Source organism: Pusillimonas minor, from assembly GCF_014237865.1.
Classification (GTDB): Bacteria; Pseudomonadota; Gammaproteobacteria; order Burkholderiales; family Burkholderiaceae_B; genus Neopusillimonas; species Neopusillimonas minor.
Genome location: NZ_JACJUU010000001.1, coordinates 165,810 through 390,266, shown reverse-complemented (window position 1 = coordinate 390,266; position 224,457 = coordinate 165,810). Strand labels below are relative to the sequence as shown.

General features: G+C 57.4%; 231 protein-coding genes, 3 tRNA genes and 1 riboswitch (2 of these 235 running past the window's edge). Of the genes, 132 read left to right on the top strand and 102 right to left on the bottom strand.

The annotated features are described in order from the left end of the window. The 6 genes from pncB to accD form a co-directional block, all read left to right on the top strand. On the top strand, positions 1-500 hold the 3' end of the coding sequence (gene pncB / locus GTU67_RS02035) for a nicotinate phosphoribosyltransferase (RefSeq protein WP_185778514.1). 676 nt of this gene lie to the left of the window's left edge; only the last 500 of its 1,176 coding nucleotides appear in the window; its start codon lies off the left edge, out of view; it ends in the stop codon at positions 498-500. Between the two features lie 44 nt (positions 501-544). After that, entirely contained in the window at positions 545-901 is a 357-nt protein-coding gene (locus GTU67_RS02030; RefSeq protein WP_185778513.1) for a RidA family protein, read from the top strand. Between the two features lie 12 nt (positions 902-913). Continuing rightward, positions 914-3,139 (top strand): RelA/SpoT family protein, encoded by a 2,226-nt coding sequence (locus GTU67_RS02025; protein WP_185778512.1) that lies wholly within the window; start codon positions 914-916, stop codon positions 3,137-3,139. Between the two features lie 101 nt (positions 3,140-3,240). Beyond that, positions 3,241-4,440: a tryptophan synthase subunit beta gene (trpB, locus tag GTU67_RS02020; RefSeq protein WP_185778511.1), complete on the top strand. Its 1,200-nt coding sequence runs from the start codon at positions 3,241-3,243 to the stop codon at positions 4,438-4,440. A 12-nt stretch (positions 4,441-4,452) separates the two neighbouring features. Beyond that, the gene (gene trpA, locus GTU67_RS02015) at positions 4,453-5,280 is read left to right on the top strand and encodes a tryptophan synthase subunit alpha (protein WP_185778510.1); all 828 of its coding nucleotides are present in this window, start codon (positions 4,453-4,455) and stop codon (positions 5,278-5,280) included. Between the two features lie 27 nt (positions 5,281-5,307). After that, the gene (gene accD, locus GTU67_RS02010) at positions 5,308-6,189 is read left to right on the top strand and encodes an acetyl-CoA carboxylase, carboxyltransferase subunit beta (RefSeq protein ID WP_185778509.1); all 882 of its coding nucleotides are present in this window, start codon (positions 5,308-5,310) and stop codon (positions 6,187-6,189) included. 200 nt (positions 6,190-6,389) lie between these two features. On the opposite strand, the gene GTU67_RS02005 is transcribed toward accD, so the two are convergent. Further along, entirely contained in the window at positions 6,390-9,488 is a 3,099-nt protein-coding gene (locus GTU67_RS02005; RefSeq protein WP_185778508.1) for an Rne/Rng family ribonuclease, read from the bottom strand. 498 nt (positions 9,489-9,986) lie between these two features. On the opposite strand from GTU67_RS02005, the gene GTU67_RS02000 reads away from it, so the two are divergent. The 4 genes from GTU67_RS02000 to GTU67_RS01985 all read left to right on the top strand — a co-directional run bounded on the left by GTU67_RS02000 (position 9,987) and on the right by GTU67_RS01985 (position 13,294). Continuing rightward, positions 9,987-10,955, top strand: a complete 969-nt coding sequence (locus GTU67_RS02000) for an RluA family pseudouridine synthase (RefSeq protein ID WP_249417484.1) — start codon at positions 9,987-9,989, stop codon at positions 10,953-10,955. Beyond that, on the top strand, positions 10,952-11,626 hold the full coding sequence (locus tag GTU67_RS01995) for an HAD-IA family hydrolase (RefSeq protein ID WP_185778507.1): 675 nt from the start codon (positions 10,952-10,954) through the stop codon (positions 11,624-11,626). Before GTU67_RS02000 ends, GTU67_RS01995 begins: the two co-directional genes overlap by 4 nt. 36 nt (positions 11,627-11,662) lie before the next feature. Continuing rightward, entirely contained in the window at positions 11,663-12,613 is a 951-nt protein-coding gene (gene msrP, locus GTU67_RS01990; RefSeq protein WP_185778506.1) for a protein-methionine-sulfoxide reductase catalytic subunit MsrP, read from the top strand. Positions 12,614-12,697: 84 nt separating this feature from the next. After that, positions 12,698-13,294 carry a protein-methionine-sulfoxide reductase heme-binding subunit MsrQ gene (locus GTU67_RS01985; RefSeq protein WP_185778505.1) on the top strand — a complete coding sequence of 199 codons (597 nt, stop codon included), beginning with the start codon at positions 12,698-12,700 and terminating at the stop codon, positions 13,292-13,294. 50 nt (positions 13,295-13,344) lie between these two features. Here GTU67_RS01985 and GTU67_RS01980 read toward each other — a convergent pair whose 3' ends face one another. Both GTU67_RS01980 and GTU67_RS01975 read right to left on the bottom strand, forming a co-directional pair. After that, positions 13,345-14,058: an SAM-dependent methyltransferase gene (locus tag GTU67_RS01980; protein ID WP_185778504.1), complete on the bottom strand. Its 714-nt coding sequence runs from the start codon at positions 14,056-14,058 to the stop codon at positions 13,345-13,347. Continuing rightward, a complete protein-coding gene (locus GTU67_RS01975) occupies positions 14,055-14,639 on the bottom strand; it encodes a Maf family nucleotide pyrophosphatase (protein WP_185778503.1) in 585 nt (194 codons plus the stop codon). Before GTU67_RS01975 ends, GTU67_RS01980 begins: the two co-directional genes overlap by 4 nt. A 327-nt stretch (positions 14,640-14,966) precedes the next feature. On the opposite strand from GTU67_RS01975, the gene GTU67_RS01970 reads away from it, so the two are divergent. From GTU67_RS01970 to GTU67_RS01880, 19 genes are all read left to right on the top strand, one after another. Continuing rightward, complete coding sequence (locus GTU67_RS01970) at positions 14,967-15,503, top strand: YceD family protein (RefSeq protein ID WP_185778502.1); 537 nt, start codon at positions 14,967-14,969, stop codon at positions 15,501-15,503. Positions 15,504-15,560: 57 nt separating this feature from the next. Next, on the top strand, positions 15,561-15,743 hold the full coding sequence (rpmF, locus tag GTU67_RS01965; protein ID WP_093969072.1) for a 50S ribosomal protein L32: 183 nt from the start codon (positions 15,561-15,563) through the stop codon (positions 15,741-15,743). 41 nt (positions 15,744-15,784) lie between these two features. Beyond that, positions 15,785-16,867: a phosphate acyltransferase PlsX gene (gene plsX / locus GTU67_RS01960; protein ID WP_185778501.1), complete on the top strand. Its 1,083-nt coding sequence runs from the start codon at positions 15,785-15,787 to the stop codon at positions 16,865-16,867. 9 nt (positions 16,868-16,876) lie between these two features. After that, positions 16,877-17,863, top strand: a complete 987-nt coding sequence (locus GTU67_RS01955) for a beta-ketoacyl-ACP synthase III (protein ID WP_185778500.1) — start codon at positions 16,877-16,879, stop codon at positions 17,861-17,863. Positions 17,864-17,903: 40 nt separating this feature from the next. Next, positions 17,904-18,836 (top strand): ACP S-malonyltransferase, encoded by a 933-nt coding sequence (gene fabD / locus GTU67_RS01950; RefSeq protein ID WP_185778499.1) that lies wholly within the window; start codon positions 17,904-17,906, stop codon positions 18,834-18,836. Continuing rightward, complete coding sequence (gene fabG / locus GTU67_RS01945; RefSeq protein ID WP_430458990.1) at positions 18,836-19,579, top strand: 3-oxoacyl-ACP reductase FabG; 744 nt, start codon at positions 18,836-18,838, stop codon at positions 19,577-19,579. Before fabD ends, fabG begins: the two co-directional genes overlap by 1 nt. Before the next feature lie 179 nt (positions 19,580-19,758). After that, on the top strand, positions 19,759-19,998 hold the full coding sequence (gene acpP, locus GTU67_RS01940) for an acyl carrier protein (RefSeq protein WP_185778498.1): 240 nt from the start codon (positions 19,759-19,761) through the stop codon (positions 19,996-19,998). Positions 19,999-20,144: 146 nt separating this feature from the next. After that, positions 20,145-21,374, top strand: coding sequence for a beta-ketoacyl-ACP synthase II (gene fabF / locus GTU67_RS01935; protein ID WP_185778497.1), 1,230 nt, complete (start codon positions 20,145-20,147; stop codon positions 21,372-21,374). Beyond that, positions 21,358-21,819, top strand: coding sequence for a protein YgfX (locus GTU67_RS01930; protein ID WP_185778496.1), 462 nt, complete (start codon positions 21,358-21,360; stop codon positions 21,817-21,819). The genes fabF and GTU67_RS01930 overlap by 17 nt, the downstream gene beginning before the upstream one ends. Then, on the top strand, positions 21,816-22,418 hold the full coding sequence (gene rpoE, locus GTU67_RS01925; protein ID WP_185778495.1) for an RNA polymerase sigma factor RpoE: 603 nt from the start codon (positions 21,816-21,818) through the stop codon (positions 22,416-22,418). Before GTU67_RS01930 ends, rpoE begins: the two co-directional genes overlap by 4 nt. 10 nt (positions 22,419-22,428) lie before the next feature. Next, a complete protein-coding gene (locus GTU67_RS01920; protein ID WP_185778494.1) occupies positions 22,429-22,917 on the top strand; it encodes a sigma-E factor negative regulatory protein in 489 nt (162 codons plus the stop codon). 8 nt (positions 22,918-22,925) lie between these two features. After that, positions 22,926-23,936 (top strand): MucB/RseB C-terminal domain-containing protein, encoded by a 1,011-nt coding sequence (locus GTU67_RS01915; protein WP_185778493.1) that lies wholly within the window; start codon positions 22,926-22,928, stop codon positions 23,934-23,936. 26 nt (positions 23,937-23,962) lie between these two features. Beyond that, positions 23,963-25,447 carry a Do family serine endopeptidase gene (locus tag GTU67_RS01910; protein ID WP_430458989.1) on the top strand — a complete coding sequence of 495 codons (1,485 nt, stop codon included), beginning with the start codon at positions 23,963-23,965 and terminating at the stop codon, positions 25,445-25,447. A 118-nt stretch (positions 25,448-25,565) separates the two neighbouring features. Continuing rightward, a complete protein-coding gene (gene lepA / locus GTU67_RS01905; protein WP_185778643.1) occupies positions 25,566-27,359 on the top strand; it encodes a translation elongation factor 4 in 1,794 nt (597 codons plus the stop codon). A gap of 22 nt (positions 27,360-27,381) precedes the next feature. Then, the gene (lepB, locus tag GTU67_RS01900) at positions 27,382-28,269 is read left to right on the top strand and encodes a signal peptidase I (RefSeq protein ID WP_185778491.1); all 888 of its coding nucleotides are present in this window, start codon (positions 27,382-27,384) and stop codon (positions 28,267-28,269) included. After that, positions 28,269-29,024, top strand: coding sequence for a ribonuclease III (gene rnc, locus GTU67_RS01895; protein ID WP_185778490.1), 756 nt, complete (start codon positions 28,269-28,271; stop codon positions 29,022-29,024). Before lepB ends, rnc begins: the two co-directional genes overlap by 1 nt. Next, positions 29,021-29,908: a GTPase Era gene (gene era / locus GTU67_RS01890; protein WP_185778489.1), complete on the top strand. Its 888-nt coding sequence runs from the start codon at positions 29,021-29,023 to the stop codon at positions 29,906-29,908. Before rnc ends, era begins: the two co-directional genes overlap by 4 nt. After that, a complete protein-coding gene (recO, locus tag GTU67_RS01885; protein ID WP_185778488.1) occupies positions 29,901-30,488 on the top strand; it encodes a DNA repair protein RecO in 588 nt (195 codons plus the stop codon). The genes era and recO overlap by 8 nt, the downstream gene beginning before the upstream one ends. Next, positions 30,485-31,171, top strand: coding sequence for a PIN domain-containing protein (locus GTU67_RS01880; protein WP_346726955.1), 687 nt, complete (start codon positions 30,485-30,487; stop codon positions 31,169-31,171). The genes recO and GTU67_RS01880 overlap by 4 nt, the downstream gene beginning before the upstream one ends. On the opposite strand, the gene GTU67_RS01875 is transcribed toward GTU67_RS01880, so the two are convergent. From GTU67_RS01875 to GTU67_RS01865, 3 genes are all read right to left on the bottom strand, one after another. Then, complete coding sequence (locus GTU67_RS01875) at positions 31,082-31,786, bottom strand: Bax inhibitor-1/YccA family protein (protein ID WP_185778487.1); 705 nt, start codon at positions 31,784-31,786, stop codon at positions 31,082-31,084. The genes GTU67_RS01880 and GTU67_RS01875 overlap by 90 nt on opposite strands. Before the next feature lie 138 nt (positions 31,787-31,924). Continuing rightward, positions 31,925-32,380, bottom strand: a complete 456-nt coding sequence (locus GTU67_RS01870) for a DNA polymerase III subunit chi (protein ID WP_185778486.1) — start codon at positions 32,378-32,380, stop codon at positions 31,925-31,927. Positions 32,381-32,388: 8 nt separating this feature from the next. Continuing rightward, positions 32,389-33,894: a leucyl aminopeptidase gene (locus GTU67_RS01865; RefSeq protein WP_185778485.1), complete on the bottom strand. Its 1,506-nt coding sequence runs from the start codon at positions 33,892-33,894 to the stop codon at positions 32,389-32,391. Positions 33,895-33,948: 54 nt separating this feature from the next. On the opposite strand from GTU67_RS01865, the gene lptF reads away from it, so the two are divergent. The 3 genes from lptF (at position 33,949) to GTU67_RS01850 (ending at position 36,501) form a co-directional block, all read left to right on the top strand. Next, the gene (lptF, locus tag GTU67_RS01860; protein WP_185778484.1) at positions 33,949-35,049 is read left to right on the top strand and encodes an LPS export ABC transporter permease LptF; all 1,101 of its coding nucleotides are present in this window, start codon (positions 33,949-33,951) and stop codon (positions 35,047-35,049) included. A gap of 84 nt (positions 35,050-35,133) precedes the next feature. After that, entirely contained in the window at positions 35,134-36,087 is a 954-nt protein-coding gene (locus tag GTU67_RS01855) for a CysB family HTH-type transcriptional regulator (protein ID WP_185778483.1), read from the top strand. An 87-nt stretch (positions 36,088-36,174) separates the two neighbouring features. After that, positions 36,175-36,501: a DUF2325 domain-containing protein gene (locus GTU67_RS01850; RefSeq protein ID WP_185778482.1), complete on the top strand. Its 327-nt coding sequence runs from the start codon at positions 36,175-36,177 to the stop codon at positions 36,499-36,501. A 10-nt stretch (positions 36,502-36,511) separates the two neighbouring features. Here the strand turns inward: GTU67_RS01850 and GTU67_RS01845 are convergent, their stop codons facing one another. Next, complete coding sequence (locus tag GTU67_RS01845; RefSeq protein WP_346726954.1) at positions 36,512-37,189, bottom strand: C40 family peptidase; 678 nt, start codon at positions 37,187-37,189, stop codon at positions 36,512-36,514. A 115-nt stretch (positions 37,190-37,304) separates the two neighbouring features. On the opposite strand from GTU67_RS01845, the gene GTU67_RS01840 reads away from it, so the two are divergent. The 3 genes from GTU67_RS01840 to acs are packed head-to-tail and all read left to right on the top strand — an operon-like array spanning position 37,305 to position 41,078. Further along, positions 37,305-37,712 (top strand): heme-binding protein, encoded by a 408-nt coding sequence (locus GTU67_RS01840; RefSeq protein WP_185778481.1) that lies wholly within the window; start codon positions 37,305-37,307, stop codon positions 37,710-37,712. A 14-nt stretch (positions 37,713-37,726) separates the two neighbouring features. After that, positions 37,727-39,115, top strand: coding sequence for an MFS transporter (locus GTU67_RS01835; RefSeq protein ID WP_185778480.1), 1,389 nt, complete (start codon positions 37,727-37,729; stop codon positions 39,113-39,115). Beyond that, positions 39,099-41,078: an acetate--CoA ligase gene (acs, locus tag GTU67_RS01830; RefSeq protein ID WP_185778479.1), complete on the top strand. Its 1,980-nt coding sequence runs from the start codon at positions 39,099-39,101 to the stop codon at positions 41,076-41,078. The genes GTU67_RS01835 and acs overlap by 17 nt, the downstream gene beginning before the upstream one ends. 209 nt (positions 41,079-41,287) lie before the next feature. Here the strand turns inward: acs and GTU67_RS01825 are convergent, their stop codons facing one another. After that, positions 41,288-42,934, bottom strand: a complete 1,647-nt coding sequence (locus GTU67_RS01825) for an electron transfer flavoprotein-ubiquinone oxidoreductase (protein ID WP_185778478.1) — start codon at positions 42,932-42,934, stop codon at positions 41,288-41,290. 164 nt (positions 42,935-43,098) lie between these two features. Here GTU67_RS01825 and GTU67_RS01820 point away from each other — a divergent pair, with 164 nt between their 5' ends. The 9 genes from GTU67_RS01820 to ftsB all read left to right on the top strand — a co-directional run bounded on the left by GTU67_RS01820 (position 43,099) and on the right by ftsB (position 52,490). Next, positions 43,099-43,536, top strand: coding sequence for an acyl-CoA thioesterase (locus GTU67_RS01820; protein ID WP_185778477.1), 438 nt, complete (start codon positions 43,099-43,101; stop codon positions 43,534-43,536). A 91-nt stretch (positions 43,537-43,627) separates the two neighbouring features. After that, entirely contained in the window at positions 43,628-44,332 is a 705-nt protein-coding gene (locus tag GTU67_RS01815) for a CoA transferase subunit A (protein WP_185778476.1), read from the top strand. Positions 44,333-44,334: 2 nt separating this feature from the next. Then, positions 44,335-44,988 (top strand): 3-oxoacid CoA-transferase subunit B, encoded by a 654-nt coding sequence (locus tag GTU67_RS01810; protein WP_185778475.1) that lies wholly within the window; start codon positions 44,335-44,337, stop codon positions 44,986-44,988. 79 nt (positions 44,989-45,067) lie between these two features. Beyond that, a complete protein-coding gene (locus tag GTU67_RS01805; RefSeq protein WP_430458986.1) occupies positions 45,068-46,873 on the top strand; it encodes an aminopeptidase P family protein in 1,806 nt (601 codons plus the stop codon). 64 nt (positions 46,874-46,937) lie between these two features. After that, positions 46,938-48,596, top strand: coding sequence for a CTP synthase (pyrG, locus tag GTU67_RS01800; protein WP_185778474.1), 1,659 nt, complete (start codon positions 46,938-46,940; stop codon positions 48,594-48,596). Further along, entirely contained in the window at positions 48,593-49,441 is an 849-nt protein-coding gene (kdsA, locus tag GTU67_RS01795) for a 3-deoxy-8-phosphooctulonate synthase (RefSeq protein WP_185778473.1), read from the top strand. Before pyrG ends, kdsA begins: the two co-directional genes overlap by 4 nt. A 21-nt stretch (positions 49,442-49,462) precedes the next feature. Further along, positions 49,463-50,824, top strand: coding sequence for an MBL fold metallo-hydrolase RNA specificity domain-containing protein (locus tag GTU67_RS01790; RefSeq protein ID WP_185778472.1), 1,362 nt, complete (start codon positions 49,463-49,465; stop codon positions 50,822-50,824). A gap of 73 nt (positions 50,825-50,897) precedes the next feature. Then, complete coding sequence (gene eno / locus GTU67_RS01785; protein WP_185778471.1) at positions 50,898-52,184, top strand: phosphopyruvate hydratase; 1,287 nt, start codon at positions 50,898-50,900, stop codon at positions 52,182-52,184. Positions 52,185-52,202: 18 nt separating this feature from the next. Next, on the top strand, positions 52,203-52,490 hold the full coding sequence (ftsB, locus tag GTU67_RS01780) for a cell division protein FtsB (RefSeq protein WP_093969039.1): 288 nt from the start codon (positions 52,203-52,205) through the stop codon (positions 52,488-52,490). On the opposite strand, the gene GTU67_RS01775 is transcribed toward ftsB, so the two are convergent. From GTU67_RS01775 to GTU67_RS01705, 15 genes are all read right to left on the bottom strand, one after another. Further along, positions 52,373-53,557: a TadE/TadG family type IV pilus assembly protein gene (locus GTU67_RS01775; protein ID WP_185778470.1), complete on the bottom strand. Its 1,185-nt coding sequence runs from the start codon at positions 53,555-53,557 to the stop codon at positions 52,373-52,375. The genes ftsB and GTU67_RS01775 overlap by 118 nt on opposite strands. 85 nt (positions 53,558-53,642) lie before the next feature. Next, the gene (gene hslO, locus GTU67_RS01770) at positions 53,643-54,566 is read right to left on the bottom strand and encodes an Hsp33 family molecular chaperone HslO (protein WP_185778469.1); all 924 of its coding nucleotides are present in this window, start codon (positions 54,564-54,566) and stop codon (positions 53,643-53,645) included. 34 nt (positions 54,567-54,600) lie between these two features. Continuing rightward, positions 54,601-55,122 (bottom strand): gamma carbonic anhydrase family protein, encoded by a 522-nt coding sequence (locus tag GTU67_RS01765; RefSeq protein WP_185778468.1) that lies wholly within the window; start codon positions 55,120-55,122, stop codon positions 54,601-54,603. A 21-nt stretch (positions 55,123-55,143) separates the two neighbouring features. Next, positions 55,144-56,529, bottom strand: coding sequence for an AMP-binding protein (locus GTU67_RS01760; protein WP_185778467.1), 1,386 nt, complete (start codon positions 56,527-56,529; stop codon positions 55,144-55,146). Positions 56,530-56,649: 120 nt separating this feature from the next. Continuing rightward, positions 56,650-57,174, bottom strand: a complete 525-nt coding sequence (locus tag GTU67_RS01755; RefSeq protein ID WP_185778466.1) for an RDD family protein — start codon at positions 57,172-57,174, stop codon at positions 56,650-56,652. A 172-nt stretch (positions 57,175-57,346) separates the two neighbouring features. Then, a complete protein-coding gene (locus GTU67_RS01750) occupies positions 57,347-57,541 on the bottom strand; it encodes a hypothetical protein (RefSeq protein WP_093969036.1) in 195 nt (64 codons plus the stop codon). Positions 57,542-57,688: 147 nt separating this feature from the next. Beyond that, positions 57,689-59,221, bottom strand: a complete 1,533-nt coding sequence (locus tag GTU67_RS01745; RefSeq protein ID WP_185778465.1) for a THUMP domain-containing class I SAM-dependent RNA methyltransferase — start codon at positions 59,219-59,221, stop codon at positions 57,689-57,691. Positions 59,222-59,234: 13 nt separating this feature from the next. Beyond that, the gene (locus tag GTU67_RS01740; RefSeq protein ID WP_185778464.1) at positions 59,235-59,651 is read right to left on the bottom strand and encodes a CopD family protein; all 417 of its coding nucleotides are present in this window, start codon (positions 59,649-59,651) and stop codon (positions 59,235-59,237) included. 41 nt (positions 59,652-59,692) lie between these two features. Further along, positions 59,693-60,955: a glutamate-5-semialdehyde dehydrogenase gene (locus GTU67_RS01735; RefSeq protein ID WP_185778463.1), complete on the bottom strand. Its 1,263-nt coding sequence runs from the start codon at positions 60,953-60,955 to the stop codon at positions 59,693-59,695. Positions 60,956-60,969: 14 nt separating this feature from the next. Then, positions 60,970-62,022 carry a DNA polymerase III subunit delta gene (gene holA, locus GTU67_RS01730; RefSeq protein ID WP_185778462.1) on the bottom strand — a complete coding sequence of 351 codons (1,053 nt, stop codon included), beginning with the start codon at positions 62,020-62,022 and terminating at the stop codon, positions 60,970-60,972. 10 nt (positions 62,023-62,032) lie between these two features. Continuing rightward, positions 62,033-62,707, bottom strand: coding sequence for an LPS-assembly lipoprotein LptE (locus GTU67_RS01725; RefSeq protein ID WP_185778461.1), 675 nt, complete (start codon positions 62,705-62,707; stop codon positions 62,033-62,035). An 8-nt stretch (positions 62,708-62,715) separates the two neighbouring features. Then, complete coding sequence (leuS, locus tag GTU67_RS01720; protein ID WP_185778460.1) at positions 62,716-65,373, bottom strand: leucine--tRNA ligase; 2,658 nt, start codon at positions 65,371-65,373, stop codon at positions 62,716-62,718. Positions 65,374-65,513: 140 nt separating this feature from the next. After that, on the bottom strand, positions 65,514-65,681 hold the full coding sequence (rpmG, locus tag GTU67_RS01715; RefSeq protein WP_003810296.1) for a 50S ribosomal protein L33: 168 nt from the start codon (positions 65,679-65,681) through the stop codon (positions 65,514-65,516). Positions 65,682-65,712: 31 nt separating this feature from the next. Continuing rightward, positions 65,713-65,949: a 50S ribosomal protein L28 gene (gene rpmB / locus GTU67_RS01710; RefSeq protein WP_093969031.1), complete on the bottom strand. Its 237-nt coding sequence runs from the start codon at positions 65,947-65,949 to the stop codon at positions 65,713-65,715. Between the two features lie 102 nt (positions 65,950-66,051). Beyond that, entirely contained in the window at positions 66,052-67,242 is a 1,191-nt protein-coding gene (locus GTU67_RS01705; RefSeq protein ID WP_249417479.1) for a multidrug effflux MFS transporter, read from the bottom strand. A gap of 221 nt (positions 67,243-67,463) precedes the next feature. On the opposite strand from GTU67_RS01705, the gene GTU67_RS01700 reads away from it, so the two are divergent. Next, entirely contained in the window at positions 67,464-68,720 is a 1,257-nt protein-coding gene (locus GTU67_RS01700) for a class I SAM-dependent methyltransferase (protein WP_185778459.1), read from the top strand. Here GTU67_RS01700 and GTU67_RS01695 read toward each other — a convergent pair. The 4 genes from GTU67_RS01695 to radC all read right to left on the bottom strand — a co-directional run bounded on the left by GTU67_RS01695 (position 68,711) and on the right by radC (position 73,113). Further along, positions 68,711-70,129: an MATE family efflux transporter gene (locus GTU67_RS01695; RefSeq protein ID WP_185778458.1), complete on the bottom strand. Its 1,419-nt coding sequence runs from the start codon at positions 70,127-70,129 to the stop codon at positions 68,711-68,713. The two genes, GTU67_RS01700 and GTU67_RS01695, sit on opposite strands and share 10 nt — an antisense overlap. Further along, positions 70,126-71,883, bottom strand: coding sequence for a glycosyltransferase (locus tag GTU67_RS01690; protein WP_185778457.1), 1,758 nt, complete (start codon positions 71,881-71,883; stop codon positions 70,126-70,128). Before GTU67_RS01690 ends, GTU67_RS01695 begins: the two co-directional genes overlap by 4 nt. 111 nt (positions 71,884-71,994) lie before the next feature. Then, complete coding sequence (locus GTU67_RS01685) at positions 71,995-72,261, bottom strand: type B 50S ribosomal protein L31 (protein WP_185778456.1); 267 nt, start codon at positions 72,259-72,261, stop codon at positions 71,995-71,997. Positions 72,262-72,435: 174 nt separating this feature from the next. After that, positions 72,436-73,113, bottom strand: coding sequence for a RadC family protein (gene radC, locus GTU67_RS01680; RefSeq protein WP_185778455.1), 678 nt, complete (start codon positions 73,111-73,113; stop codon positions 72,436-72,438). A 48-nt stretch (positions 73,114-73,161) separates the two neighbouring features. Here radC and GTU67_RS01675 point away from each other — a divergent pair, with 48 nt between their 5' ends. The 9 genes from GTU67_RS01675 (at position 73,162) to GTU67_RS01635 (ending at position 87,553) form a co-directional block, all read left to right on the top strand. Beyond that, complete coding sequence (locus tag GTU67_RS01675) at positions 73,162-73,638, top strand: FKBP-type peptidyl-prolyl cis-trans isomerase (protein WP_185778454.1); 477 nt, start codon at positions 73,162-73,164, stop codon at positions 73,636-73,638. Further along, positions 73,639-74,607 (top strand): 4-hydroxy-3-methylbut-2-enyl diphosphate reductase, encoded by a 969-nt coding sequence (gene ispH / locus GTU67_RS01670; protein ID WP_185778453.1) that lies wholly within the window; start codon positions 73,639-73,641, stop codon positions 74,605-74,607. A gap of 2 nt (positions 74,608-74,609) precedes the next feature. Next, on the top strand, positions 74,610-76,061 hold the full coding sequence (locus GTU67_RS01665; protein ID WP_185778452.1) for a YdgA family protein: 1,452 nt from the start codon (positions 74,610-74,612) through the stop codon (positions 76,059-76,061). A 124-nt stretch (positions 76,062-76,185) separates the two neighbouring features. Further along, complete coding sequence (locus tag GTU67_RS01660; protein ID WP_093969021.1) at positions 76,186-76,356, top strand: hypothetical protein; 171 nt, start codon at positions 76,186-76,188, stop codon at positions 76,354-76,356. Positions 76,357-76,392: 36 nt separating this feature from the next. Next, the gene (locus tag GTU67_RS01655) at positions 76,393-79,104 is read left to right on the top strand and encodes a cation-transporting P-type ATPase (protein ID WP_185778451.1); all 2,712 of its coding nucleotides are present in this window, start codon (positions 76,393-76,395) and stop codon (positions 79,102-79,104) included. A gap of 78 nt (positions 79,105-79,182) precedes the next feature. Further along, complete coding sequence (locus tag GTU67_RS01650; protein ID WP_185778450.1) at positions 79,183-82,242, top strand: hybrid sensor histidine kinase/response regulator; 3,060 nt, start codon at positions 79,183-79,185, stop codon at positions 82,240-82,242. Further along, positions 82,239-83,450: an EAL domain-containing response regulator gene (locus tag GTU67_RS01645; protein ID WP_185778449.1), complete on the top strand. Its 1,212-nt coding sequence runs from the start codon at positions 82,239-82,241 to the stop codon at positions 83,448-83,450. Before GTU67_RS01650 ends, GTU67_RS01645 begins: the two co-directional genes overlap by 4 nt. Positions 83,451-83,537: 87 nt before the next feature. Beyond that, complete coding sequence (locus GTU67_RS01640; protein WP_185778448.1) at positions 83,538-85,568, top strand: BCCT family transporter; 2,031 nt, start codon at positions 83,538-83,540, stop codon at positions 85,566-85,568. A gap of 125 nt (positions 85,569-85,693) precedes the next feature. Continuing rightward, positions 85,694-87,553 (top strand): sensor domain-containing diguanylate cyclase, encoded by a 1,860-nt coding sequence (locus GTU67_RS01635; protein WP_185778447.1) that lies wholly within the window; start codon positions 85,694-85,696, stop codon positions 87,551-87,553. Positions 87,554-87,811: 258 nt separating this feature from the next. Here GTU67_RS01635 and GTU67_RS01630 read toward each other — a convergent pair whose 3' ends face one another. From GTU67_RS01630 to GTU67_RS01620, 3 genes are read right to left on the bottom strand one after another with little or no spacing between them, the layout of a single operon-like run. Continuing rightward, a complete protein-coding gene (locus tag GTU67_RS01630) occupies positions 87,812-90,091 on the bottom strand; it encodes a xanthine dehydrogenase family protein molybdopterin-binding subunit (RefSeq protein WP_185778446.1) in 2,280 nt (759 codons plus the stop codon). Then, complete coding sequence (locus tag GTU67_RS01625; protein WP_185778445.1) at positions 90,088-90,558, bottom strand: (2Fe-2S)-binding protein; 471 nt, start codon at positions 90,556-90,558, stop codon at positions 90,088-90,090. Before GTU67_RS01625 ends, GTU67_RS01630 begins: the two co-directional genes overlap by 4 nt. Before the next feature lie 42 nt (positions 90,559-90,600). Beyond that, the gene (locus GTU67_RS01620; protein WP_185778444.1) at positions 90,601-91,509 is read right to left on the bottom strand and encodes a LysR family transcriptional regulator; all 909 of its coding nucleotides are present in this window, start codon (positions 91,507-91,509) and stop codon (positions 90,601-90,603) included. A gap of 166 nt (positions 91,510-91,675) precedes the next feature. Here GTU67_RS01620 and GTU67_RS01615 point away from each other — a divergent pair, with 166 nt between their 5' ends. The 4 genes from GTU67_RS01615 (at position 91,676) to GTU67_RS01600 (ending at position 97,489) form a co-directional block, all read left to right on the top strand. Then, positions 91,676-93,040: an NADH-quinone oxidoreductase subunit L gene (locus tag GTU67_RS01615; protein WP_221893225.1), complete on the top strand. Its 1,365-nt coding sequence runs from the start codon at positions 91,676-91,678 to the stop codon at positions 93,038-93,040. After that, a complete protein-coding gene (locus tag GTU67_RS01610; protein ID WP_185778442.1) occupies positions 93,037-95,418 on the top strand; it encodes a YbcC family protein in 2,382 nt (793 codons plus the stop codon). The genes GTU67_RS01615 and GTU67_RS01610 overlap by 4 nt, the downstream gene beginning before the upstream one ends. 64 nt (positions 95,419-95,482) lie before the next feature. Continuing rightward, on the top strand, positions 95,483-95,809 hold the full coding sequence (locus GTU67_RS01605) for a hypothetical protein (RefSeq protein WP_185778441.1): 327 nt from the start codon (positions 95,483-95,485) through the stop codon (positions 95,807-95,809). Positions 95,810-95,911: 102 nt separating this feature from the next. Continuing rightward, entirely contained in the window at positions 95,912-97,489 is a 1,578-nt protein-coding gene (locus GTU67_RS01600; RefSeq protein ID WP_185778440.1) for a TerC family protein, read from the top strand. Positions 97,490-97,625: 136 nt separating this feature from the next. On the opposite strand, the gene GTU67_RS01595 is transcribed toward GTU67_RS01600, so the two are convergent. From GTU67_RS01595 to GTU67_RS01585, 3 genes are all read right to left on the bottom strand, one after another. After that, a tRNA-Thr gene (locus GTU67_RS01595) sits at positions 97,626-97,701 on the bottom strand. 74 nt (positions 97,702-97,775) lie between these two features. After that, positions 97,776-98,543, bottom strand: coding sequence for a flagellar brake protein (locus GTU67_RS01590; protein ID WP_185778439.1), 768 nt, complete (start codon positions 98,541-98,543; stop codon positions 97,776-97,778). Between the two features lie 174 nt (positions 98,544-98,717). Then, positions 98,718-99,776 (bottom strand): AI-2E family transporter, encoded by a 1,059-nt coding sequence (locus GTU67_RS01585; protein ID WP_185778438.1) that lies wholly within the window; start codon positions 99,774-99,776, stop codon positions 98,718-98,720. A 97-nt stretch (positions 99,777-99,873) separates the two neighbouring features. On the opposite strand from GTU67_RS01585, the gene GTU67_RS01580 reads away from it, so the two are divergent. After that, positions 99,874-101,439: a glycosyltransferase family 39 protein gene (locus GTU67_RS01580; RefSeq protein ID WP_185778437.1), complete on the top strand. Its 1,566-nt coding sequence runs from the start codon at positions 99,874-99,876 to the stop codon at positions 101,437-101,439. A 135-nt stretch (positions 101,440-101,574) separates the two neighbouring features. Beyond that, positions 101,575-101,650 (top strand) — tRNA-Asn (locus tag GTU67_RS01575). Between the two features lie 35 nt (positions 101,651-101,685). Here the strand turns inward: GTU67_RS01575 and GTU67_RS01570 are convergent. From GTU67_RS01570 to GTU67_RS01455, 24 genes are all read right to left on the bottom strand, one after another. Beyond that, positions 101,686-102,726, bottom strand: a complete 1,041-nt coding sequence (locus GTU67_RS01570; protein ID WP_185778436.1) for a tyrosine-type recombinase/integrase — start codon at positions 102,724-102,726, stop codon at positions 101,686-101,688. Positions 102,727-103,036: 310 nt separating this feature from the next. After that, positions 103,037-103,360 carry a hypothetical protein gene (locus GTU67_RS01565; RefSeq protein ID WP_185778435.1) on the bottom strand — a complete coding sequence of 108 codons (324 nt, stop codon included), beginning with the start codon at positions 103,358-103,360 and terminating at the stop codon, positions 103,037-103,039. Next, complete coding sequence (locus tag GTU67_RS01560) at positions 103,357-103,755, bottom strand: hypothetical protein (protein ID WP_185778434.1); 399 nt, start codon at positions 103,753-103,755, stop codon at positions 103,357-103,359. The genes GTU67_RS01565 and GTU67_RS01560 overlap by 4 nt, the downstream gene beginning before the upstream one ends. Further along, positions 103,752-103,952 carry a Lar family restriction alleviation protein gene (locus tag GTU67_RS15665; protein WP_185778433.1) on the bottom strand — a complete coding sequence of 67 codons (201 nt, stop codon included), beginning with the start codon at positions 103,950-103,952 and terminating at the stop codon, positions 103,752-103,754. Before GTU67_RS15665 ends, GTU67_RS01560 begins: the two co-directional genes overlap by 4 nt. Further along, a complete protein-coding gene (locus GTU67_RS15195; protein ID WP_221893224.1) occupies positions 103,949-105,067 on the bottom strand; it encodes a WDGH domain-containing protein in 1,119 nt (372 codons plus the stop codon). The genes GTU67_RS15665 and GTU67_RS15195 overlap by 4 nt, the downstream gene beginning before the upstream one ends. Positions 105,068-105,217: 150 nt before the next feature. Further along, positions 105,218-105,766 (bottom strand): hypothetical protein, encoded by a 549-nt coding sequence (locus GTU67_RS01545; protein WP_185778432.1) that lies wholly within the window; start codon positions 105,764-105,766, stop codon positions 105,218-105,220. Further along, positions 105,763-106,128, bottom strand: a complete 366-nt coding sequence (locus GTU67_RS01540; protein ID WP_185778431.1) for an Lcl C-terminal domain-containing protein — start codon at positions 106,126-106,128, stop codon at positions 105,763-105,765. The genes GTU67_RS01545 and GTU67_RS01540 overlap by 4 nt, the downstream gene beginning before the upstream one ends. Beyond that, positions 106,125-106,436 (bottom strand): hypothetical protein, encoded by a 312-nt coding sequence (locus GTU67_RS01535; protein ID WP_185778430.1) that lies wholly within the window; start codon positions 106,434-106,436, stop codon positions 106,125-106,127. Before GTU67_RS01535 ends, GTU67_RS01540 begins: the two co-directional genes overlap by 4 nt. 1 nt (position 106,437) lies before the next feature. Then, positions 106,438-106,743, bottom strand: coding sequence for a hypothetical protein (locus tag GTU67_RS01530; RefSeq protein WP_185778429.1), 306 nt, complete (start codon positions 106,741-106,743; stop codon positions 106,438-106,440). Beyond that, entirely contained in the window at positions 106,740-107,021 is a 282-nt protein-coding gene (locus GTU67_RS01525; RefSeq protein WP_185778428.1) for a hypothetical protein, read from the bottom strand. Before GTU67_RS01525 ends, GTU67_RS01530 begins: the two co-directional genes overlap by 4 nt. Beyond that, complete coding sequence (locus GTU67_RS01520; RefSeq protein ID WP_185778427.1) at positions 107,018-107,431, bottom strand: hypothetical protein; 414 nt, start codon at positions 107,429-107,431, stop codon at positions 107,018-107,020. Before GTU67_RS01520 ends, GTU67_RS01525 begins: the two co-directional genes overlap by 4 nt. Before the next feature lie 47 nt (positions 107,432-107,478). Then, a complete protein-coding gene (locus GTU67_RS01515) occupies positions 107,479-107,727 on the bottom strand; it encodes a hypothetical protein (RefSeq protein WP_185778426.1) in 249 nt (82 codons plus the stop codon). After that, positions 107,699-108,382: an HNH endonuclease family protein gene (locus tag GTU67_RS01510; RefSeq protein WP_185778425.1), complete on the bottom strand. Its 684-nt coding sequence runs from the start codon at positions 108,380-108,382 to the stop codon at positions 107,699-107,701. The genes GTU67_RS01515 and GTU67_RS01510 overlap by 29 nt, the downstream gene beginning before the upstream one ends. Next, complete coding sequence (locus GTU67_RS01505; RefSeq protein WP_185778424.1) at positions 108,379-108,597, bottom strand: hypothetical protein; 219 nt, start codon at positions 108,595-108,597, stop codon at positions 108,379-108,381. The genes GTU67_RS01510 and GTU67_RS01505 overlap by 4 nt, the downstream gene beginning before the upstream one ends. A 218-nt stretch (positions 108,598-108,815) precedes the next feature. Further along, on the bottom strand, positions 108,816-109,325 hold the full coding sequence (gene ssb / locus GTU67_RS01500; protein WP_185778423.1) for a single-stranded DNA-binding protein: 510 nt from the start codon (positions 109,323-109,325) through the stop codon (positions 108,816-108,818). A 12-nt stretch (positions 109,326-109,337) separates the two neighbouring features. After that, positions 109,338-109,655 carry a KTSC domain-containing protein gene (locus tag GTU67_RS01495; protein WP_185778422.1) on the bottom strand — a complete coding sequence of 106 codons (318 nt, stop codon included), beginning with the start codon at positions 109,653-109,655 and terminating at the stop codon, positions 109,338-109,340. A gap of 96 nt (positions 109,656-109,751) precedes the next feature. After that, positions 109,752-111,365: a YqaJ viral recombinase family protein gene (locus GTU67_RS01490; protein WP_185778421.1), complete on the bottom strand. Its 1,614-nt coding sequence runs from the start codon at positions 111,363-111,365 to the stop codon at positions 109,752-109,754. Position 111,366: 1 nt separating this feature from the next. After that, a complete protein-coding gene (locus GTU67_RS01485) occupies positions 111,367-112,425 on the bottom strand; it encodes a hypothetical protein (RefSeq protein ID WP_185778420.1) in 1,059 nt (352 codons plus the stop codon). Positions 112,426-112,429: 4 nt separating this feature from the next. Beyond that, entirely contained in the window at positions 112,430-112,660 is a 231-nt protein-coding gene (locus GTU67_RS01480; protein WP_185778419.1) for a hypothetical protein, read from the bottom strand. 1 nt (position 112,661) lies between these two features. Further along, entirely contained in the window at positions 112,662-112,994 is a 333-nt protein-coding gene (locus GTU67_RS01475) for a hypothetical protein (RefSeq protein ID WP_185778418.1), read from the bottom strand. Between the two features lie 233 nt (positions 112,995-113,227). Continuing rightward, positions 113,228-113,311 (bottom strand) — tRNA-Lys (locus GTU67_RS01470). Between the two features lie 867 nt (positions 113,312-114,178). Beyond that, positions 114,179-114,292 (bottom strand): YHYH domain-containing protein, encoded by a 114-nt coding sequence (locus GTU67_RS01465; protein WP_249417506.1) that lies wholly within the window; start codon positions 114,290-114,292, stop codon positions 114,179-114,181. A 64-nt stretch (positions 114,293-114,356) separates the two neighbouring features. Next, positions 114,357-114,644 carry a hypothetical protein gene (locus tag GTU67_RS01460; protein WP_185778416.1) on the bottom strand — a complete coding sequence of 96 codons (288 nt, stop codon included), beginning with the start codon at positions 114,642-114,644 and terminating at the stop codon, positions 114,357-114,359. Between the two features lie 123 nt (positions 114,645-114,767). Beyond that, on the bottom strand, positions 114,768-115,169 hold the full coding sequence (locus GTU67_RS01455) for a helix-turn-helix domain-containing protein (protein WP_185778415.1): 402 nt from the start codon (positions 115,167-115,169) through the stop codon (positions 114,768-114,770). Between the two features lie 79 nt (positions 115,170-115,248). Between GTU67_RS01455 and GTU67_RS01450 the strand changes: the two genes are divergently transcribed. From GTU67_RS01450 to GTU67_RS01330, 25 genes are all read left to right on the top strand, one after another. Further along, positions 115,249-115,503, top strand: coding sequence for a transcriptional regulator (locus GTU67_RS01450; RefSeq protein WP_185778414.1), 255 nt, complete (start codon positions 115,249-115,251; stop codon positions 115,501-115,503). Between the two features lie 107 nt (positions 115,504-115,610). After that, positions 115,611-116,042 (top strand): transcriptional regulator, encoded by a 432-nt coding sequence (locus tag GTU67_RS01445; protein WP_185778413.1) that lies wholly within the window; start codon positions 115,611-115,613, stop codon positions 116,040-116,042. Beyond that, positions 116,042-116,260 carry a hypothetical protein gene (locus GTU67_RS01440; RefSeq protein WP_221893223.1) on the top strand — a complete coding sequence of 73 codons (219 nt, stop codon included), beginning with the start codon at positions 116,042-116,044 and terminating at the stop codon, positions 116,258-116,260. The genes GTU67_RS01445 and GTU67_RS01440 overlap by 1 nt, the downstream gene beginning before the upstream one ends. Then, positions 116,241-116,513, top strand: a complete 273-nt coding sequence (locus tag GTU67_RS15660; RefSeq protein WP_430458985.1) for an HNH endonuclease — start codon at positions 116,241-116,243, stop codon at positions 116,511-116,513. Before GTU67_RS01440 ends, GTU67_RS15660 begins: the two co-directional genes overlap by 20 nt. Then, positions 116,506-117,525, top strand: a complete 1,020-nt coding sequence (locus GTU67_RS01430; RefSeq protein ID WP_185778410.1) for a hypothetical protein — start codon at positions 116,506-116,508, stop codon at positions 117,523-117,525. The genes GTU67_RS15660 and GTU67_RS01430 overlap by 8 nt, the downstream gene beginning before the upstream one ends. Continuing rightward, positions 117,522-118,031 (top strand): hypothetical protein, encoded by a 510-nt coding sequence (locus GTU67_RS01425; protein WP_185778409.1) that lies wholly within the window; start codon positions 117,522-117,524, stop codon positions 118,029-118,031. Before GTU67_RS01430 ends, GTU67_RS01425 begins: the two co-directional genes overlap by 4 nt. Beyond that, positions 118,028-118,573, top strand: coding sequence for a crossover junction endodeoxyribonuclease RuvC (locus tag GTU67_RS01420; RefSeq protein ID WP_249417478.1), 546 nt, complete (start codon positions 118,028-118,030; stop codon positions 118,571-118,573). The genes GTU67_RS01425 and GTU67_RS01420 overlap by 4 nt, the downstream gene beginning before the upstream one ends. A 150-nt stretch (positions 118,574-118,723) precedes the next feature. After that, complete coding sequence (locus tag GTU67_RS01415; RefSeq protein WP_185778408.1) at positions 118,724-118,981, top strand: hypothetical protein; 258 nt, start codon at positions 118,724-118,726, stop codon at positions 118,979-118,981. Continuing rightward, positions 118,978-119,688, top strand: a complete 711-nt coding sequence (locus GTU67_RS01410) for a terminase small subunit (RefSeq protein WP_185778407.1) — start codon at positions 118,978-118,980, stop codon at positions 119,686-119,688. The genes GTU67_RS01415 and GTU67_RS01410 overlap by 4 nt, the downstream gene beginning before the upstream one ends. Positions 119,689-119,731: 43 nt before the next feature. Further along, a complete protein-coding gene (locus GTU67_RS01405) occupies positions 119,732-121,135 on the top strand; it encodes a terminase family protein (RefSeq protein ID WP_185778406.1) in 1,404 nt (467 codons plus the stop codon). Continuing rightward, entirely contained in the window at positions 121,128-123,110 is a 1,983-nt protein-coding gene (locus GTU67_RS01400; protein WP_185778405.1) for a hypothetical protein, read from the top strand. Before GTU67_RS01405 ends, GTU67_RS01400 begins: the two co-directional genes overlap by 8 nt. Positions 123,111-123,113: 3 nt before the next feature. After that, positions 123,114-124,214 (top strand): hypothetical protein, encoded by a 1,101-nt coding sequence (locus GTU67_RS01395; RefSeq protein WP_185778404.1) that lies wholly within the window; start codon positions 123,114-123,116, stop codon positions 124,212-124,214. A gap of 236 nt (positions 124,215-124,450) precedes the next feature. Then, positions 124,451-125,497, top strand: coding sequence for a phage major capsid protein (locus GTU67_RS01390; RefSeq protein WP_185778403.1), 1,047 nt, complete (start codon positions 124,451-124,453; stop codon positions 125,495-125,497). A gap of 62 nt (positions 125,498-125,559) precedes the next feature. Beyond that, positions 125,560-125,931 carry a hypothetical protein gene (locus GTU67_RS01385; RefSeq protein WP_185778402.1) on the top strand — a complete coding sequence of 124 codons (372 nt, stop codon included), beginning with the start codon at positions 125,560-125,562 and terminating at the stop codon, positions 125,929-125,931. A gap of 3 nt (positions 125,932-125,934) precedes the next feature. After that, the gene (locus GTU67_RS01380; protein WP_185778401.1) at positions 125,935-127,719 is read left to right on the top strand and encodes a phage major tropism determinant; all 1,785 of its coding nucleotides are present in this window, start codon (positions 125,935-125,937) and stop codon (positions 127,717-127,719) included. A 265-nt stretch (positions 127,720-127,984) separates the two neighbouring features. Next, complete coding sequence (locus GTU67_RS01375; RefSeq protein ID WP_185778400.1) at positions 127,985-129,241, top strand: reverse transcriptase/maturase family protein; 1,257 nt, start codon at positions 127,985-127,987, stop codon at positions 129,239-129,241. Next, positions 129,238-129,663 (top strand): hypothetical protein, encoded by a 426-nt coding sequence (locus GTU67_RS01370; protein ID WP_185778399.1) that lies wholly within the window; start codon positions 129,238-129,240, stop codon positions 129,661-129,663. Before GTU67_RS01375 ends, GTU67_RS01370 begins: the two co-directional genes overlap by 4 nt. Before the next feature lie 15 nt (positions 129,664-129,678). Further along, positions 129,679-130,749: a collagen-like domain-containing protein gene (locus GTU67_RS01365; RefSeq protein WP_221893222.1), complete on the top strand. Its 1,071-nt coding sequence runs from the start codon at positions 129,679-129,681 to the stop codon at positions 130,747-130,749. Continuing rightward, positions 130,746-131,459: a phage adaptor protein gene (locus tag GTU67_RS01360; RefSeq protein WP_185778398.1), complete on the top strand. Its 714-nt coding sequence runs from the start codon at positions 130,746-130,748 to the stop codon at positions 131,457-131,459. The genes GTU67_RS01365 and GTU67_RS01360 overlap by 4 nt, the downstream gene beginning before the upstream one ends. Next, positions 131,459-132,850 carry a hypothetical protein gene (locus tag GTU67_RS01355; protein ID WP_221893221.1) on the top strand — a complete coding sequence of 464 codons (1,392 nt, stop codon included), beginning with the start codon at positions 131,459-131,461 and terminating at the stop codon, positions 132,848-132,850. Before GTU67_RS01360 ends, GTU67_RS01355 begins: the two co-directional genes overlap by 1 nt. Continuing rightward, complete coding sequence (locus GTU67_RS01350) at positions 132,847-133,254, top strand: hypothetical protein (protein WP_185778397.1); 408 nt, start codon at positions 132,847-132,849, stop codon at positions 133,252-133,254. The genes GTU67_RS01355 and GTU67_RS01350 overlap by 4 nt, the downstream gene beginning before the upstream one ends. Further along, positions 133,251-133,955, top strand: a complete 705-nt coding sequence (locus GTU67_RS01345) for a hypothetical protein (RefSeq protein ID WP_185778396.1) — start codon at positions 133,251-133,253, stop codon at positions 133,953-133,955. Before GTU67_RS01350 ends, GTU67_RS01345 begins: the two co-directional genes overlap by 4 nt. Before the next feature lie 14 nt (positions 133,956-133,969). After that, positions 133,970-134,710 (top strand): hypothetical protein, encoded by a 741-nt coding sequence (locus GTU67_RS01340; RefSeq protein WP_185778395.1) that lies wholly within the window; start codon positions 133,970-133,972, stop codon positions 134,708-134,710. 9 nt (positions 134,711-134,719) lie between these two features. After that, positions 134,720-136,015 carry a hypothetical protein gene (locus GTU67_RS01335; RefSeq protein ID WP_185778394.1) on the top strand — a complete coding sequence of 432 codons (1,296 nt, stop codon included), beginning with the start codon at positions 134,720-134,722 and terminating at the stop codon, positions 136,013-136,015. Position 136,016: 1 nt separating this feature from the next. Continuing rightward, positions 136,017-138,719: a glycoside hydrolase family 73 protein gene (locus GTU67_RS01330; protein WP_185778393.1), complete on the top strand. Its 2,703-nt coding sequence runs from the start codon at positions 136,017-136,019 to the stop codon at positions 138,717-138,719. Between the two features lie 61 nt (positions 138,720-138,780). Here the strand turns inward: GTU67_RS01330 and GTU67_RS01325 are convergent, their stop codons facing one another. Next, the gene (locus tag GTU67_RS01325) at positions 138,781-139,311 is read right to left on the bottom strand and encodes a hypothetical protein (RefSeq protein ID WP_185778392.1); all 531 of its coding nucleotides are present in this window, start codon (positions 139,309-139,311) and stop codon (positions 138,781-138,783) included. A gap of 237 nt (positions 139,312-139,548) precedes the next feature. Here GTU67_RS01325 and GTU67_RS15190 point away from each other — a divergent pair, with 237 nt between their 5' ends. From GTU67_RS15190 to GTU67_RS01305, 4 genes are read left to right on the top strand one after another with little or no spacing between them, the layout of a single operon-like run. Beyond that, positions 139,549-139,764 carry a hypothetical protein gene (locus tag GTU67_RS15190; protein WP_221893220.1) on the top strand — a complete coding sequence of 72 codons (216 nt, stop codon included), beginning with the start codon at positions 139,549-139,551 and terminating at the stop codon, positions 139,762-139,764. Beyond that, positions 139,761-139,985 (top strand): DUF7940 domain-containing protein, encoded by a 225-nt coding sequence (locus GTU67_RS01315; protein WP_185778390.1) that lies wholly within the window; start codon positions 139,761-139,763, stop codon positions 139,983-139,985. The genes GTU67_RS15190 and GTU67_RS01315 overlap by 4 nt, the downstream gene beginning before the upstream one ends. Continuing rightward, complete coding sequence (locus GTU67_RS01310; RefSeq protein WP_185778389.1) at positions 139,978-140,574, top strand: transglycosylase SLT domain-containing protein; 597 nt, start codon at positions 139,978-139,980, stop codon at positions 140,572-140,574. The genes GTU67_RS01315 and GTU67_RS01310 overlap by 8 nt, the downstream gene beginning before the upstream one ends. Further along, a complete protein-coding gene (locus GTU67_RS01305) occupies positions 140,571-140,816 on the top strand; it encodes a hypothetical protein (protein ID WP_185778388.1) in 246 nt (81 codons plus the stop codon). The genes GTU67_RS01310 and GTU67_RS01305 overlap by 4 nt, the downstream gene beginning before the upstream one ends. A gap of 824 nt (positions 140,817-141,640) precedes the next feature. Here the strand turns inward: GTU67_RS01305 and GTU67_RS01300 are convergent. Beyond that, positions 141,641-141,835 (bottom strand): hypothetical protein, encoded by a 195-nt coding sequence (locus GTU67_RS01300; protein ID WP_185778387.1) that lies wholly within the window; start codon positions 141,833-141,835, stop codon positions 141,641-141,643. 72 nt (positions 141,836-141,907) lie between these two features. On the opposite strand from GTU67_RS01300, the gene GTU67_RS01295 reads away from it, so the two are divergent. Further along, positions 141,908-142,528, top strand: a complete 621-nt coding sequence (locus tag GTU67_RS01295) for a class I SAM-dependent methyltransferase (protein WP_185778386.1) — start codon at positions 141,908-141,910, stop codon at positions 142,526-142,528. 316 nt (positions 142,529-142,844) lie between these two features. On the opposite strand, the gene GTU67_RS01290 is transcribed toward GTU67_RS01295, so the two are convergent. After that, on the bottom strand, positions 142,845-144,401 hold the full coding sequence (locus tag GTU67_RS01290; protein WP_185778385.1) for a diguanylate cyclase domain-containing protein: 1,557 nt from the start codon (positions 144,399-144,401) through the stop codon (positions 142,845-142,847). A gap of 176 nt (positions 144,402-144,577) precedes the next feature. Between GTU67_RS01290 and pap the strand changes: the two genes are divergently transcribed. The 3 genes from pap to GTU67_RS01275 are packed head-to-tail and all read left to right on the top strand — an operon-like array spanning position 144,578 to position 148,190. Further along, a complete protein-coding gene (gene pap, locus GTU67_RS01285) occupies positions 144,578-146,158 on the top strand; it encodes a polyphosphate:AMP phosphotransferase (protein WP_185778384.1) in 1,581 nt (526 codons plus the stop codon). After that, on the top strand, positions 146,148-147,224 hold the full coding sequence (locus GTU67_RS01280; RefSeq protein WP_185778383.1) for a ligand-gated ion channel: 1,077 nt from the start codon (positions 146,148-146,150) through the stop codon (positions 147,222-147,224). The genes pap and GTU67_RS01280 overlap by 11 nt, the downstream gene beginning before the upstream one ends. Positions 147,225-147,263: 39 nt before the next feature. Further along, positions 147,264-148,190, top strand: coding sequence for an EamA family transporter (locus GTU67_RS01275; protein WP_185778382.1), 927 nt, complete (start codon positions 147,264-147,266; stop codon positions 148,188-148,190). A 19-nt stretch (positions 148,191-148,209) separates the two neighbouring features. Here the strand turns inward: GTU67_RS01275 and GTU67_RS01270 are convergent, their stop codons facing one another. Together GTU67_RS01270 and GTU67_RS01265 are read right to left on the bottom strand one after the other, a co-directional pair. Further along, a complete protein-coding gene (locus GTU67_RS01270; protein ID WP_346726950.1) occupies positions 148,210-148,626 on the bottom strand; it encodes a SirB2 family protein in 417 nt (138 codons plus the stop codon). Continuing rightward, on the bottom strand, positions 148,605-150,575 hold the full coding sequence (locus GTU67_RS01265) for an ABC transporter ATP-binding protein/permease (RefSeq protein ID WP_185778381.1): 1,971 nt from the start codon (positions 150,573-150,575) through the stop codon (positions 148,605-148,607). The genes GTU67_RS01270 and GTU67_RS01265 overlap by 22 nt, the downstream gene beginning before the upstream one ends. 170 nt (positions 150,576-150,745) lie before the next feature. On the opposite strand from GTU67_RS01265, the gene GTU67_RS01260 reads away from it, so the two are divergent. After that, entirely contained in the window at positions 150,746-151,120 is a 375-nt protein-coding gene (locus GTU67_RS01260; protein WP_185778380.1) for a tautomerase family protein, read from the top strand. A 73-nt stretch (positions 151,121-151,193) separates the two neighbouring features. Here the strand turns inward: GTU67_RS01260 and GTU67_RS01255 are convergent, their stop codons facing one another. The 3 genes from GTU67_RS01255 to panD form a co-directional block, all read right to left on the bottom strand. Next, positions 151,194-151,877: a hypothetical protein gene (locus GTU67_RS01255; RefSeq protein ID WP_185778379.1), complete on the bottom strand. Its 684-nt coding sequence runs from the start codon at positions 151,875-151,877 to the stop codon at positions 151,194-151,196. Between the two features lie 111 nt (positions 151,878-151,988). Then, entirely contained in the window at positions 151,989-153,257 is a 1,269-nt protein-coding gene (locus GTU67_RS01250; protein WP_185778378.1) for a purine-cytosine permease family protein, read from the bottom strand. Between the two features lie 64 nt (positions 153,258-153,321). After that, a riboswitch (TPP riboswitch) is annotated at positions 153,322-153,414 on the bottom strand. Between the two features lie 33 nt (positions 153,415-153,447). Next, positions 153,448-153,861 (bottom strand): aspartate 1-decarboxylase, encoded by a 414-nt coding sequence (gene panD / locus GTU67_RS01245; RefSeq protein WP_185778377.1) that lies wholly within the window; start codon positions 153,859-153,861, stop codon positions 153,448-153,450. Between the two features lie 201 nt (positions 153,862-154,062). On the opposite strand from panD, the gene GTU67_RS01240 reads away from it, so the two are divergent. Then, the gene (locus GTU67_RS01240) at positions 154,063-155,694 is read left to right on the top strand and encodes a SulP family inorganic anion transporter (RefSeq protein ID WP_185778376.1); all 1,632 of its coding nucleotides are present in this window, start codon (positions 154,063-154,065) and stop codon (positions 155,692-155,694) included. On the opposite strand, the gene GTU67_RS15185 is transcribed toward GTU67_RS01240, so the two are convergent. The 6 genes from GTU67_RS15185 to glpK all read right to left on the bottom strand — a co-directional run bounded on the left by GTU67_RS15185 (position 155,648) and on the right by glpK (position 159,826). Next, positions 155,648-155,836, bottom strand: a complete 189-nt coding sequence (locus tag GTU67_RS15185) for a ribbon-helix-helix domain-containing protein (RefSeq protein WP_221893219.1) — start codon at positions 155,834-155,836, stop codon at positions 155,648-155,650. The genes GTU67_RS01240 and GTU67_RS15185 overlap by 47 nt on opposite strands. A 14-nt stretch (positions 155,837-155,850) precedes the next feature. Next, the gene (locus tag GTU67_RS01235; RefSeq protein WP_185778375.1) at positions 155,851-156,423 is read right to left on the bottom strand and encodes a disulfide bond formation protein B; all 573 of its coding nucleotides are present in this window, start codon (positions 156,421-156,423) and stop codon (positions 155,851-155,853) included. A 9-nt stretch (positions 156,424-156,432) separates the two neighbouring features. Continuing rightward, complete coding sequence (locus GTU67_RS01230) at positions 156,433-156,591, bottom strand: DUF5993 family protein (protein WP_185778374.1); 159 nt, start codon at positions 156,589-156,591, stop codon at positions 156,433-156,435. Positions 156,592-156,679: 88 nt separating this feature from the next. Beyond that, positions 156,680-157,147 carry a TM2 domain-containing protein gene (locus GTU67_RS01225; protein ID WP_185778373.1) on the bottom strand — a complete coding sequence of 156 codons (468 nt, stop codon included), beginning with the start codon at positions 157,145-157,147 and terminating at the stop codon, positions 156,680-156,682. A gap of 83 nt (positions 157,148-157,230) precedes the next feature. Then, the gene (locus GTU67_RS01220; protein WP_185778372.1) at positions 157,231-158,310 is read right to left on the bottom strand and encodes a methyltransferase; all 1,080 of its coding nucleotides are present in this window, start codon (positions 158,308-158,310) and stop codon (positions 157,231-157,233) included. A 19-nt stretch (positions 158,311-158,329) separates the two neighbouring features. Further along, positions 158,330-159,826 carry a glycerol kinase GlpK gene (gene glpK, locus GTU67_RS01215; RefSeq protein ID WP_185778371.1) on the bottom strand — a complete coding sequence of 499 codons (1,497 nt, stop codon included), beginning with the start codon at positions 159,824-159,826 and terminating at the stop codon, positions 158,330-158,332. Between the two features lie 682 nt (positions 159,827-160,508). Here glpK and flhD point away from each other — a divergent pair. From flhD to flhF, 13 genes are all read left to right on the top strand, one after another. Next, on the top strand, positions 160,509-160,832 hold the full coding sequence (gene flhD / locus GTU67_RS01210) for a flagellar transcriptional regulator FlhD (protein ID WP_185778370.1): 324 nt from the start codon (positions 160,509-160,511) through the stop codon (positions 160,830-160,832). A 20-nt stretch (positions 160,833-160,852) separates the two neighbouring features. Beyond that, complete coding sequence (flhC, locus tag GTU67_RS01205; RefSeq protein ID WP_185778369.1) at positions 160,853-161,425, top strand: flagellar transcriptional regulator FlhC; 573 nt, start codon at positions 160,853-160,855, stop codon at positions 161,423-161,425. A gap of 155 nt (positions 161,426-161,580) precedes the next feature. Next, entirely contained in the window at positions 161,581-162,450 is an 870-nt protein-coding gene (gene motA / locus GTU67_RS01200) for a flagellar motor stator protein MotA (protein ID WP_185778368.1), read from the top strand. 12 nt (positions 162,451-162,462) lie between these two features. Further along, positions 162,463-163,449: a flagellar motor protein MotB gene (motB, locus tag GTU67_RS01195; protein WP_185778367.1), complete on the top strand. Its 987-nt coding sequence runs from the start codon at positions 162,463-162,465 to the stop codon at positions 163,447-163,449. A 19-nt stretch (positions 163,450-163,468) separates the two neighbouring features. After that, positions 163,469-165,691, top strand: a complete 2,223-nt coding sequence (cheA, locus tag GTU67_RS01190; protein WP_185778366.1) for a chemotaxis protein CheA — start codon at positions 163,469-163,471, stop codon at positions 165,689-165,691. Beyond that, positions 165,684-166,184 (top strand): chemotaxis protein CheW, encoded by a 501-nt coding sequence (locus GTU67_RS01185; protein ID WP_185778365.1) that lies wholly within the window; start codon positions 165,684-165,686, stop codon positions 166,182-166,184. The genes cheA and GTU67_RS01185 overlap by 8 nt, the downstream gene beginning before the upstream one ends. Positions 166,185-166,196: 12 nt before the next feature. Further along, positions 166,197-167,036 (top strand): CheR family methyltransferase, encoded by an 840-nt coding sequence (locus GTU67_RS01180; protein WP_346726948.1) that lies wholly within the window; start codon positions 166,197-166,199, stop codon positions 167,034-167,036. Between the two features lie 71 nt (positions 167,037-167,107). After that, the gene (locus GTU67_RS01175; protein ID WP_185778364.1) at positions 167,108-168,163 is read left to right on the top strand and encodes a protein-glutamate methylesterase/protein-glutamine glutaminase; all 1,056 of its coding nucleotides are present in this window, start codon (positions 167,108-167,110) and stop codon (positions 168,161-168,163) included. A gap of 40 nt (positions 168,164-168,203) precedes the next feature. After that, positions 168,204-168,593, top strand: a complete 390-nt coding sequence (gene cheY / locus GTU67_RS01170) for a chemotaxis response regulator CheY (protein WP_185778363.1) — start codon at positions 168,204-168,206, stop codon at positions 168,591-168,593. Between the two features lie 10 nt (positions 168,594-168,603). Beyond that, the gene (gene cheZ / locus GTU67_RS01165; RefSeq protein ID WP_185778362.1) at positions 168,604-169,260 is read left to right on the top strand and encodes a protein phosphatase CheZ; all 657 of its coding nucleotides are present in this window, start codon (positions 168,604-168,606) and stop codon (positions 169,258-169,260) included. A 115-nt stretch (positions 169,261-169,375) separates the two neighbouring features. Next, entirely contained in the window at positions 169,376-170,515 is a 1,140-nt protein-coding gene (gene flhB / locus GTU67_RS01160) for a flagellar biosynthesis protein FlhB (RefSeq protein ID WP_185778361.1), read from the top strand. A gap of 17 nt (positions 170,516-170,532) precedes the next feature. Beyond that, positions 170,533-172,647 carry a flagellar biosynthesis protein FlhA gene (gene flhA, locus GTU67_RS01155; protein ID WP_185778360.1) on the top strand — a complete coding sequence of 705 codons (2,115 nt, stop codon included), beginning with the start codon at positions 170,533-170,535 and terminating at the stop codon, positions 172,645-172,647. Next, positions 172,644-175,241 (top strand): flagellar biosynthesis GTPase FlhF, encoded by a 2,598-nt coding sequence (gene flhF / locus GTU67_RS01150; RefSeq protein ID WP_185778359.1) that lies wholly within the window; start codon positions 172,644-172,646, stop codon positions 175,239-175,241. The genes flhA and flhF overlap by 4 nt, the downstream gene beginning before the upstream one ends. Positions 175,242-175,283: 42 nt before the next feature. Here flhF and GTU67_RS01145 read toward each other — a convergent pair whose 3' ends face one another. The 3 genes from GTU67_RS01145 to flgA form a co-directional block, all read right to left on the bottom strand. Continuing rightward, positions 175,284-175,796, bottom strand: a complete 513-nt coding sequence (locus GTU67_RS01145; protein ID WP_185778358.1) for a flagella synthesis protein FlgN — start codon at positions 175,794-175,796, stop codon at positions 175,284-175,286. A 9-nt stretch (positions 175,797-175,805) separates the two neighbouring features. Beyond that, on the bottom strand, positions 175,806-176,087 hold the full coding sequence (gene flgM, locus GTU67_RS01140; protein WP_185778357.1) for a flagellar biosynthesis anti-sigma factor FlgM: 282 nt from the start codon (positions 176,085-176,087) through the stop codon (positions 175,806-175,808). Between the two features lie 90 nt (positions 176,088-176,177). Then, the gene (gene flgA, locus GTU67_RS01135; protein WP_185778356.1) at positions 176,178-176,894 is read right to left on the bottom strand and encodes a flagellar basal body P-ring formation chaperone FlgA; all 717 of its coding nucleotides are present in this window, start codon (positions 176,892-176,894) and stop codon (positions 176,178-176,180) included. A 215-nt stretch (positions 176,895-177,109) separates the two neighbouring features. On the opposite strand from flgA, the gene flgB reads away from it, so the two are divergent. The 13 genes from flgB to GTU67_RS01070 all read left to right on the top strand — a co-directional run bounded on the left by flgB (position 177,110) and on the right by GTU67_RS01070 (position 190,198). Continuing rightward, on the top strand, positions 177,110-177,520 hold the full coding sequence (gene flgB / locus GTU67_RS01130) for a flagellar basal body rod protein FlgB (RefSeq protein ID WP_185778355.1): 411 nt from the start codon (positions 177,110-177,112) through the stop codon (positions 177,518-177,520). Positions 177,521-177,533: 13 nt separating this feature from the next. Continuing rightward, positions 177,534-177,956, top strand: a complete 423-nt coding sequence (gene flgC / locus GTU67_RS01125; RefSeq protein WP_185778354.1) for a flagellar basal body rod protein FlgC — start codon at positions 177,534-177,536, stop codon at positions 177,954-177,956. A 51-nt stretch (positions 177,957-178,007) separates the two neighbouring features. Next, positions 178,008-178,706: a flagellar hook capping FlgD N-terminal domain-containing protein gene (locus GTU67_RS01120; RefSeq protein WP_185778353.1), complete on the top strand. Its 699-nt coding sequence runs from the start codon at positions 178,008-178,010 to the stop codon at positions 178,704-178,706. A 38-nt stretch (positions 178,707-178,744) separates the two neighbouring features. Continuing rightward, complete coding sequence (locus GTU67_RS01115) at positions 178,745-180,217, top strand: flagellar hook protein FlgE (RefSeq protein ID WP_185778352.1); 1,473 nt, start codon at positions 178,745-178,747, stop codon at positions 180,215-180,217. A gap of 11 nt (positions 180,218-180,228) precedes the next feature. Further along, on the top strand, positions 180,229-180,987 hold the full coding sequence (locus GTU67_RS01110; protein ID WP_185778351.1) for a flagellar basal body rod protein FlgF: 759 nt from the start codon (positions 180,229-180,231) through the stop codon (positions 180,985-180,987). Between the two features lie 42 nt (positions 180,988-181,029). Next, entirely contained in the window at positions 181,030-181,815 is a 786-nt protein-coding gene (gene flgG / locus GTU67_RS01105; protein WP_185778350.1) for a flagellar basal-body rod protein FlgG, read from the top strand. Between the two features lie 22 nt (positions 181,816-181,837). Next, positions 181,838-182,527, top strand: a complete 690-nt coding sequence (locus tag GTU67_RS01100) for a flagellar basal body L-ring protein FlgH (RefSeq protein WP_185778349.1) — start codon at positions 181,838-181,840, stop codon at positions 182,525-182,527. 18 nt (positions 182,528-182,545) lie between these two features. After that, positions 182,546-183,649 carry a flagellar basal body P-ring protein FlgI gene (locus GTU67_RS01095; RefSeq protein WP_185778348.1) on the top strand — a complete coding sequence of 368 codons (1,104 nt, stop codon included), beginning with the start codon at positions 182,546-182,548 and terminating at the stop codon, positions 183,647-183,649. A 12-nt stretch (positions 183,650-183,661) separates the two neighbouring features. After that, positions 183,662-184,693 (top strand): flagellar assembly peptidoglycan hydrolase FlgJ, encoded by a 1,032-nt coding sequence (flgJ, locus tag GTU67_RS01090; protein ID WP_185778347.1) that lies wholly within the window; start codon positions 183,662-183,664, stop codon positions 184,691-184,693. 75 nt (positions 184,694-184,768) lie between these two features. Then, a complete protein-coding gene (gene flgK / locus GTU67_RS01085; RefSeq protein ID WP_185778346.1) occupies positions 184,769-186,427 on the top strand; it encodes a flagellar hook-associated protein FlgK in 1,659 nt (552 codons plus the stop codon). 53 nt (positions 186,428-186,480) lie between these two features. Then, the gene (gene flgL, locus GTU67_RS01080; protein ID WP_185778345.1) at positions 186,481-188,040 is read left to right on the top strand and encodes a flagellar hook-associated protein FlgL; all 1,560 of its coding nucleotides are present in this window, start codon (positions 186,481-186,483) and stop codon (positions 188,038-188,040) included. 103 nt (positions 188,041-188,143) lie between these two features. Then, a complete protein-coding gene (locus tag GTU67_RS01075; protein WP_346726947.1) occupies positions 188,144-189,667 on the top strand; it encodes a methyl-accepting chemotaxis protein in 1,524 nt (507 codons plus the stop codon). After that, complete coding sequence (locus tag GTU67_RS01070) at positions 189,668-190,198, top strand: hypothetical protein (protein WP_185778343.1); 531 nt, start codon at positions 189,668-189,670, stop codon at positions 190,196-190,198. 104 nt (positions 190,199-190,302) lie between these two features. On the opposite strand, the gene fliR is transcribed toward GTU67_RS01070, so the two are convergent. The 13 genes from fliR to fliF are packed head-to-tail and all read right to left on the bottom strand — an operon-like array spanning position 190,303 to position 201,466. After that, positions 190,303-191,082: a flagellar biosynthetic protein FliR gene (fliR, locus tag GTU67_RS01065; protein WP_185778342.1), complete on the bottom strand. Its 780-nt coding sequence runs from the start codon at positions 191,080-191,082 to the stop codon at positions 190,303-190,305. 14 nt (positions 191,083-191,096) lie between these two features. Next, positions 191,097-191,366 carry a flagellar biosynthesis protein FliQ gene (gene fliQ, locus GTU67_RS01060; RefSeq protein WP_185778341.1) on the bottom strand — a complete coding sequence of 90 codons (270 nt, stop codon included), beginning with the start codon at positions 191,364-191,366 and terminating at the stop codon, positions 191,097-191,099. Positions 191,367-191,386: 20 nt separating this feature from the next. Beyond that, positions 191,387-192,181 carry a flagellar type III secretion system pore protein FliP gene (gene fliP / locus GTU67_RS01055; protein ID WP_185778340.1) on the bottom strand — a complete coding sequence of 265 codons (795 nt, stop codon included), beginning with the start codon at positions 192,179-192,181 and terminating at the stop codon, positions 191,387-191,389. Then, positions 192,178-192,471, bottom strand: coding sequence for a flagellar biosynthetic protein FliO (gene fliO, locus GTU67_RS01050; protein WP_185778339.1), 294 nt, complete (start codon positions 192,469-192,471; stop codon positions 192,178-192,180). Before fliO ends, fliP begins: the two co-directional genes overlap by 4 nt. Positions 192,472-192,475: 4 nt before the next feature. Next, positions 192,476-193,111 carry a flagellar motor switch protein FliN gene (gene fliN / locus GTU67_RS01045; protein ID WP_185778338.1) on the bottom strand — a complete coding sequence of 212 codons (636 nt, stop codon included), beginning with the start codon at positions 193,109-193,111 and terminating at the stop codon, positions 192,476-192,478. Next, positions 193,104-194,117, bottom strand: a complete 1,014-nt coding sequence (gene fliM, locus GTU67_RS01040; RefSeq protein WP_185778337.1) for a flagellar motor switch protein FliM — start codon at positions 194,115-194,117, stop codon at positions 193,104-193,106. Before fliM ends, fliN begins: the two co-directional genes overlap by 8 nt. Continuing rightward, positions 194,118-194,573: a flagellar basal body-associated protein FliL gene (gene fliL, locus GTU67_RS01035; RefSeq protein ID WP_185778336.1), complete on the bottom strand. Its 456-nt coding sequence runs from the start codon at positions 194,571-194,573 to the stop codon at positions 194,118-194,120. Between the two features lie 31 nt (positions 194,574-194,604). Further along, positions 194,605-196,086 carry a flagellar hook-length control protein FliK gene (locus tag GTU67_RS01030; RefSeq protein ID WP_249417477.1) on the bottom strand — a complete coding sequence of 494 codons (1,482 nt, stop codon included), beginning with the start codon at positions 196,084-196,086 and terminating at the stop codon, positions 194,605-194,607. 12 nt (positions 196,087-196,098) lie between these two features. Beyond that, positions 196,099-196,548 (bottom strand): flagellar export protein FliJ, encoded by a 450-nt coding sequence (gene fliJ / locus GTU67_RS01025; RefSeq protein WP_185778335.1) that lies wholly within the window; start codon positions 196,546-196,548, stop codon positions 196,099-196,101. Continuing rightward, positions 196,535-198,004, bottom strand: a complete 1,470-nt coding sequence (gene fliI / locus GTU67_RS01020; protein ID WP_249417475.1) for a flagellar protein export ATPase FliI — start codon at positions 198,002-198,004, stop codon at positions 196,535-196,537. The genes fliJ and fliI overlap by 14 nt, the downstream gene beginning before the upstream one ends. Beyond that, positions 197,997-198,830: a flagellar assembly protein FliH gene (gene fliH / locus GTU67_RS01015; RefSeq protein ID WP_185778334.1), complete on the bottom strand. Its 834-nt coding sequence runs from the start codon at positions 198,828-198,830 to the stop codon at positions 197,997-197,999. The genes fliI and fliH overlap by 8 nt, the downstream gene beginning before the upstream one ends. Continuing rightward, complete coding sequence (fliG, locus tag GTU67_RS01010; protein ID WP_185778333.1) at positions 198,823-199,824, bottom strand: flagellar motor switch protein FliG; 1,002 nt, start codon at positions 199,822-199,824, stop codon at positions 198,823-198,825. The genes fliH and fliG overlap by 8 nt, the downstream gene beginning before the upstream one ends. Next, entirely contained in the window at positions 199,811-201,466 is a 1,656-nt protein-coding gene (gene fliF / locus GTU67_RS01005) for a flagellar basal-body MS-ring/collar protein FliF (RefSeq protein ID WP_185778332.1), read from the bottom strand. Before fliF ends, fliG begins: the two co-directional genes overlap by 14 nt. A gap of 369 nt (positions 201,467-201,835) precedes the next feature. Here fliF and fliE point away from each other — a divergent pair, with 369 nt between their 5' ends. After that, positions 201,836-202,168 (top strand): flagellar hook-basal body complex protein FliE, encoded by a 333-nt coding sequence (gene fliE / locus GTU67_RS01000; protein ID WP_185778331.1) that lies wholly within the window; start codon positions 201,836-201,838, stop codon positions 202,166-202,168. Between the two features lie 125 nt (positions 202,169-202,293). Here the strand turns inward: fliE and GTU67_RS00995 are convergent, their stop codons facing one another. From GTU67_RS00995 to GTU67_RS00970, 6 genes are all read right to left on the bottom strand, one after another. Next, positions 202,294-202,596 (bottom strand): EscU/YscU/HrcU family type III secretion system export apparatus switch protein, encoded by a 303-nt coding sequence (locus GTU67_RS00995; protein ID WP_185778330.1) that lies wholly within the window; start codon positions 202,594-202,596, stop codon positions 202,294-202,296. Next, positions 202,589-203,953, bottom strand: a complete 1,365-nt coding sequence (fliK, locus tag GTU67_RS00990; protein WP_185778329.1) for a flagellar hook-length control protein FliK — start codon at positions 203,951-203,953, stop codon at positions 202,589-202,591. The genes GTU67_RS00995 and fliK overlap by 8 nt, the downstream gene beginning before the upstream one ends. After that, positions 203,950-204,306: a flagellar protein FliT gene (locus GTU67_RS00985; protein WP_249417474.1), complete on the bottom strand. Its 357-nt coding sequence runs from the start codon at positions 204,304-204,306 to the stop codon at positions 203,950-203,952. The genes fliK and GTU67_RS00985 overlap by 4 nt, the downstream gene beginning before the upstream one ends. Before the next feature lie 51 nt (positions 204,307-204,357). Further along, entirely contained in the window at positions 204,358-204,798 is a 441-nt protein-coding gene (fliS, locus tag GTU67_RS00980) for a flagellar export chaperone FliS (RefSeq protein ID WP_185778328.1), read from the bottom strand. Further along, on the bottom strand, positions 204,795-206,198 hold the full coding sequence (gene fliD / locus GTU67_RS00975; protein WP_185778327.1) for a flagellar filament capping protein FliD: 1,404 nt from the start codon (positions 206,196-206,198) through the stop codon (positions 204,795-204,797). The genes fliS and fliD overlap by 4 nt, the downstream gene beginning before the upstream one ends. Positions 206,199-206,309: 111 nt before the next feature. Further along, positions 206,310-206,705, bottom strand: a complete 396-nt coding sequence (locus tag GTU67_RS00970; RefSeq protein WP_185778326.1) for a flagellar protein FlaG — start codon at positions 206,703-206,705, stop codon at positions 206,310-206,312. Positions 206,706-206,914: 209 nt separating this feature from the next. Here GTU67_RS00970 and GTU67_RS00965 point away from each other — a divergent pair, with 209 nt between their 5' ends. Both GTU67_RS00965 and ribA read left to right on the top strand, forming a co-directional pair. Then, positions 206,915-207,676, top strand: coding sequence for an RNA polymerase sigma factor FliA (locus GTU67_RS00965; protein WP_185778325.1), 762 nt, complete (start codon positions 206,915-206,917; stop codon positions 207,674-207,676). Positions 207,677-207,774: 98 nt separating this feature from the next. Continuing rightward, complete coding sequence (gene ribA / locus GTU67_RS00960; RefSeq protein WP_185778324.1) at positions 207,775-208,383, top strand: GTP cyclohydrolase II; 609 nt, start codon at positions 207,775-207,777, stop codon at positions 208,381-208,383. Positions 208,384-208,528: 145 nt separating this feature from the next. On the opposite strand, the gene dbpA is transcribed toward ribA, so the two are convergent. Together dbpA and GTU67_RS00950 are read right to left on the bottom strand one after the other, a co-directional pair. After that, complete coding sequence (gene dbpA, locus GTU67_RS00955; RefSeq protein WP_185778323.1) at positions 208,529-209,914, bottom strand: ATP-dependent RNA helicase DbpA; 1,386 nt, start codon at positions 209,912-209,914, stop codon at positions 208,529-208,531. Positions 209,915-209,918: 4 nt separating this feature from the next. Beyond that, positions 209,919-210,791 (bottom strand): pirin family protein, encoded by an 873-nt coding sequence (locus tag GTU67_RS00950; protein ID WP_249417473.1) that lies wholly within the window; start codon positions 210,789-210,791, stop codon positions 209,919-209,921. 173 nt (positions 210,792-210,964) lie between these two features. Here GTU67_RS00950 and GTU67_RS00945 point away from each other — a divergent pair, with 173 nt between their 5' ends. Continuing rightward, positions 210,965-211,552, top strand: coding sequence for a TMEM165/GDT1 family protein (locus GTU67_RS00945; RefSeq protein WP_185778322.1), 588 nt, complete (start codon positions 210,965-210,967; stop codon positions 211,550-211,552). Positions 211,553-211,767: 215 nt separating this feature from the next. On the opposite strand, the gene GTU67_RS00940 is transcribed toward GTU67_RS00945, so the two are convergent. Beyond that, complete coding sequence (locus GTU67_RS00940) at positions 211,768-212,334, bottom strand: NADPH-dependent FMN reductase (protein WP_185778321.1); 567 nt, start codon at positions 212,332-212,334, stop codon at positions 211,768-211,770. A 94-nt stretch (positions 212,335-212,428) separates the two neighbouring features. Here GTU67_RS00940 and nadE point away from each other — a divergent pair, with 94 nt between their 5' ends. Both nadE and GTU67_RS00930 read left to right on the top strand, forming a co-directional pair. Next, positions 212,429-213,271 carry an NAD(+) synthase gene (gene nadE, locus GTU67_RS00935; protein ID WP_346726946.1) on the top strand — a complete coding sequence of 281 codons (843 nt, stop codon included), beginning with the start codon at positions 212,429-212,431 and terminating at the stop codon, positions 213,269-213,271. A 179-nt stretch (positions 213,272-213,450) separates the two neighbouring features. Beyond that, positions 213,451-214,707 carry a DUF2254 domain-containing protein gene (locus GTU67_RS00930; protein WP_185778320.1) on the top strand — a complete coding sequence of 419 codons (1,257 nt, stop codon included), beginning with the start codon at positions 213,451-213,453 and terminating at the stop codon, positions 214,705-214,707. Positions 214,708-214,769: 62 nt separating this feature from the next. On the opposite strand, the gene GTU67_RS00925 is transcribed toward GTU67_RS00930, so the two are convergent. The 6 genes from GTU67_RS00925 to GTU67_RS00900 form a co-directional block, all read right to left on the bottom strand. After that, positions 214,770-215,552 carry an ABC transporter permease gene (locus GTU67_RS00925; protein ID WP_185778319.1) on the bottom strand — a complete coding sequence of 261 codons (783 nt, stop codon included), beginning with the start codon at positions 215,550-215,552 and terminating at the stop codon, positions 214,770-214,772. A 12-nt stretch (positions 215,553-215,564) separates the two neighbouring features. Next, positions 215,565-216,767 carry an ABC transporter substrate-binding protein gene (locus GTU67_RS00920; protein WP_185778318.1) on the bottom strand — a complete coding sequence of 401 codons (1,203 nt, stop codon included), beginning with the start codon at positions 216,765-216,767 and terminating at the stop codon, positions 215,565-215,567. Positions 216,768-216,779: 12 nt separating this feature from the next. Continuing rightward, a complete protein-coding gene (locus tag GTU67_RS00915; RefSeq protein WP_185778317.1) occupies positions 216,780-217,583 on the bottom strand; it encodes an ABC transporter ATP-binding protein in 804 nt (267 codons plus the stop codon). 2 nt (positions 217,584-217,585) lie between these two features. After that, positions 217,586-218,695 (bottom strand): acyl-CoA dehydrogenase family protein, encoded by a 1,110-nt coding sequence (locus tag GTU67_RS00910; protein ID WP_185778316.1) that lies wholly within the window; start codon positions 218,693-218,695, stop codon positions 217,586-217,588. A gap of 89 nt (positions 218,696-218,784) precedes the next feature. Beyond that, positions 218,785-219,327 carry a carboxymuconolactone decarboxylase family protein gene (locus tag GTU67_RS00905; protein ID WP_185778315.1) on the bottom strand — a complete coding sequence of 181 codons (543 nt, stop codon included), beginning with the start codon at positions 219,325-219,327 and terminating at the stop codon, positions 218,785-218,787. A gap of 201 nt (positions 219,328-219,528) precedes the next feature. Further along, the gene (locus GTU67_RS00900) at positions 219,529-220,659 is read right to left on the bottom strand and encodes an aminotransferase class V-fold PLP-dependent enzyme (protein ID WP_185778314.1); all 1,131 of its coding nucleotides are present in this window, start codon (positions 220,657-220,659) and stop codon (positions 219,529-219,531) included. Between the two features lie 66 nt (positions 220,660-220,725). Here GTU67_RS00900 and GTU67_RS00895 point away from each other — a divergent pair, with 66 nt between their 5' ends. From GTU67_RS00895 to GTU67_RS00875, 5 genes are all read left to right on the top strand, one after another. Then, positions 220,726-221,031 (top strand): YciI family protein, encoded by a 306-nt coding sequence (locus tag GTU67_RS00895; protein WP_185778313.1) that lies wholly within the window; start codon positions 220,726-220,728, stop codon positions 221,029-221,031. A 228-nt stretch (positions 221,032-221,259) separates the two neighbouring features. Next, positions 221,260-221,505 carry a Flp family type IVb pilin gene (locus tag GTU67_RS00890; RefSeq protein ID WP_221893216.1) on the top strand — a complete coding sequence of 82 codons (246 nt, stop codon included), beginning with the start codon at positions 221,260-221,262 and terminating at the stop codon, positions 221,503-221,505. Between the two features lie 106 nt (positions 221,506-221,611). Then, on the top strand, positions 221,612-222,112 hold the full coding sequence (locus GTU67_RS00885) for an A24 family peptidase (protein ID WP_185778312.1): 501 nt from the start codon (positions 221,612-221,614) through the stop codon (positions 222,110-222,112). Between the two features lie 59 nt (positions 222,113-222,171). Then, positions 222,172-223,149 (top strand): Flp pilus assembly protein CpaB, encoded by a 978-nt coding sequence (gene cpaB / locus GTU67_RS00880; RefSeq protein ID WP_185778311.1) that lies wholly within the window; start codon positions 222,172-222,174, stop codon positions 223,147-223,149. A gap of 26 nt (positions 223,150-223,175) precedes the next feature. After that, a protein-coding gene (locus tag GTU67_RS00875; RefSeq protein ID WP_185778310.1) for a type II and III secretion system protein family protein crosses the window boundary here: on the top strand, positions 223,176-224,457 show its 5' portion. 131 nt of this gene lie beyond the right edge of the window; only the first 1,282 of its 1,413 coding nucleotides appear in the window; its start codon is at positions 223,176-223,178; the stop codon falls past the right edge of the window.

Below are 224,457 nucleotides of genomic sequence, written 5' to 3'. Positions count from 1 at the left end.
GCCCCAGGTTGCGCGATTCGCAGGTTTTTGCGCTGGAAGTCTGGGCCAAAGAGTACCGGGGTGACCTTGGGATAGCGTTATCCGATGTATACGGCATGGAAGCTTTCCTGCGCGATTTCGACATGTACTTTTGCAAGTTGTTCGATGGCGCCCGCCACGACTCGGGCGACCCGTTCTCTTGGGGCGAGCGCATGCTTGAGCACTACAAGGCCAACCGGACGGACCCGCGAACAAAAACATTGGTGTTTTCCGATGCGCTCACCATACCGCGTGCCATCGAGCTGGCCCAGCGTTTTGCCGGCCGGTGCAAGGTGTCGTTTGGTATTGGCACCAACTTAACCAACGATCTGGGCCATGAGCCATTGCAGATCGTCATGAAGATGGTGCGTTGCAATGGTCAGCCCGTCGCCAAGGTGTCCGATTCGCCGCAAAAAACCATGTGCGACGACCCCGCCTATCTGGCCTATTTGCGGCAGGTATTTCAGTTGCCGCCGGCCTGATTTTTCTTTTTGTTTATTTCACTTACTTGTTTCAAGAGGAAACTATGAGCGCCATCAAGCGTTTTAAAGTCGGCCAGCGTCTTTCTGAAGTGGCTGTTCACAATGGTGTGGCCTATCTGGCGGGGCAAGTGCCCACCGACGCCGGCAAAGATATCGTCGGCCAAACCCAAGAAGTGCTTGCCGCCATCGACGATTTGCTGGCCAGCGTAGGCAGCGACAAGACCCAGATCTTGATGGCCCAGATTTTCATGGCCAACATGCAAGAGTTCGATGGCATGAATCAGGCCTGGGATGCCTGGGTTCCGGCTGGCAATGCGCCGCCCCGGGCCACTGTCGAGGCACGCTTGGCCAACCCCGATCTTAAAGTAGAAATCGTCGTCAAGGCGGCCGTTTCGCAGTAACGCTATACGGTTATGTCAGACACCGCGCCGTTCGCCGAATGGGCCCCGCCCTTTGATGCCGTCTGGTTCGAGGCCGCAAGCCGGGGCCTTGACGAGCCCGAACGCGCGCAGCTTGCCAAGGCGGTCGACCGGGTTCGGGCACCTTTGCAAGGCGAGTTTGCCCTTACCGGCGAACCGCTAGATGCACACGCAGCGGCCGTTACCCTGATTTTGGCCGGGTTGGGCGCCGATGCCGCCACCCGCATCAGCGCCGTGCTGGCGGTGGTGCGCGACGATTCCTTATTCGACCCGGCCCCCAAAAAAGACCCCATTACTAAAACGTTCGGCGCCGAAATCGCCACCATGGTGCAGGGCGTGCGTGCGTTGCTGCGACTGGGCTATGTGGCGGCTCAGGCTGCCGACCCAGGCAAGGCCGCCGTCGATCAAAAAGAAAAGCAACGAAAGATGTTGCTGGCCATGGCGGCCGACTTGCGCATCGTCATGTTGCGTCTGGCGTCGCGGTTGCAGTCTTTGCGATGGTACGCCGCCAGCAAAACCCCTTGCCCGCCCGAATTTGCCCGCGAAACCATGACGTTGTATACGCCGTTGGCCAATCGCCTGGGCATCTGGCAGGTCAAGTGGGAAATGGAAGATCTTGCGTTCCGCTTTATGGAGCCCGAGACCTACAAAGATATCGCGCGTCAGCTTGAAGACAAGCGCATTGAGCGCGAGGCGATGATAGTGCGCGTCGTTGCCGAGCTTCAGTCGGCGCTTGACCAGGCGGGTATCCCCGCCGAAGTCTCGGGGCGGCCCAAGCACATTTACAGCATCTGGAACAAGATGCGTAATAAAAATCTGGCGTTTTCACAGCTCTACGATTTGCGTGCCATGCGGGTCATTGTGCAAGACGAGCGCGCATGTTACGCCGTGCTGGCGCAAGTGCACGCCATGTGGACGCCCGTGTCCAACGAGTTCGATGACTACATTGCCCGACCCAAGCCCAATGGCTATCGGTCGTTGCACACGGTGGTGACCGATGCTGAGGGCAAAACATTTGAAGTGCAGATTCGCACCCGCGAAATGCACGAGTACGCCGAGTACGGTATGGCTGCGCATTGGCGGTACAAAGAGGCGGGGAGCAAGGGCGGTACGCAGGTTGCTGCGGGTGACTACGATCGCAAAGTGACCTGGATGCGTCAGTTGCTGGCGTGGGGTGACGTCGAGGCGACGCAGGCGGCAAAAAATCTTTTCGATGACCGCATTTATGTCATGACCCCGCAGGCGCGCGTTATCGAGTTGCCTGCCGGTGCGACGCCGGTTGATTTTGCCTACTATCTGCATACCGATCTTGGGCATCGTTGCCGGGGCGCACGGGTTGACGGCCAGATGGTGCCTTTGCTGACGCGCCTGAAAACCGGGCAAACGGTTGAAATCATTGCGGCAAAGTCGGGTGGGCCCTCGCGCGACTGGCTGAACCCGCAGTTGGGTTTTTTGGCCAGCAATCGCTCCCGGTCAAAGGTTCGGGCCTGGTTCAATGCCATCGAATTGCAAGAGCGCATTGCCCAGGGGCAGACCATGGTCGAGAAAGAGTTGCAGCGGCTGGGAAAAACTGCGGTCAATCTCGAGCAGTTGGCCAACCAGCTGGGGTTTGCCCGCGCCGACGATATGTACGTGTCTGTAGCCAAAGACGAGTTCAGCCTGCGCGCATTCGATCAACATTTTCGTGAGCCCGCGGCGGGTCCGGTATCGGCATCCGATGCCCTGTCGGAGCGAGGCGTGGTGTCGTATGCGGCGGGGCACGATAACGTTGTTCGTACGGGTAAATCGGGGGTGCTGGTGGTTGGCGTCGATGCGCTGCTCACCCAGCTGGCCCGTTGCTGCCGGCCGGCGCCGCCCGATGTCATCGCGGGTTTCATTACCCGAGGCCGGGGTGTTTCCATTCATCGTGCCGATTGCAAAGCGTATGCCGAGCTGGCCCTGAAGCATCCTGAGCGTCTGATTGACGTCGATTGGGGTGAGACCGGCGACGCGTTGTATCCGGTCTCGATCAGTATTCACGCACCCGACCGAATGGGTTTGCTGCGCGATCTTACCGATGTGTTTGGCAAGCTTCGACTGAATGTGGTCAGTGTCAATACGCAAAGCCGCCGCTCGCTGGCGCACATGGTCTTTACCATCGAGGTGCGCAATGGTGAACAGATAACCCGGGCGCTTGCTGCACTAAATGAATTGCCGGGCGTAACGGCGACCCGTTCGTAGGGTTGGCGTGTGCTGCGGGGCAGGGGCGGCACTGTTAAAATGACCTGATTCTTTAATGCTGGCGGCAAATCCGGTCGCCTGCGCAACCAGAGAGTATTTACTTGAAACCGTATAACTTGCCTGATGAACAGGGTCATTTTGGTCGTTTTGGCGGTTCTTTCGTCGCCGAAACCCTGGTGCATGCACTTGACGAGCTCAAGGCAGCCTACGACAAATACAAAAACGATCCCGAATTTCTTCAAGAGTTCGAGTACGAGCTTAAGCATTTTGTCGGGCGTCCCAGCCCCGTGTATCACGCACGTCGCTGGTCCGAAGAGTTGGGCGGGGCGCAAATCTGGTTCAAGCGCGAAGATCTCAACCACACCGGCGCGCATAAAATCAACAACTGTATCGGCCAGATCATGTTGGCGCGCCGTATGGGCAAGCCACGCATCATCGCCGAAACCGGTGCCGGCCAGCATGGCGTGGCCACGGCAACTGTTGCCGCGCGCTATGGGCTCGAGTGCGTCGTTTACATGGGCGCTGAAGATGTGCGTCGTCAGGCATCAAATGTATATCGCATGAAGCTGCTCGGGGCGACGGTCGTCCCGGTGGAATCTGGCTCGCGCACGCTCAAAGATGCCCTGAACGAGGCGATGCGCGACTGGGTCACCAACGTCGAGAACACGTTTTACTGCATCGGCACTGTGGCCGGCCCGCACCCGTATCCCGCCATGGTTCGCGATTTCCAGTCGGTTATCGGCACCGAGTGCATTGAACAAATGCCCATCAATACCGGGCGTCAACCCGATTACGTAGTTGCGTCGGTAGGGGGCGGTTCTAACGCCATGGGTATTTTTTACCCTTATATCGACTACCCAGAAGTAGCGCTGGTAGGTGTCGAAGCCGCTGGTGAAGGCCTCGATACCGATCGTCACTCGGCCTCATTGAATGCGGGGGTTGTTGGCGTTCTGCATGGCAATCGTACATATGTTTTGCAAGACCAGCACGGCCAAATTCAAGAAACCCACTCCATTTCGGCGGGTCTCGACTATCCGGGCGTAGGCCCCGAACATGCCTGGCTTAAAGATTCGGGCCGTGCGCAGTATGTGGGCGTTACCGACGCCGAGGCGCTGGCGGCGTTTCACAAGTGCTGCCGCACCGAAGGCATCATGCCCGCGCTAGAATCGTCGCACGCCATTGCGCATGCCGTGCGCCTGGCGCCTACGCTGCCTAAAGACAAAATCATTCTGGTCAATCTGTCGGGCCGGGGCGATAAAGACATGCATACCGTTGCCGAGTTCAGCGGTATTACCCTTTAATAGGTTACTAACATGAATCAACAAGATCGGCTTGCGACCGTGTTTGCCAATAAAGGCAAGCGTGCCGCACTGATTCCATACGTTACGGCTGGCGATCCTTCTCCCCAGGCAACCGTTCCGCTTATGCATGCGCTGGTCGAGGCCGGGGCCGACGTCATCGAGCTGGGCGTGCCGTTTTCCGACCCCATGGCCGACGGTCCGGTCGTGCAACGGGCGACCCAGCGCGCCATCGAAAAGGGCGTTGGGCTGGTGCATGTTTTGCATATGGTTCAAGAGTTCCGTCGCACCAATGCTGTTACGCCCGTGGTGCTTATGGGTTACGCCAACCCCATCGAGCGTTTTGGCCAGGAGGTGTTCGCCCAGAAGGCCGCCGAAGCAGGTGTTGACGGTGTTTTGGTGGTCGACTATCCCCCCGAAGAAATGATCGATTTTGCGCGCTACCTCGAATCCGCCGCTGTTGCCCCGATTTTTCTGCTGGCGCCTACGTCAACCGAAGATCGCGTCAAGAAGGTTGCCAAAATTGCACGGGGCTATGTGTACTATGTATCGCTAAAGGGCGTTACCGGTTCCGGCAACCTCGACATCACCGACGTCGAGCAACGTCTGGCGGCTATTCGACAGCATCTCGATATCCCGCTGGGTGTTGGGTTTGGCATTCGCGATGCCGAAAGTGCTCGTCGGCTCGGGCAGGTCAGCGATGCGGTCATCATTGGCAGCAAACTCATCGAAACCATGGAAGAGGCTGTTGCTGGCGCATCGGCCAGTGGTCAAGATGTCGACATGGCTGCGGTACAAGCTGCAAAAGCGTGGCTCGGCGGTATTCGCCAGGCGCTTAACTAAAAACAAATATCACCAGGAAATACAATCATGAGCTGGATTGAGAAAATTCTGCCGCCGCGTATCAACAAAAACTCCGACGCCAACTCGCGCCGGGTGCCCGAGGGGCTCTGGATCAAATGCCCGGGCTGCGAGTCAGTTTTGTATAAAGATGATCTGGCCGCCAGTCTTAACGTGTGTCCCAATTGTAGCCATCACATGCGCATCGGGGCTCGCGCTCGTATCAACGCATTGCTCGACCCTGAAGGCCGTGTCGAAATTGGTGAAAATACCCGTCCGGTTGACCCTCTAAAGTTCAAAGACTCCCGCAAATACCCCGAACGCGTCTCCGAGGCCACCAAATCAACGGGCGAATCAGAAGCCATGGTGGTCATGAGCGGTCGTATGCTGAACATGCCGGTGGTTTTGGCGTGCTTCGAGTTCGAGTTCATGGGCGGTTCGATGGGTTCGGTTGTGGGCGAGCGTTTTGTGCGCGGCGTTCAGGAAGCGATCAAAAATCGTTGCCCGTTTATTTGCGTTGCAGCATCGGGCGGCGCACGTATGCAAGAAAGTCTATTTTCGCTGATGCAAATGGCTAAAACCAACGCCATGCTCACGCGTCTTGCGGCCGAAGGCTTGCCGTTTATCAGCGTGCTTACTGACCCGACCATGGGTGGTGTATCGGCTAGTTTTGCCTTCATGGGTGACGTCGTCGTCGCCGAGCCTAAGGCGCTTATTGGCTTTGCCGGGCCCCGGGTTATCGAGCAGACCGTTCGCGAAAAATTGCCCGAAGGTTTTCAGCGTGCCGAGTTTTTACTTGAAAAAGGCGCCATCGATTGCGTTATTGACCGCCGTGAAATGCGTAGTGAACTGGCACACATGCTGGCTTTGCTTACGCGGCAGCCTATCGACGTGGTGGGCGCCGCAGCCTAGACATAAACGCCAAGGTGTCGTGGCCTTCTTTTAAGGCCCGGCACTTTGGCCTTGTCACGGCCGTTTGCGTTCTTCGCGATGCGGTCGGCAACAGGCAGCACAGGTTTATTGTCGGCGCTTTGTCATCAATGCAAAAAAATACCCCGAAACAACGTTTCGGGGTATTTTTTTATGGCTGTCGATCAGCGTTGGTGAGCAGATCAGCTGTTTTGGGTTTCCACCTGCTCGAGGGGCGCTTGCTCGACTTTAGGCGCGGGCTTGCGTGCACGACCTAGGCGTGGCGCGCTGGCGGGCACTTGAGTCGTTGGCACATCGGCGCGGGTTTCGACCAGCTGCAAGCCGGATGACGCAATGGCAGCTTGAACGCTGTCGCTGGACGAAGCTTGAGGGGCTTGCTGAGCTACTTGCGTTGCGGGTGCTGCCTGCTGGGTGGTAGCTACAGGCGCTGGTTCGACCGGGGTCGGATCAGTGGATGAAGCTGGCGCAGGTACTGCATCATCGGCCTGGGTCGCTGTGGACGCTGCCGAGGCCGTTTCTGCGGCTTCGGTAGCTGCCATCGGCGCTGTTTCAATAGCATCGGAGAGAGATGGCGCAGCAACGGCGACGGCCGCTTCTGTTGCAACCGCTTCTGTGGCGACAGGCGCTGTGGTTGCCGGCGCTTCGGCAACCTGTGTGGTTTGAGCCGGTGTTGCCGAAGAAACGGCCTGTGCTGTGACAGCTTCGGCCGCCGCTTTGGCAGCTTCGGCCGCCGCTTTGGCAGCTTCTGCCTGTTCGGCTTCGCGGGCGCTCAGGTCGACCAGTTCTTTGGCTTGGATAGTTTCAAGGTCAGCGCCGAATACGGGCTCGATGTAGGTTGCAGCGGCTACCGTTGCAGTTGCTCCGGCCTGGGGGCGTGAGGCGACCAGGGCGTTGGCTGCAATTTCGGCCGGTGCTTCGTCGTCGGCTGAATCGTCATCGGCGCCATTGTCGGCGTCTGTACCGGCTTCGTTGCGACCAGCTTCGTTGCCACGGCGACCACGGCGGCTGCGACGGCGACGGCGTTTGCGTTCGGTTTGCTCCCCTTCAGCCGCGTCAGCATCGGTATCCGATGAAATGGCTTGGTCTTCATCGGCATCGTGCATCTCGGGAGCTTCTGCGATTACCGTAGCAGCCGGAGCGGATGACGTGACAGGTGGCGTCGTCTCGGTCGTTTCGACATCGGTAGCCGTTTGGGCCGCGATATCGTCTGTTGCAACATTATCTTCGGTCGCACGATCGCGTCGGTTGCGCCCACGACCACGTCGGCCGCGACGTGTACCTGTACGCTCTTCTTGGCCTTCAACTGCAGTTGCGGGTGCCTCGGAGACGGCAACTACAGCAGCGGTTGTTTCTGCCACAGCCTTTTCACGAGGCTCTTGCGGTTGACGTGGCTTGCGCTGCTGGCCTTCGGCGACCACTTCGTCGGCGTCGCGGTTGCGTCCACCGCGTCGGCGATTGCGATTGCGATCTTGGTTGCCCCGATTGCCGCGTTGACCGCCATTACGATTTGCCGAAGGTTTTTCTTCGGTTGCGGCTGGGGCGGTTGAGGCCTCGGTGGTTGCGCTGGCGCCTGTCAGCCAGTTCATGAAGCGCTTGAACAAGCCAGTAGCTGATGCTGCACCTTGAGCTGCAGCCGGTGCTGCAACGGGTTCAGGGGCGGCAATAACCGGCGCAGGTTGTGCGTGCGTAATGCTTTTGACAATCGCTTCGGGGCGGGCCTTGGCTTCGGCGGCTTTGCTGGGCTGCCAGGTGACGTCGGTTTCGGGCGTCTGTACCAGGTCGAGGCTGCTGGCTGACGATTCGAGGCGTGGATCGTCGTGACGCAGGCGCTCGATGTGGTGGTGTGGCGTCTCGAGGTTTTTGTTGGGGATCAGGACCAGATTGACCTTGAGCCGGCTCTCGATCTTGGTGATGTCGTTGCGTTTTTCGTTCAGCAGGAAGGTAGCCACTTCGACCGGAACCTGGGCATGCAGGGCGGCCGTGTTTTCTTTCATGGCTTCTTCTTGCAGCAGTCGCAAAACGTGCAGTGCGCTGGATTCGGCGTCGCGGATGACCCCGGTGCCGTTACAGCGCGGGCAGGTGACGTGCGAGCCTTCGTTCAGGGCAGGGCGCAGACGCTGGCGAGACAGCTCCATTAAGCCAAAGCGCGAAATCTTGCCCATTTGAACGCGGGCCCGATCGAAATGGAGCGCATCACGCAGGCGCTGTTCGACGGCGCGCTGGTTCTTGTTGTCTTCCATGTCGATGAAGTCGATGACGATCAGGCCGCCCAGGTCGCGCAAGCGCAACTGTCGGGCTACTTCGTCGGCCGCTTCAAGGTTGGTGCGCAATGCGGTTTCTTCGATGTCGGCGCCGCGTGTTGAACGTGCGGAGTTGACGTCGACGGCGACCAGCGCTTCGGTGTGGTCAATGACGACGGAGCCGCCTGAGGGCAGCTGGACCGTGCGCGAATACGCGGTTTCGATTTGATGTTCGATCTGGAACCGCGAGAACAGGGGGATGTCGTCGCGATACATTTTGACGCAACCGACGTTGTCGGGCATGACCACGCTCATGAAGGCGGTGGCTTGCTCGGCGATTTCTTCGGTGTCGATGAGGATTTCACCGATGTCGGGCGAGAAGTAATCGCGAATGGCCCGGATGACCAGGCTGGATTCGAGGTAAATAAGAATAGGCGCCGCGTTTTCGCGCGCAGCGGTGTCGATGGCGCTCCAGAGCTGCAGTAAATAGGACAAGTCCCATTGCAGTTCTTCGACCGTGCGGCCAATGCCCGCGGTACGGGCGATGATGCTCATGCCCTGCGGGACATCGAGCTGGTCCATGGTGTCGCGCAGTTCTTGGCGGTCTTCGCCCTCGACACGGCGCGACACGCCACCACCACGGGGGTTGTTGGGCATGAGCACCAGGTAACGGCCGGCCAACGAAATAAACGTGGTCAGGGCAGCGCCCTTGTTGCCGCGCTCTTCTTTCTCGACCTGGACGATCAGCTCCTGTCCTTCGGTCAGGGCGTCTTGAATACGCGCAGTGCGTACATCGACCCCTTCTTTGAAGTAGCTGCGGGCGACCTCTTTGAATGGCAGGAAGCCGTGGCGGTCTTCGCCGTAGCTGACGAAGCAGGCTTCGAGGCCGGGCTCGATGCGGGTAATAACCCCTTTGTAGATATTGCCTTTGCGCTGTTCGCGCCCGGCGGTTTCGATGTCGAGGTCAATGAGTTTTTGACCATCAACAATCGCAACGCGCAACTCTTCTTGATGCGTTGCGTTAAATAACATGCGTTTCATGAGTGTGTTTCTCCGTAGTCATGACGCGTCGTGTCAGGACGCGCGACCTTGGACCACTCGGTGTGAGACGCTGGAATTTGCTTTAAGGGGGCCGGGCTGAACAAATGTCAGAGGGTACCCACCTTGGTCATCAGGCAGGCACAGCGTGCCATTGGGCACGAGGTTCAGTCAGCAGGGAGGTCAGGTTCACAATGGTGTGTGGTTGACGAATAAATTGCTGGGAACAGCAGGCGCAGATTTGTACTTGCGCCTGGTGCATTTAAACTTTATGACTAGACTTAGCAAAGACGACAGCGTCGCACGCGGTTGGCAAGCACCCCCGGGGTGGCAATGGGTTTTGTGCTGCACCATTGTTCCGGTGGGAGATTGCCCCGGCGACCAAATGGCCCAGAAGCTGAGTGTCAAGGCAGTACAATGTGTTCTTCAATACCCACGGAGACGCATCCATTGCATCTCTACGCAGGTAGATACCCAGCTTCTACAGGCTGGCATGATTATATGCTGCTTTTCCATATGCGCAAACCCTCAGACACAAACACGCCTGCCCCTGCTGTTCAAATGCTGCTTATCGATGCCGAACAGGTCGGGCAGCGTGTTGATAATTTTCTTTTGCGTATATGCAAAGGCGTGCCTAAAAGTCACATTTACAAAGCCATTCGCGATGGTCAGGTGCGGGTGAATAAAGGACGCATACAGTCCGATTACCGGCTTGTCGAGGGCGATACCGTCAGGGTTCCGCCTTTTCGCATGCCGGCGCCCAATGCGCCCAGGGCTGTGCCGCCGTGCAATTTTCCGGTGGTCTTCGAAGACGACGCCCTGTTGGTTATCGACAAACCTTCGGGTGTGGCTGTGCACGGGGGGAGCGGGGTGTCTTTCGGGGTCATCGAGCAACTGCGGGCAGCGCGGCCCGATGCCCGCCTGCTCGAGCTGGCGCACCGGCTCGATCGCGAAACCTCCGGGCTGCTCATGATTGCCAAGAAGCGTTCGGCACTGGTTGCCCTGCACGACATGATGCGTGAAGGTAAAGGCCGTAAACGCTACCTGGCCCTGGTGTCGGGCGACTGGGTGAATGACCGGCAGCATATGCGGCAGCCTTTGCTCAAGTGGCTGACGGCTTCGGGGGAGCGACGGGTACGGGTCGACCCGACCGGCAAAGCGGCGCACACCATTATTTCGTTGCAAAAGCGCTTTGGTCGTTATTCGCTGCTTGAAGCTGAACTTAGAACCGGTCGTACCCATCAAATTCGTGTGCACCTGGCATCGGCCGGGTTTCCTATTGTGGGCGACGACAAATACGGGCCCGACGAGGTGCGCGATAAGTTCACAAGGTTAGGGTTCGGGCGCATGTTCCTGCATGCCTACAGGCTCGATATCCCCCATCCGCTAACGGGCGAGTTACTGGCCTTGTCATCGCCGCTGCCGCCCGAGTGTCAACGAATTTTGTCATACCTGGAGAAACAGTCGTGAAGCAATATGATGCCGTGATCTTCGATTGGGACGGCACCCTGATGGATTCGACCCACGCCATTGTCAGTGCCATTCAGCTCGCATGTGCCGATATGCAGTTGCCGGTGCCCGACCGCCGTCAGGCCAGTTGGGTGATTGGGTTATCTATTGAAAGCGCGCTTTATCATGTGGCGCCCGACCTTTCCTCCGATGACCTGCCGCATTTTGTCGAGCGTTACAAACACCACTTTTTTCAGCACGATCGCGAAACGCCCCTTTTTGACGGGGTGCCCCAGCTGTTGAACGTTTTGCGTGAACAGCGGGTCAAACTGGCTGTGGCGACCGGAAAAGGTCGCATGGGGCTTGACCGGGTTCTTGCCGCTTCGCGTTTGGGCGAGTATTTTGACGTTACGCGTTGCGCCGACGAATCGCATGGCAAGCCCCACCCGGGTATGTTGCACGACATCATGGGGTTTTTGTCGCTCGACCCCGAGCGTGTGCTGATGGTTGGTGACACAACGCACGACGTTCAAATGGCGCACAACGCCGGGGTAGACAGTATTGCCGTCAGTTACGGGGCGCACGACTTGCCCACGTTGCAATCGGCAAACCCCACGGTGCTCGTCCATAGCGTGACCGAAATGCACGACTGGCTGTCCGGCCGGGTCGTTCCAGCGATGCGGTGTGACTAATTACGGTCACTGCCGCGTCATCACGAGGTAGTGATTATGTCCAAGTTCAAGATTCCTGTTGTTCCGCCTAGCGAAATTACGCCCGAATCCCTATGGCGTGCCAGGCGCGAATGGTTAAAGAAGGCTGGTGGGCTTGCCCTGCCTGCGTTGGCGGGTTCAGCCTTGCCGGGTCTGGTTACGGCTGCGCCCCAATGGGGGGAACGCAACCCCGAGTACGCCGTCGATGCCGAGCTGACCTCCGAGACCGCCGTAACGACCTACAACAACTTCTACGAGTTCGGGACGGGTAAGGGCGATCCTGATGCACGGGGCGGGGCCTTCAAGTCCACGCCCTGGACGCTGACTGTCGAGGGCGAAGTCTTGCGCCCCAAAACGTTCGATCTAGACGCCTTGCTGGCGCTGGCCCCCCTCGAAGAACGGGTTTACCGGCTGCGTTGTGTCGAGGGCTGGTCTATGGTGATCCCCTGGAATGGCTACTCGTTGTCAGCACTGCTGAAGCAGGTCGAGCCGACCGCCAACGCCAAATATGTCGAGTTCGTGACGGTGATGCAACCCGAAACCATGCCCGGCCTGGCCGACCGCATTATCGATTGGCCTTATGTCGAAGGCCTGCGCCTTGACGAGGCGATGAACCCGTTGTCTATGCTGGTGTTTGGGGTGTACGGCAAATCGTTGCCGACGTCGAATGGCGCGCCTGTCCGGTTGGCTGTCCCCTGGAAATACGGGTTTAAGTCCGGCAAATCCATTGTCAAAATTCGTCTGGTTGAAAAGCAGCCGGTTACCAGCTGGGTAAAAATTGCACCGCACGAGTACGGCTTTTATGCCAACGTAAACCCCGAAGTGGCGCATCCGCGCTGGAGCCAGGCGACCGAACGCCGCATTGGTGCGGGATTTTTTGCGCCGCGGGTCCCCACGCTGATGTTTAACGGCTATGCCGATCAGGTCGCGAGTTTGTACAGCGGGATGGACCTTGTACGTAACTACTAAGTGGCTCGGCCGCCCGCGCAGGGGTACGTTGTCGTATAGAAAGCGTCCTGCGCGGCCGGTAATCGAACGCCTGAAGGTCTGGATATGACGCGGTCTCGTGTTGTTGTGTTTCTGCTTTGCCTGTACCCCCTGGGGTTTTGGCTGGCCCAAGGGTTTATCGGTGGCCTGACCGCCAATCCCCCCGAGTATCTCACCCGGTCTTCCGGCGAATGGGCTTTGGTCGGGTTGTGTCTCGTGCTGGCTGCGCCGCCGGCGCAGCGGTGGTTCGGGGTGACGTGGCCCTTGCGCCATCGGCGCATGCTGGGGCTGTTTACGTATTTTTATACGGTGCTTCATGTACTGGCCTGGGCGCTCTGGGAGCAGGGGTGGTCATTGTCAGCCATGTGGGTCGATATCGTCACCCGACTGTTTATTACCGTTGGGGTAGTGGCGGTAGTGTTGTTAACGCCTTTGGCCATAACCTCAACCAATGCCTGGGTACGGCGCCTGGGGCGCAATTGGCGACGGCTGCACTGGCTGGTTTACCCGGCGGTGGCGTTGTCGATCTGGCACTTCTGGCTGGTGCGTGCCGGCAAAAATGATTTCGCCGACGTATGGGTTTATGTCGTCGTGTTTGCGGTGCTGCTGGTCACGCGTGTTTTGGCGATAAAAAACACGGGTGCAGGCCGTCGCCGGCTGTAGCGTGGGTGCCACTGTCGCCGGCTGTGGCGCGGGTGCAACCGTAGTTGGGTTTAAGCCAGATAAAGAAACAGGGTCGGCTGGCGGTTAAGGTCGGGCTTGGGCGACGACTTCCAGTGGGCAATGGTCTTGGTCTTGATCCACTCGTGTTCGGTGGTGACCGAACGCGCAACACATAACCGGGTTGACCCTTTCAGTGTCTGGACCAGCGTTTCGAACATGGCGTCGTTACGATACGGGGTTTCGATGAGTAGCTGGGTCTGGTGTTGTTTTTGTGATTCGGCTTCCCATTGTTTGAGCTGGCGGGCGCGTTGCCCCGCGTCGACCGGTGCGTAACCATGAAACGCAAAGCGTTGGCCGTCGAGCCCGCTGGCCATTAACGCCAGCAAAATAGACGATGGCCCCGTCCAGGGCGCGACGCGCATACCCAGTGCGTGAGCAACGGCGGCCACTTGCGCCCCGGGGTCGGCGACAGCCGGGCAGCCTGCTTCCGAGACCAGGCCGATTTCCCCGCCTTCGGGTACGGCCTTGAGCCATTGGCGGATTTGATCGGCGCTGGTGTTTTTGGCCAGCGTATGAATGGTGATGTCTTGCAGCGGGCGCTGTGTGCCCACCTGCTTCAGGAAGGCTCGCGCGGTTTTGGCGTTTTCTGCGATGTAGGTGTCGAGCCGCCCGGCGAGCGTTTGTACGTCGTTGGGCAGCCAGCGCGAGGCAGGGGCTTCGCCCAGGCTTACCGGGATAAGATGCAGGGTGCGAGTTGTAGTCACAGTGGGGCGCAGGTTAAAGGGTTGATGTCGAAAGAGCGTAACATGCGCGACAACGCAATCAGCGGCAACCCGATAATTGCAGTCGGGTCATCTGAGCGCATGTTGTCCATCAGGGCGATACCCAGGCCTTCGGCCTTGGCGCTGCCTGCCGTATCGTAGGGTTGTTCGTGGTGCAGGTAGGTGTCGATTTCGGTGTTGGTCAGGGCTCGAAACGTGCAGTACGTCACAATGTCGTCCAGCTCGACACGGTGGCCGTCAGTGACGCACAGGGCACTGTGAAATTCGACGGTTTTGCCGCTAAGCAAACGCAACTGTGCTTTGGCGTTGTCAAACGAACCGGGCTTGCCGATGGGGTTGCCATCGAAGGTGGCGACCTGGTCGGCGCCAATAACAACGGCTCCCGGGGCTTGGTGGGCAACGGTTTGCGCCTTGGTCTGGGCAAGCCGCAGGGCCAGCTCGGCGGGCGGCTCGCCGGGTCGTGGTGTTTCGTCCACGTCAGGAGAACGGGTTTCGAAGGGCAGGGCCAGTCGGCCCAGCATTTCTTTGCGGTAGGGCGAACTTGATGCCAGAATAAGACGCATAGTGAAGTCAGGCCTGCGAAGTGTTTGACGCTAATAGCGGTAAAGCGGTATTATCTAATGTTTTCTTGGCAGGCAAAAGTATTGGCAACAAAACTGCGGCAAAAATGGGTGCTACAAGTGAACGGGTGCTACAAGTGAACGGGTGCTACAAGTGGCGCCAAAACAAAAGTGGCGCCAAAACAAGTTGGCGCCAAAGTTAATGCTGTGGCTGTAAGGCCAAATGCTGTGGCTGTAGGGCCAGATGTCGTGGCTACAGAGCCAAATGTAATTTTTTCGGCTGTTTAGGTACAAATTTTAATTTTGCCTGGTAGTCAGGGTAAACATAGCATGGTAAACACGTTAAACACTGGCGAGGGTAGTCGGTACATCGACACCGCCGAGTTTACTCGCTTAGGTGCCAAGCTTGACGGGCGTACCGGCCTTGAGGCATTTGGCCGGTTTGGCGAAGGTTTGCCGCAGCAGCCAGACGGCTGGGTAACGTGGTCTTTGCAAGGCGTGCGCGATTCAGGTGGCCAGTCTTTTTTATTGGTTACCATCAAGGCGCAGCCTGTATTGCAATGCCAGCGCTGTCTCGAACCCTTCGTGTTCGACGTCAATGTCAGTAACCGCGTGCAGGTTGTATCGCGCGAATCCGACCTCGACGACGAAGATGAAGACGATGACGCGCCCGAGCGTGTGCTGGGGGGGCGTCGCTTCGATGTCTTGTCTTTCATCGAAGACGAGCTCATCTTGGCCGTGCCCTATGTGCCCCGGCACGAGGTTTGCCCGTCGGTTGTGGCGCTTGCGCCCGAGCCCGAGCCTGTGCCCGAAGATATTCGCCCATCACCGTTCGCGGTGCTTGAGCAGTTAAAAAAGAAACACTAGTTTTGAAACCAACCCTCGAGGGTTCAATTTTGCGGTCCCTCGCTTTCAGGAGTCATCATGGCCGTTCAGCAAAACAAAAAGAGCCCGTCCAAGCGCGGTATGCATCGTTCGCACGATTTTCTGACCAATCCGCCGACAGCTATCGAGCCCACAACGGGCGAACTGCACTTGCGTCACCACATCAGCCCCAACGGTGTTTACCGTGGCCGTAAAGTGCTCAAAACCAAAAACGACGAATAAATTAAGTTGATATTTGCGATCTGTTCCAGATTGCGAGCTTAATGTCGATATCCAACATCCGAATCGCCATCGATTGCATGGGCGGTGATGTCGGTTTGCCGGTAACTGTCGCAGCAGCGTATCAGTTTGCCCAGCGCTACCCCGACACCCGCTTCCTGCTCGCTGGCGATGCGTCTGCTATCCAGTCCCAGCTTGCGCACATGGGTTGTGCTCAGGCCGATTGGTATCAAATTTTGCCGGCCTCAGAGGTCGTCCTCATGGACGATCCCGTCGAGGTCGCGCTACGACGCAAAAAAGACTCCTCGATGCGGGTGGCTGCCCAGGCTGTCAAAGACGGCCTGGCAGATGCCTGCATTTCGGCGGGTAATACCGGCGCCTGGATGGCGATTTCCCGGTACGTACTCAAAACGCTCGACGGCATCGACCGGCCGGCCATTGCCACCTCTATTCCCAATCAAAAGGGCGGGGCAACGACCATGCTCGATCTGGGTGCAAACGTCGATTGCACAGCGCAGCATTTGCTTCAGTTTGCCATCATGGGTTCGGCGCTGGTCAGTGCCCTTTACGGTCGGCCTCGGCCCACCGTCGGGTTGCTTAACATCGGTGAAGAAGTCATCAAGGGCAACGAAGTCGTCAAACAGACTGCCGAGCTGCTGCGTAACAGCGGCCTTAATTTTTATGGCAATGTCGAGGGCGACGATATCTGCAAAGGTACGGTCGACGTCATTGTCTGTGATGGCTTTGTGGGCAATGTCGTGCTCAAGTCCATGGAAGGCCTGGCGCGCATGGTCAGCGCCATGATGCGGGCCGAGTTCAAACGCGGGCCACTGTCCATGTTTGCCGGTTTGCTGGCGTCGCCGGTGCTTAACCGTTTTCGGGGCAAGGTCGATAACCGGCGTTATAACGGTGCGGCCCTGCTGGGTTTGCGCGGTATCGTCATCAAAAGTCATGGCTCCGCCGATGTTTATGCTTTCGGGTGCGCGCTTCAGCGTGCGCGCGAGGCCGTGCATAACCGTTTGCTCGACGGCACCACAACAGCCATCCACGATCTGCGTCGCAGTCTTCAAGAAGCCGAAGCCCTTCAGCGCGCGACATCCAGCGATATTTCGGGTCGCGCTGCCTAGTATTCCCTCATGGAAGCCAATATGCCTTTTGCCAAGATTACGGGTTCGGGGGGCTATTTGCCGCCCCGCGTGGTTACCAACAACGATCTGGCCGCCGAACTGGCGACCCGGGGTGTCGAAACCTCCGACGAGTGGATCATTGAGCGCACCGGGATTCGCCAGCGTTATATTGCCGATGCTGACACGCGTACCAGTGCGTTGGCCACCCGAGCCGCCCAAATGGCCATGGACGATGCCGGCATTTCGGCCGGCGATGTCGATCTCATCATTTTGGCCACCTCAACGCCCGATTTCATCTTCCCCAGTACCGCCTGTATTGTGCAGGCCAACCTTGGCATTCGCCAGGGTGCCGCTTTCGATGTACAGGCTGTGTGCAGCGGGTTTGTATATGCACTGACCACCGCCGACGCCTTTATCAAGGCTGGGCATGCCAAGACTGCGCTGGTCATCGGTGCCGAAGTCTTCTCTAATATTCTCGACTGGAACGACCGCAAAACCTGTGTGCTGTTTGGTGACGGTGCCGGGGCCATTGTGCTGCAGGCTTCCGATGCCCCGGGCATCGTCGGCGCCGAGCTACATGCCGATGGTAGTCAGGCCGGTATCCTCAACGCCAGCGGCAATGTGTGTGGCGGCAAAGTGGTGGGCGATCCGTTCTTGCGCATGGATGGTCAGGCGGTCTTTAAAATGGCTGTCAATGCACTCTCGAAGTCTGCACAAGACGTGTGCGCCAAATCGGGCGTGCAGTTGTCCGACATCGACTGGATGGTGCCGCATCAGGCCAACATCCGCATCATTAATTTCCTGGGCAAAAAGCTTGGCATTGCGCCCGAAAAAGTGGTGGTCACGGTCGATCAGCACGCCAATACGTCGGCCGCCAGCGTGCCTTTGGCGCTTAACACGGCGCGCCGCGACGGCCGTATCAAGTCGGGCGATCTCGTCCTGATGCAAGGCGTCGGTGGCGGGTTTACCTGGGGCTCCGTGTTGGCCCGCATGTAAAATTTCGTAAGAACATTTCAAGAACTCCGAGACAAATCACATGAAAGTCGCATTTGTATTTCCAGGTCAGGGCTCGCAGTCGGTTGGCATGATGGATGCCTGGGCGGGCAACACCGCTGTCGAGTCGGCGCTTGCCGAAGCGTCTGACGCACTGGATCAAGACCTGGCCGCGCTGATTGCGCAGGGCCCTGCCGACGCACTCAACCTCACAACCAATACGCAGCCCGTCATGCTGGCGGCTGCCGTTGCAGTGTACCGTGCTTGGCAGGCCGCTGGTGGCGCCCAGCCTGCTGTTGTGGCTGGCCATAGCCTGGGCGAATACTCCGCCTTAACGGCAGCCCAGGCATTGTCGTTACCCGATGCGGTGCGCCTGGTGCGTGTTCGTGCCGACGCCATGCAGGCCGCAGTGCCCGTAGGTACCGGTGGCATGGCGGCCGTTTTGGGCCTCGACGATGACGTCGTGCGCGATATTTGCCAGCGTGCGGCCCAAGGCGAAGTCGTTGAAGCCGTTAACTTTAATGCGCCTGCCCAGGTGGTCATTGCCGGTCATAAGGCTGCTGTCGAGCGCGCCTGCGAGCTGGCCCGCGAAGCGGGCGCCAAACGTGCGCTTGTCTTGCCGGTTTCCGCGCCGTTTCATTCCAGCCTGCTCCAGCCGGCCGCGAAGGTATTGCAGTCAGCCCTAGAGGGCGTTACGGTTAATGCGCCGGTCATCCCGCTCATCAATAATGTCGACGTGGCCACGCCCGAACAGCCTGCCCACATTAAAGACGCGCTGGTTCGCCAGGCGTGGCATCCCGTACGGTGGGTTGAAACTGTCCAGGCCATGAAGGCCCAGGGCGTTACCCACGTTGTAGAATGCGGTCCGGGCAAAGTGCTTAACGGGCTGACCAAGCGTATCGATCGCGATCTGGTTGGGCTGGCCATTACAGACCCTGCTTCGCTCGAAACCGCGTTGCAGACACTACAAGGATAATCATCGTGACTCAATCACTCGAAGGCAAAGTCGCACTTGTAACCGGCGCAACGCGCGGCATTGGCAAGGCCATTGCCCTTGAATTGGCTGCCCGCGGTGCAGTGGTCGTTGGTACGGCAACCTCCGAATCAGGCGCAGCGTCCATTTCCGAGATGTTGTCGGCGTCGGGGGGGCGAGGTGCCGCGCTCGACGTGAACGATGCCGCAGCTTGCGACGCCTTGCTTGCCGAGCTGGCCGCCGAGGGCGGGCCACATATTCTGGTCAATAACGCAGGCATCACGCGCGACACGCTGGCCATGCGCATGAAAGACGACGATTGGGCTGCCGTTATCGACACCAATCTGTCTTCTGTATTCCGCTTGTGTCGTGGTGTCATCAAGCCCATGATGAAAGCCCGTTGGGGGCGCATCATTAATATCACGTCGGTTGTGGGGTCAAGTGGTAACCCGGGGCAGGCCAACTATGCCGCTGCCAAGGCCGGCGTGGCCGGCATGACCCGCGCCCTGGCGCGCGAACTGGGCAGCCGCGATATTACGGTTAACTGTGTTGCGCCTGGTTTTATTGAAACCGACATGACCCGTGCGCTCAGCGAAGCCCAAACAGCCGCGTTGCTCACGCAAATTCCGCTGGGCCGCTTGGGTTCTGCGGCCGATATCGCCAATGCCGTCGGCTTTTTGGCCGCGCCCGAAGCCGGTTACATCACCGGTACCACGCTGCACGTCAATGGCGGCATGTACATGTAATTACCTGAACAGGGTAAAATCCTGTTCCTGTTAGAGGTGTTCCCTATATGACAACCCGCCGCATGCATTGCATAATGCGGCCTTAGTCCGGAAACACTGTTTTTTTAGTCATGGTCACAACGTATTTCCTAAACGTTTGGCTATAATTCGCGGGAATTTTTCCCCACTTGGAGATCTGCATGGAAAGCATCGAACAGCGCGTCAAGAAGATCGTCGCTGAACAACTTGGCGTCAACGAAGCCGAGATCAAAAACGAATCTTCCTTCCTTGACGACCTCGGTGCCGATTCACTCGACATGGTCGAGCTCGTGATGGCACTTGAAGACGAATTCGAAACTGAAATTCCAGACGAAGAAGCTGAAAAGATCACGACGGTTCAGCAAGCTGTTGACTACATTACGTCGCACAGCAAAGAATAATTTCAACGATTCGGCAAGGTGTCGTTCAAGCGCGCATTGCCAGGGCGGTTTCTAGAAAGCGTGTTGTACCGACATTAGCCTGCAGGGCGTGTTCAGTGCTGCAATGCGTTGCCTTTAAACCGCTTTTTTATTTTTAGGAGTCATCCGTGAAGCGACGTGTCGTCATTACCGGCCTGGGCATTATTTCGCCTGTGGGTAACGATATCGATAGCGCATGGGACAACATTGTCAATGGGCGTTCCGGTGTCAGCCGGGTAACGCGTTTTGATGCCTCGGACCTGAACGCGCAAATTGCCGGCGAAGTCAAAGACTTCGACGTCACCCAATACATGACGTCCAAAGAAGCCAAGCAAATGGATACCTTCATCCATTATGGCGTGGCAGCCGGGGTACAGGCCTGGCGCGACGCCGGCCTCGAGGTCACCGAAGCCAATGCCGACCGCATTGGCGTCATTGTGGGTTCGGGTATTGGTGGTTTGCCCCGTATCGAAGAAACCCAGGCCGAATACCTGGCACGCGGCGCACGCCGTATTTCGCCATTCTTCGTCCCCGGCTCCCTAATTAATCTGGTGTCCGGCCAACTGTCGATCATGCTTGGGCTAAAAGGGCCCAGCTATGCGGTCGTGTCGGCGTGTACCACTGGTTTGCACTCCATTGGCGATGCCGCTCGTCTTATCGAATACGGCGATGCCGACGTCATGGTGGCCGGCGGCGCCGAGTCAACGGTTTCGCCGTTGGGTATTGGCGGTTTTGCCGCCATGCGTGCGCTGTCCACTCGCAACGACGACCCTGAAACGGCTTCCCGTCCCTGGGATATCGATCGTGACGGTTTCGTATTGGGCGAAGGGGCGGGCGTTCTGGTCCTCGAAGAATACGAGCATGCACGCAAGCGCGGGGCTCGCATTTACGGCGAGTTTTCCGGCTACGGCATGAGCTCCGATGCGCACCATATCACTTCGCCTGACAGCGACGGCCCTCGCCGTGGCATGGTCATGGCGTTGCGTAATGGCGGCATCAACCTCGACGAAGTCAGCTATGTCAACGCACACGGCACATCAACGCCGCTGGGCGACAAAAACGAAACGGTTGCGCTCAAGCTGGCCTTTGGTGATCACGCCAAAAAGCTGGTGGTCAACTCCACCAAGTCCATGACCGGTCACTTGTTGGGCGCCGCAGGCGGTATCGAGGCCGTTTTCACGACACTGGCCGTGTATAACCAGGTTTCGCCACCCACAATCAACATCTTCAATCAAGATCCTGACTGCGATCTCGACTACTGCGCTAATCAGGCTCGCCCGATGCGCATCGATGTTGCGTTGTCCAATTCGTTCGGGTTTGGCGGCACTAACGGGTCCATGCTTGTCCGCCGCGTCTAACGTCTTTATGGCCTGCGGCCCGCTGTCGTGGCGGGTCCGGCCATCGGCCGGGCTGCTGTCATTTGCCGCGCTCATGGTCGCGACAGCAACAATGGCGTTAGGGTTGGTGCATTGGGCCCTGATGCCTTTGGTGGCTGCTTTTTTATTGGTCTGGCGGCGTACCCGGGCAGCACGCGCGCTGCTGGCCCGCGGCCAGCTGGCGTACACGCCTGCCGGGTGGTCTTATCGGGCCAACGCCGGTACACCTTGTGCCGTGTCATTGTCCCGCGCCTGGCTCGGGCCGGCTTTTGTAACGCTGGGGTTTCAAAGCCAGTCGTCTGCCGGGTCGGTGCAGGCCTTCGAAATCACCCTGTTCAAGGCCGGTTTGGGGCCACGGGCATGGCAACGCCTGTGCCTGCTGGTCACCCAAGATCTTCAGTTTTATGAATCCAGGAGTTCTGTGTGAGCGAGCGAGATGTCGACGCCGATCTTGTCGCCCGTGTGCAACGGGGTGACAAACGCGCGTTCGATCTGCTGGTCCTCAAGTATCAACGCAAAATCATGCGGTTGTTGTCACGTATGGTTCGCGAACCGTCAGAAGTTGAAGACGTTGCCCAAGAAGCGTTCATCAAGGCGTATCGCGCATTACCGCAGTTTCGCGGCGACAGCGCCTTCTATACCTGGTTGTATCGTATTGCCATCAATACGGCGCGTAATTGGCAAGCCGCCAATCACCGGCGCCCGATGGGGTCAAGTATTGTCGAAACTGAAGACAATGAAACTTTTGACCAAATCGACAACCTAACCGATATCAGTACGCCAGAATCTTTAATGGCCAGTCGTCAGGTGGTCGATACCGTAAACGCCGCCATCGACACGCTACCCGAAGATCTGCGTACGGCAATTGTGCTCCGTGAAATCGAAGGCATGACATACGAAGACATTGCCCAAACCATGAATTGTCCGATAGGTACGGTGCGTTCGCGTATTTTCCGCGCTCGCGAAGCAATCGCGGCGCAATTGCGCCCCGTTCTAGAGGCCGGCGGCGACCGGCAACGGTGGTAAGGAGTTGAATATGCAAGTTCAGACGCGCTCTGATAACGAAACAGTCTGGGAAGAAAGTATTTCGGCCTGGGTAGATGGCGACGGCGAAATCCGTCCCGAAGACCTTGACACCCCCTATGGCCGTCAAGTCTGGGATACCTACCACCTTATTGGCGACGTCATGCGCAGCAAAGAGCTTGCCGTGCAGCCGTCCGACCTGTTCTATGCGCGGCTGTCCAAGGCTATCGACGAAGAACCGCCTATTGTCGCGCCACGCCGTAAGGTGTCAGGCGCTCGCCTGGGCTTGTCCGGGTTTGCCGTGGCCGCTGCGGTTGCCACTGTCGTCTGGGTCGCCATGCCTTACCTCGTTGGTCAGCCGGGTACATCGGCGCCGGCCGGGCCGGTGCTGGCGTCTACCGACGACGGCAGCTTGGGCGACTACGTCGATGCGCACCGGCAGTTCGCAGGGGTAAACCCCATTCGTCAGGTGTCATTCGACGGGGGGGCGCTCTCCCGATGACTGCATGCATGATGCGATATTCTGTTCATTGGTTAAGGGTGTTTTCTGTAGTGCTGGCCGGTTTTTGCATGGCCGGCGTCGCCGGCGCCCAGTCAGTGCCGGCCAGTACCGACGAAGTCATCGCATTGCTCAAGCGGGCCCAAGAGGCTGCGCGGGCCACCGATTACGCCGGTGTGTTCACCTATCAAGAAAATGGCGCGATGCAATCGTCGCGTATCACGCATGTGGTCGACGGCACGGGCGAGCGCGAACGTCTCGAGGTGCTCGACGGCAAGCCGCGCGAGTTCATTCGCCATAACGACACCCTGTATTGTCTTATTCCCGAAAAGAAGCTGGTGTTGGTCGAAGAAGCGCGTACCGATCGGTTCCCGGGGATGTTCCTGGGTGATACCGGTCACCTGATGGGCCACTACAACTTCATGCGCGACACCCAACCCAGTCGGGTTGCCGGGCGCGAATGCACGGTTGTACACGTCAACCCCAAAACGCCCGATCGCTATGGCTATAAATTTTGCGTCGATCGTGAAACTAATTTATTGGTCAAGGCTCAAACGGTAAACGGCTTGACGATTGTCGATGACATTGCATTCACCATGCTGCAGGTCGGCGAAAAGGTCTCTCCCGAACACCTGCACTCTGCCTGGAATACAGGCAACTGGAAACAGGTAGAGATCGCCACGCATAGTATCGATGCGTCCCAGTTGGGGTGGCGGATCCACACGCCACCGGGCTTCCAGTTTGCCACCCAGATTTCCCGTCCCATGAAATCCGGCGAAGCAGTAAAGCATCTGGTGTTGTCCGATGGCCTGGCTGCAATTTCTGTCTTCATCGAACCGTTCGAAGCTGCACGCACCACACGCAGTCTGTCAAAGGGCGCACGTAAAAACGGGGCAATCAATGTTTTTGCTACCCGTATCGGCGATTACTGGCTGACGGCATTGGGTGCAGTACCCGTTGCCACTTTGCAGGCCGTCGCCGAGCAAACACAGTTTATTGCGCCGGCGGGCGGGCAACAATAAATCAAAACCTCAAAGGAGTCTCCATGATGCGTTCAACTACTGCCGACAGTTCGTTGAAGCGATTCGTGTTTGCCGCAGCAACCGCATGCGTTGTTGCATTTGCAGGCCATGCCGCTCAGGCGCAAGCGCAGGCACAATCCAGCGTGCCGGTCTTGTCTGTTCCCGATTTCACCGAGGTCGTGGCCAAGTCCGAAGGGTCGGTTGTCAACATTCGCACCACCGAAAACGTTTCGGTGCGTTCGTCGCCTATGGGCCCCGGCAACGACCCCTACGAAATGTTCCGTTGGTTTTTTGGCCCTGACTTCGTTCCGCCGGGGGGCGGCCGCCAGCGCAATGCGCCGGCGCCAACGCCCGATGGGCAGCAGCGCGAGGTTCCGCGCGGCGTGGGTTCCGGGTTCATTATTTCCCAAGACGGCTACATCCTGACCAACACGCACGTGGTTGAAGGCGCCAACGGTATTTTTGTGACCATGACCGATGGCAAAGAATACAAAGCAAAAATTGTCGGCACCGATGCGCGTACCGACGTTGCCCTGATCAAAATTGAAGCTGCCGGGTTAAAGCCCCTGCCTATCGGCGACTCTAAAACCTTGCGTAAGGGCCAGTGGGTATTGGCTATTGGCTCGCCGTTTGGCCTCGAGTCCACCGTAACATCAGGTATCGTCAGCGCGATTAATCGTGATACCGGCGACTATTTGCCCTTTATTCAAACCGACGTCGCCGTCAACCCGGGCAACTCGGGCGGGCCGCTGCTCGACCTGGCCGGCAATGTCGTTGGCATCAACTCTCAAATTGTGTCGCAAAGTGGCGGTTTCATGGGGATCTCCCTGGCCATTCCTATCGACGAGGCCATGCGCATTGTCGAGCAACTTAAAACCGACGGCAAAGTCACCCGCGGTCGCATCGGCGTACAAATCGGCCCGGTCGCCGAAGAGGTTGCCAAAGCCATTGGCCTGCCCAAGGCCGAAGGCGCGATGGTCAGTAACGTTGAAGAGGGTGGCCCCGCTGCCGAGGCCGGTGTACAGCCGGGCGACGTCATCACGCGTTTTGAATCCACGCCCATCACGCAGTGGTCTGACTTGCCCCGGGTTGTCGGTGGCACCAAGCCGGGTACACGCGCCAGCATGCAAGTATGGCGCAAGGGTAAAGAAGTCACGTTGCGTGTCAAGGTCGGCGAATTCGAAGCCGAGGCACCTGCCCCCGATCAGGCGGCTGCTACACCTGACGCGACAGCGGCCGATGCGCTGGGCCTGAAAGTGTCTGTCATTCCGCCCAATGTCAAAGAACGCGAGAAAGTGCGTACGGGTGTACTGGTGACCGAGGCCGGCGGCCCGGCTGCGGCTGCGGGCATCGCCCCGGGCGACATTATTCTTACCCTGAACGACGCCGACGTCAAAGACCCTGAACAGTTTGCCAAACTGGTCTCCGGGCTCGACAAGTCGCGTGCTGCTGCGTTGCTGGTTCAGCGCGGTGGGCAATCGCAGTGGGTGGTTGTGACTCCGGCAAAATAAAGCGCATAAAACAGCTAAAATGCGTTAGTGGTACCCAGAGGGGCGCAACATGCGCTCCTCTTTTACTTATTATTTCTTCAAACCTTTGCCCCAAGGCAACTTCACTTTCTGCTGGTTTATGGATCACATCCGCAACTTCTCAATTATCGCCCACATCGATCATGGCAAATCCACCCTGGCCGATCGCCTGATCCAGCGTTGCGGGGGTCTCCAAGACCGCGAAATGTCCCAGCAAGTACTCGACTCCATGGATATCGAGCGCGAGCGGGGGATCACCATCAAGGCGCAAACAGCGTCGTTGCAGTACAAGGCCCAAGATGGCAAGGTTTACGCCCTGAACCTCATCGACACCCCGGGTCACGTCGATTTTTCCTACGAAGTCAGCCGTTCGCTGTCGGCCTGCGAAGGTGCGCTGCTGGTGGTCGATGCGTCGCAGGGTGTCGAGGCGCAAACGGTGGCCAACTGCTATACAGCCATCGAGCTTGGCGTTGAGGTCTTGCCGGTTTTAAATAAAATGGATCTCCCCTCGGCCGACCCTGAATCCGCCCGCCAAGAGATCGAAGATGTGATTGGTATCGATGCCTCAGAGGCGGTATTGGCCAGCGCCAAAACCGGGGTGGGCATCGACGAAATTCTTGAAATGGTTGTGGCCAAGGTGCCGCCGCCAAAAGGCAATGCCTCCGAACCGCTCCAGGCGCTTATTGTCGATTCGTGGTTCGACAATTACGTGGGCGTGGTCATGCTGGTGCGTATCGTCAATGGGGTGCTGCGCCCGAAAGACAAAATTTTGCTTATGGCCAGTGGTGCTACCCACCTGTGCGAGCAGGTGGGTGTGTTTACGCCCAAGTCGCTGCCGCGCACCGAGCTCTCGGCCGGCGAAGTCGGCTTTGTCATTGCGGGCATCAAGCAACTCGAAGACGCCAAGGTGGGCGATACCGTCACGCTGGCCGGTCGTCCGGCCGCGTCGCCGTTGCCAGGTTTCAAAGAGGTCAAGCCCCAGGTTTTCGCCGGGCTTTATCCTGTCGAAAGCAGCGAGTACGATCAGTTGCGCGACTCTCTCGAAAAACTCAAGCTTAACGATTCGGCCCTGATGTTCGAGCCCGAAGTATCGCAAGCGCTGGGCTTTGGTTTCCGGTGCGGCTTTCTGGGCATGTTGCACATGGAAATCGTGCAAGAGCGCCTCGAACGCGAGTTCGATATGGACATCATTACCACCGCACCGTCGGTGGTTTACGAGGTCGAGCAACGAGACGGTTCGGTCACCATGATCGAAAGCCCGTCGCGCATGCCCGATGTCGGCAGTATTGCCGAAATCCGCGAGCCTATCGTCAAAGTCACTTTGTTCATGCCGCAAGATTACGTCGGCCCCGTCATGACGCTCTGCAACAACAAGCGCGGCATGCAGCTCGACATGACCTACCACGGTCGGCAAGTGCACCTGACATACGAAATCCCCTTGGCCGAAATCGTGCTCGATTTCTTCGATCGCCTTAAATCGGTATCACGTGGTTATGCCTCAATGGACTACGAGTTCAAAGAGTACCGGGCGTCCGATGTAGTGCGTGTCGACTTGCTTATCAACGGCGACCGGGTCGATGCCCTGTCCATGATGGTCCACCGCAGTAATGCACGTTATCGCGGGCGCGAAGTCTGCAGCAAAATGCGCGGCCTGATCCCACGGCAAATGTTCGATATCGCCATTCAGGCCGCTATTGGCTCCGAAATCATCGCCCGGGAAAGCGTCAAGGCGCTCCGTAAAAACGTGCTGGCAAAGTGCTACGGCGGCGACATCTCGCGTAAAAAGAAATTGCTCGAGAAGCAAAAGGCCGGCAAAAAACGAATGAAGCAGGTGGGCAACGTAGAAATCCCGCAAGAGGCCTTCCTGGCCATCCTTCAAGTCGAAGACAAATAATGAACGCAAGGGTAGCAGGTCAATGAACTGGGATTTCGCACTGATTTTATTTGTGTTGCTGGTGATTACCGGTGTGGTTTGGGCAACCGACTACTTCTATCTTCGCGCACGTCGTCGGCGTCGTGCCGAGGCCGAAATGGCGATATACGACGCCGCGCCCACCGGCGTGGGCTCCATCGAGGCCGCTCGCTTGCGCCAGGCCGCCTACGACAAAGCGCACCGGGTACCCTGGTTTATCGAGTACTGCGTCAGCTTCTTCCCGGTTATTCTGTTTGTGTTTGTGCTGCGTTCGTTCATTGTCGAACCGTTTCGCATCCCTTCCGGGTCGATGCTGCCAACATTGCAAAACGGCGATCTGATCCTGGTAAACAAGTACGAATACGGTGTTCGCCTGCCTGTCATCGACAAGAAGGTCATCGAGCTGGGTTCACCCCAACGAGGTGATGTCGTTGTTTTCCGGTATCCCGTAGACCCTGACATCGATTACATCAAGCGCGTGGTTGGCGTGGCCGGTGACGAGGTCGTATACCAGAACAAAACCTTGTTCATTAACGGGCAAGAAGTGCCGCTGGTCCGCGACGGCGACTACTACGAACCCGATCGTTCAGCTTATATCAGCCAGTTCATCGAAAAACTGGGTGCCAAAGAACATAAAATCCTGTTAAATAAACGGGCCTATCAAGATTTGTCCGCCATTTCCGATTATCCCTATCGCGACCAGTGCGGGTATTTTCCGGGTGGCATGCGCTGTGTGGTTCCCGAAGGGCATTACTTCATGATGGGGGATAACCGTGACAACAGTCTCGACAGCCGTTACTGGGGGTTTGTGCCCGACGAGAACATCGTGGGCCGGGCCTTTTTCATCTGGATGAATTTCGGCGATCTGGGTCGCATTGGCCGGTTTAACTGATGACATCTCTGGCTAACCTCGAATCGGCGCTGGGTTATCGTTTCAACGACCAGGCGTTTCTCGATCAGGCGCTGACGCATCGCAGCCATAACGCGCGCCACAACGAGCGCTTCGAATTCCTGGGTGATTCGGTGCTTAATTTTGTGGTGGCGGCCTTGCTTTTCGATCGCTTCCCCAAAGTCGACGAAGGCGACTTGTCGCGGTTGCGCGCCAATCTGGTCAAGCAGTCGTCGCTGGCTGAAATCGCACAATCATTGCATTTATCCAATTTCTTGCGTCTGGGCGAGGGCGAACTTAAAAGTGGCGGGTTCCGTCGGCCTTCCATACTGGCCGACGCCCTCGAAGCCATTTTTGGCGCGGTATTTCTCGATGGCGGTTTCGATGCCGCGCAATCGGTGGTGTCGCGGTTGTATGCGCCCTTGCTGGCCAAGGTCGACCCAAAAACATTGGGCAAAGATCCCAAAACCTTGCTTCAAGAGCTGTTGCAAGGGCGCAAGCTCGACTTGCCGCAATATACCGTTGTGGCCACGCGCGGTGCGGCACACAGCCAAATGTTCGACGTCGAATGTGCCGTTCCCAAGCTCGACCTCAAGGTTTCTGCGTCGGGCACCAGCCGTCGGGCGGCAGAACAGTTGGCCGCCACCGAAATCATTGCGCTTATCCAGGCCATGGGCCCGGCCAAAGGCGGCAGTCGGCGTGCTCGTAAAAATACACAATTGTCGTTGCCCGTCGCCGTACCACAGGAAAACAAATGAGCACACCTTTTCGTTGCGGCTTCGTCGCTATTGTCGGTCGCCCGAATGTCGGCAAGTCGACGCTGGCCAATGCCCTGATCGGCAGCAAAATTTCCATTGTCTCGCGCAAGGCGCAAACTACGCGTCACCGCATCAATGGTGTGTTAACGCGCGACCACGAGCAGTTCGTATTTGTCGACACGCCCGGTTTCCAGACACGTCATGGCGGCGCCATGAACCGGATGATGAACCGCGTGGTAACCCAGGCGCTTGCCGACGTCGATGTCGTGTTGCACGTGGTCGAAGCAGGCAAGTGGTCAGAAGGCGATGCACAGCTTCTGCCCTTATTGCCCAAGGGCAATAAAACCATTCTGGTCATCAGCAAAGTCGACAGCCTGAAAGACAAAAACGCCATGTTTGCGTTCGTCAGTAAGCTGACCGCCCAGTTCCCATACTCAGCCGTGGTGCCGGTCAGCGCGGTCAAGTCCGTTCAGCTCGATACCTTGCTCGACGAAATTGCCACGCGTCTGCCCGAGGGCGAGCCCATGTTTGAAGCCGACGCCCTGACCGACCGCCCGGTGCGTTTTATTGCGGCCGAACTGATTCGTGAAAAGATATTCCGCTTGGTGGGTGACGAATTGCCTTACGGTTGTACTGTCGTCATCGAGCAATGGGAAGAAGAGGGCCGCTCGGTCAAGGTGGCGGCCTGTATCGTCATCGAGCGTGAAAGTCATCGTCCTATCTTGCTGGGTGCAGGCGGCATGCACATGAAGCGTATCGCCACCGAGGCTCGTCAAGACATCGAAAAGCTGCTCGACAAACCCGTGTTCCTCGAAATCTACATCAAAGTGCGAAAGGGCTGGTCTGACCGCGAAGCCGCTCTGCGCGACCTGGGGTATGAGTAAGCGAAGTACGCGGGTCAACGAGACCGTAGCGTATTTATTGCACGCCGCACCGTGGCGTGAAACCTCTTTGCTAATACAGGTTTTTTCGCGTGATCACGGCCAGGTTGCCCTCGTGGCAAAGGGCGCTAAACGACCATATTCCACATTGCGTTCGGTGTTGTCGGGTTTTCAGCCGTTGTTGCTGTCCTGGACGGGGGCTGCCGAAGTCAAAACCCTTACGCGGGCAGAAACCTTGGGTATCCGACCATTGGCCGGTCGTGCTTTGATGTCGGCCTGGTACCTGAACGAGCTGGTGCTCAGGCTGTTGCCGCGCGAAGACCCGCACCCATTGCTTTACGATGCCTACGATGCTGCGCTGGTTCAGTTGGCCGCCGGTGGCGGCGCAGCTGCCGCTTTGCGTCGGTTCGAATGGGTGCTGTTGCAAGAAACGGGTTATGGCCTGGATGAATCTCCTCCCGATTTCAACGACCCGGCGCTTGAGCCCGAGTTGCGCAGAAGCCTGCGTGAACGGCTGGATGAATTGCTGTCAGGCAGGCCGTTGCGCACGCGAAAAGTACTGATGGAGCTGCAGCGACTGTGAATCTTTCTGCTTCAAATGTGTCGCCCGCTTTGGTCAAGCCTTTACCTGACATTATTGTCATCGACACGTGCGTACTCATTTCCAATGTCGTGCGTCGCTTGTTGCTTCGTCTGGTCGACAACGGGTTGTTCAGGCCAGCCTGGAGCCCCATCATTGGCGACGAGTGGCGTCGCAATGCAGCACGCTTATGGGACGCCAGCCCTGACGATATCCAGACGCAATGGGGCGACTTGCAAGTGGCGTATCCCGATGCCGATCAGGGTGACGTCAGCGAGTTTAAAGAGGGGTTAAAGCGTAGCGACCCTAAAGACTGGCATGTTGTGGCGGCAGCCCGTAAAGTGCGTGAGCGTATCGGCCCGGCCAGTATTGCCGTTGTGACACGCAACATCAAAGACTTTAACCGGGCCGAACTGAGGGGGCTGGGGTTGATGCTGCTTGACCCGGACGAACTGCTGACCCGATGCTGGCAGCAAAACGCCGACGTGGTGACGTCGGCGTTGCTGAAGATAGAAAGCGACTTCGAGGCGGTGGGCCGGGTGTCCGGCCCCATTGATGAAGTGCTTAAGCGCGAACGCTTGTTTAGATTAAAGCGGTTACTCGCGATCGCCGCCGAAAATACCCAACAGCATGAGCAGGTTGGCGAAAATGTTGTACAGGTCGAGGTAGACCGCCAGGGTGGCTGAAATGTAGTTGGTTTCGCCGCCACGAATAATACGTTGCAGGTCGACCAGCAGCAAAACCGAGAACAGCCCGATAGCCATGACTGAGATGGTGATGACTAGCGCGGGCAGCTGCAAAAAGATGTTGGCCAGCGAGGCGACCAGCAGCACGATGACCCCGATAAACAAGAATTTTTGCAGATGGGAGAGGTCGCGTTTGGTGGTGCTGGCCACCGAGGCCATGGCGCCGAACACCACGGCCGTACCGCCAAAGGCCAGCATAATAAGTTGTGCGCCGTTACCCATGCCCAATACAAAGCCAATAAGGCGCGACAGCATGAGCCCCATGAAGAAAGTAAAGGCCAGCAACAGGACAACACCCATGCTGTTGTTTTTGTTGCGCTCGATAAGGAACATGAGCCCGAAAGCGCCTACCAGGAGGAAGATGGCGCTCATGCCGGGGCTGGCCGCCATGACACTGTTGATGCCGGTGGTAAGGCCAACGAATGCCCCCAGTACGGTGGGGATTAATGACAGCGCCAGCAGCCAGTAGGTATTGCGCAATACGCGATTACGCACAACCTCGGCGGCTGCGCCGTATTGCTGCTCGGCGTATGAGGGTTGACGAAAGTCGCTCATGGTTGATCCTTTAAGGTAAACGGGTAAAACAATAACACCCCTTAGATTACTGACATATGGCTGAATAATCAAGCTGGAAGACAGCATCGTCGGGCCATTTTTGCTACGGCCGCGATGGTTTTGCGCGGCGTGGGTAAATCAGGATGCCGGTGCTGTGTTGGACACGTCGTGGGCAAAAAGTTCGTGGCCGTCTTGTTTGTAGGCCCGCCAGCGCTGTCGGGCCGCGGCGACTTCGGCGGGTTTATTGTCGATGACCTCGAGGATGCGAGGAAAATGGCCGGCCGTGGGCGGAATGTCGGCGTCGAGATTGATTAGCCAGACAGGTGCTTGCGCGTGCCCGGCATGCATGTCGGGCATGGGGGGCGTCGTTGTAAATATAACGGGCGTTTGCGGCGCGAGCGGGTCGGCCGCATCGACATGCGGTATGAACGCATCGGGCTCGAATGACCACAGCAGACGGTCGAATCGGCCCATAAGCTGGCTGTTTTGCGTATAAACCACCAGCGGCCGCCCGGCTGCGTAGTGCTTGCGCACGACCTCGCAGGCCATGCGCAAGCGGTCGGGGGCACCAAAGGCAAAGTCGACCCTGGACATCGCGGCCATCAAGCCTGGTTCAGCAGGAACTGAACCAGCAGCGGGACGGGGCGGCCCGAAGCGCCTTTGTCTTTGCCGCTGCGCCATGCCGTGCCGGCGATGTCGAGGTGGGCCCACTTGTAGGCCTTGGCAAAGCGTGACAAGAAGCATGCTGCCGTGACTGAACCGGCCGGCATGCCACCGATGTTGGCCATGTCGGCGAAATTGGATCGCAGTTGCTCTTGGTAGGCGTCGTCGAGCGGCATGCGCCAGGCAGGGTCGCCCGATTGCTTGCCGGCCGCCAGCAGCTGGTCGGCCAGGGCGTCGTCGGCCGAGAACAACCCGGTATTGACGTGGCCCAGGGCTACGACGCACGCGCCGGTAAGGGTGGCGATATCGACGACGGCGGCCGGCTTGAAGCGTTCGGCGTAGGTCAGGGCGTCGCACAAAATAAGACGGCCTTCGGCATCGGTGTTAAGGATTTCGATGGTTTGACCCGACATGCTGGTGACGACGTCGCCGGGTTTGTTGGCGCGCCCGCTGGGCAGGTTCTCGCAAGCGGGAATCAGGCCAACAACCGGTTGGCTGATACCCAGTTCGGCAACGGCCTGCATCGTGCCGACAACGCTTGCAGCACCGCACATGTCGTATTTCATTTCGTCCATGTTGGCGCCGGGCTTGATGGAAATGCCCCCGGAGTCGAAGGTGATACCCTTGCCGACCAGGACGACCGGCGCTTTGGCCTTGCCGCGTGCTTTAGGCGCTGCCGCCGGGGTGTACTTGATAACGATAAACACCGGGGGTTCGTCGGAGCCTTTGGCTACCGACAGGAATGAGCCCATGCCCAGTTCCTGGAGCTGCTTTAGCCCGAGGACTTCGACCTTAAGCGTTTTATGGGTTTTGGCCAATTTTTTGGCGGTATTGCCCAAATAGGTTGGCGTGCAGACATTGCCGGGCAAATCGCCCAGTGTGCGTGCCAGTTGCATACCGTTGGCCATGGCGCGGCCAGACTGCAGGCCGGTGTTGGCTTCGTCGGTTTCGGCGCGGGTGACCCAGGCGCTGATTTTTTTAAGTTTGGGTGCGGTTTTTTTAGAGGCTTTACCCAGCGTGGCATCGTACTGATACGTGGCTTGGCCCACGGCAACGGCCAACGCCTGCGCGCGTTGTTGCAATGTGCTGTCTTTGCAGTCGGTGCGGGCCAATGTCGATACGCCTTCGGCAAGTTGCGCCTGAACGCAGTATTTTGCAAAGGATTGTTCGGCGGCGGCGTGTGTTTTGGCGTTGTAGGCCTCTTGTTTGCCTAACCCGATTAAAATAACGCGTTGAGCACTGACGCCGGCCAGGTTTCGCAGCACCAGTTGGGTGCCGGCAGTACCCGGGAATTCGGCCTTGACGGCTTCACGGACGGCGCCGTTGCTGGCGTCGTCGATAATTTTTGCGGCGGCAGTCAGTTGTCCTTCGGCAAATACGCCAACGGCCAAGGCTGCGGTTTTCAGAGTATGAAGTGTTGTTGTGGTATTGGTACTGAATTCCATGGTGGTCTCGGTTAATGTCAGTAAAGTGCTACTGATTATCTCCCATTTTTCTTTATGTCTCTATTCAAACGCTCGGTAGTTTCCGAAATTCTCAGTCACGCAGGGGTTGTCTTCTCTACATTGCTTGTCGTGTGGCTTAGCGTGCTGCTGGTGCGTTTGCTGGGCGAGGCGGCCAACGGCAGTATCGGGGCCGATGTTGTTTTTGGTCTTGCCACGTTTTCAAGTATTACGGCATTGCCCGTCATTTTGTCGGTGTCGTTGTTTATTGCCGTACTCACCACGGTTACCCGAAATTTCCGCGAATCCGAAATGGTGGTGTGGTTCGCCAGCGGGTTGTCACTTAAAGACTGGGTGGGGCCGGTAATGCGTTGTGCCGTCCCGGCCGCGTTAATTATTGCGTTTCTTACCCTATTTGCCTCGCCTTGGGCCTATCGGCAAATTGCCGAGTACCGCCAACGCTACGAACAACGCTCCGACCTGTCCAAAGTCACGGCCGGCCAGTTCATCGAAACGCAGGGTGGTGCTAGGGTGTTTTTTGCCGAAGACCCCGTCAACGAAGGCGATGAACTGGGTAAAGTGGTTGCTCGTGTCATCGACGAACAATGGCTTAGCGTCGTTACCGCCGATAGCGCGCGTGTCGAGACCCAGGCCAATGGAGATCGTTTTCTGGTGCTTACCGAGGGACATCGCTACGATCTGAAACCTGGGCAGCCCGAGTTCCGTCTGCTTGATTTCGAACGCTATGGCTTTCGCCTTGAACGAAGCGCCGATGCGACAACGCCGGCTGCCATGCGCGAAATCGCAGAGCGGCAAATCAAGGCGCGGCCCACTGAACAGTTATTGCGCGACAACACCGAACATGCCAATTCGCAAATTATGTGGCGTCTGGCGCTACCGCTGGCGGCCCTTAACCTTGCACTGCTGGCCATACCGCTGGGCGCGGTTAACCCGCGGCTGGGGCGTTCGGGCGACATCCTTATTGCAGGCTTGGTTGGCCTGCTCTACATGAATCTAATCAATCTGTCGCGTGGCTGGATCGGTAACGGACAGCTCCATTTTTCTGTGGGTGTCTGGCTGGTTCATGCCGTATTTTTGGGGCTGATGGTGTTCATGATGTGGCGTAAGTTGCGCGTCAAGGCGCCCCGGAATAGCTAACTGTTACGTCATTGCTTATAGCCAAAAGCTATTTTAGAAAGGGTCTTTATTACATATAATTGTGTCTCAATATCGGGACACATCATGAACCTACAGCAATTTCGTTTCGTCCGCGAAACCATTCGTCGCAATTTCAACCTGACCGAAGCCGCTCGCGCGCTGTTCACCTCGCAACCGGGCGTGTCCAAGTCAATCATCGAATTCGAAGACGAGCTGGGTATCAAGATTTTTGAGCGTCACGGCAAGCGCATCAAGGGTTTGACCAAGCCCGGCACGGCGGTCGCGCAAGTCATCGAGCGCATCATGCGCGAGGTCGACAATCTTAAAAAAGTCAGCGATGAATTCGCCCAGCGCGATGAAGGCGGCCTGGTCATAGGTTGCACCCACGCCCAGGCGCGATACCTGTTACCTAAGGTGATTCCAGGCTTTCGTGAGCGGTTTCCCAAAGTCCGCGTGTCTTTGGCCGAAGGTAACCCGCCCACCTTGGCGCGCATGGTTTTGCACGAGCAGGCCGATCTGGCCATTGCGACCGAATCGCTGGCTCACACCCCTGGCCTGGCGGCCTTGCCTGTTTACGCCTGGGAGCACGTCCTGGTCCTTAAGCCCGAACATCCATTGGCCGAGCTCACATCCAGCCAGGCCCGTGAACTGTCGTTGGCGCATTTGGCGCAGTACCCGTTGGTAACCTACGATCGCCAGTTTTCCGGCCGCCGCGCTATCGACGAGGCTTTCGCGAATGCAGGCATTACGCCCGATATCGTGCTCGAAGCGATTGATGCCGATGTCATCAAAACCTATGTTGATGTTGGACTAGGGGTTGGCATTATCGCCGGCATGGCCTTTGATCCCCGCCGCGACAAGGGGTTGGTGGGTATTCCGGTGGGGCATTTGTTTGGCGAGCACGTGACGCGTGTCGCCATCAAGTCGGGTATTTTTCTGCGTGATTACGTTTATGTGTTTTTGCAGATGCTGTCCGAGAATCTGACACGAGACGTTGTCCAGGAAGCGATTGACCGAGAGTCGAACATTGATGCTTGATGTATCAAATAGGAATTATTCTCATTGACATATTAAATGATAATGATTATCGTTAAGCCGTTAAAACATTAACCGCGAGAGGAAATCATGTCAGGATCTGTCAATGCTGTTGTAGTGGGGGCCGACCGCCTGGGAAACATCCCCGACCTGCTGAAGGGGCATAACATAGCCATCATGCAGCACATTAGCGGCCGCCACAGCGCACATCAAAAGAAAACGCCGCAGCTTCCTTCGGGCACCCAGTTATTAATACTGTTAACTGATTTTTTGGGCCATAACGTCATGAAAACGTTTCGTGCAGCGGCACAGCGCGCCGGCATCAGGGTGGTCGCTTGTCGTCGCTCGGTATGCTGCATGAAACAGGCGCTAAGCCAGTGCGGGTACTGCGAGGCGTGCCCCGCACGCAAACCCTGACGCGTGTTTATTATTTATTCAGGGTAAGTGCGGTGGTCGCGTCGTCGAGTTGACCAGGGTCAAGGCGACGCGCGCCGTTGTAGCGTTTTTTCCAGTAGGCCATGTCCATGTTTTCGATGCGTACCACCGAGCCGGCGCGCGGCGCATGAACAAACTGCTGGTTGCCCAGATAAATACCTACATGCGAGAAGCGGTGACCTAAAGTGTTGAAGAACACCAGGTCGCCTTTTTTAAGTTCGGACTTGTTGACGGCCGTGCCCAAGCGCGCAATTTCGGCCGAGCGGCGAGGCAGTTTAAGGCCTAGTGATTTTTCGGCCGCATAAATAACCAGCCCGCTGCAGTCGAACCCCGTGCTAGGCGCGTCGCCGCCAAAAGAATATTTAACGCCCAGATGCTGCAGTGCCGTCGAAGCCATGGCCCGTGGGCCTGCCGCGGGTTGGTCGTAATCTGGATTATTACTGCGGCTCAGGCCGTAGTCGTTTTGTGCCAGGTAAGCGCCGAGGGGGTCGGCGGTGGCTTGTGCCTGATAGGTGCCGCGAAGCGATGTGCCGGCGTTGCTTTGCTGGCCCGTGGTGGCGCAGCCGGCCAACAGCCCGGCCATGATGGCGGCGCATAAAGCCCCACCGAACCGGCGGGGCAAAAATGAATTAAAGATACGGTGTGCGGGTGTAATCGATATGGATGTCATGGGCAGGAACGGGCCGCGGATGCCCGGACATTTTTTCGCGTGCCCGAGTTTAACTAATCTGCCCGTTCAGGTAAAGTCTGGGTTTTGTAACTTCCACGAGATTCAGAGTCAGATCATGAAAACAAAACCCGTTTTAAGCGCAGAAGACGTCAAAGCCATTTTGGCCGCCGCTGAAAAGCATGCCGTCGAGAACCAGTGGGCGGTGTCGATCGCCGTGGTGGACGATGGCGGGCACCTGCTGGGTTTGCTTCGGCTTGACAATGCTGCCCCCATTACAGCCCACATGGCGCCGGCCAAAGCCAACGCAGCCGCGTTGGGTCGTCGCGAGTCAAAAGTTTACGAAGACATCATCAACCAGGGCCGTATGTCTTTCCTGACGGCGCCTGTGCTCGAAGGCCTGCTAGAGGGCGGCGTGCCTATTATTGTTGACGGACAAGTCGTAGGCGCCGTTGCCGCCGCCGGCGTCAAATCCAGCGACGACGCGGCTATTGCCCGTGCCGGCATTGCCGCAGTTACGGCATAAACCGGCGTTAGTCTATGTCGGCACCAGACGCAGTCGGGCCTGGTTCAGCACAACCCCCCGCCCATCGGGGGTTGTCGGGCGCGTTGGCCCCCGGGGTCAAGCGTCGCGAGTTCTGGAGCTGGGCCTTTTATGATTTTGCCAACTCCGGTTACACGACCGTTGTACTGACTACGGTTTTCAACACTTATTTTGTCGGGGTCGTCGCCGCAGGTAAAGACTGGGGTACGCTGGCGCTCACCTCTGCGTTGTCGTTGTCTTATTTGCTGGTGATGTTCACGATGCCTTCGCTGGGCACCTATGCCGACGCGCACAGGCGCAAGCGCAGGGTGTTGTTCTTAAGTACGGCGGGTTGTGTACTGGCGACGTGTTTGCTGGCCGGCATCGGGCCAGGCATGGTGCTGGCGGGTCTGCTGGTGCTGGCTGTTTCAAACTACTGTTATTGCGTCGGCGAATCGGTCATTGCTGCATTTTTGCCCGAAATCGCGCGCCCGGGCAGTCTGGGAAGGGTCTCGGGCTGGGGCTGGGGTTTTGGTTATTTTGGCGGCATGCTGGCGCTTGGGCTGTCGTTGTTGCTGGTATCGGTTTTATCTGGAAAGGGTTACGAGGCGCCGGTCTATGTGCCCTGGGTCATGCTCCTGACGGCTGTATTGTTTGGTCTGTCAGCCATTCCTTCATTTGTCTTTTTGCAAGAACGCTCGGCGCCCAGTCATCGGCAGCGTGTTTCGCCGTTGCGTCATCTGGCGCGCGCCTGGAAAGAGGTCAGCCATTTTTTCCCTGATTTTCGCCTATTGCTGTTGTGCGGCGCGTTTTACCAGGCAGGGATTGCGGTGGTCATCACCCTTGCAGCGGTTTATGCCACCGAGGCCATGGGCTTTGGCATGGCGCAGACCATGGCGCTGGTTTTTGTCGTCAATATTGCGGCGGCCGCCGGGGCCTTGCTGTTTGGTCACTTTCAAGACCGGGTCGGCCATAAACCTGCCTTGGCCATTACCCTCGTGGGCTGGATGGTCATGGTCATTGTGGCTTATCTGGCCGTCGATGTCCGCGTGTTCTGGGTGGCTGCCGTGCTTGCCGGTTTGTGCATGGGTACCAGTCAAAGCGCAGGCCGGGCCATGGTGGGGGCGCTCGCGCCATCTGGTCGTCTGGCCGAGTTCTATGCCTTATGGACGTTTGCCATTCAGCTGGCGGCTGTTGTCGGCCCGTTCAGCTATGGGCTGGTTACCTGGCTAACCAGTGGCAATCATCGCCAGGCGCTGCTGTTTACGGGTTTGTTTTTTATCGTCGGTTTTGTCATATTGATGCGTATCAATTTTGCGCGCGGCGTTCAGGTGAGCGATACTTATCGCGAATTGGGTCATCCAGACGAACAAGAAGGAGTCAACCATCGTGTCCACACAAATTAAGTCAGTGCTGGTAGAAAACCGGGTGTTTCCCGCCTTTCCCGAGCTTGTCAAAACAGCAAATATTGCCGGGATGGAAGCCTACAAGGCCCTCGTCGCCGAGGCGCAAGCTTCCCCCGAGGGTTTCTGGGGGCGGTTGGCCAAAGAGAACTTGAACTGGACAACGCCTTTTACACAAGTGCTCGACGAATCGAACCCGCCGTTTTACAAATGGTTCGGCGATGGCGAGCTTAACGTCTCCGAGAACTGTCTTGACCGTCATTTGGGTACGCCGACCGAGCACAAAACCGCCATTATTTTTGAAGCCGACAACGGCGATGTCACGCAAGTCACGTATCGCGAGCTTTACAACCGCGTGTGCGAGTTTGCCAACGGCCTGAAGGCGCTGGGGTACAAAAAGGGCGATCGCGCCATTATTTATCTGCCCATGTCCATCGAAGCCGTCGTGGCCATGCATGTCTGCGTACGCTTGGGTATTACGCACTCGGTGGTGTTCGGCGGTTTTTCGTCAAAAAGCATCCACGAACGCCTGGTCGATGTTGGCGCCTCGCTCGTCATTACCGCCGACGAACAAATGCGCGGCGGCAAGGCAATCACGCTTAAACCTGCGGTTGACGAAGCCATTTCTATGGGGGGCTGCGAGGCGGTACGCCATGTGGTCGTGTACAAGCGCACAGGCGGCGCGGTTAATTGGACAGAAGGGCGTGACCTCTGGATGCACGATGTTGCCAAAGGCCAGTCGGCCGATTGCCCCGCCGTGCCCGTTAATGCCGAACACCCCTTGTTTATTCTTTACACCTCGGGTTCTACAGGCAAGCCCAAAGGGGTGCAACATTCGTCGGCCGGTTATTTGCTGTGGGCCATGCTTACGGTCAAGTGGGCGTTCGATGCCAAGCCGTCCGACGTCTACTGGTGTACGGCCGACGTGGGCTGGATTACCGGCCATACCTACATTGCCTATGGGCCATTGGCCAATGGCCTGACCCAAGTCATGTTCGAAGGCGTGCCCACTTACCCCAATGCCGGGCGTTTCTGGGAAATGATTCAGCGTCATAAAGTCACGGTTTTCTATACCGCGCCTACGGCGATTCGCTCACTGACCAAAGCGTCCGAGGCCCAGCCCGACGTCCACCCCCGCAAGTACGACCTTAGCTCATTGCGTCTTATCGGTTCGGTGGGCGAGCCCATCAACCCCGAAGCCTGGATGTGGTACTTCAAAGAAGTGGGGGGTGAGCGCTGCCCGGTTCTGGACACCTGGTGGCAAACCGAAACCGGCGGCCACATGATTACGCCTTTGCCCGGTGTGACACCGCTCAAGCCCGGTTCGTGCACCCTGCCTCTGCCGGGTATCGAAGCCGCCATCGTCGATGAAGCAGGCGGCGATGTTGAAAACGGCATGGGCGGGTTCCTGGTCGTCAAGCGGCCATGGCCGGCCATGATTCGCAACATCTGGGGCGACCCCGAACGTTTCAAGAAAAGTTATTTTCCGCCCGAGCTCAAAGGCTATTACCTGGCCGGCGACGGCGCCCAGCGCGATGCCGACGGCTATTTCTGGATTATGGGCCGTGTCGACGATGTACTGAACGTGTCGGGCCACCGTTTGGGCACCATGGAAGTCGAGTCGGCACTGGTCTCGCACCCGCTGGTGGCCGAGGCCGCTGTGGTCGGGCGCCCCGACGACACGACAGGCGAAGCCATTGTGGCGTTTGTGGTGCTTAAACGCGACTTGCCCGAAGGCGACGAAGCCGTGCAGGTGGCCAAGCAACTGCGCGACTGGGTGGCCAAAGAAATCGGCCCGATTGCCAAGCCCAAAGACATCCGTTTTGGTGAGAACCTGCCTAAAACGCGTTCGGGCAAAATCATGCGCCGGCTATTGCGTATTGTGGCCAAGGGCGAAGAGGTTACCCAAGATGTCTCGACACTCGAGAACCCGGCCATTCTTACCCAGTTGTCAAAATCGGTGTAACGGCGTTTGCGTCTTGTTATGCGGCCTGTGGCCGCATAACAAAACCTCCGCGCATCACAAAAACAAAAACCTGCCATTACTCAGCCGATTGCTTGACCGATAAAAAATAAACCCCGCTGCAAAAACAGCGGGGTTTATTTTTAGCCTGGGACAGCCTTTTACAAAGGCTGATTTTTATAGCGACAGAAGGGCGAAGAACGCCGGCGGTATTACATGCCGTTGTAAACCGGCCCTTCGCCCCCTTGCGGGGTGACCCACACAATGTTTTGTGTCGGGTCTTTGATGTCGCAGGTTTTGCAATGAATGCAGTTTTGCGCATTGATTTGCAAGCGATCGCTGCCACTGTCGTCTTTAATAAACTCGTAAACCCCGGCAGGGCAAAAACGCGCTTCGGGCCCACCGTATTTGGCCAGGTTGACCGACACCGGTACCGACGCGTCTTTTAACGTAAGGTGAACGGGCTCGTCTTCCTCGTGGTTGGTGTTTGAAATAAACACCGAACTGAGACGGTCGAAGGTCAGCTTGCCATCGGGTTTGGGGTAATCGATACGCGCGCATTCGGCCGCAGGTTGCAGACAGGCGTGGTCGGGCTTGTTATTGCGCAGTGTCCAGGGCATTTTGCCTTTTAACAGCAGCTGTTCGATGCCGGTCATGACGGTACCCACGGTACGGCCTTTTTTGAACCATTGCTTGAAGTTGCGGGCCTTGTTCAGCTCGTCGTGCAACCAAGAGGCTTCGAATGCCGTGGTGTAGGCGGTGAGTTCGTCGTGGCTGCGGCCGGCCATAATGGCTTGTACCGCGGCTTCGGCCGCCAGAGCGCCGGTTTTGATGGCGGCGTGGCTGCCCTTGATGCGCGACGCATTAAGAAAGCCGGCTTCACAGCCCACCATGGCCCCACCGGGGAATACAAACTTGGGCAAAGACAACAACCCGCCAGCGGTAAGAGACCGCGCACCATAGGCGATACGCTTGCCGCCCTCGAAGATGGGGCGGATGGCCGGGTGGGTTTTGTAGCGCTGGAATTCTTCGAAGGGCGACAGCCATGGGTTGGCGTAATCGAGCCCGACAACCAGGCCTACCACGACAATATTGTCTTTCAGGTGATACAGGAACGAGCCGCCGTAGGTGTCGGCGTCGAGCGGCCAGCCGGCTGTGTGCATGACCAGACCGGGGCGCGATTGCGCCGGGTCGACTTCCCACATTTCTTTGATGCCGATAGCATAACTTTGGCTGTTGCGGCCCTGGTCGAGTTTGAAACGCTCGATGAGCTGGCGGCCCAGGTGGCCGCGCGACCCTTCAGCAAACAGGGTGTAGCGGGCGTGGAGTTCCATGCCGGGCTGGTAATTGGGGGTGTGCGAGCCGTCGCGCGCCACGCCCATGTCGCCGGTGGCAACGCCCTTGATGGCACCATCGTCGGTGTAGAGGATTTCGGCAGCGGCAAACCCGGGGAAAATCTCGACACCTAAAGCTTCGGCCTGTTCGCCCAGCCACTGGGTGACCTCGCCAAGCCGCACAATGTAATTGCCGTGGTTCTGGAAGCACTCGGGCAGCATCCAGGCCGGGGTAGAGCGCGAACCGCTTTGGGTAAGGAAGAGGAACTTGTCTTCGGTGACCGGGGTGTTCAGCGGCGCGCCTTTTTCTTTCCAGTCGGGGATCAGCTCGGTCAGGGCTTTTGGGTCCATGACGGCGCCGGACAAGATATGGGCGCCAACTTCAGCGCCTTTTTCCAGGACACAGACACTGATTTCCTGGTCTTTTTCGGCGGCTAGCTGTTTGATACGTATCGCGGCTGATAGCCCGGCGGGGCCGGCGCCAACCACCACGACATCGTATTCCATTGATTCGCGTTCAGTCATGGATGTAATTCTCCGTGTTGAATTATTCTGTTGTATGTGGGGATTGTAGTGCAGCTCGCGTCAGCCGTTCCAGCCTTGTACTGTTATCCTCTTGCGGGGGCGCGGTCCGTATGCCGGCTTGAGCGCTTTTTAAATAAACAGCAGCTTCGTCAAAAAAATTAACTATGTCAGAAGAAACAAGTGTTTGTCCCTTGAAGGTAGGTGGCGTGTTCCGGTGTGTCATGCCGGTGCGTTGGGGCGATATGGACGCCGTCGGGCACGTCAACAACACGCTGTATTTCAAGTATGTCGAAGAGGCTCGCGCCCAGTGCTTCGAAGCCGAGCAGGTCTATTTTCCGCAGGGCCGCGTACCGTTGCTGGCGCACGCATCATTCGATTTCCTGAAGTCTGTGGTTTACCCGGCCACGGTGGTTGTGCTCATGACCGTGACCCGAATCGGTCGATCCAGCCTGACTTTCGATGTCACCATCGAGGTTGATGGCGAGCCGGGCGTGCCATACGCCAAGGGCAAAAATGTGGTGGTGGTGGCCGACCGCGAAACCGGGCAATCGTCGCCCTGGACGGCTTTCGAGCTTGAGCGACTGGCACGATTTTTTGTTTAGCTGTGTCGGCTAAAGTATAGTTTGCAGTGGCCCTGGCCGGGTTGATGCCGGTATTGGCCGCGACGTTTTTAACACTCAGGGTGGAGCATTAATGAACAAAGTGTATGCAAGTGCCGCAGAAGCACTGAAGGGCATTGTGGCCGACAATCAAATGATTGGCGTCGGTGGTTTCGGGCTTTGCGGTATTCCCGAAGCCCTGATCGCTGCGCTGCGCGATTCGGGGGTTCAGAACCTGACCTGCGTCAGCAACAATGCGGGGGTCGATGGCTTTGGCCTGGGGCAGTTGCTCGAGACCCGTCAAATCAAGAAAATGATTTCGTCTTATGTGGGCGAAAACAAAGAGTTCGAGCGTCAATATCTGGCCGGCGAGCTGGCACTCGAATTCACACCACAGGGTACGCTGGCCGAAAAGCTGCGTGCCGGCGGGGCCGGTATTCCGGCGTTTTATACGCGCACCGGGGTAGGCACGCTGGTGGCCGAAGGCAAAGAAGAGCGCGAGTTCGATGGCGAGCGCTATATTCTCGAACGGGCGCTCAAACCCGATGTGTGTCTGGTGAAAGCCTATATGGCCGATCGCAGCGGGAATCTGGTCTTCCGGAAAACCGCGCGTAATTTCAACCCCGATGTCGCCATGGCCGGGAAAGTCACGGTTGTTGAAGTTGAGAAACTGGTTGAGATCGGTGATATCAACCCCGATGACGTCCACTTGCCCGGTATTTACGTACACCGCATTGTGCTGAACACCAGCCCCGAAAAACGCATCGAAAAACGCACCGTACGTAACGCAGGAGAATAACCATGGCATGGAATCGTGACGAAATGGCCGCACGTGCGGCAAAAGAGCTTCAAGACGGCTTTTACGTGAACCTGGGCATTGGTTTGCCGACCTTGGTGGCCAATTACGTGCCACCGGGCGTCGAAGTCTGGCTGCAGTCCGAAAACGGTTTGCTGGGCATTGGCCCCTTCCCCGAAGAAAGCGAGGTGGATGCCGACATGATCAACGCCGGCAAACAAACCGTAACCACGTTGCCGGGGTCGTCAATTTTTTCTTCGTCTGAATCGTTCGCCATGATCCGGGGCGGCAAGATCAACCTAGCTATTCTGGGGGCCATGCAGGTGTCCGAAAAGGGCGATCTGGCCAACTGGATGATCCCCGGCAAAATGATCAAGGGGATGGGCGGAGCCATGGACCTGGTTGCGGGCGTGAGCCGTGTGGTGGTTTTAATGGAACATGTGGCGCGCAAAAAAGACGGCACCGAAGACCTGAAGCTGTTGCCCGAGTGCACACTGCCGCTGACCGGCGTTGGCGTGGTCAATGTCATCATTACCGACCTTGGGGTGATGGAAGTGACCCAGACCGGGCTTAAACTGACCGAAATGGCACCCGGTGTCACGGTTGACGAAATTCGGGCCAAAACAGCGGCCAAAATCGATGTATCGGCGTTTGCCTGAACCTTTCGGTTTAAACGCGGCTTGTCCTGGTTAACGGGGCAAGCCGTTATTTTTTTGTATTTTTGATTGAGTAAATACCGTGGCTGATTTAACCCCCGATTCCACCCCCCAGTTTCGTCTGCAGGCTTTACGACAGGCCATGGCTACGCAAGGGGTAGACGCTTGCGTTGTGCTGTCGGCCGATCCGCATTTGTCCGAGTATCTGCCCGATCACTGGGCGGCCCGGGCCTGGTTGTCGGGGTTTGAAGGGTCTGCAGGTACGGTGGTGGTCACGGCGGGGTTTGCCGGTCTCTGGACAGACAGCCGCTACTGGGAGCAGGCGGTGAATGACCTGGACGGTACCGGAATCGAGACCATGCGGGCCGGCGCTGAAGGCGTGCCAACGCCTGCCGAGTGGCTGGTAGCCCATCTGCCTGTAGGCGCCAAGGTGGCTGTCGATGGCAATACGCTGGCCGTTTCTGCACATCGCCAGTGGCAAAGCACATTGTCTGGCGGCAGCCTGCGTTTGCAAACCGATCTCGACCTGGTCGGTAAAGTCTGGGCCAACCGTCCGCCTTTGCCAGGTGCGCCCGTGTTCGCGCACAAGCCGCCCCATGCCTGCCGGTCGCGCGTTGCCAATATTCAGGCCGTGCGCGCCCGGATGCTTGATCACGGCGCAAGTTGGCACTGGTTGTCGTCGCTTGATGACATTGCCTGGCTGCTGAATTTGCGCGGCGCCGATGTGTCGTACAACCCCGTTTTTCTGGCGCACGTCTTGTTGGGGACTGACGCCGTCACATTGTTCGTCGACCGCTCTAAATTGTCGCCCGAACTGGTTGCGCAGCTTGCCGCCGATGGTGTGACTGTCGAGCCCTATGAAGCCATTGGCGGGGCTTTGTCATGTTTGCCCGAGTCCGACACTTTGCTGTTTGATCCGGCTCGTACAACGGTGGGGCTGCTTTCGGCGGCGGCTTTTGTCAAACCCCTTGAGGCCGACAACCCCAGCATTTTGCTGAAAGCCTGCAAAACGCCCGAGGAAATCGCCCATGTTCGCGAAGCCATGGCCGAAGACGGCGCGGCCTTATGTGAATTTTTTGCGTGGTTTGAGTCTGCATTGGGCAATACACCTATTACCGAACTGACAATCGACGAAAAAATTACCGAAGCCCGGGCGCGCCGACCGGGGTTTGTCTCGCCCAGTTTTTCAACCATAGCCGCCTATAACGCCAATGGCGCCATGCCGCACTATCACGCCACGCCGCGCTCACATGCCCGCATCGAAGGCAACGGCCTGCTGCTTATTGATTCGGGTGGTCAGTATCTGGGGGGGACAACCGACATCACCCGGGTCGTGCCGGTGGGCACGCCCACGTCCGAACAAAAACGCGACTTCACATTGGTGTTGCGCGGCATGATTGCCTTGTCCCAGGCGCACTTCCCAAAGGGCATTGCCGCGCCCATGCTCGATCCAATCGCCCGGTTGCCTTTATGGCAGGCCGGTATCGAATTTGGCCACGGTACGGGGCATGGTGTGGGTTATTTCCTGAATGTTCACGAGGGGCCACAATCCATTTCGTATCGCACCCCCATCAAGCCGGCCATGGCGATGGCAACCGGCATGATTACGTCCAACGAACCTGGGGTGTACCGGCCCGGTCAATGGGGGGTGCGCATCGAAAACCTGGTGGTGTGTCAGCCGGCAGAACAAACACAGTTCGGCGAGTTCATGAAATTTGAAACCCTGACCTTGTGCCCGATCGATACGCGTTGCATTGACGCCGGTCTGCTGACCCCCGCCGATGTGGTCTGGTTGAACGACTATCACGCCTGCGTTCGTCAGACATTGTTGCCTAGGGTCAACGGTGCAGCGCGCGACTGGCTGATTGCGCGTACCGAACCGCTGTGAAACCGGTTGCGTCGGCTATAATTTCAATTTCCCGCTACCGCCCGGCGACACCGGGCGCTGATTTATGACCAAATATGTATTTGTAACGGGTGGGGTAGTGTCCTCGCTGGGTAAGGGCATCGCCGCTGCTTCATTGGCCGCCATTCTCGAGTCGCGTGGTTTGCGTGTCACCATGCTCAAGCTCGACCCCTACATCAACGTCGACCCTGGCACCATGAGCCCGTTCCAGCACGGTGAGGTGTTTGTCACCGAAGACGGCGCCGAAACCGACCTCGACCTGGGCCACTACGAGCGCTTTATTTCAACGCGCATGCGCAAGGTCAACAACTTCACCACCGGCCAAATTTACGAATCGGTGTTGCGCAAAGAGCGTCGCGGCGACTACCTGGGCAAAACCGTTCAGGTCATTCCGCACATTACCAACGAAATTCAAGACTTCATTGCCCGTGGCGCCAAGGCGGCCTATCAGGGCGAAGCCGATGTCGCCATTGTCGAAATCGGTGGCACCGTCGGCGATATCGAATCGTTGCCTTTTCTTGAAGCCGCCCGCCAAATGAGCTTGCGCCTGGGGCGTAACAATGCCGCGTTTGTGCACCTTACGTTGGTGCCGTTTATTGCGTCGGCCGGCGAGCTCAAAACCAAGCCTACCCAGCACTCGGTGCAAAAACTGCGCGAAATCGGTATTTATCCGCACGCCTTGTTGTGCCGTGCCGATCGCCGCATCCCCGACGACGAGCGCGCCAAAATTTCGCTGTTCTCCAACGTGCCGCTCGATGCCGTTATCTCGGTCTGGGACGTCGACTCGATTTATAAAATCCCGGCCATGCTGCATGCACAAGGCCTTGACAACCTCGTCTGCGATGCACTGGCGTTGTCGCCACCACCGGCCGACCTCACCGTCTGGGATCGCATGGTCGATGCCATCGAGCACCCCAAGAAAGAGGTCACCATCGGCATGGTCGGCAAGTATGTCGACCTGACCGAATCGTACAAGTCGCTTACCGAAGCCTTGGTGCACGCGGGCATTCATACCAGTTCCCACGTCAACATCGAATACCTCGACTCCGAAGTCATCGAAGCCGAAGGTACGGCATGTCTCGAGCACCTCGACGCCATTCTGGTGCCGGGCGGCTTTGGCAAGCGGGGTACCGAGGGCAAAATTGCTGCCATTCGCTACGCCCGCGAAAACAGTGTGCCGTATCTGGGTATTTGCCTGGGCATGCAGCTGGGTGTTATTGAATTTGCCCGTAATGTCGCCCAGCTGGGTGGCGCCAACAGTACCGAGTTCGACCCGTCCACGCCGCACCCTGTGGTGGCTCTAATCACCGAATGGCAAGACCGCGAGGGCAAGGTCGAGCGCCGCGATCAAACGTCCGACCTGGGCGGTACGATGCGCAAGGGGGCGCAGCGCTGTCCGGTTCGCCCGGGTACACTGGCCCATAAAATTTATGGCGACGAAGTCAACGAACGTCATCGTCACCGCTACGAAGTCAACAATGTCTATGTGTCGCGCCTTGAAGAGTCCGGCCTGGTCATTAGCGCACGTACCCCCACCGAACAACTGCCCGAAATCATGGAGCTGCCTGCGCACCCCTGGTTCATGGGCGTGCAGTTTCACCCCGAATTCACCTCAACACCCCGCGACGGCCATCCCTTGTTCACGGGCTATATCAAGGCCGCGCTCCAGCACCAGGCCCAGCGTCCGGTCAAGGGTTCGGCATGAAGCTGTGCGGGTTCGAAGCCGGGTTGAACCGGCCGTTCTTCCTCATCGCAGGCCCCTGCGTGATCGAGTCGCGCCAAATGGCCTTCGATACCGCCGGTCGCCTGCAAGAAATCACGCAACAGCTGGGCATCCCGTTCATTTACAAAAGCTCGTTCGACAAGGCTAACCGTAGTTCCGGCAAGTCTTTCCGGGGCCCGGGTATGCAAGAGGGCCTGCAAATTCTGGCCGATGTTCGCGCTCAGCTGGGTGTGCCCGTGCTTACCGATATCCACGATCAATCACAGGTCGACGACGTCGCCGCGGTGGTCGACGTGCTTCAGACGCCTGCGTTTTTGTGTCGCCAAACCGACTTCATCCAGGCGTGTGCCGCCACGCTTAAGCCTGTCAACATTAAAAAGGGGCAGTTCCTGGCCCCTCACGACATGCTTCAGGTGGTAAACAAGGCGCGCGATGCTGCTATTGCGGCCGGCGGCGACGGCAGTAACATCATGGTGTGCGAGCGCGGCGCATCGTTTGGCTACAACAACCTGGTGTCCGACATGCGGTCACTGGCCATCATGCGCGAAACCGGCTGCCCGGTCGTATTCGACGCCACCCATTCGGTGCAGTTGCCCGGCGGGCAAGGTACATCGTCTGGCGGGCAACGCGAGTTCGTTCCGGTCCTGGCGCGCGCCGCGGTGGCGGTTGGCATTGCCGGTTTGTTCATGGAAACCCACCCCAATCCCGACCAGGCCCTGTCCGACGGCCCCAATGCCGTTCCGCTGGGGCAAATGCCGGGTTTGCTTAAATCACTGGTCAGTATCGATCGCTGCGTCAAAGAAAACGGCCTGTTCGAGCTCGACTGATCATCACCTGGCGGAGGAGCCATGGAGTTATCGTTTCTGGGTGCGGCGGGCACGGTTACCGGGTCGCGTCACATGCTCGAGTCAAACGGGCAACGCATTTTGGTTGACTGCGGCCTGTTTCAGGGGCTCAAGTTCTTGCGTCAACGCAACTGGGCGCCTTTTCCAGTCGATCCGGCCAGCATTAACGCCGTTGTACTTACTCACGCCCATCTCGATCACTCCGGTTATTTGCCGCGGCTGGGGCGCGATGGTTTCAAGGGCTCTGTTTTTGCCTCAGCGCCCACCATCGATCTGGCCGAAATCTTGCTGCTCGACAGCGCGCATATTCAAGAGTCCGATGCCGAGTTCGCCAATCGCCACAAGCTCAGTTCACACGAACCAGCCTTGCCGCTATACACCACCAAAGAGGCCCATAAAATCATTCGCCAGTTCCAGCCGCTGGCGCGCGATGCCTTTCACCCCATTGACCACGAACTGAAAATCAAGCTGCATCGTGCCGGGCATATTCTGGGGGCGTCTATTGTCGAAGTGCAATGGGATGGCCGAAAGCTGGTGTTTTCGGGTGATTTAGGCCGGTATAACGATCCGGTCATGCCCGACCCCGACGTGGTGGAAGAAGCCGATTACCTGGTGCTCGAGTCAACCTATGGCGACCGCAGTCACGACGCCAGCCCCCCCGAAGCCGTCCTTGAGGATATTATCCGGCGCACGGCCGAGCGTGGGGGTACTGTCGTGATCCCGGCGTTTGCCGTGGGGCGTGTGCAGTTATTGCTGTATTACCTGCACAAATTACGGCGCGAACGCCGTCTGCCCGAGAACATGCCCATTTACCTCGACAGCCCGATGTCGTTAAGTGCGGTTCGTGTACACCGCGATCATCCCGGCGAGCAAAAACTTACCCGGGCGCAAGTCAACGAGGTCAACCAGGTTGCCGAATACATCGAAAGTGTTGACGAATCCAAGGCGCTAGACGCCTCGGTCATGCCAAAAATCATTATTTCGGCCAGTGGCATGGCCACCGGGGGCAGGGTCGTGCATCACCTCAAGCGGTTTGCCCCCGATCCGCGGTCATCTATTTTGTTTGCGGGTTACCAGGCGGCCGGCACTCGCGGCGCAAAAATGCTGGCCGGGGCACAGACGATTAAAATACACGGCGAATATATCCCCGTTAAAGCCGAGCTCGACAACCTGTCGATGTTATCGGCACATGCCGACGCCGACGAAATCATGCGCTGGCTTGGCGGCTTTCGGCGCCCGCCGCGCGAAACGTTTCTGGTACACGGCGAACCCGAGGCGGCCGATGCCTTGCGTTGCCGTATTAAAGACGAGCTGGGCTGGCGGGTACGGGCTGTAGAGCACCTTGAAAAGGTGTCGCTCCGGTAAGGGCGTTCGTCTGCTCGAAGTACAATCCATTACTGTTAATTAACGCTATTTTATTTTTTTCACAGGACATTCAATGAGTGCAATCGTAGATATTATCGGGCGCGAAATTCTTGATTCGCGTGGCAACCCTACCGTCGAGTGCGACGTGTTGCTTGAGTCGGGTGCCATGGGCCGTGCCGCCGTGCCTTCGGGGGCCTCGACAGGCGCTCGCGAAGCCATCGAACTGCGCGACGGCGACAAAAGCCGTTACCTGGGCAAGGGCGTACTCAAGGCTGTCGAAAACCTTAATACCGAAATTTCCGAAGCGCTCATGGGGCTCGACGCTCAAGAGCAAACCTTTGTCGACCGTACGCTTATCGAACTTGACGGTACCGAGTCAAAAAGCCGCCTGGGCGCCAACGCCATTCTGGCGGCCAGTATGGCTGTGGCCCGCGCCGCCGCCGACGACTCAGGTCTGTCGTTGTACCGCTACTTTGGCGGCAGCGGCCCCATGCAAATGCCTGTGCCCATGATGAACGTTATCAACGGCGGCGCACACGCCAACAACACGCTCGACATGCAAGAATTCATGATCTTGCCGGTGGGCGCCACCAGCTTCCGCCAGTCGCTGCAAATGGGCGCCGAAGTGTTCCACGCCCTTAAAAAACTGATTCACGACCAGGGGATGTCGACTGCCGTCGGTGACGAAGGTGGTTTTGCGCCTAACGTGGCCAACCACGAAGCAGCCATCCAGCTTATTTTGCAGGCCATCGAAGCCGCCGGCTACGAAGCGGGTTCGCAAATTGCCCTGGGCCTCGATTGCGCCAGCTCCGAGTTCTATCGCGACGGCAAGTATCACCTGGCCGGCGAGGGTGGTGTTTCGCTCGAAGCCGCCGATTTCGCCAATTTGCTGGCGACCTGGTGCGACAAGTACCCCATCATCACCATCGAAGACGGTATGGCCGAAGATGACTGGGAAGGCTGGAAGATCCTGACACAGCAGTTGGGTAAAAAGGTTCAGTTGGTGGGCGACGACCTGTTCGTGACCAACACCAAAATCCTCAAGCAGGGTATTGACCAGAACATCGCCAACTCTATCCTGATCAAAATCAACCAGATCGGCACCCTGACCGAAACCTTCGCCGCCATCGAAATGGCCAAACGCGCAGGCTACACGGCCGTTATTTCGCATCGCTCGGGCGAAACCGAAGACTCGACCATTGCCGATATTGCCGTGGCCACCAACGCCATGCAAATCAAGACCGGTTCGCTGTCACGTTCCGATCGTATGGCCAAGTACAACCAGTTGCTTCGCATCGAAGAAGAGCTGGCTGAAGTGGCCTCGTATCCTGGTCGCGACGCGTTCTACAACCTGCGTTAATTTTTGTAGGGCAGGCTGATGCGCCTTGTTCTGTTGATTCTGGTGATATTGGCTGCGGCCATACAGTACCCCCTGTGGTGGGGTAAGGGCAGTTGGGCCCGGGTCAGCGAACTAGAACAGCAGCTTGCCCGTCAAGAAGAGAAAAACGAAGCCTTGGCCGCGCGTAACAACGCATTGGCGGCCGAGGTTCAAGACCTTAAATCGGGTACGGCCGCCGTCGAAGAGCGCGCCAGATTCGAGTTGGGTATGGTCAAAGAGGGCGATGTATTCGTGCATATATTGCCCTCCGACGAGCCTTCCCCCTGACTCTCCCCAGGCGAGGCTCCCTCGCCTTCTGCGCCACTGTTGCTATCGCTTGCGCCTTCACCGCCGTCCCCTGGCACCAGGTGATCGCCGGTGTTGCTGCTTCCGCTGCCATCGTTGTTTCCAGCGCCCGCGCTGCTGCCTTCCGGGGAGCCTTCGCCATAGTCGTTGGCGGGTGGGCCTGTGGTGCCGTGCTCTGCCGGCGGCTGCGGCGCGTCGGTATCGGTGACGGGCCAATGACGGTGTGCTGCGGTGTCGGGTGCACGCGTAACCCGGCCTGATGGATCATCGGGCCAGAGTACCGGGTGCGATTGCATGTCAATGACGGCTTCTTGCGTGAGCGCCGGCGTATGCCCCACGATGGCCTCCAGGCCGGGCAGTAAGGGTTTGTAGCGGTACGTCAACCTTAAGATAAGCGCATTGGCCTGGTAGATAGTCTGGGCCGATCGTGGGCCTGTGCCGTTGGGGCGGCCTTGTTGACGGTGCGCGGCGTCCTGTTCGAATTGGTAGCTGTTGTTAATGGTGGGCAACCCGCCGGGGTGTCGTACGTCTGGCGCTACTGTTTTAAAGTCGTCGAAGGCTGCTGCCGAGGGCGATACAATTTGAATGTGCCAGGGCAGTGTTGCGTGATGCCGACGGTGTCGTTCAAGCGCTTGTTGAACGCGCTGGGCTGACGACAGGTTGGCGGTGCCGGGGTAAAGCGGCCCTAGCGCGGCTTCGAAGGCGTTCGCAATAGACAATGGGTTGGCGTGTTCGGTGCTTCCTGCACGGCCTGCTTCGACCAGCGCCACGCTGATGGTTTGCCGGGTGAACATCCAGTGCGAAATTTCTATGCCGCCCAGAGCGGTTACCAGCAAAGGTATGGCCACCAGCAAAAATTCGATCAGCCCGGTACCGTGTTGCGGCGCCCAGACTTCATGCGGAGAATGCTGACGCCTGGGCAGCGCGCCGAAAGCAGCCAGTGCATTTTTTTTTACGCGATTAATTCGCGCCCGCGTTGTGGGGGCAGCGACTGCTTGTGGCAGCGACGCATTTTGCCAGAGAACCAGAAGGTAAAAAAAACGGGCCATCAGGCATTGTGTGCCTGGGCCCGGGTGTTGTCGACGACGGCTTATACGCCTGGATTAATTAGCCTGTGTTGTAAATTGAGCTTAATTAATGGACCGATTTAGGGTTGGCGTGGCCACTGTCGAGGTTTTCGGTGAAGAGGCCGGCGCAATCGACGGCATCGAAGGCATACGGTTTACCGCAGAAGTTGCACGATACGTCGATATTTTCGCGTTCGCCCAAAATGCTTTCGATTTCTTCGCGGCCCAGCATGCGCAGCATGTTCCCGACCCGCTCGCGAGTGCAAGGGCAGAACCAGTGAACCGTTTGGGGCTCGAAGGTTAGCAGGGCTTCTTCCCAGAACAGGCGCTTTACGATTTGATCGGATTCGAGGTTGAGGAGTTCGTCGGTTTGCAGTGTTTCGGACAAAATGACGGCGCGTTGCCAGGTATCGTCGGCGCTTTGTGCGTCGGCCAGTCGGTTGCCGCCATGGCCCGGCAGCCGCTGCAGCAGCATGCCTGTAGCGCAGCGCCCGTTGGCCGCCAGCCATAGTCGGGTATCGAGTTGTTCGGAATTGCGCATGTACAGTTCGAGCACCTGTGCGACGGTATCGCCTTCAAGCGGGACAATGCCTTGATAAGGCTGCAGGTCGGTGGTTTCGCGGTTGGGGTCGAGCACCACAATAAAGCGGCCTTGCCCGTTGGCGTTCAGCAGCGATTGCAAGGTACCGTCTTCTGGTATTTCGTGCCCCTCGCGCAGGGTAGCTGTGGCCCGGATGTTTAGATTGACGTTGCACTCGACCACAATTAAAGCGACAGGGCCATCGCCCTGCAGCTGCAGCACCAGAGAACCGTCGAGCTTGATATTGGATGCCAGCAGCACAGCTGCCGCTGCCAGTTCGCCCAGCAGACGTTCGACGCATGCGGGGTACTGCTGATGCACCAGCCCGGTTTGCCAGGCGTCGGTCAGGCGCACGGCCTGCACCCGGACAGACTGGTCTTGAAAAAGGTATTTTTTAAGTTCGTTGCTCATGTCGCTATTTTAGCCTAGCGCCACCGTGCTGCCTTTACTTCAGGCGTTTCAGGTGCTGGGCGTATTCGCGACCGCGGTCGGCATAATGCTGGCTGTTATGCGAAAGGTTGTGCAGCTCTTCTTCCGATAGCTGGCGAACAATTTTACCGATGCCAATGACGAGTGAGCCATCGGGAATGTGACGGCCTTCGGGCACAATGGCGCCAGCGCCGATCAGGCAGTTTTTACCGATATGGGCATTGTTCAGGATAATGGCTTGCATGCCGATGAGGGTACCGTCTTCGATGGTGCAGCCATGCAGCATGGCCTGGTGTCCCACTGTGACGTTGTCGCCAATGGTCATGGGGATGCCTTCGTCGACGTGAAGCACACTGTTTTCCTGGATGTTGCTGTTAGACCCAATGATGATAGGGGCGTTGTCGCCACGGATGCTGACATTGGACCAGATGCTGACGCCAGCCTTGAGGGTGACGTCGCCAATAATATCGGCACTGTCAAAAATGAAAGTATCCGGGTCGATGCTGGGTATGAGATTTTTAAGCGCGTAAAGAGGCATGGCAAACAATCGGCAATGGTTTTAAAGGCTTAATGATACCGGCCCAGCCTGGTTTTCGTGGGCTTGTGAATTGGCCGCAAGCGAATGTTGTTTGTGGCCGGCGAACCAAAAATAGCCGTCGCGGTCTATTGAGGCCAAATCGCCGGTCAGAAACCAGTTATGTCGGAAGCGCTTGGCGGTTTCGTCGTCTTGCTGCCAGTAACCCAAGAATATGGCCGGGTCATGGAACCCGTTAAGGTCGAAACGGTTGACGGCGATTTCGCCGACTGTGCCGGCAGGGCAGACGCGCCCGGTGTCGTCTAGCACGCTGACGAGGTGCCCTGGGTAGGCGCGGCCCATACTGCCAGGACGAGCTGGCCAGCGCAGGTGGCTATGGCCAATAAGATAAGCCGCCTCGGTTACGCCATAAACATGGTTGGGGCTTAGGCCCAGAATAGCTTCGCACCACTCGTGAATGGCCGGGGTGGGGTGTGTGCCGGTGGCCATAATGGCCCGTAGTGAAAACTGCGCTGGGCTTAAGTCGGGCGATTCGACCATGACGGCCCGCAACGACGACCAGGGCACGCTGATATTAGTGACTTTGTAATCAATAAGCGCACTGAGTGTGCGCTGTACCGAGTGGTTGCCTTGGAGGCCGACAATGGGCCGACCAAAATACAAGCAGGGTAATAGGCCGTTAAGCAGGCCGTCGGGCGTGGTCCAGTCAGACTGGGTCCAGAAGACGTCGTCGGGCAGCGGAAACCAGTTTTGCGAGGCGACAAAGCCGGGCAACTGGCCGATCAGTGCGCTGTGTGACAGCATAATGCCTTGCAAGGGCGTGTCGGTGGCCATGGGGTAGATAAGGAATGCCGGACTTTGCGCACTGGTAGGGGCCAGACGGAAGCTGCTGTTTTGGCGCGCCAGCAGGCTGGACCAAGAGAGCGTGGCTTCGTGCTGGAACCCGAAACCGATGATTTGCCCTAATGCCGGGTAGCGCGACTGCGCTTGTAGCAAACTGGGGATATTGGCCGAATCGACGATGGCGATTTTGGCCTGCGCATTGACCACCCGGGCGGTAACTTGCTGCGCCGTTAATATGGATGAGAGCGGTACAACAACGCCACCTACCCCAAGAATGGCCATGCAGGCGGCGACAAATTCGGGGCCTTGCGCCATGGCGACAACGACCCGGTCGCCTTGCGCTACCCCCATGCGCAGCAGGCCGTTGGCCAGTTTGCAGGTGGTTTCGGCTAATTGGCCATAACTGCACCTAAGGGTGTCGCCAAATTCGTCTTCGCCAAGTATCGCGGGGCGGCGGCCTTCGAGGGGGTTGGTGGCCCACCGATGGATGCAAACCTCTGAGATATTGAACTGCGAGGGCACATACCACTTATAGGAAGCGTACAGCGCCGAGTACTGGTCGTTCATTGTCGTTGAAACACCTAACAGGTCATCGGAGACGATCCGGCAGTCTTTACCGATGCAAGCATGAACGACTCGGGCGTTATGTGCAATGTTTTGCGCGCACAATTGGCCGGGTATAAGGGTTTATACGGATACCAGCCGTGTGCCTAACAAACGGTCGTGCAAAAACTGCTTGTCTTGATCAATCCATGTCCAGATAAACAGTGCAAACGGGGTAAAAACAATCAGCAGATCGGTGGCACCAAAGCCCGTGACCAGGCCCAGCCCCTTGACCAGCAGCGCTGCCACGAGCAGTACCGGCCAGATCAACAAGTACCGCAAGACCAGCCGCGACAGACGGGGCGGCTTACCGTCGCGGTCAATAAGGCGCACATTCCAGGTTTTCATGGGCAGGGTTTGCCCGCCGTAACGCCAGCACGCTACAAAATACAAGCCAATGGCCAGGAAAAGTACAAACTGCCGCCCATGCCTGAAGGTCAGCCCGCTGCGGCTTTGTGTTAGCGTGTCGAACAGGTAGCCGGCCAGAAAGACCACGGCAAAAAGCAACACGCCTTCATACATCATGCAGGCGAAGCGTTTAAGGCGACTGGGTGTCTGTAAAGCCGGTGTGGTCGGCGTTGCGGGGGTAGGACGCGTCTTTTTTGACATTGCTGGGCAGAAAAAATAAATAGGTGCCCGCATTATCGCCCATTACGCCAGGCCTCGCGGCTTGGCGACTGCAAAAGCAAAAAGCCGCAAAGTGCGGCTTTTTCTTCGACTGATCGCGTCGGGGGCAGATTCTACCCGGAAGGGCGCGAATCAGCGGGTACTGCGGTTGACCTCAGGCAGCTGATTCAGCAGTGCGTACGGTAACAACTTTTGCAGGTGCGCTTTTTGCTGCTTTGCCGCTAAGTTTCACGAACAGGTTTTTCAGCGCTTTACCGGGCTTGATGCGCATTTGCTCTTCGATAGCGGCTTGCATAAGCTGGCGCTCGAGTTCATCGGTAAGACGGATGTCGCTGTGCAGTTGGTTCATGATTTAGCCTCTTTAAGTAAATTGAACGTTTCGTTCAGGGTTAACCCTATTATAGGGAAAACCCTAGGCCAATTGCAAGCGGTTTTGCTGCACTGCGTAAAAATGTTGTTTTTTATGTGGGTGTGGTGCCAAAAAACTACAGTGTGTTCACTTCTTTTCGCGTCGATAGCTTTCTTTGACCATGTCGAACACGAAAAGGCGGCAGTCGAGGGCGCCATTATGCAAAGGGATGCGGCGGCGCGGCTTCAGGCGCAGTTTCTGAGGGAGTTCGAGGTCACTGGAAATAATGTTTACGTGCCAATTGCTGTAGTTCTGCTTAAGGTTTTGCGACCACTGCCACCACAGGTCGTCGTCGCTGTCTTCCAGGCGCTCGCCATAGGGCGGGTTGGTAACCAGCCAGCCGTGATCGGCCGGCGGCAGCACGTTGCGGGCATCGGCGACTTCAAAACGGATGGTGTCGGGCGTCAGCCAGGCGCGGTCGAGGTTTTGTTTAGCGGCGTCGATGGCGGCCGGGTTCAGGTCGCAACCCACCAGCGGGGTGTCGAGCCGGGTTGCAATGCGCGCACGGGCTTCGGCCTTGATGTCTTTCCAGTGGCGGTCGTCGTGGTTGCGCAGGCGTTCGAAGGCAAAGGGGCGCCAGATGCCCGCGGGTACGCCCAGGGCTATCCAGGCCGCCTCGATAATAATGGTGCCGCTGCCGCAGAAAGGGTCGAGCAGCGGGGCGTTTGGGTCCCAGCCCGAAAGCGCAAGCAAGCCGGCCGCGAGGTTCTCGCGGATGGGGGCTTCGCCTTTGTCAAGGCGCCAGCCGCGCTTGAACAGCGACTCGCCGGACGTGTCCAGATACAGGGTTGCGCTGGTTTCGTCGAGAAAGAGGTGTACGCGGGCGTCGGGTCGGACCGTGTCGATGTCTGGGCGCTGGCCTTCTTTGTCGCGCAGGCGGTCGCAAATACCGTCTTTGGCGCGCAGATTGCAATATTGCAGGCTTTGCATCGGGCTGCGAATAGCCGACGTATCGACCCGCAGCGTTTGTTCGGCACCGAACCAGCGTTCCCAGGGTGTGTTGTACGCGAGGTCAAGAATGTCGTTTTCGGTGTTGACGGGCCGGTGGGCCACCTGCACAAGGACGCGCGTTGCCAGACGCGAATACAGGTTGATGCGCAAGATACCTGACCAGTCGGTGGTCAGTCGGCACCCCGCCCGATCGGCAACAGCGTCGTCAAACCCCAGGGCATTCAGTTCGGCCGCCAGGGCTTCTTCGAGCCCGTGCGGGCACGGGGTGAACACACGAAATGTTTCGGCAACCCGGATGCGGCTGGGGCTGTTGCGCGCGTCGGACCTGGGGCGGCGTACAACGCCAGACGTGGCGGCGTGTTGCGAAGGATGGTCTGTGGCTGGGCGGCGTCTGGTCGGCGCACGCTCGGCGGCGGGGGACCATTCAGGCTTCGCCGGCCGGGCCGTGTCGGCCGATGTGTCGACCGTCGGGGCATCGGCCAGCTCGGCCTCGAAGGTGTCGAAGGTGTCGGTTTTGCGTCGTGTCAGTTCGCGCTGGGCCACCAGGCGGGCTCGTGCGCCCGAGCGTTTGCGGGGCCCGTGCCCGGGTCGGCCCGAAGTACTGGCTTCGGTGGCGTCGGAAGACTTCTTTTTAAGCGTGAGCGTTTTCTTGGGTTGCGATGTCGTCATGGTCGTTATTGTTTTAGAAGGGCCGGGTCACGACCAGGATGAGGATAATCAGCAACAGAATGACCGGTAGTTCGTTGTACCAGCGGTAAAAACGGTGGCAGCGGGTATTGGCGTGGGCTTCGAAGCGGCGCAAGATACGCGCGCAACTGGCGTGGTAGCCCAGCAAAACGATGACAAACAGCAGTTTTGCGTGCATCCAGCCCTGGCCACGCCCCAGGCCATAGCCCAAATACAGCCATAAGCCCAATACAACGGCCGGCACCGCCAGGATGGTCATGAAGCGATACAGGCGACGGGCCATGCCAACCAGGGTGTCATAGGTTTCGCCGGCGGGCGTCTGCGCCAGGTTGACGTAGATGCGGGGCAAGTAAAACAGGCCGGCAAACCAAGAGATGACAAACAACAGATGGAAGGTCTTTACCCAGAGCATGGAAGTGGCGCCAAAACCAAAGTGATGTGTGAAACGTGCGATTAACCGCGCAATTGACCGTTGCCTGTCAGCACCCATTTCAGGGTTGTCAGGCCTTCGAGCCCAACCGGCCCGCGTGCGTGCAGACGGTTGGTTGAAATGCCGATTTCGGCGCCTAACCCGTATTCGAAGCCATCGGCAAAGCATGTCGGCAAGTTGATGTACACCGAGCTCGAGTCGACATGGCGCTGAAAGCGGGTGGCGGCATCGAGGTTTTCGGTGACGATGGCTTCGGTGTGACCCGAGCTGTAACGTGCGATATGCGCCATGGCTTCGTCTTGTGAGTCGACAATGCGCACGGCCAGTATGGCGGCCAGGTATTCGGTGGCCCAGTCTTCTTCTGTGGCCGCAACGGCCTCGGGTACAAGCGCACGCGTGCGGTCGCACCCGCGCAGTTCAACGCCTTTGTCGAGCAGTGTGCGCGCAATGCGTGGCAGGGCGACGGGCGCGATGTCGGCGTGCACCAGCAGGGTTTCCATGGCACCGCACACGCCGTAACGATATGTTTTGGCATTGACCGCAATATCGTGAGCCTTGTCGATGTCGGCCGCATGGTCGATATAAACATGACAATTACCGTCGAGGTGCTTGATGAGTGGCACTTTGGCTTCTTCAGAGAGGCGTTTGATGAGCCCCTTGCCGCCACGCGGGATGATCACGTCGACGTAATCGGTCAGGGTAATGAGGTGCCCGACGGCGGCACGGTCGGTCGTGTCAATGACTTGTACCGCATGCTCGGGTAAGCCGGCATCGGCCAAACCAGCCTGAATGATGCGGCCCAGTGCGCGGTTGCTGTGAAATGCTTCGCTGCCGCCGCGCAAAATGGTGGCGTTACCCGATTTAAGACACAGGGCGGCGGCGTCGATGGTGACGTTGGGGCGTGACTCGTAGATGATGCCAATAACCCCCAAAGGTACGCGCATTTGCCCGACGCGCATGCCGTTGGGTCGAAGCGTTGACGCCGTCATGCTGCCGACGGGGTCGGGCATGGCGGCGATCTGGCGCAAACCGGTGGCCATGATGTTCAGGGCCTTGTCAGACAGGGTCAGGCGGTCGAGCAAGGCAGGTTCAAGGTTGTTCTGGCGTGCTGCCTCCAGGTCGCGCGCGTTCTCGGCTTGCAGCTCGGCGCGTTGCGATTCGAGGCGGTTGGCCATGGCCAGCAAGGCGGCCGATTTGGCCTGGTCGGAAGCGACCATCAGGTCGCGGGAAGCGGCGCGCGCACGGCGCCCCAGTTCGGTGATGGCGTGAGCGATGTCTTGTGTCATGGCAATACTTGAAACTAAGGTGTTCTTGAGGGGCGCGCCACGCGTAAGGCCAGGCGCGCCAGTTCTTCCCAGGGGTCGTCGAGACGGCCCGACACCGGTACCCCTTTAATAAGGCGATCGATGTCGTGCGCGTGTTGTACCGCGGCGGGCCACACCGTTGCCGGCAACCGGCCCAGGGTTTGGCGGATCAGGTTCTCGCGTGGCCCGAAAATACGGTATTCGCGCATGAGCCCTTGCAAATTATGCCCTTGGGCTTGGGCCTGTGCCAGTCGTGCCAGCACGCGAACCTCTTCGCCGATCGCCCATAATACCAGTGGCAGGGCTTCGCCTTCGGCTTTCAGGCCGGCCAGTATGGTTAATGTGCGACTTGTCTCGCCCGCCAGCATGGCGTCGCGCAGGCCAAACAGGTCGTAGCGTGCCACGTTAAGCACGGCCTGTTCGATATCGTGGGGCTGCAGCGGGCCTTCGGGGTACAACAAGCCCAGCTTCATGATTTCCTGGTGGGCGGCCAGCAGGTTGCCTTCGACGCGATCGGCAATCCAGGCCAGCGTGTTTGGGTCGGTACTTTGTTTTTGGGCGGCCAGGCGCTGGCCGATCCAGTTGGGCAGGGCCTGGCGCGACACATTAGCCAGTTCGACAACGGTGGCGGCCTGCCAAAGCGCGCCGGCCCATTTGCTGTTGCGTGTGGTTTTGTCCAGCCGGGGCAGGGTGACGACGGTGACGGTGTCGTTGCCGCTGTTTGCTGCATCGGTAGCCAGCGCTTGCAGGGCATCGGCGCCGGGTTTGCCGGGCTTGCCCGATGGTATCCGCACCTCGATAAGGCGTCGGTCGCCAAACAGCGAAATATTGCGGGCTGCGCCCGAGAGTTCCGTCCAGTCGCTGCGGGCATCCATAACCAGGCTGGTGCGTTCGGTGTACCCCGCCTGGCGTGCCGCCGCACGAAGGCCATCACCGGTTTCGGTCAGCAGCAGTGGCTCGTCTCCGGTAATGACGTACAGCGAGTCGAAGTGCGCGCCGGGCTGCGACAGCTGGTTCAGGAGCCGGGCGGCATCGATGGTTTTGCCCATGATGCTGCGTTTAGTAAAACGCCCCGGACGGATTCGTGTTGGGCATCCGCAAAATAGAAGGTGCGGCGCCTCCAGAGCCCATTTGCGGCTGCTCGGGGACTTTGGTCGCGCTTTCGTCGACCGGCAGGTCTTCGGGGTTTTCGAAGGCCGCGCGCACTTCGGGCGCCGTCATGCGACGCACGATGCGGTCGACCAGACTTTGCTGCATTTCGATGTACAGCGCGCCGATCTCGCCCTGCTTGGCTTGCAAGGCCCCCGAGTCGTATGGAATTTCGCGGGTGGCGACCAGTGTGGTTGGCGGCAAAATAACGTGCCCTTGATTGTCGGTCAGCTGAAAGACAAACTCGATGCGCAGTTCGTACTCTTCGACTTGCCCCTGAACACTGATGGACACCTCTTCGAGGGTTTGCGTGTTGGAGAGTTCGGTAAGCCGTGCCTGGGCCTGTGTTACGTCGTTGGTGAAGCGGGTTTCGGGCGACGAGGCCATGACGGAGCGGCGCAGCTGTGCGCCAAAAGCGGAGTTTTCGGCAATGTTGGTGTACAGCGTATTAAAGGGCAACGGCGTTTGCCCTTTAAGACGAAAACCGCAGGCTGTGAGCAATGCCACCAGCCCCACACAGGCGAGCAGGCGCAAACCGGTTGAAAAGCGGCCCGACAGGCCTGATGGAGTGAGGAGGCTTTGCATGAGTGGCGTTATCCAACAATATTGACGAGTTTACCGGGCACCACAATGATGCGCTTGACCGGCCGGCCCTCGAGGAACTTGCCGACGGCTTCGTGCGCGCCGGCCTGAGCTTCGATGTCGGCCTTAGATGCGCCGTTGGGCACTTTCAGGCTGCCGCGCAGCTTGCCATTAACCTGCAGCATCAGTTCGATTTCGTCGGCCACCAGCGCCGCCTCGTCGACTTCCGGCCAGGGGGCGTCGAGCAAATCGCCGTAGGTTTTGCTGTAGCCCAGGTCTTCCCAGAGCTTCCAGGTAATGTGCGGCACAACCGGGTAAAGCACCCGCAACAACACGCCGAGCGTATCGGTAATGGCCTGTTGGGCCACAAGGGTGTTGGGCAGTTGGGCCGACTCGAGGGTGTTGAGCATTTTCATGCATGCCGAGACCACGGTGTTGTACTGAATGCGCTGGTAGTCGTAGTCGGCTTGTTTTAGCAACCCGTAAATTTCGCGGCGCAGGGTTTTGCTGGCCTCGTCGGCGTCTTGCCAGGCAGGGGTTGTACCCAAAGCGGCGGCAACGGCAGCCTGATGGCCATTGGCGTATGTCCAGAGGCGGCGCAAGAAGCGGTGCGCGCCGTCTACGCCGGTATCGGACCACTCGAGTGTTTGCTCGGGTGGGCTGGCAAACATGACAAACAGACGTGCCGTGTCGGCACCCATGGTGTCGATGAGGGATTGCGGATCGACACCGTTGTTTTTGGACTTGGACATTGTGCCGATGCCGCCGTAATCTACCGGCGAGCCGTCGGTTTTAAGGGTTGCACCAATAATGGCGCCCTTGGCGTCGTACTGGTTTTCGACCTCTTCGGGCCAGAAGTATTCGATACCGCCCTGGGCGTTTTTGCGCGAATAGATGTGGTTGAGCACCATACCCTGGCACAACAGCCGGGTGAACGGTTCGTCGAACTTGACCAGGCCCAGGTCGCGCATGACACGCGTCCAGAAGCGGGCGTACAGCAAGTGCAGCACGGCGTGTTCGATGCCGCCAATGTATTGGTCCATCGGCATCCAGTAGTCGTTGCGCTGGTCGACCATGGCCAGGTCGTTGCCGGGCGAGGTATAGCGCATGAAATACCAGGAAGAGTCGACGAAGGTGTCCATGGTGTCGGTTTCGCGACGGGCGTCAGCCCCGCACTTGGGGCATTTGCAGGCCAGGAAGGCTTCGTTTTTGGCCAGCGGATTGCCGGTACCGTCGGGGATAAGGTCTTCGGGCAAGACGACGGGCAGGTCTTTTTCGGGGACGGGTACCGGACCACAGCTTGCGCAGTGAATGATGGGGATGGGCGTACCCCAGTAGCGCTGGCGCGAAATGCCCCAGTCGCGCAGGCGCCAGGTGGTTTGTTTTTCGCCCAGGCCTTTGGCGACCAGGTCGGCGGCCACGGCGTTTACCGCATCTGCGTGGGGCAGGCCGTTGTACTTGCCCGAATTGATGGTGTGGCCTTGCTGCTTGTCGCCATACCATTCTTGCCAGGCATCGGTTGAATAGGCTTTGCCGTCGACGGCGATGACGTCGAGAATAGGCAGATTGTATTTTTTGGCGAAGGCAAAGTCGCGCTCGTCGTGGGCAGGGACCCCCATGACCGCGCCGTCGCCATAGCTCATGAGCACATAGTTACCCACCCAGACTTCGACGGGCTTGCCGGTGAGCGGATGGGTCACTGTCAGGCCGGTAGGCATGCCTTCTTTTTCGCGCGTGGCCATTTCGGCCTCGGTGGTGCCGCCCAGCTTGCAGGCCTCGATGAAGTCGGCCAGGGCAGCGTTGTTTTGTGCGGCGTGCGTGGCCAACGGGTGTTCGGGGGCAACGGCACAGAAAGTGACACCCATGATGGTGTCGGCGCGTGTGGTAAAGACGTACATGCGGCCGTCTTGAATCAGACTGCCGTTTGTGTCTTTGATGTCGTGCGTGAAGGCGAAGCGTACGCCTTCACTTTTGCCGATCCAGTTTTCCTGCATCAGGCGTACGCGTTCAGGCCACCCGGGCAGGCCGTTCTTGACTTGGTCGAGCAGTTCGTCGGCGTAGTCGGTGATGCGCAGATAGTACCCGGGGATTTCGCGTTTTTCGATGGGTGCGCCAGAACGCCAGCCGCGACCGTCAATGACTTGCTCGTTGGCCAATACGGTTTGGTCGACCGGGTCCCAGTTGACGACCTGGGTCTTGCGATAGGCAATACCTTTTTCGAGCATTTTCAGGAAGAGCCACTGGTTCCATTTGTAGTAGCTTGGGTCGCAGGCGCACATTTCGCGCGACCAGTCGATGGCCAGCCCCATCGCCTTCATTTGCTTCTTCATGTAGGCAATGTTGTCGTATGTCCATTTTGCAGGCGGTACCTTGGACTTCATGGCGGCGTTCTCGGCCGGCATGCCAAAGGCGTCCCAGCCCATGGGCATCAGGACGTTATAGCCCCGCATGCGCAACTGTCGCGCCATCATGTCGTTGATGGTGTAGTTGCGAACGTGCCCCATGTGCAGCTTGCCGCTGGGGTAAGGCAGCATCGAGCAGGCATAAAACTTGGGTTTCGCCGAACCGTCGGGCAAGGTGGCGTTTTCGGAGACGAGGTAAGCGTCGTGCGATTGCCAGTTGTGTTGGGCGGCGGTTTCGACTTCGTTGGGGCTGTAGCGTTCCTGCATGATGTCGTGTTCTTTTAGAAGGTAAATGCAAACCATACATTATAGGACGCCCGCGCGGGCTGTGCCGTACGGGCGCCGGCCAGGGGGCGGGCATAAAAAAACCCCGCCGTAGCAGGGTTTTTTTACTTCAAAGCAACCAATTACTTGAGTTTGGTTTCTTTGTAGTCAACGTGCTTGCGAGCGACGGGATCAAACTTTTTGATCAGCATCTTTTCGGGCATGTTGCGCTTGTTTTTGGTGGTCGTGTAGAAATGACCCGTGCCAGCGGTGGACTCGAGTTTGATTTTCTCGCGGATACCTTTTGCCATGATGAGCTCCTTGTAGCGCTAGCGTTATTGATTAAGCGACTTCGCCGCGAGCACGCAGATCGGCCAGAACGGATTCGATGCCGTTTTTGTCAATTGTGCGCAGGGCGTTGGTGCTGACACGCAGGCGAACCCAACGGTTTTCGCTTTCGACCCAGAAACGGCGCGATTGCAGGTTGGGTAAGAAGCGACGCTTTGTTTTGTTGTTTGCGTGCGAAACATTGTTGCCCACCATTGGGCCTTTGCCGGTAACTTGGCATACGCGTGCCATAATGTGTGCCCCTTAAGACTGTATTCTGCGGTATTCGGTTATGGTAATAAGCAATAAATTACCCGGTAAGCCAGCTATTCTAATACGAAAAGCATAATTAAATCAAGCTTTCGTCATTGCGATGCGTCCGAAAAGCCACGATAGTACGGCGCACACAGCAAGCAGGCCCGTCATGGGCAGGGCAGTTTCAGACTGCCACGCACTGACGGCAAGGCCGGCCAGTGTACCGCAAAGCATTTGCAGTGTGCCCATAAGGGCCGAGGCCACCCCCAGGCGACGGCCCTGTTTGTTAAGGGCCATGGCCGCCGAATTGGGCAAAATAAACCCCTGGCCAGCCATAAACCCGACCAGGCAAATCATGAACAGCGTCAGGTTCAGGACGCCGGCCAGGGTTAGCACGACCCCGGTAAGCGAGATAACCACAATGGCCCTTTGGGCAACCCGCAAAAGCTTGTCGGGCGAGTGCCTGTTGAGCAGGCGCGCGCTGAGCTGCGACATCGTTATCAAAGCGGCGGCATTGATGCCGAACAAGATGCCGAAGTAGTTTGGGCCGACGTCATAGACGTCCATCAGTACCCGGGGCGCACCAGAGATATAAGTGAACAGGCCTGCCGAGCCAAAGCTGCCCGCCAGCGCGTAAAAAATGAAATGGCGGTCGCCCAGCAACCCCCAGTAATTGCGCCCGATGGTTTTGACATTAAGGGGGATGCGCTTTTCGGGGACGAGCGATTCGCGCATATGACGCCATGACGCAAACAGCAGGATCAGGCCGCTGATGGCCATGAGCCCGAAAATACCCCGCCAGCCGATAAAGGGCAGAATTTGCCCGCCGATAATGGGGCCGAGAATTGGCGTAACACCCATGATGAGGATGAGCAGCGACAGGGCTTTTGAGGCCTCGCGGGTGTCCATCTGGTCGCGGATGACGGCGCGGGGAATCACCATCCCGGCGGCGCCGCCAAAGGCTTGAACCACGCGCCACGCCGTCAGGTGTTCGATATCGCTGGTAAGCGCGCAGGTAATGGATGCCACCGTAAATAGAATCAGCCCGAAAATCAGCGGAGGTCGTCGGCCAAAGCGGTCGGCCAGCGGCCCATAAGCCAGCTGCGCCAGCGACAGGCCAAACAAATAACTGGCCAGGGTGCGTTCGACATTGCCTTGCGAGGTGGCCAAGCCTTCGGCAATAAACGGAAATGAAGGCAGGTAGAGATCGATGGCCAGGGGGCCAAGCGCCGACAGCGCGCCCATGAGCAGCAGCCAGCCGGGGATAAAAGAAGTTTTGGGTGTGGACATGCAACTGCGTAGAAGTGGCCCGACGGGTCGGAAGCGACAGTGTATCGGATTATTGCTATGGTAATGCAAATAGCATTTAATTAGCATGCTGACCGTCAAAAGGTCGATCTGCCCCGATTTGCATCTTTTGATGATAAATTGGCGGACAAATAAAAATGTGTCATCGGCATCACGACACCACGAGAGATGTTCAAGAAGTTTTTAAACATAGGGAGTGAAGTGTGAGTTCGGTATTGTCCATGGTAGAAAAAAAGCTGGCAGCACTGCCAGTGTCGGTGCAAATGCAATTGCCCGACGGGGGGAAGATAGGCGACGCCAACGCCCGGTTACGTATGAAAGTGAACGATCGGGCTACGTTGGTCAACTTTGCAACCGGGCAGGCAGGCAACCTGGGCGAAGACTATGTCGAGGGGCGCTTTGAGGTTGAGGGCTCGATGCGCGACCTGATGAATGTTGCTGCCGCTATCTTGAACGAATCACCGATTGATGCCGCGCGGGGCAACTGGTTCACCGGCCTGGCTCGGCACCTGGTGTCCATTTACCGGCACTCTACCGCGCGCGATGCCCGCCAGATTCAATTTCACTACGATTTGTCCGATGAGTTCTACTCGCTATGGCTAGACCCGCGTCGGGTCTATTCTTGCGCCTACTATCGCACGCCGGACATGACGCTTGCTCAGGCCCAAGAGGCCAAGCTCGATCACATCTGCCGGAAACTGCGGCTGAACAGTGGCGAGCGTTTTATTGATATTGGCGCGGGGTGGGGCGGGCTTTTGCTGTGGGCCGCCGAAAATTACGGCGTCGATGCTACCGGCATTACGCTGTCCAAAAACCAGCACGCCCACGTTAACCGCCTGATCGACGAAAAGGGGTTACGCGGCCGTGTCCGCATGGAACTGCTCGATTACCGTCACCTTGACGAGTCGGTGCCCTACGACAAAATCGCTTCTGTGGGTATGTTTGAGCACGTTGGGCGGGCCCAGCTTGAAGGGTATTTTTCGAAGTTGCGCCGCTTGCTTAAACCCGGTGGCCTGATCATGAATCATGCCATTACTGCCGGCGGTGTTTACAACGCCGAGGTGGGCGCGGGCATGGGGCAGTTCATCGAAAAGTACATTTTTCCGGGGGGCGAGCTTACCCATATCAGCAACGAGCTGGCCAAAGCGGCCATCGCCGGCCTTGAAGATGTCGACGTCGAAAACCTGCGCCCGCATTATGCGCGTACCTTATGGGCCTGGAGCGATTCGCTCGAGTCTCAGCTTGATGCTGCACGCGCCACCCTGAAACCGGGCTTGCAGGGCGATAAATCGTTGCGTGCTTACCGTATTTACCTGGCGGGTTGTGCGTTGGGGTTCGAGCAGGGCTGGATCGCGTTGCATCAGGTGTTGTTTCAGCACAAGGCTACCGGCCGGCAAGACGAGCTCGACAACCCTGCCGACCTGACCTTCCCGTGGCGTCGCGACTACATTTACAAATAGGCCGATTTTTCGCGCTGGTACTGGGCCAGGGTGCGCCAGTACCAGAAGCGAAGCAACAGGGCCGACATGCCCAGCCCGAGCCCGGCCATGAGCCATAGCGTGGCCGCGCCGGTCGGGGCGCCAGGCATCAGCGTATTAATAACGGGCTGCAAGGCACCGGCCGCAGGCCCAAAGCCCAATACCCAGCCCCCCACCAGGCCAACCCCGGTTAATGCAAACACTTGCATAATCAGCGGGATAACCGCCACCTTGTACGCCCGCAGCAGGTAGGTGTTGATGCATTGCATGGCGTCGCACAAATGGAAAAAAGGCAAAATTTGCAGCAGCAGAGCGGCCAGGGCGCCAACCTGTGCGTCGCTGGTATACAGCGCAATAATTTGCGGCTTGAAGACCAGCAGCAGCGTGGCGGTCAGTGCCGCGCCCGCCAGCACTAACAAAAAGCCGGCCTGCCCGGTCAACTTTGCCCGCGCCGGGTCTTCGGCGCCAATGGCCTGGGCGGTCAGCGACGCCGAGGCTATCCCGATGGCCATGGGCATCATGTAGCACAGGGCCGCCAGGTTGGCCATGATCTGGTGGCTGCCGGTCACGAACATCCCTTCGCGGGCCACCATAAGCGCCATAAAGGTAAAGGCGCACACTTCGATCAGGTACGAACCGCCCATGGGCAGGCCCAGTCGAAGCAGTTCTTTTTGTGCGGCCCAGTCGATGCGCCCAAGTCGCAACTGGAACTGTTTAAAGAATGTATCGTGTTTTATTACCCACAGACCCATGCCCAGCATCAGCCAGCTGACCACGGCGGTAGACAGCCCGGCGCCGGCTGCGCCCATGGCCGGCACGCCGAATTGCCCGAAAATAAAGACCCAGTTAAACAGCACCTTAAACGGGATGCTTAACAGATTGATGGCCATGACGACCTTCGGGCGGGAGGCGGCTGTCCCCAGGCAATAGATCGTGCGGAAAACCAGCGCGGCCGGCATGGCCACAATAAGCGCCAGCAGGTAGTTACTGATTTTTCTCATGACGACCGGGTCGATGTCGCCCGAAAACATGAGCCAGACGTCGGGGAACAACAAAGTGACGGCACCGCAGGCCGATAGCCCCAGGGCCAGCCATACGCCTTGACCCCAGGCTTTTCCGGCGCTTTCAAGGCGCCTGGCGCCATAATGCTGGCCAATAATGGGGATAAGGGCATGCACAACACCCATCAGGCCGACGAATACCGTCAGATATATTGACACCGACAAAGCCATGGCTTGAAGGTCGGCCGCACTGCTGTGACCGGCCATGGTGGTGTCGACCACGGCAAAAGCCATACTGGCCCAGGCGCTGACCAGCACGGGCCAGGCTTGGCGTATGGTTTCTTTAAAGTAGTGCCCCAGCGTTGGGTTTGGGGCGGCGCGGGTGTTCATTGCGGCAAAATACGCAAGAGCAAAAAGTTTTCTTTACGCTCGGCCGGGCGTTTGCCTTGCCAGATCAGTTGTGTGGACTGACCGGGCAGGGGGGTATAGCCTTCGTCGAGGGCCTGAGGGCTGGTTTGCACCAGCACAACCGGGCATTGGCCCGACGGGCCGAACGTGAGCCCGTTGAAGACATAGAATGCAGCGCGTTGGCCCAGGCCCAGGCCCAGCGGGCGTACGCATTCGTTGGGGCCTACTTGCCGGTTGATGGCTTGCGCAAGGTCGGCCGATACGCTTCGGTAACTGCGAACAAAGTCGAGGGCCGGCATCCAGAGGGTAACAAGCAGCAGCCAGGTAGTGACAATACCGCCGGCCGACAGTACTGTACCGCGCCACAGCGCGGCCGGACGGTGCTTCAGGCGCCAGCGTACCAGCGCCACCCAGGCCAGCGTGCCCGCCAGGGCAACGAATAGCGCCGGAATAGAAATGTGGGCTTCGTAACCTTGCGTTTGCCGCGCAATGTTATTGGAAATTTGCTCGGGCCAACCCGCGTGCAGCGCCACCCAGCCCAGCCAGACGGTTGCTGCCGTCAGTGAAAAACACATAACAGCAAACCAGTCGAGCGAGTTGACGGCACCCCGGCGCAGGGTGGGCAGTGCAAACGCCGCTAAAACGGCAAACGGTACGGCCATCAGGCTGTACTCGGGTTCGAAGGGGTCGGCCAGAAACATTAGCGTAAGCAGCGGCCAGACCGCAAACATGAGTGGAAACCAGATGTGCGGAGACCGCAGCCAGGATCGCCATTGCCAGACCGCCATGATGGCAAAGGGCCACGTCGGCCAGAGGAACCAGGGCAGGTCCCGGAAAATATCCAGCAGCTGTGTCGGTTTGGGCAGGCCGAACGAGTCAGTGTGCCAAAGCCACCAGTGCTCGACCCAGTAGGGGCTGAAATGGCTGGCCGGCAGGTACCAGAAGAGGGCAATACCAATGGCCAGGGCGAAAGAGATAACCAGCCAGCGCAGCTGGCTGCGTAGCGCCGATTGTGGAACGAAAGCGCACAGCACAGCGAGGGCAATGGGCAGTGCACCGATGAACCCACGGGCAAGAAACGCACCGGCCAGCGCCAGCCCCAACGTAACAGCGCCCGACATGGGGCGGTCGAGCATGCGAACAACCGAATAAAAGGCCAGCGCCTGAAACGCAATAATGGCCGGCACTTCGGAGGTTTCGTGCATGCGCCACATAATGCCCGCCGTAGCCAGAATAAGCAGCAGGGCGGCGTCGGCAATCATGCGCCCGTAGGCCTTGACGGTAGGCTCGCCGCCGAAAGGCAGCGGCAGCGGTTGGGGCTCGGGGCGGCGCCCCAGCAAGTACGTGGCATACCATACCGAGCCCGTCATGAGCCCAAACCACAGCAGATTGGGTAGACGGGAGCTGGCAAAGACCGCGTCGAGCGGTGTAGTAAACAGGGCAAACAGCGGGCTGAAGACCCAGATGAAGAAAGCGCCGACCCACATGGTGAGCGGGCCGTCTTGTGCGTGGGCCAGGTTACCCACCTGGGGCAGCCAGGCCGCCAGGCCGGGTTCGTTCAGGGCCGACATCATGGTCGCCAGACCGACGACATCGTCGGTTTTCCAGGGGTCGCGGAAATACAGCCCCGCAAAAATGTAGACGAGGCACAGGACCAGCAAATACAGGCGGGGTAGTTTCGCAGTCGCCGGCGCAGTCAGGCGCGCGGGCGTGGAGCGATTTTCAGGGGCGGCCACGAGTTGGAAAAGGGTGCGGATAAAGGTGCAATCTTAAATTAAAAAGGCAGCCTTGAGGCTGCCTTCAGGGGCTGCGTAAAAAACGCAGCCTTACCAGCGCAAATAAGGAGCTTACGCGCCCTTTTTGACGGTGCCGGCGGTGCGGGCGAAACGAGCGCGGAATTTTTCAACGCGGCCGGTTTCGACGATGCGGGTTTGCGCGCCCGTGTAGAAGGGGTGCGATTCGGAAGTGACTTCACACTTGAACAGCGGATGGGTTTTGCCGTCGAGTTCGATGGTTTCGCGGGTGTTCAGGGTAGAGCGCGAAACGAACTTGTTGCCGGTTTGCTGGTCGAGGAAAACGACTTCGCGGTATTCGGGGTGAATGCCTTCTTTCATGGTAGGTTCCTGTAGGTAAAATTTTGGGTCGCCGGCCTGGCGCGCACCGAGAATTAATGCGGTGCAAAAATTATGCGGTGCAAAATTGCAGGCTACGTATCCTGGGTAACCCCTAATATTAACACGCCAGCAATTTTTCTAAAAGCTTGTTGTGCGGTTGTTATTGCGGGGGCACTACAGTTGCCCCCGCTCTGCCAACGACACGGCCCCCGAGCCGGTCACCACCAGGTGGTCAAGCAGTCTGATGTCGACCATGGCCAGCGCCTGTTTAAGGTGGCGGGTCAGGTTCAGGTCGGACTGGCTGGGTTCGGCCACCCCGGACGGGTGGTTGTGCGCCAAAATGACGGCAGCAGCATGATGTTGCAAGGCCGCCTTGACCAGCTCGCGCGGGTAGACCGAGGCCTGGCTAAGCGTGCCCTTCGAAACCTCTTCGCTGGTAATCAGACGAAACTGGCTGTCCAGGTATAGGGCAATGCAATGCTCTACCTTGTGGTGGCCAATAGTGGCGATGCAATAGGTGCGCACCCGCTGGGGTTGGTCCAGTGCAATGCCTTGGGTCAGCTCTTCAGTCAGCGCGCGTCGCGCAAGCTCGCTAACCGCCAGCAGTTCGCATGTTTTGGCTTGCCCAAGGCCGGGTGCACGCATCAGGTTGGCGGCATCTGCCGAAAGCAGGTTGCGCAGGCCTTTGAAGGCTTGCAGTAAGTCGTGCCCCAGCATGACCGCGTTTCGGCCTTTGGTGCCGGTTCTTAATATGATGGCCAGAAGCTCTGCCGAGGTAAGCGTATGGGCCCCGTGCGCCAGTAATCGCTCGCGCGGGCGTTCGTCGTTTTGCGGGTTGCTGTGAAGCGTCATGAGAAGCTCTAAAATAGGGGTCAGTAATGACCTCTACGGTGACAGATTTTGACTTCTTCTACAGATCCAGTGAATGCTTTTGTCCGTCCGGACTCCTACCTGACCCTGCACTATCGCATTACCTTGATAACAGGCCCGGCGGCCGGTTCAGTCTTTGTCGATACGTTTTCTCAAAAGCCGGCCACGCTGCAGCTGGGCATGGGGCAGTGGGCGCCCACCATGGAGGCCGCGCTTGTCGGCCGCGAAGAGGGCACCGAATTCGTGCTCGAACTGCCGGCAGCGCAAGCCTACGGCGACCGTAACCCCGACCTTATCCAGCGCGTGAGCCGCACCATGCTCGAGGCGCACTCCGAGCCGGGCGTGCAATACGAACCCGGCGATATCGTCGAGTTTGCGGCCCCCAACGGCGGCCGGTATTCGGGCATTTGTAAACAATGGGACGGCGATTCGGCCATTTTCGATTTCAACCATCCGTTGGCAGGGGCCGATTTACGCATCGACGTCAAGCTTTTGGGGGTGTTGTAAATGCAAGCCGAATATCCCGATTTATCCGCCACCGAGGTCGTTCTGGCGCAACCCAGGGGGTTTTGTGCCGGTGTCGACCGCGCCATCGAGATCGTCGAGCGGGCGCTTGAAATTTATGGTGCGCCTATCTATGTACGCCACGAGATCGTGCATAACCGCTATGTGGTTAACGATCTGCGCGAAAAAGGCGCCATTTTCATCGACGAGCTTGACGATGCGCCAGCCGGTGCAATTGTTGTGTTTTCTGCACACGGGGTGTCCAAAGCGGTACGTCGGCAAGCCGACGATCTTGGCCTGAAGGTGTTCGATGCGACCTGCCCGCTGGTGACCAAGGTGCATGTCGAGGTTTCCAAAATGCGTCAGGCCGGCCGCGAAATCATCATGATTGGCCACAAGGGCCACCCCGAAGTCGAGGGTACGCTGGGTCAGGTGCCCGACGGCATGTATTTGGTCGAAACCCCCGAGGACGTCGAGGCCTTGCAGGTTAAACACCCGGACAATCTGGCGTTTGTGACACAAACCACGTTGTCGGTCGACGATGCCGAAAAGGTCGCCAGTGCGCTGCGTACTCGCTTCCCCTCTATTGTCGAGCCTAAAAAAAGCGACATCTGCTATGCCACGCAAAATCGCCAGGATGCCGTCAAGTTTATGGCGCCGCAATGCGACGTGGTCCTGGTGGTGGGCAGTGTCAATAGCTCAAATTCCAATCGTCTGCGCGAAGTGGCCGAGCGCAAAGGGGCCAAGGCCTACCTTATCGATGACCCCGCGATGATTCAGCCCGAGTGGGTTGCCGGCGCACGTCGCGTAGGCCTTACCGCGGGCGCCTCGGCACCCGAGGTGCTGGTTGAAAATGTTATAGCGCGTCTGAAGTCGCTGGGCGTTGTTTCGGTGCGCCCGTTGCCCGGCGCCGAAGAAAACATCGCATTTCCTTTGCCTAAAGGCTTGTCCGGCAAATCTGATCAGGAATAAAAATGAAAAAAAGCGTGAAGTTGGTGGGGTTGGTGCTGGTGTTGGCAGTTGCCTATGGCGCGGCCAGTTGGTATGTGGGTCAGCGCGCTCAAGACGTTATCGAAAGCGCGGTGCAAACCGGCAATCAAAACCTTGGGCGCATTTTCGGTGCCGAAGCCAGTACGCAGCCCATGCAACTGTCCGTCAGTCGTTACGATCGCGGCCTGTTTTCGTCCCACATTATTTACTCGCTGAAAATAGTCGGGCAAGGCGGTGCGGTTACCGAGTACTTGCTGGGTGATCGCCTCGAGCATGGCCCGTTTCCGTTGTCGGCCGTGCGTCAGGGCCAATTCGCGCCCATGCTGGCGCTAAGCCGCGCCAGTCTGGTGCCCAACGCCGCTACCCAGGCCTGGTTCGATAGCCACAAGGGGGACAAGCCGCTCGACATCACGACCCGAGTCGGGTTTTCGGGGGCGGGGTCCACTCAGGCCACGTTTGCACCGGTAGAGCACACCTCCCCTGACGGCATGCAGGTGTCGTTTGCCGGCGGCGACATGACCATCGAGTTCAGCAGCGGTCTCGATTCGGCCACCACCCGGGGCTCGTTTCCCAAGCTGCAGGTCACAAACACCACCACCGACGAATCTGTGCTGGTCGACACTATGGTTTTCGACAAAACATACCAGTTCGCGGCAACTGATCGTAACCACGTCACACAGTTCAAGCTCAATGTCCAGCGTTTGGGGCTGCTTGCCGAAAAGCAAGAAGTGCTTGGCCTGTCCGATCTGTCGGTAACGGGTAACAGCAGCGAACAAAACAATAGTTTCGATGGTAGTGCCCGCTACGATATCGCCAGTGTGGCGTTTTCGGGGAAAAACCTGGGCAAGTTCGCCGCCGGGTTTCAGGTCGGTCGGCTCGACCTTCAGGCGTTGGGCGCGTTAACCCGTCAGTACGACGACATTTTGGCCGAACAGGGCTTGTCTGAAGACGATGTCCCGCAACTCGATCACAACGATTTGCTTCGCTTGCGCGAGCACCTCTTCGAAGCCTTAAAGTCCAGGCCCTCGCTGGGGGTCGACCCCGTCGTCTGGGACAATGGCGATGGCCAAAGCCAGTTCTCGGTCAAGGCCGATTTCGTCCGGCCCGATATCGTTTATATCGATGCCCCCACCGAAGATATCCTTATGCAAGCCATTGGCACGCTCGATCTTTCGTTCTCGCTGAACAAGTCGATGATGGCCAAGGCCTACAGCCAGTTGGCCGAAGACGAGTCCTCCGAAGCCCAGGCCAATGCGCGTGCACGTATGCTCTTCGATGTTTACGCCGGGCGCCTTCAGCGTGCCGGTCTGGCCGCTTATGCCGATGGCGTGCTGTCGTCAAATATTCGCTATCAAGACCAGCAGATGGTGGTCAATGGCCAGGCCTTGTCTGTGGCCGAATTCCTGCAGCGCGGTTCGTTGTTGCTGCTGCAGTAGTGTTGTACGCCAGGCCGGCGTTGTCCGGCCCTTGATTTGTATCAACCCGGGCGCCTTTTTTTGCAGGCGCCCGTTATATTTTGCATGTACGATCTCATACAGAAATTCTAGTCTGGGGATCCTCATGTTTTTTCATAACAATACCGTCCTGATCATCTTTATTGTGGGGGTGCTCCTGCTGATCATCGGCGTCGGTTTTCGCGATCGCAACCCGGGCATGGTGCTGTTGGGCATCGGGCTGATGGCCACGCTGTATGCGGTTGTCCAAAAAGCAATCGAACTCTTTTCATCCTGACGCGACAAGGGCGATGCCGTTGTCACCGGAGGACTGATGCCTGCTTTACCCCCCAACAGTCAAACCCCGCTGTGGCATACGCTGACTGTCGACGAGGCCCGCGAACGGGTTCAAGCCAGCCCCGACGGCCTCTCTGAAGACGAAGCCGCCAGACGTCTGGCCCAATACGGGCCCAACCGCCTGGCGCCGCCGCGCAAGCGCGGGCCCCTAAAGCGGTTTCTGGCTCAGTTCCACAACATATTGCTGTACATCATGCTCGCGGCAGCTGCGGTTACCGCCTTGTTCGACCATTTCATCGACTCGGGCGTTTTGCTGGCTGCGGTGCTTATCAATGCAGTCATTGGCTTTATCCAGGAGGGCAAAGCCGAGTCCGCGCTCGATGCCATCCGGAACATGTTGTCTCCGCACGCCACGGTGGTGCGCGCCGGACGGCGCTACGAAATAGACGCCGGTTTGCTGGTGCCCGGCGACATCATTGTGCTGAATCCGGGTGACAAGGTGCCGGCCGATGTCAGGCTTATGTCTGTCAAGACATTGCGCATCGAAGAGGCCGCGCTAACCGGCGAGTCGTTGCCGGTCGATAAAGACATACATCCGGTCGGCCCCGATGAGGCCCTGGGCGACCGGACGGGTATGGCCTTTGCGGGCACGCTGGCGCTTAATGGGCAGGCGACGGGCGTTGTTGTGGCCACCGGGGCGCATACCGAGCTGGGCAAAATCAACCAGATGCTGGCGTCGATCCGGCAGGTCAGTACGCCCATGATGCGCCAGATCAATCATTTTTCTTATGTGCTGGCGCTGATCATTATGATCATTGCCGCCCTGACCTTTGCTTACGGCGTGTGGGTGCGCGGCGAGCCTGTCATCGATATGTTTATGATGGTGGTTGCGCTGGTGGCATCGGCCATTCCCGAGGGTTTGCCCGCCATCATGACGGTTACGCTGGCATTGGGGGTGCAACGCATGGCCCGCCAAAAGGCCATTATTCGCCGTTTACCGGCCGTCGAGACCCTTGGGTCGGTCACTGTAATCTGCAGCGATAAAACCGGCACACTGACGCGTAACGAAATGACCGTCCAGCGTGTGGTGTGTGCCGAAGAGGCGGTTGATGTCAGTGGCGTGGGCTACGAGCCCACCGGTATTTTTAGTGTTGAAGGGCGGGAAATCGACCCGGAGCAGCATGCTGTGTTGTCTCAGGCCCTAAGGGTAGGTGCACTGTGCAACGATGGCGGCTTGTTCTTCGAAGACGAACGCTGGCAGGTCGAGGGTGACCCGACCGAGGGTGCGTTGCTGGTGCTGGGGCGCAAAGCGGGCCGGACCGAAACCGAGCGGCATGCCAGTTGGCCACGGGTCGATTCCATTCCCTTCGAGTCTGAAAACCGCTATATGGCGACACAGCACCGCGATGGCGACGGTTTGTCGTGGGTGTTTGTCAAAGGGGCGCCGGAGCGCATTATCGATATGTGTCGTTTCGAGCTTGCGGCGGGTGGGCCGCGCCCCATTCAGGTCGATTACTGGCGTCGCATGGCGAACGACACCGCCGCCAGAGGCTTGCGTTTGTTGGCACTGGCACAAAAGCAGGTCGAGCCGTCGGGGGCGAGCCTTGCCCCCGACGACGTCACCGAGGGCTATACGTTGCTGGCGTTGGTCGGCATTATCGACCTACCGCGTGATGAAGCGATCAGAGCGGTGGCCGACTGCCACGATGCGGGTATTCGCGTCAAGATGATCACCGGTGATCACGCCGACACGGCCAAGGCAATTGGCGCGCAGCTTGCTATTGGCGCCGGAAAGCCGGCGCTGACGGGGGCGGAAATTGCGCTGCTCGACGATACCGCCCTGGCCCGGGTGGTAACCGACATCGATGTATTTGCCCGGGCAAGCCCCGAACATAAGCTGCGTTTGGTGCATGCGTTGCAACAGCAAGGGCATGTGGTGGCCATGACAGGCGACGGCGTGAACGATGCGCCTGCACTTAAACGGGCCGATGTGGGCGTTGCCATGGGGCTTAAGGGCACCGAGGCCGCCAAAGATGCCGCCGATATGGTGCTTGCCGACGATAACTTTGCGACGATTGCGGTTGCTGTGCGCGAAGGTCGCGCAGTCTACGACAACGTCAAGAAATTCATTTTGTTCATGCTGCCCACCAACGGTGGCGAAGCCCTTATCGTGATCGCCGCGTTGCTGTTGGGCCTGACCCTGCCGCTTACGCCCGCACAAGTGCTTTGGATCAACATGGTCACCGTCAGTACGCTTGGGTTGGCGCTCGCCTTCGAGCAGCCCGAATCCGGCATCATGCGACGCGACCCTCGCCCGCCAACCGAGCGTATCTTGTCGGGCTTCTTTGCATGGCGGGTCGTATTTGTATCGGTTTTGATGGGCGGTGGAGCGCTGGGCTTGTTCGTATGGGAAATCGGGCAGGGTACCGATCTGGACGTGGCCCGGACCTTGGCGGTGAACGCGGTGGTGTTCAGCGAAATGTTCTATTTATTGAACAGTCGCCATATTTACGATTCGGTGCTTAACCGCGAAGGTATTCTCGGAAGTCCGCATTGTCTTGTGGCCATTTTGTTTTGTATTTTCTTGCAGTTGGCGTTTACTTATGTACCGCTCATGCAAGCTATTTTTATTTCGGCGGGTTTGTCGGCAACCGACTGGCTGAAAGTCATTGGTATCGGTCTGGTTGTCTTCTTTGTCGCCGAAGCCGAAAAGATGGTTTCAAAAATTATTTTTTCGCGGGTGCGATAACCGCGAGGTTACCAAGGGTACACTCGGGGCTGTGTCGCGCTGCGTCCGAACCTGACGTTTTGTTACAAAACCGAACCCATGCCCGAGAACAACTCATCGCCTTTGGCAAGCCCAGGCGCCAGCCCCGAAAAACTGCATGTCTTTGCTGTTTGCCTGGCGCTGACGGCGGTATTTTTGCTAGACCTGGTCACCCCGTTGGGCCTGGCCACAGGCGCCTTGTATGCATCGGTGGTGCTTTACACCATTCTTGTACGTCGGCCTCAGTTTACGTTATGGGTGGCGGTGACTGCCGTGGTAGCCATTGGTATAGGTTTTGTTGCATCGCCTCCTGCGCCGCCGGCCTTTCCTATTTTGCACGTCTGGCTTAATCGCGTTATTTCGGTTGTTGCGGTGGCAGTTACCGGGTGGCTGGTTATTTACCGGGTTAATGCCTATGCGCAGCTCGAGGCCGTCAACAACCGGTTGCGCTCGGTCAGCCGCGAACTTACCGAGCAGCAACACCTGCTCGAAGCCGCTTCTGCCGTCGGCGGCCTGGGCGGGTGGTCTATCGACTTGATCTCCGGCCGGGTTACGTGGTCTGAAGACGTTGCGCGTATCCATGGGGCCGAGCCGGGCTACACCCCCAGTTCCATCGAAGCCAGTTTCGGGTTTTATGTCGAAGAAGACCGGGCTTATGTTCAAACTGTTTTTCATCGGGCGCGGGTCGAAGGCAAACCCGTCGAAATCGACGCCCAGGTCAACACCCTTGACGGGCGGCGGGTGTGGGTGCGTGCGGTGGGGAAGCCCATTGTCGATGAAACGGGCAGAGTCGTGCGTATTGAAGGGGCCATGCAAGACGTTACCGCCCGCAAGCTGGCCGACCATGCCGTGCGTATCAGTTTGCAACGGTTTCAGCAGTTGGCCGAATCCATGCCTATCATTGTCTGGACGGCAACGGCGGAAGGCCATGTCGACTACGTCACGCCCTTGTTTTTCGAGTATGCCGGTATCCCGGGGCGCACCCTGGGGGCCGACCAATGGATCAATTACATTCATTCGGCCGACAAGGCCAAAGTGCTCGAAGCCTGGTCCAGCGCTATAGAAACCGGCGAAAAATACGAAATTGAAATGCGCTTGCGCCGGCACGACGGTGTTTACCGCTGGCACTTGGTGCGCGCTTTGCGGGTCAACGATTCGGCCGATGCCGGCGCTAAATGGTATGGCTCGATTACCGACGTGCATGACCAAAAAGAAACGCTCGATAAAGCGTCGCAACTGGCCGGGCGCCTTAGCGCAACGCTCGAAAGCATTACCGATGCTTTTTTTACGCTCGACGCCCAATGGAACTTCACTTACCTTAATTCGCAGGCCGAGCGTTTGCTTAAACGTTCGCGCGAAGACCTGATGAGCAAGTGTGTCTGGGATGAGTTCCCCGCGGCTGTTGGCACAACCTTCGAAACCGAATATCGTCGCGCCATGGTCGAACAATGCCCCGTGGTTTTCGAACAGTTCTATGCGCCGCTCGACCTCTGGTTTGACGTTCATGCGTACCCGTCACCCGAGGGGCTGGCGGTTTACTTTCAGGACATGACCGAGCGCCGGGCGGCACAATCACAAGTCAGGTTGCTCGAACTGGCTATTTCCCGCCTGAACGATGTCGTCATTATTACTGAAGCCGAACCCATCGATGCCCCCGGCCCGCGTATTGTTTTCGTCAATGACGCATTCGTCCGGCGCACGGGGTATAGCCGCGAAGAGATCATCGGTCAGAGCCCGCGGTTGTTGCAAGGGCCGGGTACGTCGCGGGCCGAGCTCGACCGCATTAAAAAAGCAATCAGGCAATGGCAACCCGTCAGGGCCGAATTACTGAATTACACCAAGGCGGGCGACGAGTTCTGGATCGAAATCGACATTGTGCCGCTGGCCGATGACACCGGCTGGTATACCCATTGGGTGGCCGTCGAGCGCGACATTACCTCGCGTAAGGTGCTTGAAGACCGCTTGCGTCATTTGCAGCGTATGGATGCCGTGGGGCAACTAACTGGCGGTGTGGCGCACGACTTCAACAATTTGCTAACCGTTATGCTGGGCAATGCTGAACTGTTAAGTGAACAGCTTGATGATCAGCCCAATTTGGCCGAACCGGCCAAATTGATTGTGCAGGCGGGTTTGCAAGGGGCGCAGCTGACGCAGCGTTTGCTGGCCTTTGCTCGCCAGCAACCCCTCGAACCCAAGTCTCTTGACGTTAATCAGATTATCGGCGGGCTCAAGCCTATGTTGGCACGCACCCTTGGCGAACATATCGGTCTTGAGTGCATCTGCGGTAATGGCTTGTGGCCGGCGCTGGTCGACCCGTCTCAGCTTGAAGATACTTTGTTGAACCTGGCCCTTAATGCACGAGACGCCATGCCTAACGGGGGGCGGCTGACGATCGAGACCGGCAACGTATGGTTTAGCGACGAGTACGTGCGCAACCATGCCGACTTGAAGCCTGGTCAGTACGTCATGATTGCCGTGTCCGACACCGGGGTAGGTATTGCCGAGCACCACCGTGATCGTATTTTCGAGCCGTTCTTTACCACTAAACCCAAGGGCAAGGGTACCGGGTTGGGGCTGCCGATGATTTACGGTTTCCTCAAGCAATCAGGTGGGCATATATCGGTGTATTCCGAGCCGGGGCAAGGCACGACGATTAAGGTCTACCTGCCCAAAGCCGGGGTTGCGGCCGCCGAAAATATCCCGGCCGAAAACTTAACCGAGGTGCAGGGCGGGCACGAAACCATTTTGCTCGTCGAAGACGAGCCGTTGGTTCGCGAGTACGCGGGCAGTCAGCTTGCCGCGTTAGGCTATAAGGTCTTGCCTGCCGCCAATGGCAGCGAGGCCCTGCGCATCATTCGGTCGGGGCAGCCTATCGATTTGCTGTTTACCGACGTGGTCATGCCAGGTGGCATCAGCGGCAAGCAACTGGCCGACCAGGTGGCCATGGTTAATCCGGGGATTAAGGTATTGTTTACGTCCGGCTACACTGAAAATGCTATTTTGCATCACGGCCGTCTCGACCCGGGGGTAGTACTTTTGAACAAGCCTTATCGTCGCTCGCAACTGGCCATCAAAGTTCGTCAGGCACTGCAACAACACAGTCCGGAGGCCTATCCATGAGCTCGTCCCCCAGTCGTTTACTGATTCTTGATGACGACCCTTCGGTTGGGCAAACCATCGAACTCATCGCGAAGGCCGCCGGTCTCGAGACTCGCTTTACTTCGTCGCCCGACACTTTTTTCCGGCTCGTCGATGAATGGCAGCCCGACCATCTGGCCATCGATCTTGTCATGCCCGATATGGACGGTGTCGAAGTGCTGGCGCGGCTGGCCAAGCGCGCGTGTCCGGCCCGCATTATCGTCACCAGCGGCGTCGATCATCGTGTGCTTGATGCCGCCGGCCGTTCTGCCACCGAGCGTGGCTTGAATATTGTGGGCGTCTTGCCTAAGCCCTTCATGCCGTCGGCGCTTCGGCGAATGTTTGCCACACCCTCGGTCAGTGGGGTTTCGTCCGACGCCCCCGCGCCAAGGCAACCCGGGCAGGCCATGGCGGCAGGCGGCAACTACCTGATCCAGCCGCACGATATTCAGGCCGGGCTCGACGGCAACCAGTTCTTTCCGGTGTACCAGCCCAAAATATCGTGTTTCAGTGGCCAGTTGGTCGGTTTCGAGGCCCTTATGCGCTGGCGACATCCCCAATTGGGTATGGTGCCTCCCGATAAATTCATCGGGTGCGCCAAAAACTCCGGCCTTATCGATGCCCTGACCCGGCGGATGTTCGACTTGTCCCTCGAGTGGTTCGCCCAGCACTACGGCAGCACGTCGGTGCGCTTGGCCATTAATATTTCTGCCCGGTCACGTCTTGATGACGTTTTCGTCGAAGACATTATTGGCCGGTGCAGAAAGTGCGGGTTGGTTCCCGGTCAGCTTATTTTCGAACTGACTGAAACCAGTGCCATGGAAGATCCGGTAGCCTCCCTTGATTTGCTGACGCGCATGCGTATGAAAGGCATTCACTTGTCTATCGACGACCTGGGGACGGGGTTCTCGTCGTTGCTGCAGTTGGTCAGGTTGCCGTTTTCCGAGCTTAAAGTCGACAAGTCGTTTGTAATTACCGCGTCGCAGTCTTCCGAATCCAGGCAGGTTGTACAGGCTATTGTGGGTTTGGGGCAAAGTCTCGGCATTCAATCTACCGCCGAGGGTGTCGAAGATCACGAAACCCTGCAGTTTTTGCGTGACATTGGTTGTAATTTTGCGCAGGGGTTTCATATTGCCCGCCCCATGCCGGCCGACGAGGCCTCGCGATGGTCGCATTTCAGTTTCGATTAGTCGGCGGGGCGCAACGCAATCGTAACAATGGTGTTACCCTTTTAGACCGTATTCTGGACTAAACGCCGGCAACGGCAAAGGCTTCCCATGAACGACGCAAACCGGTTGCAAGGCTCAACCGTACTTATTCCTGTGTTTATCCCGGCCGTCATTGTGATTGGCCTGATGGTCATTGGCACCATCAGCAACCCCACGCTGGCCGGCGAACTGTTTTCCAGTACCCTGGCCTACATCACCGAAACGTTCGGCTGGTTTTATATGCTGGCCGTAGCGATATTTCTGGTATTTATTGTGGTAGTGGCGTTTAGCCAATGGGGCAATATCAAGCTGGGCCCTGACCACGCCGAACCCGAATACAGTTTTCCGGCGTGGTTTGCCATGTTGTTCTCGGCCGGCTATGGCATTGCGCTGTTGTTTTTTGGCGTGGCCGAGCCCGTGCTGCATTATGCGTCGCCGCCCCAGGGGCCGGCGTTAACCGTCGATGCGGCCAAGCAGGCCATGCAAATCGCCTTTTTTCATTGGGGCTTTCATATCTGGGCTATTTACGGTCTGGTGGGCCTGGTGCTGGCGTATTTCTCGTTTCGGCACGGTTTGCCGTTGTCAATGCGGTCAACCCTTTACCCGCTTATTGGCGAGCGCATTCATGGCCCAATGGGGCACGCTGTCGACACCTTTGCCATTTTGGGCACCATGTTTGGTATTGCCACAACGCTGGGGTTGTCGGTGGCGCAAATTAACGCCGGGCTTAATTACTTGTGGCCCAGCATACCGGTCAGTACCACGGTACAAATCGTTTGTATTGTCGTTATTACCTCGTTAGCCATCGGGTCGGTTGTTGCCGGCATGGACAAGGGCATCAAGCGTCTGTCCATACTGAACATGGTGCTGGCAGTTTCGTTAATGCTGTTTGTATTTATTGTGGGCCCCACGGTGTTCATTCTGAACACATTCATGGAGAACACCGGCAGCTATCTAAGCAATATTGTCGAGCGCACCTTTAACCTGCAGGCCTACCGCTCAAGCAGCTGGATAGGCAACTGGACACTATTCATTTTTGCCTGGACAATCGCCTGGGCGCCTTTTGTGGGCTTGTTTATTGCCAAAATCAGCCGCGGGCGCACTATCCGCCAGTTTGTATTTGGCGTCATGTTTGTACCCACCATTTTTACGTTTTTGTGGTTTTCGGTGTTTGGCGACACGGCGCTGCACATGATCATGGTCGAGGGCTACACCAGCATCATCGACGAGGTCCAGGCCGACCATGCCGTTGCCCTGTTCAAATTGTTCGAGCGCTTGCCGTTGTCGGCCATTGTCTCGTTCATCGCTGTCATTCTTATTTCCACGTTTTTTGTCACCTCAGCCGACTCCGGCGCCCTGGTTATCGACTCGCTGGCCTCGGGCGGCGCAGCCAAAAGCCCGGTGTGGCAACGCATTTTCTGGGCGTCGCTGTCGGGCGTTGTCGCCATTACCTTGTTGCTGGCTGGCGGTCTAAGTGCATTGCAAACAGCCTCTATCGTTAGCGCGTTACCGTTTGCGGTCATTATGTTAATTGCGGCATTAGGCATGTGGCGCGCCCTGGTCATCGAAAGCCACCACGAAGTCAGCCTGCAGCAGTCAGTGCAAAATCGAGCCGGGCAGGGTCCAGGCTACTGGAAAAAGCGTCTGGCCAATCTGGTTGATTTCCCGCCGCGCAACGATGTTGTACGGTTTATCTCGGGGGTCGCCTATCCGGCAATGCAGCGGGTCGAGTCCGAGCTTGAATCGCAGGGCTGGGAAGCCAATGTCAGCTTCGACGAAGAAAATTGCCGGGCGCATTTCGAGGTCATCAAGAAAGACCAGCTGGAATTTATATACGAAGTGCGTTTGCGTGGTTATGCCATGCCCGATTTCGCCTACCCCGAAATGTCGCGCGACGTCGATGGCGATGAACATTACTATCGCGCCGAAGTATTTTTGCGTCGTGGCGGGCAAGCCTACGATGTCTACGGGTTCGATTCGCAAGATCTTATTTCCGACATTCTTGACCAGTTCGAGAAGTATCTGCATTTCTTGCATGTATCGCCGGGTATTTTGCCCTGGAAAATGGAAGAGCCCCAGGAAGACGGTCCCCGCGACTAGGTCAGTGTGGCGTCAAACACTCGCCCGCCCACTGTTTTTTGGGCGGGCGCTTATTATTGGGGCCACCCAGAGTAAAATTTCTCTCGTTAATCTCATTCCTGTTGTTAACGTCCAGGCGGCTTATTTTGGTTCAACCCTCTGCACCGACTTCCATCGAAGACCTCGAGGCGCGGCTTGCGCATGCCTCGGCGTTGGTCAAGCGTTTGCATTTGCAATACGAGGTTGCCGGCATATTGGCCGAGGCGCAGTCTATAGACGACGCCATGCACGATGTCTTGACGACCTTGGGCCGCACCAAAGGCTGGGACCTCGCCCAGGCCTGGCTGTTCGACGACGACCAGGTTCAGCATTTTTATTGGGTCGACCCCGATCTTGATCTGGACGCCTACCTCGACGCCAGTCAGCAGCTCGATTTTGCCCAAGAGGGGCACGCGCCCGCCCAGGCACTTGAAGCGGGTGATGTCTTGTGGATCCCCGATCTTAAACAGTTGCCCGGTGCAACCCGCAAGGCCGCTGCAGCAGAAAACAATGTCTGTAACGTGCTGGTTTTTGTGCTTCGGCACGGGCAGCATGTGTATGGGGTTATCGAGCTGGCCAGTACGCAGTGCGATCCTCCGGAAGAGGGGATGCGTCAGCTGTTTCGCCTGTTGGGGCGCGACATCGGGCGTTTCCTGGAAGCCATGCAATACGAGGCCAGGCTCGAAAAGAAAAATGCACGTCTGGCACAAGCACAGCGCATTGCCCGTATGGGCCACTGGGAATGGCGCCCCCTGACGGGGCAACTGCATATCAATAACGGTACTTTGCGCGCGCTGGGTTTCGACCCGGGTCAGCACAATCCGCTTCCCACACTCGAGGCCTATGTCGCAAGGCTCTCTGAGGCCGACCGCGACAGGTTCAAAGCGCTGCTTGACGATGTGCAAGATTTTCAGCGTACCGAGGTCGAGGCCGAGCACGCGTTCAACTCTCCCGATGGTAGCCCTCGAACGGTGATTTTAAGAGCCGAAGCGCAAACAGATCGTCATGGCCGTTTGAATCGTGTGGTGGGCATGGTGCAAGATGTCACCGAACGACGACGCGCCGAGGCGCAGCTGCGTCTGATTGCCAGGGCAGTCGAGCAGGCCGCCGAGGCGATGGTCATTCTGGATGCCTTGGGCAGGATCGTATCGGTTAACCCTGCATTTACGCGTATTACGGGCTATACAGACACCGAAGCCGGGGGGCAACTGATGGATGAGCTTCTTCACCGTCCTACCGGCCGTCACGACGACACGTTTTTTCGCCGGGTCACCGGGTTTTTGCTGGCCGAGGGTCACTGGGAGGGCGAGGTCTGGGCGCTTCGCAAAAACGGGGAAGTTTTTCCCGAGTTGCTCAGCATTAGCGTTATCCGCGACGATAACGACAATGTGGTCAATTATGTGGGCGTTTTCAATGATATTACCGACCAAAAAGAGCAAGAAGACCGGCTTAAGCAGTTGGCACTATACGACAGCCTGACCGGTTTGCCCAACCGCACCTTGCTGCGCGAACACCTTGAGCAGGCCATGACCCGTTCGGCGCGTCAGCAGCGCAAAATCGCGGTCTTGTTCTGCGACCTCGACCGTTTCAAACCCGTTAACGATACTTTTGGCCACGAGGTAGGTGACCAGTTGCTGAAGCAAGTGGCCGATCGGCTGCGTGCCGCCGTGCGGGCCTCCGACCTGGTGTCGCGCCTGGGGGGCGATGAGTTTGTTTTGGTGCTTGAAAGCATTGCATCAGAGGCCGACGCCGGGCAGGTGGCCCATAAAATTGTCGACGCCATCGGGGGCCCGTTTGTTGTTGGTGAGCACAATATTAATATTGGCACCAGCGTGGGTATTGCGTTTTACCCTGAACATGGCGACAAGGCGCGTACCTTGCTACGACGGGCCGACCAGGCGCTTTACCAGGCTAAAGAAGCAGGCCGGAATGGTTACCAGGTCTGGGCGCCATCGGTGGCGGGTTAAATGCTGCGTCAATGCAAGGCAAGCTTAATCGTTTCGACCAAACCTGCGCCGACCCAACCCAAACTTAAGCAAGCTGCAGCCTAAAACAGCCATTTTGTTTTATGAACTAGTCGGTTTGCCCCGGCCATGTCTCTCCTTGGTGTAAAAAGCACCGGCCAGTCAAGGCCGGTGCTTTGTTTGCATCAAAGTAATACCTGATTATTCGACAGGTAACGCAGGGGGTCAACCTGGCGGCGTTCGCCGCCGAAAATGGCCGTTTCAGCGCAGCGGCAGGCTGCGAATGCGTTTGCCGGTTGCTGCAAAAATGGCGTTGCACAGCGCCGGAGCGACGGGAGGCACCGGGGGCTCGCCCACGCCGCCCGGCGGGACGTCGGGGTTGTTGTTGACCAGATGCGTGCGAATGACGCGCGGCGACTCGGGGTGACGCAGTACTGTGTAGTCGTGGAAATTGCCTTGCTCGACACGCCCGTTCTTGAAGCTGATTTCGCCGGTCAATGCCAGGCTAAGCCCCATAATGGCGCCGCCTTCCATTTGTGCCCGAATGCGTTCTGGGTTGATTTGCGGGCCACAGTCGATGGCCATATCGACGGCGACGATTTGTGGCTCGCCTTGGGCATTGACGGCGACCTCGACAACCGTAGCGGTGTAACTGACAAAGCTGTAGCAAAACGCCAGGCCCAGTCCGTGCCCCTTGGGCAACTCGCGCCCCCAACGGGCGCCGCGTGTGGCCGCCTCAATAACGTCGCGCAGCCGTCCGGTGTCATATGGGTAGGTCTCGGGCGATTCCGAGTAGTTCCAGGTGTCGGCCAACGTGGTCGGGTTGATGCGCCGGGGCGGGCCAATCAGGTCGAGTGCAAAGGCTTTATGGTCTTTGCCTGCGCGATGGGCCAGTTCGGCGATGAAGCATTGCGCCGCAAAAGCGTGGGGGATGTTCGATACCGACCGGAACCAGCCAATACGCGTATGCGCCGGGACCTTCCCGGTTTCGATGCGAACATTGGGGATACGGTAGGGCATGTTGATGGCTGACATGGCCGACTCGAACAACTGCTCGCCTTGGGCGCCCTCGGTAAACAACGAGCCGATGGTCGGGGCCGCACTGCGGTGCAGCCACGACGCCACGTGGCCGTCTTTATGCATGACGGCCTCCAGGCGCTCGACAGATACGGTATGCAGGTAGTCGTGCCTGATGTCGTCTTCGCGTGTCCAGACCAGTTTTACCGGGGTGCCTGCCGGCATGGCTTTGGCCACAATGGCGGCTTCGTCGACGAAGTCGGGCTTTGATTTGCGCCCGAACCCACCGCCCAGCAACAGAACATTGACTTTGACCTGTTCGGGCTTGAGGCCCAGCCTGGCCGCAACTGCACTTTGGGCGGCCGGCGGGTTTTGCACCGATGTCCACACTTCGGCGCCACCATCACTGATTTTTACCGTGGCGGCCGGGGGTTCCATAGACGCGTGCGCCAGGTGAGGGATGTAATATTCGGCGCTGACGCGTTCTTCGTCGGTGGCGGCTTGCCACACTTGTGGCGCGTTGCCTTCGTTGCGCATGGTCTGGCCCGGTGCGCGCGCGGCCGCTTCAAGGGTTTGGCGGTAGGCGGCAGAATCGTAAGACGCATTGGGGCCGTCGTCCCATTCAATATCAAGCGCCGCGCGGCCTTGCATGGCGGCCCAGGTGTTGCGTGCTACCACGGCCACGCCCCCCAGCGGCTGGAAGGCCGGGGCCCCTGAAAACGTCGGGATCTCGACCACTTTGATGACCCCCGCCACTGCCAGGGCTTTGTTCGCATCAAATTTTTTGACTTTGCCGCCCACAACCGGCGGACGGGCCACGACGGCATACACCATGCCGGGCAAATGAAAGTCAATGCCATAGGTTGCGCGGCCTGCGCCGATGTCTTCCAGGTCGACCAGCTTGACGGCTTCTTTTCCGATATAACGGAACTCGGACGGATTCTTTAACGAAAGGGCCGCGCCGGTGGGTACGGGCAGCTTTGCCGCATCGGCAGCCAGCTCGCCATAGCCCAGTTTTTTGCCCGTCGGGACGTGCACAATGCTGTGGTTGTCGGCGCGTACCTGGTCAAGCGGTACGCCCCAACGCTGGGCCGCAGCCCTGGCAAGCATCTGGCGCATTGCCGCGCCGGCGCGCCGCATGGGCATCAAGAAGTGGCGCACACTGCGCGAGCCATCCACGTTCTGGTTGCCGTAGCGAGCCTCATCGGCGCCCGCCTGAACAATAGTGACCTGTTGCCAGTCGGCGTCGAGCTCGTCGGCCACCACCATGGGCAAACTGGTGCGTACGCCGGTACCCATTTCGGCCCGGTGTGCCACGATCGTGACCAGGCCGCTGGCGGCGATTGAAATAAACGTCAGCGGGTCATCGACGGTGCCGCCAGGCATGGAATCGGCCCCGTACTTCTGGGCTTGGGCAGCATGCACACGAGAAATAACCCCCGTGCTGGTGACCGCCAGGGTCAGGGCGCCAAGGCTGCCCTGCAGAAAGCGGCGACGCGAAATGTGCGGTGTGGTCTTGTTCATTTGGCCTCCCCGGCGAGGGTTTGCGCGGCTTGCTTGACCGCATTGCGAATGCGGGGATACGTGCCGCACCGGCAAATATTGCCGTTCATGGCGTCATCGATCTGGTCTTCGGTGGGCTGCGGCGTGGTTTTCAGCAAGCTGGCGGCCGTCATGATCTGGCCTGCCTGGCAGTAGCCGCATTGCGCGACGTTGTTGTCGACCCAGGCGCGTTGTACGACCTGCCCGACGGGGTCTGATGCAAGACCTTCGATGGTGGTGACTGGCTTGTCGGCAACGGCCGAAACCGGTGTGACGCAGGCGCGCGCCGGTTGCCCGTCGATGTGCACGGTACAGGCGCCGCACAGTGCCATGCCGCAGCCGTACTTGGTGCCGGTCATGCCCAGTTCGTCGCGTAAGACCCATAACAACGGGGTGTCTTGTGCAACGTCGATGGTTTTGACGTTGCCATTGATGGTGATGGTGGCCATATAGTTACCTCGTGAGTGAACGCTTTTTAGTGTAATTGCTTTCTATTGCAGAACTTGCTGCAATGGGCGGGAAAGCAGTTCGCCGACGATGGCGGGAACAAACTGCCGCTTCACCGTAATGGCATAAAAGTGCTCGTAAAGGTTGGGTATCGGCATGTATTCGACCAGTACCCCGTTCTGGATTTCGTCGCGCACTACCACTGCGGGCAGTACAGCCAATGACCCGCTATCTCGTGCCAGCAGGCGCAGCATGGCCATGTCATCGGTTTCTGCCTGTACTCTGGGTTCAAACTGGACTAGGGCGCAAAAGCCTTCAAAGGCGGTGCGGATGTCGCTGTTGCGGCCGGGCAAAATCCAGCTTTTGTCGGTGTAACCGGTCGGGAAACGGGTATCGGGTTTGAGGTGGGCCGGGCCGACGATAGATACCGGCTGGCGCGCCAGCAGCTGGCTTTGCCATAGATGTTCACCGTCGATGCCCGCCCCGGTGCCCGACGTGGCACTGATATTGGACAGCACCAGGTCAAACTGGTGTTTGCCCAGCCCGTTCAGCAGGTTGTCGAAATGGGTGGCGTTCAGGGTAAACCTGACGTTGGGGTTGTCCATCAACGGCGACACAAACGCTTCGACGAAGTTACGCGACATGGTCGACAGCACACCAATGCGCAAAGTTTGCAGGGCCGGTTCTTGGCCGCGTCTTAGCAACGACTCAAGTTCCTGACCCTTCGAAAAAATATCTTGTGCATAGACAAGCACCCGCCGTCCGGTTTCGGTCAGCACCAGGGTGCGGCCCACACGGTCGAACAGGGTGACATCCAGCGCGTCTTCCAGCTGTCGAATTTGTGCGGACAGCGCTGACTGTGAAACATGCAAGGTTTTTGCCGCCTGCGTCAGGTTGCCAATGACGGCGACACGCCAAAAATAATAAAGATGATGGTAGTTAAGACGGCTCATGGCAAAAGTGTGGGGACAACCAGGGCAGGAAAGAGCGATGAGTACCGCGCTAACCCTGGTGCCATGGCTTAAGTTAATAAAAAACGAACGATTAGTTAATAATTATATATTTTACAGAATGATTGGCCGTCTTCATACTTGCGCCATCCAATCACCAGGAAGTTTCATGGGTCAATCACTTAATACCGTGTCTGTGGTCATGCTGATACTGATCACGTTCATCGGGCTGATCATTCTTAAATATTCTAAAAATTATTTGCAAGGCGAGCCGCGCCGACACCGTTACTACATGGCGCTAACGGGTGTTTTGCTGTCGGTAGGGGTGACGGTAACGGCTGACCATTTGCTGGTGTTCCTGGGCGGGTGGGTCGCCATCAGTTTCTCTTTGCACGCGCTGTTGCGGTTTTATCCCGATCGGCCCCGTGCCGCGCTGGCTGCGCACAAGAAATTTTTGTTTGCCCGTCTGGCCGAGTCTTTTTTGCTGGCGGCGTTTTTGTTGCTGCATCACGAGCATGGCACCTGGCAAATCAGCGCCATTGCGCAGCACTATCTGGATAACGGCGCCTCTGCGATGGGGCAATGGGCGGCGGTATTGATAGCGATGGCGGCCCTGATCAAGTGTGCGCAGTTGCCGTTTCATGGCTGGCTGATGCAGGTAGTTGAAGCGCCCACACCGGTGTCGGCCCTGTTGCACGCTGGTGTGGTCAATATGGGTGGGTACTTGTTGATTGTGTTCGGGCCGCTGCTGCTGCAATCGGTTGCAGCGCAGATACTGGTCATCACCGTTGCCGGTGCCAGTGTTGTGCTGGCGGCGCTGTCCATGGCAACGCGGATCAGCGTCAAGGTCAGGCTGGCGTGGTCTACCTGCGCCCAAATGGGCTTTATGCTCATTGAATGCGCGATGGGGCTGTTCGAGCTGGCGCTGCTGCATCTTGTGGCGCACTCTTGCTACAAGGCCTTTGCATTCTTGAACTCGGGCGCTGCCGTGCAGGCCTATCGTCTGACCCAAATGTCGCCTGCTGCAGCACCGCAAGCCCGGGTATGGCTGCCTGCCCTGGCCGTGGGGGCAGGGCTTGCCGGAGCAGGGGCCTGGGTGTCGGGAGCACAGGGTGCGGTCGGCCCTTGGGTGTTGCTGGGCCTGGCACTGGCCGTTTTGGTGGCCCAGCGTTCCAGTGTGGCGGCCGTTGGCAACTTGTTCTACGCGGCGTTTGTGGCCACTGTCATTGCCGCGTTGTATGTTGGCCAAAAAGTGCTGTTTGGCCAATGGGTGCATGGTGCCCCTGTCGCTGCCGGCTTCTGGGCCGACATTGCGCTGGTGGCATTGGCCGCTTTATTGTTTACCGGGCATTTGGTTTTGGTGCATTGGCCAGACACGCCATTGGGTCGCAATTTTCAGCGGTGGTTGTTTGCCGGCCTGTATCTGGATGAATGGGCCACCCGCATTACATTGCGGATCTGGCCGGTACAGCTGCCGTTGCCATCGCGTTCGCGTCGTACGCATTTTGCGCGGGTCGAAGGGGTGACGCAATGAAGCCCAACGATCTGACCGAGCCGGTGATGGTTCAGGCGGCCTGGCGGCCCGCCGCACAACACGCTTGCGCGCGCATTGCGCCGTCCTGGCCGCTCGATGCCTTAATTGCCGTCAACCCATGGTGGGAAATGCGCGACGAACCGTTTCAGCGCGTATCGGCCCGTCTTGCCGCCCTGGGCGACGTGCATTGTTTGATGCCGGCGACCTGGTTCGACAAGCAGCAGCCCGACGCCGGGGCCGGTGCCGGCAAGGCAACAGCACCGTCGCCGCACTGGAAGAACGTGTCGGCGTGGCTCGACGCCCTGCAAGACCGCAGCCATCGCATGACCTGGTCGGATGAGGTTACGCATCAGGTCAGCCAGTTTTGCGCCATGTTCCTGCAGCGCTCGCAAGGGGCTGCACTGCGTCGTCGCCCTTCGCCTGCACCAGCGCCTGCGTGTTCGTTGTATGTTGACTGGCTGGCCTTTGTGCAGGCCGATCGCGGCATCGAGATTTTGATGGGCGAACCGGGTTTGCACAACGCGTTTGAACAGCTGGCGCCAACGCACGAACAATTATTTGCCGAGGCATTTGAGGCCCTGACCTTGCGGGGGGGCAATGCAGAAGACTACCTGCATGCGCTGCTGCTCGATGTTAAGGGTTGGGCGGCGTTAACCGCCTACTTTGACCGCTACACAGACGTTACCCCCGGGGCGGGCAACGACATGATGCTGCAGTTGTTGGCCGTGCGTCTGGCCTGGGAACTGGTGTTGTGGCGCCATTGCCAGGCGGCTTATCCGTCGGTCTGGCCATCGTTGCAGTCGGCCTGGCAACAACAGTGGCAGGCACTAGATGACATGGTGCAGTGGCATGCCAGTGCTCAGGCGCGACTATGGGAAAAGCAGGCCGAGATAGAGCGCGTGTATCGCGCCCCGCTTCATGCGCGCTTGCGCATGCCGGTTCCAGCGCCCTTGGCGGTTCGCCCAAGCGTGCAGGCGGTGTTTTGTATCGACGTTCGCTCCGAGCCTTATCGGCGCGCATTCGAAGCCCAGGACCCAAGCATACAGACATCGGGTTTCGCCGGGTTTTTCGGGTTGCCGGTCCGTTATCGGGCCCTGGGCGCCGTCCATGCCGAACCACGTTTGCCCGGTTTGCTTAAAGGGCAAATCGATGTCGTCGAGCAACCCGCCCGGTCTGAAGATAACGCCGAACGTTACGCGCAGCGTCTTAACCGACGGGCGCGTATGCATGACTGCAACGGTCTGGCGCCGACGACGTTCAGCCTTGTCGAAAGCCTGGGGCTGGGGTATGCCTTCAAGCTGTTGAAAGCAGGCTTTTTTCCGTCGTCCGACCACGCGTCTGATACGGCCCGGTCTGCCGGCGTGACCTGGGCGCTGCAAAAGGGGGGCGTGCCTTTGACGCCGGATGAGCGCGTTGCCCTGGTTGCAGGTATTTTGCGCAACATGGGTCTGACCGACTCGTTTGCGCCTGAAGTATTACTGGTGGGGCATGGCAGCACCAACCGGAACAATCCGCACGCTGCCGGGCTGGATTGTGGCGCGTGCGGCGGGCACGACGGCGCGCTGAACGCGCGCGTGTTGGCCATGTTGCTCAATGACGCCCAGGTCCGCTCGGGCTTGCGCGGCTTGTCGATCGACATTCCCGACGACACGCAGTTTGTCGCTGCACTGCACGACACAACCACCGATGAAATTGTCTGCTTCGACGGTACATTGACGTCGCAAACACAAAACTGGCTTGATGCCGCGTCGTGCATGGCGCGTCGTCGTCGGGCGCCGCAACTGGGTATCAAACCCGATAAAGACGCCATCTTGAAGAAGCGCTTTATGCAGCGTGCGCGCGATTGGTCGCAACCACGACCCGAATGGGGTCTGGTCAACAATGCGGCGTTCATTGCCGCGCCGCGCGCACGGACGCGTCATATCGATCTGGCCGGCCGCGCCTTCTTGCATGATTACGATTGGCGCCGGGACGCCGACGGGGCCGTGCTTGAGCTGATCATGACGGCGCCAATGGTGGTCGCGCATTGGATCAATATGCAGTATTACGCGTCAGTTACCGATCATCGGCATTACGGTAGCGGCAACAAGATTCTGCACAATGTCGTGGGCGGGCATCTGGGCGTGTTCGAGGGCAATGGCGGAGACCTGCGCATTGGCTTGCCGTTGCAGTCGGTACACGACGGCAAACGCTGGCGCCACGAGCCTTTACGGTTGGCGGCTTATCTGGCCGCCCCGGCGGCACGCATCGAAGATATCTACAATCGCCATGCCGTGGTAAAGGCGCTGGTCGACAACGAATGGTTGCATTTGTTCAGGCTTGACGACGACCCCGCCCGGTTACAACAACTGACCCGCAACGGCTGGCAGACGGCTTAACCTGACATCGGGCGCGGCGGAAGTTCCGCTATACTCGAAACTTCCGAAACTCCCCATTCGCTGTATGAGACGATTTTTCGTCCTGTTCATCGCCTTTCTGACTGCTTTCCAGTTGCTCGACGAATCGCTCGACGATGTCGGGTTAAAGCCGGTAGCGCCGGCCGCCATCATTGCCTTTCTGGCCGATTCGTCTTTGCCGGCCGAGCCAGAGGCCCTGTCGTACGCAGACCCGGCGTCACAGTCCCCTCACGCTGACTTGTCCGATTCCGTTGTGCGGTGGGCGGTTGGCACAGTGGCCACCGAGCCGCCTGTGCAGCGCGTCGCTGCCCCTTTCTACGTATTCCCTGTCTTGACGTTTCCGATGCTTGACCCGCCCAGAGGGCGGGCCTGAGAACGCATTTTGCTGTTGGCATCAAACACGGCGGGCCTGCAATTTGCCGCCCGACGTTTTACTTAAAGTCATTGATATTTTCTTTTCAGGAAATTGTCCGTCATGGAATTATTGCTAGACCCCAATATATGGGTGGGCTTTCTTACCTTGGTTGTCCTCGAAATTGTTCTGGGCATCGACAACCTCATCTTTATTGCCATTTTGGCCGACAAGTTGCCGCCGCATCAGCGCGACCGGGCTCGTGTCATTGGCCTGTCGCTTGCGCTGTTGATGCGCCTGGGGTTGTTGACCATCGTCTCGTGGTTGGTGACCCTGACAACGCCGCTGCTTACAATCGGCGCGCTGTCATTTTCCGGTCGTGATCTGATCTTGCTCTTGGGCGGTCTGTTCTTGCTGTTCAAAGCCACGTCCGAATTGCATGAGCGCCTTGAGGGACGGTCGCATCAGCATTCGCAGTCGAAGGTGTATGCCGGGTTTGGCGTTGTGGTTGCCCAGATTGTCGTTCTCGACGCCGTGTTCTCGCTTGACGCGGTCATTACCGCCGTGGGTATGGTCGACGAACTGCCCGTCATGATGGCGGCAGTAATCGTGTCCATCGGGATCATGTTGTGGGCCTCCAAGCCGCTTACTCGCTTTGTCAGCGCGCATCCCACCGTTGTCGTGCTGTGTCTCAGTTTCTTGCTCATGATTGGTTTGAGTCTGACTGCGGAAGGCCTGGGGTTCAAAATCCCCAAAGGTTATTTGTACGTGGCCATCGGCTTTTCGATTCTTATCGAGTTCTTCAACCAGTTGGCGCGGCGCAGCGTTTTGCGCAATCGCGCGGCCGTCCCGTTTCGTGATCGCACGGCCGAAGCGGTGCTGCGCATTTTGGGCGGTCGCAAAGCCGCTTCAGAGTCTTCTGGCGATTCGCCCGCTGAAGAGAGCGATGAAGCGGCCAAAGTCTTTGCTGCCGAAGAACGTACGATGGTCAGCGGGGTACTGACGCTGGGTGAACGCTCATTGCGTTCCATCATGACGCCTCGTTCCGACATGTCGTGGGTTGATGTGAACGACGAGCCGGCCCGCGTTATTGAAATGCTTCGCGCCACACCCCACAGCTTCTTTCCGGTTTGCCGTGGTGACCTTGATACCCTGTTGGGTGTTGCCCGCGCCAAAGACCTGATGGCCGACATTATGGAAGGCCGTTCGCTGGCCAAACTGTCGTGCCTGCGCGAGCCCATTATTATTAATGAGATTACGGGCGTATTAAGTGCGATGGAGACCTTGCGTCGTTCGAGGGGCCAACTAGTGCTGGTCGCCGACGAATACGGCACCATCCAGGGTTTGATTACGCCTATTGATATTCTGGAAGCCATTGCGGGCGACTTTCCCGACGAAGACGAGCAGCCCGATATTCAGGTGCTGGATGAAGGCAAGTGGCGTGTTGCCGGCGCCACCGATTTGCGCTATCTGGAACTGACCCTGGATATCGACCCATTACCGGTTGATCATGTCGACATTACATCGGTGGCCGGCCTGTTGTTAGATCACTTCGGTAGTCTGCCCGAGACCGGCGCGCGCGCCTTTATGCACGGGCTTGAGTTCGAAGTTGTCGAGGTGACCGAGCGCCGTATTGCCTGGGTGCAGGTCAGCCGCGCCGTCGAGGTTGACGACGCCCCGATCGAATCGAACCCGGGTTAATGGCGACAGTGGCCTAACCGTTGCCGGTTACGCAACCGGTGGCGGTGGGTAGCCGGCGCGTTTGCCGGCGGCCCATTAACTAACACCGCCCAAGAAAAAGCCCTTTCTGGCAAAAACCAGAAAGGGCTTTGTATTTTGGTGCCGATAATAGGAGTCGAACCTACGACCTTCTCATTACGAATGAGCTGCTCTACCAACTGAGCTATATCGGCTAAAGCTTAAAAGCTAAGCCCAAAATTATACCGAATTTTGTTTTTTTGTTGCAATGCGGGGCGATAGCTGGGTATTAGCCAAAACCACGCCGCTTGGCGATAAGTTCACGTTCGAGCTTGCCCACGTAGCGTTGAATAAGGTTGAGGGTAGGGCCAGAAGGCCGCACAAATGCGCAGCCCACGCGAAAACGGGTTTTGCCGCTGGGCAGTTCTTGTTCGACGACGTGTTGAATACGCAGACTGACCGTAATGACGCCGACATCGGGCAGCGTGATCTCGCAGTTGTCGTAGATGGTGCCCATGGAGCGTTCGGGCAGATGATGGTCGTCGAACACGCCGATGCCGCCGCCGCTGATGTCACCCAAGGGCAGTGACACCATTTTGAGCTTTTGGTTTTCGCGCACGGGGATGCGGCACATGACCGGGTTGGTGATAGGCGTGTTGATACGATAGAAGTCGCGCCGCTGCAGGTAGCTGAGGGCCTGGGGCAGCGGGGCGCACAAGGCGGGCTTGCCTTCGAAGTCGCAAGGTTTTACGCTGCCGCAGACAAACTTGATATGAATTTTTTCAAGCGATGTTTCGACAATGATTTTGTTGGCCGACTGAACCCGCTGATTGGTACTGGCGTCGGCCGAAATGTCGAAAATCCATTGGTTGTTGTTGCGATCAACGTCGAGGATGGTGCTGATCATGGCCGTAACGCTGTTGGACACATGCACGTGCAGCAGCGAACGTTGACGCTGGATATTGCGCAGTACCGACTGAATTTCGAGCTCGGCCGTAATGGTGTGCGGGTCGTTGACGTCGATGTTCGAGTTTGGCAGCGTGTTGGTGTTGTCCATGGCAATGCTTTTATAAGTGCAGCAAAATGACAAGCCCTGTGCAAATGGTTACATTTTTTAGGGAAAATGGCCTAGGCATGCCGGATGTAATTGGCAAATTGTACCGATTGTGCGGGCGATTTGGGGCAGGTGCTTTGCACAACAACCCCCATTCGGCAAATTACCGCAAAATTGTTACATTTTTTGAGCGTTGATGGCGGCGGGGAACAGCGACCACACCGACATGAACAGGGCGGCCAGCAGCGGCCCGATGACAAAACCGTTAAGGCCAAAGGTGGCCAAGCCGCCCAATGTGGAAATAAGTACGACGTAATCGGGCATTTTGGTGTCTTTACCTACCAGCAGCGGGCGCAAAATGTTGTCGACCAGACCAATGACCAGAACTCCGAACAGAATCAGAATGGCGCCGTCCCAATAGGCGCCGGTGACCAGGAAGTAGACGGCTACGGGTGCCCAGATGATGGCAGCGCCAACAGCGGGCAGCAACGACAAAAACGCCATAATTACGCCCCACAGCAGTGCGCCGTCGATACCCAGCACCCAGAAAATAAACCCGCCCAGTGCGCCTTGCGTGGCCGCCACCACAATATTGCCCTTAACGGTAGCGCGCACGACGGTGATGAATTTCTGGATGAGCATCTGCTTGTGCTCGTCGCTTAAAGGTATAACCAGGTTGATGGTTCGTGCCAATGAGGAGCCGTCACGCAGCAAAAAAAACAGCAAATACAGCATGATGGCCATGCTGATTAAAAAGCCGGCCGTGTTTTGCCCGATATTGACGGCCTGGCTGGCCAGGAACTTGCTGCCCTCGAGTGCGCCGGCCGATAACTTTTCTTGAATGCTGAACACGTCGGCGATGCCGAGCTCTTCGAGCCAGCGGTGTAGCGATTCGGGCAGCGCATTGACGATACGTTCGTAGTACAGCCCCAGGTTAAGCTGCCCGCTTTCGATGCGCCGGTAAATAGTAGCGCCTTCGCGAATGAGTGCACTGGTCAAAATAATAAGCGGGAAAATGACCGCCACCAGGCATAGCAGCAGCGTACCCAGCGCTGCCGTGTTGGGGTGTGCCGGTATTTTTGCCAGCAGCTTGCGATGCAGGGGCGTAAAACTGATGGCAAACACGCACCCCCAGAACAGCGCGCTGTAATACGGAAGCAGCAGCCAGCCAAAGGCCACCGATACAATAATCAGCAGGGTTACAAAGCTTCGAAAGTAAATGCCACTATTGCGCATATGGGCTCCGTGATTCACATAAAATCCCGTAAAAATCAGATCAGCATCATACCGTTAATTATTTGCGTTTAACCCATTTTTACTCTCGGGCGTCTTCATGACTTCACATTCTGGTTCCGTCCCTACGTCGTTTCAACGTCAGGCCAATTCCAGCACACACTGGCTATTGCTGGCCTACCTGGCCGTGGTGGTCGTGCTTTGGACGGCGCTTTGTGCGGTTAGCCACAAGGCCCCCGACCTTGACGGGATGGAAGAGCTGGTGTGGGCGTCCAGCCTGGAGTGGGGGTATTCAAAGCACCCGCCGTTGCCGTCGTGGTTAATGTATGTGCTGGTCGAACTGTTTGGCCGCCCCATTTGGCTAACCTTTTTTGCCGGGCAGCTGGTGGCGGCGCTGGCCTTGTTGTTCGTGTATTTACTGGGCTGCGAGTTCACGACGCCAAGCCGGGCCCTGATGGCCACCCTTATGGTGTCGGTCACCATGTACTTTTCGTTGCGGGCAACGATATATAACCACAATACCGCGCAGCTGTGGTCTATTGCCGCATGTATCTGGCTGTTGTTCAGGGCGCTCCGAGACGACGGCTTGTCTAACTGGCTGTGGCTGGGGCTGGTAGCGGGTTTGGCCATGCTGACCAAATACAGCGCCCTTATTCAGTTTGCGGTGTTTTTTGTCTTTATGCTGGTGCAGGGGCATTTGCGCCGCCCAGCCGTATGGAAGGGCATTGGCGCAGCAACAGTGGTGTTTTTAGTGGTGATATTGCCGCATGTGCTCTGGTTGGTTGCCAACGATTTTGCACCGATGCGGTATGCCGATAACTCCATGGACGTAGACGGCGGCTATATCGACGTTCTGAAAAGCATGGTCGATTTTTCGGTAGACCAAGTGGCCCGGATGGCGCCGCTTTTTGTGCTGTGGCTTGCCTTGTGGTGGTGGCAGCGCCGCGACGCGGCAGCCACTTTGCATTCGGCGCAAACACAAACATACGCGCAGGCCATGTCTCCCGAAGCAAGGTCGTTCTTGCTGTGGGTGGGCCTTGGGCCCTTTGTGATGACCCTGCTGGTGTCGGCCATTTTGGGCACCAAGCTGGTGGCTTCGTGGGGGACAACGTTTTTTATTCTTTTCGGCTTCTACGCCTTTTGGCGCCTTAAAGGTAGCGACCAGGTCTGGTTGCGTCGTACAGCAGTCGTAGCCATTGTCTTGCAGGTGCTGATGGCCGTGGGCTACGCCGTGGCACGCGGTCCGGTGGCCTACGAAGTAGGGCGCATGACGCGTTCAACATTCCCGGGCCCCGAAATCGCCGCGCAGCTTAACCAGGTATGGTCGCAGCATGTGCCCAACGCCCCATTGCGGTTGGTCGCGTCCGACACCTGGTTTGGTGGCAACGTCGCCATGAATATTTCTGACGACACCCAGGTGTTTATTAGCGCCGATTACTTCCAGTCACCTTGGCTTGATCCCGAAACCGCCCTGGATTGCGGTGTGCTGGTTGTTTACTCACCCGACGGCCGCGGGTACTGGTCGAGCGAGCTGATGGCCCTGTTTGACAAGTCGCCCTTGCAGGGCGAGTTTAAACAGCAATGGTCGTCTGACAAGAGCCCGATATTTACGGTAAAATGGGCGATTAAGCCACCCACACCCAATTGCCGGCCTGCTGCCGGGTAAAAGGGTGTTTAAGGGGCAGGTGTGGCGTTTAACCATTGCAGGCGCAGCGGTTTGGCAAGCAAGGTTAAACGCAAAAAAATTTAGGGCTGGCTTGCACACCAAAAAATAAATGTGCTATAGTTATGTTCTTTCAATTCCCCGATAGCTCAGTCGGTAGAGCGACGGACTGTTAATCCGCAGGTCACTGGTTCGAACCCAGTTCGGGGAGCCAAGAATTCAGAAGTAAATCAGTAAGTTACAGCCACCCTAGCCGGTGGCTGTTTTCTTTTCTGGTGTCCCGTGTGACCAAAACGTGACCGCATTTGCGAAGGGTGCCAAGTGTGTGGCGTCCATGTGGGCATACTTCTTGACCATCTCCAAGGTTTCCCAGCCCCCCAATTCTTTCAGCACGAACAGCGGCGTGCCGGCCTGAACGTGCCACGATGCCCATGTGTGGCGCAGGTCGTGAAAGTGGAAGTCGACAATGGCTGCCGCTTTACATGCCCTGGCGAACATCTTGGGGTCGACATACTTCTGAGGGTTGCCGTTTCGGGTGAACACTCTGGTGGGGTGAATACCCTTTTGGGCGTTGATCAGGGCGACCGCTTCCGGGTTAAGCGGCACGCCCCTGGCCTTTTTGGATTTTGCCTTGTTGGCCGACACCCAGGCGATGTTTCGGGAAAGATCAACGGCTGACCACTCGAGCGACAGGATTTCTCCTGAGCGCATGCCGGTGGCCAGAGCGAAGCGGGTGACATCTTTGAGCCAGTCTTTGTTGATGACATTGACCAGCGCGGTCGCCTCGGCCTGGGTGATCCAGCGAACCCGAACGGTAGGTTCTTTGGCAGGTCTGAGCTTGACAGGGTGAGAGATCCAGCCCCATTCAGCACATAGCGAAATGATGCGCCTGATCGTGGCAAGGTAACGGTTACGGGTTGCGGGCGTGAGCTTGACCCGCCCCTTGTTCTTGTAGATCGCATGCGTAGGCAACGCATCGATCACTTCTTCCGTTGTCAAAGAGCTGATGGCGCGCCCCGCAAACTGATCACGCCAATACTTGATGTGCCGCACCTTTGTTGCGTAGTCTTTCTGGCCTTCGGAGGCCTGAAGAAAGCGGACCGCAGCTTGTTCGAAGGTGTATTGCGGGGTGTCCCCCAGCTTGGCCACGCGCCACAGCTCGGCCTTTAGCCGGTCGTGGTATTCCTGCGCGGCCCTTTTGTCGTCGGTGCCAGTAGATCGTCTAACTCTTTCGCCGCTTGGCGTGCGTAAATCGATCCACCAGATGCCGTTACGCTGTCTGATCGACATAGTGATTCTCCTGTTGATCGCAGCGCCAGCCGTGTCACTTTGTACTGCGGGCGCGAAATTTCTTCAAGTCGAGACGGCCAGACCAGCCACTTGCGGCAGCCTGGTAGTCGAAAGCCGATCTCGTTGCGGCGATGGAATACGGTTTGGTAAGCCAGCCCCAGGCGTCGGGCCGCTTCCTTCAGGCTGATGGCGGTCTCTTCCATGTTGTTTCCTTACTTGTATGCCCCACGCGCTGGCCGTGAGGCTCAGCACGCTATTGATTCGTTGCTGCATTGTTTTTGATGTGGCGGCGCACGGCTAATGGTTGAATTCATCGGCCCAGCTGTTGGATCAATGTAGAAAAAGGCCCGTAGGCCTCTATTCGTTTCAGTTTCTTGGCGCGGGATCGACGTCTGGGGACATACCCTTTGGGCGGGAATTTCACCCCGTCGACGACCTCCAACAAAAACATCTTGTTCCAGCCCCGACCGTGCTGGGGGACTTCTGTTGCCTCGACGGCGCCGTAGGTGCCAATCAGCAGCCGCACGCTGTGATAAGTGGCGCTGAACGTTAGGCCCAGCTCATTTGCCATGGCAGCAGTCGTGCAGCCAGGGTGGTCAGCGATGTAGTCGTAAACGCGCTCAATGTTGCTCATGACTTTTTCCATTCCTCAAGAATTCTATTGCCACCAAGCAAAAGCCTGCCTTCTGCGCCATACCCAGAGTCGTCGCTCAGATTATTTGCCGGCTGCCCGGCATCAGCGGCGGCTTTAGATAGACGGAGCGACAGGGATTGCACACCAGGATCATCCGATAAACCATCGAGAACCTCGACGGCTTCATGAGCAAGGTCGCACAGGCGGCCTACCGCCTCAGCCTTTTTCACGCCATCACGCAAATGGTTCTCAGCGATGGCAATGACGGCATTAAGCGCGCTGGTAACCGCGGCAGGCTTGATGCCGGCCTCGTCCATCGTTCGCGTGTCCTCACCCTTGCGCCATGCTTGGTACTTTTTGAGGGTCAGGATTTGGGCGTGTAGGGTTGGGCTCATGGCTTAACCTCGGTTCTGTCTGGTGCGCGGCGGTTCCAGTTCTCCACATGGTTAGCCTTGTCTGTATAACCATTTGAGGTACCGCAGTTGTCACAACACACCCGATAGGCAGGGTGGTTAATCGTTCCTTCGCAGTGCTGAACAATCAAATTTTCGTTCTCGCCACAAAAAGGGCACGGCTTTAGTTCTGGTTTCATGGTTGCTCCTTCGGTTCTGGCGCGGCTTCGAGCATGGCACGTAAAATATCGCACCCCAAGCAATCACTAAACTTTCCAGCGCCCCCATTTTCTTTGCACCACCCCTCGCAATGAGTGTTTGCAAGGTCATTAACTGACTCAATTTTCACAAGCTTGTAGCCTTCGGGGATTTGTTGGGGGTGTGGTGCTGGCCCCGCAGCCGCCTCAACATATGATTCATACATATGGGCGCAATCAGAGTTCAGTTCTTGTAGACGATTAATTGCCGCATCTCGCGCCTCACGACGAACCGACACCCATTGGCCATCAGACCCAACCGCCACAGACGCCTTTAAGCCTCGCACAACATCATCAATGCGACGGTCTTTTACATGCTTGCTGGTTTGCTGTTGGGGTTGTGGGGTGTCGTAAAGCGGCTGCACTGACCAACCGTCTTTTTCCAAGGTATCGGCTGCGCCTTGTGTGGTCGCCAGAAACTGTTCCCCTTCAAAATCGGGCGTGCAAAGCCAAGCCACCGGCTCACCCGCCTGTTGTTGGGGTTGTGGGGCGGTGTATAGCGGTATCCATCCTGTCCACGGGTTCCCGGTACATGATTTGACAGTAGAGTGATCGCGGAATATTGAGTCGTACCCATAAATGCTAGGCAGATACCAAGCCACCGGCTCACCCCTTGCCTGCCGGAGCGAAAGCAAGCGAACCAAAACATCATCGGACGTATGCCCATCCCATTCTTTACCGATTGGCAGTTCGATGCCCTCCGGCAAGTTCTCGATTTCGCTTTCTGGTAAATGGTAGGTGGCGGTTCCTTCTGGTGTATCAATACCTGCGATAACCCATCCTTCCCATGCGCTGCCGTCGTGGTGTTTGCGGCTCCACCATGCGTTGTTCTTGTGCGCGTGCATCAGAAGGCAAAACAGCCGCACACGATGCGCGTATAGCTCGTTGAAGGTGTGGTAGCCATCAGAGGTCTCGCCGGTTATCTTATTTGCCTGCCGGTCTGCTTCGATGGCGGCAACATGATCCTCGTACGTCACATAGTCGCCTTCCGGTTCCTCGTGTATTGGGTATGCGATATCACCGCTGACGGCGTAGCGCTTAATGTCGTGAGTGTTCATTTCTTTTCCTTTGCAATGCGGCGACGTGCATGCATTAGTGCCGAGTAATATCTATTTAGCGGTTCGCAGTCCTCGTCGCTGTCATGCTGGTCATCTTTTGAATGGTGAAAGTCGCAGCACTGCAAATGAGTTGGGCAAGCGGCGACTAGATCAATCAACTCTTTCATGATTCCCCTCAACACGGCGGGCGTGGTCGAGCGCAGCCACGGCGTTGTGTTCATCGATGGTTTTCAGCGGAAGGGACGGGTTTTGATGCCAGTATTTTTCATGGCACCAATAGCCGAACATTGTGACGCTGTAGCGCCCAAACCCTTGATTGCTGACAACGCCTAGCTCGGTAAGGCGCTTAATCCGTTCCTTGCCAATGTCGTAACCCTGCCCGTCTTCGGTGGTTTCGATGAATCTGTGCAGGTCGTGCTGATCTTCATCTTGAAGGAATTTTGCATCCTCCCGATCCTGCGATTGCGGGGCGTCTTCGATGGCGGCTATATACACATCAGACGGTTTACCGGGAGCCGTTCGCGCTGCCTGATAATTGATCCCTAAGTGTTCGCCAATCTTGAATAGAGTCTCTATGTAAGGCCCTACTGCTTCGGTAAGAATCTCAACCATACGTTCACGGGTAATGGTTGCCCGTTCGACAGGTATGCTGTTACCGCTACGAAACTCGGGCGGCAGTTTGATAGGTTCAGTCATCATTCTTCTCCAAAACGAATGCGCCGTACAGCACGGCCGCGCAACTCAGCGCTGACGTAGCTGCCGCCCTGGTGGCCGTTGCCGAAGTTCTGATACCGCGCGCACTCGGAGTAAATTTCATGGGTCTGGTTTGACCAATACCAATCCTTTTGGAACTGGTCCCGGCAGGTATTCCAGAGCATGGCCATTTCGATTTTGTTCGGCAGGTCGCCACCAATGCTTTTGGCCCAGACCAATTGATCGGCTTGGCTGGCTTCGTTGTTGTCACCGGGCAATAAAATGAGGTGGTAAAGCTCGCCTTTTTGGTTGCCGATAGCGCCGACATAGATTTCGTCTGGGTTTAGGGTTGGCAGTTTGGTTTTCATTTCTGTTTCTCCATTGCTGCGTCGATGGCGACGCGTGGGTTTGTGAACCATTCGGATTGCGTCTCCCCGTAGTCTGGCCAGCCAAGGCGGTGTCTTACCCCATTGGGTGCACTTAGGGACTGAATCTGGCATTCTTCCGAGATCATGAAATCCAGACGCTCCGCATCCTTACGCAAAGCCTGCACCTCTGGCGATTGCAATACAGCTTGCTCGATGGCGCGGGCAAATTCATTCATCAGTTGCCACGGCTGCATAGATCGGCGGATTTGATTGATCTGCTCGTCTTTGAGTACGGTTTGCTGTGCCATGTCAGAATCTTCCAAGTGCTTTCAATTGGCGCTCCGCGCTGTACCCGCTATAGGGCTCGCCTGTTAAGCGCGCATCTGATTGGGATTCAAGCTTTTCCCACAGCGAGGCCAGCCATTTGCGACCCTTCTTTGTCTGTTCTTTTTCTTTGACTACTTCGGCGAAAGCCACCCCGCAGGATTCTGAACAGCAACTAAAGCCGTGCCCCCATTCAGTCGACCACATGCGAGCGCCGCCCCATTGGTCGTGCTCGTCCTTTTTCCCACAGCTGGGGCAGTCGTGGGCCATCCAGTAGCGTTGCATTCTCATGACTTTTCTCCTTCCGTTTTGGATATCGACTCTGCCAGAGCATCCCGCTCGGCCAGCAACTTAGCAACGGTTTCGGGGTTGGCTGCGGCGATGTACCGAACGTCAGCGATGCACTTCTCATCCCTTGTGTCACCGTACTGACACTTGACCAAATACGTCGCACAATCACCTCGTGTTCCCAATCCAAAACTGGATTTTGTATATGGCGCAAAAGCCCAAGGGCCTTCTAACGGCCCCGCTGCCAGCGCATCGCGCAGGGCTTTGTATTGGTCGGTCATGATTGACCCCCAAACACACGCCAGAACGCTACCCGCGCCGCGTCGTGCGCTCGACAGTCCTGCGGCGTACCGCTGACGATCATCCGGTGATATGCCTTCTCGTACTCCTGTAGCGCCTGTAGCGCCCCGTCGTCAGTAATGCGCTTGCCGCTCACGCCACCAGCACCAATCGCTTCCATCTCTGCCGCCTGCTTGGCCAGCCGGGCCTGTAGGTAGTCGTTAATCTTCACCATGATCAGGTAATCGTCGTGCGTGACGTACTTGCCGTCGGGTGTTTCGACAATCTCCGGTACCGAAAGGCTGTTGTAAAAGCGGGTGCCCAGGTCGTAGCGTTTGATCGGCGGGAATGGGCCCGAATCGACCACGCCAACGTAATCCAGCGTGCTGCTTGCGTCTTTTTTGGTTGTCATGTGGTTATCCATTGGGTTATTCATAGTTTGTGTGGATAAGTCGATGCCTACTTCAACCGATGCACGCGCCGGCCGACAATTCCATCGGGCAGGTTGCTATCTCCGATAGACTCAAGAAAAGGCGTCTCGCCGCCGTTGTTGGCCTTGATATAGTCGACCTCGACCTTGGCGCTGTTGATGATGACCTGGCTCATTTCGCTGATGGCTTTGGCTTGGTCGACGTCGAGCTTGCCTTTCTTGAGCAATTCCATGGCATCAAAAAGACCTTCACGCAGGTCGGCTATGTTTCTGGACATGGTTGATTTTCCTGTTTAGGGCCCCGCGCAGCTGTACGGCGAGGGCAATTTCTTTGGGGTATCGGTGCAGACTATTGCGCCGCATGTTCTCGGCCATGCTGATGCACTCAAGCCGGTCGATCGTGATTTCATCTTCGACGGTCGTTGTCATGCCAGGCTTAAAGCGCACGACATGCTTGGGCGGGATCGGGCCGTTGACCGCTTCCCAGACAAGCCGAGCTACCGGAACCCAACGTCGGGCCGGGTATATGGATGGATCATCGGTAACCTTTCGCTCAAGAATCCCGTCGCGAGAAACCCTGATCGAGCCAATCGGCAGGTAGTTGCGTTGTGCAGCGCCACTCATCTGGCCTTTCTTGAACTGGGTGCGCTGACAATTTGGGTGATGCCCGGTTGAGCCTGGCTTGCCCTTGTTCCAGGGCGTCTGACCCTTCTTAAAGCGGGTGTCCTTTCCGACTTGATCGCCGCGACGTAGCCGGCAGGCATACGGACTGGCCAGGTACTCCGGCGATTTCTTCAAACTTAGCGCTTCGGCCTGGCGGTACACCTGACTGACTGGTCGGCCCAAGGCCTGAGCAATGGCGTTGGTCGGGGTGTCCGGGTAGTGCTTTCTTAGGAACGTCTTTTCGTCCTCAGTCCAGCGTCGGCCGTTCATGTGGCCTCCCGTACCCGCCAGCCACCCCCATCGCCAAACTGCATGAGCGCTGGCTCGACCGGGTGGCACAGGCTGGCCTTTAAGCCATCGAAATAGCCGTGATGATCGTCTTTGACCACCAAGGTTCGGATCATCTTGTCGCCCACCAGCAGGACGCGCTGGCCGGGCTTGACGTGTCGCAGGCGTGGCACTGGCTCCGGTGGTTTGTCTGTCATGTAAATAACTCCAGTTGTTTGGCTCCCTTGCAGGCCCTGCGCCGGCGGGCCGCCCAGTCGAGAAGCATTGCGTGAAATCTTGGGTGTTGCCTGAAGTGCCGCGCCTGGGCTAGATAGACGCGGGCCTGATGAATATGGGTTTCGCGCACAGGTCTATCCCACGCCCTTATTAGGGGCGCGGGTTCCGTGGTGGTTGGGGGCTCTATGTCAGAAGGGGGTTAAATCACGCGCCACACAGCGCCGTGGCCGTGACGCATGAACGGAATGTAATCGTCTAGATCGGCGAGGCTTGCGGATGATTGGTGCTGCGCCGCTTGCTGCCTTTGTGGAGCCTGCGCGCTCTGCTGGCGCTGTTGTGGCGCATGGTTCGCCGTTTGCGCTCCGCTATCGTCACGGCCGCCGAGCATTTGCATTTGGTCGGCCACAATTTCGGTGCTGTAGCGGTCTTGGCCGGTTTCTTTGTCTTGCCACTTGCGGGTTTTCAGGCGCCCCTCGATGTAGACTGAGCGACCTTTCTTCAGATACTCGCCGGCGATTTCAGCCAGGCGGTTGTAGAACACCACACGGTGCCATTCGGTTTCCTCGCGGCGCTCCCCAGAGGCCTTGTCTTTCCATTGGCTGGTGGTGGCAATGGATACATTGCAGATTGCGGCGCCGTCGGGGCTGTAGCGGACTTCGGGATCGCGGCCCAGGTTTCCAACGAGAATGACTTTATTGACTGATGCCATGGTGCCGGCTCCTTAAACTTCCGTACCAGTGGCGTCCGCACTTGTGCCGACATCAGCGTACAGCGCGGTCACGTTTTCATACGGGAACTGCTCCACATTGCGCTTGATGAACTTGCCGAAATGCGATCCCTTCGATTCGGCGTTCTTGAAGGCATCGAATTGTTCGGCGGTGAAGTTGGCGTAGTGATAGACGCTGCTCACGCCCTTGCGGTTCTCGGGAAACCGGATCGCTAGAGTGTTCGTTTCAGGGTCATGGCCGATGGCGGCGACCTGCGAGGACTCGACCGAATCCATAGCGATAATTGGCTTGGCGGTGATATTAGTGTCCATTTTTCTCTCCGTTGTAGTGGGGCAATCGATGCCGGATTCTCTCTATCCGGCGTAAGTCAAGCCTGGATACGCGGCGGCTTTCCCTCTCTGGGGTGTTCAGAATGCGGCCGCCATTTGTTCACTGGCGCGCTCAAGATCCATATCCAGCAGCCACTCGATAACCTTGCTTTCGTGCACGCGGTAGTGAAGGGCAAGGGCCTCGATGATTTCGCTGTCGGTCGGGCGTGATGCTTTCGCGGCGGGCGCAGTCGCTTTGCCGGAAGAGAAGGTGGCGATGGTCTTCCATCCCGTCGACTTAGACTCAGAGGGCTGAGCTTCCACCTCGGTCGGCGCAGTTTGAGCCGATGCTGGTGCTTGTTCCGCCTGGACGGTCTGCCGGGCCCGGGCTTCTTCTTCCTCCCGGATCCGTGCGCGATCGGCTTCTGCCTTTTCTTCCTCGGCCTTCTTGTGTTCAGCGATTCGCGTGTTGACCAGCAGCTGGAAGTCGTCGTCAGCCTTGAAGATGACTTGCTGCAGGTCATTGAAGAGGAAGTCGTAATCCTTGGCGGCTTCCTTGTGCCATGCCAGCTTTGCGCGGATGCCCTTGGCGACGGCGTCGACAGCAATCTTGGCGTTCGCCAGCTCCGTGTCGACGGCATCATTCAGGCTGGCCAGGGTGCGCTTGTTCTTGGCCGCGCCGGCGAAGTCCGGGCGGCTGTATTCCAGGCGGATAGGCTTGATTTCGGCTTCGAGCGACTCGATGTGCTGGGCAAATGCCCTGCCAGCGCGAAGCATGACCCCATCCTTTATCTCGGCCTTCTTGCTGGTGACCAGTTTGGAGAGTGCCAGGCGCTTGGTGCGCAGTTCCGCCTGGATGAAGTCGATGGTCTTCATGAGTTCGTCAATGCTGGCTGTCTGCCCCAGAGCTGCCGACTTGGTGAGCTCGAGATCCTTTTCCGCCTTTTCGCAAAACTTGACTGTAGCCTCGGCGTTGGAGAAGTCCTCGTCGGTTTCAAGATCAGTCTTGATGTCGGCAATGAACTTGGTGGCCGCCGCCTTGAATTGGGGCAGATTGCTTAGGACCACTTCGCCGCGGATCTGCACAGCGAGGGCGGGTAATTGCATGATGGTGTCTGCAACAGGCTTTTCGGCGTACCGGACAGGCTGGTACTCGGCAAGGTCTTTATCGAACTGGGCCCAGCCAGCACGGATGCGGTCGAACCACTCCGGCGATGGCAAAACTTCCGTAAAGACACGCTTTTCTTCCGTGCCGTCCGATACTACAAAGATGACCTTTTCGGCTGAGGTCACGAGTAGTAGCTGCTGGCACTGGGGCATGTGTTCGTCTGGCACGATACCTGCCTGGACTGATGCGGCTAGCGCCTCATTCCATTGCTTGTGCTCAAAAACGATGGCTTCGGACATGGTCAGGCCGTCGCAAGATGCAGACAACTTGCCGTCCGAGCAGGTAACCGGGTACAAATCTTCGCCGATCAGGTCTTCCGCGAGTGGGCGGGCCAGCGCTTCGACTTCATGGCCGTGGTCCAGAATATTCTCTTGCACCCAATCGCTGAACTCCTTTGCGTTGCCAGTGTGCTTCATGTGTAGCAACTCGGTCCTCTTCACTTTCTTGGATAGGCCAAGCATTGCGGCAGCTTCGCTGGCACCGTAGTGCTCCAGGCGGAATTGGTGCCACTCGGGCGTGCCCTGGACGAGATTATGGATTTGCACGTTACTCTCCTTGGTTTTTGGCGACTGCCCACGACGCGACTTCCATCTTCTGGTCTTCGGTCAGCAGTTCTTTGGATTCAATAGTGGCGATGAGGTCATTAACCGATTTTTTGCCGCCTTCGATGGCTGCCTTCCAGCCGGCCCTCTTCTTTTCGAAGGACTCTTGAGAGCATATTTTGGGCTTGGCGGCGTCGGTGGCAGGTGTCTTCTGCTGCTCGGCCTCGTTATGCATGACGGTCTGCCAAGTGGCTTCGCCGTCCTTGATGGCGCCATATATGCCGCGCAGCTTCACGATCTCGGCCGGCGAGCATTTGCCCAGGTCGTGACCCAAGTAGCCGGTGAGGTCGGTCGCGGTAACGCCGATATCGGAAAACGCATCGACGATCTTGCGGCGCTCGGCGTCCGGATCTTTCGCTGCTTCATCCAGGCGAATGCTTTTGATAATTTCTTCCGCTTCATCGCAGAGGTCGCCGGGGATGATGCGCAGACCGATGGTGCGGATCGCCTTCGAAATCAGGGCGCCGCGCTTGTTCAGAATGTCGTCGTCGGTGCCGACAACCGTGTAAACGTCCTTGTTGTAGCTGTTTTTGCGAACGCTGATGTACGAGCCGTCGCTGTTTGGGCGGGACCGCTCCACCGTCTTGGAGACACGCACATCTAGCGGGTAGGTGATATTGGCTTCCAGGTCGGTCACCGAAACGCGGTGCACTTCCTTAATGTCATCCTCGAAGATCATCGTGGTTTCCACTAGGACATTCTTCATGCAGCGCAGCGCGACTTCCACAAACCGGATGCCCAGGCCTTCCACGCCATTGCCGATCGGCTTGATGTAGTAGGCGCTCTTGTTGTTGGCGAAGCTCGGGCGGCGACACTCCTTGATCAAGTCTTGACGCACGGCGTCCCAGTTGCGTGGGTTGCGCATGGCCATGATGTAGCGCGATTCGACCATCGCCTTGGACTGCGCTGCTATGGCGGTTGATGCGGTTTCCACTACAGCAAATGAGCTTTCCGATGCGCCGAATTCTTGTCGGACGGCAAGGGCGTTTTTGTTATCTGACATTTTCTTATCCTATAATTCGTGCGGCCACAGTCGGCCCAAAAAGAAAGAGTGCTAATACTGCTGGCGACAATAGCCATGCGTACCAGGGAATTTTTGAACTGTTCTTTGCCCATGCGCCTTGCCCGTCGTACTTCTTAATCAGTGGCGGGTTTAGGTACCGTTCCCACACAAAGACGATGAGCCCGGATAAGGCCACCATGGCGATAAGCATCAGCGCGTAATCGGTTGCGGACATGTCATTCCCCTAAAATTTGTTTTTCGGCCATGCTCTTGCACCAGGCGCTGATCAGCCGTTCTTTTGTTGCGCGGTCGTAGGCCATCAGCAGTCGCATGGTTTCCGGGTTATCGACCATGAAAATCAGTTCGAATAGCTCGGTAACGTCGTAACTGTCGCCAGCGATCTTGGCGGTTGAGCGATAGCCGTCGATGACCTGGTAAACCTCGTGCTCGTAATCGGCGGCCAGGGCGTCGATCTGTTCGTAGTTGATGTCGATGTAAGTGGGGGCGCCGACGCGCAACGGATCATCGGGGCAGGCAGCTATGCCGTCCCGGTCAAGTACGTAGGTCATGGGGGCTCCTGGGGGAGTAAGAAAAGAGGGTGAGGGCAGGCAGCTTCGCTTGAGGCAGCGTCGTTCGCCTTCACGTAGTCAGATGGTTTGTGTTGTTGCGGGGCCAAGCCGCAACGCTGCAGCCCTCAAGGAGTGACGCTCGGGCCCGGTGTAAAGCCCCGGGGTTAGGGTCAACGGGAGGGAGTCGTTATCAGCGCGGCTAAGACGCTGTACCGAACGCCACTGCTTGAGGGTGCCGCAGGCGGGAATCGAACCAAAGTGCCGTCGCACTCACGCCTTCCGGTTAAGTACCGGGTGCTCTCCATGAGCTACTGCGGAATAGGGTGCCGGTTACGTTATTCCGGCGTCAGTTGGCAGCTGACCGTCTAGTTGGCCTCATGTGCGGCTTGCCAGGCCCTGCCACAAAGGCGCACAAGCAATGTCTTTATCACTCGTCTGCCAGCGAGTCGCAGGCCCGAAGGGTTTGTTGCCTTCGGGTAGTCTGCAATTGGGGTGGCCCGTATCGTGGGCCAGTCGCGAGGCTGCACAGGCAGGGCGCGTATTCGCAACCTGGGTGTTCCCGCATCCGCTTCGATTAATCCCAGTGCTCTTCCTGGGCGTCACTCTTGCTGTATCTTTACTCCCAACTTTCCAAGAGATTCCGGGAGTGATGGCACCGGGGCGCTACTCCCGCTTATTTTCCCGCCGCCTTTTTGGTATTGGCTGGATAAACCAGCTCAGGAGATTTCAGGTTCTTCGCTACTCCTAGCGCTGCACCACGCTTGTGGACACCATCATCAAGGCGGGCCGGACGCTACCCCGGCTGGAACACACGAACTTAACCAGACTGGCCTTGTCTGGCGGTCACTAACCGTTTACGTTCCGCATATAGCTTTCTGCTGCGTGTCTGCTTTCCACGCCGCCGCCTTGATTATGGGCCTGTTTCCAGGCCATTCCGAATACATGCTTGGCATGTCACCCTCTCGCGTCGCTGGCTGCGTTCCATCGGTTTGCCAGGTCATCCGGTCACCAGTTTTCAGCACTGGCCGCATTCCCACCTCACGTTGGCGGGCTTCCCGATCAAACACCGGTTTGGTGTGTTGATGGGATAATTCTACATGTGTAGATTTATTTATGTCAACAATCGTAGATTTTTTTCTAAAACAAAACCCGCCATGCAGCGGGTTGGTTATTTTTTGCTGGTGTTAATGGCAGTGGCGCGTGCCGTTACTGTTATCGCGATGGCACCCGTATCGATCAGTTCCGCCGCTATGGGCAAAGGCGGGCGCAATCGATGAGGCGCCAAAAACAACGAGCATTATTGTCAAGAAAAACTTACGCATGACTTCTCCTTTTAGTAGTGGGTGAATTGTGCCGCTTAAATTAGCGGCTTGTTTCTTCGCAAATTAACAAGCCGCCAAAGCCCTCTTTTTCCCGACAATTCAAGCCGCACTCATAGTCGGCTAATCTGCCGCGTACGCCCATTGAGCGCATCGTTTCATTGGCGCCCGCTCTGCAACTCTGTAGGTCTGGGAACTTGCCGATTGTGAAGTTTTGGACTTCGCCAGCGAACGGGATGTTATTCCGGTCTGGATATACAAAACCGGTCCACTGTTCGCTATCGAAGCAGCCTGAAATCAGCAAAAAAACTAACGGTAATAAAAATTTCATACAGTTACCTTTGGCCTAAAAAAATGCCATCGCTCCAAACTAGGCGCAAAAAATTAGGAGGCTTATCTTTCATTTTTGATGTGCTGATAATGACTGTATTTGTAGCCGTTATACCGCCATCTATCACGCGGATTTTTTTGGCGATTCGGCCTCGGTAGCTCTGTCGTCAATGAACTCTTGAGCTTTAGCCAAAATGTAGGCTTTTTCAGGCTTGGTGAGCTTTCTATAGCTTTTGACAAGCCTTGCCTCATCTTCAAGCAAAAAAAACTCACCAGCATTAGACACCTGTCGCTTCGGGGTAGGCTCTTGTAAGGACCCTTTGGCGTCCATCGTTGTTTCTTCAAGCAGCTGCTGGACTGTCAGGCCAAATGCTGCAGCTAGGTCCGTCGCATATTGTGATTTGCTGCTATCGCGATTTTCGAGCGCACTGATCGTCCCCCGCGAAACGCCGGAACGCTTTTCAAGCTCTTCCAGGGTCCATCCCCTGAGCTTGCGGTGTTTACGGACTTGAGAGCCTAGTGACATTGCAGCAATTTAAACAATCGTAGAAACATGCACAAACACAATTGTTGATTTAATAAATCTACACTTGTAGAATTTAGGCATGAATGCAATTAACAAAGCTATCGAAATCGCGGGAAGTGCTTCGGCGCTCGCCCGTGAAATTGGGGTTAGCACCCAAGCAATTTGCTTCTACCGCGACGGCAAGCGCCGGTTGCCGGTTGAGAAGTGCTCCGCCATCGAACGAGCCACGAAGGGTGCCGTAACGCGCCAAGAGCTGCGCCCTGATGACTGGGCTCAGATCTGGCCAGAGCTGGTCACATCCCCCCCGCCTAACGCCGAGGTCGTTCATGGATGACCATCTCATCCCCAAGCGCGACGACCGCATCCCAATCGGCCTAGGCGATGTGATCAGCCCAGCCTTGACGTCATCTTCGTATTTTTTTGCCCAAAGGGGACAGTCAAATGCGGTCTAAAAATATGAACCCCGTTGCGTATCCGGAATTGGCCCTAGCCCGAAAGGCCGAGAAAGTAGACGTGCCGATGCAGCTGATCGAGCGCCAGTCGACCATGGCCGGTGCCATTGCTTTGTGTGTGCAGGTATCTGGCCTGGAAGACAAAGAGGTGTATTTGTCTCTGGGCATTGATGCCGGGCACTGGTCGCGAATCATGAAGGGCGATGCCCACTTCCCGGTTAACAAGCTGTGCGACCTCATGGACCTTTGCGGCAACGAAGCGCCGCTTAAATGGTTGGCCAGCCATCGGGGATATGGCCTTGTGATGTTGAAGACCGAAGCGCAGCGACGTATCGAAGAGCTTGAATCCCAGCTTAACAAAGAGCGTGAACGGCGCATTTGGGCCGAAGACATGGCCACAGGCCGAAGGGGGGGCAATTGATGGCCCAGACACACACCCTAGCCAAGACGGCCGCCATTCTGTGCGCGAACCCGGCCTTCCAAAGACATGTTGGCGTGAACAGCGCAGAGAAGGCCGCTGCCTATGTGCGCAAGCAGTGCGGCGTTATTTCACGGCGCGAACTGGATCAGAGCGAAACGGCCGCCAAGCGCTTTCACGAGCTGCGCCGGCAATTCGCGTATGGGGGCAACCATGCCTAACGGTTCAGGTGTGCCGACATCACTTAGAAGGCGTGTTTTCCGCGAGGACGGACTCAAGTGCGCTTCATGCGGAATTGTAGGTTTTGAGAAACGTTTTCCAAGAGGTGGGTACGGCTATTACACGCATACCGAGGGGGTGTATCTGAGCATTGATCACATCGTTCCGAAGGCCAAGGGAGGGACGAACGACAGGTCGAATTTGCGCGTTCTGTGCACTACCTGCAACACGAGGAAGGGAATTAAGGATGCGTGACTATTCTAAAGTCTCAGCCCAGTTTTGGACTGGAAAAACTGGACGATCTTTGCGAGGCGATTTGCAAGCGCAGATTGTCGCCTTGTATCTAATGACGAGCCCTCACTCAAACATGATCGGGGTTTTCAACTGCCCTGTTATCTACATATCTCACGAAACTGGCAGCCCCTTTGAAGGGGCTTATGAGGGCCTTAAAAAGCTTATAGAAAGGGGCTTTTGTACGTACGACGAAGATTCGGAAATGGTCTGGATCCACGAAATGGCAAAGTTTCAGATCGGCGACTCGTTGAAGGCGACGGATAACCGCGTCAAAGACATCCAAAAACAATACGAAAATCTCCCTGAAGGCCCGATAAAACAAGGCTTTTATGCCAAATACAGCAACGCCTATCACCTGCCTGAAAACGCTGCATTTGATAGCCCCACCGAAGCCCCTTTAAAGCCCCTTCAAAGCCAGAAGCAGGAACAGGAACAGGAACAGGAACAGAAACAGGAGCAAGCGGCAGTATCTACAAGTGTTACATCTACGCAACAGCGCGAAACCGTTGCCGCGCCGCCCGAAGGAAAAGAAACTGGCCTTAACTCCGACCCGATGCATGGCCGAGCAATCGAGCTGACCGCCATGCTGCGAAAACGCGGCGCATCGCTGCAAGCATCGGACCCCAGAGTCCGGAAATGGGCCGAGACGGGGGTAACCGACGCCCAGGCACTGCAAGCCCTCGAGCTCGCCCAGCAACGTCGACAGACGCAGGCCAATCCGCAGCCCGTCAACGCCGGATACCTCGACACGATTCTTGCCGACCTTCGAGAGCCGAAAGACGTCCAGACGTCCGGAAAGTCGGGCAAGGCCGAACCGCAGGACCGCTGGTGGATGTCGAACAACGGCATTGACCGAAAGGGCCGAGAAATGGGCATGTTCGCCCGACCCAGCGAAGACTACGCCAGCTTCAAAGACCGGATTTTCGAAGAAATCCGACGCCGTGAGGCAGAACCATCGGAGACCGCAGAATGAGCGATTACGCAACCGCAGCCGCTGGCGTGAAAACGCCTCGACAACAGCCGCAAGAGCCTCGGCACGCAGACCAAAAGCCAGCCTCGCTGTGCTGCATCAACGGCTGTGAATTGCCCGGCACGATCAGCTCGAGCACAACAGGCTCTTCGGAGTGGTTTTGCCGCCTGCACTTTGGCGCGCAGTACAGCGAAAACGGGCAGATCACGGCGCTGGCCAACAACCGGCACCGGCTCTACCGCTTGGCCTTTCGGTGCGTAAACGTGCCGCCAGGACGACCGGTACCGCCAGAGCTTCGGGCAGCGCTCAAGCGCCATGGACGTGAAGACCTGCTGAACTGCAAGGGCGGGCCGGTCACGGTGCAGCGTATCGGTCGACACATGTTCGAAGTTTTGGACGACGAATGCCGGCCAGGTCAAAAAACGCTACAGCCAAAGCAAGAACCAGAAAAAAGGCCGAACGAAACCTGGACGTCAGCATCGGATTACGTGGGAGCGTTTGACGTATGAAAACCGAAACCACTCACGATCTGGCGTTTGAAAGCACGAACCCTTTCCCGCCTCTTTCCCCGGTGACAAAACCGGAAAGCAACATCGTCATTCTGGCGCTGGATCTGGGCACCAAGACGGGCTACGCCATCCGCAACCGAGACGGCAAAACCATTCACGGCACCGAGGCTTTCACACCTCGCAAGTCGTGGACACCCGGCCAGCGCTGGCAACGCTTTCGCAGCTGGCTAAGCACAGCCATCGTGCAGCACCAGGTGAACCACATTGCGTACGAGGACGTAAAGCGACATGTCGGCACCGATGCGGCGCACGTCTACGGCGCCTTTCTCGCCCTGGTCGAAATGCTGGCCGATTCGCACAGCCTGACCCTGCAGCCGGTCGGCGTGGGGACCGTGAAAAAGCATTGGACCGGCAAAGGCAATGCCAAGAAAGAAGACATGATCGCCGAGGCCAAGCGCCGCGGCTTTCGCCCAGATGGCGACAACTCGGCCGACGCGCTGGCCATTCTGGACTGGGCCGTAACGCAAGAGGCAAAGGCGTGAAGAATCCATATGTTCCAGGCAACAACCCCATCGCGCGGCCAAGCTACAAGGTCAGCCCCAAAATGCGCGCCATTCAAGAGCGTGCACAACGTGATGAACCAAAAATCGCGGCATTGCAAAGCGATACCCGGCCTAACGCAGGGTGGATCTATGGAAAGCCAAGATCGTGACGTCGAGGACTTCCCAATCGGGTCCGTTGTCGTCACGCCAACGGGGAAAACCGGCGTTGTTGTCGCGCACAAAGGCTATGAGTCGAAATTCGACCCGTTCATGCGGGTCATGATCAAGCTGGACGGCGGCGACCGACAAGACGTAGTGCAGCTGCAGCCAAAGTACCTGCGAATGCTGAACGATGATGAACCCCGCCTGTGCGTAAACGGGCAGTTGATGTTGATAGGTGTGTCATGAGTCTAAGTCCAAGACAAGCTAGATTTGTCGAAGAGTACCTGATTGACCTGAATGCAAAACAGGCGGCGGTTCGCGCCGGGTACAGCGAAAAGACCGCGCAAGAGCAGTCCAGCCGTTTGTTATCAAATGTCAAGGTGGCCGCTGCAGTAGCAGCTGCCCAGAAAAAACTGTCTGAACGAACCAACATCACGCAAGAAATGGTGCTTCAGCGTTGGTGGCAATTGGCCAACGTCGACATGAACGAGCTGGTTGAATACCGCCGTGAGTGCTGCCGTCATTGCTGGGGCAAAGGCTTTAAATACCAATGGACGGAACAGGAATATGCCAAAGAGTCCAGGTTGGCCAAGAACTCGAAAAGGCCTGCGCCCGACTGTTCTGGAGGATTCGGCTACCTGTCGAACCGAGCGCCTAACCCGGCCTGCCCAGAATGCGCAGGCGAGGGCCTGGGCAAGATACACGTTAAAGATTCTCGGGAGCTGTCCGGCCCTGCCCGAATGGCGTTTGCTGGCGTAAAAATCGGCAAAGATGGCCTTCAGGTGCTTGCTGCCGACAGGGAGAAGGCCTTGGAGAATGTCGCGCGCCACCTTGGAATGTTCAACGACAGACTCGACATCACTTCGGGCGGCGACAAAATTAACTCTGGTGTTCTCGTTGTTCCTGGCACCATGAGCGAAGCAGAGTGGGAAAAGCAGCAACAGCAGGGATGAACGATTGTCCGGCGCCCCACGCGGCGCTGGGCATACTGCTAGCATGCCAGCACCCAATGTAATCTGGCGCCCACTGCCGGGCAGCCAGACCAGCTTCTTAACCTGCCCAATATATGAAGCGCTGCTCGAGGGCACGCGCGGCGGCGGTAAAACAGACGCGCTTTTGATGTCGTACGCCCAGCATGTCGGGCGCGGCTTTGGTGAGCACTGGCGCGGGGCACTTTTCCGTTTGACTTACCCGCAGCTGGCGGACGTGGTCAAAAAGTCGAAGACGTGGTTCAAGCGCATTTTCCCCAAAGCCCGGTTTAACGAGTCAGATTATTCATGGACATGGCCAGACGGCGAGATGCTGTTGTTCCGGTACGGCGCCAAAGAAGACGACTATTGGAACTACCACGGGCACGAATACCCCTGGCTGGGCTTCGAAGAGCTCACGAACTGGCGCTCGTTAGCCTTTTTTGAGGCCATGCACTCTACCTGCCGTTCTGCCGAGCCCGGCATGCCTCGCATGGTGCGGGCAACCTGCAACCCGTTCGGCGTTGGTCACGCCGTCGTCAAGAAACGGTACAAGCTCGGTACCGGCGGCGTTCGCCCAGGCACTGTTATTCGTGAAGATGGCGAAAAGCCCCGGGTGGCCATCCACTCGACCATTACCGAAAACGTCATTTTGCTTAAGAATGACCCCGAGTACGTCCGCACCCTTCAAGCTCTGAAAGACCCGAATCGCAAGAAAGCATGGCTTGAAGGCGACTGGGACATTCACGTCGGCGCATTCTTCGAATCCGTGTGGAACCCAAAGCGCCACATTGTCGAGCCGTTCCCGATCCCGAGTCATTGGAATGTGTGGAAGTCCATGGACTGGGGGTTTGCCGCGCCCTACTGCGTGCTGTGGCTGGCCATGGACCCGGACGGCTGCATATACATCTGGCGTGAGCTTTATGGCGCTGGCGAGAAAGAGGGCGAAGGCACCAAAGAGCCGGCCGACAAGGTTGCTACCAAGGTACGCAAGATCGAAGAGCATGACGAACGCCTCGGGTACGAGTACCGCATGAATCTGGCCGACCCCAGCATCTTTTCTAAGATCGGAGCCGACCGATCAATCGGCCAGATATTCAAAGATAAGGGCGTGCGCTGGCAGCCTGCCTGGAACGCGCGCGGCTCAGTTGCCAACGGTTCACAAGAGCTATTTAGGCTTTTGGCCGAGGGAAAGCTGAAGATATTCAGCACCTGCAAGCATTTGATTCGAACGCTGCCGGCCATTGGCCCAGACGACCTTGACCCGGAGAAATATGACTCCAGCGGCGAAGACCACGCCGTCGACGCGTTGCGTTATGGGGTGATGCGTCGACGCCGCAACCCCGAAGAAGAACAAAAATCCGATGACGCCGAAACCCCTGGCCATACTGTTGATGACTATGGAAACCACAGGATCGAACCACATGTTTAACGACAGCAACCAGCAGGGGTCCGGGCTTGCAACGCCTGAGACCGACGAGCTTGCGGCCAAATGGGAAAAGAAAATCGCGGCTGCCAAAAAGCACTGGGACAAGGTCTTTGAGCAAATGCGGAAAAACCGCAAAGAGGTGCGCGATCTCGAGTTCGGGCGCGATGGCGGGCCGACCACGAAACGAGCGAACCTGATGCTGTCGACGATGACGGCAACAATTCCAAATGTCTACGCCAAAAACCCTGAAATCAGTGTAACGGCCAAGTACGTCAACAAAGACCTCAAGCTGTTTTGCCAGACCCTTGAAACAGTCACGAATCGGGCGCTGGTCGATGCCGGCCTAAAAAAGCGGGCAAAGTCGCTGCTGACGGCCGCCATGACCTGTTATCACGGGGTGATTAAGGTCACCTACCAGCGGGATATCAACACTGACCCTTACATCCGAGACCGGATTAACGACACCCAAGACAACATCGTGCGCCTGGAGCATCTGATTCAGGAAGCCGACAACCCTGAGCGGGCACAAGAGCACGAAGCGACCCTAGCCGAGCTGCGCGAAACGATGAAAGCGCTCGAGCAGCAGACCGAGGTAGTGGCGGCAGAAGGGCTGGCCATAGACAAGGTGCCGTCCGACCAGCTGCTAATCGACCCTGATGTTTGCGAGTTTGACGAATACCCCAACGCGCGCTGGATGGCCCAGATCATCCCGATGCGTCGCAGTGACGCCCAGGCTAAGTACAAGGTCGATCTTTCCAAGGCGCTGGTTTACAAAGAAGGGGCTTACGATGGCCCCCACGATCGGCGCATTGCCTCTATGCCCGGCAAAGACACCGGCGATGACCCCATGATTGTCATTTTTGAAATTTGGGATCGGCAATCGCAACGCATTTACACCATGGCCGACGGCTGCAAGTTCTGGTGCCGCGACCCCTATAGCCCGGATACCGTTGGCGAACGTTGGTATCCCTATTTTCTTTTTCCGTTCGCCACGGTCGACAACGACTTTATCGCGCCCTGTTTTGTCGACCTCACTCGCAAGTTAGAGCTTGAGTACAACGAAACACGGGACAAGTTCAAAGAGCATCGCGAATTGAACAAGCCTGGCTTGGTAGTAGACGGCGGCGAGATCAGCGAGAAAAACATCACCAAGGTGACAGAGTCTGACCTTGGCGAGGTCGTTGTTCTCAAGACCGACTCGGCAAAGCCCCTTAACCAAATCATCCAGCCGCGCCCATCTGTGCCGATTAACCCGGTTGACTACGACACCAGCTCTATTCGAGCCGATTGGGAGCAAGTTACCGGCCTGCAAGACGCCGCGCGTTCGACTGTCGTCACGCCAAAGACCGCGACTGAGGCGTCAATTATGCAGCAGTCGCTTTCTGGTCGGGTTTCTGAAATGCGCGACCGAATGGAAGACTTCTTGCAAGAGGTCGCCCAGTACTCGGCGCAAATCTTGCTAATGAACCTGACGCCCGAGCAGGTGGCTAGGTATATGGGGCCCGGGAAGGCTACCGTTGACAAGATGACGGGCATGCCGGTTTACGAGCCCAGCTTTGATTGGCCGCAATTGAGCCGAGAGCAGGTGTTCGACATGGTTCAGCTGGAGATTCGCGCCGGCACCACCGGGGCCCCCGACAAGTTGCGCCTGCAAGAGAACTGGGCTCAGGCGTTGCCAATCATCATGAACCTTATCAGCCAGATCATGCAGCTGGCCGCCCAAGGCATTGACTACTCGCCACTGCGCGCCATTCTCGAAGAGACGCTGCGCCGGTTCGATGAGCGCGTGGACGTTGAAGAGTTCTTGCCCGTTATGCCGCAAAGCCAGCCAGCCGCACAGCCGGCGGCTGCAGAGCAAGCCATGGCCATGCAGGGCGTTTCACCAGCTCAGCCAGAACAGCCCCCAATTCAAGAAGACCAGAGCGGATTACCGCCACCCCCGCCAGCAATGGCAAACCTTTTAACCCAAGGAGCTTGATAAATGAGCAAAGAACTCGAAGACCAGGCAGCAGCCGAAAGCGCAGCCCAAACCGAAGTCGATCATTCCCAGGTAGATCACCAGCAGCCACCAGAGGAACGGGCGAGCGAGGCGGCGGCGTTTCTCGACACGCTGACCGCTGAAGAAGGCGACACAAATGTCAATAATGAAGAGGGGCACGACGTCAGCCCGCTGCGCGACGAACAAGGCCGCTTTGCACCCAAACCCGCTGACGGCGCAAAAGCAGTTGACGACGCCGGCGCGGCAGTCGATCCCAAAGCTGCAAAGCCGACCACGGAAGAAAAAAAGAGCGCGCCGAAAGACGAAGACGCGGATTTGCTCGAAGGCATTAAGTCAGAACGCGGCCGTGAGCGAGTCCAACGACTGATTGCCGAGCGTAATGAGGTGCGGGCAAAGGCCGAGCAGCTTGATCGCAGCATGGCTGAGGTGCGTACGGTGCTTGAGGGCGCCGGGATGGATGCAACCCAGTTTGCCCAGCACATAGAATTTTCACGCCTGGCCAATTCCAATGATCCGCAGAGTCTGCAGCTTGCGGCACAAATGATCGAGCAGGTTCGCGTCGATATTTACAAGCGCCTTGGTCAGGACGCGCCGGGCGTTGATGTTTTGGCCGACTTCCCTGATCTGGCGCAGCGCGTGAATGCGTTCGAGCTGGACCGCCAAGCCGCGCTTGAGCTGGCCCAGTACCGCCGGCAGCAACAGCAGGCCCAGCAAACACAGCAGCAGCAGCGCCAGGCCGAGCAAGAGCAGCAGCAACAGACCCAGGCGCTTCAATCGTCGCTGGCGCAGGTCGAGTCGTACCTGAATACGCGGGCCCATGAAGTTGACCACCAGCCGCGAATGGAAGTTCTGAGCAAGTACTTCAAAGACCCCAACAATATCCAGGAGTTTGTTCGCACGTATCGGCCCGAGCAAATGTCGCAAGCCATCAGGTGGATGTACGACAACATTCAGGTTGCGCCGCGCAGCCCGTCGCCGTCGCCCATCCGAGCCCGGCCCCAGGCGGTCGGCTCACCAATGGGCCGCCCTGGCGATGATCCCGTGCAGAAGCTTTCTTCAATTCTTGATTCGATGGGGATTTGAACAAAAATCCAGGGCGCTTACGCGGGCGACGCATAATTCGTTTAAGCCCAGTCACAAGGGCTTACCCACCGAAATTTGTCGCTGTTAGCCGGGGTCGCGTCCGGTAGCACCATCCCAAAGGGTTCAGTCGTAGAAAGCCGAGAGTCACGCACGGTAAGCCTGGAACGGGGAATCGCTCGATTGGTGTTCGGGCCCGGTGTGGAAGTTGATTTCTAACTTTCGCAATGGAGCGACATATGCCTATTTCAGCACCCGACCTTGCCTATCTTGGCAAGGTATCTCTCGATGAGTACATGCGGAATACCCCGGTCGATCAGATCGGCGTAGAGCACCCGCTACTCAAAAAACTCATGGCCAAGCGCAAGCTTTTCCTTGGCGCCAAGCAAAACGTGGTCGTTAACGTTCGCAAGAGCTACGACAGCAACTTTGCCTGGGCCTATGGCGAAACTGCGGTCAGCTTTAACAAACGCCAAACCACAGACCAAGCCGCTTTTCCTTGGCGCCGTGCGGTCGACGGTTTTTACATTTCTCACGACACCCTTTTCGGCAACGGCATTAAGGTCCGCGAGGGCGAACGCGGCCAATACAAGCTGGAACAAAGCGAGAAGATCCAGCTGGTTAACTTGCTCGATGAGCAAATGGAATCTTTCAAGCTGGGCTTTTTCGAGAAGCTTGATCTTGAGCTGCACCGAGACGGTTCGGCATCTTCCGACGCGGTGACAGGTCTGGACGGGCTGATCGCGACCGCCCCGGCCACCGGCACCGTCGGCGGCATCGACCGATCAACAGCCCTTTACTGGCGAAACAACACCGCCACAGCAATTGCCAGTGGCACGGCAGGCGCTTTGGCTGATGCCATGGAAGCCCAATGGCGCAAGTGCATCCGAAACGGCGGCACGCCTGACTTCATCCTGGCTGGCTCGGCATTTATCGACGCCTATCGCAAGACCGTAACCATCACTCAAAACGCTGAATCTGGTTCGGCAAAACGCGTAGACGTCGGCGTCGGTACGGGTGCCGATACGGGCCTGTTCTTTAAGGGTGTGCCCATTGTCTGGGATCCGAACTTCGAAACGCTCGATGCCTTGGATACCCCCCTGATCCCATGGGAAAAGCGCTGCTACTTCCTGAACACCCGGTTCATGGAACTGCGCGATGACGACATGGACATCGTCACCCCCGTGCGTCCTCACGACGTCCTGGCTATGTACCACATGATCAACCTGCGCTTGGCGCTGGTGCTCAAGCGGTCCAACGCCCACTCCGTACTGGCTATCGCCTGATCAATCCACTTGGGTTTCCCGTTGGGGCTTCGGCCTCGACGGGCTTTTTAAGGAATACCGAAATGAAAGCTATGAAAGCAAAACTTTTCAGCGTGCTTGTGCGCCGCGATGCTCACACGATTACGCCAACGATCGTGACCGAGCATGAAATCCCAATTTTGAAAACCATTTTTGGCGAGGAGTGCATCCAGACGCCCGAGGGAAAGCTCATCACTGATGACTATCTGAAGTCGGCAGAGCCCGCCGGGCAAACTGATGTGGCTGATACCGAATTTGACCGCCTGACCTCCAAGTATGGCGGCAATGAAGATGGCGTCTTTGTAGAGCAGGTTTATGGCAAGCGAGCAACCAAAGGTCTTGAGAAAGCCATTGAGAGCAACGCGGCCGCCGGCGCCAAGAAAACGACAGCCCGGGATAGCGGGGATAAGGAGTAAGCCATGGCCCAGCCCCCTCGTTACAACCGGACCAAGGACTTTGCGGAAGATTATGGGGATAACACCGATCATCCCGCATTGAATGCAGAGCTGGACGCGGTTTCAAGCTCAGTCAACGCGATCCGTGCAAACCTTGCCCTTGTCCAGCGTGACGACGGGGGGCTGGCAAACGGTATTGTCACCGAGGAATCGCTCGCGCCAGGGCTGCAAGACCAAATCATTGCGTCCGTTGGCGTAGGTATTGACGACAAAGTGCAAGAGGCCCAAGCGGCTGCGTCTGAGGCTGTTAACGCCGCCTCTTTGGCAGATACCTATGCCCAAGCGTCACTAAACTCAGCAAATGCCGCCGCACAATCAGCTTCTAATGCCGCCGGCAGCGCCACCTCTGCCGACAATAGCCGCATCAGCGCCCAAAACTCGGCGGCTGCCGCATTGCAGAGCAAAAATGATGCTTTGGCCAGCGCGCAGGCGGCAGGCGTTTCTGAGGCCAATGCGCTGCAGTCCGAGAACAATGCGGCCGGATCGGCCCAGGCCGCACTTGCCTCAGAACAAGCAGCCGCCATTTCCGAAGGTAACGCTTCAACCAGCGAGCAGAACGCGGCCAATTCGGCCGGCGCCGCATCTTTGTCCGCCGGTAATGCAGCCACCAGCGAAAGCAATGCCGCCAGCTCGGCGAACGCAGCGGCGCTGTCTGAGGGCAATGCGGCAGCATCAGAAGCCGCGGCCCAGTCTTACGTCGAATCGCTGACTCAACCCTTCTTCTTCGTTAAGAACTACGACGGCCTGGCCATTAAAAAGACCGGCGCTGGCACGGCAGTGATTCAGGCCGGCACCACGGTTATCGTTAACTTGGTCGCCAAGACGTTCGCCGTCGACACGCCCATCATCATGCCAACCCTCACCCCCGGGGCTGATTACTCGGTCTGGGTGCTGGAAGACGGTACCGCTCAGGCGGTTGCCGACCCGTTCAGCGCACCGGCCGCAGCGCCTGCTGCCAATGCGGTAAAAATCGGCGGCTTCCACTACGGCCTCATCGCCTCGGGCACAACCCCAGCATCGGGTAGCTTTTCAACCGCCGGCATCACCTCGGGCGGCGGCTCGTTCGGCTGGACACAGTCCGATGTCGACAAGCTGGCCGGCATCAATGAGTTTTCGATTTGGGATTTAACTTTCCGGTGTGCTGGCGAGCAGCGCGGCATGACCTTCGACCCGATCAAGCAGATGTGGGCGGGCATCTATCTGATGTCAGACAGCCCCCACATTCATGGGCCGTCTGCTTACAACACCAACGTGGCATCGGGCACGGTGCTGCCGTATATCCCGGCCAAGTGGGGCGGCAACGGCGTGCTTAAGTACTCGCGCCTGTCGGCCTTCGAGGCGCACGAGCTGGTGTCGGCCTTTGGCCTGCGATTGCCAACATATGAAGAATTCATGGGGTTCGCCTTTGGCGTGACAGAGGCGCAGTCGCTGGGCGGCGCTGCATCCACTATCCCGGCTACAGCACGACAGCCGGGCTATACCAGCCGGATCGGGGTCGAGCAGGCGACGGGGCATCAGTGGGTCATCGGCGGGCCGATCAAAAGTGTCGGCGGATCGGCTTGGGCCGATATTGGTCGCGGTAGCTGGTATGGGTCGTCTGGCTTGGTCTTGCTGGGCGGCATCCGTGGCCACGCGGCGATCTCCGGTTCTCGGTGCGCGATCTTCTTCAACGCGCTCTCGGACTCGTACTGGTCCATCAGCGTTCGGGCCGCCGGTGACCACCTGAATCTTGGAAGGGCAGCGCGATAGCGCTGGCAGTAAATGACAGAAGCAACCACCGTCATCGAGGTTCGCGCATCAACGCGGGGCCTGGCCATCACTGAAAAGTACATGGGGTTTGTGAACTACGTTTACCCCATGGTCGTGAACTGGCCAGCCAAGCACCGCGTTTTGCCGCAAGCCCAGCAAGGAAACTGCTGTCCAGGCACCAGCACGAAGTGGCTGAAGTGCATCTGGCCGAAACAGGCGCCATGCTGGGCGCGTGGATCACCAAAACGCAAAAGGGTAGATCGAGATGAAAGCGGCAACCGTGACAACGCGGCGATCTCCGGTTCTCGGTGCGCGAACTTCAACAACGCGCTCTCGAACTCGAACTGGAACATCAGCGTTCGGGCCGCCGGTGACGATTATCTATGACACGACCGGGCAGCTACGGCACCCCGGTCAGGCCACATTTCAGATGGTCAGCTCGGCCTACCTGCTTCGGCGAACACATTCATGGGTCTGGGGAACGGCGAGTAGTGAAAATCAAAAGCCGCGCCAGCAACTTTTCAACCATAAGGAAGTCATGGGCAAGAAGCACAAAGACCTGTTTCCTCGCATTATCGAGACAGGCAACCTTTACCGCGCGTACCACAAGGCGGCAAAGGGCAAGCTATACACGGGAGGCCACCTGATCTTTAAGCAGAACCTTGCCGCCAATATCGCCAACCTGCGCAAGGCGCTGGCCAGTGGCGAATATCAGCCCGGCAATCCCAATTTGTTCTGGGTATATGAGCCCAAGCCACGGGAAATTACCGCGATGCCGTTCATGGACCGAGTAGCCCAACATGCTCTGTGCAACGTCATCGAGCCCATTTTCGACCAGGTGTTTTTGCCCGCCAGCCATGCCTGCCGCAAAGGCAAGGGAACGCACTCGGCTGCGGTTGCCGTGCAGGCAGAGCTGCGCCGCATGCAAAGCAATGGCGTCAAGCCTTGGGTGCTCAAGACTGACTTTAGTAGGTACTTCTACAGCGTCAAGCGTGATGTGCTGCACGCCGAATACCGACGCAAGCTGTCTTGCCAGCCGACGCTGGAACTGCTGGGCAAGATCGTTCCCGCCACGGGCGTGGGCCTGCCAATTGGCAATCTGACCAGCCAGCTGTCGGCCAATATCTACGGCCACATCATTGATCGCTGGCTGGCGCACAAGGTGGGCATTACCCGGTTTTTTCGGTACATGGATGACATTGTGGTGCTGGGCCACAGCCGCGAGGCGCTGGATATGCTGCGCATGGGTATGCAGTGGTTTTCTGAAGCGACAATGGGGATGCGGTTTTCTAAATGGAGCGTCCAGCCCGCCGCGCGCGGTATCAACTTCGTCGGGTACCGCATCTGGGATACGCATAAATTGCTGCGCCGCGATTCTGTGTTGCGCGCAAAACGCAAGATCGCGCGGTATAGCCGCCTCGGCCTGCACGACCAGCTCAACCGCTTTCTGGCGTCCTGGATGGGGCACGCCAAATGGGCTGACGCCCACAACCTCATGAAGTTTATTGGAGCCGCAACATGAACGACGTTTACAGCCCGCATACTGGCGAACACATCATCACCGACAACCCGGCGCCCTGGATGGGCCGAGCTGGGGTCGACGCGCCTCTTTATGATCCGGTCGCGCAAGGGTGCTTCTGGCGTGGCGACGCCTTGGAAGTGGTGGACGTGCAGGATGATCCGGGGCCGGTGCCAGAAAGCGCCACTCCCGCCCAAGGCCTCATGGCCCTGTATCAGCTCAAGGGGATTACCGAGGCTGATATTGAGGCGGCAATCGAAGGCATCACCGACCCCGCTCAGCGATACACCGCCCAGATCGCCTATCGAAAGACAACGCTTTGGCAGCGGCACAGCCAGAGTATGGCCACCATCGCTGCGCTACTTGGTCTGACGGAGCAAGACCTTGATGACCTGTTCAGGCTGGCACCCTCATTTTTGCTTTGATCTGCGTCAATACAATTGTCCGGAGCCGCCGCCCTGGCGGCTCAAAATACTGGGAACGACTTACTGCAAGGTGTCCCCATGCCACAAGCCCCTTCTTATGTCCGTACAAAAAGCTTCACCGACAACTCCGGTGATCGAACGGACCACGCTGCACTAAACTCCGAGTTCGACAAGGTCTCGACGTCTATTAATGCGATTCGGGCTAACCAAGCGCTGCTCCAACGAGACGATGGAACGCTTGAGCATAAAACTGTTGGGCTCGTTCAATTAACCGACGAAGCAAAAGCAGGGCTTGCCACGCCTGGGCCAAAAGGCGACAAAGGCGATATTGGCCCTGTTGGCCCGGCCGGCCCAAAGGGCGACAAAGGTGAGGTCGGAGCATCCTTCGTCGAGTCAGAAAAGGGCCTCTATTCAGAGCGGGCAAACTACGACAACGAGACAGCCGGGTTTGCGTTTCTTGCGCTGGATACCGGCATGCTTTATTTCAAGCTTTCGAGCGCAACCGGCGACTGGTCCATAGGCTATGCCTTTGGAAAAGGCGACAAAGGCGATAAAGGCGATACTGGTGCTCAGGGGCCGCAAGGCTTAACGGGGCTGCGCGGACTGAAGGGCGACAAGGGGGATAAGGGCGACACTGGGCCTGCCGGACCGCCTGGCGCCGTGGACTACACCAAGGTCATACGCAATGACCAGGTAGCGCCGCAGACGATGCAGGGATCGCTTAACCTGCAAGCCCTCGAGGCGGCCCAAACCGTCAAGGCCCAGTACTACCTGTTTGCGCAGGACACCAGGCTTGATGTCGCGTCCGGCCGATTGCGCGTGGCCACCAACCAAACCACCCCGCAGCTAAAGGGGCTCCAAGCAAAAGACTTTATTTCGAGTGGTAGCGGTGCGGCCACTACGGGTTATCTGTTGTCCACTGGCGCAGACATAGGAACGCTTTTTGAACCCGTCGGCACTGCAGCCTCTAAGCTTGCGACCGTCGACCCGACCCCCGTAGTTATTGACTTAACTGGCAAGACCCAAATCACTTTGGAGCTGTCCGTCGTTGGCACCGAAATCAAAATCACAGGCACATCGTCATGACAACAGGATTTGATGAGCGTTACGAGACGCTGGGCGCTTTGCGCGCCAAGTTGCAAACCCGGCTGGGCTTCATTTCTTCTGGGCCTGGCGCTCTGAATAACCGCGACCTGATGAACAGCTTTTTGCAAGAGGGGCATGACCTCATATGCGAAGAGGTCGACGTTAAGGCCATGCGCCGCAGGGGCATGATCAGGCTGACCAAAGGGTCCAGCAAGTACGACTGGGTAAACGATGTTCTCGACGAAGACATCGACCCGACTCGCGTTGAAAGCATGTGGATACAGTACGGGTCTGATGACCCCATCAAGCTTGAACAGGGCATCAGCGAAATCGACCGGGCTCAGATTGATTTTTTGTCTTTCCCGACGCGTTGGGATAACTCGGCCAGCCAGATAGAGGTCTGGCCAACCCCAGACCAGGCATACGACCTTATCGTTTGGTATGTAGCGCCTAAATCACGTTTTGAGCAAGACGCTGATCGACCCAGCGTGCCAAGTAGCCTTGTCTTGATGTATGCCATTGCAATGGGCAAGGCCCACTTCAGGCACCCAGATGCCCAGGCGTACGGGGGCATGTTTGAGCGCCGGCTGCGCACATTCAAAGCCGATCAGCACGAGAACCAGCGCCATTTTATGGGTGGTAGCGGCGCCGGCAAGCGCCCTGCTCAGGTGGTTCGCTCTGCCAACGGCTATCGGCTAAGGGTGGGCTAATGGCGATCAGGTCTATTACCTTCGACAAGTTCGATCTCGGCATCGATCTGCGCAAAGGGGCATCGGTTTCTGATGCCAACCGCCTGCGCGACATGACAAACGCGTTTGTGACGACGGGTCTGGCCACTCAAAAAAGGCCCGGTCTGGTCAAGGTCGCTGATTTGCCGCCGGGCACCAAGGGGCTTTTCGCAGCATTCGGAAAACTCAATTGCTTTTATTCCGAGGGCACGATTAACCTTGGCGCTGGCCTGTTTAATTCGGTGAAGCTCACCGGGTATGCAGGAAAAATTAAAGAGGTGTGGTTTTCTGATGTCTTTAACGGGAAGATTTATGCATCGGTAGAGTATGAGGACGGCGTTGTAAAGCATCACTACACAGACGTTGCGACTACCGTGATTTCTGATAGCAACTGCCCTCATTCCAAGGCAGTAATCAAGGCCTCTACCGCAAACAAAATCTTTGCCGCCAACGGCGAGACAGTTCGTTATTGCGCAACCGACAAACCCCGAGACTGGACGGCCGCAAATGATGCCGGGTTTTTGCCGACGGGTATTCGCTTTCAAGGGGCGCGAGACGCAAAGGCCCTGGGCATTTACCGAAACAATCTGGTTGTGCTTACACAGGACGGCGCGCAGACTTGGTCCGTTGATCCGGATCCGACGCGCATGGCCCTGGCCGATACTGTCGACAACGTGGGCACCAATTTCCCAAAGACCGTTACCAACGTCTCGGGCGACCTCTACTTCCTGTCTGATTTTGGATTTAGGTCAATTACCACGCAGCAATGGACGAACAACCTGGCTGACTCCGACGTCGGCTCTCCAATTGACGATCTGGTCAAACCGGTCATTCGAAACACGCCATTTGTTCCGACCTCATTTTTCCATTACGGCACCGGGCAATACCTGTGCATTGTGGGCAACGTAATTTTTATCTACTCGTTGTCCAGATCGTCAAAGATTGCCGCCTGGTCACGCTACACAATCCCGTCGACGGTAGATGCTTTTGCCGAGCTCAACGGCACGCTTTATTTTCGCTCTGGCGACACGGTTTACCGTTTTGCGCCTGATGCCTACGACGATGACGGCCAGCCGTTCGAGGTTTCGCTCGAGCTGCCATATATGGATCTGAAGGCCCCCGGCCAGCTTAAGCAAATCATGGGGGTGGATATCGTCATGGATGGCGAGTGCGACTTTTCCATTGGGTTTGATGTGAGAAACCCTGATTGCTACACGCCAGTAGTTCGGATTCGCGGTAACACCAGACCGGGGGGCATGATCCCGATGATCTGCAGCGGCACGGAGTTTTCGCTGCGCTTCAAGTGCCTAAACAGAAAGCCTTTCCGGCTCGATTCGGTCACGCTGTACTACGAGGCGTTGGGGGCCGTGTGAAAGCGACTTTTATCCGGAGCGCTGAAGAGATAGAGGCAGAATGGCCACATCTGGAAAAGCTTTTTTCACAGGTTGCCGAAACAGCAGCGCACGGCGAGTTTGATGCCAATGATTTACGACAGCTGGCGATTGATGGTCGGCTGACCTTGGGGTTTTGCTCTGATTACTCAATGGCCATAGCGTTCGAGTTCAGGCATTACCCGAAGTTCGTTGCTGTCAATGTGGTGGCTCTGGCGGGGCATGGTTTGTCGGCGGTAGCAGGGCAGTTTTTTGACGCATTCAAGGCGTTTTGCAGGTCGGCCGGGGCAGACTGTATCGAGGCCTCTTGTAGCGGCGCTATGGCAAGGCTTTTGCGTACTTACGGGTTTATTGAAATTTACAAGCAGGTCAGGAGCGATTTATGAAAAGCGCAGATCATCTAATTATTGGCGGCCCAGCTCTTGGCGCTTGGCCTACTCGACGGGGCGAGAAATTGCGCCCGCACAAAGGCGGCGGGGGCGGCGATGGCGGTGCAGCAAAAGCTGAAGAAGACCGCCAGGCGCGACAGCGCGCCGCGCTTGAGGCAATCAATAACGTGTTTAACTCGGCAAACCGCGACCAGCTTTATCAGCAGCAGCAAGAGGCGGTTACCCAGCTCAACCAGCAAGAGGTTTTACGCCAGCAGCAAGACGCTGAGCGCCAAAACAGATTTGGGCTGGCTCGGGCCGGCCTGTCTGGCGGCTCCGTAGATGTCGACAGCAATGCGGAAATTGGTCGAATTGCTGATGAAGGCATTATGAAAGCGGTTGGCATCGGCCAAAATGCGGCAGCCGACCTGCGCATGCAAGACGAGCGCACCCGTCAATCTTTGATCGGCATGGCTCAATCTGGTATCGACTCTGGGGCGGCCGCTCAGTCTGCGCTATCCGGCCTTAGCGCCAACGCTGCAAATGCAGCCAGCGCGGCATCAGGGGCGCAGGTGGGCAGTTTGTTTGGCGATTTGGCCAATGCCTACATGTACAACCAGCAAATGCAGGCATTCCAGCAGGGTATGGCGCCATATCGCCAAGAGCGCATTGGCAATGCGTCCGTTCGAAGCGGCGGCACTGCCGGCCGCGTCGTTTAACGAGGGGGTGAGGCATGGATCCGTTTACCATTGCTGGCCTCGTCGCTGCGATCGGCGGGGCCTTCATTCAGAACCAAGCTCAGCAAAGCGCCGCAGCCCGTCAACAGCGAGCAATTCAGGACTCTCTTGCGCGTCAGCAGGAATTGCAACGACAGGCCGAGCAAGCGGCTTTGCGAAAGGCTAACGAGTTCAGCCCAGATGACCGACTCGAAAAGCAAAAGGCCATCGAACAGCAACTGACAACTGAAATGTTGGCGCCGGTACAAGAAAACGCGGCAGTGCGCGCCGAAGCCCCGAGCGTTCAGGGCGACGTTTCCGAGGACTACTCGACCGCTCGCGCTTCTTCTATGGCGCAACAGGCCAAAACGGCTGAAGCTCTGGCCAGAATTTTCGGCAAGATTGGATCTGCAACCCAGCTGCGCCAAAACGAGGCTGTCGGCCTTGGCGATACGGCTAACCAGATCGGCATGCTGCGCAACTTCTCGCAAGGTCAGCAGGCGGCAGATCAGGCTGGGATTCAGGCCGCCGGCACGCCAAGCGGCGGCGCTATGTTGGCCGGGTCTATCTTGCAAGGCGTTGGCCAGGTTGGAATGATGGGCGGTTTTGAGGGGCTTGGCGGCGCTGAGTCGAGCGTTTGGTCCGGTAATGGCGGCTGGTCTGGTGCCAGCGCTGTGCCTCAAACAAACAACGTGGGGCTGAGCGGAAAAGGTAGCCTCGGCTTCAATGGCAAGGGCGGCCTTGGCCTGCGCTTTTAGGAGGATCTCATGAAAACTACATTACCGATCGGGGGCGGTTTCGCTGGCGGCCTTGCTGCTACGCTTGGGCCTGCTATTAAGTCATTTGCTCAAGCAAAGGGCGGCTCGATCATGGCAGGTGCTCAAGGCGCGCTGATGGGCGCTAAGACGGCAGAGGCTGGCGAGAATGCTCGCGGGCTTGCCATGACCAACAATGCAAGGGTAGACCCTTTTGCGGTGCTGAATGACCCGCAGATTGCGGAATATATCAGCAAAAACCCAAGCTATGCGAACGCGCTGCGAACTGGGCTGGCCGTGTTTGGTGCGACGGGCGAGGGCGACATTGCCACCATGCTCTCGAAAATTCAAGGCGCTGATCTCACTGGCCAAGGCGTTGAGCGCGGCAATGCTGGCGACCTGCCTGGGCAGAACCGTCTGGTTTCGGCCGCAACGGGCAAAACTTACGAGCCCTTCAAGGCCGTGGGTGAGACAGGCTACGTTGTTGACGGCGGCACTGGCGGGATGACACGTAGCGCCCCTGGCATGAGCAATGTCAAGCCTACGACGTTGATGCAGAACCTCGCGGCAGCCGGGTTTGTTCCTGGAACTCCCGAGTACCAGCAGGCGGTTCTGAATGGCACTCGGCAGGGGACAACGGTTAATGTTGGGGCCGGGGATAAGGCATGGGATACCGAAAGCGCAAAGCTTTTCGCGAAACGCTACGACGACATTACTGCCGGGGCGATGAACGCCCAACAAATGATGGGCATGTATGACCTCGCGGAGCAAGCGCTTGATAGCGGCGTTCGAACCGGCTTTGGGGCGGATACAGAGATTGGGCTTCGGCAGTTTGGCGCGGCATTGGGCATAGATACAAGCCCTGAAAAGCTTGCTGGCGGCGAACTGATCCGCGCAATACAGAACCGAATGGCGCTTGCGATGCGCTCGCCAGATGGTGGCATGGGCATGCCCGGCGCCCTTTCAGATCGAGATATTCAGTTCCTGAAGGATTCGCAAGTTGGCATTGATCGCAGCCCAGAGGGCAACCGTCGGATGCTGCAAGCGTTCCGCGCTATGGAAAAACGCAAGATCGAGCTATCGAAACTCGCGGATGACTACATTGAAAAGAATGGCCGACTGGACACCGGGTTTAATGCGGCTGTCAGGCAGTACGCTAATCAGAATCCTCTGTTTGAAAGCGCTGGTTCGGCAGTTTCTGGCCCGGCGCAGCCAGCGAACACAGCCAAGGGCCCGGGCCGGCAGTTCGAATACGAAGGCCGACGCGGCATCATGTATCAAGACGGTTCTTACGAGTGGGTGAACTGAAATGGCTGATCCAGCAACTTTTGCTAAACAGTACGGCGGCATCGCGCAGCGCGTTGGCCAGCGCCTCAATGTCGATCCCGCCATTCTTTTAGGTCAATGGGGCTTAGAGACTGGGTGGGGCAAGTCTGTAGTTCCCGGTACCAACAACCTGGGCAACATTAAAGACTTTACCGGGGGTGGGGTGGCTGCGGTCGACAATATGACTGGTTCGAACGACAACTATCGAGCGTTTGAGACGCCGGACGCCTTTGCCGATCATTACGCTGGGCTGATTGAGCGCAAGTACCCCGGCGCAATCGGCTCGGGGAAAGACCCTCTGAAGTTCGCTCAGGCTTTACAGGCTGGCGGCTATGCCGAAGACCCTGCTTACGTACGCAAGATGGTGAACGTTACAAAGACGGTACGCGGCGCACCCGGCGTTATGGATACGATTGCCTCAGCCATTTTCCCGGCAGCTCAGGCGGGGACTTTGCCGCAGCTGGATATGTCCAAGGTGAAGTTTCTGGACGATTCGCAGCAGCTGGATATGTCTAAGGTCAATTTTGCCGATAACTCTGCTGCAACAGCTGCGCCGGCTGCACAGCCCAAGCTTCCCGATCTGGATATGTCCAAGGTTCGATTCTTGGACGATGAAAGCAAGGGCGATGAAAAGTCATTTGTCGAGAATGTCGGCGGCATGCTTCGCGAAATTCCGCGACAAGTTGGCCTTACCGCCCGCTACGGCCTCGAGGGGGTTGGCCAGGCCGCGCAGGTACTGACCGAGCCCATCCGCATGGCGGTTAATCCGGCGCTTGACGCGCTTGGGCTGCCCCAGGCATCGGCAACAGGCCAGGTAATGTCATCAGTTGCCGATACATTAGGATTGCCCTCGCCGCAAGGTGCGAATGAGCGGGTTGTTGGCGATATCACGCGGCTGATGGCTGGCGCCGGCGGCGTGTCGGGCGCAGCAAATAAACTTGCGCAGGGCGCGACAGGCGTTACCCAGTCGGCGCTTAGCGCTTTAGGCATGAATCCTGGCCAACAAATTATTTCGGCAGCTGGCGCCGGCGGCGCTGGTGGCTCCGTTCGAGAGGCTGGCGGCGGGCCAGTAGCCCAAGCAGTGGCCAGCCTTGCCGGCGGCATTGCTGCGCCGGTTGCCGCCAATGCCGCACAGCGCGGCGTCGCTGCAATTGGTCGACGCTTGCCGGTGGTCGGATCGGCAAGCCCGGGCCAGGTCGAGCAACGCATCCAATTGACAATGGAGCGCTCCGGGGTTGACTGGGGCGCAGTGCCCGAGCGCGTTCGTCAGCAGGTTCGAAGTGAAGTGGCGAAGGCGTTGCGCACAGGCGACGACCTGAATGCCGACGCAATTCGTCGACTGATTGACTTTTCTCGCGTGGATGGCGCACAACCGACGCGCGGGACGCTTACGCTAGACCCGGTTCAGTTAACACGGGAAAAGAACTTGGCCAAGAGCGCCGCAAACTCGAGCGATACGGGCCTGCAGGGGCTGGCCAGGATCGAGAACGAGAACAACTCTGCCTTGATTCGAGCATTGAATCAGCAAGGGGCTGATACGGCAGACGATGCCTATGCAGTAGGTCAGCGCGCAATTGATCAGATCCAGGGCGGACTGGATTCTCGGAAGTCACAAATAGACGCGCTATATTCAGCCGCTCGCGACTCACAAGGTCGAAGCTTTCCGCTCGATGGCCGGTCTTTTGCCGACAATGCCATCAAGGCGCTCGACGATAATCTTGCTGGCGGGTTTTTGCCTCCTCAGATCCGAGAGCACCTCAATAAGATCAGTGCTGGCGAGGTTCCTTTTACTGTTGATTACGCCGAACAGCTCAAAACGGTTATTGGCAACTTGCAGCGTGGGGCTACTGACGGCAATGCTCGATATGCCCTTGGGCTGGTGCGCTCCGCTCTGGATGATGCCCCGCCGCTCCCGCTTGGCCAGCAGACTGCGGCCCAGGGCGCCAGGGCCGTAAACCCCGGCAATCTCCCGGCCGTCGTCGACGACACTACCATTGGCCAAGATGCTATCGATGCATTTAACAAGGCCAGGGCGGCGAACCGCAGCATGATGCAATGGGTTGAGTCGTCTCCAGCGATAAAAGCTGTGTACGAGGGGAAAGCCACGCCTGATCAGTTTGTGAATAAATTCCTGGTTGGTTCGGGTGTAAGCACAAAAGATATGGCAACGATCAAGCGCGCAGTAGCCGACTCGCCGGAGGCGCTGCAGTCGATTCGTTCGTACATCGCGACGTGGTTAAAAGAAAAGGCCTTAAGTGGCGCTTCAGATGAGGTTGGGAAATTTAGCGCGTCGAATTACAACAAGGCGTTGAAGGCGCTGGGCGGCAATAAACTGTCGGTTTTTTTCGATCAGCAAGAGATCGAGCAGTTACGCGCCATAGGGAGAGTGGGGAGCTACATGACAACTCAGCCAGCGGGAAGCGCCGTTAATAATTCGAATTCTGGTGCGCTTGTGCTTGGTCGTGGGCTTGATTTCTTGGATGCCGTGAGCTCTAAGGTTCCCTTGTTGGGAATTGGTCCTACGATCCAAGGGGTAATTCAGGGGGCTCGGCAGGGGGCGGCGCAAAGGGTAGCCCCGTCGCTGGTCAATCCGGCGCAGCGGGTGCCGCTATCGCAGCTCGCCGTGCCGGCGTCGGTCTATGGTTCGCTATTTGGAGCCTCGACTATTCCACCAAGCCAAGATTAAAGCAGCACCAAGCCAGCCAAGAAAGATGGGATTCATGCCCCAAAGAGTGCCATCTTTCATATCAGTAACAGGTCGTGGTTACGCTGCCAGCGAAAGGCGTGCTGGTGCAATTTAATGCCGGGGTTAATGGTTGAAAACTGCTTTTGCGCCCAAGGTTCAAATTTTGAATGGCTTGCGCTCCGATAACCGCCTTGTAGTAATTTTCTGCGCTTTGCTGTGCAGCTGCTCGGTTGGCTTGGCTTTTTACTTGGCTGGCATAGTCGTTATGCAGGGCCATGTTTAACGCCGAAAACTGGTCATCAGTGATTGCCCCATCTGAGAGTTTTTGAGCGATGTTTTGCCGCTGCACCAAATAGAGGCCATATGCCGTCTCATTTGGTATGTACCTTTGCTGTGCGGCAAGCAGCCCCTTGGATAGCTCAAGCTGCGATATTTGGCCGGACGCTTGGAGCTTTTCCAGCCTGTTTGACTCAATTTCAAAGTTATTGCTTGCGACTGATGCCATCACATCATAGCCATTTGCTTGGTTACTGTACTGAGCGCAACCTGATAGCGCAACTAGGGCGCAAAGTACAAAAGCTGTCTTTTTCATTTCATTCTCCTCTGAGAGTCTTTTAACGGCAAATCGAACAAAAATCCAGCACATAAAGCACTGCCCCCGATAATCAATCCAGCCAAATACAACGGGGGCGGCGACGTGTCAGTGCCGGATACAGAAAAAATCATTGCAGCAATAGAGCGTTTAGAGCGCTCAAGGTCTACGACTGACAATCAGCGCCTCGAAGAGACGCGCCGTTCGATCGAGGCAATCTGCGAAACCCAGCGACAGATGAATGCAGAGATAAAGGCCCTGTCCGCTGGCTTCCCTGGGGGCGACCCCGAATCACATCGTCGGTATCACGAGTCTGTGATCGAGTGGCGCGAAACGCGCAATCGAATGGTTAAAGAGGCCCTTGCCCACGCTGCCAAGGTCGGCGGCGTTGCCGGCATGGGGTGGGTCTGCTACGCCGTATGGACGGCATTGAAAATGGAGATCACAAGGTGAAATTCAAAAAACCTAAATTGGTGCCGGACGCCAAGAAGGGTTGGACATGGCGGTCAGTCCAGGCGGCTAGCCTGAATACGGCCATATTGAGCACCTGGGTAGCCATGCCTGACGATATGAAGGTAGCCATCCCGGAGAAGTGGGTCTTGGTTACGGCGATTGTGGTGGGCTTTTCCGGCATCATTGGCCGGTTTATTGATCAGGGGGCTGGCGATGCTTAAGCTGATCAATTGGCTTAAATCGGCTTTTTCTTGGCCAGACATCGAGCCCATCGAAGAGCCCCAGCTGCGCCAGCTGGCCTGGGGCCGGAAAATGTCACCAGCCTGCCGGGATAAAGTTTTTTCGATAGCAGATGACCTGGTGACCGAACCTGATCACATTATGGCTGTGATTGCCTTCGAATCCGCAGAGACGTTTCGGCCTGATATTAAAAACTTTGCCGGATCTGGCGCGACCGGTCTGATTCAGTTCATGCCGGCCACCGCACGCGGCCTCGGCACAAGCGTTGAGGCGCTGGCCAAGATGACGGTGCTCGAGCAGCTCGACTGGGTGCACGCTTACTTTCGCCCTTACCGGGGCAAGATGAAAACCCTCTCAGATGTCTACATGGCCGTTCTCTGGCCCAAGGCCGTCGGCAAGCCGGAAGACTATGTTTTGTGGACAAAGGCAACTATGCCGACGACCTACCGGCAAAACGCCGGGCTTGACGCTAATAAGGACGGGCTTATCAAAAAGAATGAGGCGGCGGCAAAGGTCGCCGCTAAGCTCGAAGCTGGCCGTCTGGCGCCTAACCTTTGGGAGGGCGTGTGACTGAAATCATCGGATCAATATTGCCCTATGCGGCGACTTTGGTGGCCTTTATTGCCGGCATCATTGGCATTTTCGTGGCTGGCAAGCGATCTGGCGTTAACCAGGTCGAACGAAAAATTGAACAGGAAAGCCGAAAGGCCAGAGGGGTGGCTCGTGAAGCAGATCAAAAATTTGACAAGATACCTACTGACGATCTTCGTGATCGGGCTCGTGAGCGGCTGCGCAACACCGCCAACAGGTAACTATTGCGAACTGGCGCTGCCGCCTTTCGAGTGGTGGTCGGTAGACGAAATGGAGCAGACGCCGGATCGGCCGTTTCGGCATTTGGAGCATGAGCGGGCACGGTACGAATTGTTGTGCCCTTGAGTGTGCCCAAAACGTGCCCTAAACATGGGTATTTTGGCTTAATTTGGGGTATATTTATTCACAAGTCACTGCAGGCTGGCGCTGCAACTTGTTGATTAAAAAAGGTTTGTGTTTGTTTGTTTTTATGGTCCCCCTGACTGTTAATCCGCAGGTCACTGGTTCGAACCCAGTTCGGGGAGCCAAAAATTCAAGCAAAACGCCAATCCTTCGGGGTTGGCGTTTTGCTTTTCTGCGCTGGCCAAAGGCTTATTGTGCAAGCCTGGTCATGCACGCAGGTATCTCCTTATCAAACCAACTGTTTCCATTTAGGCAACAGTTGGCCCGAAGGGCGGGCGGCCATGTTAGTCGGGCACGACGGCAAGCTATTTTTTTTGACCGTTGGCGTGTTGAGAGTGTGCACTGCCCAGCCAATCACCCAATTGCCGAAACCCATCGATGTGCTTCTTGGCGGTGTAAGTTCGAACAGGGCTTCGTTCATTGATCAGCCACGAAGAAATTCTGGTAGCCAAAACTAAGACGGGCTTTATTCGTGGATATGGCCTATGCTGGTGGGTTGGCGATAGCAAATGTGCTGTCGCTGCATGACCATGAGGTATTGAAATGGATACGAAAGACAAAGCACCCGAGAAAGCGAAGCCAGCAGCCGCGAAGCCTGCTCTGAAACAGGCGCGTTGGCCCGGACAGGGGACTGGTGGTGGTATTAAGAGCGCGAAGTCGGGGCACGATCGAAAGACCGCGGGCCGGGGTGCCGCGCGAGGCAGATGAGCCTTCTGGCTGGTAGCTCTTTTCGTTTGCCTTTATCGTTCAGGGCCTTGGCCTGGGTCAGAATGTCTTCGGCCAGCGAGACATCGGTTGTGCGCTTGGTGGCGCTGCGTGCTTGGCTTGCGGTAAGCATTTTGAGCCTCCTGGGGCAGGCGCGCAAACGATACAATCAGCTAAAGCTATCGTCCGCCAGAAGAGTCATTTTATGCAAAACCCACAAGATCATTGGGAAAATGTCTACAAGACTAAACAGTCCGATGCCGTGAGCTGGTTTCAAGAGCATGCCACTCAATCGTTGAACATCATCCGTTCGACTGGGGAGTCAATCGATGCCAATCTAATTGACGTTGGAGGAGGTGCTTCCACCCTGGTTGATGATCTGTTGAATAGCGGTTTCAAGAACGTGACGGTTTTAGATTTGTCAGCCTGTGCCCTGAGTGTTGCTCGAGACCGGCTTGGGGCAGCGGCGAGCAGCGTGACATGGATTGCAGGTGATGTCCGGAGCGTTGTTTTGCCGGAGCAAAAATATGATGTTTGGCATGATCGCGCGGTTTTCCACTTCTTAACAGACCCCGTCGATCGCACTGCTTATATTCAGCAAGTCATGAAATCGGTCAGGCCTGGTGGGCATGTGATTGTTGCGACATTTGCTCCTGATGGTCCAGAGCAATGCAGTGGGTTACCGGTGGTAAGGTATTCGCCGGGCGAATTGCACCAAGAGTTTGGACCTAGGTTCGAGTTGGTTGAACACATGAGTGAAGAACACAAAACTCCCTGGGGCTCAGTGCAGCATTTCGTCTACTGTCACTGTTTGAGAGCTGACTGAGTTCAGCGGTAAGCCGCTTTCCGCCCCTTTGGTGCCGGTCAGGCTAATGCCTCTGGCCGCTGCGGGTTGCGTCAACACACTTGTCGTTACGTTCGGTAGTTTCTCTTGATCAGTCTTCGGGCAAAATGCCGGTGTTACAAATAAACGGAGCTGAAGTTGAAACGGGTTTTTCTGATTTGCGCGCTAGCGACAGTGTTGTCTGCATGCGCTGTCCACACGCCGGGCGGGTCGGTTATTGTTGATCCCAATTACGGTCATGGCGGTTTTTGCCCGCCGGGCCAGGCCAAGAAAGGGAACTGTTAAGCGACGCCGGCCATTAAACGGCGTCGTTAGCATCAAAAAACTGCACGCCGTTGTCAGGTGTCTTTTTGGCGCGGTACATCGCGGCATCCGCGGCTTTTAACAGTATTTCGGCAGACTTGTGGGTACGTTTGAACAGATGTATGCCAATACTGGCCGACAGGGTGCAGGTGATAGAAAGATGGGTTTCGTTGCTAAAAATGCGTTCGTAAGGTTCAGCCAGCGTTTTGTAAAGCGTATTTGCGATTTGGCTGGCTTGTTCGCGTGCGGCTGATGCTTCTTCGTTTAAGCCCTGCAGCAGCAAGACGAATTCGTCGCCGCCCAATCGCGCTACCAGGTCGCTGGTGCGTACAACTTCACGCAGACGTTGTGCAACTTCTATCAAGACCTGGTCACCGGCATGATGTCCGTATTCGTCATTCAAGGCCTTGAACTTGTTCAGGTCAATAAACATCAGCGCCAGGTGGCCGCCAACATGTCGGTGCAGGTCAAGCACTTGCTTAAGCCGGTCAATAAACTGACGACGATTCGGCAAGCGCGTAAGTTCGTCCTGGTAGGCTAACTGACGCACCTGTTCTTCCATTAGCTTGCGTTCGTGGATGTCGCTCAAGAAAACAAGGGTAGCGTCTTCACCTTGCCATTGCAGGCCGACACTGCTGATGCTGAACCAGCGAACGCCGGCGTGAGCGGTGTGCAGTCGTACATCGTAGGTCTGGCCGTGGGTTGCACCCAGTGCCCTGGCCTGGCGATACATCATCATCAAGGGCTGGTCAGCGTGGTCAACCAGGTCTGCCAGCATGCTGTCCAATAGTTGCTTTTCTGGGATACCCAGCAGCGCTGTTGCGCGCGCGTTGGCAAAAATGCAGCGCTCGTCGATCAAAATAAAAATACCTTCCTGAGCAGACTCAATCAGTTGTCGGTAACGGTTCTCGCTGGCCATCAAGGCGTGCTGAATGCGTTCTTGAACCATCATGATGGCGCCGACCGTGACCAGCAGCAGGCTCAGCATATTGCCCAGAAAAATCAGGTTGAAGTAGTGGTTCGGGTCCAGAAAAGTTGAAGGCCCGGTGTTGTTAATGGCGAGCGAAACTCTTAGCGCAAGGCCGGCCAACGCTGTCAGAAACCCCAGGATCATGACGTACTGGCCTCGTCCGGCGGTTTGTCGGTGTCGTCGGGCCAGTAACCAGATCACCAAAGCGATTTGCACTGCAAGAAGCAGGCCGCCGTATAGCAACCGGGCCCGCATATCGTTGATAAAAATACTGAAAACAACGAGGGTGAACAGCACCGGGGGCCAGATCAGCCAACGCAAGGGCCGGTTTTTCTGGAAGTGGTAGATGCCCTCGGCCATCAGGGCCAGGCTGATTGCGAAGGCGCAATTGCCCAACACAATCGACCATATATCGTCGATCTGACCGTGTAGCATGCCCAAGGCGTAGCCTAACGCCTGGATACCAATTGCCCCAGCCCATAAATATAGTTCTTTGAACCGCCGATTGGCGGTATACGCCAGTGTCAACCCCACCACGACGCTCAGGGCAATGTTCAGGATGAGAAGTGTGGGTAAATGCATGGCCGTAACAGGCGCTTACAAATTGGCGAGTTTACACCGGCATAGTTAAAACACCAACGGCATGTTAGGGACACCGGGCTGTGTTTGCGTATAAAGCTACTGGGTGCCCATGAACAATAACCTGAAATACAATGCAACACCGGCGCCTTGTTGCGTGGCTAAACCCTACATCCAGCATGTCAAAAATACTCAAAGCGTCTCATCACTTCGATCTTGTTCTTGACGAGGCCCAAGCCGACCCTTGCCTGGAAAAAGACAAGGCTAAAGCCATCATTGCCGACTTGCGCATCAAGTTGCTAAAAGCTCAGTACGCACACCTGAAAAAAGCGACACAGTCGGTTTTGGTGGTTATTACCGGCATCGACGGCGTGGGTAAGGGCGGCTGTATCAACATGCTTAACGAATGGATGGATCCGCGCCATGTGACAACACTTGCCTATGGCGAGCCGGCGGCCCACGTAGCGCAGATGCCTTATCTTTGGCGGTACTGGCAGCACCTGCCGCCCAAAGGTACGACGGGTGTCGTGTTTGGCTCGTGGTACCAGCGCCTCTTCGAGGCCCTGGCCGAAAAGAGCATCGACGAGACCCGTGTGCTGGATATTGCGCGTGAAATCCGCGAATTCGAAGCCATGCTGACCCACAACGGTGTACAGATCGTCAAACTGTGGTTTCACATGTCAAAAGAAGCCCAGCAAAACCGGGTCGATACCTTGTTGTCCGACCCGGATACTGCCTGGCAAGTCACGCCTATCGATCTTGAAGTGCGCAAAAAATTCGATCGCGCCAGAAAGGTGGGGGCGCTGGCAATGACGCTAACGCAAGATTCGCATGCCCCCTGGGTGGTTGTGCCGTCAGCCGACGAAAACACCCGACACATCTGCGCCGGACAGGCGGTTTTGGCGGCGTTGCGCCGACATGAACGCGTACCCGACCAGGCATTGCCCGAGCCCGACACCGACGCGTTGTTGTCTATGGCCGACCTGTCGCCTGCCAACGGCAACGGCGCATCGCGCGTCGTTTCGCTTGATCAGGTCGATTATTCGACCGGCATGAAAAAGTCTGAATACGAGCCGCTGCTGATTCAGCTTCAGGCGCGCCTGGCACGGTTGGTGCGCGACGCGCGCTTCAAGCACATACCGCTTATTTTGGCCTTCGAGGGGCAAGATGCTGCAGGCAAGGGGGGCGCCATTCGACGTATTACCCATGCGCTCGATGCACGGCAGTACCGCGCCATTCCTATTGCCGCGCCTACCGACGAAGAGTTGGCACGCCCTTATTTGTGGCGTTTCTGGCGTCGTATCCCCGAACGTGGTCGTATCGCTATCTTCGACCGGTCGTGGTACGGGCGTGTGCTGGTCGAGCGCGTAGAGGGCTTTGCCACTGAGCCGCAATGGCGTCGTGCATACGAAGAAATCAATCAATTCGAGAGCCAGCTGGTTGAGCAAGGGGCGGTATTGCTCAAGTTTTGGTTGGCCATTACCAAAGAAGAGCAGCTCGAACGCTTTAACGATCGCAAGCGCTCTGCATTCAAAAGTTTCAAAATTACCCCGGAAGACTGGCGTAACCGGGAACGCTGGGACGACTACGTGACTGCGGCAAACGACATGTTTCGCGAAACCAGTACGGCGGTTTGCCCGTGGCATGTCGTTTCGGCCAACGACAAACAGCATGCGCGCATTACCGTGTTGCGCACAATAGTCGATGCCCTTGAAAGGGCGCTTGAAAAACACAACGGGAATGGCAAGCATGCGCATTGATCTGAAATTATGGTGTCGTTTGTGTGCGCTGCTGCTGGTTGTGGTGTTGTTTGGGGTGTCGGGCCGGGTGCTGGCCGACATCGCCCCGCCCCGCGCCGACCAACCAACCGTTGTTCGCGCTTATCTTTACCTTGACGACATCAACGACATCAAGTTAACAACGGGCACGTACAGTATGACGGCGCAACTGGTGCTTAAGTGGCATGACCCCCGTCTGGCCTTTGCATCGTCAGACCAGCCCGATGCCACGCCCAAGGTCTGGATGGGCACGCGTGCCGAACGTTACCTCGAAACGATCTGGCACCCTACGTTGGATATCAGTGGAGAAAAGGGCCTGAGTGCCAATACCATCCATTCGTTGTCGGTATACCCCGACGGGTTGGTGTCGTTGCGCCAGAAGTTCACCACCTCGCCGCGCTTTGCAGGGGAGCTCGAGTATTTTCCCTTCGGTCGTTTAAACCTCGATCTGACGATTTCCAGTGTCATTATGGATGACACCCAGCTTGCATTTGAGCTGGGCGAACTCAGCCCGCGCGAAGACCTGGTCCGGGTCGATGCCGTTTTGCATGGCAACTGGGACCCTTTAAAAGTGCAGTGGGCGACTGGCTCGGTGACGATGCCCGACGAGCCGAACCGCAAGCTGCCGCAAATTAATGTCCAAATTCAGGTCGAGCACGACTTCGTCGATGGTGTTCACAAAATATTGTTGCCGTTGCTAATCGTTGGCTTGGCCTCGTGCGGGTTGCTCTGGATGAACTTCCTGGTGCAGCCGGCGTTTTCGTCGCCGCGTATTGCCGGCATCGTTACGCTTATTCTGACCACGATTGCGCTCAAGTTTGCACTTAACAACGAACTGCCCGTGCTGCATTATCTGACGCTGTCCGATGTCATGTTCAACACGACAATCATTATGCTCAGCCTGGCGATGCTGGCGTCGTGTGCCGTGGCCGCATTCTTTACCGATGGCAATAATGCGCATGCCCAAAGGCTCAACCGGTGGTTGCGCCTGGTGTACCCCGTGTTGTATGTGCTGGTATTGCTGGTGTCGTGCCTGGTGCTGTTGTAGCGGCCTGGCCTTAATATTTTTGCAGGGTCTTCGTTAAACGTGTCTTCGCTCAATTTACCCCGGGCAACTTTCTGGGCGGGGTTTGCTTTTGCACTGCTGGGGGCTGTTTTCTTCTCGGCCAAGGGTATTGTGGTCAAGCTCACGTACCGGTATCCCGGGGTCGACGCCATCACCATCATCAGCTTGCGCATGCTGCTGGCCGCGCCGTTTTTTATGGTGGTGGCGTGGTTTCAGGCCCGCAAGGCAAAGCGGGGGCTAATCCCACGCTTAACCCGCAAAGACAGCCTGCAGCTTGTGTTTTTGGGCTTCATTGGCTATTACCTGTCTAGTTTTCTGGCATTTTTGGGCCTGCAAACCATTTCAGCCGGGCTCGAGCGTGTCGTGCTGTTTTTATCGCCCACGTTTGTGCTGCTTATCACCGCGTTTTACTTCAAGCGTCCCATTGCGCCACGTCAGTGGCTGGCGCTGGCGCTGTCTTATGGCGGGGTCGTGTGTGTTTTTCTTAACGACCTGTCGTTCAGTGGCGATGCTGTGGTTTTGGGTGCGGGCCTTGTGTTGGCCTCGGCACTGTGTTATTCCGTCTATCTGATCGGTTCGGGCGAAATCATGGCCCGGGTGGGGGCGACGCGCCTGGTGGCCTATGCCATGCTGGTATCCACCGTGTTTACGTTGGTTCAGTTTTTCTGGGTGTATTCATGGCAAGGGCTGGCATTGCCTTGGCCCGTGTACCAGTTGTCTTTCATTCATGCCACCTTAAATACAGTGGTGCCCACCTTCATGATCATGTGGGCAGTAGCGCGCATTGGTGCGCCGCTGACTGCCCAACTGGGTTTGATCGGGCCGGTGTCGGTTTTGTTTTTGGCCGCGTGGATACTGGGCGAAGCCATTACGCCGTTGCAGCTTGTAGGCACGGCATTTGTACTGACCGGGGTGCTGGTATTGGGCAAGCGCCCCAAAGTGCGTTAGGCGCGACAACAGTTTGCGCTTACGCCAGCCAAGACAACGGGCTGTGTTTTATGGCCACGCCCACAATATAGGCAAAAATCACCACGGCAATAATGGCTGCGGCGGCCCGACTGCCCGGCGTTTTACCACGCTTGATGGCAATGGTGCCCACGACAATGTACAGCACCAGGGCAATCAGTTTGGCGATGATCCAGTCTTGAAAAAAGCCGATTTGCACGGCCATGGCAACGCCGCAAACCAGAAGTACGGTATCGATGATGTGCGGGGCGATCCGCACCAGCTTTTTTTGTAATGCGGCCGACTCAATAACCGACCAGTACGCGCGAATGACGAAAAACAGCAGGCTAAGTGCGGCGGCTGTGGTGTGCAGATGTTTGAGTGCCAGGTACGACATAGAATGCAAGGGCAGTCGGGTCAGCGCGTGCTGATGTCCCAACCGCCGTCTCCTTTAAGGTTAAGTTGAACAGGGTGGTGTCTGACCAACGTGCTGCGATGCCCGACGCTGATCAGTAAGGTGTCTGGAAGGTGCTGGGCGACCAGGCGGTACATGGCGTCTTCAAGGCCTTCGTCCATGGCCGACGTAGCCTCGTCTAAAAAGGCCGCTGCAGGTTGCGCCAGCAACAAGCGGCCGAAAGCCAGTCGTTGTTGCTCGCCCAGCGATAATATCCGGCTCCAGTCGGCGTCTTCGTCAAGACGGTCGGCCAGGTGGCCAAGCTGCACAGCATCAAGCACCTGACGGGCGCGCTGGTCACGGGTTGCCTGCAGTGCTGCTCCGGTCGACCGATCGGGCGCGCTCGGGGCTTCTGTGGTTGGTGTATCCGCGTGATCGAATTGGGTGTTGGCGACCAGACGGTCAAGGTTCTGGGGCGCGCTGCCTGCGCTGGCAACGGCAGCGGCTTCCAGCGTTGCGGTATCCGCATTGCCAGCATTCTCAGGAAGCGCGCCGCTAACCGCATTAGGGTAATGCAAGGCGTCGCGCAGGCTGCCCAGGGGCAGGTAGGGCTTTTGTGCCAGAAACAGCATTTGGCCTTGGGGTCGGGTAATTGCGCCGTCGCAGTAGGGCCACAAGCCTGCAATAGCGCGCAGCAAAGTGGTTTTGCCCGAACCAGACGGGCCGCGGATCAACATCGCTTGCCCGGCGTGTACTTGCGTAGTCAGGTTTTCTATCAGCAGCTTGCCGGCAGGTGTCCGCACGGTCAGGCCGTCCAGCTTCAACGCCTGGCCCGCAGACTGCACTTCTGGCTTGGGCAGTTTGGCGGCATCGTCGATAGCCTGCGTAAAGCCGGTCAGACGGTCTAGTGTGGCGCGGTAAGACGCAAAGTTGTCGTAAGCATTTCGGAAGAACGACAGGTTGTCTTGCAAGCGCCCAAAAGCCTGGGCGGTTTGCATCAGGTCGCCCAGGCTGATCTGTTTCGAGAAAAAACGTTGGGCCTGAATAATAAACGGAAACACAACGGCGGCCTGGGTAACCGAAAAGTTGAACCCCAGAAACTTGAGCGAGCGATAAACAATGGCCCAGGCATTGCTGATGACTTGCGCAAAACGATGCTTGAGCAGGGCGGTCTCGACTTTCTCGCCGGCGTAAAACGCAATGCTTTCTGCGTACTCGCGCAGACGTACCAACGCATAACGGTAGTCGGCGTTGAAGCGTTCGTTCAAGAAGTTAAGCAAAATCAGCGGGCGGCCAATGCGTATGGCAAAAATAGTGGCCACCAACACGTAAATGAACACTAAAAACACCATGCCCCGCGGGATTTCGGTGCCGAACAGGGCCAGCGGGCCCGACAGCCCCCATAAAATCAGTGTGAACGCGACGGTTGATACCAAGGCATCGACCACACCCATCGACAAGGTCAACGAAGACTCAACAAACACCGTAACGTCGTACTGGATGCGCTGGTCGGGGTTGTCGATGCCTTTTTTAAGATGTTGCGTGCGGTAATACGACTCGCCGCCCAGCCAACGATCAAGCATTTGCTCGTTCAGCCAGGTTCGCCAATGGATGGTAAAGGCTTGTTGTACGTAGAAGTCAAGCAGTGATCGCAGCACGTGCACCGTGGCCAGCGCGGCAAACAGCCACATGGCCAGCCAGAACCCGGCTTCGTTCAGGTCTTGCAGTGCGCTGTACATGGTGTTGTACCAATTGGAAAACAGCACCTGCAGGCGCACACCCGCCAACGTTAAAAACAGGATGAAGGCAACGGCCAATATTGGCCGCAAGCCGCGTTTGGGCGAAAAGTACGCGCCCGACAGTTGCCAGAACTGTCGTCCCCAGACGGTGCGCTTGGCCAGCAGCCATACCGTGAGCGCGAAGCAAACCAGGGTAATGGCGTAGGTCTTGGCGATCCACAGCCCGCTACTGATGAGTTCTGAAGTCCAGTCCATTCACGTCCTGCGCTTTGGTGTTGTGGTTATTTAATAAGGCACAAATTGTGCTTCGATGCTGCCGCTATCCAGCATGCAAAATGACTTTTGGGGCGCTGTGCGACGATGCTTGTCAGGTTGGCATCACGACAGCGATAATGATCTGTCATCATTCACTACAAGGGTTGTTCATGCCATTCATCACTATTTCCGCCACTCAAAGCTTTAGCCAAGAACAAAAGAAAGCCTTGCTTCATAAGGCCAGCGATGCTGTCATCGAAGCGGTAGGGGCGTCTTTGAAATCAGTCCGCGTGATGTTACATGAATTGCCAGGCGGCCACTACCTTGCCGAAGGCAAGCTCGACACCCCCGCTATCAATTTCCGTGTCGACATGATCGAAGGGCGCACCGAGCAGCAAAAAGCAGCGCTTATTGCCGGTTTAAGCAAAAGCGCTCACGAGGCAACCGGTATTTCCGAAGACGACGTGCGTGTGTGGCTTATCGATATGCCAAGCACTAACGTCGGTATGGCGGGCGGCAAAACGGCCCGTCAGGCGGGCCGTTAAAAGGCATGATGTTGTCGGTGCTTATGGCCATGGCTTCATGGCCATTGTTTTGCACCGGCGGTAGCCGTATCGTTTACTGCCCCAGGTTTTCAATGGCATCAACCACCAGGTTGGTGCCTACGGCCAGCATCAAAATATCCGACGCTACCCGCACGTAGCGGTGGCCTGACGGCGGGGGGCCTATGCGGGCCAGCAGGGGGCCGTCCAGTTCATAGAACATTACATCGGCCCCTAGCGGGTAACCGCGTCGCCATTGCCTGGCCTGGCCCGGAGGCATGCAACCGTTGTTTTTCTTGGCCAGGCCCGGCGGGCAGTTGCCGGCACGATACATGTCCCGGAAATAGTCGTGTGCATACCGGCGCTGATCGTCATTGAAACTGAAGCGTATTGACATGTCGGCGCCGCCGCGCGTGCCTGGGCCCATTTGCCGCCCGCCGCCCTGGCCCATGCCATTGGCCGACCCGGGGCCGCTGCCTTGCCCCATGCCCGGGCCGCTACCAGGGCCTTGGCCCGAACCATTACCGTATTTCGGGCCAGACCCCGGCCCTTTGCCTTGACCCGCGCCAGGACCTTGCCCGGGCGTGCCTTGTATATTCGGGCCACCCCGCCCCTGGCCATTGCCTGGCCCCTTGCCTTGCCCGGCACCAGGGCCATTTTGCACGAAGTCGGGCACCTGGGCCGAGGCGGGGGCTGTAGCCAGTAACCCGGCTATAGCCAGTGCCGCCGCAGCGCCACGCCATGCTGAAGACATTTTCATGACAGTCCTCCCGTTTGTTATGGACAGCACCAGTGTATGCCTGTCAGGCGTATCTTTCTTCATCAAATCATGCAAAAAAATGGCGCATTGTTACAAATGCGCCTGTTGCACTTATTTTCGGGTCAGTGCAGCCAACGTAAAGGTAATGGCCAGCGTCGGCAATGCCGAACCGAACCCGGGTGCCCATTGGCCAATGCCGTGATAGCAGGCAATCCCCAAAATCCATAACGCGGCGGCTGTCCAGTCTATGGCGCGACCATCCGGGCGCAATTCAGACTTTACAAAGCCCTGGCGGCCCAAAATGACGCCATATAGCGGCACAAATACCGAGCTCAACATCAGCAGGAAGGGTTCGAGTGTGTGCATGGGCAGCAGTGTGGCCAGCACCATGCTGACAACGGCCAGCGTCAAGCCCCATCTGCGGATGCTCCAGCGTGGCATCAGGCTGTGCGTGGATACCGAGCCCGAATACAGGTCGCCGTATGCATTGTCGAGCTCGTCAATCATGATCAGGCCAAGTGCGATCAGGCCGCCTTGCGCCAGCAGCAAGGCGCTGACCAGGCTGGTATTGGGTTCGGCTACGCTGACCACGACCACACCCAATGCATAACACCAGATATTGGCAATGGTGTAGCCCAGCCACGTGCCGCCCATGGCGCCCCGGCCGCTGCGGCCGTGGCGGGCATAGTCGGCCACGAGGGGCAGCCACGACACCGGCATGGCAATCACCAGGTCCATGGCAGAAAACAGACCCATCGAGCCGTTTCCTGGCCGGTTCCACATGGCCTCGAAGCCCTGAGCTTGCAATTGCCCCAGAAATTGCCAGCTTAGCCAGATAAGCGACAGCACAACCAGGGGTAGACCAAAGCGGCTGATGAATTTGCGAACGAGCGTGATCATTGAGCCGGCGAGCAATGCCATCAGGATGGCACCCCAGAACAACGTCACCAGCACGATGCCCAGCGGCCCGCTCAGGTCAATGCCAAAGGCCTGCCGGGTAATGGCGGTAGTGCCCTCGCGCATGATGACAAGCTCGAATGTCGTCCAGCCCAGAAGCTGAATAATATTGAGCAAGACGGGCAGGCGGGCGAACGCGTTGCCGTAGGTGCAGTGGATCAGCCCCGCACTGGAAAGCCCCGAGTTGCACCCGGTGCGCGCAACCCAGGCCAGCAAGCCCGAGCCCACAATCGAACCCAGCAAAATGGCCGTCACGGCATCTTTGGTGCCAATAGCCGGCACAAGGTAAGCACCTACCTGCATTACAAGCAGACCGACCCCCAGGCTGAACCAGAGCGAGGCGTGCTCGTGCCAGCCAAAAACGCGGTCGGATTGAGGTATAGGTGTAAGTGCCTGATTATGAGGCGTAGAACTGTTTGTCATGGCAGACCCAAAAAAGGCAGGGGCGACAAACAGGCTGACTGAAAATCGGGATGGACTTCGAGCGTCAGCGTTGACGTCGCTTTCCTGCGCGAGGATTATCTCAACAGGTTCAAAGGGACTATCTCAGCCGCAAATTGCGGCACCCCCAGCGAAGCGCCAAATTGTACTGGCTCTGTGTAAAAAAGCCAGCCTAGTCGAATTTGATGATGTTGAATGCCAGACGATTGTGTTCGTCGCGGCTGACGTCGTAGCCCAGGCGCTCGTTGATGGAGTTGTCGGGGTGGAAGGTCAGGACGACAGGTTTGATGTGCTCCAGCTCTTGCTCGGTCACGTAAACCGCGTTGCAAATGATGATCTCGTCGCCCTTTTGGCAGGTGCGGGCCGCCGCACCGTTCAAAATGCAACATTGCGAGCCCCGTTCGCCATAAATGACGTAGGTGCTGATACGCGCACCGGAGTGCTTGTTCCAGATGTCCACGAACTCCATGGGCAAAATGCCCGCCGCTTCGCAGTGGTCGGGGTCAAGCGTAATAGAACCGTGGTATTCAAGATCGGCGCCTGTGACATGAATGCCATGCAGTTTGCCGGCGACTACTTTTCTCACTGTTGTCTCGGGTAAAGAATTAACAAGCTGAACATTGTAGTTTTTTTCGTCGCCATGAAGTTAAATCTGTAAAGCGATAGCGACGGAGATGGAATCGTTTTATGCAGTAAGGCCTATGAAACAGGCTTTTAGGGTAATTTAATTATCATCAAATTATAATATTCGGCATATTGATTCAATTTGCTTTTTAGCGGAGGGGCCATGTTTGCATTGCTCGAGGCTTATCGATCCGGGCTGCTCGACCGGTCCCACTGGCTGCCCAATATTGTGGCCGGCGTCATTGTGGGTGTGGTGGCGTTGCCGCTTGCCATGGCGTTTGCAATAGCCAGCGGCGCCAAGCCCGAACAGGGGTTGTACACGGCCATTGTTGCCGGTTTGCTGGTCTCGGTTTTTGGGGGGAGTCGCGTCCAGATAGCCGGGCCTACCGGTGCTTTTATTGTCATTTTGTCGGGTATTGTGGCAACACACGGCATTCAGGGGTTGCAGATTGCCACCTTGATGGCCGGGGTTATTCTGCTCTTGCTGGGGGTTGCCCGGCTGGGCGCCGTCATCAGGTTTATTCCGCAGCCCGTCATCGTGGGGTTTACCGCGGGTATCGGCGTCATTATCTGGGTAGGTCAATGGAAAGACTTCTTTGGTCTGCCCATAACGCCCGAAGGACACTTTCATCAGAAAGTTTTGCAGATGCTGCAGGCATTACCCAGCCTTAGCCCGGTTGCGACACTTTTTGGCGTTGTATCGCTGGCGCTGTTGTTGATTATTCCCCGGGTGCCGCGCTTTTCAAAAATACCTGGCCCGCTGGTTGCTTTGGTGGCCATGACAACGCTGCAGTCGGTGTTTCAGTTTCAGGGCGTGCCAACCATTGGCAGCGTTTTCGGCGAACTGCCCCGAGGCCTGCCCACATTCGACTGGCCCGACATTACGTTGCTGCGCATGGTCGAGCTGATCGGGCCGGCGTTTGCCATTGCCATGCTCGGCGCCATCGAGTCGCTTTTATCGGCGGTGGTGGCCGACGGGATGTCGGGGTCGCGTCATAACTCTAATCAAGAATTGATCGGGCAGGGTCTGGCCAATATGGCCGCACCTTTGTTTGGCGGCTTTGCGGCAACGGGCGCGATTGCCCGTACGGCGACCAATATCCGCAATGGGGGCAACAGCCCGCTGGCAGGCATTGTCCATTGCGTCACGCTGGTACTGATTATTCTGTTTTTGGCCCCATACGCAAAAAATGTACCGTTAGCCACACTGGCGGCCATATTGTTTGTGGTGGCCTGGAACATGAGCGAACTGCCCCATTTTGTGCGCTTGGTAAAGCGGGCACCACGGGCCGATGTGGTCATTTTGTTGCTGACATTTGCACTGACGGTGTTTGCCGACCTGGTGGTAGCTGTAAATATTGGTGTGGTGGTGGCCATGCTGCATTTTTTACGGCGCATGGCCGACAGCGTAACTGTCACGCGGCAGTCGTCGGCGCAACTGGCGCGTGACTTCGGGGTTGCCGAGTCTCGGGTGTTGCCCGGCGTGCAGGTTTATTCGGTCGAAGGGCCCTTGTTTTACGGCGCCTCAGATGCCTTTGCCGATGGCTTTTCGGGGCACAAGCCGGTGGCGGGCGAAACGATTGTGATCCGGTTGGGGCGGGTGCCGTTTATTGATGCTACCGGGCTGCATGCCCTGGAAGGCCAGGTGCGCCGCATGACGACGGTAGGGGCAACTGTTTTGCTGGCCGAAGCCAACGTGCGCGTCGGCGAAAAAATCAAGAAAATGGGTTTGCCGTCTTTAACTGGGGTTAGTGTTGTGTCTTCTTTGGCGGATCTGTTTCGGCCAGATAGTTAACGCCGTGTTCGGCCAGGTAACCCCGAATAAGCTGCCGAACAACTTGTGAGGGTGTCAGGTCCTGGCTGGCACAGAGTTGTTCGAATGCTTCTTTTTTTCTTGGGTCGAGCAATACGGTGAGGCGCGCAGTTTTTGTTTCCATGCTGACCTTTGTCGTTATAGGGTTTGCTTAAGCCACAAGTAGTTGGTGGGGTTGTCGGGGCAGGCGCCAAAGCCGCATTCTAAAAGTGTAGACACACCATTTGCCGCAACCAGCAACAAGAAAACCCACATGACCAACCTGACGAAAACGTTGGGCGAGGCGCTGCTGGACAGTACGCTTTGCGCGCGGTCGATCATTAAAAGAAGCGCGCAAAAAATAATGATTAACACGAAGGCGACAAACGCCCAGGTATAAAAATGCAGGCCCAGGAAGGGGCTGCCATAGCCGGCGTCGCCCGGGCCAATATGCAACAGTGTTTGCCGGCCGGCAGCAAAGGCGCCGCCCAGCGCCGACAAGATAATGACCCCGTAGTGCAGCGGCGACGAACCGAACCGGGCGTTGAGCAAAAACCCCACACCGACAAGGATGAACGCGACACGTTGCAAGAGGCACAGCGGGCAGGGCAGTTCGTTGTAGGCGAATTGCCAGGCAAAGGCAAAACCCAGCACGACACAAATGCCAGCCAGCCCAAGGGTGTTAAGAAACCGGGGAAGCGTAAACGCGGCGCTGGCCTGATAGCTTTTCATGGGGCCGCCTTACAACGACAAACCGAGCGGGTCGGTTATGTGAAAATTGCACCACGCGGCAAAAATGACAAAACTGACGACCCAGGCCCATATGCAAGCTGCACGGCGGCCGGCCATGCCCAGCCAGATGGCAATGGTAAGTGTGATGAACGGTAAAACCATAATCATGGCTGGCCTTTTTGGGGAATCGCTTAGCAAGGTTGGACACATACTGTATAGATATTGTTGTCAGAAATGTATCGGGGTTTGCCAGAGTCTATTGACGCAAGGGGGTGAACTCTTCTTCGGTCATGAAAAAATAACGAATGGCATCAACAAGGCCAATGATGACCACCAAGGGCGCGAAGACCCAGAAAATAACCAGGTAAACAATACCCCAACCAATTTGGCCCAGGTAAAAGCGATGCGCACCCAGCCAGCCTAAAAACACCGCCAGCACGATGGCTATTTTGCGTTGGCTGGTGCGTTTGACCAGGGCTTGCCCGTGGTTGCGCAGCAACCAGATACTAATCGGTATGGTCACGACCAGCGCAATAAGAATTTTTGTCGTGTTTTGGTCAATGTAGTGTTTAACGGCGTAAAACACGTCGGCAAAATTATGCAGTACCAGCCCGGTTAAGTGCTGAACCCACGACAGCAGTTCGCGCCCGATGGTTTCACCAAAGGTAAGCGCGATCAATACAACCAGAAACACCGCGAGCGGGATGAGTATTTTTTGCATCATTTGGACTCTGTGCCTGAAAAATTGCCTGGACCCCAAGGCGTTCAAGGGGCAGTGCGCCTTAGTTTAACGGGTTTACGTGGCGCTTATGCGATCCGAAAACGCCAGAGCCGAGTTACTTCTTTGGCCCGGGCTGCGTGCAGCGCGTCGGTTGTGTCAAGGGTTTTGGGGTGACGGGGCCGGATGTCGTGGTGCGCCGTGACCACAAGGCCGCCGGTTGCCGCCCACTGCTCAATCGCATCGGGCTCGCGCAGGCCCAAATGTTCGGCCAGGTCCGACATAATCAGCCAGCCTTCGCCATTGGGCGCCAGATGTGGGGCGAGCCCTTGTAAAAACCACTTGAGCATCTGGCTGTCGGGGTCGTACACCGCAGTTTCAAGCGCCGACGTTGGCCGACCGGGCAACCAGGGTGGGTTGCAAACAATCAGGTCATACGTGTTTTCGGGGTAGCCTTCGCAGGCCATTACATTGATGCGGCCTGCAAGCCCTTGGCGCTGGATGTTTTCGGCCGCGCACGCCAGGGCTACGGGGTTGTTGTCGGTGGCGTCGACGTGTTCGATGCCCCGCTGGGCTAACAGCATTGCAATGACGCCGCTGCCCGTGCCTAAATCAAGTGCATGGTGTGCGCCCTTCGGAAGCGGGGTTGCCCGGATCAGGTCCAGGTATTCGCCCCGTATGGGCGAGAACACCCCGTAATGAACATGCAGGGGTTCGGGCAGGCCGTCGATAGCGACACCTTTTTTTCGCCATTCGTAGGCACTGACTGCGCCCAAAATTTGTCTGAGCGGGATCAGAGCGTCGTGTGAAAGCGGTTCGAACGCGGCGTGACAGGCTTCGGCAATGTCGGGGGCGCGCCGTAGCGACAGGGTATAACCCGGGCCGACGGGCACCAGCAAGCGGTTGAGCAGCTCGGTGCGTCGGGACTGCGCTTGCCGATAACGGTTGAAGGCCTCTTTGGGTGGCATGACGGCATCGTCGGCTTTGGGCTTGCGCCGCTTGTCGATGCGTTTGGCCAGTGCGGCAAGTAACTGCCGTGCCTGGTGGTAGTCGCCTTCCCAAACAAGGGAGCCGCCTTGCGAGAACCACGTGAACGCATCGTCTGCGCCGTAACCGTCATGGGCAACTTGTGGTTTTTTAGGTAAAACAGTGGGCGCGGGCAGTGGCATTAGTAATGAGTTGTTGTGTTTATTGTGGTACGCAGGCCTGGCGAACGGCGTGTTCCCATTGTTGCATTAATGCCTGCGCCTGTGCCGTTGAAATGCCCGGCGTAAAGGTGCGTTCTGGTTTCCAAAGTTGGGTCAGTTCGTCTGGCGAGGTGTAGGCGCCACACCCCAGGCCGGCCAACCAGGCGGCGCCAAGTGCGGTGGTTTCGGTAACGGTGGGCCTGACGACCGGGATGCCAAGCAAGTCGGCCTGAAACTGCATCAGCAAGTTATTTGCACTGGCGCCGCCGTCGACTCGAAGTTCGGATAGTGGCTGTCCGCCTTGCTGGGCGGTATCGCGGCTCATGGCAAGCAATAGCGCCGTGCTTTGAAAGGCGATGCTTTCCAGGGCTGCCCGCGCTATATGCGCTAACGTCGTGCTACGCGTCAGCCCGGTAATTGTCCCGCGGGCGTCGGGTTGCCAGTAGGGCGCACCCAGCCCCGAAAATGCCGGCACCACGGTAACGCCGCCAGCCGTGTCAACACTGCCGGCCAAGGCCTCAATGTCGGCACTGCGCTCAAAAGCATTCAGGCCATCGCGCAGCCACTGCACGATGGCGCCACCAACAAACACGCTGCCTTCAAGGGCAAATACAGGTTGGCTTGACGGTTGCGCGGCCCGGGTTGTAATAAGGCCGTTGGCCGATGGCTTTGGGGTAACGCCGGTGTGCATTAGCGCAAAGCAGCCCGTGCCATAGGTGTTTTTGGCCATGCCGTCTGAAAAGCATGCCTGGCCAAACAGGGCGCTTTGCTGGTCGCCGGCAATGCCGAATATGGGGATTTCGGCCCCGAACCAGTCTTTGCGGGCGTAGCCGAACAAGCCGCTGGAGGGCATTACGACGGGCAGCGATTGGGCGGTGATGCCGAACAAGGCCAGCAGGTCGGTGTCCCATTGGCCCGTATGTATATTGAATAGCAGGGTGCGCGATGCATTGCTGACATCTGTGGCAAAGGACTTGCCCCGGGACAGTTGCCAAAGCAGCCAACTGTCGACGGTACCGAACGCAAGGTGCCCGCCGTCGGCGCATCGTTTTGCCTCGGGGACGTTTTCAAGTACCCATTGCATTTTCGTGGCAGAAAAATAGGCGTCGAGGCGCAAGCCGGTAGCGCTCGAGATGGTCGTTTCGTATCCGGCGTCAATAAGCTGCTGGCACTGCACTTGTGTGCGCCGATCTTGCCAGACAATTGCGGGACAAAGTGGTGTCCCGTTGTGTGTGTCCCATGCAACGACGGTTTCACGTTGGTTCGTGATGCCAATGGCGAGTATTTCTTGCGGCCCGATATTTGCTTTCGCAATGACCTTCCTGGCCGTTTCAAGCTGGGTGCGCCAGAGTCGCAGCGGATCGTGCTCAACCCGATCTGGCCCTGGCGTTGCGGGCAAAAGTTCGCATTGTTCGATGGCGATAAGGGCGCCTGACAAGTCGAATATAATGCTGCGCGAACTTGATGTACCCTGGTCGAGGGCTAACAGGTAGGCCATGGTTTTAATATTTTTTAAATAACTTTTCAGTTTATCAATAAAAGTATGGGTTTAGGAATAGGCTTTTCTTCCTAGACCCTTTTTTTATTTGTCGATGTAAACTTTGTTTGGTAACCGCAACAAACTGTCACTAGATTCGTTTCTTGTTTTTTGGGTTTACCTAAAAAATATTTTTATTATCAATAGTTTGCTGTTTGTTGTGTGTGTGTTTTTCGCCGGGGCTGTAAATGCCGGTAAATGTTTTTTTGCGTGTTCGCGCGTTTTCCTGCCGCTACACGGCCTAGACCGGCAGGGCTAATTTTAGGTTAGGCGGCTTGTTTCGGTGTTGTTTGTGTGTTTGCTGCGCGGGTTGCCAGGTGGTTTTTTGGGTTTGCGGCTTTTTTTCAACATTTCGACGGGTTTTGTTGCTGTTTTGACATTAATCAATAGAACTATATGAAATAAAGACCACAATCCTCCGGGCTATGTTGTTATATAGAGTCGGGCTAGTATTTTCGGCGTAGGCCGTATTTGCTGGTTGTGCGGCTGTAAGCGGGTGGTAGTGGGGTATTTGGTAACGGTTTGTTATTTTTATATGCCCTTGTAGCTGTCATATAGGGCTCATAAACTGTTGCTAAGCTTGTGTTCAGGTTGCATGCGCAGTTTGTAGCCCATATGTGACACAAAATTAAGGAATTTGACAGTGTCTACGAAAGAAACAACTGCATTGTTGCAGGATATTCAAGAAGTTAACTTGTCGTACCTCATGCTGGCCCAGCGCTTGCTGCGCGAAAACCTCGCTGCAGGCATGTTCCGTTTAGGTATTGGCGAAGACGCTGCGGGTATTCTGCTCGAACTCTCTCCGGCCCAGTTGGTCAAGCTGGCTAGCTCCAGTTCGCTGGTGTGTGGCTTCCGTCTCGACGACTACAGCCTGCTGTCGTCGTTAACGCGCGACGTACTCGATGGCGTTCTGCAGCAAGCGCACGCCACTATCCTGCTTTCCAACCGTACAACGCAAACCGCGTAAGCGGGTGGCATTCGTTAGTCATGGCCTCTAAAAGCGTCGCCAAAGAAGCAGAAGAAATTATTCTTGCCTCTGAAATGATCGCGTTGGGTGCGCGCCTGCAGGTTTTGCAGGCCGAAACCTCCCTAAGTTACGACCGTCTGGCACGCTTGTACCGCGAAATCAAAGGGGCGTCGCCCCCAAAAGGTATGCTGCCTTTTTCGGTCGACTGGTTCATGACCTGGCTACCCAATATTCATTCAAGCCTGTTCTACAACATATACAGTTACCTCGACCGTTTCACGCCTGCCAAAAAGTCTCAGGCGCTTATTCAGGCGTACCGGCTTTACATCGAACAATCTGCCGCTGGTCGTTTGCCCGACGACGCCAACGAACCGGTGCTTAGTTTTACACGCGCCTGGATGCTGGTGCGTTTCTTTGAAAGCGGTTTGTTGCAACTGTCTACCTGTGTGCGCTGTACCGGTCATTTTGTGGCGCACGCTCACGATCCTCAGCACGATTTTGTTTGCGCTATTTGTCGTCCGCCGCCACGGGCAGGCAAAACGCGAAATCAACGGGCCGCCCGCGCCAAACAGCTTACGCCCGCCAGTTCCTGATGCATCCCGGCTTTTCAAAATCTGTCAGGCTGTATCAAACTGCGGTATGCTAGCGCGGTGATTTAGCCATAAAAATGCCCGTTAACGGGCATTTTTATGGCGCTCAAAACCGGCGATCATACCGGTCATGGCTAAAAGTTAAAAAAGGTTCGTTCGTGCTGATTCTTATTGGTTTCGTTGTTGTTACAGTATGTATATTTGGTAGCTATGTGGCCCTGGGCGGTCACCTGGGCGCCTTGTATCAGCCCTTCGAACTTGTGCTTATTGGCGGCGGGGCCCTGGGGGCCTACATTGCTGCCAATAACGGGCGCTCTATCAAGTTACTGCTCAAGGCTTTGCCCGCCGTATTAAAAAAGTCGCCTTACGACAAAACGCTCTACATGGAGCTGATGGCGCTGCTGTACGTGCTTTTAAATAAAGCGCGTCGCGATGGCCTCATGACCATCGAGTCCGACATCGAAGAGCCAGACAAGAGCCCCATTTTTGCCGAGTATCCTCGCATCCTCAAAGATCATCATCTGGTCGAATTCATTACCGACTACATGCGTCTGATGATCAGTGGCAACATGAGCCCGTTCGAAATCGAGACGCTCATGGATCAAGAGCTCGATGCGCACCACCAAGAGGCCAGCGTGCCAAGCAGGGCGCTAGCGATGGTGTCCGACGGTTTGCCCGCGTTCGGTATTGTGGCGGCGGTTTTGGGGGTTATCAAGGCGCTGGCGTCGGTCGATCAGCCGCCGGCCGTTCTGGCCGACCTCATTTCCAAGGCGATGGTGGGCACGTTTTTAGGTATTTTGCTGGCCTATGGCTTTGTATCGCCTTTGTCTTCTGCCATGGAAAGACGCAACGACGCCTCGCTCAAAGTGCTCGAGTGCATCAAGGTGACGCTGCTGGCCTACATGAACGGTTATCCGCCGCAGCTGGCGGTCGAGTTCGGGCGTAAGGTCTTGTTCTCTGCCGAACGTCCGTCGTTCAGCGAGCTCGAAGAGCATGTGCGTCAGACCAAGTCGGTCAAGAAAGCGTAACCGGGGCGTGCCATGAGCAGTACAGACGCCCCCCGCATTGTTATCCGACGTAAAAAACGGGGCCACGACGCGCACCACGGCGGTGCCTGGAAAATTGCCTACGCCGACTACGTCACGGCCATGATGGCCTTCTTTCTGGTGATGTGGCTGTTGTCACTGGTGCCCAAAGAAAATCTCGGGCAAATCGCCGAGTACTTCCGCATGCCGCTCATGGATGCGATTTCCGGGGGCAAATCCCTGAATGACAACAGTTCGGTCATTCCGGGGCAGTCGCCCAGTGTCATTCCCAACAAAAACCCTATTCAGTCGCGGCAAACGCCTGTCGACGACGAGGCCGACACGCGCGATACACGACGTCTTGAAGACTTGCGCGGTCAACTTGAAGAACTCATCAATACCGATCCGGTTCTGCGCCAGTTCAGGCCCCAATTGTTGCTCGACATGACCTCCGAAGGTTTGCGTATCCAGATCGTCGATCAGCAGAATCGCCCGATGTTTCAAACAGGTAGCGCCATTGTGCAGCCCTATATGCGCGAAATCTTGCGCGAACTGGGGCCGCTGTTCAATCAGTTGCCAAACTCGCTGACCATATCGGGCCACACCGACGCCACACAGTATGCGCGCGGTGAACGCGCCTACAGTAACTGGGAACTCTCGGCCGATCGTGCCAACGCGGCGCGCCAAGAGCTTATCGCGGGCGGTATGTCCGAAGAAAAGGTCAAACGAATTCTTGGGCTGTCCTCTACCGTCAGCCTGGTTAAAGAAGACCCGTATGCGGCCGTTAACAGACGGATCAGCCTGGTTGTGCTTAACGCCCGGTCTGAGCGTCGGATGGATCTTGAAAGCGCTACCGACAGTTTCGATGTTGATGCACAAGGCAACATCGTCGAAACACTCGAACAAAGTCTTCGGGCAGGTCAGGCTATGCCCGCCGACAACGCAACATCCGCTGCGCCCGACCCGGTGTCGCCGGCAGCGGATCAGGGCAATAACAACTAAAGAACCAGAAGGAAAGGCAATGAGCGAAGGGGTCGACCTTAGTCAGTTTTATGACATGTTTTTCGACGAAGCCGACGAGCTGCTGGCCGACATGGAGCAGACGTTGCTCCAGCTGGATATCGGTCAGCCCGATATGGATCAGTTGAATGCCATCTTCAGGGCCGCCCACTCTATTAAAGGGGGGGCTGGCACGTTCGGGTGCTTCGGGCAGCTCGCCGAAACCACCCACCTACTTGAAAACCTGCTCGATGCTTTGCGCCAGGGTGAAATGACCCTGCGCAAAGACATGGTAGATCTATTCCTGGAAACTAAAGACGTGCTTTCCGATCAAGTTGCTGCTTATCGCAATGGCGAGCAGCCCGATGCCGAAGCTTACGAGCGAATTTGTGAACAACTGCGCCAGTTGGCGTTGCAAGAGGGCGGCAAAGTGCCGGCCAGCCCCGCTGGGGGGATGGCCACAAGCGCCAGCCAGCCGCAGGTTGTTGCAACCCCGGCTGCCGACAGCGCCAAGCCAGCCGCCCCTGCAGTTGCCGTGCCGGCCGAATCAGCGCCAATCGCAACCAATGGCGCATCTGCCGACTTGCCTTTGCACGTCAGCCTGATCAATCTCAACGAGAAAGACGCCGAGGTTTTGCAGGCAGAGATGATGCTCATGGGCGACATACTGCATCAGGTCAAGGGCGATCAAACGCTCGATCTTTGGATCAAAACAACAGAGTCGGCTGCCGATATCGAGGCCGTATGCTGTTTTGTTGTCGATAGCAAGCAAGTCAAGGTGGCCGCACAGGCCGTACCCGGACAGGCCGATACTTCCGCGCCCGCAGCGCAAGTCGAGTCGCCGGTCGTGCCGGCCGCCCATGCCGCACCTGCCCCATCCGTGGCGGCTGCACAGGCCACGCCGGCAATTCAGTCGCCCGAACAAGTAAACACCGCAGCGGCACCCGACGCCGCTTCTGCGCAGCCGTCTGCTGCCGCTGCGTCTGCACCGTCGCCTGCCAAAGACCGCGACGCCGGCAAGGCAGCCAACAAAGAAGCCGGCACATTGCGTGTGGGGGTCGAAAAGGTTGACCAGATCATCAACCTGGTCGGCGAGCTGGTCATCACCCAGGCTATGTTGGTGCAAACGGCATCCACCCTCGACCCGGTGCTGCACGATCGCCTGCTTAATGGTATCGAACACCTTGAGCGCAACGCCCGCGATCTCCAAGAGGCTGTCATGTCTATCCGCATGATGCCCATGGACTACGTCTTCAGTCGCTTCCCGCGGGTGGTTCGCGAAAACGCCCTCAAGCTCAACAAAGAAATTCGCCTGATTACGAAGGGGCAGGCTACCGAGCTCGACAAGAGCCTCATCGAGCGCATTATCGACCCGCTGACCCACCTGGTGCGTAACAGTATCGACCACGGGCTTGAAACCCCCGAGGCCCGTGTGGCTAAAGGCAAAAAGCCCGAAGGTACGCTCACTTTGTCGGCCCAGCACCTGGGGGGGCAGATTGTCATCGAGGTCTCCGACGACGGTGCGGGCCTGAGCCGCGAACGCATTCTTAAAAAAGCCATCAGTTCGGGCTTCCCGGTGAGCGACAGCACGCCCGACGAAGAGTTGTGGCAGCTGATTTTTGCGCCGGGTTTTTCAACCGCCGAAAAAGTGACCGAAATATCCGGTCGTGGCGTCGGCATGGATGTCGTGCGTCGCAATATTCAGGACATGGGTGGTCATATCCAGTTGTCGTCACGCGCTGGGCAGGGCACGACAACCCGTATTTTCTTGCCGCTGACCCTGGCCATTCTGGACGGTATGTCGGTGCAGGTGGGCGAAGAAATTTTCGTGTTGCCGCTCAGTCATGTTACCGAGTCGTTGCAGCCCTCGCTCGAGCAGGTTCACAGCATTTCGCAAACCGAGCAGGTTTTGCACGTGCGCGGCGAGTATCTGCCGCTGGTGGCCCTGCACGATGTCTTCAGTGTCGATAACGCCCAAACCGATATTTCAAAATCAATTGCCGTTATTTTGCAGGCCGAAGAAAACCGCTTTGCGCTGCTGGTCGATCATCTCGTCGGTCAACAGCAAGTCGTGGTCAAAAACCTCGAATCGAACTACCGGAAAATTCCGGGTATTTCGGCAGCAACTATTTTGGGCGATGGCAGCGTTGCACTGATTGTCGATGTCTTTGCCCTGATGCGCATGACGTGCAGCAAAGGAACCCAGGCTACCGCTATGAAAGTTCTCGGAGAACAAAATGCTTAACGAAACAAATAACAAGACGCAACAGGTCGACGATACCGGTAAAGAGTTTCTGGTCTTTACTTTGGCCGCCCAAGAGTACGGCATTGATATCCTTAAAGTGCAAGAGATTCGCGGTTACGACAGCCAGAGCGTAACGCGCATTGCCAACGTACCGTCGTTTATCAAGGGCGTAACAAACCTGCGCGGCGTCATCGTGCCTATCGTCGATATGCGCTTGAAGTTCAACCTTGAAAATGTTGAATACAACAGCCAGACAGTCGTCGTTATTCTCAACCTCGAAACCCGCGTGGTCGGGGTGGTTGTCGACGGCGTATCCGACGTGTTGATGTTGCGCCCGTCGCAAATCAGCGCAGCGCCGCAGTTCGGCACGGCGTTTTCCACCGAATACCTCACGGGCATTGGCACCGTCGGCGAGCGCATGCTGATTTTGGTCGACATCGAAAAGCTGATGACCAGCAGCGAAATGGCGCTGGTCGAACAGGCTATTGTCTAAAAAGATAATCAATTGACAACCTCGGTTTTTGCGCAGATGTCGCCGGCAGTATTGCCTGTGACGCCAGAAGAATTTGAGCGGGCGACGCGTCTGCTGCATCAACGCACAGGCATTGTGGTGGGTGAACACAAGCGCGAGATGGCCACCCGCACCCTTAGCATGCGTGCGCGCAAGCTGGGTATGAATACGGTGTCCGAGTACTTGGGGTTTCTGCAGCAAAGCTCCGACGGATCCGAATGGGAAGACTTCGTCAATGCCTTTACCATCAACCACACGGCGTTTTTTCGCGAGCAGCACCACTTCGAGACGCTGCGAAATTTTGTCAAAGGGCGGCGCGGCCCCATAAGTATCTGGTGTTGCGCCTCATCAACCGGCGAAGAACCCTATTCAATCGCCATGACTTTGCAAGAGGCCATACCCAACGCGTCCAGTCAGGCGTCAATTTGGGCCACCGACATCGACACCCAGGCCATTGCGCGCGCCCAGAAAGGGGTTTACACCCTTGAACGCGTTAAAACGGTGCCCGAGCCCCTGTTGCGCAAGTATTTTTTACGCGGCAAAGATGCCAAGTCGGGGTTGGTTCGGGTCAAGCCCCTGTTGCAAGACATGATCAAATTCGAGCCGTTAAACTTGCTCGCGCCCAAGTGGCCAGCCGACAAAAAATTTGATGCCATTTTTTGCCGAAACACGATGATTTATTTCGACAAAGAAACCCAAACCAAAATTCTCGACCGGTTTGCCCCCATGCTCAAGCCCGACGGTTTGTTGTTTGCCGGTCACTCCGAGAACTTCACCTACCTGACCAAGGCCTTCAAGTTGCAAGGTCAAACGGTGTACGTTGTTGTTCGATAAGCAGTAATGCCTGTTAGCAGCCCTGCAGGTTAAAAAGATTTTTAGTAGCACATATACAAAAGGCCAAAGTCATGAAGAAAATCCGGGTGTTATGCGTTGATGACTCGGCTCTGGTCCGTGGGTTGATGACCGAGATCATCAACAAGCAGCCCGACATGGAAGTCGTGGCCGTCGCCCCCGATCCGTTGGTCGCTCGCGAATTAATCAAGCAACATAATCCCGATGTCCTGACACTGGACGTCGAAATGCCGCGCATGGACGGGCTCGACTTCCTGGAGCGTCTGATGCGGTTGCGGCCCATGCCTGTTGTGATGGTGTCGTCACTGACCGAACGCAATTCCGAAGTGACGCTTCGTGCCCTCGAGCTGGGTGCAGTCGATTTCGTCACCAAGCCCAAGCTGGGTTTGCGTGATGGTCTGATGGAATACAGCGATTTAATCGCCGATAAAATCCGCGCGGCAGCCAGTTCGCGCCCCCGGCCGCGTCCTGCAGCGACGCCTGGCGCACCAGCGAAGCGCCTGAATGCGGTGTTCTCGACCACCGAAAAGATCATCGCAATCGGGGCCTCTACCGGCGGCACCGAGGCCATTCGTCAGGTGCTGGTGCCGTTGCCAGCCAACAGCCCGGCGATTATGATTACGCAGCATATGCCCGCCGGGTTTACCAAGTCGTTCGTGCAGCGCCTCGACAATCTTTGCGCGGTTCGCGTCCACGAAGCCGAAGACGGCCAGCGTGTGTTACCCGGGCATGTTTACCTTGCACCGGGTGGCGTGGCGCACATGAAGCTGGCGCGCTCGGGCGCAAATTACGTGGTGCGCCTCGAAGAAACCGAGCCCGTCAACCGCCATCGGCCCTCTGTTGATGTGCTGTTTCATTCTGTGGCCCAGGTGGCCGGAAAGAACGCCGTTGGCGCACTGCTTACCGGTATGGGCAAAGACGGCGCCCAGGGTTTGCTGGCCATGAAACAGGCCGGCGCGGCGACTTTTGCGCAAGACGAGGCCAGTTGCGTGGTGTTTGGCATGCCGCGCGAAGCATTGCTTATTGGTGCTGCCGACGAGGCCGTACCGTTGCAACAAATAAGCGAAAAATTATTGTCCAGCGCGGGTGCCTACGGGCATCGCGTATAAGCTGCCAGGCGGGCAGTCATAAATTCAATCGGAGAGTAAAGTGGTTCAAAAAAACATCAAGATCCTCGTTGTGGACGACTTTCCCACAATGCGCCGGATCATCAAAAACCTGCTGAAAGACCTGGGCTTTGATAATGTCGATGAGGCAGAGGACGGCCAGATGGGCCTGGATAAAATCCGTAATGGTAGTTTTGACCTTATCGTGTCCGATTGGAATATGCCCAATATGGACGGCCTGACCATGTTGCAGCATATTCGTGCCGATGCGGCGCTGGCCAGTTTGCCCGTGCTTATGGTCACGGCCGAAGCCAAGAAAGAAAATATTGTCGCGGCCGCCAAGGCCGGTGCCAGCGGTTACGTGGTCAAGCCATTTACAGCGGCGGTTCTCGAAGAGAAACTGAACAAGATTTTCGAAAAGATCAACGCGTAAGGGGTTTGCCATGACGACCGAAGACCCGGGTGCGGTTGACGCCAGCCCCGAGCAGCACCCCGAGCTTATCCAGCGAATTGCGCATGTTACGCGCATGCTGCGCGAAAGCATGCGCGAGCTTGGCCTGGATCAAACCATTACCGAGGCCGCCGAAGCCATCCCCGACGCACGTGACCGGCTTGATTACGTCGCTCAAATGACCGAACAGGCGGCCAATCGCGTGCTGAACGCGGCCGAAGAGGCCCGGCCTTTGCAAGAAGAGATGCAGCGTCAGGCCGAGGGCCTTGATGCGCGTTGGCAAGAATGGTTCAAGCATCCGGCCGAGTTGACCGAAGCGCGCCAGTTGGTTGATGACACCCGTGCGCTGTTGCGCGATATCCCCGAGAAAACCCGGGTCTCGCAAGACAAGCTCATGGAAATTATCATGGCGCAAGACTTCCAGGATCTGACCGGTCAGGTCATTATGCGGATGCTTGGCGTTATCAGTGCCATCGAAACCGAGCTCGTTCAGGTGCTTATTAATTACTTACCCGAAGATCAGCGTCAGGCCAAGCAAAAAGAAATGGACTCCTTGCTTAATGGTCCGCAGATCAAGCCCGAAGGCAAACCTGAGGTTGTTTCCAGCCAGGATCAGGTCGACGATTTGCTGTCCAGCCTGGGTTTTTAGACCTGAATTAAGCGCCTTTCTCGGCGTTGCTTGCCACTTAGGTAAAATCGGCCAGCCCTTATACTCCGGGCAGGCAGGTTTTACCTTTTATTTTTTCCGGCAGCATTTTTAACCCATGGCAGAGGATAGCGACCTCGAAAAAACCGAATCAGCCACCCCCCGGCGCCTGGAAAAGGCGCGAGAAGAAGGGCAGGTGGCGCGTTCGCGCGAGCTCAATACCTTTATGCTGCTGGCCGGAGGCGTGGCTGGCTTATGGTTCATGGGCGGCGAGCTCTACCGTACCCTCACCGGGGTGATCCGGGCGGGCATGTGGTTCGACCAGCGGGTCGCTAAAGATACAGGGGTCATGACCGAACAGGCCGTCAGTTCGGCCTGGAACGCGCTGCTGATTTTGCTGCCGATTTTCGGAATATTGATCATACTGGCCGTGTTTTCGTCGGTTTCGCTTGGTGGGCTGTTGTTTTCCACAAAAGCCCTCGAACCCAAGTTCGAGCGCATGAACCCTCTGAAAGGCGTCATGCGCATGTTTTCGGCGCAAACCCTGGTCGAATTGATTAAAACCCTGCTTAAGGCAACGGTCATCGGCGGGATCTCGGCCGCGGTCATTTGGGCTTACCGCGACGACATGCTGGCACTGACCTACGCGTCGCCCACTGCGGCCTTGGTCAATGGCATGCGGTTGGTGGCTTTGTGCAGTGCACTTATTGTTGCCGCCTTATTGCTTATTGTGTTCATCGATGCGCCCTGGCAGTTGTACAGCCACCATAAAAAGCTGCGCATGAGCCGTCAAGACGTCAAGCAAGAGCATAAAGAAAGCGAGGGGGATCCTCACGTCAAGGGGCGCATTCGGGCGCAGCAACGCGCCATGGCACGGCGCCGCATGATGTCCGAAGTTCCCAAGGCCGATGTGGTAGTCACCAACCCTACGCATTATGCCGTAGCGTTAAAGTACGAAGATGGCGGCACGGGTGCGCCACGCGTGGTGGCAAAGGGCAGCGGCCTGATCGCCGCACGCATACGCATGCTTGCCGATGAACATAAAGTCCCCATGTTCAGCGCGCCGCCACTGGCTCGTGCCTTGCACGAGCATGTCGAGCTGGGGCACGAAATTCCTGTCGAACTCTATAAAGCGGTGGCCGAGATCTTGGCCTGGGTGTTCCAGCTGCGAAGCTGGAACAATGGCACGGGTGTAGAACCCCTTGTGCCCGACAATTTGCCGGTACCGCCCGAGCTCGACCCTTTGTCGGCTAAATAGCCAGGCACCTGAATTTAATGAATAACTTACTCGCCCTGTTTAAAGCCAACGGTTCGCAGCACGCACGATTGCTGGCGGGCCCCATTTTGATCATCATGGTTTTGTCCATGATGATCCTGCCGTTATCGCCTATCGTCCTCGACTTGTTCTTTACGTTCAATATCGCGATGTCGATCATGGTGCTGCTGGTGGCCATGTTTACTAAAAAGCCGCTCGATTTCGCAGCTTTCCCGGCAGTGTTGTTGTTTACCACTCTGTTAAGGCTGGCGCTTAACGTCGCCTCGACCCGCGTTGTGCTCATGAACGGGCATCAGGGCCCCGACGCGGCCGGCCAGGTTATCGAAGCTTTCGGTCACTTTCTTATCGGCGGCAATTTTGCCGTCGGTATCATCGTGTTCATCATTCTGGTCATCATCAACTTTATGGTCATCACCAAGGGCGCGGGGCGTATTGCTGAAGTCGGCGCGCGCTTTACCCTCGATGCCATGCCGGGTAAGCAAATGGCTATCGACGCCGATCTTAATGCCGGGTTGATTGGTGAGGAAGAGGCGCGCCGACGTCGCGCCGAGGTGAGTCAGGAGGCCGAGTTTTATGGCTCGATGGACGGTGCCAGCAAGTTTGTCCGCGGCGACGCCGTCGCCGGTTTGCTGATCATGGTCATCAATATTGTCGGCGGCCTTATCGTGGGTGTTGGCCAGCACGGTTTAAGTTTTGCCGATGCCGCCGAGGTTTACACTATTTTGGCTATTGGCGACGGTCTGGTTGCGCAAATCCCGGCGTTGGTGATCTCTACAGCGGCCGGTGTGGTGGTGTCGCGTGTGGCCACCGACGAAGATATCGGCCAGCAAATGGTGGGCCAATTGCTGGCCAACCCGACCGTCATGTTTATCACGGCGGCTATTTTGGGCATCATGGGCCTTATTCCCAACATGCCGCATTTTGCATTTCTGTTGTTGGCCGCTTCGTTGGCCGGTACGGGCTGGGTGCTTTACAAGCGCCAGCAAGAAGAAGCCGTTAAGGCTGCGCCCGACCCCGTCCAGCAGCAGGCGGCTGCCGAAGCTGCTGCTGCCGAGGCCACCTGGGATGACGTTGCTTTAGTTGATCCGCTAGGGCTTGAGGTGGGTTACCGCCTCATTTCGTTGGTCGACCACTCTCAAAATGGCGAGTTGTTGCACCGCATTCGAAGCTTGCGCAAAAAGTTTGCGCAAGACGTCGGCTTTTTGCCGCCCGTGGTGCACATTCGCGACAACCTCGAACTCAAACCCAACGAGTATCGTATTTTGCTGTCGGGCGTTGAAGTGGGGCGCGGTCTGGCCATGCCCGACCAATGGATGGCAATTGACCCGGGGGAGGTGGCAACTAAGTTGCCTGGCACGCCCACAACTGACCCGGCGTTCGGCTTGCCGGCCGTATGGATTGACGTGTCGTTGCGTGAACAGGCGCAAATTGCCGGTTACACCGTGGTAGATGCAGGTACTGTTGTGGCCACCCACCTTAATCATCTGATGCATCGCTACGGTGCCCAGTTGCTGGGCCGTCAAGAAGTCCAGCAGTTGCTTGACCATATTGCTAAAGAATCGCCCAAGCTGGTCGAAGATCTGGTGCCCAAGACCATCAGTCTGACGGCCTTGCAAAAAGTATTGCGTGGCTTGCTCGACGAAGAAGTACCCATTCGAGATGTCCGCACTATTATCGAATGTCTGGCCGAGCATGCGCCGCGTCTGGCGGCCCTGAACCCCAGTGGTACCGGTCCGGATCCGGTCGAACTGTTGCAGCAGGTTCGTATTGCCCTGGGCCGGGCAATTACTCAGCAGTGGTTCCCCGGCGACGGCGACTTGCGTGTCATCGGCCTCGACCCCAAGCTCGAGCGCGTGCTGACCCAGGCGCTGACCACAAGCGGCGCGCTCGAACCCGGTCTTGCCGAAACCCTGCTCAATGACGCACAGCGCGCTATCAATGCGCAAGAAGCACGTGGCGATGCGGCAGTGCTGGTTGTGCCGCCTGTGTTGCGATCTTCGTTGTCGAGGTTCTTGCGACATCATTTTCCGCAGTTGGGCGTCTTGTCCAACTTCGAGATTCCTGAAGAACGTATACTGCGTATCACTTCAGTAATTGGCGGGAGTCCTAGTTGAACATTAGTCGTTTTTTCGGCGCGACGAATCGCGAAGCCCTGCGTCAGGTTCGTCTGGCGCTTGGGCCTGATGCACTGATCATTTCCAATCGTCGTGTCAACGGCGGTGTCGAAATTCTGGCCACCGATCAAACCGCATTACCCGACAATGTCGTGCAGCAGATTGCAGCCCAAGAAGCCGAGGCCGCCGCCAAGCAGGGGCCGGTGACCATGCGCACCGCTTTTCGCCGCCCCGATCAGGCGTCAGGGCCTGCGTCTTATCCGGGGATGTCCGGGGCATCGCCTGCGCCTGCCCAAGGCATCGACCCGCGTCGTGCCGGGGCTTCGGCCGGGCACGCGCCCGCTGCGACAGGCAGTTCACGCCCGGCAGGGGCGGGGTCGTCTGCGGGTGGTCTGCCGCCCACGGGGTTGCGCCAACCTCCGGCAACGGGTTTGCGTCCTGCGCCGGCTGCGTTGGCGCAAGCCATGGGCGGGCCGGGGGCGTCATCCGGCGATGTCCTTGGGGCCATTGGCGCCCTGCAGGGCGTCCTCGAAAGCCGTATCGACGAACTTTTATGGGGCAGCCAGTTACGGCGGGCGCCCCAGGCCATTTCACTTTTTCAAACCCTGCTGGGTTTTGGGTTCAGTACGGCATTGCTGCGTGCCATGCTCAAGCGTTTACCCGAAAACATGGGTGCCAAGGCGGCGTTTCAGTGGGCGCGCAACGAGCTGGTGCGCCATTTGCCCGTGCTCGAGAACGAAGACGAGCTTTGGCAGCCCGGTTCAGTCGTGGCGCTGGTGGGGCCGACCGGCGTGGGCAAAACCACGACGGTGGCCAAGCTGGCCGCGCGTTGCGTTAAACGTTTGGGTGCCGAAAACGTGGTGTTGCTCACAACTGACACCTACCGTATCGGGGCGCACGAGCAGTTGCGTATTTACGGCCAGATGATGCGCGTGCCGGTTCACGTGGTTCAAGATGCCGCCGAATTGCGCCGTATTCTGGGCGGGGTGGGTGTGCATCAAACCGTGCTTATCGATAACGTGGGTATTAGCCAACGCGACCGCCACGTGGCCGAACAAGCCGCCATGCTGGGCCAGGCCGGGCGCGATATCCAGCGTTTGCTGGTGCTCAACGCCTCAAGCCACGGCGACACGCTCGACGAAGTCGCTCGCAGCTATACCAACGACGGCGGCAGCCGTTTGCGCGGTTGCATTATTACCAAGGTCGACGAGGCAACGCGTTTGGGCGCGGCCCTTGACACGGCCATCCGCTATCAGTTGCCGGTTTGTTATATATCCGACGGCCAGAAAGTCCCGCAAAACCTGTCGTATCTGTCGGCCTCCGATCTGGTCGACCGGGCCATGGTCAAGCCGCAGTCTCAGGCGTTGTATGCGCCATCCGAGGCCGATTTTGCTGCCCTGATGTCAATGGCCAAACCGGCCGAAGAAACACCGCAGAATATCGAGAAAAAACGTCGCCAATTATTGCCCAATCTGTTAACGGTTGCCGGCTGCGCGGGCAGTGGTGTCGAGCTTACAGATATCGAAGGGGCGTGCGCGCAGATCGATGACGATCTTCTGGCTTCTGAAACCTACGAGCTCTGGCGCCGCTACTTTAAAGGTGATATCACCGACGGCATCCAGGCATTGGGTTTGCATTTATTGCGGGCGGCACAAAACGAGTTCGTGGGCCAGCAGGGGCAGTACATGTTGGCGCTGCACGATCAAATTGCGCTGCGCGAATCCGACAACCGTTCGGCTGGCCGCTTGCGTGCCACGGTATTGTGCAGTCAAACCGGCACGCCCTGGGCGTCGCCGTATCAGCAGCTCACGCTGGCCGACGGCTGGCGAGCTTCTGACGGTAGCTCTGCGCTTCAGGCACCCGGCAACATCGAGGCCTTGCTTGACCAGATCAGTTGGGTAGCGCAGTCGCTTGCCGATGTGCCTGTGTTGCATGTTTTCGACCAATCCACGCAAGCGCTCTGGCATGCGGTGTCTGCGTCGGGTGCGGCCTGGTTGTCGCCGTGCCCTGCAACAACCAAAGTGTACGAACAGGGTTGCGCCACAACCGTCGGGGCGTTGTCCAAGGCCGTCGACTACCATCCCGTTGGCGCGCTTAACGAGCTGCTCGGCCTGGCCGAAATCCAAAGCATAGATCGTGGGCGACTGGTTGTTTGGGCCGGTGTTCAGGCGGTTGAGCTGGTGTCCCGGCAGGCCGGCCATTTGCCGGTGCTTTTGGTCGCCGCTCGCGTTGTCGACCGTGATAGCGGCACGGTACTACGTACAGTGCATGGCCTTGCGCACGCCACCACCATTGCCGCATCGCCCGAGCGTCTGGCAATGGCGCTGTTGGTGGCTGCCGAACAAAAAGCCGCTTTCCGTCTGGCCGCGCGGTGGTGGCCCATGCTGGCGCCACGGCAGTGGGCCGACGCGTCTCAAAAGCGTGCGCTGACTGCTATACAGGTTGGGCTCACAACGTGGCATGCCTTGGCTGGTATTGAAACTGCTGGGTTACGTAAGGCGCTTTTGGGCCTGGCAGGTAGCCAAAAGCCCACACAGGTGGCCGCAGTGTCGGCCATGATGAAGTTGTTTACCCTCAAAGAAATGACGGTCTAAGCGTATATGCCGGTGCTAAGCGGCGCTTGTGATTACCAGGCGTTAGCCGGCTTTTACGGGCTTAAGCCGTGGCTGGGTGCCGCCACCCGGAGTATCGAGGTGTTTTGATTTCCCGCTGGCGTCGTAGACTTCGCTTGCGCCAGCCCCGGCGTTTGCCAGACGTTGCAGTACTTCCAGCATTTGTTGGTTTTGGCGTTGCAGCACGCCAATGGTTGCGCCATTGGTTTCATTCAGGCTGCGAGCCTGCAAGGCCAGATCGGTTAGCCGTGCCGCTAAAGTAGAGGTTTCGGGGTATGCCTTTGCTGCTGCCTGCAAGCCGGCATGCCCTGGTGCAAACCCGAGTACTTGCAGGGCGGTGTCACGGGCCTGTGTGGCCTGGGCAAGATGTTCGGCGTGTTGTTCTTTTTTCTGGCTTGAGGCAACCAGTTCGTCGGGACGGCCTGATTCAAGAATGCCGGCTTCTGCTTTTAGTGTGTCGATAAACAGCCCGACAAGGCGCACTTCGGTGTCAAGACAATCGATAAGTGCTTGAAGTGCGTCGGGTTGATCTGACATGGCGATAGTTTATTTGAGGAGTTCGCGGGCGCTGGCCAGCAGCGAATCGGCGATGCGTTCTGGGTTGACTTTGAGTTCGCCGGCAGCGATGGCATCGCGGATTTGCTGGACGCGTTCCATGTTGATGTCGTTATCGCTGTTTTCGAGGCTGGACAAATGCCGTGCCGTACTGCTGAGGTCGACAGCAGACTTGCCGGTTGCGCCTGCGTTGTTTTGAGGCGCAGGTACGCCCGCACGCTGGGGGGCGATTGAATTAACGGCAGGTTTGTTCAGCGACGGTGTGATTTTCACGGGTTGCTCCGGTGTAACAGGGCGTCTGAGCCCTAAGTATAGAGGGTAACGGACGCACGAGACAAAACTTTAGCCGTTAAAGCAAGATTTTTACATCGGGATAATGACGGTTTGGGCATTAAGCACGGTGGCCGTAACAATTTGGCCCGATGCTGTCTTGACCTGGATTTGTGTGCCCGGCTCGCCGCCCTGCATGGCCTGGCCATCGCTGCTGGCAATAAAGCCTACCCCCCGGACTTCTATTTTAACGCGCTGGCCCCGCTCGATAGAATCGGGGCTACGCAAGGCGGACGCCTTGATTGGGCGTCGGGCCGCCAGGCGCTGGGTGGTAATGTACCCAACCAACTGGCCTGGGTCGAGCAACGACCCTGCGGGCAGGCGAAGCAGGTCGCCTTCTTGCGGCAGGATGTCATCAAGGCTAAGTACGCTTCCGGCATTAACGCTGCGGGCTGCAACGTAATACACGCCGTCGATGCGCACATTGACTTGCGTGTAACTAACCCATGGCTGCGGGGCCAGGCAGCGTATGCCAACGTTGAGCCGCGGGCGCAAGGTTTGACGCCCGGGCAAGAAGATTTCGTAGTCGGCGCAGGCCGGTTGTCGTTCGAGGTTGGGGTCGGAGACCGATATGGCGGGCACGCCGGGCCAGGAGGCGGCCAAGTCTTGCAAGAACGCCTCGATGTCGGACACGATGGCATCGGTGCTGATGGCAGGGGCTTCGGGGGAGGCAGGGCCTGTTTGCGCCGCAACCCAGCCGGGGGCTAAAAAAAGCAGGGCGCCAAGCCATAGGGCATTTAACATTGACATGAGCCCATTTTAAGGCCCGTTCAAGGTGCCGCCAATAGCTGGTTTGCCCGGTGGCCGCAATTCAATCGGGGAATTGGCCGACAAATTGCACCTTATTTCAAAGTTTGTCTTGCGAACCGCGCGTCTACTATAGACCCTGACGATTAACGGCTGTGTGGGCAAAACCTTTAGGCCGGTAATCAAAAAATTGTGTTCTGAATTGTACAGGTTGGGTCATGGTTGATCGTATCGGCGAAGATTTCAAGTTTTTCCAGGAAGCCATTCGGCTGCGTCAGCAGCGCCAGGAGGTGCTGGCCGCAAATATTGCCAATGCCGACACGCCTAACTACAAAGCCCGCGACTTTGATTTTGGCAACGCCCTGAAAGAAGCCATGGGTAATGGTCATCAGCGCTTGCCCGATACTGCCCTGGCAACGACGTCGGCGCGGCATATTCCGGGTTTGGCGCAATCGCCTGCGGGCGCCAATTTGCTTTACCGCCAGCCTTTGCAACCCAGCCTCGACGGCAATACCGTCGATATGGACATCGAGCGCGTGCAGTTCGCCGAAAACACCACCAAGTACCAAACCGATCTCACCATCATTTCCCAGCGTATCAAGGGTCTGATGGCCGCGTTGCAGCAGTAATCAGGGTTAAGCCATGTCTTCTTTAAGTCTTTTTCAAATTGCCGGCTCTGCGCTTACCGCGCAGTCGCAACGCATGAACGTTTCGGCCAGCAATCTGGCCAACGCAGACAGCGTTGCCGGCCCCGACGGACAGCCCTACAAGGCCCGTCAGGTTGTCTTCGAAATGGTGCCGCAGGGCGGCCAAAATGCCGGCCGCGCGGCAGCGGTGGGTGGTGTGCAGGTTTCTCGTGTCATCGAAAGCAACGCACCCCCGCGGATGCAGTACGACCCCAAAAACCCGTTGGCCAACGCCGATGGCTATGTCACGTTGCCCAATGTCGATGTCGTTGCCGAAACCGTCAATATGCTTTCAGCGTCGCGCTCTTACCAGGCCAACGTCGAAGTCATCAATACGGCCAAAAGCCTGATGAGTCGTACGTTGTCGATTGGTCAGTAACAGTTTTAACGGCCAGGCGTTTGTGCCTGGCCCCGATACGGAGATTGAACCGTGGCTACAGTTAATCCCAACGCTCCCGCCGTTAATTCGGCGTCATTGGCGGCGGCAACCGCGGCGGCTTCCAAGCGCGCCGAAGACGCCAAGAACCAGTTCATGACGCTGCTGGTGACGCAGTTGCGTAACCAAGATCCTTTAAGCCCAATGGACAATGCGCAGTTCACTTCGCAATTGGCTCAGCTCGAGACGGTAAACGGCATTACACAGCTGAACAATACGTTGCTGGCGTTGTCTGGTCAGCTCGACATGACCCAGTCCATGCAGGCTGCCAGTCTGATTGGCAAGGGCGTCCTGGTGACGGGTAACAAGATTTCGTTGGGCAGCTCGCAGGTCGATGGCGAAACGGTCAAAGTGGCGACACCGTTCGGGGTGGATCTCATTTCGTCTGCTCAAAAGGTTGTTGTCACTATTCAAGACGGCAGCGGTCGTGCGGTGCGCACTATAGAACTGGGTGCCACTCCCTCAGGCGTTCTCTCTATGGAATGGGACGGCTTGGACGACGCCGGTCAGCCGGTGGCCGATGGCGCTTATTCGGTGCAGGTTGCCGCCACAGGCGCCGAAGGCGTAGCGGTCAGCAGCGAAGCGCTGACCTACGGCAAAGTTTCAAGTGTTGCGTATGCCTCCGACGGCGTGCGGCTCGACCTCGGTCTCGTGGGGTCGCGCTCGCTGTTCGACATTCGCAAAATTATGTAATTCATTCGTTAAGTTAACGGTCAGGACAAGGAATAATCATGGGTTTCGGTCAAGGTTTAAGCGGTCTGAATGCTGCCGCACAAGAGCTCGATGTTATCGGCAACAATATTGCCAACGCGGGTACGGTTGGTTTCAAGTCATCGTCGGTGGTGTTCTCCGACGTCTACGCCAATTCGCAGGTCGGTTTGGGGGTCAAGCTGGCCGCCGTCAACCAGCGTTTTACGACGGGTTCTATTACAAACACGGGTAACCAGCTTGACCTCGCCATCGACGGCATGAAGGGTCTGTTCCGTGTCGAAGACCCCAACGGCAATGTTCTTTACACCCGTAACGGTCAGTTCTTCGCCGACGAAAACAACTTTATCGTTAACGCACAAGGCCAGCGCCTGACCGGTTTTGGCTTAATCGGCGACGACATGGCGCCGTTGCAAGTGCCGCTGGGTAACTTGCCCCCGTCGGCAACCACCGATATTGCGACGATGACCAACCTGAATGCAAACGCCAATGTTGTTTACGAACAAGGCGATACCATCGGGTTGGTGTATGCAAGTAATGATAGTGGAGTAACCTGGAATCAATTCCGTTATCGTATGGATAGTGCTTCTGGCAACATCTTGTCATGGAGCAATGCGGACGGCTCGCCAGCGACGCTTGCCGATGGCAATTATGAGTTTGCAAATGATGCGTCCGGTACAGGATCAGTAGGTCCGTTCGTAGTGGCTGGTAATGCAGTTGCGCCTGCTGACACTGCTGCAATCAAATCTGTCGGTGAAACCGACGGCATCGTTGCCCGTCCGTTCAGCACGACCGACGCCAACAGCTACACCCACTCGTTGCCCCTGACTGTTTACGACTCGCTGGGTAATTCCCATCAGTTCATTCAGTATTTCGTCAAGCGCGAATCGGTGGGTGGCGAAACCGCCTGGGACGTCTACTATGCTATGGACGGTAACGTTACCAACGCGGCAGCACCGCACCAGATGCGTTTCTCTGAAAGCGGTCAGTTGGTGTCTGGCCAGCAAAACACGTTTACCATCACCAATGTCGGCGGCCTGGCAGCGCCTGCCGCCGATCTGGAACTGGCTTTCGATTACGACAAATCCACATCGTTCAGTGGCGCGTTCTCGTATACGTTTACGCCCAGCGGTTTCCCCACGGGCGAATATGCCGGCATCTCTATCGGCACAGACGGCGCGGTCATTGCCAGCTATACCAATGGCGAAATGCGCACCACAGGCTACGTTGCCCTGGCCAACTTCAACAACCTCAATGGCCTTAAACCTTCCGGCGACAATGCCTGGGTCGAAACCGGCGAGTCGGGTCAGCCTATCGTGGGTCGTCCGGGCACCAATGGTCTGGCATCTATCAAAGGCCAGGCGGTCGAAGACTCCAACGTCGACCTGAGCCAGGAACTGGTGCGCATGATTATTGCCCAGCGCTTCTATCAGGCCAACGCCCAAACCATTAAAACCCAGGATCAGATCGTCCAGAATCTGATCTCGATGCGCTAACCGGTTTAATTATGGATCGTATCGCGTATATCGCAGCGGGCGGGGCGGCCAAGGTGCTCGAGCAGCAGTCCGTGCTTAGCAACAACATGGCCAACGTGGGTACTTCCGGCTTTCGTGAACAGCTCGTTAATTACCGCGCTGTACCTATCAATGCCGAAAACACCTCGCCCACCCGGGTCGCCACTATTGCGTCAACCCCGGGCAGCAATTTTGGCCAGGGCGCCATGACCGAAACCGGTCATGCGCTCGACGTGGCCGTGATGGGCGATGGCTGGTTTGCCGTACAGGGGCCCGATGGCCAAGAAGCCTATACGCGTGCCGGCGATCTGGCAGTTAATCAAAACAACCAGCTGGTTAATCAGGCCGGCCACGTCATGTTGTCAAACGACGGTGCACCCATCGAGGTACCCGAGCGGGGCAGCATCACGTTTACGTCCGATGGTTCCATTACCGCACTGGGGGCCGGCGACAATCCGGCCGACATCCAGGTCATTGGCCAGCTCAAGCTGGTCAACCCGCCGGCGCAAGCCATGCAGCGTGGCGATGACGGCCTGTTTCGTTTCGATGCCGGCAATGGCCCTGCGGCTGCACCGGCAGACCCCGCCGTGCGCATGGTGTCGGGCTTTGTCGAAAAAAGCAACGTCAGCGCCGCCGAAACCATGATCGGCCTGATTCGTAACGGCCGCATGTTCGAGATGCAGATGCAGATTATTCAAGATGCCGACCGTAACGCCGAGCGTGCGAACAGCATTTTGTCGAGCAACGGTTAATGTAAAGCAGGGTGACGCAAAGGTCGCCCCAAAGGAAAAGCAATGATTCGTTCGTTATGGATTGCCAAAACAGGTCTTGAAGCCCAGCAGACCAATCTCGATGTCATTTCAAACAACCTGGCCAACGTCAACACGTCGGGTTTCAAACGCAGCCGTGCCGTCTTCGAAGACCTGATGTACCAAACCATTCGCCAGCCGGGCGCGCAGGTGGGGGCAGCCAACCAGTTACCTTCGGGTATGCAGTTGGGTACGGGGGTGCGCACCGTCGCCACCGAGCGCATCCATTCGCAAGGCAATATGCGCGAAACCGGCAACCAGCTCGACGTGGCGATTCAGGGTCGTGGCTTTTTGCAGGTCGAAATGCCTGACGGCACATTCGCCTACACGCGTGACGGCAGCCTTCAGGTCGATCAGAACGGTCAGTTGGTTACTGCCGGGGGCTACCCGATTCAGCCGCCCATCAACATCCCCGACAACGCCCTGAGCGTCACCATTGCCCGCGATGGTACTGTTTCCATTACGCAGCCCGGTGCTGTTGGTGCCAGCGTCGAAGTGGGTCAAATTCAGCTGACAACGTTCATCAACCCCACCGGCCTGCAAAGCCTGGGCGAAAACCTTTACGCCGAGTCCGATGCCTCCGGCCCGGGCAACTTTGCCCAGCCTGGCCTGGATGGTGCGGGTTTGTTGATGCAAAACTACGTTGAAACGTCTAACGTGAACGTGGCCGAAGAGCTTGTGAACATGATTACGTCGCAGCGTGCCTACGAAATGAACAGCAAGGCCATCCAGACATCTGACCAGATGCTTGCCCGTTTGACTCAGCTGTAATTTTTATTTGTCTGGAACATTGATGTTGCTTCGTGGTTTTCGTGGGTATGTGGTAGCGGCATTGGCCGTTGTGGTTCAGGGTTGCGCGCTGGTGCCGCCCGAACCCATTGTTACGGGGCCGCTGACGGCACCGCCGCCACCCATGAATACGGTTATGCCCGAGCCCAACGGGTCGATTTATCAGCCGACCGCTTATGGCAACTATCCGTTGTTCGAAGATCGCCGTCCGCGCAACGTGGGTGATATCGTCACGATCATCATTCAAGAACGCACCAATGCCGCCAAAAGCGTCGCGACCGAGTCCAGTCGTTCGGGCAGTGCCGGGTTGGGCATCGAACTGGCACCGGCAATTTTGCCATCCAATATCGGCCCGCAGCAGAATTTCGATATGGGTGGCAACAACGATGCCGAAGGCAGGGGCTCAAGCCAGGCCAACAATACATTCTCTGGCACGCTGACCACAACCGTTATAGGCGTGTTGCCTAATGGTAATTTACAGATTGCCGGCGAGAAACAAATTGCCATTAACCGGGGTTCCGAGTACATCCGGTTTTCCGGGGTCGTCGACCCGCGCTCCATTTCTGGCGCAGGTACAGTGCCGTCCACCCAGGTTGCCGACGCCAAGATCGAATACCGCAGCAAGGGTCGTATGGATGAAGTGCAGGAAATGGGCTGGCTGCAGCGTTTCTTCCTCAATATTTCGCCGTTTTAATTTCTCCCGGTCATACGCATGAAACTCTTTAAATATGTCTTTGCTGCAGTTGCGCTGGTGCTGATGTTGCCGGCCCAGGCCGATCGCATCAAAGATCTGGCTTCAATACAAGGCGTCCGCGAGAACCAGTTGATCGGTTACGGTCTGGTGGTGGGCCTGGACGGCAGCGGCGACCAGGTGCGTCAGTCGCCCTTTACGCAGCAAAGTCTTACCAATATGCTGTCGCAGCTTGGGGTGACCGTGCCCCAGGGCACCAACATGCAAGTCAAAAACGTGGCGGCCGTGATGGTAACAGCGCGTTTGCCGGCATTTGCCCGTCCCGGGCAGGCTGTTGATGTTGTGGTTTCTTCTATGGGTAACGCCAAAAGCCTGCGCGGGGGCACACTGTTGATGACGCCCCTTAAAGGGGCCAACGGCCAGGTTTACGCCATTGCCCAGGGCAATTTGCTGGTGGGCGGCGCCGGTGCGCAATCAGGTGGGTCCAGTGTTCAGGTTAACCAGCTTAACGGCGGTACTATTCCCGACGGCGCCATCGTAGAGCGCGGGGTGCCCACAACGTTTATTCGCGACGGCTTCATCAACCTTGAACTGAATACGACTGACTTTGGCATCGCCCAAAACGTTGCCTCGGCCGTAAACCGCAAGCTGGGCGCCGGTACCGCGTCTGTTCTCGATGGGCGTCTTGTCCAGTTGCGTGGCCCCACCGACCCTGAACGTCAGGCCTTGTTCTTGTCACAAGTCGAGAATATCCAGGTGACCTTGCCGCCTGCGCGGGCAAAAGTCATTATTAATGCACGTACGGGTTCCGTGGTCATGAACCGTACAGTAACCATCGAAGAAGCTGCCATTGCGTACGGGAATCTGTCGGTTGCCATCAGCAACCAGCAGCAGGTGAATCAGCCCGACACGCCCTTTGCGGGCGGAGAAACGGTGGTGACCGAGAATACCCAAATCGAGATGCGCACCGACGGTGGCAGTATCAAGCGGGTACGCACCAGCGCCCGGCTGGCCGACGTGGTCAGTGCCTTAAATGCCCTGGGTGCCACACCTCAAGACTTGTTGTCGATTCTGCAAACGCTCAAAAGCGCGGGTGCTCTGCGCGCCGATCTCGAAATCATCTGACGCCTGCATGCCATGAACGCACCGCTTTATTTGCCCCGTCCTGCCGATCAAGTGTCCTCGATGGACATGAATCATCTGAATCGCTTGCGCGGCGACGTGCAGGGTATGGGGGCGCTAGACCCCAAAGCGCAAGAAGAGGTTGCTCAGCAGTTCGAGGCCTTGTTCATCCAGCAAATGCTCAAGCAAGCCCGCGCCGCAACGCCGGGTCTCGAAGGTATTTTCGACAGTGATCAAACGCGTTTGGCCCAGAGTCTGTCTGACGAGCAGTCGGCCCAGATGCTGGCCAAGTCAGGTTTGGGGCTGGCCGAGGCGCTGCTGTCGCAATTGCGGGGTGAAATGCAACCCGCGTTCGACCCACGTTTGCCCCACGATCGCGGTCTGGCTGCGGCTGCCGCCCTTCAGTCGTCGGGCACGGGGTCGCAGAACAAATTCGATTCAATTTCTGACCTGCTTGAGTTGCTGGGCAATACGCCCGTAGTCAAACAGGCCAAAGCCACAACCGAAGCCTTGTACACCGCCATTAAAGGCTCGCCCTCGCACATAGAGAACTTTGTCGCGAAAATGGGCGATGCGGCACGCCAGGCCGCCGAAAGTAGCGGTATCCCGGCCAAACTGATTCTTAGCCAGGCCGCGCTCGAGTCAGGCTGGGGGCGGCGTGAAATCCGTGGCGAAGACGGCAGCAACAGCTATAACCTGTTCGGCATCAAGGCCACGTCAAGCTGGACAGGCAAAGTTGTCAATATAACGACCACCGAATACGTCGACGGCCAGCCGCAAAAAATGGTGCAGCCGTTTCGTGCCTACAACTCGTATGCCGAATCATTTGCCGACTATGCGCGCCTGATAAGTCAGTCTGAACGCTACAGCGAGGTCATGACGGCGCCCAATGCCGAAGCGGCCGCAGTACGCATCCAGCAGGCGGGTTACGCGACCGATCCGAAATATGCAGAAAAACTGATTTCTATCATGGGTTACCTTGATGACCGCCTGGGGCCGCCCCAGCTGGCTCGCGCAAACCCTGTGTCGCCTGCCGATCCCGGCTAAGGCGCTAAACATTCGGCAGTTTCGGCCGTTAACCTGACATAAGGTTATTTACCCTGTTTTCTTAGTGGAACCTCAATGAATTTAGCGAATCTGGGTCTGTCGGGCATCAACGTTGCGCAAAACCGTCTCCAGACCACCGGCCATAACATTAATAACGCCAATACCGACGGCTACAACCGTCAGTCGGTCAATGTGTCGACGGCTGGTGCGCAAAGCATGGGGCGCGGGTACATTGGCATGGGCGTGCAAACCGACTCGATCGAGCGCGCCTACGACAACTTTTTGTACCGGCAGCTGGTCAATTCGCAAAGCAAAGAGTCCGAGCTTGCGTCTTACGGTACAGAAATTACGCAAATCAATAACCTGTTTGCCGACCGTACCGTAGGCATCTCGCCGGCCTTGCAAAAGTTCTTCGACGGCATTCAGGCGGTGGCTTCTGCGCCAGCCGATCCGGCCGCCCGCAAAGAGCTGTTGGGCCGCGCTTCAAGCCTGGTGGGCCAGATCAACGACGCCAACGCGTTTCTCGACGACCAGCGCAATAACCTGAATACGCAAATCAGCACCACCGTGCGTCAAATCAATAGCTATGTCGAACGTATTCATGGTTTTAACCAGCAAATCGTCACCGCCAAGGCGGCGGGTGCAGGTGCTGCGCCCAACGATCTGCTCGACCAACGCGATCAGGCTGTGGCTGAGCTGAACAAGCTGGTGGGTGTTACCGTTATTGAGCAGGGTGACCGTTTCGGGTTGTCGTTTGGCAGCGGGCAAGTGTTGCTCAGCGCCGACACCATGTATCCGCTTACCGCCAAACCGTCCGACAACGACCCGAAACGTATGGTGGTGTCGTACACCATGCCGGTGGGTAACAATAAAACCACGCTGGTCGAAATCGACGACCAATATATTCGTGGTGGCGCGCTAGGCGGCCTCATGCAGTATCGTTCCGAAACGCTCGACCCGATTCAAAACGATTTGGGCCGCATGGCCGTGGGTCTGGCCATGTCGGTTAACCAGGCGCATGCGCAGGGTTTTGACCAAAATGGTAACCCCGGCGGCGAGTTCTTTTCGATGCGCCAACCCATTGTGGGCGCAGCGGTCACCAACAAAGGCACAGCCGCTTTCACCGCCTCGTTTTCCGACGCCAACCAGCTGACCGCGCAAGACTACGAAATTGCCTACGACGGCACCAATTATTCGGTCATTCGCGTTCCCGAAGGTTCACTGGCGTACAAGGGCGACGGCAGCGGCTTTCCTCAAGTTATCGATGGCCTCGAAATTGGCTTTTCGGCAACCTCGGGTGCGCCGGTTGCCGGTGACGTCTGGTCATTGACGCCTACCCGCAATGCAGCCTCAGACCTGGGCCTGAAACTGGCTGACCCTGCGCGGTTTGCCGCAGCGGGCACCGACTCTGGCGATGCCGATAACGCCAACGCATTGGCTATGGCCCAACTGCAAACCAACAAAACGCTGGGGCAGGGCACCATGAGCCTGAACGAGTCATTCTCGCAGATCGTCAACAATATTGGTGTTCAAACCCAGCAAAACATCACGGCGCAAAAAGCGCAGTCTACGCTGGTGCAGCAAAATTTTTCCGCTCAACAGGCTATTTCGGGTGTCAATCTCAACGAAGAGTACGTCAACCTCGAGCGCTACCAAGAGCAGTTTCGGGCGGCTTCACGGCTTATCGATGTTAGTGGTACCTTGTTCGACACCCTGTTGGGTCTGAAGCAGTAATTTAGGTTTTGGGTTAGTTGTAGTTCACAGTCCCCGATTTATAGGCGGTTGTCATGCGTGTCAGTTCATCTTTGTTTTTCCAGACGGGTGTAAAAACCATCAATACCCAACAGGCCGACCTGATGCATTTGTATCAGCAAATCGGTACGGGCAAGCGCATGATTACGCCGTCTGACGACCCCTTGGCGGCCGCGCAAACCATTAATATTGCGCAGTCGCAATCGCTGAATGCGCGCTACACCGAAAACCGTCAGGTCGCCAAAACGGCCTTGGCCACAGAAGAAAACACCCTGACGTCGGTCTCATCGTTGCTGCAGGGTATTAAAACCCGGCTGGTCGAAGCAGGTAACGGCACGTTGTCTGACGCCGACCGCACGGTACTGGCCAACGTTTTGTCAAACGCCAAAGACAACCTGCTGGGTCTGGCCAATGCCGCCGACGGCAGCGGGCAATATCTGTTTTCCGGGCATGCCGGCAGTCGCCCGCCCTTTGTGGCCAGTTCAACGGGCGCTGTCAGCTATCAGGGCGACGAAGGCCGCCGTTTAATTCAGGTCGATCAAACCCGCCAGCTCGATTCCGCCGATACCGGTAGCGAAATTTTCATGAGTGCCGCGCCCGGTGCGCGCGACTACATCACTATGGCCGACCTGGGCAATACCGGCACCGGGGTAATAGAGTCCCCCATTATTACGAACCCTAAAGGGGCGTATGTGGGCGAGTCGTTTCAAATCGACTTTACCGAAGCCGGCGATGGCACCATGCAGTACAGCTTTCAGGTATTTGACGCCGACGGCAACGTCCTTTCAGGCCCGACAACACCGGTTAATTATTCGCCTGACAACGCCTCGCTCGACTTGCCCGGTGGTGTTCAGGTCAAGTTCTCGGGTGTCCCGGCCGACGGTGATACCTTCCGTGTCGAGCCTGTATTCCTTAGCAACCCTCACGTGGCGGCTGCCTCGGCCGGCTGGTCGGGCGGTGCGACCCTGGGCAAGCCGCAGGTTACTGACCCTGCCGGCGCCAATGTCAGCGCCGAACTATCCGTTGTCTTCGGGGCCGAAACCGCGCCTGGTTCGGGTATTTACGATTACACCGTCACCGATAACAGCACGCCGCCGGTAGCCACGACGCGTCAGTACGACTCTAACAGTAGCGACCCGCTCGACCTGGGCGGCGGCATGCAAGTGGCGTTGTCCGGCGTGCCGGCCAACGGTGACGCCTTTACGGTCAAACCCGTAGAAGCCCCAGCCAACCTGAATATTTTCGATTCCATCGATGCGATGATTGCGGCCCTTGAACGGCCCACCGTGGCCGATCCAGCCGCGCGTGCGATGTTCAGTAACGTTCTGGCCTCTACCATGCAGCGCGTCGATGTGGTCTACGACCAGGTGCTTACCGTACGTTCGTCGGTGGGTACTCGTATGGCGGAAATCGCCGCCATCGACGATAACGCCAGCTTGCGTGGTTTAAGTTACGAACAAGATCTGTCGCGCCTTGAAAACGTTGACTATTACGAAGCCACCGCGCAACTTCAGTTGCGCACTGCAGCGCTCGAGGCCGCGTCTATGGCCTTCAAGAAAATTCAGGCAACCAGTCTGTTCAACATGAACAACTGATAAAAACCAAGGGCGCATCAAGCGCCCTTTTCAGTCAGCTCTATTTGCGGTTTCCTTTTACCTTTTCTTCGAGATCTAAAAAAAGATGCGCGCGCAATTGCAGGTGAAAACACGTTTGGCATTGTTGCTGTTTTTTATGCTGGCTCTAACCCTGCTGGCTGTTGCGATGGGTTGGTACGCCATGCCTTCCGCTGCTGAAGCAGGTTCGGCATCTGCGGCATGGGTTCAGCGCCAAGAGCAGGCCACTTATGTTTTCATCATGGTTGCCGTGCTGGCGGTGCTGCTTGCGCTTTTAACTTACCTGACCGTTGTGCGAAAGGCAACCGATCCAATGCACCGTATGGCCGCTTTGCTGGCCAACCTTGCACAAGGTAACCTGACAAATAAAATTTCGGTACGCAGTGCCGATGAACCCGGTCTGATGTTTGCCAATGCAAAGGCGCTTCAAGAGGCCTGGAGCAACGCCGTGGGCACTGTGCGTGAAGGTGTAGGTTATATCAATCACGATATCAAGCAACTGGTCTCAAGCAACGCTGACCTGACCTCACGCACCGAGCAGCAAGCTACGGCGCTCGAGCAAACGGCGTCAAGTATTCAGCAGTTGTCAGGTACTGTTCGGCAAAATGCCGATCATGCCCGTCAGGCAAACCAGTTGGCCGTGACGGCGTCGCAGGTTGCGCAGCGCGGCGGCGACGCGGTTGGCGAAGTGGTGGCAACAATGCACGGTATTTCGACCAGTTCGCACAAAATTGCCGACATCGTGGGTGTTATTGACAGCATCGCCTTTCAGACCAATATCCTGGCATTAAATGCCGCCGTCGAGGCCGCCCGTGCCGGCGAGCAGGGCAAGGGCTTTGCTGTTGTGGCTTCCGAAGTGCGGGCGCTGGCCCAGCGCAGCGCCCATGCGGCGAAAGAAATCAAAGACCTCATCGAAGATTCGGTCAAGAAGGTCACTGAGGGTTCGGGCCAGGTCGAACGGGCCGGCGCGACTATGGAAGAAATCGTTACCTCGGTGGCCCGTGTTACCGACATCATGGGCGAGATCTCTGCGGCAACCACCGAGCAGGCCGAAGGCATTGACCAGATCAATCAGGCCATTGGCCAGATGGACGGCATGACACGTCAGAACGCGCAACTCGTAAATCGGTCTACCGAAGTTGCCGCAGATCTTGATGGTCGCGTGAGCAAGGTCAGCACGGCGCTGCTGGGTTTTAAGGTTGAACAGGGTGCGGTTGTTGACATGACGGCGGCGCACACCTCGTCGGCAAAGGCCGATCGCACGACGGCGCAGGCAAATGCGCCCCGTCTGCCTGCGGGTGCAGCGCGGCAAGCCACGGGCGCGGCTCCGGCATTGGCCGCCACGCATGCTCGGCCGGCAGCCTCGAAAGCAACAACAGGCGCTGGGGCAGCTTCGGCTGCCTCCCGAACCCCGGCGATCGCGCGCAAACCCGCGTCGTCAACGACGGCATCTGCAGCACGCGATGCCGACGCAACGCCCGCCCAGCGCAAGCCGGTTGCAAGCCCAGAGGCAGCCGCTGCATCGCGCGCAGCGTCGCCCGCGCCTGCACGTTACGTTAGCGCCAGCACCAAAGAAAGCCATCGCGAAGACGATTGGGAAGAATTCTGAATGACAGTCAAACAACGTTTCAACCGGGTATGCCGCTGGACAGTCTTGTCCGCGTCTTTTTTGTTGGCCGCCTGCTCAACAACGGGCCGCTCGTTTAACAGCATGGCGCTGTCTAATTTTGTACCGGGCCAAACCACCTATGCCCAGGCCGTCGAAATGTTGGGGTCTGAGCCGGAAAACACCTACTCGCAGCTTAACGGCACCATGATCGCCCGGTGGGCGCATAAAAACTCTGTGCTGACCGACGCTATTTATTTTCGGCAAGAACTGATGCTGCGTTTTAGCCCCGACGGGCGGTTTGAACGCGTTGTCGACAGCGTGAATGTGCTAAGCCAGCCCGGCGGCCAGAAGATGCCGGCTAATGGTCAGGTTTACGATGACCCCACCATGAGCGCCACGATTGCGCCAACACCCGTAAAAGTCACCACACCCATGCCGCCGCCGCCATCGCCGGTGCGCCAGCCCAACCCCGAACTCGAGCAGCCGCTGCATTCCCAGTCGGTGACCTATCCGGTTCGGGGCACCTACTAATCATAACGGCGCCGTCGGGGCCAGGTTTTTGCCAGCGTTGCCGGGGCCTGGTGCAGGCAAAGCAGCAAGATAGCCGGCGCGTGTTTTGTGTTTTCTGTGTGCTGCTAAAGCGCGTTAATGACTCGACCCATTGCCGCATATCCCGAGTCAAAGAGCTGTTGTACAAACGGGGCAATTTGCGGCAATACAACCCACAGCAAAATCAACCCCACCAGCAGGCTGATGGGGAAGCCGACGGCAAAAACCGACAGCTGTTGGGCCGTGCGGTTCAGGATGCCGAGCGCCAGGCTGATGGACAGCAACACGATAATTAAAGGCAGGGCCAGCAGCATGCCCGAGATCATGACTTGGGCAGACCAGTCAAACAGTACACCCAGCCCGGTTGACTGGATAGGGGTGGAACTGATGGGCAGCAGATCGAAGCTGCGTATGAAGCCGGCCAGCATGAGCAAGTGGCCGTTAACCGCCAGGAACAGCAACATGGCGATCATATTCATGAGACGTGCCAGAACGGCTGTGTTGGCACCCGTTTGCGGGTCGAAGAACGAGGCAAACGACAACCCCATTTGCAACCCGATGAATTCGCCAGCGGTTTGTACGGCGGCAAATACGATGCGCATGACCAGGCCCAGTATGGTACCGATGAGAAACTGTTGCAGCGTAATGAACAGCCCTTCGTAGGACGCCGGTGATATGGCGGGTGGCGTGGGGAGCGTAGGCGCGATGATGATGGACAAGAACGCCGCCAGACCCACTTTTGCCCGTGTGGGTATAGACGATTCGCCCAGCAGCGGCGCCGTGCTTAAAAAGGCCAGAAGCCTTACAAACGGCCATAGAAAGGCGTTTAGCCAGGTGTAAAGCTGTTCGACTTCGATGGAGACCATGGCGCGTGCAGCCGCTAGCCAACCAGCCCGGGCAGTGACAGGATGAGTTGGCGGATGTAGTCGACCATGACACTGATAAGCCACGGCCCAAGTAGTACGAGCGTGATGCCTACAGCCAGGAGCTTCGGAATGAATGACAGCGTCATCTCGTTGATTTGTGTCGCCGCCTGGAAAATACTGATCACCAAACCGACAATCAGGGTAATGAACAGCAGTGGGCCTGCCATCATCAGGGCCACTTGCATTGCCACGTAGGTCATCGACATGACGGTTTCAGAGGTCATTGGGCTTGCCTTGCGTTGTGCTACTGGGAAAAGCTGCGGGCCAACGAACCCAGCAACAGATGCCAGCCATCGGCCAGAACAAACAGCATGAGCTTGAACGGTAGCGAAATGGTTACCGGCGGAACCATCATCATACCCAAGGCCATCAAGACGCTGGCAACGACCAGGTCGATGATAAGAAAAGGAATGAAAATGGTGAAGCCGATCTGGAAGGCGGTTTTTAGTTCGCTGGTGACGAACGCCGGCACCAGCACGCGAAGCGGAACGTCTTGCGGGGTTTGAATATCGCCGATGTTGGCCATATTGGCAAACAGTGACAGGTCGGTCTCACGGGTATGGCTGAGCATGAAAGCATGCAGGGGCCGCGACCCGGCTTGCAGCGCGGCCTCGAAGGACAGGTCGCCGGTGCTTAGGGGCAGGTAGGCTTGTTCGTAGATTTGATCGAAGACCGGCGCCATGGCAAACAAGGTCAGAAACAATGCCAGACCAATCAGTACCGAGTTGGGGGGCGACGCACCGGTACCCATGGCGTTACGCAGCAAACCCAGCACAATGATGACGCGGGTGAAGCCGGTCATCATGAGCAGCATGGCCGGCAGGAACGACATCATGGTCAGCAGCAACAGGGTCTGCAGACTGAGAGAGTAGGTTTGTTCGCCGTTCGCACCCGGCGTGGCGGTAAATGCCGGCATGCCCTGCGCCGCGGCGCCAATGGCAAAAGTGCTGCCTACAATAAACAGGACAACCAGGAATAGGGCTTTTAACGGGACTCGGGACAGCTGAGTCGCGCAGACCGACAATAAGGGCGTGTTCATGGCAAGTCTTGTGTCACGCGGGTTTCGGGGGGCACGGCGCTTGCCGGGGGCAGCGTATGCAGCAACGAAATATTTTGAGGCGTGACGCCCAGCACCAGCCGGGTGTTTTCGACCTCGACAATGGTGATAAAGCCGCGGCCGCCCAGGCTGTACGAGCTTACAACCTTGATGTCTTGCTGGCTGCGGCCACGGATAAGGCCGGCCCGTCGGGCCAGCCATGCGCCGCCCAGAATTAACGCCAGAATGAATAGCAGAGCCAGAATCGGCTGCAGGACTTCAGGCGCATTCATGGGCTTAACGGCGGCTGTTGAGTCGGTGCAGGCGGTCGGAGGGTGTAATGATGTCGGTGAGGCGAATGCCGTACTTGTCATCGACCACGACGACCTCGCCCTGGGCAATTAAGTAGCCATTGACGAAAATGTCCATGGGTTCGCCCGCCAGGCCGTCGAGTTCGACCACCGAACCTTGCCCCAGCTGCAAGATATTTTTGATGGTGAGCTTGGTGCGCCCCAGTTCGACCGAAAGCTGGACGGGGATGTCCATGATGAGGTCGATATCGCTGTTGCCGCCGGTGCCCGAACCTATGAGTGGCTGGAATACCTGCTGGGCTGCGGGTGTTGCAACGGGTGCAGCGGGCTCCGGCGACGAAAAGTCGTTGCCGGCCGATGCGCCGGCGGTGTCCTGGTCTTCGGCGACGCCCGACTGTGTGGCGGCGGTTTGCTCTGCCAGCGCAGCGGCCCAGTCATCCATATCGTCTTGCAAGCCATCGGCCTGTGTGGGGCTGCGCGAGGCGGCCGCTTGTTCAGACAGTGCGGCTGCCCAGTCGTCGTCAAGCTCTTCTGACAAACCGCCGGCCTGTGCTGGGTCTTGGTCGGACAGACCGTTGTTGGCTGCGTTTTCTTTATCGGGATCTTGAGTCGGATCAGTCATGGTGTCTTGCTCGGGTTAATTCGTGTTCTATTGGTGCCAGGACTTTCTGTACACGCAGCGCGTAACGGTTATTGAAGGTACCGTAGCTGCATTCGAGGACCGGGACGCCGCCCACGTGGGCGGTAATAGTGGGGGACAGTTCAAGCGGCAGAACGTCGTTGATCTTCATGCGCATGAGTTGGCCGATTGTGCTTTGAATCTGGCCGAATTCGGCGACCATTTCGACGTCGGCACTGCGAACCTCGTTGGCGAGCTGGTTGGTCCAGCGGCGGTCGACCGCGTCGGATGACGAGTCTTGCAACGGGCGCGACAGGACATCGCGGATGGGCTCGATCATGGAGTAGGGCAGGCAAATATTCAGGTTGCCGCCCGATGCGCCCAATTCGATGTTGAACGAGCACACAACAACGACCTCGTTGCCGCTGGTGATGCTTGCAAACTTGGCGTACATCTCGGAACGGATGTATTCGAGTTCAAGCGGATAGATGTTGTCCCAGCAGCTTTTGTAGCAATCGAGCGTTGCGTTAAGCAAACGACCAATAATGCGCTGTTCGGTGGTGGTAAAGTCGCGCCCTTCGATGCGGGTGTTGTAACGACCACTACCGCCAAACAGGCTGTCGATGATGAGAAACACCAGGTTTGGGTCGAAGGTGAACAACGCTGTGCCGCGCAGCGGCTTGAGGGCCACCATATTAAGGTTGGCCGGCACAGGCAGGTTGCGCTCGAAGTCGGAGTACTTCTGGATTTTGATGGCCGACACGGTGATGTCGGCGTTGCGTCGCATGAAGTTAAGCAAGACGGTGCGCAAACGGCGCGCAAAACGCTCGTGAATGAGCTCGAGCGTGTGCATGCGATGACGCACGACACGGTCGGGTGAGCTTAAGTCGTAGGGCCTGACCCCCGTGTGCGCGTCGTCGGACGACGGCGAAGCGGGAGTTTCTTCGCCGGAGACCGTTGCCAGGATGGCATCTACTTCATCCTGAGATAGAAAATTCGAATACGACATTTACTGGATGACGAACGCGGTGAAAAGCACGTTTGAAATTTTTGGCTGATTAGGGTTGGGGAAGTAAGGTTGCGTCAGCGAGGCGACGATGTCGGCGGCAAGCTGGTTACGACCTTCGTTGCCCTGGACATAACTTGGCGTGTTTTTTGTAAGCTCTGAAATAACGCGGTTGCGCACTTCGGGCATGTATTCGCGCAGGTGTTCGCGCGAAGCCTCGTCGTCGACCCGAAGGGTGATTTCAACATACAGAATGCGCGAGGTGTGATTGTCGCGCAGCGTTACGGTGAAAGGATCGAGCGGCAGGAAGATGGGTTTGGCCGGTGGTTTGGCTTCGACCACTTCGGCGCTGTCTGCAGGTGCACCCAGCATACCGGACGTTTTCAGGAAGTAGAAGGTGGCACCCAGGGTGACCGCCATGATCGCAATAACAAGTAACGCAAGTTTCAGCAGTTTCATTGGTTAAGGGTCGGCTTTTTTAACGTTTTAATCAGGCAAATGTATCAACCTGACCATTATGCGTGCTTTGGGGGCGTGATGCCAGCGCCGTGTCGGATTGATCGAGGGCTGTACCCGAATTCTGGGCTGTGCCAGACAGGCCGGCGCGCCCCGAATTATTACCGTTTTCTGCCTGCTGCTGGCCCTGGCCTTGATCGCTGACAGATGTTTGACCCAGCGAAATACCCGCTTGTGCCATTTGCTGCTGAAGTTGCGGCAGGGCGTTTTCGACCGCAGAGCGTACTGCTGCGTGAGGCGAAACAAACATGGCCTGGGCCACGCCGTCGTTGATATTGATGGAAATGCGGATTGGGCCAAGATCGGGTGGATCGAGGCGCAATTCGATGGATTGCAGGCCGTTTTTAAGTGACTGGCTGACTTGCGATACTTGCTGGCTGAAGTCGTTGCCCCACTGCGGGTGCCCAAGCGGTGTCGCGACGAGCGGTGAAGCCCCCGAAGCCGGTGCGCCAGACGCAGTGAGTGGCATAGGCGCAACCATAGCGCCGGTCTGCGAGGCGTTGTTCAGGGGAAGCGGCTCGGTACCGCGTACGTCGGCGGCCTGCACGTTGAAATCGGTGGCGGCAACGCGAGTGGCGATTGTTGCGTCGGCGGTGCCCTGGCTTTGTGCAATTTTGTTGGCCAAAACGTCACGTGCGCCGGCGTTAAGGCGTGCTTGCCGGTCGAGGTGGTCGGCGCGTTGGCTGACGTCGGCCAGGGTGATGGCGGCACCGGCTTTGTTCGTGTTGGTTTCGCGGGCCGATTGCGCACGCAAAATGGTGTCGGCAGGGTTGCGTTCGGTTGAATCGGTTGCTTCGGTGCTGTTGGTCAGGGAAAAACGCTGCGATGTGTCGCGCGATTCTGACTGACGCCCGGCAGCCGTGGCGGCGACCAGGTTGGCATCGTTAAGCCGCGCAGCGTTACCACGAACGCCTTCGTCGGCAAGTGCGGATGTGCGCTGCGATTGCGATGTCAGGGCAATTGTGTCGGCATCAACCGCGTTTTGGCGGCCGACAGTTGGGGCGCCATCGGTGTCGGTTTGCGCGTTACGTGCTGCCAGCTGCACCTGGGCCACAGCCAAGGCAAGGCTTGACATTGCCGCGGCCGTGTCGGCGCCTGCTGCAGGCGTGGCCTGGGCGGCATCGTTGGCTGCTGTCTGGGTGTCTTGGCTGGCTTGGGTGTCGGCCGGTTTGCCCGATTGAGCGCTGTCGGTGCTACCTGTGCTTTGGTTGCTGTTACCTTGGGCGTTTTGTGCCCCGTTGCCGCCCTGATTGCCCTGGGTGGCCGTATTTTTTTGGGCCGGGGCGCTGTCGTTGCTTTGCGCCGGCTTTTTGGCGGGCGCTTGAGCGGCCTTTTGCGAACCCAGAACTTCGGAGAAACGGGGGCCGTTGGCATTGGCGTCGGGCGAAGACTGGCTGGCCTTTGCAGGCGGCGCAGAAATCATGTTAAGTACCGAGGCCGGATTTTGTGCGTTCATGGCGTTACCCTGTTAGTGGGTGTTGTGATGACGACGAAACTGATTGCTGGATAGCTCGTCGGTCATGATTTGTTCTTTCCGGTTGTCACGCTGGATGCGTTCTTGCTCTTGGCGCGACAACAAGGTTTCGTAAGATGTTAACTGGCGTTTGTGATCGAACCACCGCTGCTTGCCCTGTTCGAGTTTTTGGTCGAGCTGGGCCACTATCTTATTTTGCTGCGAAATGGCCTCGTCCAAAGTGGCGATAAACTGCCTAAAATTGTGATAGTTCGCCGCCGATATGCCAGACGCCGTGGCTTTTTCAAGGCGTTCGACATAGTCTTGCCGGTAAACGTACAGTGTAGACAGCTGCGCCTGGGCGTCGTCCCGCGAGGCATTCAGGTTTTGCAATTGTCGTGCCGCCTCGTTGGCCTGGTTCTGGGTCAGGTCAATTAGCGTGTGCATGGGGTTATGCTTTGCCATTTACGTCTCCAGTGGCCGGGTGGCCAAGCAGGCCGGCCAGCTCTTTGCTGGCCCGCGTGTAGTCGATCCGGCTATTAATGCTCTGCTGCAAATAAGCTTCAAGCCATGGGTATTTTTCGATGGCTTCGTCAATTTTCGGGTCGTTGCCCTGGCGGTAAGCGCCTACGGCGATAAGGTCGCGGTTGCGCTGGTAGCGCGACAGCATTTGCTTGAACTGATGCACCATGCTGAACTGGGCCTGGGGCACAATGGCGTTCATCACACGCGATATCGACGCTTCGATGTCGATGGCCGGGTAATGGCCGGCTTCGGCCAGCTTGCGCGACAGCACAATATGACCGTCAAGAATGGCCCGGGCAGAATCGGCGATAGGGTCTTGCTGGTCATCGCCCTCGGTTAGTACCGTATAAAACGCGGTAATAGAGCCTGCAGGTTTGCCGCCGACAGGCGCGCCGTTACCTGCGCGCTCGACCAGCGCCGGCAGTTTTGCAAATACCGAAGGCGGATAACCTTTGGTGGCTGGCGGTTCGCCAATGGCCAGGGCGATTTCACGCTGCGCCATGGCGTAGCGGGTAAGTGAATCCATGATCAGCAATACATTTTTGCCCTGATCACGGAAATATTCGGCCAATCGGGTAGCGTATACGGCGCCCTGCATGCGCAGCAGTGGCGACACGTCGGCCGGCGCAGCAACGACAACGGCGCGCTTGCGGCCCTCCGGCCCCAGATTGTGCTCAATAAACTCTTTAACTTCCCGGCCTCGTTCGCCAATCAGGCCCACCACAATAATATCGGCTGCGGTGTAACGCGCCATCATGCCCAGCAAGACGCTTTTACCGACCCCGGAACCTGCAAACAACCCCATGCGTTGCCCGCGCCCAACCGTAAGCAGCCCGTTGATGGCACGCACGCCAACGTCTAGCACAGTGTCGATGGGCGCCCGCGCCAGCGGGTTGATGATGTGTGCGTTGAGGGAGGCTTGCGAGACGTGGTTGACTGGGCCAAGGCCGTCGAGCGGGCGCCCGGCGGCGTCGAGCACCCGGCCCAACAGGGCGTCGCCCACTGGCAGGTGCCGGGCCTGCGACGTTAGCGGGGTCTCGTCGGCTTCTTCGGGCGTGCGGTCGTCGACCTGGACGACGGTGGTTTCGCCTGGAATAATGCGGGCCCCTGGGGGCAGGCCGGAAATATCACTTTGCGGCATCAGGTAAAGCGTGTTGCCGTGAAAACCTACCACCTCGGCGTCTGCCCAATGGTTATGCCGGGGGGATATTTCGATTTTGCAGGCGGCGCCCACGGCCAGTCGCAAGCCGGTTGCCTCGAGCACCATACCTGTTGCACGGGTTACCCGGCCGCTGGCGTTCCAGGATTCGATGGTCGAGATGCGGCGAGAAGCATTTTGCAGCCGATTGCTCCAGCGCGCGGCCATTTGTGGCAGGGCAGCCTTGGCTTCAGTCATGGCCGGTGTCCCAGGACGGAGATTCGCGCAGCGTGCCGGCAATACGTTCCCAGCGCGTTTTGAGCGTGGCATCGATATCGCCTAATGACGTTTCGGCGTAGCAACCGCCGCGTTCGATGCGTGGGTCGGCTTCGAGGTGCCAATGATGCATGCGAGGGTCGTCTGACAAATGACGTTTGACCAGCGTCAGGTCTTCGGGGTGCATGCGCAAACGCATCAGCCCGTTGCCTTCGCCGTGGTCGGTGGCCAGAATATCGCGTACGGTGTCGAGGATGGTTTCCGGTGTGGCTGCCAGGGTGGAGCGGATAACTTGTCGGGCAATATTCAGGGCCAGATCAACCAGTGACTCGGCCACCTGGTTATTGAGTGCATTGACCGATGCCGCACAAGACTGGGCAACGCTTTGGATTTGACTGACTTCGGCAGCACTGATGGCGCGGCCTTCAGCCAGCCCTTTTTCGTAGCCTTCGCGGTGCCCGGCCTGAAATCCTTCGTCGTGGCCGCTTTTCAGGCCTTCGGCCTTGCCCGCCGCAAATCCTTCAGCGTGTCCCTGTTTTTGTCCGGCTTCACGGCCTTCCTGAACGGCCCGTTCGCGCGCCTCTTGCCCGATGCGGGCGACCTGAGCGACGACATCTTCGGGGATGTCGTTGGTGGCTTTAACCGGTTGCCGCGCCGGCGCGGCCTTTTGGGTGGTTTTTTCTTCGGCCAGGCGACGCGCCAGACGGCCGCCTGGGGCAGGTGCAGCCGGTTTGCTGTTGCCCAGGTCGGTCATTTCCCAGCGCTGCCATGCGCCAGGGTCGTTGTGATCGTGATTGGCGTCAGACATACTCGTCGTTGCCCAGGCGTGTCAGGCTGATCTGGCCTGTTTCGGCCAGGCGGCGTGCCACAGCCAGAATGCCTTTCTGGGCTTCTTCGACTTTAGACATGCGAACAGGACCTTGTGCTTCAAGGTCGTCGCGCAGCATTTCGGAGGCGCGATTGGACATATTGCCCAGGAACTTGTCGCGCAGCTCTTCGGGTGCGCCTTTGAGTGCAATGGTAAGGCTGTCGGTGTTGATTTCTTTGAGAATAAGCTGGATTGCCGTGTCTTCGATGTCGACGAGGTTCTCGAAAACGAACATTTCTTCGCTGATGCGCTGGGCAAGATCGGCATCGAGTTCGCGCAGATTGTTCATGACGGCATCTTCTTCCGACGAGGTCATGAAATTGAGAATCTCGGCTGCGGTACGAACGCCGCCCAGCTTGCTGCGTTTGGCGCCCTGACCCGACAGCAAGTTATTAAGCACGTCGGTCAGTTCGGCCAAGGCCGCAGGTTGCACACCACCGAACGTGGCAATACGCAGCATGACGTCGTTGCGGAGCCGCTCGTTGAGTAACTCGAGGACAGCGGATGCCCGGTCACGCTGCAGGTGAACCAGGATGGTGGCGATGATCTGCGGGTGTTCGTCGGCGACGAGCTCGGCGACGCTTGCAGCGTCCAGCCAGTTAAGCGCGTCGATACCGCCGGCGCCGGCTTCGGCGTCGAGGATGTCTTCGATCAGGCCGGCTGCCCGATCGGTACCCAGCGCTTTGGTCAGCACCGAGCGGATGTAGTCTTCAGAGCCCAGGCTGACGGCCATGAACTGGTCGGCCTCTTGGCGGAAGTCGGCCAGAACCTTGTCGACATCGCTGCGCGTGAGCTGCTTGATGCCGGCCATTGAACTACTGATTTGCTGGATTTCGGGCGGCGAGAGGTGTTTGAACACCTCGGCCGCCGCGTCTTCGCCCAGCGACATGATCAGAATGGCACAGCGTTCAGAGGGGTCTTCAAGGTTTGCCATTTTTTTCCATCCATGAGCGCAAGACCATGGCGACTGCACGCGGGTCTTTTTCGGCCAGTTCGCGCGCGGCCTTCAGGTGGTCTTCGTAGCGAGTGATTTCGGATGCGCGTTTCAGGACATCGTCTTCGCCGTCGGATTGGGTGCCGGCCGCGCCGGCCAGAACGACCTGTTCGCGCTTGGCGGTCAGGCTGTCGATGGCTGGCTTGCCGATTTTGCGCCAGACAATGAACAAGGCGATAGCGATGAGCAGGTACTCGAGCCCTTTGAGCGCGAGCGCATGATATTCGGGGTCTTTCCAGACCGGCAGTGCAACGGTGGTGTTTTCGTTGAACGGGCTGTTGATGACGCTGACGGTGTCGCCACGCTCGGACGAATAGCCCATGGCATCGCGCACCAGGCTGTTCAGGCTGTCGAGTGTTTCTTGGGACAGGGGAACGTATTCGCCTTCGGCATTGGGCTGGTAGTTGACGACGACGGCGACAGACAGCCGGCGCAGTTTGCCAACAGGGTCTTTGACGTGGCTGATTGTGCGGTCGACTTCGTAGTTGATGGTCGAGTCGCGCCGGATGTTGGCCGGCCCGGCGTCGGCGCCCTGAGCGTCGTCTTGGTTGGCGGCTGCATTGGCGTTGTCGCCGGGTTGTGCGTTAGGGTTGTCGCCCGGGGGGACGACAATGGGTGCGGCGGCATTGGCCGGGGGCTGATTGGTTAGCGCGCCCGGCACGCCGGTGGGCGGAAGGTTGTCGAACTGGTCTGACGCGCTGCGCTGTTCGCTGCGCACGGCCGCTTCACCCGGGTTTTGATTGGGGCGATAGACTTCGGAGGTTTGTTCGCGCACCGAGAAGTCGACATCGGCGCTGGCCTGGGCCCTGACGTTACCGGCGCCCACCAGTGGCGTCAGGAGTGTCATGATGCGCTGAACGGTACGTTGTTCGATGTCGTTGACCAAAGACCGGCGAGAGTTTTCGAGGCCGGCTTCGCCAGTGGGCGAGGTTAGCAGTCGACCATTTTGGTCAACGATGGAAACGCTGTCGGAGGTGAGATTGGGGACGCTGGAAGAAACCAGCCAGGTGATTGCGGCAACCTGGGCTTCACTGAGTGTACGGCCTGGATACAGCGTGACCAGAACTGACGCTGTGGGGGGTTGACGGTCGCGCACAAACAGGCTTTCGCGCGGCAGTGCCAGGTGTACGCGTGCCGACTGAACCGCATGAACGGCCTCGACCGAGCTGGCCAGTTCGCCCTCGAGGGCGCGTTGATAGGTAATTTGTTCGGTGAACTGGCTGGCCCCGAACCGGGTATTGTCGAGCAGTTCGAAGCCCGCGCCGCCGGCACGGGGCAAGCCTTGCTCGGCCAGTTGCAGGCGGGTGCGGTGCACCATGTCGGCCGGAACCATGATCGACGTGCCGTTGTCGGAGATTTGATGCGGCACGTTCATTTGCGTCAGGGCCGTGATAATGGCACCGCCGTCCCGGTCTTCAAGGTTTGAAAACAATGTGCGGTATTCGGGCGGACGTGACCACAGAAAGGCCACCACAATAAGCGCAACCAGTACCGAAGCTGCACCAATAAGCGCGGGCTTGGGTATGGCGCCCAATTTTGACAGCATGGGGAAACGAGCCAAAAACGCGGCGGCCTGGCTCATTGAAGACCTCGGGGACGACACACTTGTGCTACGGGTAAAGCGGTTGATCGGACAGAGTGCAAGTTACGCATTCGACTAGACGTTAATAATCGGAGCGTAGATTATTACTTGTCTGCCGGTGGTCGCAAGCGCCGAAAAGCACCGCTTTTGGGTGCCTTTTCGCTCTAACGGCAATCTTTTGGCAAAGTTTAGGTCGCCGCTTCTATTTATTTTTCTTGTAATGCTTTGATAGCTAGGAACAAATCTTGTTTAGATTTGAAACGCAAGAAAAGCCGGGGATAAATCGGTTTATTGTTGGCCTTTGGCATGATGGCGCCGGGCTATAGTGGCACAACTGACACCCGCGTGTCGACCATCAAGATATTTGTTATGGCTATTCAACAATCCTCTGCAATAGAAAACGTTCTGGCCCAAATGCGGTCTGTTGCCCAGGCGGCGCAGGCACAGCCGGCCAATAATGGCGCGCCCGCCATCGAGCCGGGTGGCTTTGCCAACGAGCTTCAGCGTTCTTTGCAGCGCGTGGCGCAAATGCAAAACTCTGCCACGGCGCAAGCCAAAGCGTTTCAGTTGGGCGACCCTAACATCGCGCTTAACGATGTCATGATCGACATGCAGAAGGCCAGCGTAGCGTTCCAGGCCACAGTGCAGGTACGTAACCGGCTGGTTGCGGCCTACCAGGAAATCGCCAGCATGCCGGTGTAACCGGGCGCTTGGCGGCAGGCTGGTACGGCACCGTAAAGCCCGCCGTTGTATTGGTTTAAAAAGTTTGGCCCGCGTTACGAACTGCACCCCAAAAGTTGGACATCAATCCGACCTTGGGGTGTTTTTCATTCGGGCTTGAATTCGTCTTTCCGGGAATCAAGCGCATACAGCCACGCCAGAATTTCGGCGATTGCCTGATACAGTTCCGGCGGGATATGCTGGTCGAGGTCGACCTGCATGAGCAGGCCCACCAGCTCGGGCGACTCGTGTACGTACAGCCCGTTTTCTTTAGCTGTGCGGATGATGGTTTCGGCCAGTGAACCATAACCTTTTGCCACCACCCGGGGCGCTGTGTCGTGTGCGTCGTAGGTTACCGCTACGGCCGATGGCCGGTGCTTGTGCAGGTCGCCTGGCCCGGGCTTAATCATGCTGTCGCTCCGGGTCGTTTTGGTCGATGACGAACTGGCTGAGCGCCAGGCCCGAGGCATTGAAACTGGCACGCAGGGTGTCGCTGTTTGATGACAGAATGTTGGCCGAATCGGGGGCGACCATATGCATCAAGACTTGCTGCCCAACCAAATTAATACGCACCTGAACTTCGCCCAGGTTGGGTAAATGCAGCGTCAATCGTGTGGCCCAGTGTTGTTGGTTATCTGCAGCCGCTTCACCGGGTTCGCGTCGCTGGATTTCGAGGTCCATGGGGGCATTGGGCCAGGCTTCGCCCCGCCAGGCCACGGTCTGGTTGGCCAAAACCTCGAGTTGTTGGCGAACCAGCAGGTGTGTTTCGGGGTGCAGGCCGCTAAGGGCCGTGCTGACTTGCGGTTGTGGGGTGGCGGCCGCTGGCTGAGAGCTAGCCGCTGAATTTGCCGTTGTGCCAGCCGGTGCGCCGGCTGCGTCGGCGCGGGCAGACGCATTTGCCGCAGTTGGTGCAGTTTGCGTTGTGTTGGTTGCGGTTGCGGCGGCGTTTTGCCCGGCAGCAGGCGTGCCCGATGTATTGCCGGCGGCATTTGCGGCCTGTTGCGTTAGTTGCGCCTGTGGCTCTTGGCGTACCGTGGGCAGACTGGCTTTACCAAATGCCATATTGCTTAAGTGCGATTCGTAAAACAAGCCGCTGGTTTGCAGGGCGTTGCTAAGCGCCTGGCTGAAGGCTTGCACCGAAACACGCTGGGCAAAAAGCGCTTGTGCTGTGGTGCTTGTTTGGGCTGTGCCTTGTGCCGGTGTGCCCGTGCCTGGCCCAGACGAGGTTGTTTGCTGTGCGCCGGCTGCCGGGGCGCTGGTGCCGGTGTTTGCCTGCTGTGCTGGTGCGCCGCCCGTTGACGCTGCCGTTTGTTGGCCTTGCGCCGGCTGGCGCCCGCCTTCGGAGGGCGGCGGGACCAAAGGTTGCCGGCCTTGAACAGGGGCTGGCTGCTCGGGGAAGTTCATGAGCAAAGCAAGAATGGTACGTGCCGCATTGCCCAGTGTGGTGGGGGCCGATGGCGTGGTGCCCGTGTTTGGCCCTTCTTTGGCGGCGCCCAGCAGCCCTTTGTGGGCCTCGAGTTTGCCGCGTTCGATCTGTTGACGAACCTGCTGTTCGTTTTGCAGTTGTGCGCGGTCAACGGCTTCGCGCGGCTGGCGATTGACCTGGTTTTGAAGTTGTTCGGCACGTACGGCTTCGGCGGCCTGAGAAACAGCGTCTGGGCGTGCCCCCGAGGCCAGGTTGGTTTGTTGCGCCAGTGTCGTGCCCAGGGCGGCGTCGATGCGCTGCACCAGCAGTGTTCCCAGGCCGGAAGGGCCTCCGACGCTCATGATTGCGTTTTAGGCTGCGCCAGGTAGGCCTGCACTACATTTTGCTGGCGCTTGATACTGCCCAGCATGTTGCCCAGGCGTTCGAGCTCTGGCGCGGCCAGGTGCCGAATGCGTGCGTCGTCGTTGAGAATTTTGGTAAGCAGCGGCTTGCGGGCCATGCGGTCTTCGTCGTCGAGCGGGCTGAGCGCGCGTAGTGACTCGACGGCCTGACAATACTCTTGCCCCACCGAAATGACCGACTCCCAGTCGTTCTGGGACGCCAGTCTGACCATTTTGTCGGAGAGTTCTGCGATCAGTTCGTACTGGCGCAGCGTGGGCGTAGGTTCGGTCATAGTTGTGTGGGCGGCGAGCATGTCGTGGTCTTTAAGTTGCCTGCGCCTTTAAAGGACGCAGGGGTGGGGGTATCAGGCTGCTGCAGCACCATTTTTTGCCTTGGGCGTGTCGACGGAAGTCTTCCAGGCATCGGCAATTTCGCGGAGCATGTTTTCGGCAAGGTCGAGCTTGCTGATGTCGTTGCGCAAGTTGGCCAGCATCAGGTGGCTGATCATCAGGTCGTAGGTGGCCGACAGGTTCTTGGCCAGGTCACCGCCGGCTTCCATGTTAAGGCTGGCTTTCAGGCCCGATTCGATAATGTCGATGGCCTTGGATAGCGCCACGCCGCGCCCTTGCGCGTTGTTGTTTTCCATATATAGCCTTGCCTTGGCAATGGCAGCCAGCGCGCCATCGTAAAGCAAGGTAATAAGGCGCTCGGGCGATGCGCTGAGCACTTCGGTTTCGAGACCGATATTGGCATACGCCTGAACCGAGCGATTGGCACGTGGGCCACGGGGCATGGAATAGGTCATTTTTTCGTCTGGTTGCTCAGGTTTTCGAGGGCCGACAACTGTGTGGTGAGGTAGCTGCTGACCGAGTTCATTTCGGCAAGCATGGTGTCGAGCGCCGAGAACTGCTTTTGATAAATGGCCATACGCGAATCGATACGCGCCGAGGCGGTGTCGTACTGTTCTTTAAGCGTTTCGATGGTCTGATTAACGCCGTTGGTTGCCGACGTGATGGGCCCGTTGCTACCCAGCAAGTTGTCGGTAATTTGCGTCATGCGTTCGGCTATGCCCAACGGCCCTTGCAAGAAGCTGGCGATATCGCCCTGGCTGTCTTTCATGGCTTTAGCCAGCTCGGCGGTGTCGAGTTTCAGTTCGCCGTTCTGGTAGTTGAATTCGATACCCATGTCGGCCAGTGAGCGGATGTCGCCCGAACTGCTGCTGACGGTCAGAATGCCGCGTACCTGGTCTTGCACCCGGCGGGCCATGGAGTCGCCGGTCAGGACATTACCCGTTTGGGTTTCGGTGTTGAACGACGTGAGCGAGCGGATTGTGCCCTGCAGACTGTTGTAGGCATTGACGAAGTTGGTAATGGCCTTGGTGGCGGCTTCGTCGTCGCGCGATACGGTAAGGTTTAGCGTTTTGCTGGCATCTTCGGCGTTAAGCGTAAGCGTTACACCTTCGATGGCGTCTTCAACCGTATTGGTTTGGCTGGTAATAGCGACGCCGTTGATGTCGATTTTGGCGTTGCTGGCGGCCTGTTCGCTAACGGTAGAGCCGGCGTTGCCGAAATTGAGCAGGTCGGCCAGGGGTTCGCCGCCGCCACCGTCGGTGTTGCCGGCTACGCTAATGTTGGTAAGCGCTGCATCGGTACCGGTGGTTGTTGACGTAATAAGCAGGCGGTGCGGGGTGCCCGAGCCGTCGTTCAGTACGGTGGCTTGCAAACCCAGGGTGTCGTCGCCGTTGATGGCGGCAATCAGGCCGTCGATGGAGGTGTCTTCGCCGGTGAGGTCGAGCGTTTTGGTACTGCCATCGCCGTAGGTAAAGGTGATGACGCCGCCTTCGCCCAGGGCGTCGGTGCGGCTGGCAACACCTTGGGTGACCAGCGATTGCGTTGTGGCCAAGGTTTCGACTTTGACTTTGTAGCTGCCGGCAATGGCGTCGGCCGATGCGGTGGCCGACAACCCGTCGCCACCACTAACTGACGTTTTAAGGGTCGTGAAGGCTTCGGGCTTGCTGAGCGCGGTTGTGGCGCCTTGCAGGGCCTCGACTGCGCTTTTGATGCGGCCATAAGCCGACAAACGATTTTGTTCGGAAGTTTGGCGGTTTTTAATAACCGTAAGTGCTTGACTCTCGCTGGCACGCAGATCGGCCAGCAGATCCTGAAGCGGAAGCCCCGAACCAACACCGATCGAAGTAATAGCCATTTTGAATCTCCTTGGGGTTATTTTTACCGATTACGGGTTAGTGTAAACCCGTGTGCAACCGACAGAATGTGGTCTATTTTGTCGGTTTGAGGCGTTGTGGCCTTGCGGGCCTTACGCTTTTGTATCAACGACCTGCCCTTGCAACTGGACAATCATTTTTGCCACCTTCAGGACGGCATCGCTGGGCACCGTGCGAATGACTTCGCCGGTGTTGTTATCGACGATGGACACCACAACGCGCTGGGCGTCTTCATCGACGGTAAAGCGCAACCCGGTAGACCAGGCCTGCATGCGGGCATTCAGGTCTTCGAGGGTTTCGTCCAGGCCTCGGGCCGAGGTGTCTTGTTGCTGTTGCTGCTGGTCTTGTGCGTTAAGCCGTGCGTCTAGGGCGCTTTCGAGTGCGGTAACCACGCGGGCGGGTTCGGGCTGGCTGACAACACGCCCCGCGTCTTGCGCCTGAATGTTCACGGCGGTGGTTTGCGGGGACGAAGATAAAGGGTTAATCATGACGCATGCTCCCGAGGCGATATGACCAGGCAGGTTATTATTAACGGATAACGTGCTTAACGGCAGTTGTCGGGTCAACTTTAGGTCAATGGCTCAAATTACAGAATAACCCGGCGAATACCGGCTTGATCCGGCGAATTTGTAGCAAAAAAACTACGATAATTGGCGCAACGGGCTTATTGTTCCCCTGTTCAACGTTTAAAACAAGTATGTCGCTCTCGGAAGATCAACTGGTTGGTCAATACGCACCCATGGTGCGACGTCTGGCCTTGCAGCTTATTTCAAAGCTGCCGCCCAGTGTCGAGCTCGACGACCTGATGCAGGCCGGCATGATGGGCTTGCTCGATGCTGTGCGGCGTTACCAGCAAGTGCCCGATGCCCAGTTCGAAACCTATGCCGTTACGCGTATTCGCGGCGCCATGCTCGACGAGCTGCGCAGCCAAGACTGGCTGCCCCGCAGCGTACGTACCAAGGCGCGTGCCATCGAGCAGGCCGTTCACAAGCTCGAACAGCAGCTCATGCGTCCGGCGACCGAGGCCGAAATTGCGGCCGAGCTCGATCTTCCGCTTGACGACTACCAAAGCATGCTTGAAGACGCGCGCGGGGTTCAGGTCGTGCACTACGAAGACCTTGCCCGCTTTCAGAATGATGCGGGCCATGCCGGCGAAAACGTCGGCGACCCCGACGAAACGCATAGCCAATGGGCCAACCCGTTGCAGCTATTGATGTCTCAGGGCCTGCGTTCGGCGTTGGTCGATGCCATTGCCCGGCTGCCCGAGCGCGAGCAATTGTTGTTGTCGCTGCAGTTCGAGCAAGACCTGAACCAGAAAGAAATCGCGGCGGTGCTGGGCGTAACCGAGGGTCGCGTTTCTCAGTTGCGGTCTCAAGCCATTGCGCGTATCCGGTCGGCGCTGTCCTCGGGTGCCTGGGACGAAAACCCCAGCGAGATCGATTTCCAGAACTTGCTATAAACGCGTCGCCTAGCGCTTGTCTGGCATTGCGCGGGGCAAACAGTGTTAATCTTGCATTTATTTGCGGCTGTTTCAGCGCATACGCAGAGTATCTCAAATTGGATTACGTCGATTCTTGTCAGTTGCCCACGCCTTGGGCTGTTTTCACGCTTCACGCCTTTGTTTCCCCCGACACCGGAAAAGAGCACGTTGCCCTGACGTTGGGTAATGTCGCCGACGGGCAACCTGTGCTGGCGCGTGTGCACTCCGAGTGCCTGACCGGCGATGCCTTGTTCAGCCAGCGTTGCGATTGCGGCGCCCAGCTAGAAACCGCGCTGCAAGTTATTGCCAAAGAAGGGCGGGGTATGTTGCTTTACCTGCGTCAAGAGGGTCGTGGCATTGGGTTGGTAAATAAAATCCGTGCTTACCAGTTGCAAGACCAGGGCGCCGATACCGTCGAGGCCAATGTTCAATTGGGCTTCCCTGCCGATATGCGTCGCTACGATATTTGCAAGCCTATGCTGGCGCATTTCGGGGTGTCGGAGCTGCGTTTAATGACCAACAACCCCAAAAAGGTCAACGCGCTTACCCAAGCCGGCATTAATGTCGTCGAGCGTTTGCCTTTGCAGGTGAATCGGAACCGCTACAACGAGGGGTATTTGCAAACCAAGGCCGCCAAGCTCGGCCACTGGTTTGCCACACACGCCCCGGTCGACGAGCAAGAATAGTTTCCGCCCCGGTTCAACGGTGCCGGGTAGCGCAACCCGACGATAGATCGTACATTTTTCTTTTAGCCATTCGGGCTGCAGGCTATGTAGTTCGCCGCTGATACCTGCCGCGTAAGGGTTGCGCAGCAGGCTGCCGGGTACGGCATCAGCTCATGAAGCGCATCCGGAATTGCTTGCCTTTTATCTGGCCATTGGCCAGGTGGGCGTAGGCGTCGTCGGCAACTTCGCGCTTTAAGGCGACAAAAGCCACATAATCAAGAATAGTGATTTTGCCGACATCGTCGAATTGCAAGCCCGCGTCTTTTGTGAGGGCGCCGAGCAGGTCGCCAGGGCGCAGCTTGTTTTTCTTGCCCCCCTGAATACACAGGGTGACCATGGGCGCACCCACCGGTTTAATGGCTTGTTTTTTAACGGATTCAACCGGCTTCCATACCAAAGGCGCCTTCTGGAACTGCGCAATGCGCTCGGCCCAATGCATTTCTTTGGTGCCTACCAGGCTAATGGCCAGGCCGGGCTGGTCGGTTCGGCCGGTACGGCCAATGCGGTGAACGTGCACTTCGGGGTCGGGCGAAATATCGACGTTGATGACGGCATCGAGGGTTTTGATGTCTAGACCCCGCGCGGCGACGTCGGTGGCGACCAGCACAGCACAGCTTTGGTTGGCAAACTGGATCATCACGTCCTCGCGGTCGCGTTGTTCCATGTCTCCGTGAAGCTCGAGGGCGCTGAAACCGTGTTCACGCAGCACGTCGGTCATGTCGGTGACACGCGCCTTGGTGTTGCAAAATATCAGGGTGGAGCCAGGCCGGTGTTTTGAAAGCAGCTTGACGGCAATGTCGAGGCGCTGGTCGTCGTTGACTTCGTAGAAATGTTGTTCGATGTGGTGGGCGCTGTGCAGGGCTTCGGTGAAGACTTCGAGCGGGCGGTTAAGGAAGCGGGCGCTGGCCTTGCGGATGTTGTCGGGGTACGTGGCCGAGAACAGCAAGGTTTGGCGCTTGTGCGGGCAATGCGATGCAATCGCTACCATGTCGTCATAGAAACCCATGTCGATCATGCGGTCGGCTTCGTCAAGCACCAGGGTTTGCAGCCCGGGCAAAATCAGGCTTTCGCGCTCAAGGTGGTCGCGCACGCGGCCGGGCGTACCTACAACAACATGGGCCCCGTGCTGCAGCGATTCGATTTGCGGCTTGATGGCCGCACCGCCACACAAGGTAAGAATTTTGATGTTTTCGATGTTGCGCGCCAGTCGTCGCAGTTCGCGGCTGACCTGGTCGGCCAGTTCGCGGGTGGGGCAAAGTACCAGTGCCTGTGTGCCAAAGTAGCGTGGGTTGAGCTTTGCCAGCAAGGGCAGGCCAAATGCCGCTGTTTTACCCGAACCGGTTTTGGCTTGCGCGATCAGGTCTTTACCGTCGAGGGCCAAAGGCAAGGTTTGCGCCTGAATCGGCGTCATGTCGGTAAAACCGAGGTCGTCGAGTGTGGCCAGTAAGGTGTCTGGTAGCGGCAGGGTGTGGAAACCCGTAGGTGTGGTCATAAATTTAAAATTGTCCTGATTGGAAGTCGCTGACGGCCTGCATGAGCTCTTGCTGGGTGTTCATGACAAACGGGCCGTATTGGGCGATAGGCTCGTTGAGGGGCTCGCCGGCGATGAGCAATACGCGGGCCGGGCCGTCTGCACTGATAACAACGCCGTCGGTACCCGGTGTGTTGGTAAAGATGCCCATGTTTTGCAAGGGGACGGGCGTGTTACCCGTTTTAACCTCGCCACGATACACATAAACAAATGCGTTTGCCGATGCCGGCATGGCCTGTGAAAACTGCCCCGGGCCACTGAAGTGGATGTCGAGATACAGCGGCCGGGTTTTTGTGCGCTGGATTTTCCCCGCAACGCCGTGGCTTTGCCCGGCAATGACCCGTACGTTGACGTTGGCCGACGGTGCAATTTCGGGCATCTCTTCATTCTGGATATCGAGATACCCGGGTGCGCACATTTTGTCGGCGGCGGGCAGATTCAGCCATAACTGGAAACCTTCCATTACGCCTTCTTCTTGCTCGGGCAGTTCCGAGTGCACAACGCCGCGCCCGGCCGTCATCCATTGCACGCCGCCATTTTGCAAAATGCCTTCGTTGCCGGCACTGTCGTTGTGGCGCATGCGCCCGGCAATCATGTAGGTAATGGTTTCAAAACCCCGGTGCGGATGGTTGGGGAAGCCGGCAATGTAATCGTCGGGGTCGTCGCTGCCAAAGGCGTCGAGCATCAGGTACGGGTCGAGGCGTCGCTGCAGGCTGCCCGAAAGGACACGTGTCAATTTGACACCGGCACCGTCGGAGGTGGGGCGCCCGACAATCAGGCGTTCGATCGGGCGGGGTGAGGTCACGATTTCGGCGTGTTTGACGGGAATCATCGGCATGGTGTTTACCTTGAGGCGGGGAGGGTGACAAAGTGTTCGGGACGAGGGCCGCGATGTGGCGGGCACGGTGAGCACTGCAACAGGGGTTGGTAAATGCGCTGCGGTCGTCAGGCCTGCGACAGGTTTAGGACGATACAATACCGCCCGGGTCAATTATAGGTGAAGGTAGCATTGTGGAAGCATTGTGGGTATCGACCGGTGTCGTCGCACTGGCAGAAATGGGTGACAAAACCCAGTTGCTGGCGTTTATTCTGGCCGCGCGGTTCAAAAAGCCGGTACCCATCATTTTGGGCATTTTGGCTGCAACTTTGCTTAACCATGGCCTGGCCGGCGCCGTCGGCACCTGGGTCACGACCGTAATCAGCCCCGATGTTTTGCGCTGGGTCCTCGGCCTCTCGTTTTTGGCCATGGCTATCTGGACACTTATCCCGGACAAGATCGAAGAGGAAGAAACCCAGATTGCCCGCAGGCTTGGGGTGTTTGGCGCCACGTTTGTGACGTTTTTTCTGGCCGAGATGGGCGATAAAACGCAGATTGCGACAGTGGCCCTGGCCGCCAGTTACGCTGCGCCGGTGTTGGTGATTGCCGGTACGACGTTGGGCATGCTTATTGCCGATGTGCCTGCCGTTTTTGTGGGGAATAAATTTGCCGCCAAGATTCCGATGCGGCTGGTGCACAGCATTGCGGCTGCCATTTTTGCCGTGTTAGGTGTGTTGGCGCTGCTGGGCGTGGGTGACTTCATGGTGGGTGCCGGTAATTAAAACCGTATTTTGGCTAAATCGGCGGGCCGATGTCTGGTCTTGCCAGCGGCACACGTTCAACTGCAATGCAGCGGCCCAAATCCAACTGCAATAAAAAGACCCCATTGCCAGATTAAACAACACCCCAAAAATCGGACGTCAGTTTGATATTTGGGGTGTTTTGAATTACGCGTTTGCAGGTTTTATGCTGACCTGCTTACTGTTACGTACCCGGTTCAGGCGCGCATGGTTTTCAGGGCAACGGCCCACCGGTGCAGTTCGCCCAGCATGGTTTCGGCCGATTTGTCGATCAGTTCATTCGACTTGAAATTTTTGTTTTCGTCGAGCATGGTGGCCACCATGGGTACCATCACGCCTTCTGTAATGGCCATCATGCGCAGGGTTGTCACCAGCGATTTGGCTTGCTGGGCAGCGCGCAGGCCACCCGAAACGCCGCCGTAGCTGACGAACCCGGCAGGTTTGTAGGCCCATTCCTTAACCAGGTAGTTCAAGGCGTTGTAGAACGAGGGCGGTGCGCAGTAGTTGTATTCGGGAGTCACAAATACAAACGCATCGGCCGAATCAACACTGGCGCTCCAGCGTTTGGTGTGATCGTGCTGGTAGTTGCGCATGGCCGGGTGATTGGGTTCGTCAAAAACGGGCAGCTTGAAGTCGACCAGGTCAATCAGTTCGATGTCGAACTGGCTATTGGCCTTGGCATAGTCGGCAAACCATTTGGCCACAGACGGGCCAACGCGGCCAGGGCGGGTACTGCAAATAATTACCTGAAGCTTGAGTGCCATAGAATCGAAATCTCCAATGTGGTGACGGTGCCCGGATTGTGCACCGCATCAGCTATCATAAAGCCTGATCTTGACGCCATAAAGAGGAAGCGCCGTGTTGTCTCCTGACCAGACCGCTCTGCAAAAGCAGATTATTTCAGAACTTTGTGTTGCCGATACCTTCAATGTTGACCAGGAAATCGAAAAGCGTGTCACGTTTTTGGCCGACTATCTGTTGCGCACGCGCCGTAAAGCCCTGGTGCTGGGTATCAGCGGCGGGGTCGATTCACTGGTGGGGGGCTGTCTTTCGCAGCGCGCTGTCGAGCGGGTGCGTGCCGCCGGGGCCCAGGCGCAATTTATTGCCATGCGTTTGCCCTATGGCGTACAAAAAGACGAAGCCGATGCGCAGGCCGGGCTAGGTGTTATTCGGCCCGACCGCCTGATTACCGTCGATATCAAGCCGGCCAGCGACGCGATGCTGGCGTCGGTTATTCAGGGGGGCGCCGAGTTTCGCGACCCTGCCCACCAAGACTTTTTGCTGGGCAATATCAAGGCGCGCCAGCGCATGATCGCTCAGTTTGCTGTAGGTGGTGCTTACGATGGCATTGTGGTGGGCACTGACCATGCTGCCGAGGCCCTGACAGGTTTCTTCACCAAATTCGGCGATGGCGCCGCCGACGTTACCCCGTTGACCGGGCTTTCAAAACGTCGTGTAAGGGCGTTGGCGTTGCGGTTTGGTGCGCCTGAATCCCTGGTTTATAAAGTGCCCACGGCCGACCTCGAATCGCTATCGCCGCTTAAACCCGACGAGGAGGCGTTTGGCCTGACCTACGATCAACTCGATGATTTCCTCGAGGGCAAGCAAGTTTCAGCCGAGGTATTTGAAAAAATCGTCGGTATTTATCGGGCAACGGCTCACAAGCGGGCCCTGCCTTACAGCCCGTTCGATACGTTTTAAACAGCTTTGGTCATGACGCGCCCCGTACAGGCAAGTGCATAAAGGGGCGCACTTGAAGGGCGCAACCGCGTTCACCGCCAAGGTGGGTCGCCTACCTTCATCCAGGCGAATAATAACGAGGCCAAGGCCGCACGGTAGCCGGTTTGTTTTGTACGCAAGCGGGCCAATTGGGGGAAATCATGCTGTCGAAATGGCAATGGCTGGTTAAACAACTTACGCGCACCCTTTGGGTCAGGGCGCTTTTATTTTCATTGCTTGCCATTGCATCGGCGTTGCTGTCGGTACTGCTCGATCCGTTCATTCCCGAAGGGCTGGCCGGCATTATTGGCGCCGATGCTGTCGATCATATTCTCGATATCCTGGCCGGCAGCATGCTGGCGGTGACCACGTTCTCGTTAACCGTTATGGTGTCGGCCTACAGTGCCGCAACGTCCAGCGTTACACCGCGCGCTACACGGCTGCTCATGCAAGACACCACCAGCCAAAATGTATTGTCCACGTTTCTGGGGTCGTTTCTCTTCAGTCTGGTGGGTATTGTGGCCCTTAGCGCCGGGGTTTACGGGCCCCGAGGCCGCGTCGTTTTGTTTGTGGTGTCGCTGGTTGTTATTGGGTTGGTGGTACTGGCATTGCTGCGCTGGATTTCCCACCTGACCCATTTTGGTCGCGTGGGCGACACCACCGAGCGCGTTGAGACGGCCACGGCCAACGCCCTTGATTACTGGCGACGTTGCCCCGCGATGGGCGGACAAGTGTTGCTAAACCCCAAAAGCACTATCCCGACTTGCGCGACGCCGGTGTACGCCGATTGCGTGGCCTATGTTGAGCATCTTGATGTTGGTCAACTGGATGAATGTGCCGAAAAGTTCGGCTGTACCGTTTATGTTGACGCGGTTGCCGGGGCGTTTGTGCATCCGCGTACGCCGCTGCTGTGGGTCGATGTTACGCCCGGCAGTGCGTTAATTCAGGCGATGCGTGCGGCCTACACACTGGCGCCCGAACGCTCTTTCGACCAAGACCCTCGCTTCGGTCTGTGTGTCCTGGCCGAAATTGCGTCACGTGCCTTGTCGCCTGCCGTCAATGACCCGGGTACGGCCATTGATGTCCTGGGGCGTGGCGCGCGGGTATTAATCTCTTTTTTTGCGCCGGTCACGCCATCGGATACCGTACAGCATGCGCGTGTATGGGTGCCGCCGTTGGCGCTTGACGATATGCTCAATGATTTTTTTACGCCTATCTCGCGAGATGGCGCGGGCATGATAGAGGTACAGGTGCGTGTACAAAAAGTGTTGCATGCCCTCAGCTGCAATGTACCGGCATCGGCTCGGGCGGCTGTGCGCAAACACGCGCAACTTGCATTCGAGCGGGCAACGCACGCGTTAACGTTGCAATCCGACAAACAGGCGCTGTTGCATTTGCATCGGCGCCTGTTTGGTTGACATCAGGTCTGTCTAGTTGACATCAGGTCTGTCTAGTTGACGTCAGGCCTGTCTGGTTGAAGTCAGGTCTGGTTGGTGTGTGTCCAGCGCTGGTAAAGCTTCTGGGCGGCCAGGTCAAGCAAAAAGCCCAAGGCGCCAATCAGCACAATCACGGCCATCAGTTCTGAATAGGCCAGACGGTCGCGGGTGTCTAAAATAAAGTATCCCAGCCCCGAGCTGACCCCGAGCATTTCGCAGGGCACCAGCACGATCCAGATAATACCTATTGCCAAACGGGCGCCGGTAAGAATGTGGCCCAATACGCCAGGGATCACAATACGCAGCAAGACCTCGCTTCGGGTTGCACTTAAGCTTTTGGCCAGCATCAACCATTTAGGGTCAAGCTGCTTGACGCCCGCAGCTGTATTCAAGATAACGGGCCAGACGGCGGCAAACGACAGCAGAAAGTAAATGGGCGCGTCGCCAATACCAAAAATCATGACCGCAATAGGCATCCATGACAGCGGCGAAATCATGCGTAAAAACTGGAACGCGCTGCTGGTGCTGTTTTCGAGCATGCGCGAACCACCGATGGCCAGGCCGACCGGAATGCCGATAAGCAAGGCAAAGAACAACCCCACCAGTACACGCTTCAAGCTGGTCAGGGTGTGGGTGGTGAGCTGGTTGTCGCTGACAAGAGCGTACAAACTGGACAGCGTATCGGCCGGGCTGAGCAGTTCGGCCATGCCGATATCGCGTTTTAAAAACTCGATACCGATGCCCCAAAGCACGATCAGCACCAGCAGCCCGGCCACGCTAAGCAACATACGCTTGCCGGGTGCTGCGAAAAAGAAAATCTTGCGCATGAACGTTTTGCCTTAAGCGGTGATGGTTTCCTGGCGCTCGTAGCCCGGTGGCATGCCAAAAACGCTCATGCCGCCAACGCTTTCGATGGCCTTGCGCGCAAAGCGGTCATCAACCAGGTCTTTGGCTGCAAAGGCCGGGTCCAGTGTTTCCAGGAATTCGTTTTTGCCCGACACCAGCGTGTCTTTAAGACGGCGCACCAGTTCTTCGGTGTAGCTGGGGAACGGGTAGGGCTGGAAGTCGATACGCTTTTCTTGCCACGCTTTATTAACGATGGCGCCGTCTGCTTCGTAGCGGGCGCGATCCAGCTTCGCGGGTACCAATACTTCAGCCAGCGTGTTGAACGGGTGGGGCGTATAGCGTTGCTCGTGGTCTTTAGACAGAATGCGCGCCGTTTCTTCGCGGTTTTCCTGGATCCAGGCTTGCGCCTGAACAATGCCGTTGACTACGCCCTGGGTCCATTCGGGCCGGTTCACGGTATCTTCTTCGTGCATCAGCACGACGCAGCAGGCGTGATCTTTCCAGACGTCGCCGGTAAAGCGCAAAATTTTCCCAACCTTGAGTAGTTCGGCCGAGGCGTTGAACGGTTCGGCCACGGTGTAGCCCGAAATCTGCTTGTTGGCCAGCGCGGGCAGCATGTCGGACGGCGCCATGACCACCAGCTTGACTTGTTTTGCGGTGGGTTCGCCGTCGCTAATGGGCTCGAGGCCTTTGCCTTTAAGCAAGTGCTGCAACACAACGTTGTGAATTGAATACCAGAAAGGAATGGCCACCGTCGTGCCGCCTAGCTGTGCGACGTCGTTGATGTCGTGTTGTACGGTCAAGCCCGAACCCGACATGTGGTTCCAGGCGACGACCTTGGCTTTTGACTGGCTGCCGTAACGCGCCCAAACGGTCATGGGCGACAACAGGTGAACGGCATTGACCTGACCGGCCAGAAAGGCTTCAACCAGTTGGGCCCAACTGCGGAACAAGCGCGGTTTTTCGACTTGCAAGCCTTGCTTTTCGAACAGGCCATTGTTGTGCGCCACCAGCAAAGGTGTGGCGTCGGTGATGGGCAGGTAGCCAATGCGCAACGGGGCATTCGGGTCGGCCGCAAAAGCCTTGCGCTGCATGCCAAGCAAAGGCAGTGCGCCCATGGCGGTAAACAAGGAAGAAAGCTTCAGAAACTGGCGGCGAGCTTCGTTCGTGGCTGGGGTGTCGTTAAAGGTTGTCATGGTGGGGCTCTTTCAGTGTGTCTGGGCAGGTTTTTGGCGTGCCTTGCGCAAGGCATGCACGATTTCCAGGCGAATGCGCTCGAGTTCGTCGATCGCTTCGTCGCGCGGATGAGGCAAAGTAATGTGCCATTCGCCAATCAGGCGCCCCGGGTGGTGGCCAATCAGCAAGATGCGGTCGGCCAGCAACAGGGCTTCGTCGATATCGTGTGTCACCATTACGGCGGCAGCTTGATGTTTTTGGGTAATGGCGCGCAGCAGGTCCTGCATTTCGGTGCGTGTAATTTCGTCAAGCGCGCTGAAGGGCTCGTCGAGCAGCAGCATTTCGGGCTGACGTGCGAGGCAGCGTGCCAGCGCCGCACGTTGGGCCATCCCCCCCGAAAGCTCGGCCGGGTAACGGTGGCGTGCAGCCGACAGGCCCACTTCGCCGATGGCTGCTGCCACGCGGGCTTCACGCTCGGCCTCGCCGGTTTTGGGCTGATGTTTGAAGTCGAGCCCGAAGCCGACGTTTTGCTCGAGGTTGAGCCAGGGCAGCAAGCTTGGGTCTTGAAACACAAACCCCAGTCGTGGGTGGGGGCCGTTAAGGGCTTCACCGTGTATGCGCACCCAACCGGTTTCGGGCTGTTGAAGCCCGGCCAGTACACGCAACAAAGAAGACTTGCCGACGCCGCTTGGGCCCAGGATGGCCACGGTTTCGCCCTGGGCTACCTGCAACGAAAACTCGGTAAGTACCGTGTTGCGAGGTTTGCCTTTGCCCGTATAGGTCAGCTGGATGTCGCGGGCCTCGAGGACGAGCGGGCGGTGGGTGGTTTGATTCATGATCAGGCCGCTTCTGCCTGGAGTAACTCGAGGTCGTTGATTTCTTTGCGCAAGTGCTTCAGGGCCGGCGTCACGATGGCGACGAATACGGCCTCGCGCTGGCGGCGCTGCGCGCCGTGGTTCATCAGGTAGCCTTTGGCACCCGTGTGCAGTACTTCAGACTGCGTGGCACGCAAAGCAAGTTCTGATGTGGCCAGGCGTGCCTTGAGCACGTCGAGAAGCGGTGCCTCGCCGGTTTGCGCCTGGCGAGCCAGGTCGGCAACCTGAGCTTTCAGTGTTTGCAGTTCAGCGGCCAGGTCTTCGGCCTGGTCATCCAGGAAGACGTTGACGTGTGAATGCGTTTGATTGGTGGCGCGCATCGATTCGATGCTGGCTTCGATAATGCCCAGGCCCATGCCCGTTTGGCCCAGTACAAACCCGGGTTTGATGCGTTGGATATACGCCTTGAATTGCAAGGGGTGAGCAATAACGTCGTTGTTAGACACCGTTACTTTGTCGAAGCGCACGTTCAGGGTCTGGGTACCTTCCATGCCCGAAAACGGCAGGCAGCGGCGCAGCGTGACCCCGGGCGCGTTGCAGCGTACGGCAAACATAATGTAGCCCTCGTCTTCAACATGGGCGGCAACAACGGCCAGATGGTCTTCGCCAATATTGGATACCCAGGGCAAGGAGCCGTTAACTTCGTAGCCTTGCTCGGTGCGGGTGGCGCGCAGATTGATTTTTTCGATGCCGGCCAGATGCTTGACGGTGTTTGACATGCCGGTACCGGCCAGCAACTCACCCGACGCTACCCGGGCCAGATAGCGTTCGCGGACGGCGTTGTTGGCGGCGTTCAGCAGGTACCACGCGCAGGTTGACTGGCACCACACCATGAAAGCGGTCGAACCGCACTCGCGGCTTACCAAAGTGGTGGCGTCGATTTGAACAGACAGATCAAGGCCCTGACCGCCCTGCGCTTGAGGTACGCTGGCCGAAAAACCACCCAGCTGCCCCAGTTTTCGCAGATATTGTTCTGGGTACTGACCTTGGTCGATGGCCGTCACCATGGGCGCCAGATCAGACTTGGCGTGTTGGGCAATGGCGTTGATCAGGGTAGAGGCAGATTGGGTCATGACCGGGTTCCTTGGGTGGTGCGGGCGATTCGGGGCAAATTGTGTTGCCGCGCCCCGACGACACGTGCCGCCGGGGCTGCAGCCTTGTATCAGGCGTGCGGCTGCAGTTCGGGGTTGATGGGCGTTTGTGCCAGGTTGTTGGCAAAGTTGCACAGTGTGGCCAGGCTGACGCCCAGTACGGCTTCAAGTGCGTTAGCCTGGCTGTAGCCGGCGTCAAAGAACGCTTTCAAGGCGTCGTCAGAGACCTGACCCTTGTTTTCGATGACGGCAATTGTGAATTGCGCCAGCGCGTTAAGCTTGGGGTCGGACACGGCTTGCGTATTGCGCAGTGCCTGGATGACCTCTTCGGGCATGCCCAGTTTTTTGCGCGACAGTGCGGTGTGGCCGGCGACGCAGAAGCCGCAACCATTCAGGGTGGCCGCTGTAATTTGCACTACTTCGCGCTCTTCGGGGGTCAGGCCGGTGCGTGCGTTAATAGCGCCGACGACCTGGTAGGTTTCAAGTGCGGTAGGGGCGTTTGCCAGCACACCAATCAGGTTGGGCAAAAAGCCATTGTTCTTTTTGGCAGTTTCCAGGCGCTCTTTGGAGGCTTCTGGGGCAGATTCGATCGAGTGAATAGTAAGGCGGCTCATGGATGCTCACAGAAAGAGGTTTATCAAAATTCTTTCCGTTCATTCTAGAGATGCGCCTATAGAATCAGAACTAATATAAAAAAATAATCTTATTTCTAATGGTTATATAAAGGCATTGCCGGGGTCATAAGGAGCGATTTGGCAAAAACGGCCTGGGTACGGTGCTGTTTGGTTATATAGACCGCACGCCGGCCGGAAATGTCAGCCTGAAATTTTGGCTAGCGCAGCTTCTAGTAACTGAACGGTGCGATCAATGTTGTTAAGCTTGTCGAGCCCGAACAAACCCAGCCGGAATGTTTTGTAATCGGCCGGCTCGTCGCATTGCAATGGTACCCCCGCGGCAGCCTGAAGCCCGACATCGATAAACTTACGCGCCGATTGCAAGTCGTTGTCGGTGGTGTAGCTGACCACGACACCGGGTGCCTCGAAGCCGGGGGCGGCGACGCTTTTGAAACCATGTTTAGCCAGCAGGGCGCGAACGGCTTTGCCCAGCTCAAGCTGGCGGGCTTTCATGGTGTCGAAGCCGCTGGCGCGGGTTTCGGCCATGGCGTTACGCAAGCTGACCAGGCCGTCGGTAGGCATGGTCGCGTGGTACGCGTGCCCGCCGTTTTCGTAAGCTTGCATGATTTGCAGCCATTTGCGCAGGTCGCAGGCAAAGCTGGTGCTGGTCGTGTGTTCGATGCGCTGCAGAGCGGTTTCGCCCAACATGACCAACCCGCAGCAGGCGGCGCCTGTCCAGCCCTTTTGCGGCGCGCTTATTAGTACATCAATACCCACAGCTTTCATGTTGACCCACACCGTGCCCGACGCAATACAGTCGAGCACAAACAGCCCGCCAACCGCGTGGACCGCGTCGGCAACCTGCTTTAAATAGTCGTCGGGCAGCATAATGCCCGAGGCGGTTTCGACGTGCGGGGCAAATACCAGGTCGGGCTTGTATTCATTAATGGCCGCCACGACTTCGTCGATGGGCGCAGGGGCAAAGGGGCTTTGCGAACCGCTTTCGATTTGGCGCGCCTTTAGCACCTTATGTTCGGCCGGTATGCCGCCCATGTCAAAAATTTGCGTCCAGCGATAACTGAACCAGCCGTTGCGCAGCACCATGCAGCGTTTACCCGTGGCAAACTGGCGGGCGACGGCCTCCATGCCGAATGTGCCGCTGCCCGGTACAACAATAGCGGCCTGCGCAGCGTACACTTCTTTCAGGGTTGCCGAAATGTCGTTCATGACGCCCTGGAACAGGTTTGACATGTGGTTTAGTGCCCGGTCGGTGTACACCACCGAATATTCGAGCAAACCATCGGGGTCGACAACGGGTACCAGTTTTGACATGCGTAACTCCTGAAATTTTATGTGTATGGTATTGATTGTAGACGGATTGTTTAAAAGGAAATAACCATGCTGTTTGCCTTTGTATTGTTAGACAAGCCTGGTACGGCCGACTTGCGTTTACGTGTGCGGCCCGAACATAAGGCCTACCTTGCGCAGCGGCAAGACCATATCGCCTTTGCCGGCCCTTTAACGCACGACGACGGCCAAACCATGCTGGGTAGCTTACTGGTAATGGACTTTGCGTCGCGAGACGAGGCGCACGAATGGCTGGCCAACGAGCCGTTTTACAAGGCAGGCCTGTATGGCAGCGTTGCGGTGCATGCCTTTAACAACTTGTGGCCGCAAAAAGCAGGGTTCCCTAAGGCGGTGTAAGTGAATGTTTTTACAAGTGTCATAACCTTAAGTAAACTATACAAAAAAACAACGAAGTGTTTAATTTAGATCAAGTTTCCGGTACAAATACAAACGTTTTTCATCACGTTGGTGCTACGATGAAATCGTGCTAAGGTCGTTGCGTGTTGAAGGTTAAAAGCCCGTCAATCAGGGTTTAGCCTAGGTCGGTATTTTGGTTTAATACCTTCAGTTCAGGTTTCCGCGTTTTTGTCGGGTAACCTGTCAAACAAGCAAGTGGGGCCTGTAAAGATTGCAGTATTTTTATTTACCAAGGAGATGTTGATGTTGAATTTTTTGAAAGCTTTGCGTCGTGACGAGCGTGGCGTCAGCGCGCTTGAGTATGCGATTTTGGGTGCGGTGGTTCTGGCTGCGATCTCTTTAGCTGTCAGTGGCTTGGATACTGATATCGCGGCAGCCTTTACTGGTATCGGTGATGCTATTAATCCAGACTAGACTCTTCTACTCTAGATTGTTTTTAGCCAGGAATCTGTAAGTTTTCTAGTTGAACGAGAACTATCTCCATGGTCGGTTTTGCGCTTGAGCTTAAAAGCCGTTGCTCATGGTAGGGTTGCTCTCTGTAATATCGGCAACGCTTCTTTTTTCGTTGTCAGGTTTTGATCTAAAACATAGGCGCCTTCCCAACATTTGGGTTGGCGCCTATGCTTTTTTGTTTCTCCCGTTTGCTATTTTTTCCGGTTTTGGCTGGTCTCAGTTAGGCTGGCATGTATTGGCTGCGGCCATTGCCTTTGTCGTTACTTCCATCTTCTTCGCGCTGCGCTGGATGGGCGGGGGCGACGTTAAGCTGTGGGCGGCAATAATGCTGTGGGCCGGCCCGCATTTGGCGTTGCCCGTGGTCATTATTGCAACACTTGCCGGTGGTATTGTGGGGATGTTGTCATGGCTGGCGCGGTGGCAGTTACGCCGTTCGCCCCAATGCGCAGGGCGCAAATTTTTGCGTTTATGGTCTGCCGACCGTGGCGTGCCTTACGGGGTGGCCTTGTCGTTGGCCGGCGTATTTGTGCTTTACGCTTACGCTAAAGCGCTTATGCCGTTAAACTAGGTCACCAAAATTCTTATTAAGCCATAGGTTTACGGCATCTATTGAAGGAAATTTCTACCATGTCCACCCCGTTGAAACTGGTGTTGTTGCTGATCGGGGCGGTGGCCGTGGCGCTGGCGACCCGGTCGTTATACAACAACCTTTTCAACACGTCGGCATCTGTGCCTTCAGACCCTACCGTACAAGTGCGCGTCGCGGCCGATGCTTTGCCCGCGGGTTTGTTGCTGCGCAACGAAGACCTTGACTGGCGCCCCATTGCCAAGTCGGCCGTACCCCCTGGCGCTGTGGTTGAAGGCAGCAAGGCCGCCAACGACATTACCGGCGTCATGGTGCGTCGCGACATCGCCGCGGGCGCGCCCGTCCTCGAGCGTGACATCATTCGCCCCAATGCCCCGGGTTTCTTGTCGGCCGTGCTCAAGCCGGGCATGCGGGCGGTTTCAGTGGCCGTCGACAGTGTATCGGGCAATGCCGGGTTGATTCAGCCAGGCGATTACGTTGACATGATTCTGGTCCAAGAAACCACGGGTCGTAATGCGTCGGGTTTCGGTTTCCCGGCCGTCGAGGCCAAAGCGCGTTCGGTGGTCAGCGAAACCGTGGTCGAGAAAGCCCGCGTGATTGCGGTGGGTTCAGAATTTTTGCAGTACCCGGAAGAAGGCAGTGCTCGCAAAGACACCGGCCGTAATGCGGCGCGTACCATTACGCTCGAGGTACAGCCGCGCGCGGCTGAAGCCATTGCGGTGGCTTCGCGCTTGGGTACCATTACCTTGGCTTTGCGCAGCTTTGCCGTAACTGATCGCGAGGCCAACCGAGATGATGTTGGCGTGACCTGGGAAGGCGAAAAAGCGGCTGATGGCCCCTTGTGGGCCGGAGATGTGTCGCGTGCGATTGCCAGCACCTCGCGCCGACCACCTGCAAACGACGGTTCGGGCGACGGCGCCGCCAATGCGTCGGAGCCGGCCTACGTCCATTCACGCAACATCACAATTTACCGGGGTTCTGAGCAAAGTACCCAAACCCTGGGCGCAATGGCAAACTGATAACAACCAATTAAAACGGGGAAGGCATGGCCCAGGCCACCTACAACACCTTGCAGTTTCTGAACAACAGATTCACACGTCGCGCCTTGGGCGTTGTTGCCGTACTGATGACCTTGCCGGCATGGGCGGCAACCCTGGCCGTAGGCGAAGCACAGTTGCTCCGGTATGCCGGTGAAGCCGCATCGGTGTTTGTGGCAGACCCGGCCATTGCCGATGTGCAGGTGCCTGCCGATGGTACCGTACTGGTCATGGGTAAAAAGTCCGGGCAAACCACGTTGTTTGTGCTCGATGACGGGGGCAAGTCGTTAATGCAGCAAAGCGTGGCGGTGCGCCACAACACCGCCGAACTGGGTCAGGTGCTGCGGCAACGTTTTCCGGCGCTAAAGCTCATGCTCGAGTCTGCGCCAGGTTCGCTCATGATCAGCGGCAATGTGCCCGACGCAGCCACCATCGACGCGGTGGTGCGTACCGCCCAGTCTTATTTGGGGCCAGACGAAAGTCTTATTAATCGTTTGGCCATCAATAGCCCGACACAAGTGTATTTGCGGGTTCGCGTCACCGAAGTGTCCAAGGCCGTGACCCAGCAACTAGGCATCAACTGGTCGGCCATTACCACACCGGGTAATTTTTTTGCCGGCGTCATCAGCGGCCGTACCTTTCAGAACCTGACAGGTGCCTTTGTCGAAGGGGCGGGCCGGGCGGCGTTCAGTGGTGCCAGCGCTTATAGTGGGGCCGACGGCGGGGGGTATTCGTTTTTGGGCGGTTATGCCAACAGCGGCCGGTCTGTACAGGCCATGATCGACGTGCTCGACCGGGAAGGTCTCATCAGCGTGCTGGCCGAGCCTAACTTGACGGCGGTATCCGGCGAAACGGCCAGTTTTCTGGCGGGGGGCGAGTTCCCCATCCCGGTGAAACAAAGCGACAGCGATAGCTTGACGGTCGAATTCAAACCTTTCGGGGTGGCGCTCGACTTCACGCCCACGGTATTGTCTGATGATCGTATCAGCATCAAGGTACGACCCGAAATCAGCGAGATCGACCCCAACAACAGTATTGTTCTTGACGGTTTGGTAATACCCGGGTTGTCGGTGCGCCGGGTTGAAACCACGGTTGAAATGGCCAGTGGGCAAAGTTTTGCCATTGGCGGCTTGTTGCAAAATAATATCCGCGACATCTCTTCGCAAATACCGGGCTTGGGGCAAATTCCGATTTTGGGCCGGCTGTTTTCATCTTCCGACTACCGGAACAATAAAACCGAGTTGGTGGTCATCGTAACGCCGTATCTGGTTAAACCCACTGACAGCAGTC

Excerpts from the sequence above, each read along its gene's own strand:
- GTU67_RS02030 (WP_185778513.1), top strand. The coding sequence starts at position 545 with ATGAGCGCCATCAAGCGTTTTAAAGTCGGCCAGCGTCTTTCTGAAGTG.
- GTU67_RS02025 (WP_185778512.1), top strand. The coding sequence starts at position 914 with ATGTCAGACACCGCGCCGTTCGCCGAATGGGCCCCGCCCTTTGATGCC.
- trpA (WP_185778510.1), top strand. The coding sequence starts at position 4,453 with ATGAATCAACAAGATCGGCTTGCGACCGTGTTTGCCAATAAAGGCAAG.
- accD (WP_185778509.1), top strand. The coding sequence starts at position 5,308 with ATGAGCTGGATTGAGAAAATTCTGCCGCCGCGTATCAACAAAAACTCC.
- GTU67_RS02005 (WP_185778508.1), bottom strand. The coding sequence starts at position 9,488 with ATGAAACGCATGTTATTTAACGCAACGCATCAAGAAGAGTTGCGCGTT.
- GTU67_RS02000 (WP_249417484.1), top strand. The coding sequence starts at position 9,987 with ATGCTGCTTTTCCATATGCGCAAACCCTCAGACACAAACACGCCTGCC.
- msrP (WP_185778506.1), top strand. The coding sequence starts at position 11,663 with ATGTCCAAGTTCAAGATTCCTGTTGTTCCGCCTAGCGAAATTACGCCC.
- GTU67_RS01985 (WP_185778505.1), top strand. The coding sequence starts at position 12,698 with ATGACGCGGTCTCGTGTTGTTGTGTTTCTGCTTTGCCTGTACCCCCTG.
- GTU67_RS01975 (WP_185778503.1), bottom strand. The coding sequence starts at position 14,639 with ATGCGTCTTATTCTGGCATCAAGTTCGCCCTACCGCAAAGAAATGCTG.
- GTU67_RS01970 (WP_185778502.1), top strand. The coding sequence starts at position 14,967 with ATGGTAAACACGTTAAACACTGGCGAGGGTAGTCGGTACATCGACACC.
- rpmF (WP_093969072.1), top strand. The coding sequence starts at position 15,561 with ATGGCCGTTCAGCAAAACAAAAAGAGCCCGTCCAAGCGCGGTATGCAT.
- plsX (WP_185778501.1), top strand. The coding sequence starts at position 15,785 with ATGTCGATATCCAACATCCGAATCGCCATCGATTGCATGGGCGGTGAT.
- GTU67_RS01955 (WP_185778500.1), top strand. The coding sequence starts at position 16,877 with ATGGAAGCCAATATGCCTTTTGCCAAGATTACGGGTTCGGGGGGCTAT.
- fabD (WP_185778499.1), top strand. The coding sequence starts at position 17,904 with ATGAAAGTCGCATTTGTATTTCCAGGTCAGGGCTCGCAGTCGGTTGGC.
- acpP (WP_185778498.1), top strand. The coding sequence starts at position 19,759 with ATGGAAAGCATCGAACAGCGCGTCAAGAAGATCGTCGCTGAACAACTT.
- GTU67_RS01920 (WP_185778494.1), top strand. The coding sequence starts at position 22,429 with ATGCAAGTTCAGACGCGCTCTGATAACGAAACAGTCTGGGAAGAAAGT.
- GTU67_RS01915 (WP_185778493.1), top strand. The coding sequence starts at position 22,926 with ATGATGCGATATTCTGTTCATTGGTTAAGGGTGTTTTCTGTAGTGCTG.
- GTU67_RS01910 (WP_430458989.1), top strand. The coding sequence starts at position 23,963 with ATGCGTTCAACTACTGCCGACAGTTCGTTGAAGCGATTCGTGTTTGCC.
- lepA (WP_185778643.1), top strand. The coding sequence starts at position 25,566 with ATGGATCACATCCGCAACTTCTCAATTATCGCCCACATCGATCATGGC.
- lepB (WP_185778491.1), top strand. The coding sequence starts at position 27,382 with ATGAACTGGGATTTCGCACTGATTTTATTTGTGTTGCTGGTGATTACC.
- rnc (WP_185778490.1), top strand. The coding sequence starts at position 28,269 with ATGACATCTCTGGCTAACCTCGAATCGGCGCTGGGTTATCGTTTCAAC.
- era (WP_185778489.1), top strand. The coding sequence starts at position 29,021 with ATGAGCACACCTTTTCGTTGCGGCTTCGTCGCTATTGTCGGTCGCCCG.
- recO (WP_185778488.1), top strand. The coding sequence starts at position 29,901 with ATGAGTAAGCGAAGTACGCGGGTCAACGAGACCGTAGCGTATTTATTG.
- GTU67_RS01875 (WP_185778487.1), bottom strand. The coding sequence starts at position 31,786 with ATGAGCGACTTTCGTCAACCCTCATACGCCGAGCAGCAATACGGCGCA.
- GTU67_RS01870 (WP_185778486.1), bottom strand. The coding sequence starts at position 32,380 with ATGTCCAGGGTCGACTTTGCCTTTGGTGCCCCCGACCGCTTGCGCATG.
- GTU67_RS01865 (WP_185778485.1), bottom strand. The coding sequence starts at position 33,894 with ATGGAATTCAGTACCAATACCACAACAACACTTCATACTCTGAAAACC.
- lptF (WP_185778484.1), top strand. The coding sequence starts at position 33,949 with ATGTCTCTATTCAAACGCTCGGTAGTTTCCGAAATTCTCAGTCACGCA.
- GTU67_RS01855 (WP_185778483.1), top strand. The coding sequence starts at position 35,134 with ATGAACCTACAGCAATTTCGTTTCGTCCGCGAAACCATTCGTCGCAAT.
- GTU67_RS01850 (WP_185778482.1), top strand. The coding sequence starts at position 36,175 with ATGTCAGGATCTGTCAATGCTGTTGTAGTGGGGGCCGACCGCCTGGGA.
- GTU67_RS01845 (WP_346726954.1), bottom strand. The coding sequence starts at position 37,189 with ATGACATCCATATCGATTACACCCGCACACCGTATCTTTAATTCATTT.
- GTU67_RS01840 (WP_185778481.1), top strand. The coding sequence starts at position 37,305 with ATGAAAACAAAACCCGTTTTAAGCGCAGAAGACGTCAAAGCCATTTTG.
- GTU67_RS01835 (WP_185778480.1), top strand. The coding sequence starts at position 37,727 with ATGTCGGCACCAGACGCAGTCGGGCCTGGTTCAGCACAACCCCCCGCC.
- GTU67_RS01825 (WP_185778478.1), bottom strand. The coding sequence starts at position 42,934 with ATGACTGAACGCGAATCAATGGAATACGATGTCGTGGTGGTTGGCGCC.
- GTU67_RS01820 (WP_185778477.1), top strand. The coding sequence starts at position 43,099 with ATGTCAGAAGAAACAAGTGTTTGTCCCTTGAAGGTAGGTGGCGTGTTC.
- GTU67_RS01815 (WP_185778476.1), top strand. The coding sequence starts at position 43,628 with ATGAACAAAGTGTATGCAAGTGCCGCAGAAGCACTGAAGGGCATTGTG.
- GTU67_RS01810 (WP_185778475.1), top strand. The coding sequence starts at position 44,335 with ATGGCATGGAATCGTGACGAAATGGCCGCACGTGCGGCAAAAGAGCTT.
- pyrG (WP_185778474.1), top strand. The coding sequence starts at position 46,938 with ATGACCAAATATGTATTTGTAACGGGTGGGGTAGTGTCCTCGCTGGGT.
- kdsA (WP_185778473.1), top strand. The coding sequence starts at position 48,593 with ATGAAGCTGTGCGGGTTCGAAGCCGGGTTGAACCGGCCGTTCTTCCTC.
- GTU67_RS01790 (WP_185778472.1), top strand. The coding sequence starts at position 49,463 with ATGGAGTTATCGTTTCTGGGTGCGGCGGGCACGGTTACCGGGTCGCGT.
- eno (WP_185778471.1), top strand. The coding sequence starts at position 50,898 with ATGAGTGCAATCGTAGATATTATCGGGCGCGAAATTCTTGATTCGCGT.
- ftsB (WP_093969039.1), top strand. The coding sequence starts at position 52,203 with ATGCGCCTTGTTCTGTTGATTCTGGTGATATTGGCTGCGGCCATACAG.
- GTU67_RS01775 (WP_185778470.1), bottom strand. The coding sequence starts at position 53,557 with ATGGCCCGTTTTTTTTACCTTCTGGTTCTCTGGCAAAATGCGTCGCTG.
- hslO (WP_185778469.1), bottom strand. The coding sequence starts at position 54,566 with ATGAGCAACGAACTTAAAAAATACCTTTTTCAAGACCAGTCTGTCCGG.
- GTU67_RS01765 (WP_185778468.1), bottom strand. The coding sequence starts at position 55,122 with ATGCCTCTTTACGCGCTTAAAAATCTCATACCCAGCATCGACCCGGAT.
- GTU67_RS01760 (WP_185778467.1), bottom strand. The coding sequence starts at position 56,529 with ATGAACGACCAGTACTCGGCGCTGTACGCTTCCTATAAGTGGTATGTG.
- GTU67_RS01755 (WP_185778466.1), bottom strand. The coding sequence starts at position 57,174 with ATGTCAAAAAAGACGCGTCCTACCCCCGCAACGCCGACCACACCGGCT.
- GTU67_RS01750 (WP_093969036.1), bottom strand. The coding sequence starts at position 57,541 with ATGAACCAACTGCACAGCGACATCCGTCTTACCGATGAACTCGAGCGC.
- GTU67_RS01745 (WP_185778465.1), bottom strand. The coding sequence starts at position 59,221 with ATGACGACATCGCAACCCAAGAAAACGCTCACGCTTAAAAAGAAGTCT.
- GTU67_RS01740 (WP_185778464.1), bottom strand. The coding sequence starts at position 59,651 with ATGCTCTGGGTAAAGACCTTCCATCTGTTGTTTGTCATCTCTTGGTTT.
- GTU67_RS01735 (WP_185778463.1), bottom strand. The coding sequence starts at position 60,955 with ATGACACAAGACATCGCTCACGCCATCACCGAACTGGGGCGCCGTGCG.
- holA (WP_185778462.1), bottom strand. The coding sequence starts at position 62,022 with ATGGGCAAAACCATCGATGCCGCCCGGCTCCTGAACCAGCTGTCGCAG.
- GTU67_RS01725 (WP_185778461.1), bottom strand. The coding sequence starts at position 62,707 with ATGCAAAGCCTCCTCACTCCATCAGGCCTGTCGGGCCGCTTTTCAACC.
- leuS (WP_185778460.1), bottom strand. The coding sequence starts at position 65,373 with ATGCAGGAACGCTACAGCCCCAACGAAGTCGAAACCGCCGCCCAACAC.
- rpmG (WP_003810296.1), bottom strand. The coding sequence starts at position 65,681 with ATGGCAAAAGGTATCCGCGAGAAAATCAAACTCGAGTCCACCGCTGGC.
- rpmB (WP_093969031.1), bottom strand. The coding sequence starts at position 65,949 with ATGGCACGCGTATGCCAAGTTACCGGCAAAGGCCCAATGGTGGGCAAC.
- GTU67_RS01705 (WP_249417479.1), bottom strand. The coding sequence starts at position 67,242 with ATGTCCACACCCAAAACTTCTTTTATCCCCGGCTGGCTGCTGCTCATG.
- GTU67_RS01695 (WP_185778458.1), bottom strand. The coding sequence starts at position 70,129 with ATGAACACCCGCGCCGCCCCAAACCCAACGCTGGGGCACTACTTTAAA.
- GTU67_RS01685 (WP_185778456.1), bottom strand. The coding sequence starts at position 72,261 with ATGAAAGAAGGCATTCACCCCGAATACCGCGAAGTCGTTTTCCTCGAC.
- radC (WP_185778455.1), bottom strand. The coding sequence starts at position 73,113 with ATGACGCTTCACAGCAACCCGCAAAACGACGAACGCCCGCGCGAGCGA.
- ispH (WP_185778453.1), top strand. The coding sequence starts at position 73,639 with ATGCAAGCCGAATATCCCGATTTATCCGCCACCGAGGTCGTTCTGGCG.
- GTU67_RS01665 (WP_185778452.1), top strand. The coding sequence starts at position 74,610 with ATGAAAAAAAGCGTGAAGTTGGTGGGGTTGGTGCTGGTGTTGGCAGTT.
- GTU67_RS01660 (WP_093969021.1), top strand. The coding sequence starts at position 76,186 with ATGTTTTTTCATAACAATACCGTCCTGATCATCTTTATTGTGGGGGTG.
- GTU67_RS01655 (WP_185778451.1), top strand. The coding sequence starts at position 76,393 with ATGCCTGCTTTACCCCCCAACAGTCAAACCCCGCTGTGGCATACGCTG.
- GTU67_RS01650 (WP_185778450.1), top strand. The coding sequence starts at position 79,183 with ATGCCCGAGAACAACTCATCGCCTTTGGCAAGCCCAGGCGCCAGCCCC.
- GTU67_RS01645 (WP_185778449.1), top strand. The coding sequence starts at position 82,239 with ATGAGCTCGTCCCCCAGTCGTTTACTGATTCTTGATGACGACCCTTCG.
- GTU67_RS01640 (WP_185778448.1), top strand. The coding sequence starts at position 83,538 with ATGAACGACGCAAACCGGTTGCAAGGCTCAACCGTACTTATTCCTGTG.
- GTU67_RS01630 (WP_185778446.1), bottom strand. The coding sequence starts at position 90,091 with ATGAACAAGACCACACCGCACATTTCGCGTCGCCGCTTTCTGCAGGGC.
- GTU67_RS01625 (WP_185778445.1), bottom strand. The coding sequence starts at position 90,558 with ATGGCCACCATCACCATCAATGGCAACGTCAAAACCATCGACGTTGCA.
- GTU67_RS01620 (WP_185778444.1), bottom strand. The coding sequence starts at position 91,509 with ATGAGCCGTCTTAACTACCATCATCTTTATTATTTTTGGCGTGTCGCC.
- GTU67_RS01615 (WP_221893225.1), top strand. The coding sequence starts at position 91,676 with ATGGGTCAATCACTTAATACCGTGTCTGTGGTCATGCTGATACTGATC.
- GTU67_RS01610 (WP_185778442.1), top strand. The coding sequence starts at position 93,037 with ATGAAGCCCAACGATCTGACCGAGCCGGTGATGGTTCAGGCGGCCTGG.
- GTU67_RS01605 (WP_185778441.1), top strand. The coding sequence starts at position 95,483 with ATGAGACGATTTTTCGTCCTGTTCATCGCCTTTCTGACTGCTTTCCAG.
- GTU67_RS01600 (WP_185778440.1), top strand. The coding sequence starts at position 95,912 with ATGGAATTATTGCTAGACCCCAATATATGGGTGGGCTTTCTTACCTTG.
- GTU67_RS01590 (WP_185778439.1), bottom strand. The coding sequence starts at position 98,543 with ATGGACAACACCAACACGCTGCCAAACTCGAACATCGACGTCAACGAC.
- GTU67_RS01585 (WP_185778438.1), bottom strand. The coding sequence starts at position 99,776 with ATGCGCAATAGTGGCATTTACTTTCGAAGCTTTGTAACCCTGCTGATT.
- GTU67_RS01580 (WP_185778437.1), top strand. The coding sequence starts at position 99,874 with ATGACTTCACATTCTGGTTCCGTCCCTACGTCGTTTCAACGTCAGGCC.
- GTU67_RS01570 (WP_185778436.1), bottom strand. The coding sequence starts at position 102,726 with ATGTCGATCAGACAGCGTAACGGCATCTGGTGGATCGATTTACGCACG.
- GTU67_RS01565 (WP_185778435.1), bottom strand. The coding sequence starts at position 103,360 with ATGAGCAACATTGAGCGCGTTTACGACTACATCGCTGACCACCCTGGC.
- GTU67_RS01560 (WP_185778434.1), bottom strand. The coding sequence starts at position 103,755 with ATGAGCCCAACCCTACACGCCCAAATCCTGACCCTCAAAAAGTACCAA.
- GTU67_RS15665 (WP_185778433.1), bottom strand. The coding sequence starts at position 103,952 with ATGAAACCAGAACTAAAGCCGTGCCCTTTTTGTGGCGAGAACGAAAAT.
- GTU67_RS15195 (WP_221893224.1), bottom strand. The coding sequence starts at position 105,067 with ATGAACACTCACGACATTAAGCGCTACGCCGTCAGCGGTGATATCGCA.
- GTU67_RS01545 (WP_185778432.1), bottom strand. The coding sequence starts at position 105,766 with ATGATGACTGAACCTATCAAACTGCCGCCCGAGTTTCGTAGCGGTAAC.
- GTU67_RS01540 (WP_185778431.1), bottom strand. The coding sequence starts at position 106,128 with ATGAAAACCAAACTGCCAACCCTAAACCCAGACGAAATCTATGTCGGC.
- GTU67_RS01535 (WP_185778430.1), bottom strand. The coding sequence starts at position 106,436 with ATGGCACAGCAAACCGTACTCAAAGACGAGCAGATCAATCAAATCCGC.
- GTU67_RS01530 (WP_185778429.1), bottom strand. The coding sequence starts at position 106,743 with ATGAGAATGCAACGCTACTGGATGGCCCACGACTGCCCCAGCTGTGGG.
- GTU67_RS01525 (WP_185778428.1), bottom strand. The coding sequence starts at position 107,021 with ATGACCGACCAATACAAAGCCCTGCGCGATGCGCTGGCAGCGGGGCCG.
- GTU67_RS01520 (WP_185778427.1), bottom strand. The coding sequence starts at position 107,431 with ATGACAACCAAAAAAGACGCAAGCAGCACGCTGGATTACGTTGGCGTG.
- GTU67_RS01515 (WP_185778426.1), bottom strand. The coding sequence starts at position 107,727 with ATGTCCAGAAACATAGCCGACCTGCGTGAAGGTCTTTTTGATGCCATG.
- GTU67_RS01510 (WP_185778425.1), bottom strand. The coding sequence starts at position 108,382 with ATGAACGGCCGACGCTGGACTGAGGACGAAAAGACGTTCCTAAGAAAG.
- GTU67_RS01505 (WP_185778424.1), bottom strand. The coding sequence starts at position 108,597 with ATGACAGACAAACCACCGGAGCCAGTGCCACGCCTGCGACACGTCAAG.
- ssb (WP_185778423.1), bottom strand. The coding sequence starts at position 109,325 with ATGGCATCAGTCAATAAAGTCATTCTCGTTGGAAACCTGGGCCGCGAT.
- GTU67_RS01495 (WP_185778422.1), bottom strand. The coding sequence starts at position 109,655 with ATGGACACTAATATCACCGCCAAGCCAATTATCGCTATGGATTCGGTC.
- GTU67_RS01485 (WP_185778420.1), bottom strand. The coding sequence starts at position 112,425 with ATGTCAGATAACAAAAACGCCCTTGCCGTCCGACAAGAATTCGGCGCA.
- GTU67_RS01480 (WP_185778419.1), bottom strand. The coding sequence starts at position 112,660 with ATGTCCGCAACCGATTACGCGCTGATGCTTATCGCCATGGTGGCCTTA.
- GTU67_RS01475 (WP_185778418.1), bottom strand. The coding sequence starts at position 112,994 with ATGACCTACGTACTTGACCGGGACGGCATAGCTGCCTGCCCCGATGAT.
- GTU67_RS01465 (WP_249417506.1), bottom strand. The coding sequence starts at position 114,292 with ATGCTCGTTGTTTTTGGCGCCTCATCGATTGCGCCCGCCTTTGCCCAT.
- GTU67_RS01460 (WP_185778416.1), bottom strand. The coding sequence starts at position 114,644 with ATGAAATTTTTATTACCGTTAGTTTTTTTGCTGATTTCAGGCTGCTTC.
- GTU67_RS01455 (WP_185778415.1), bottom strand. The coding sequence starts at position 115,169 with ATGTCACTAGGCTCTCAAGTCCGTAAACACCGCAAGCTCAGGGGATGG.
- GTU67_RS01450 (WP_185778414.1), top strand. The coding sequence starts at position 115,249 with ATGAATGCAATTAACAAAGCTATCGAAATCGCGGGAAGTGCTTCGGCG.
- GTU67_RS01445 (WP_185778413.1), top strand. The coding sequence starts at position 115,611 with ATGCGGTCTAAAAATATGAACCCCGTTGCGTATCCGGAATTGGCCCTA.
- GTU67_RS01440 (WP_221893223.1), top strand. The coding sequence starts at position 116,042 with ATGGCCCAGACACACACCCTAGCCAAGACGGCCGCCATTCTGTGCGCG.
- GTU67_RS15660 (WP_430458985.1), top strand. The coding sequence starts at position 116,241 with ATGGGGGCAACCATGCCTAACGGTTCAGGTGTGCCGACATCACTTAGA.
- GTU67_RS01430 (WP_185778410.1), top strand. The coding sequence starts at position 116,506 with ATGCGTGACTATTCTAAAGTCTCAGCCCAGTTTTGGACTGGAAAAACT.
- GTU67_RS01425 (WP_185778409.1), top strand. The coding sequence starts at position 117,522 with ATGAGCGATTACGCAACCGCAGCCGCTGGCGTGAAAACGCCTCGACAA.
- GTU67_RS01420 (WP_249417478.1), top strand. The coding sequence starts at position 118,028 with ATGAAAACCGAAACCACTCACGATCTGGCGTTTGAAAGCACGAACCCT.
- GTU67_RS01415 (WP_185778408.1), top strand. The coding sequence starts at position 118,724 with ATGGAAAGCCAAGATCGTGACGTCGAGGACTTCCCAATCGGGTCCGTT.
- GTU67_RS01410 (WP_185778407.1), top strand. The coding sequence starts at position 118,978 with ATGAGTCTAAGTCCAAGACAAGCTAGATTTGTCGAAGAGTACCTGATT.
- GTU67_RS01405 (WP_185778406.1), top strand. The coding sequence starts at position 119,732 with ATGCCAGCACCCAATGTAATCTGGCGCCCACTGCCGGGCAGCCAGACC.
- GTU67_RS01400 (WP_185778405.1), top strand. The coding sequence starts at position 121,128 with ATGTTTAACGACAGCAACCAGCAGGGGTCCGGGCTTGCAACGCCTGAG.
- GTU67_RS01395 (WP_185778404.1), top strand. The coding sequence starts at position 123,114 with ATGAGCAAAGAACTCGAAGACCAGGCAGCAGCCGAAAGCGCAGCCCAA.
- GTU67_RS01390 (WP_185778403.1), top strand. The coding sequence starts at position 124,451 with ATGCCTATTTCAGCACCCGACCTTGCCTATCTTGGCAAGGTATCTCTC.
- GTU67_RS01385 (WP_185778402.1), top strand. The coding sequence starts at position 125,560 with ATGAAAGCTATGAAAGCAAAACTTTTCAGCGTGCTTGTGCGCCGCGAT.
- GTU67_RS01380 (WP_185778401.1), top strand. The coding sequence starts at position 125,935 with ATGGCCCAGCCCCCTCGTTACAACCGGACCAAGGACTTTGCGGAAGAT.
- GTU67_RS01375 (WP_185778400.1), top strand. The coding sequence starts at position 127,985 with ATGAAAGCGGCAACCGTGACAACGCGGCGATCTCCGGTTCTCGGTGCG.
- GTU67_RS01370 (WP_185778399.1), top strand. The coding sequence starts at position 129,238 with ATGAACGACGTTTACAGCCCGCATACTGGCGAACACATCATCACCGAC.
- GTU67_RS01360 (WP_185778398.1), top strand. The coding sequence starts at position 130,746 with ATGACAACAGGATTTGATGAGCGTTACGAGACGCTGGGCGCTTTGCGC.
- GTU67_RS01355 (WP_221893221.1), top strand. The coding sequence starts at position 131,459 with ATGGCGATCAGGTCTATTACCTTCGACAAGTTCGATCTCGGCATCGAT.
- GTU67_RS01345 (WP_185778396.1), top strand. The coding sequence starts at position 133,251 with ATGAAAAGCGCAGATCATCTAATTATTGGCGGCCCAGCTCTTGGCGCT.
- GTU67_RS01340 (WP_185778395.1), top strand. The coding sequence starts at position 133,970 with ATGGATCCGTTTACCATTGCTGGCCTCGTCGCTGCGATCGGCGGGGCC.
- GTU67_RS01335 (WP_185778394.1), top strand. The coding sequence starts at position 134,720 with ATGAAAACTACATTACCGATCGGGGGCGGTTTCGCTGGCGGCCTTGCT.
- GTU67_RS01330 (WP_185778393.1), top strand. The coding sequence starts at position 136,017 with ATGGCTGATCCAGCAACTTTTGCTAAACAGTACGGCGGCATCGCGCAG.
- GTU67_RS01325 (WP_185778392.1), bottom strand. The coding sequence starts at position 139,311 with ATGAAAAAGACAGCTTTTGTACTTTGCGCCCTAGTTGCGCTATCAGGT.
- GTU67_RS15190 (WP_221893220.1), top strand. The coding sequence starts at position 139,549 with ATGAATGCAGAGATAAAGGCCCTGTCCGCTGGCTTCCCTGGGGGCGAC.
- GTU67_RS01310 (WP_185778389.1), top strand. The coding sequence starts at position 139,978 with ATGCTTAAGCTGATCAATTGGCTTAAATCGGCTTTTTCTTGGCCAGAC.
- GTU67_RS01300 (WP_185778387.1), bottom strand. The coding sequence starts at position 141,835 with ATGCTTACCGCAAGCCAAGCACGCAGCGCCACCAAGCGCACAACCGAT.
- GTU67_RS01295 (WP_185778386.1), top strand. The coding sequence starts at position 141,908 with ATGCAAAACCCACAAGATCATTGGGAAAATGTCTACAAGACTAAACAG.
- GTU67_RS01290 (WP_185778385.1), bottom strand. The coding sequence starts at position 144,401 with ATGCATTTACCCACACTTCTCATCCTGAACATTGCCCTGAGCGTCGTG.
- pap (WP_185778384.1), top strand. The coding sequence starts at position 144,578 with ATGTCAAAAATACTCAAAGCGTCTCATCACTTCGATCTTGTTCTTGAC.
- GTU67_RS01280 (WP_185778383.1), top strand. The coding sequence starts at position 146,148 with ATGCGCATTGATCTGAAATTATGGTGTCGTTTGTGTGCGCTGCTGCTG.
- GTU67_RS01265 (WP_185778381.1), bottom strand. The coding sequence starts at position 150,575 with ATGGACTGGACTTCAGAACTCATCAGTAGCGGGCTGTGGATCGCCAAG.
- GTU67_RS01260 (WP_185778380.1), top strand. The coding sequence starts at position 150,746 with ATGCCATTCATCACTATTTCCGCCACTCAAAGCTTTAGCCAAGAACAA.
- GTU67_RS01255 (WP_185778379.1), bottom strand. The coding sequence starts at position 151,877 with ATGAAAATGTCTTCAGCATGGCGTGGCGCTGCGGCGGCACTGGCTATA.
- GTU67_RS01250 (WP_185778378.1), bottom strand. The coding sequence starts at position 153,257 with ATGACAAACAGTTCTACGCCTCATAATCAGGCACTTACACCTATACCT.
- GTU67_RS01240 (WP_185778376.1), top strand. The coding sequence starts at position 154,063 with ATGTTTGCATTGCTCGAGGCTTATCGATCCGGGCTGCTCGACCGGTCC.
- GTU67_RS15185 (WP_221893219.1), bottom strand. The coding sequence starts at position 155,836 with ATGGAAACAAAAACTGCGCGCCTCACCGTATTGCTCGACCCAAGAAAA.
- GTU67_RS01235 (WP_185778375.1), bottom strand. The coding sequence starts at position 156,423 with ATGAAAAGCTATCAGGCCAGCGCCGCGTTTACGCTTCCCCGGTTTCTT.
- GTU67_RS01230 (WP_185778374.1), bottom strand. The coding sequence starts at position 156,591 with ATGATTATGGTTTTACCGTTCATCACACTTACCATTGCCATCTGGCTG.
- GTU67_RS01225 (WP_185778373.1), bottom strand. The coding sequence starts at position 157,147 with ATGATGCAAAAAATACTCATCCCGCTCGCGGTGTTTCTGGTTGTATTG.
- GTU67_RS01220 (WP_185778372.1), bottom strand. The coding sequence starts at position 158,310 with ATGCCACTGCCCGCGCCCACTGTTTTACCTAAAAAACCACAAGTTGCC.
- glpK (WP_185778371.1), bottom strand. The coding sequence starts at position 159,826 with ATGGCCTACCTGTTAGCCCTCGACCAGGGTACATCAAGTTCGCGCAGC.
- flhC (WP_185778369.1), top strand. The coding sequence starts at position 160,853 with ATGGCCTCTAAAAGCGTCGCCAAAGAAGCAGAAGAAATTATTCTTGCC.
- motB (WP_185778367.1), top strand. The coding sequence starts at position 162,463 with ATGAGCAGTACAGACGCCCCCCGCATTGTTATCCGACGTAAAAAACGG.
- cheA (WP_185778366.1), top strand. The coding sequence starts at position 163,469 with ATGAGCGAAGGGGTCGACCTTAGTCAGTTTTATGACATGTTTTTCGAC.
- GTU67_RS01185 (WP_185778365.1), top strand. The coding sequence starts at position 165,684 with ATGCTTAACGAAACAAATAACAAGACGCAACAGGTCGACGATACCGGT.
- GTU67_RS01175 (WP_185778364.1), top strand. The coding sequence starts at position 167,108 with ATGAAGAAAATCCGGGTGTTATGCGTTGATGACTCGGCTCTGGTCCGT.
- cheZ (WP_185778362.1), top strand. The coding sequence starts at position 168,604 with ATGACGACCGAAGACCCGGGTGCGGTTGACGCCAGCCCCGAGCAGCAC.
- flhB (WP_185778361.1), top strand. The coding sequence starts at position 169,376 with ATGGCAGAGGATAGCGACCTCGAAAAAACCGAATCAGCCACCCCCCGG.
- flhA (WP_185778360.1), top strand. The coding sequence starts at position 170,533 with ATGAATAACTTACTCGCCCTGTTTAAAGCCAACGGTTCGCAGCACGCA.
- GTU67_RS01145 (WP_185778358.1), bottom strand. The coding sequence starts at position 175,796 with ATGTCAGATCAACCCGACGCACTTCAAGCACTTATCGATTGTCTTGAC.
- flgA (WP_185778356.1), bottom strand. The coding sequence starts at position 176,894 with ATGTCAATGTTAAATGCCCTATGGCTTGGCGCCCTGCTTTTTTTAGCC.
- flgB (WP_185778355.1), top strand. The coding sequence starts at position 177,110 with ATGGTTGATCGTATCGGCGAAGATTTCAAGTTTTTCCAGGAAGCCATT.
- flgC (WP_185778354.1), top strand. The coding sequence starts at position 177,534 with ATGTCTTCTTTAAGTCTTTTTCAAATTGCCGGCTCTGCGCTTACCGCG.
- GTU67_RS01115 (WP_185778352.1), top strand. The coding sequence starts at position 178,745 with ATGGGTTTCGGTCAAGGTTTAAGCGGTCTGAATGCTGCCGCACAAGAG.
- GTU67_RS01110 (WP_185778351.1), top strand. The coding sequence starts at position 180,229 with ATGGATCGTATCGCGTATATCGCAGCGGGCGGGGCGGCCAAGGTGCTC.
- flgG (WP_185778350.1), top strand. The coding sequence starts at position 181,030 with ATGATTCGTTCGTTATGGATTGCCAAAACAGGTCTTGAAGCCCAGCAG.
- GTU67_RS01100 (WP_185778349.1), top strand. The coding sequence starts at position 181,838 with ATGTTGCTTCGTGGTTTTCGTGGGTATGTGGTAGCGGCATTGGCCGTT.
- GTU67_RS01095 (WP_185778348.1), top strand. The coding sequence starts at position 182,546 with ATGAAACTCTTTAAATATGTCTTTGCTGCAGTTGCGCTGGTGCTGATG.
- flgJ (WP_185778347.1), top strand. The coding sequence starts at position 183,662 with ATGAACGCACCGCTTTATTTGCCCCGTCCTGCCGATCAAGTGTCCTCG.
- flgK (WP_185778346.1), top strand. The coding sequence starts at position 184,769 with ATGAATTTAGCGAATCTGGGTCTGTCGGGCATCAACGTTGCGCAAAAC.
- flgL (WP_185778345.1), top strand. The coding sequence starts at position 186,481 with ATGCGTGTCAGTTCATCTTTGTTTTTCCAGACGGGTGTAAAAACCATC.
- GTU67_RS01070 (WP_185778343.1), top strand. The coding sequence starts at position 189,668 with ATGACAGTCAAACAACGTTTCAACCGGGTATGCCGCTGGACAGTCTTG.
- fliR (WP_185778342.1), bottom strand. The coding sequence starts at position 191,082 with ATGGTCTCCATCGAAGTCGAACAGCTTTACACCTGGCTAAACGCCTTT.
- fliQ (WP_185778341.1), bottom strand. The coding sequence starts at position 191,366 with ATGACCTCTGAAACCGTCATGTCGATGACCTACGTGGCAATGCAAGTG.
- fliP (WP_185778340.1), bottom strand. The coding sequence starts at position 192,181 with ATGAACACGCCCTTATTGTCGGTCTGCGCGACTCAGCTGTCCCGAGTC.
- fliO (WP_185778339.1), bottom strand. The coding sequence starts at position 192,471 with ATGAATGCGCCTGAAGTCCTGCAGCCGATTCTGGCTCTGCTATTCATT.
- fliN (WP_185778338.1), bottom strand. The coding sequence starts at position 193,111 with ATGACTGATCCGACTCAAGATCCCGATAAAGAAAACGCAGCCAACAAC.
- fliM (WP_185778337.1), bottom strand. The coding sequence starts at position 194,117 with ATGTCGTATTCGAATTTTCTATCTCAGGATGAAGTAGATGCCATCCTG.
- fliL (WP_185778336.1), bottom strand. The coding sequence starts at position 194,573 with ATGAAACTGCTGAAACTTGCGTTACTTGTTATTGCGATCATGGCGGTC.
- GTU67_RS01030 (WP_249417477.1), bottom strand. The coding sequence starts at position 196,086 with ATGAACGCACAAAATCCGGCCTCGGTACTTAACATGATTTCTGCGCCG.
- fliJ (WP_185778335.1), bottom strand. The coding sequence starts at position 196,548 with ATGGCAAAGCATAACCCCATGCACACGCTAATTGACCTGACCCAGAAC.
- fliI (WP_249417475.1), bottom strand. The coding sequence starts at position 198,004 with ATGACTGAAGCCAAGGCTGCCCTGCCACAAATGGCCGCGCGCTGGAGC.
- fliH (WP_185778334.1), bottom strand. The coding sequence starts at position 198,830 with ATGTCTGACGCCAATCACGATCACAACGACCCTGGCGCATGGCAGCGC.
- fliG (WP_185778333.1), bottom strand. The coding sequence starts at position 199,824 with ATGGCAAACCTTGAAGACCCCTCTGAACGCTGTGCCATTCTGATCATG.
- fliF (WP_185778332.1), bottom strand. The coding sequence starts at position 201,466 with ATGAGCCAGGCCGCCGCGTTTTTGGCTCGTTTCCCCATGCTGTCAAAA.
- fliE (WP_185778331.1), top strand. The coding sequence starts at position 201,836 with ATGGCTATTCAACAATCCTCTGCAATAGAAAACGTTCTGGCCCAAATG.
- GTU67_RS00995 (WP_185778330.1), bottom strand. The coding sequence starts at position 202,596 with ATGATTAAGCCCGGGCCAGGCGACCTGCACAAGCACCGGCCATCGGCC.
- fliK (WP_185778329.1), bottom strand. The coding sequence starts at position 203,953 with ATGAGCGTCGGAGGCCCTTCCGGCCTGGGAACACTGCTGGTGCAGCGC.
- GTU67_RS00985 (WP_249417474.1), bottom strand. The coding sequence starts at position 204,306 with ATGCTCGCCGCCCACACAACTATGACCGAACCTACGCCCACGCTGCGC.
- fliS (WP_185778328.1), bottom strand. The coding sequence starts at position 204,798 with ATGACCTATTCCATGCCCCGTGGCCCACGTGCCAATCGCTCGGTTCAG.
- fliD (WP_185778327.1), bottom strand. The coding sequence starts at position 206,198 with ATGGCTATTACTTCGATCGGTGTTGGTTCGGGGCTTCCGCTTCAGGAT.
- GTU67_RS00970 (WP_185778326.1), bottom strand. The coding sequence starts at position 206,705 with ATGATTAACCCTTTATCTTCGTCCCCGCAAACCACCGCCGTGAACATT.
- GTU67_RS00965 (WP_185778325.1), top strand. The coding sequence starts at position 206,915 with ATGTCGCTCTCGGAAGATCAACTGGTTGGTCAATACGCACCCATGGTG.
- dbpA (WP_185778323.1), bottom strand. The coding sequence starts at position 209,914 with ATGACCACACCTACGGGTTTCCACACCCTGCCGCTACCAGACACCTTA.
- GTU67_RS00950 (WP_249417473.1), bottom strand. The coding sequence starts at position 210,791 with ATGCCGATGATTCCCGTCAAACACGCCGAAATCGTGACCTCACCCCGC.
- GTU67_RS00940 (WP_185778321.1), bottom strand. The coding sequence starts at position 212,334 with ATGGCACTCAAGCTTCAGGTAATTATTTGCAGTACCCGCCCTGGCCGC.
- GTU67_RS00930 (WP_185778320.1), top strand. The coding sequence starts at position 213,451 with ATGCTGTCGAAATGGCAATGGCTGGTTAAACAACTTACGCGCACCCTT.
- GTU67_RS00925 (WP_185778319.1), bottom strand. The coding sequence starts at position 215,552 with ATGCGCAAGATTTTCTTTTTCGCAGCACCCGGCAAGCGTATGTTGCTT.
- GTU67_RS00920 (WP_185778318.1), bottom strand. The coding sequence starts at position 216,767 with ATGACAACCTTTAACGACACCCCAGCCACGAACGAAGCTCGCCGCCAG.
- GTU67_RS00915 (WP_185778317.1), bottom strand. The coding sequence starts at position 217,583 with ATGAATCAAACCACCCACCGCCCGCTCGTCCTCGAGGCCCGCGACATC.
- GTU67_RS00910 (WP_185778316.1), bottom strand. The coding sequence starts at position 218,695 with ATGACCCAATCTGCCTCTACCCTGATCAACGCCATTGCCCAACACGCC.
- GTU67_RS00905 (WP_185778315.1), bottom strand. The coding sequence starts at position 219,327 with ATGAGCCGCCTTACTATTCACTCGATCGAATCTGCCCCAGAAGCCTCC.
- GTU67_RS00900 (WP_185778314.1), bottom strand. The coding sequence starts at position 220,659 with ATGTCAAAACTGGTACCCGTTGTCGACCCCGATGGTTTGCTCGAATAT.
- GTU67_RS00895 (WP_185778313.1), top strand. The coding sequence starts at position 220,726 with ATGCTGTTTGCCTTTGTATTGTTAGACAAGCCTGGTACGGCCGACTTG.
- GTU67_RS00885 (WP_185778312.1), top strand. The coding sequence starts at position 221,612 with ATGGTAGGGTTGCTCTCTGTAATATCGGCAACGCTTCTTTTTTCGTTG.
- cpaB (WP_185778311.1), top strand. The coding sequence starts at position 222,172 with ATGTCCACCCCGTTGAAACTGGTGTTGTTGCTGATCGGGGCGGTGGCC.